Genomic DNA, 220,461 nt, shown 5'->3' with positions numbered 1-220,461 from the left:
TCGGCGGGCAAGCCCGCGCGCCACGAGGAAAGGTGTTCATCGGTCAAGGTTGCCATCCCTACGCCGGCCAGCGGCGAGGCGGGGACCGCTTCATGATTCCCGCGCTTGCCCTGCCCCAGGACGTATCGATGCAGCCGCCGGCTTGCATCTGACCGCACCGCGCGCGCCCTGCGGCGGCTGTCGCGGGCATCGCGAGCCGCTATATATGCGTCGACTGCATCACGGACAGTCGGAAGCGCCCCGGTTGCCGGCTCGGTCTCGACGCTAAGCTCGGCCTGAAACGCCCGTGCCACGTTCTGTGCTTGCCAGAAGTCGAGGATGGTTTTGCCGTCAGAGTCCACCATGTCGTCGGCGACGCCGATCTTCTGGACGCGATAGCAATCCTTCTTGTCCCCTTGCTCTCCCTCGGCCTTACCTAAATAGAGCCTAGCGACCCAAACCCCGCCGGTCTTTCCTTTCCGATATCCCACGTGCAGGCGCGGTCCGATGCTCTTGTAGTAGGGCTTGCCTCGCGCCTTCAATTTCTCCCGCGCCGTCCTGGTTTCGAGATGCGCGTCCCTTACCCGCTTGGCCATTGCCGCCCTCCTTTGTCCAACAATTTGTCCAATATATCAGGGTGGACCGTGTTGGACAAACGTAAACGCAGATCCATATAAATCAATAATTTCAGATAAATCGGTGTTTCAGGCTGGACGACTTTGGACTATCTATAAGCCCTTTGAAGGCGTGAATCGTGGTTCGAGCCCATGAGCGGGAACCAATAAAATCAATGACTTTGCCGAATTCCAATTCGGATATGTCAAATCCATCAATAAACCCATGTAGTTGTGCGAAAGCAAAGGCCGGCATCGTCGACAACGAGATGCAGGCTCGCCGGGCAAAACCCCAACGCCCTCTCCCGGCGAGCCCATCGCTCCACAGAGCGACCAATTGCTATACGAGCCCGATAGCCACAAAGTTGCACGGCGGCTTGCAATTGGGGAAATCGTCATGCGCCCCATTGCAGGGCCATAAGCCGCAAGCCCGGCATTTCGGCCGACGCTACGCCCGGCGAATGCGACACCAGCCCCTATCCATGGTACCGGTAATGGTGCCTATGGTGGTAGTACCGGTGGTGATGGTAGTGCCGGTGGTGGTAGTAATACCGCTGGTAATACCTGTGGTGGTATCGGTAGTAGGGGCGATATGGCGCCTCGTAGTACGGGTCGTCGTAGTAATCCCTGTAGTAATAGCGGTAGGGGTAGGGAACGCGTCCGTAACCACCATAAAAGCCACCTTCATAGCCCCCGAAGGGCGAGAAGAGAAATTGTGCTTGCGTCGGTGTGGTGCCAGTGGCTGGGGCAGCAAGCGCGAGCGTGAATGCGAGAAGCAGCTTCCTCACGGTTACCTCCATCGGTTCAATCGCGAGTAACGCGAACGCTGGCCGACTTGTTCCTTCTTCGAGCGGCACGACCAGGCCCGGTATCAACCTCCCAGTTCCTTCTCCCTCAAGTCGGAAACCATTTTGCCAATCCTGCGTTGACGACCGAGTGCCATCACAAGCATCGGAGACCATCCATGACCGTCAGTTGCCGCGTATCGATCGACAACCGTCCGGAATCAACCGACGTCCTCTTCCAGGCGGTTCCGCGCATCGGCGAAAGCGTTTCACTGCCGATCGACGGAAATACCCAGGATCTTCGCGTGTCGCGCGTCGTGCATATGCCGAATGGCTCGCTTGACGGCGCCGCCATCGTCGTCGAGGTGACGACCAACATCCTCTAGTGGCCTGACATGTAGCGGCCTGACATGCCGCTTGGATGAGGATCGGAACAGGGTTTTGCCGCCCCTGAAGTCGCCGGCTCACGTCACGGTGATGAAACCGGGCGCTCGGAATCGCGTTTTATTGCGTTGAACGTGCTTCGAGGCTCATATGCAAACCGCATGGTTTTCCAAACCCGTGATGATCTCTGTCGGCATCACCGGTTCCATCCGTAACCTGTCCAATACCCAGCAAGCCATTGATCTGCTCACCACGCATTGGCGCGATTCGGGCAGCCTGAAACACCAGGCCGCGCTGAGAGCATGCCGCCGTGCGATGAGCGGCGACGTGCCGCCCGATATCGCCAGGGAGGCTTTCGTCGATGCCGCGCGCGAGGCCCATATCCTGATCGAATAGGGTATCCCGGTCGAACAGCGTGTCCTGATGTCACCCGCTTGCAGTCACGTATTGTAGCAGCCGGTCACAATGTCGTGATCGATGGAACCGTCTGTAACAACAGCCGTTTTTCTGTCAGGCAACATCAGGAGGCGTTTATGCGCACCATGAATCTCGTCACCCTTGTCCTCATCATCCTTGGCGGCCTCAACTGGCTGTTCATGGGTGTATCGGATTACAACGTAATCGGCACGATCCTCGGCGGAGGCGCCCTGGCCCGCCTGGCTTATGTGATCATCGGCCTTGCGGCGATATGGCAGCTCATGCCGGGCTTCCAGAGCTTCACGGTTGGAGAAGTCGACGCCGAAAAGCATATCCATCACCATACGTGACGGGTGAGAAGAAGGGGCGGCGGAACCCGCCGCCCCTCACCCGGCAAAGTTGAACGGACAGCCATTGTCCACGGTAGATGGGCCCACGATGGGCCACGGTAGCGGGCCTTTGCCCGATTATTTTTGGCTGCCCTTAACACTTGGACGCTATCAGCCGGCCAGTCGAAAACGCAGGGGCCGGACATGTGGAAGATCGCGTTCAAGGCCGTATTGGTGACGCTGGGCGTCATCGCCGTCAGCCAGATCGTGTCCTTTGCGATCCGCGCTTCGGCCGGGCAGCCCTTCACCGTGTTCGTCTTCGCCATGAACTCCATACTTCCGGTCGTCACCGCCCTCCCGGCCGCCTTCATCATCTTCCTGCAGAACGGCAAGTTGAAACGCGCGCTCGCCGAACTGTCGCAGGCGCATGCGCAACTGCATGAAAAATACAGACGCGACGGCCTGACCGGCTTCCTCAGCCGGGAAGCGTTTTTCGACCAGATGAGGCAGAGCCGCCGGCAGAGCGATGCCGGAGCGCTGTTGCTGATCGACGCCGACCACTTCAAGCGCATCAACGACACGTTTGGCCACCTGACCGGCGACGAGGCGCTGGTCATGATTTCGCGGACCATCCAAGGCTCGATCAGGGAGCAGGATTTCGTCGGCCGCGTCGGCGGCGAGGAGTTTTGCGTGTTCCTGCCCAGCACCAGTCGCGAAGAGGCGGCGACGATCGCCGAACGTGTTCGCGCCGCCGTCGAGCAGATCGACTTTCGCCCGGATAGCTCGCGCAGGCACAGGCTGACCGTCAGCATCGGCGTCGCGATGGCGCAAGCCCGCCTAGGCCGCGCCCAGCTGATGCGGCAGGTCGACCGCTGCCTTTACGAAGCCAAGGAACAGGGCCGCAACAGGGTGGTCTTCGCGCAGCCATTGAAACTGGCGGCTTAGAATATCTGCAGCCAAATGGGATCATCTGCGCCCGCATAAATGCGGAAACACAATTGGTTAGAGCGGGATCGTGATTCAGCTTGAAAGCGCGCGCCTGGCTGACCGGGTCGTAAGCCCCCTCAATTCCCGGCGCAATCCGAAGCCATCATGCCTTCGTCGACAGCCAGGTCGCCCAGCGCCTGTGGGAATTGGGCGAGCGCCCTATATAGTCCTCGTCATCCCCGTCCTTCCCTCCCGGAGACCCACCATGACCCTCGCGACACGCAAGCTCGGCAGCCAGGGGCTGCAGGTTTCAGTGATCGGCCTCGGCTGCATGGGCATGAGCCAGTCTTACGGCCCGGCCGATGAAGCCGAATCCATCGCCACGCTGCACCACGCCATCGAACTTGGCTGCACCTTCCTCGACACCGCCGAGGTCTATGGCCCTTATACCAACGAAGCCCTGCTTGGCCGGGCGCTGAAGGGCAAGCGCGACAAGGTGACGATCGCCACCAAATTCGGCTTCAAGCTCCTGGACGGTAAGCAGGTCGGCGCCGAGCGCGACAGCCGGCCCGCGACGATCAGGTCAGCCGTGGAAGGCTCGCTGAAGCGGCTGGCGACCGACCATATCGACCTCCTCTACCAGCACCGCGTCGACCCCGCCGTGCCGGCGGAGGATGTCGCGGGAACCGTTGGCGAACTGGTCGCCGAAGGCAAGGTGCGGTTCTTCGGCCTCTCGGAGGCGGGCGCAGCCAACATCCGCAGGTCGCATGCCGTGCATCCGGTGACGGCGGTGCAGAGCGAATATTCGTTGTGGGAGCGCAACCTGGAGCCGGAGATCATCCCGCTGCTTAGTGAACTCGGCATCGGCTTGGTGCCGTTCTCGCCGCTCGGCCGCGGCTTCCTCACCGGCGAGGTCAAGCGCGCGGAGGACTATCCCGAGGGCGATTATCGTCGCCACGACCCGCGCTACCAGGGCGCCAATTACGACGCCAATGTCGAGGCCGCCGCCAAGGTGCTGGATATCGCGGCGGCCAGGGGCGCCAAGCCCGGCCAGGTCGCGCTGGCCTGGCTGCTGCGCAAGGGCACGGATTTCTCGGTCGACATCGTGCCGATCCCCGGTACCAAGCGAAGAAAATATCTGGAAGAGAATGTCGCTTCGGCATCACTGAAGCTGGAAGCCGCCGACATGGCCGCGCTGGACGAAGCCTTGGCGCCGGGAAAGATCTCCGGCCCACGCTATCCCGAGCGCACCATGGTGACGATCGACCGGTAGACCGCTCAGAGCATGATCCTTTGCGGAAACGGACGTCCATTTGCCCTTCGGTCAGAGCCGGCGATCAGCACGGGGCCGAATCTCAGATGTCAGGAAGGGCAGCTAGCCGTACTCGTAAAATGCGGTCGCTTGCCTGCAGAGTTCGGGCACCAACATGCGTACGACGTCCCAAAGCACAAACCCATGGGCCGCCGGATCGTCTATCGAGGTCGCGGTTCTGCTCAGAGCAGTTGTTCCATTGGTGAATGGGCGTCAATCTACGTGAAGTCTCAGGCCGGCCATCACTCAGCTCGCAACCTAGGTCATCGTGATAGGCACGAGCACTCGATCTAACGTCAGCCATGGCAGCTCGGCGTTAGGAAATCTCTCAACGGAAGCTTTTCGGCCAGCCCGCGGCCCTGCTCGACGCTACCCTCTGCGTCACCCCAACGCCTCACTCAGTTGGTCAGTAAGCAGTGCTGCTTGGCGTCAAAAGCCCGGAACAGACTGGGTCTTTCCACTCAATCGAGCGCCAAGTGTCAAAGCCGCCGGAAAATTCTTGATCACGGCGCGCATAGCCGTTGCGCCGCCAGGCCCAAGCGCTATTCGGGCAATCAAGGCTGCGGCACGCAAACGGGTCGAAAATTGCCGACGCCATTCCCTTTCGTAGCGACGTCCGGCCTCGTCGTGGCCCTCATGACCTTTGCCAGACGCGACCAGTTCTCTCGCAAGGAGCCAGCCGGATTGCAGCGCCATCGAAATCCCTTCCGCGATTACAGGATGTGACTCACCTGCAATGTTGCCGACGCGGAAGATACCCTGATCAAAGCAAGCTCGAATACCGGGATGAATCGGTCCCGCGGCAAGCCATGGGCCATCCAATTCGGCACCGGCCAGCACAGTTCTTACGCCTCGGCACGAATCCACGACGTGGCGCCACAAAGCATCGGCGGCCGCGATGTTTCCAGAGCGCTGGCGCAGCCCGGATAGAACATCTCGGCGAATACAGCAGGAAATCGAAACCCGGCCATGGTCTGCCGTTACCATTCCACCATAGCCGCCTGGGAATACCAGCAGCGGCATCAGGTCAGGCGCCAGCGCGGCGCCGGTAAAATGCGCCTTGAACCCGAAAAGGTCGGAAGGCTGGCTGGTTCTTTCAAGCTGGCTTGGAAGCTTCCCGGCTTCCCAGGATCCGTGCGCGGCAATTACTACAGGTGCGCTCAAAACCGTTTGTTGCTGTTCCGCCTCCACCGTCACAAACTGCAAATCATCGCGCCGACGAATAGCGACGGCCTTGCAAGGCTGGAGAATTTCGACCCCCGCACGTTCGGCGGCCTGCAACAGGACATAATCCAAACGATCGCGGCCGAGAGCGCGGCCGAGACCCGTCTTGGCGCGTGGCATTCGCGCCTCGGCTGAGACATCGCCCGAAAAGAACCCGACGCGACGTATTTCGGGTCCGGCTTCCGCGCGCCAAGTCTCGCCGACGCCCAACTGGTCGAGCAAGGCAAGGCTGGTACCTGACATGAATTCGCCGCAGACCTTTCGGCGGGGAAACACGACCTTCTCCACCATTGCAACCGACCAACCATGCTGGGCTAGAGCAATGGCGGTAGAACTGCCGGCGGGGCCAGCACCGATGACTATTGCATCGTGCATCATCTGGTACCGGGCATGCTGGCACCGACAAAACCTTGAGTGAACAGGCCTTTGCGGGCCTCTATCACCGGCGTTCCACCTGACAGTTGCCACAATTGTGAAAGTTCCGTACCGCGAAAACCGGCGCGGACACTTTGCGTCGCGTCGTTCAGTGTAACCGCGCAGGCGCCGATCAGTCGCAGGAACCGCGTCGCGACAAGTGGCACCTTGGCCCTGAGCGGCTCCGTCGCGACGAGCACTGGGGCCATCGTCATGATCCGGGAAAACAGCTCCAGGAGGCGCGTGTCGTCGAAGTGATGGAGGATAAGGTTTGCGCAGACAAGATCGAAGGGCCTGTCCCCTGCCCAATCGAAGATATCGGCGGTCACGGGTTGCGCCCGCCAACCAAATTCAGCGAAAGAGTCGCACAAATCCTTGCCTATCAGGCCGATCCTGTCGACCATGACGATCTCCACGTCGGGCCAACGCCGCGCCATCATCCGCGCCACCGTCAGCATGAACTTTCCGTCACCGGCGCCTATTTCGAGGATGCGCAGCGGCGGCGTTTGCACGTTGGCTCGCATGAGCGATGCCATGAACCTGGCCTGGAACATCAGTGCATTGATGCGAACGAGATCACGACGGGATGCGATCGCACGAGGATCATCGGCCGGGAGGCCGTCGAGGAGCTCTGGCTCCAGATGCCGGATGTTTATGTCGGTCATGCGATCGATCGGAAATCTAGGGCCTCAGCCGGCAATCCGGCAAGTAGAATTCGGTCGTATCTTTATGGCCGCGCCCTGTTCATTGGCGGAACTCGCATTCCGGATGGCGAAGCCGAACGTCGGTCCCTTTCATACAAGATCGGAGGCTGGTATCACAGTTTGCTAATAAGAAATATCAGCGCCACGCAATAAAATGCTTTACGCCGACGTTTACCTTAGGAACGCTTCCCCAATTCCTAGACCTCTTATGAGACCCGATTGGGCTCATTGTCGGAGCAATTTTGTCCTCTCAAGCGTATCTGAACCGCATTGCCACGTCAGTTCCAGAACACGACGTGCATCAGTTCTACCTCCGCTATGGAGCTTTGCTGCTTGAAGACAATGCCCCACGCCTTGCGCTCTTCGAGCGAATGGTCGCTCTTGCCGGGATCGAACATCGCTATTCCTGCTTTGCGCCCGCCGACGATCCGCGCGGTGGGGCAATCGACCGCGACGGCACCTCGGTCAGGGGCTCGTTCGCCAGCACCGCAATCCGTATGGAGATGTATGAAGCCGCCGCGCCGGAGCTCGCGCAACAGGCCGTCGACAAGCTTCTGGCCGACGACGACCGCTCACTGATCACGCATTTGATCGTGACGAGCTGCACCGGCTTTTCGGCGCCTGGCATCGACCTTGAGCTGGTGCAGCGATGCGGCCTGCCGACGTCCGTCGAGCGCACCATCGTCGGCTTCATGGGATGCTATGCCGCCATCAACGCCTTGAAGCTGTCACGCCATATCGTGCGCTCCGATCCGAAAGCCCGCGTGCTGATGGTCAACATCGAATTGTGCACGCTGCATTTCAGGGAAGCCACCGAGCTCGAGAAGCTGATCTCGTTCTGCCTGTGGGGCGACGGTTGCGCGGCCTCGCTGGTAACGGCCGAACCGCACGGCATCCTGCTCGAAAGCTTCCACGCCATCGTGGCAGCGGAGTGCAAGGAGCTGATGAGTTGGCGCATCCGCGACGATGGCTTTGACATGGTGCTGTCCGGCCAGGTTCCCGGCGCGGTCCGTGAGACGCTGCGCAACGAGCATCCGGCCATCCTCGGTGGCAGGCCCGCCAAGGAGATCGATTTGTGGGCGGTGCATCCCGGCGGCCGCTCCGTGCTCGACGCGGTCGAGCGGGCACTCAAACTGGAACCGACCGCGCTCGACGTATCGCGCGAAGTGCTCCGGAAATACGGCAACATGTCATCGGCAACCGTGATGTTCGTCATGGCCGAAATGCTGAAGGAGCCGTCGGGCTTGCTCGGCTGCGGCATGGCGTTCGGGCCGGGATTGACCACCGAGACCATGATGTTCCGGACTGCCTGATGAGGTCCTCACGGTGACCTGGCCGGTTTGAACATCTGAACCTATGGATCATAAGTTCCTTGATGATGCCATCGAACAATGTCCGACACCGCATCCGAGCTTTCGCGGCCCGTTGGCTGGTGCCCTATTTGCCGTATCCGCACTTCATGTGCGTGGCGCCTCTTGACGCCGTACTGAGGATCCTATGGCGCGCGGAAGGCCAGATCCCTCCCGCTTATTGGCCGCGCCTGGTTCTCCTGCTCCTGCTTTCGGGGATCAACACGGTCGCCTCCCTGCCGGAGCGCGTGATCGTTGGGGCATGGCTGCGGCTGCGGCCTCCCCGAATGGAGCGGGATAACGCCCCGGTGTTCGTCCTCGGCTACTTCCGATCCGGGACGACGTTTTTGCAGAACCTGCTGGCAACCGATCCGAGCCTAAGATCGCCGAGCTGGCCGCAGGTCCTGGCCCCTCAGACATTCGTCCTTGGCTGGGTTCTCCTGCGCTACCTTTTCGTACCCTTGCTACCGTTGACGCGCCTCAACGCAGTGGTGCCGGTGGGCGCCAGGCTGCCAGCGGAGGACGACTTCGCGTTGAACAACATGGGTGGGATGTCCGTCCTCGCAGGACGTGCCGTGCTTCCCCGCCGGCAAGCCTTCTTTAATCGATTTCACGATCTCGACGCGCTTTCGGCGGACGAGTTCAGCCGCTGGCGCTCACATCAGTTCGCTTTCGTCCAGAAGCTTGCTCTCGTTGCAGGCGGGCGGCGACTTCTGCTCAAGTCGCCGAGCCATACGGCGCGCGTCCGCTACCTTTTGGAGCTATTTCCGGGCGCCAAGTTTGTCCACATCTCCCGTTCGCCGGACGTCGTGTTCCGGTCCAACCTCCTCCTGGCGCGCGAACTGCAACGTGCATTCGCCCTGCAGCCGCCACTGCCCGAGGACGAGCAAGAGGAGATCATCACCTGCGAATACCTGGCGACAGAGATGCACTATCTGGCGGATAGAGCTCGGATTCCAACCGCTGATCTCGCAGAAGTGCGGCTGCAGGATCTCACCGCCGACCCCGTGGGCGAGATGAAGCGGATCTACCGTGAACTGGGCCTGCCATTTTCCAGCGGCTGCGAGGAGCGGATGCAGCAGGTCGCTGCGACGTTCGTCAAACAGGCACGGAACCGCCATCCCGACCTGACGGAAAGGCAGAGAGCGCGGGTAGCTCGCCTCGAACCGCTGGCTGCCAGTTTTGGGCATGCGCCTGCGCGGGCTCCCGAGACGCTCGATATTGACAGCCAACAACGCATTGGATGACATTGGATCATGACAGCAGGCCCATGGTCGCACGCAAGCTGGGCAGCTTTGGCCCGGCTGTTGCTTGTCCCCGTGCTGCTCGCGATTTGCGCCCCGTCGCTTTCGGCAGCCGCCGATGAGCAGAGTGACGCGGTCAAGCTGGTTGAGACCGTGCGCCAGGCGGCGATTGTGCTTGGGCACGGTGGACCCGCCGAGGCGCAGCTCCGCTCGATCTCCGCGGCGTTCGACGGAAAAGGGATCGCCCAAGCCGTGCTCGGGACGCATTGGCGCAACGCGAGTGCGGACGACCGCGCCGCGGTGGTCGATGCGATTCTTTATGCTATCGCGCACAGGCTGGCCGACAGGCTGGAGCGGACGCAGGACAAGACTTTCGCCGTGCTCGGCACAAAGGCCCTGGCTAACGGCGATATCCTGGTGCGCAGCGAATTCCGCCGGCCGCTCCACGGCCCAACGGCCGTGGACTGGCGTGTCCGCCACTGCCGCGGACAACTCTGCATCGGCGATGTCTTTGTCGACGGCGGCTCCGTGACCGTGCAGCAGCGGGAGCGCGTTGCCCAGACGCTCGCCGGCAACGGCGGCTCGATCCCCGCGCTTGTCGTCGATCTCAGGAAAGGCCGGGTATGACCCCTGGCTCGTGCTCATGCCTCCCCTCGTCGAATTGACCAATGTCGGCCGCGACTTTGACGGCGGCCGCATTGTCGCCGTTGAAGATGTGTCGCTCGCGATCGAGGACGACGAGACCGTCGCCATTGTCGGCCGGAGCGGGAGCGGCAAGTCCACGATCCTGAACCTGGTCTGTGGGCTCGACCGGCCAACGCGCGGCGAAGTTCGGTTCGAAGGACGGGCCGTCAACGGGAGGGCTGCATGGGCAGCCGTCCGGGCCAGCAAGATCGGCATCGTTTTCCAGAACTTCTTCCTTCTCCAGTCCTTATCGGCGCGCGAGAACATCGAGGTGGCTTTGCTGGGAAACCTGGGCGGAGCGCGGCAGCGTCGCGTTCGCGCGCTCGAACTTCTGGCACATTTCGGTCTTGCCGAGCGCGCCACGCTCCGGCCGGCTGAGCTTTCGGGCGGCGAACGCCAGCGGCTTGCAATTGCGCGGGCGCTTGCAAACCGTCCGAAGCTTCTCGTTGCGGACGAGCCGACAGGAAGCCTCGACATGCAGACGAGCCAATCCGTGATGAGCATCATTGGCAACGCGCACCGCGAGTTCGGTACCGCGGTGATCGTGGTGACCCATGACGAGGACGTGGCCGCACTGTGCGGTCGCAGAGTCGAAATCTCCGACGGCCGCATCCGTTCGGACAGCCGAATGACGGCGATGTCGACGCCTGCGCCCGCGTCGCGGATCCGCTAACCCATGACAGAGCTGACCCTTCCCTTGCGCGGTCTCCTTGCGCGTCCGCTTCGCACCCTCCTCACGGTTCTCGGCATCGCTTTGGCGGTGGCGGGGTTTGTGGCACTTACCGGCCTGACCGCTGGCGTCCAGCACTCGTTTGCATCGGGAATCGATGAGAACGGTGCGGACCTTGTGGTAAGCCAGCGCAGCGCGTTCAACCTGGTGAGCAGCACCGTACCCAAGTCGCTGGGCTCCGGGCTTTCCGCGGTGCCAAACGTCGAGGCCGTGTCGGGCGTTCTCCTGAACATCACCACCGCTGACGACGCTGCAAATATCGTCATGGCCGGCTGGCCGAACGGCAGCTTCCTGTGGAACGACATTCACCTCCTGTCGGGGCGAATCCCTGCACCGGGGGACCAGTGGTCTGTGATCCTTGGCCAGTCGATCGCCAGCGCGTTGGGCAAGCGGGTCGGTGATACCGTCGAGCTCCAGTTCCAGCCCTATCAGATTGTCGGCATCGCGTCGTTCTCGTCCATACTAAACCAGAACAGCGCGATCGTTCCGCTCGAAGGGCTGCAGCAACTCCTGTCGCGCCAGGACGTGTTTACCTTGTTCGAGGTGAGGTTGAAGCGCCCACTCGACAAGAATGAGATCGCTGTTGCCCGAACCAGACTCATCGCGGCCGCACCGGGCTTCGAGGTAGGCGACACCGAGCAGTTTGCCAGCAGCATCCGCATCTTCGATCTGCTTCAGGCGATTGCCCGTACAATTTCACTGGTTGTCATGGCGATGGCCTCTGTCGCCGTTGCCAATACACTTCTGATGGCCGTGAACGAACGGACGTTCGAGATTGGCGTTCTCGCAGCGCTAGGCTGGTCTCCCCGGCGGATTCTTCGGCTCATTCTCATCGAAGGCGTGATCATGAGCGCAGCCGGCGGGGTTATCGGGATCATTCTGGGCGCCCTTACCATGGAACTGGCGGCGAAGACAAAGTTCGCGGCGGGTCTGATCGTGCCTTACCTGTCAGGCTGGTCGATCGCGCAGGCGCTGATCTTCGTCTTCATCGCTGGGCCACTCGGCGCGCTCTATCCGGCCTGGCGCGCCACCCGCCTTCTCCCGGCTGAGGCGCTCCGCAGGATTTGAAGCCGACATGAGGCGCAAAGCGCCATGCGCTTTCACCTGGGAGTGTCCGCTTCAGCTCTAGCTCGGTCGCTCCGAGTGATCGGGCTTTTGACCCTAGCTCGCGGCTGCGGCCGGAACCTTTCTGGGGGCGGCGCGCTTGCGGCGCATGCGGCGTTTGGCGACGAGCTTGAGGGCAATTGGCGGCTCTTTCGACAGCGCGCCCAGCACGGCGTCCACCATGCCATGCGCCACGAAATCCGCGTTCAGGTCCTGGGCCAGCCTGGCGGCGGATTCCTTATCCTCGTTGCCAGCCTCCGACCAGAACACGATCCCCACCCGCAGCGCTGCCTTCGCACGCTTGAGCCGGCGAACCAAGAACCGGGCGTGCTTGACGGAATCCCGGTTCAGGAAGCCGACCACGACAGTGTCGATGGTTGCGAGCTCAAGGTGGCGAATGCTCGAGGGTTCGACATCGGCAAAGCCGGCCTTCGACGCTGTCGCGCCCTGGACTTCCAGCACCTGCGCCAGCATGGCGGCGGCGGCATCGTCGAGTTCACCACGCCCGCCGGCGCAAAGCACCGACGTGTCCGTGCCATCAGGCAGGTCGGCCTCATCCCCACCAGCGGCCTCGCCGTCGTCGCCCGCCTCCCCGGTAACGATTGGGCCATCCTCCTCGTCCGCCTCCTCTTGTGCGTTCTCGTCGAGGTTGGCCACCAGCGTCAGGGCACTGGCCGCCACTTGCCGTCTCTGCAGGTCGCCCATCACGCCGCGCACGCGATCCCGCTCGCCCAGCAGAAGTGCGGGAATGGCCACCTTGTCGTAGAATTCGACCAGATATTTCTCCTCCAGCATCTCCTCGGCGTGGTCGGTGGCTTCGTCGGGATCACCAGCCAGAAGCCGCTGGTAGAGCCGCGCATGCGGCTCGAGCACGGGTTCGTTGCCAAACAGCACGTCAAGGAATTCAAACTGCGGCACATGCCTGCCCAGCACCACCAGGCAGACGGTGAGCGGCGTTGACAGGATCAGTCCGAGAGGCCCCCAGAGCCAGGTCCAGAAGATGGCCGCAACGATGATCGCCAGCGGTGACAGCCCCGTTCGCGAACCGTAAAGCCAGGGCTCGATCACGTTGCCGGTGATCAGTTCCATCACCACGAACAAGGCCGCAGTCCACAGGACGAGCGACCAGCCGGGTGCCACGGCCAGTGCCAGGAACAGCGGCAGAAGCATGCCTATGGCCGGCCCGATGTAGGGAACGAAGCGTAACGCCAGCGCCAGCAGTCCCCACAGCAGTGCATTGGGAATGCCGAGGATCCACAGGCCGAGCGTAATCGGTATGGCGTAGACGAAGTTGACGACCAATTGCATGAGCAAATAGCGGCCCACCCGCTTGCCGGCATCCCGAAGCGCCTCGGTGGTGCGGTGAAGATCACCGTAACCGACAAGCCGGATGAAACGGTCGCGCAAATCCTCCCGCTCGAGCAGCATGAATATGACGACAATGACAATCAGTCCGGCCGATCCGAGCGGGCTGATCAGCGGGCCGACTATGTTTTGCAGGACTTCGAGCGGCTTTTCGCGCGAGACGATCTCGACGGGCACGGGCTCACGCTGCGGTTTGTCCGCGGTGGTAGCCGGCAGCGAAGTGTCCTGCTTGTCGATCTCCTGGCCGACACGCTCGACCACGCTGCTCAATCTGGCAATGATCCCTCCCCCGACGCCGGTTTCCTTGAGCGAACGGATCTTGGCCAGGATGTTGGTCTGGTAGACCGGGATATTCTGCGCCAGTTCGCTGACCTGCGTGGCGATGATGAAGCTGAACAGGGCAAGTGCCGCGAAAGCGCCGAGCACGCTGGCGATGACAGCGGGAAGCCGGGGAATGCCGACCCGTTTGAGCGCCGAAACCAAGGGCGCGAGCGCGAAGGTCAACAGCAGCGCGATGGCGATCGGCAGGAAAACCTCGCGCCCGAAATACAGCGCCGCCACCGTCGTGACGATGGTTGCCACGGTGGGCAATGATGTTCGCGGGTGGGGCGCGGCGGCCGAAAGAATATCCTCCAGGCCATGAGCCGAAGACGCCATGCCGTTTCGACGATTGGCCGCCACTTGATGTCTTCCCCTGCTATCAGCCATGATCTGGCATATTGAGCCGGCGTGCAACCTTTGCCGGCGACGAACTGCTGGTCGCCCACCATCGCGCAATGGTTCGGATGGGTGGCCATACCTGACAAAACCCGCAGGCCTCCAATTGGTTTCGAGCATGGCCCGCCGCCTCGGTGAAAAACGTCAGGCAGTCCTTGCCGCGATGGTCTTTCGATAAATCATCCGCTTCCATCGGGCAGGCCGGAACTATCTCGGCCACTTCGCCCTGACCGGACGTCTGCTGCCGCTGCTGCGCAAGGGGCGGCAAACGCGCGTCGTCAATCTCAGCAGCGCCGCGCACCGCATACAGGCAGCGATCCATTTCGACGATCTGCAATGGCGGCAACGCTACCGGCCCTGGCCTGCCTATGCGCAGTCCAAGCTGGCCATGATCCTGTTCGCTTTCGAACTGCAGCGCCGCAGCGATGCCTTCGGCTGGGGCTTGATGAGCAAAGCAGCACGCCCCGGCTACGCCCTCACCGACCTGCAAACCAGCGTCCCGCGCATGGGCCCGGCGGCCGTCCGTCGCTGTTCAATTGGCGTGGCTGGCTGATCGCCCCGGTTCTTGCCCAATCGGCCGCGGAAGGCGCGCTGCCGACGCTGTTCGCGGCCACGGCGCCCGATGCCAAGCCAGGCGGCTATTGGCTGATCTTCCCGCTCCCGGATGTTTCCTTCGTGCGGCAAGGCCGCAAGAAGGAAACACGCCCCTGCCCTAGGCGGCGCGGACGCGCTCGTCCTCCGAAGGCTTCATCATCCGCTGGATTTCCGCCGCGAAGGGCAGATCCTCCGGTACCCCGCCGACATAGTCGGCGACATCGCCCATGCGCCGGATCGTGCGCCAGTAGACGTCCTCCATCAGGCTGTGCGCGAACTCGCCATTGCGGCCGATGCTGTAGAGGCCGTCGACACCGGTCGAGTTGGCGAAGCGCTGCCGCTGCTCCTCGTATTTCATCAGATAGACCGGATAGGAGATCGGCGTGCGGATGACGCCACCGGGGCTGATGAAGGCGCGGCGCAGTTTCGGATACATCTCGCAGATGCCGTCGAGGCAGGTTTGGGCGAGCGTCTCGTCGTTCATCGTCCAGTAGGTGTCGCCGACCTCGCAGCCAATGTCGAAAGTGATCAGCGTCTTGCCGTCGGGCGCCAGCCACGGCATCGAGATCGGCGTTTCCGTCAGCCGGAAGAACGGCTGTGCGCGGTCGGGCACCCACATCACCGTATCCGGCAGCAGGCCACGGCCCATGAAGCGCAGATTGACGAAGATCATCGGCCGGTAGCGGAACGCCGCCATCGGCTCGAGCGCCGTGGTTCCACTGACCAGCTTCGGCAGGATGTGCACGGGCGCCGTGCTGATCGCGGCGGACACTTCGATCGTCTCGCCCTTGACCCGCACCGCCTTCACCTGCTCGTCCTCGACCAGGATCTTTTCGACCGGCGATTCCAGCCGCACCACATCCCTGACTTCGTTGGCTATCGGTTCGAGCAGCTTGGCCATGCCGCCTTCGGGATAGACGTGGTAGACATCGGCGCTCTCCGGCATCTCGTGCGAATAGCCGTTGCACACCGCCCTGCCCGTCACCAACGCGGCGGCGTTGAGATAGAGCGATTTCAGGATGCGCGGACCGAACTTCTGGCCGATCGCCGGCGACAGTTCCTCGGCCGCCGCGCCCGACCACGCTTCAGCAAGCGGAATGGCAACCTCTTCGGCCAGCGTCTGCCCGTATTTCTTGGTGAACCAGTCGGCGGCGGACACCACCTTGCGGTCGCGGGTGCGCTCGGCGATGGCCGGCGGCGCGAAGCGCGGCGACAGCATCAGGCCGAACGGATAGCTGTAGGATTTGCCGCGCAGATGCACGGCCTCGCCATAATGCTTGACGGTGCGGCATATACCGCCGGCGCCGAGCGCATTGGCCAGCCGGTTGCTGACGAAATGCGCCCCGAAATCATAGGAAAACCCGTCGGCGTCCTTGAACGACGAAGCCATGCCGCCGATCGATTTCCCCGCCTCGAAGACCAGCGTCGGCAGTCCCCGCTTCTTCAGTTCCAACGCGGCAGTCAAGCCGGCAATGCCGGCGCCAATCACAGCAATCGGTTTCATGAGCGTCCCACGGCTGATGTGCATTCAGACGTGAGAGGCGTAGCCGCCAAGATTGAAGGTCGCTGAAACCGATTGATTAAAATCCGAACTTTTGCCGGCAAATGGCCGGGAGCGCCCGCTCACATTGTCGTGAACGGAGGCGATGGCGCGGCTTCAACTCGTCATCAACCAGCCGCCGGCCCGATCGAGAAATGCGTCGCGCTGCTCCGCCGCCGCTGGAGTTGCGCGTTGTAAAAAAGCACATATTGCAACTTGTGCATTATGTGTTTGATGCCCCCGCAGTTCAGGAATGCTAGACTAGACGCGGGGCGGAAGCAGCAGGAACGAAGAATGTCACGCCTTTCTCGCGCGGTAAAACGTCTCTTTTAAAAAAAACAGGGCGTGGGGCTGAACGCCACAATAAATCCGGAGATCAGCAACGACGAGTTTCAAATCGCGATATCGCGCATTAGCGCGGATCCGCGTGTGCGCACGATTCTCGAAATCGGCGCCTCATCTGGAGAGGGCAGCACGGCAGGATTGGCGCAAGGTATGAAACGCAATCCTTCCAAGCCCCAGCTGTATGCGATCGAACTTTCAAAGCCGCGATTTCAAAAGCTGGTCGCGCTTTATAGGAAGCGACCGGATATTCACTGCTTCAACGTTGCGTCCGTTACAGCATCTGAAACTCTGTCAGAGCCGGAGGTGATCTCGTTTTACGAGGCACAGAAAAATACTCTGCCGTTCTTTCAGCATTTTGACCACACAGATCTTCTGGGCTGGCTAAGAGATACAAACGCTTACATAAGCGATAACAACGCTACGACCGGAGGAATTGAAAAAATAAAACTGCAAACCGGAATTGAAGTTTTCGATTTCGTTTTGATCGACGGTGGGCCGTTCACAGGGAAATCTGAACTAGAAAAAACTTATGGCGCAAAGTTCATCGCCCTAGATGATATCTTTGACATAAAGAACTTCGACAACCACCGAGAATTGCTCGGCGATCCAAGCTACGATCTTGTTGTGTTCAGCAAGAACTTAAGGAATGGGTTTTCGATTTTCGAACGTAAGAACTGAGAGCCCGTTCGTGAACATCGTCTTCTTTACCTTTAACCGGCCTGGGGAAACACGAGCCTCCTTTGATGTCATTCGGGCTGCGAGGCCAGGCGTCTTCTGCAAGCGCCGGGGCCGTCGGCGGAGACTCAGAACTTGTAGCTGATGCCGGCACGCAGCGAGTGCTGCTTGAAGCCGAAGACCACGTCCTGGGGAAACGACTGCGAGCCAAAGTCGGCATAGCGGTATTCGAGGCGGCCGGTCCAATGATCGGTGAACGCGTGCTCGATGCCGGCGCCGGCGGTCCAGCCGACAAAAGTCTTGCTTTGGTGATAGTCCGGACCCGGCAGGTTCAGGAAGCCATGCGCCATTGCGACGCCGCCTGTCGCGAAGAACAATGTGCGCTCGACAGCGTAGCCCCCGCGCAAGCGGGCGCTGCCTTGCCAATCGGTGCCGATATCGCCGGCCACATGGGTCTCAACGCCGTCGCCGCCGACGAAATCCCGCGTGTTCCAGACATGCTCGACATCCACCTCGATGCCGCCGACAAAATTGTCGCCGGGCTGCCAGTTGTAGCCGGCGTGGGCGCCCAGCAAGGCACCGTTGAGATTGCCGTCGAAATAGGTTTCCTGGTTGATATCAAGCTGTCCATGCGTCCAGGCGTAACCGCCCTGGACGCCGATATACGCACCCGTCCAGGTGAAGGCGGCCGGAGCGGGTTCCGGTATGCGCTCGGTCAAAACCGCGTCGGCGGCCAGCGCCGCGCCCGATGCGGCCAACAGGAAGGTCGAAGCGAGAAGGATCGTTTTCATTGCATGCAGTCCCCAAAATGTGTCTTCACGGATTCTCGCGGCAATGCTCCGCAAGATGGCTCTCTCCCGCGCCGCCCAGCGCGATCAGATCGCCGAGCCTTTGTGTCGCACCGTCACGCCACCCGCGTCTTGGGCTGGGCCGCACTAGGATTGACCCGCGCCACATTACTTGTCCGGCAGGTGTTGCCATTCGGGCGCAAGCTAAGGTGCGGTTCGCGGCCTTGCCGTTCAGTCGACGAACGTCAACACCTCATTGGGCCGGTAGGTGTCCATGGTCGCCCCGTTGCGATCCTCATCGAACAGCGACTTGCTGCCGAAGCTGGCGCGCAGGCCGATCAGGAATTTTTGGGTATCGTTTGCCTTGAACGAGGGGATCTTTGTCTCCTCGAATTGATAGCGTCCAAACAGCGACCACGGCGTATCATCGAATCGGTACATGGCCTGGACGGCTGCGCCCAAAGTATCCAGGTTGACTCCGACATCTGTCCTGATGAAGCTGAGCTCGGCATCCAGGCGAATATTCTTCCGGACGAAATAGCGAGCGACACCGCGCGCCCCCCATTGGTCAACGCGCAGGGAGCCGAAGTTGAACTGGCCGTAATAGGCTTGGCCGTAGACGGTCAAATTTCCAAAATAGACCTGGGCTTCCGGGCCGACCTGATAGTCATTCACGCTTGTGCCGCTGAGGCCGCCAAACCCGTAGGATTTATAAGCCGCGAAAGCGCCGGCTGCAAAGCTGTCGGGGTCGCGGTAATACCCATGTACGGCCCCGCCGACGCCATCCACTCGAACGTTGTCGTTCCAGATGCGGTCGTAGGCAAGGTCGCCCTGAAGGTTCCAACGTCCGGCAAAAGGGATGTTGACGCGGGCAGCGCCGCCGCCAGCCGAGCGTCTGTCGCCGCCGTTGGGATAGCTAAGTCCGCCAAGGTAAAGTTGGCCGTAGCCGGAGATATGCGGCGTGACCACGCTCTCCTCGGCAAGCGGTTGCACGGCATCCGCTGCATAGGCGGAGGTCGTGGCAATCAGCGCTGCGACGACCATTGAAAAACGGTACATTAACCCTCCAAGCTCGAATATGGGTTTTTGATTGGGAATCCAGGACCAACACTGTGTCTTGTCGTGTGGCATTGCGGGCCAGCCGCGTCTTGGGCTGGGCCGCACCCGAATAGTCCTGGAAAGCTCCGGGTCACTTGCGCGGCCAGTGTTGCCGTTCGGCATCATCAGGCGGCTGCCGGCGCTCAGAACTTGTAGGCGACGCCGATGCGCAGATCATGCGTCTTCAGCTCGATCGCATCCGGATTGAGGGGAGCGCCATTGGAGATCGCGTGGCGCTCCGAGGTGTGGCGTCCGAAATCGGCGAACCTGTATTCGCCACGAACCACCCAATTGTCGGTGACGGCGTATTCGGCACCGGCGCCCAGCGTATAGCCGGTGACCGTGTCCTTGACGTCGGCGTAAGGAGTGCTGCCAGGGAGGTTCACCGTGGTGTGCTTGTATGACGCCACCGCCAGGCCGCCGGTGACGAAGGGAAGCTATCGGTCCATCGCGTAGCCAGCTCTCAGGCGCAGCGAACCGACCGAATCCAGCTTGAGCACACCGCCAAAGGTGGGGTCATCAACCCCGAGCGACCGGTAGAGCGTTGTGCCCTTCACGTCCGCGAAGACGTAGTCGCCCTCCACGCCGAGAACCAGCCCACTGTCGAACTGATGGTTGAAGCCGGCATAAAGCCCGCCGAACACACCGGACGGACTGTAACCCCAGCCGTAATTGTCGAAGCTGTCTGGTGCAAATGTCTGCCCGACCCTTGCATCCCCCCATGCATATCCGGCCTGCGCGCCAATATAGCCGCCTGACCAGATGTAGGTCGCGGCGACAGGCGAGACCTCACTGACATCCGCAGCGCGCGCCATGCCGACAGGTGCGAGGATGGTGGCCATGGCCAGAAGAAAGGTTCTCTCGTTGGTCTGCTGCTCTCAAGCATCGCGTTCCCGCGCCGAAAAGGCCAGCGCGGGTATTGTTCGGCCGGCCGGATTAGAACTTGTAGCTAAGGCCGACCCGGATATCGTGCGTCTTGAGATCCACGTTCGTCGCCGTCGGAAGACCAACTGCTATCGAGAGGTCCTGGCTGCCGAAGTCGGAGTAGCGATATTCGGCCCTTGCGATCCATCTGTCGGTGAAGGCATGCTCGACACCTGCTCCAACCGTCCAGCCAATATGGCTGTCGCTGTGGAGCGTTATTTCACCGCCGGGGCCGCCAGCGCTGACCCCAATCACTTCATACTTGGCCGCAGCCACACCTGCAGTAATGTAGGGCAAAGTCCGATCGAAAGCGTAGCCAGCCCGCAGCCTCGCCGACCCCGACCACTTGAGTTCGCTCTTGAGCAACGTGCTGACGCCACCGCCGCCTGTATTGAGGGGCGTCAGTCCATCGGCATTGCCATACGCAAGGTCAGCCTCGGCGCCGATCACGAAGCGGTTCGCCATTTCGTAATTGGCGCCGATATGGATACCGCCAATAAAACCTTTCGGATCGATTGATTCGTTAAGATCGGACGTCCCGCCGAAGCCGCCGCCAGCGATGAAAAGATTGGATTTTCCGGCTGCGTAACCGGCGTGAACACCAGCATAAAGGCCGGACCAATCGTAGGCGGCGGCGATTGGCAAAGTTTCATTGATGTCCGCCGCGGACGCCACGCCTACAGGCGCGAGAATGAAGGCTGTAGCGAGAAGAATCGTTTTCATTGTTTGTTTGCCGCCCCAAAAAGTGTTGCGTTCGCCGCTGCTGATATGCTTGGCGGAGACCCAACTGCTGTCGATGCCCCGGTGTTGCATTGTCCGCCGGCCACGTCTTGGGCTGGGCCGCACCCGAATTGTCGTGGAAAGCGTCAGGTCAGTTTGCCCGGCAAGATGTTGCCGTTTGGCATCAACCGGCAGTCGGCGCACAGGCACCCGCCGCCGGCGTCTTGGGCTGGCCCGCACCGGAATAGTCCTGGAAAGTGCCGGGGTGCTTTCTCGATCCGTTGTGGCCATCCAACCTCAGCCGCGGGGGGCTGAGCCATTCTGGCTTGGCCAGGGCACCACGAGGCTACCGGGCGCCGCTCGGGGTGATGCCGAAGCGGCGGCGGAAACAGCGGTTGAAATAGGACACGTCCGAGAACCCGCTCAGCAGCGCGATCTCGCTGACCCGCATGCGGTCATTGCGCCTGTCGCAGAGCATGCGATGGGCTCGCTGCAGGCGCAGTTCGAGGATGCGCTCGGCGAAGCTGATCCCGGTTTCCTGCAGGAGATCGTGGACATAGCGCACCGAGAGCCGCAATTGCTGGGCAACGCCCTGGGCTGAGATGGCGGGGTCGGCGAAATTGTCCCGCATCTTGTTGAGAATGGCCTGAAGCCTTGCCGCGCGCAGGCCGCGCAGACCAGCCAGTTCGGCGGTCTCGCCTTTCGCGCCGGTCGCAAGGCCGATCAGGTCGACGATCGTTTCGGTGGCATGGGTGACAAGATCGGGCGAGATCACGGCAGGGCCGGTTTCCAGAAACCGGCAATAGCGCTTGAGCATGTCGAGCGCCTCATTGTCGGCCCCGATGCTCAGCGCCAGCCGGTCGTCGATACCAGCAAAGGCATTGCCCAGGATCGCGCGCGGAATCACCACATTCATCCAGATGTTCTTGTCGCCGCCAGTCATCTTCAGCGCTTCCGAGGCCGAGACCAGCGCGCCCTCGCCTTTGCCCACGCTGTAGTCGCGGCCGACCTGGGCGCCACTGAGGATCGTATCGCCATTGTTGACCAGCAGCAGGTAGCCGTCACGGCCGTCATCGGCGATGTTGCTCGCCCTGCGGGTGGCATTCTTGATCGTCCCGGCCATCCGCCCGAGCACCAGCGGTCCGACGGCCATGGCTTCGATGTCCGCCTCGAACCGCACATTGTCCGAAGTGGCATATTCGACGGACCAAATCTCCGCGACGTGGATGTCCTGCCAGAGCGCGAACCGCGCGCGATCGTCGAGGTGCCCCGGCAGGTCGTTCGAGGAGAAGACGCTCTTTTTCAAAAGATAACGATGCCTCTTGTGCGCTCACACCTTCAATGGAGGCACAAGGTATTTGACTGCCATACATGTTGTCCATAGCTGTAAATATTTATGCATTACAGGACAATTTCGTTGCTAAACCAGACAAGAACTAAGCCGGTAGACATCGACCTGGCGGCAAAACCGCTCTAAAAAATACTCGGAAATATCCACAGGCCGGGAATCAACGAGATGGTGGACTGCATCATCACGCACGTTCGTCGCAGAACGCTCTCGCGAACCTTCAGGTCAGCCGCGCCGCATGCCGCGCCAGCGCGTGCGCGATCACCGTCTCGACAACCTCCTCGTAGCTGATGCCGCCGGCCGCCAGCGCCTTGGCGTACATGCTGATATTGGTGAAGCCGGGAATGGTGTTGACCTCGTTGAGCAGCAGCTGGCCGTCGGGCCGCAGGAAGAAATCGACGCGCGCCATGCTCTCGCAGCCAAGCGCCTGGAACGCCTGGCGGGCCATCTCCCTGGCCCTGTCGGCGGTTGCAGCCGGCACGTCGGCGGGTGCCTTCACCACCGCTCCGTCGGCATCGATGTATTTGGCCTCATAGGTGTAGAAGCCGTGCTTGCCGGCGGGGATGATCTCGCCCGGCAATGACACGGTAATCGTGCCGTCGGCCCGCTCCAACACCGCGCACTCGATCTCGCGGCCTTCGATGAATTCCTCGATCAGCGCCTTGTCGTCATAGCGCAAAGCCGTGTCAACAGCGTCCTGGTAACCATCCCTGTCATCCACCTTGCTCACCCCAAAGGAAGACCCCTGGCGGGCCGGCTTGGCGAAGAAAGGCAAGCCCAGCACCCCGGCAATCTCCTGGAAGGAATGGGTGTCGCCTCGCCGCAGGGTCACCGAGCGGGCGACGGCAATGCCTGCGTCGCGCAGCAGGCGCTTGGCCATGTCCTTGTCCATGGCCGCGGCCGAGGCGAAGACGCCGCAACCGACATAGGCGATGTCAGCCACCTCCGCATAACCCTGCACCGACCCGTCCTCGCCGAAAGGTCCATGCAGCACGGGAAAGAGCACGTCGACCGGCGCAATATCCGCACCGGAGACGGCGACCAGCCTGCCGCCGCCGCCCGGCAACAGCGCGACTTCGATGCCATCAGCCGTTTCGAGGTCTCCTTCGGGAATCTCGTCCCTGGTCAGCAGCCATTTGCCGCTTCTGGTGACGGCGATCGGCACGATCTCATGGCGCGTGCGGTCGATCGCCTTCATCACATTGGCGGCGGAAAGGCGCGACACGTCGTGCTCGGCCGAGCGGCCGCCAAACAGCACCGCGACCCTGGTCTTGCTGGTCATAGGAAATCCCCCGAATGTCAAATGGTCACGGCTATGCCGCGATTGGCAAAGAAGCGGTCGAACGCCGCCGGCGGCAACACCGCGTTTTCCTGTGAGGCGCGGTCATGGCCGGACGGGTTGTGAAAGCAGAACCCTGCCTCCGAGGCCGCCGTGACCAGCACCAGATGGCCGCCCTTGCGGGGCGGCTCGCGCTCGGGCCAGCGAATGCCGGCGGAGACCGAGGCGATGAAGAAGCGCGCGCGCCCGAATAGCGAAGGGATGTCCGAGGTCGCCACTCCAGTCACCACCTCGGCCTGCAGGCCAAAAGCTTCCTTCACGAAGGTGACGAAGGGCGCATAGATCAGCCCCTTGATCGACTGGTCGGCATCAACGACGTAGCCGCCATAGTCCGTGCAGCGCCGCGCCAGTTCCAATGTCGGCACGATCTCGCCGCGCGCCGCCAGGATCATCTTCAGGCAGGCCATGCCGCAGACATTGTCGGCCCAGACGGCATATTCGTCGAGTGTCTCGGCGCCCGAATTGCGCCACAGCGGATCGCGCCGCAGCGCCACCCTTGCGCCATCCGCCAGCACAGCCATCGTCATGTCGGGCGTTTCCCACTGGCTGAAGAAGGGGACGGTTTCAGGCGCGGTGGTCATGCAAATCCCCAAGCAATATAAGGCAATTGCCTATACCTTCGTATACGAGGATACGGATTGACAGGCAATGATCGAACCATTCATGAATGAGTGGCCGGAAAAATGGGCGACAAGATGGACCCCTTTGGCAAACTGAGCCCGAGCGCCGTGAACAAGCCGAGGACCGCAGCGGACCAGGTGGCGGATTTGCTGCGCGATGCCATCGTCACGGGTGAGATTCCCGCCGAGACGATCCTGCGCCAGGACGACCTTGCCGCGCGTTTCGAGCTGAGCCGAATGCCCGTGCGCGACGCGCTAAGGTTGCTTGAAGCGGAAGGTCTCGTCTCGATCCATCCCACGCGCGGAGCGTTTGTGTCGCGCATCGACGCTAAGGAAGCCGCCGAGATCTACGCGATCCGCGCGCTGATCGAAAGGAAGGCGCTGAAACTGTCATTCCCGCATCTTACCACCGCTGTCCTGGACAGGGCGGATGCCATTCTGCTGGAGATCGACCACGAGCAGGAAGTCGGCCACTGGGGGCAACTCAACCGCGACTTCCATATGGAGCTGTACAGCCTCTGCGGAAACAGCCGCCTGCTTATGCTCATCGAACAGATGCATCGCACCGCCGATCGCTATGTCCGCCTCCTGCTGTCGAATTTCGACCACCGGTCGCAATCGCAGCACGAGCATCGCCAGATCCTGGAAGCCTGCCGCAAAGGCGACCGGAGTGCGGCGCTGCATCTGCTGAAACAGCACCTCGAGCAAGGCCGCCGCAAACTCGTCAAGCACGGCGCCCGCGAGACTGCCGGCTGAACGTCAACACGTCCAGGAATGCACACTCGGCGAACTCACTTCGCTTTGTCGGACTTCCCCATGAAATGACTGATTATGTCCATCGGCACCGGGAACACCACCGTTGACGAACGTTCGCCGGCGATGTCGTGCAGCGCCTCGAAATAGCGCAGCTGCATGGCCTGCGGCTCCTGCGCCAGCATCTTGCCGGCCTCGACCAGCTTCGCCGCCGCCTGCTGCTCGCCATCAGCATTGATCACCTTCGCACGCCGCAGCCGTTCGGCCTCCGCCTGCTTGGCGATGGCGCGGATCATGTTCTCGTTGAGGTCGACATCCTTGATCTCGACATTGGAGACCTTGATGCCCCAGGCATCAGTCCGCAGGTCGAGGATCTCTTGGATATCGCTGTTGAGCCTGTCGCGCTCGGACAGCATTTCGTCGAGCTCATGCTTGCCGAGAACCGAACGCAGCGTGGTCTGCGCCAGCTGGTTGGTGGCCGCCATGAAGTCCTCGACCTGGATGACCGCCCTCTCGGGATCGACGATGCGGAAATACAGCACCGCATTCACCTTCACCGAGACGTTGTCGCGCGAGATGACGTCCTGCGGCGGCACATCCCGGACCACGACACGCAGGTCGACCCGCACCATCTGCTGCACGAAGGGGACGAGGATGATGAGGCCGGGGCCCTTGACCCCGGTGAAGCGGCCGAGCGTGAAGACCACGCCGCGCTCATATTCCCTCAGGATGCGGATGGCCGCGGACAGGAATATGACCACGACAACAGCGAGTATCAGATAGGCCACATAACCGATGATCATTGCCTTGCTCCAACGCCTCTCACATTCCGGCGCCGTATCGTCAGCACGAGATCCTTGACGTCGGCCACCTCGACGCTATCGCCGGGGGCAAGCGGTTCGTCGGCCTTCGCCCGCCAGCGCTCACCCTGGGCCAGAACGTGCCCCTCGCCGCCCTGCCAGTCGAGGATCTCGGCCGGCAGTCCGTGCATGGCCAGTGCGCCTACACGTGGGAGGCGCTTGCGCGCGGCCAACAGATAGCCGCCAGCCAGCAACGCCAGGCCAAGCGCCAGGGCGGCGGCGGGGCCGATGACCAGCCATGACATTTCGAAGCCGGGGCCTTCGACCTTGAGCAGCATGGCCGCGCCCAGGAGAAAGGCGATCACGCCGCCGAGTCCAAGGACTACGGTGGGGTTGAAGGCCTCCATGACAAGGAAGGCGATGCCGAGCAGCATCAAGGCAAGGCCGGTATAGTTGATGGGCAAGAGATCGAGCGCATAGAGCCCGAGCAGCAGGCAGATCGTGCCAATCGCGCCCGGCGCCACCGCCCCCGGACTGGTCGCCTCGAAGACCAGGCCGTAGACGCCGACCAGGATCAGGATGATGGCGGTGTTCGGATCGGTGATGACGGCGAGCAGCTGGATGAACCAGCCGGGCTCCTGCGTTTCCACCGGCAATCCCTTGGTCGCCAGCACCCGTTTGGCGCCGGCCACGTCCACGGTCCGCCCATCCGCCAGTAGCAGCAGCTCGGTCGTATCGTTGGCGATGAAGTCGATGACATGTTGCTGCAGCGCCGCGCTGGCCGACAGGCTGGCCGCCTCGCGCACCGCCTTTTCGCCCCAGTCGGCATTGCGCCCGCGCAGTTCGGCGAGCGAACGGATCAGGGCGACCGCGTCATTCGTCACCTTTGTCATCATCGGGTCGGCAGCCAGAGGCCCGGTGGCGTTCTTCTGGTCGCCCTTGCCCTGGTCGCCATTGCCCTGGTCTTGGCCACCAGGAAGCAGTTCGCCAATCGCGACCGGCGTTGCCGCGCCCAGATTGGTGCCGGGCGCCATCGCCGCCACATGGGTCGCATAGAGGATGTAGGTGCCGGCGCTCGCCGCATGCGCGCCGGCCGGCGCGACATAGCCGATGACGGGAACCGGCGAGGCCAGGATGTCGGCGATCATCTCGCGCATGCTGGTGACCAGCCCGCCGGGCGTGTCGATCTTGAGGATGAGGACTTCGGCCTTTCGCTCGGCCGCGACCGCCAGCGCATCCTTGAGCTGCCTGGCACTGGCTGGGCCGATGGCGCCATTGATCTCGACGCTCAACGCCACCTTCCCGCTCGCCTCCCCGGTCGCGGAAGAGGGAGAAAAAGCTGCAGTGGCTACCAGAGCCACGGCGAGTAGGGCCACACGCGCAAGTTTCACGCTCAAGCTCCTCGGAAAAGATATGGGATCGCCTTCCCCGGAATTCCATGACATCGAATTCCATGGCGCGGCGCGGCTGGCCAGGACCGCATATTCTCTCCGATTCACCATCAACCGGACTTCTCGAAGATTGCCGATCTGGCTCGATGATCTCCGGTCATGGCCGCGAGCTCTTGAACCGTGGCGACCAAGCCGGCGGCATGGAACCTTCAGCCGCACGTGACGTTCCCAACTGCCTACATCAGTCAAACTGAAGGAATTGCACCATGGGAAGCACGAGCGACAAGGCAGCGGGCCTCGCAAACCAGGCCGCCGGTAGTGTCAAGCAAGGCGTCGGCAAGGCCGTTGGCAATGAAAAACTTCAGGTCGAAGGCGCCGCCCAGGAAGCCAAGGGCAAGGTCCAGAAGGCCGTCGGCGACGTGAAGGCCGCGACCAAGGACGCCGCCAACAAGGCCGCCGCCGCCGTTAACAGGAACCTGTGATTGTTAGCTGTAGAGTAACTCAATGGGCTGGTCGGAAGGCTGGCCCATTTTCATTGGCCGCCAAGCAGGCTTCAGCAGAACAGGGTCCGCCTTACCGCAACCGATGCGGTGATGCGGCCATCCTTGGAAGGCTGATGCCCCCAGAAGAATAACAGCAGCTTCAGCCGCGACTTGGCGCGAAGGGCGCCCTCCAGAGGATCGATTGTAAATCATCGGCGCAAAGAACATAGAAAATCACCGGCTTGTCAACTGACGAGAACATATTCAGTATTAGATGATACATTTTGCAATCGATGCTGCTTCAGCGGTGACCAAAATGAAACTCTATAAAGCCATCATCTGGACAAACGACCCCAGAAAGCCTGGCCAGCGCGTGAGCATTGTCGCGGAGTCTCTGGATGAAGCGAGGCGACAGCTGGAGGCGGAGCACGGCAAAGGCCGCGTATTCAGTTTGCACAATGAGGAAGATAGGGAACGGCCCCGGTAGCCGTCTCGTCGTTTGCTTCACCAGCCTCCCATTTGCGGCGCCGCCATCATGGCTCAACTGACTTTCGCCGCTGCCTTGTAAAGCGTTGCCTTGTTGCAGAGAGCGACGAGGTCGGCCCCATGAGAGGGTGTGATCGCTACGAGCGTGATTTGCCCGGCAACGACGCCTGCAACAAGGGGCGGGGCTGTTTCTGAGCACATTCCTACAGCGCCATCTTGTAGCCGAGATGGCTGGCGGTGAAACCAAGCCGCTCGTAGAAGGCATGCGCTTCCGTCCGCCCCTTGTCGGTGGTCAGCTGGACGTGGCTGCAGCCGCGTGAACGGCATTTCTCGATCGCCCATTCGAACATCTTGCCGCCGATGCCGCCGGACCGTCGGTGGCTGGCGATGCGAACGGCCTCGATCTGGCCACGCAAGGCGCCCTTCCTGGACAGGCCGGGAATGAAGGTGAGTTGCAAGGTGCCGATCACCTCGGGGCCATCGACGGCCACGACCAGCAGTTGATTGGGATCGGCTTCAATCGCCCTGAAGGCATCGAGATAGGATGGCGCGAGCGGCGTGGACGGGTCCTCGCGGGTCGCGCCCAGCGCATCGTCGGCAAGCAGCGCGACGATGGCGGGCAAATCCTGGACATATGCCCGGCGGAACACGATCTTACTTTTCCTCTCGTTGACAGTTCCGTCATTTGCCGGAGGGTCGACGTCGATTTTGTCACGATATCCAAATTTGGCGAACAGATACTGCCCGTCATTTAGACCCTGCGCCAGATTCCTCAGTGCGGCAAAATCCATCCTCTTGGCATCGGCGGCATACGCGTCTTTCCAGCTCACCTCGATCTTTTGAGCAAGTTCGGTCAGTTCGACGGCAAGCTCCTCCTTGGACAGCAACCCTCTTTTGTCCAGGTGCCTGACAATCGTCTCGAGGATGAGCCCATGGCCATTCGCCAGGGAATACAGAGCAGATAAATCTTCTGACATTTTGAAACCCTGCCGACTTTCTGGTGAAGTATCACGATACACAGGCTAAACGCGGCAATTGGAAGCCCGCAATCCGCTAGCCCTGCCCGGACCGGCGCAGCCAATGACGATCGAAGACATCCAGGATCGCCCGGAATTCGACCGGCGAAATCTGGCTGGCGCCATCGTCGCCACGTCCGGCGAGAAATTGCATCAGCTGCCGATCGAGCGCTTGTGGTTCTTCGATGGACAGGCCGAGCGATGCCAGATCCCCAGTGATCGACTGGCCGGATGCCAGATATCCGCCCCACTCCTCGCGGGGCGCCGGATTGCGCAAGCGGATCATCAGAATCCTGGTCAGGGATGGATGCGGCTCCGGATCGATGACGGTGGTTCCGCATAGATAGCCGCCAAGGACGCTTCCGGGCCGCGAAGGCGGGAAGAGGCAGAGGAACAGCTGGCCATCTCCTCCGGCTTCTCTCAGATTCGCATACAATCCGCGTTTTGCCAGCGTAACCGGTCCGCCAAACAGCAGCGGCCCCGTCGGCAACGCCTCGCGATACATCGCGGTCAGGCCATGCACGCCAGGCCCGGCGTCTATCGACAGGCTGCCTCGTATCAGTTGACCGCGGTAATAGGGCGACAGGGCATGGGAATAGCATGCATATGTTCCGGCCAGGGTCACGCCAAGGCTTCGATCCTCATGCGCGGAGGTTTCGAACTGCGTGCCGGCGCGGCGTTCTAATTCAGCCCTGTCGATGCCATGGCGGCCACAGATCGCGGCCATGAAGCTCGGCAGATCGCTCTGGGCGATCCAAGCGCCGGATTGACCGATGTCGAGAAGCTTCGACCAATCGTCATAGACACTGAGCTGGCGTGGTTGTGCACGGCCCTGCAGCCATTTGTCGGCGCGGCCGAGATCGAATGCCGTATCCGGGTTGATCCGCCGGAACGCCGCCGCCAGGTCCTTTCTGGTCACGGTTCCCAGCAGCGCCGAAGTCAGCCGTAACTTCCGCGCGATCTGCTGTGCCATCCGTCCGCCCTCCGACGCAAGCATGGCATGCGCCACGCCTTGCATCCACTACGCATTTTCCAGGCACATATTTCCAGGAATTCCAGAGAATTCCACACCGTTCCATTCAACCGCCCTTTTTGCCCTGACGGGCGACGCTACGCTCGCGCTGGCCACGGAGGGGATTCCGCGCCGGTGACAAGAATGACATTGGGAGCAAATGAGATGCCCAGGGTTTCGGAACTCTTCTTCAAGAGCGCTATCGTGTTTCTTATTCTGGGGATCACTGCGGGCCTCCAGATGGCAATCTCCGGCGATCATGGCGCCTTCCCGGCGCATGCGCACATCAATCTGCTGGGATGGGTCACGAGCGCGATATTTGGTGGCTATTATGCCCTGAACCCGCAAAAGGCCGGCCGCAGGATCGCGATGATCCACTACGGTGTCTACAATCTCGGCCTGGTGATCATGCTGCCGGCGCTCTACCTGATGCTGCGGGGAAATTCGGCGCTCGAGCCGGTCGTCGCCGTTGGTTCGCTGATCGTCGCGGCCGCCGTGCTCATCTTCGCGTTCGTGGTTTTCTCGCCCGCAACGGTGCGCTCGGTCTCGGGAGTTGCGTCCGTCTCCCCCTGACGATTTCGCGCTACGGTACGCTTGCTCCCGCCGGCTTCAGTCTGCGCCACCGGCCGGAGCCTGGCTTTGCTTTCCCAACGGCGGCAGCGAGCCGCCTCGGTTTAACCGCGCCAGGCAACCTTCCTCGACAGGCCGGGAATGAAGGTGAGATGCAGCGCCTCGATCACTCCTCGACCGTGGCTGATTTCAGCAACGATCGAGGCAACGCGAATGCACCAATCTCAAGACGGGAACACAACGGAGGAGTAAAATGAGCTTCGATCTTGTCGCCCGCATCCTGCTCACGCTCGCCACACTCGGCTATGGTCTGGTCACGGTGCTGGCGGACTTCAACAAGACCCATGCGACCAATCCCCAGTGGACGCCGCATGCCCGTTTTCATGTCGTTTGGCAGGTCTGCAGCTATGTCGGTTTCGCGCTGATGGCGCTGGCGCTCATCTGGCTGCCGGGTCCCTACGCAATCGATCGGCTCTACCTCGCGGCCGGAATGGCGGCGATCGTCTACCTCGCATTCTTCGCGGCGGTGTTTGCCATGCCGTTTTATGGCGGCCGCGCCTTCGACGACAACGGCTACCTTCCCTTCACCGCCCCCGTGCCGGTCGTCGCCAGGCGCTGGGACGCCAATATCGTCGCCTTCAGCGTGATGGCCGTGCTGCTCGTTGCCGGTGCGCTGTCGGTCGCTGTCGCCGGGTGAAGTCGATCGTCACATCTCGCTCAGGAACCCGCAGCCCGCTGGCCCTGCCCCGAATGCGCCATCTCGTGCAGCCCCAGCAGCTTCTCGCCATCCGCGATATAGTCGCGTGTCATCGGCAGCGTGTCGTTCTTTCTGGCGATCTGAATCTGGAAGACCACGAGGTCCTGCCAGCGAAACGAGGCTTCGGACGCCGCCAGATAGAACTCCCACATGCGGCAGAAACGCTCGTCATAAACAGCCCTGGCCTTGTCGCGGTTGGCGGCGAAGCGCTTGCCCCAGTGTTTCAACGTCTCGGCATAGTGCAGGCGCAGGATTTCCACGTCGGTGACGATCAACCCGGCCTTCTCGATCGCTGGCAGAACCTCCGACAACGCCGGCACATAGCCGCCTGGAAAAATGTGCTTGCGCACGAACGCGCTGGTCACCGAAGGCGGGCCGGAGCGGCCGACCGTATGCAGCAGCATCACCCCGTCGCGGTTCAGCAGCCTGGCGCAGGTGTTGAAGAAGGTCTTGTAGTGGTTGACGCCGACGTGTTCGAACATGCCGACCGAGACGATGCGGTCGAAACGGTCGCCAAGCTCCCTATAATCCTTGATCTCGAACCGGGCCCGGCCCGCCAGCCCCTCCGAAAGCGCCCGTTCGGTCGCCACCGCATGCTGTTCGCCCGACAGCGTCACCCCCAGCACATCGACCTTGAAGCTGCTGGCCAGATAAAGGCCAAGCCCGCCCCAGCCGCAGCCGATGTCGAGCAGCCTGAGACCGGGCTCCAGTTGCAGCTTGGCGGCGATGTGGCGCTTCTTGGCCGACTGCGCCTCGTCGAGCGTCATTTCCAGCCTTGGGAAATAGGCGCAGGAATATTGCAGGTCATCATCGAGAAAGAGCCGGTAAAGATCGACCGACAGGTCGTAATGCACCTCGACATTGCGGCGCGACCGCTGCGTCGTGTTGATCTGCTGGAAACGCCGGAACGTGTGGCGCGCCTTGTCCAACGCCCGCGTCCAGGCGGTATCGATGCCGGCGGCGTCGCCGATGTTCTGGAAGACGATGCGCATGAGGCCGAGAACGCCGCCCCCGGGAAGGTCGACCTCGCCGCTCATATAGGCTTCCGGCAGGGCCAGCATCGGATCGATGGTGATGGCGCGCTCGGCCCTGGCGGTCTTGATGTGGATATGCGCGGGCACCCCGGTGCCATCGCCGAACTGGTCGGTCGCGCCGTTCGGGCTGGTCACCAGCAGGCTGCCTTGGCGCACCAGACGTTCCAAGACATGACGCAACAGGATGTTCATCGCATGCGGCCTCACGGATTGCCTGAGGACTCGTTAGGCAATCATCGTGACGCTAATTTGTCTGGTGTGGCGTAGTGCCTCTTCCCTTCGCCCCTTGTGGGAGAAGGTGGCCTCGCGAAGCGAGGTCGGATGAGGGGTGCTCCAGAAAGCACCAATGCCTCATTCCCTCCAACACCCCTCAACCGTCTCGGCGCTGCGCGCCGATCCACCTTCTCCCACAAGGGGAGAAGGAGAGACGTTGCGCCTCTTCCGCTCTCAGCCCTCGCCTTCATACATCCGCTGCGCGTCCGTCAGCGCCTGGGCCAGCCGTGCACCCTCGGCATAGCCGGACAGATAGTCCGGCCGTGCCATGCCGGGCAACAGGCGCGGGCATGGTTCGGCCGCGCCCACCACCATGCTGACCGGGATGACGCCTGCCCAGACCGGGTACTCGTAATCCTCCTCGTCATCGGCGACGCCCTTGGCGCGCACCTTGGCCGACGCTTCCTCGATACGCATGCCGATGACCGTCGTCGCCTTGGCTTCCTGCGCCGAGATCGGCCGCAAGGTCTCGGCTCGGCCCGGGTAGAAGCGGTCGACCACGCCGGCCAGTGCCTTCAGCTTCTCCTGCGGCTCGTCGATGATCCGTGCCATGCCGAAACACATGGCGGAGCGATAGTTGGCGGAATGATTGAAACCCGACCGCGCCAATATCAGCCCATCGAGATGCGACACGGTCAGGCACGCCGGCGTGCCCGCGCGCAGATGGCGCAGCATGCGGCTGGCCGACGAACCGTGCCAGTAGAGCATGTCGTCCTCGCGCCAGTGGATGGTCGGCGTGCAATAGGGCTGGCCGTCGAACGTATAGGCGACATGGCAGAGCAGCCCGGCATCGAGCACCGCGAATACCGACGCATGGTCGTAGCTGCCACGGTCATGCCGGCGCTTCACCCGGTTGCGCTTGCTGGTCGGAAAGCTGGCTGTTGTCGGAATCTCGTTCACGGCGCTTGCATCCTCTTGATGGGTCTGCCAACCATGCATCGGAAAATTGGTCCGAAAAAGAACCAATCATATGGATAGAATTCAGACCAATCCGCCGGACTGGTCGGCGCTCATTCCCGTCCTGCCGGGCGAAGGCCCCCGCAGCCGCGAACTGTACGCGGCGTTGCGGCGGCTGATCGAAACCGGCGCGCTGGCCGCCGGCGCCAAGCTGCCGACCACACGCGACCTCGCCCGCCGTTTCGGCCTGTCGCGCTCGGCGGCGGTCGCCTGTTTCGAAATGCTGATCTCCGAAGGATTTGCTGTCGCCAAAGTCGGCGCCGGGACCTTCGTCGCGGCAAACGTGCCGCATCTGCCGGTGACGCTGAAGCGCGAACGCTTGCCGGACATCGATGTCACAGCATCCTTGCCCTGCGGTCTCGGCGTCGCCGTGTCGGACGCTCGCACGATCAGCCTGTTCCGCATCCTCCTGTCGCGCCACCTCGCCCGCCCCGGCCCCGAGCATTTTCGTTACGGTGATCCGCGCGGCGGGCTCGGCCTGCGCACTGCGATCGCCGCCTATCTCAGGACCGCGCGCGGCGTGCGCTGTGATCCCGGCCAGATCGTGCTGACCTCAGGCACGCAGCAGGGGCTGGACCTGCTGGCACGCGCCGCCATCCGGCCCGGGGACGCCGTGTGGATCGAAAACCCCTGCTATCCGATGGCCCATGCCGTTCTTGCCGGAACCGGCGCCAAGGTCGTCGGCGTGCCCGTTGATGCCGAGGGCCTCGATCCCGATTTGGGCGAGAGGCTCTGCCCCGGCGCTCGCGCCGCCTATGTCACGCCCTCGCACCAATATCCGCTCGGAGTGACCATGACGATGCGCCGCCGTCTCGCCTTGCTCGACTGGGCTGGGCGCAACGGTGCCTGGATCTTCGAGGACGATTACGACAGCGAATTCCGCTATGCCGGCCCGCCGCTCACCTCGCTGCAGGGCATGGATGGCTCGGGCCGCGTCGCCTATCTCGGCACGTTTTCAAAAATCCTCTTCCCTGGCCTGCGCATCGGCTATGTCGTGGTGCCCGAACCACTGCTCGATGCCGTCATGGCGGTCCGGGCGCGCTCCGACCGCTTCCCCTCGACACTGGCCGAAGGCGCGCTCACCGATCTCCTTAACGAAGGCCATTTTGCCGCGCATCTGCGCCGCGTGCGCCGTCGGGTCCAAGCCGCGCGCGACGTGCTGGTCGCCGGGCTCGAGGCGCATTGCCACGACAGCCTCGACGTGATTGTGCCGGAACAAGGGCTACATCTGGTGGCAAAGCTGAAAAGCACAAGACAGGATACCGAGCTGGTCGAAGCAGCGAAGGCAGCCGGCGTCGGCGCCCGCGCCCTGTCTTCGATGTTCGTCGACGGTCCCGAGCGGCACGGTCTCGTGCTCGGCTTCTCCGGTTTCAGCGACGAGGAACTGCACACTGCGATGGTCAGGCTCGGCAGGGTGATGCGCTAGCGGGGGGACGGTCGTTCAAGCCACGCCAGCCGCGACCTCGACCTCGACCGGGTCGGGCATGTCGAGATGACAGCAACTAAGCCCCGGCCCGCGGCTGCCCGCGATTTGACAAAACGCCCATTCGATCGCTTACTTCTGTCCGCCAAGCTGGAAATTGCCTACCACAGAGGCCGGTTTTGGCGAGGGCGCTCCATGTCAGATCCGTCGCAACAGGTCATGAGGCTTGGGTTCGGTTTTGCCATCTCCCAGGCGCTGCGAGTCGTCATTGAACTCGGCATTCCCGATCTGCTGTCCGATCATGATCGCGCGGTGGAGTATCTTGCGGATGCCACCGGCACGAACGCGGATGCACTCTATCGGGTCATGCGGCTGCTGGCCGCCGAGGGCGTATTCCAGGAAGTGTCGCCACGCCGTTTCGCGCTCACCGACGTCGGCTCGACCCTGCGCGCCGATTTGCGTTCAGGCCCTGGCGACTTCGTGCGGATGATCAACAGTGAGCCATATCTCGCTTTCGAGCAGCTCATGCATTCCGTTCGCACCGGCGAGCCGGCCTTCGACAAGGTGTTCGGAAAGCGCAGATTCGACTGGCTGGCCGAGCACTCCAAACAAGCGGCCTTGTTCCAGCGTGCCATGGTCGCGCTTGGCCAGGGGAGCAACGACGCCGTGGCCGAGGCCTATGACTTCAAGCCTTTCGCGCGAGTCGTTGATGTCGGCGGTGGGCATGGCCAACTCCTTTCGGCCATCCTCAAGCGCAACCCGCATCTCTCCGGTGTGCTCTTCGACCTGCCGGCCGGCATCACCTCGGCCCAAGCGGGGGTTGGCGGTGACTTGCCGCGCACCGAACTGGTCGCCGGCGATTTCTTCGAAGCGGTGCCGTCAAACGCCGATGTCTATGTCCTGAAGAAAGTCATCCATGACTGGAACAACGAGCGCGCCGCCGCGATCCTGGTCAACTGCCGGAAGGCGATGACGACGGCGGGCAAGGTGCTGCTCGCCGAAACGATTGTGCCGCCGGGCAACGAACCGCACCAGATCAAGATGATCGACGTCACCATGCTGGCCGTCACCGGCGGGCTCGAGCGGACGGAAGCGCAATATGCGGCTCTGTTCGCCGCGGCGGGGCTGCGGCTTGACCGGGTTATCCAGACCAAGGGGCCGATCTCCATCCTGGAAGCGTCACGCGCCTAGGTCCCCGAGGCAAGGGATCGGGCTGCGCATATCCCGGCTCCGTTTGCGCCTTGTGGGACTCTGCCCACCGTGGCACAGGAGGCAAATCCACTTGACCAAGCGAGACTCAAAACAGATGTGCACCCGAGCCAGAACGACGGCTGCCCTCTCCCTCCTGGCGTTCGGCGGGCTTCTGTTCGCCTCCGTGTCCGCAAGCGCGGATTCCTGGGGCGCCATATCCATCGACTTCAAGACGGCGCAAACCGATCCCTATTTTGGCGTCGGCGGCGGAAGCAGCGAGGACGAAGCCATCACCAATGCGCAGAAATTCTGCGTGGAAGCCGGTGGTGCCGAATGCAAGACCGTCGTCAGCTACCAGCAGTGCGGCGCCTATGCGGCCAGCGGCAAGGGCGGCGGCTGGGGCAAGTCCTCGACCCAGAAAACCGCCGAGGCCCAGGCCATGGCCGGCTGCAACGACGACGCCTGCAAGATCGTGACGTCGGACTGCAACTAGAGTTACTCCACCACCAGCTAATATTGGATGGCCATCGTTGCGAAGAGCCGCGGCATTGCAAAAGCAAGTGCCGCGCGCGTTTCAATCTAGTCGAATGCCGGATCGGTACGGATTCTGGCTTTACGATTGATATCGACTGGCCGCACACATGCTTCTTGTCTGCACGCGCCATAGGGGATTACCATCGGTTGTGGTCAACCGTCGGGAGGAACCATCATGGCCGGCACTTTCAAGACAGGCGACGTCGTCAAGCTGAAATCGGGAGGCCCGAACATGACCGTCAGTGACGGTTCCGCGTCGGGCTCGTATCTGTGCCACTGGTTCAATCGCGAGGGCGACGTCTGGATCCCGCAGCATGTCGGCTTCAAGCCCGACCAGTTGAAGCTGGTCGAGCAATCGTCGACGTGAATTCGCGCCCGGACACGTTTCGCGCGGTGAGGCCGAGCACGCGATGAACCTCTAGGCTGCACCCTTCAGCACCGCCGCTTGGCCGGCGCGCGCCAGGGCGCCGGTCGGGTTCAGGCTGTCGACCATGGCGGTCGGGATGAGAATCGTGGCGCCGCCTTCTTTCGTCGTCTCGTAGATGATGTTCATGGCGCGCAACTACAGCGCCGCCGGATTGCCGGCATAGATGGTGGCCGCCTCGACGAATTTGCCGGCGACTTCCGCTTCCGCGGAACCAAGAATGACACGCGCCTGCTTCTCCCGCTCGGCCTGGGCCTGGCGCGACATCGCATCCTGCAGGGCCACGGGGATGGCCACGTCGCGGATCTCGACCGACATTACGGTCACGCCCCATTGGGTGGTCTTGAGGCCGATGACATCGCGCAGATGCTCGTCGGCCGCCTTGCGGTCGGACAACAGCGACGACAGCATCGACGACCCGATCATCTCGCGCAGCGATGTCTGCGCGACACGATCGATCGCCTCGCGGTAGTTGGTGATCTCGAGCGCCGCCTGGCGGGCATCATGGACGTGCCAGAAGATGATCGCGTCGACATTGACCGGCACCGTATCCCTGGTCAGCGCCTGCTCGGCGTTGAAGGCGGTGATCTGGATGCGCTCGTCGATCACCGCCACGACATTGTCGATGACCGGGATGATCAGGAACAGACCGGGCCCCCTGACGCCCTGCAGATTGCCGGCGCGCAGGACAACGAATTTCTGCCAGGTGTTCGCCATCTTCAGCGCGGCGGCGATGAGCAGCGCGATGATGATGAAGCGCGCGCCGAGCCACGGGCTCGTCGCGGCGCCGAGACCGATGCCCAGGAGGGCAAAGACCGTGGTGAGGAACAAGGTGATCGGGTTCATGATCGTCACTCCGTTGGCGTGACCTCATCTGGTCGCGCAATGCCGCGGCAAGTGTCGCAAAGGGCGTCGATCAGGCCCCTGGCGGGGACCGTTGGCCGGCAATCCATGCAAACGATCATGACTGCGCCTCTTGGAGGACAATCGTCATCAGGCAGGAATCATAAGGTGATGGGCGGCTTGGCCGTCAAAAGGCAGCGCACGTTGGGCGAAAGCGTTGATGTCGGCCAATCTGCCTGCGAGGTTCGCGCTGGGCCGAGCGATCGTTAAATTCTTTGGATGCCGATTAACGCATCCGCGATCAATGTTTGCTATCAGTCGCCTTGTTATGAAGGCTGCGGCTGACGTGCGAAAATCCCTTTTAGTCCTGGCGACACTGTGCGGCGCCTGCTTTCCCGCGTTCGGTGCCCAATCGACGGCCGACAGCAAATGGCCGTCTTTTGTCTTCTTTGGCGACGGTGAAAATCAGAAGATCGATGCTCCACTTTATTTCAAGGAGCAAGAGGGCAAACCCCCTCCGGAACCGTTAAGCAGCATTGGTTCCGGCAACGGTGCCGTCGGCCCAAGCGCTGCACAGCCCGTAGCTGTGAGTGGCGATACCCACGGCACCGGCAAATTCGTAAAACCATCTTTCTCAAGCGGTCGGCAGTAACGCATAGTGGCCGGGCAGTCGCTGAAGGCTATCGCGCTCGCCTTGTACCGACGTCATTGTCTCCACCGTCAATCGCATCTAGAGCTTCCCATGCGCGATTCCAGTTTCGCGCTTGGGGGAAAGATGAACCTTATCCGGATTGGCCTGCTGGCCATGATCGCATGTGCTTGGCCCATCGGCGTTGCCTCGGCCTACACCGATGAGGATTCGTATACGGCGGTCAGCGGCACGGCCATGAGCGTGACCGGCGACATTCAGTTCGATGATTTCGGCATAACATTCGCGAACGGCGAAACGCTCAAATTCTCTGGCCTCGTAGACGACCATTTCAGTGTCGACGGCGAGGACGTTCCGGCCTCCGTCTATCGCGTCAGCCGGCCGCGCGACCCTAAACTCGAAAATGGCAACCGTCTTTGCGGTTCCGGTCCGGTGACATTCATAGCGAACTGGGCTTCCGGAGAAAGCGGCTCGGTCATCGCCGTTTTCACCGGCGATGAAGCACCGTCAAGTGATGACGAGATGTGCGCCTCATACACTTACGAACAATAATTGCGACCGGGCAGCCCGATCGAGCCGCCCGCTTCGGACCTTGCCGGCCGGAACCGTTGGTGGTTACCTCCCGTGCGGATCATCATCCCGCAACGTGACTGGAGACCTGACGTGGCCAAATGGTTCGTGGAGGAAATGACGCTCATGGGAGCATCGGGCGAGCCAATCGAGGTCGACGCTGCCAGCGCGGTCGCCGCCGCCAAGAAGGCCCTGAAGCTCAGCCTCAAGGAGAGCAATGACGGCGGCAGGCTCAAGGCAAAAGCCTGGCAACTCCCGGTGCCTGGGGATCCTCCGCAGATTGTCTATCTCTACGAGCCGGCCAAGCACGAGCACCATCCGTGATGTCGGTTTGGGCATGGAGCATGGAATTGGCGGAGCAGTGAAGCTCTCCGCCTAGGCCAAATTCCCCAAAAAAGAAGCCCACCTCGAAAGACCGGCTTCTCGCAGGACCGGCCCGTGGCAGGCGCACTCTGACTTGTCGCCGGCTTGTCCGCCCTCCAGGCGCTCACCCACCCGGACTGTGAATTATTTTTCACAACTAAGTTGACCGCAATCGAACCGTTAATTATAGTTCACACATATGGTCGAAGTTCGCCAAACCACTGAATTTCGCGACTGGCTCAAGGGCCTGAAGAATATCCGCGCCGCGGAGATCATCGCCATCCGCATCGCCCGCGTTCAATCGGGGTTGCTCGGGGATGCGAAATTCTTCGACGGGATCGGCGAGCTTCGCATTGACCACGGCCCTGGCTATCGCCTGTATTTCTTGAAGCGCGGTAACGAGGTCATCATCCTGCTCTGTGGTGGCGACAAGTCCTCACAGAAGCGCGACATCAAGAAGGCCATCCAAATGGCCAAGGAGGTCTAAGACCATGCCCCTCGAAACAGTACCCTTTGACCCCGCCGAGCATCTTGCCAGTCCAGAGAGCCAGGCCGAACTTGTGGCAGATGCTTTCGCCAGCGGTGATGCAACCTATATCGCCAATGCCCTTGGCATTGTTGCCCGAGCTCGCGGCATGTCGGCGGTTGCCAAAGAGGCCGGCGTTACCCGTGAAGCCCTCTACAAGGCTCTGAGCCCGACAGGCGATCCACGTCTTTCGACCCTGCTTGGAGTCGTGAAGGCGTTGGGGGTGACCCTGAAGGCCGAACCCAAGACAACACCTTAGGGCGTGATCCCGAAAGGTGGAATCCGGCTCTCTCGACAAACGGTCCCCCGTTTGTCGAGAGATCATCCTCAAACAAGCAGATAGAGCCCCATCCCGATTCCATCGGGATGGAACAGGCTCCTATCGGCTTGGGTTTGGCTGCCGATCTGGTTAGTTAAACCGTGGGAGGGAAGCGCCTCCTCACCCCATCACATCTTCGATGCGGATCGGAAAGCGCCGGGGACGCACGCCAGTCGCATGCCAGACTGCGTTGGCGATCGCGCCGGCCGTGCCGGTGATGCCGATCTCGCCAACGCCCTTGATGCCCAGCGCGTTGACGTAAGGGTCGTGCTCGTCGATCAGCAGCGCCTCCACCGACGGCACGTCGGCATTCACCGGCACGTGATATTCGGCGAGGTTGGCGTTCTGGATGCGGCCCGTGCGCCTGTCGGTGACGGCTTCCTCGAGCAGCGCGAAGGAGACGCCCCAGATCATGCCGCCAAAATACTGGCTGCGCACCATACGCGGGTTGACGATCCGTCCGGCGGCAAAGGCGCCGACCAGGCGGGTGACGCGGATCTGGCCGAAATCGGGATCGACCTTCACCTCGGCGAAGACAGCGCCATGCGCATGCATGGCGTAGACCTCCTGCGCCGCCGGGTCCGAGGCACTCTTGCCACGACCCTCGATCTCCCTGAGGCCGGCGCGAGCCAGGATCTCGCCATAGCTTTCGCTGCGGCTTTCATCGTCGCGGCGATAGAGCCGGCCATTGCGTGCCAAGACGCCCTCATTGCCGGCGCCGAACAGCGGCGAGGCCTCGTTGCCGGTGGCGAGGTCGGCGAGCCTGGCGATGACGGCCGCTCCTGCATTGTGGATCGCCATGCCCGCCGTCGCCGTGTGGCCAGAGCCGCCGGCGATGCCGGCATTGGGTAGGTCGGAACTGCCGGCCCGGAAATCGACATCGTCGATGTCGAGCCCCAGTCCATCGGCGGCGATCTGGGCGAAGGCGGTCCAGGCGCCCTGCCCCATATCCTGCGCGCCGGTTTCCATCAGGCCGCTGCCGTCGGCCCGTATCACCGCGCGCGCCTCGGCCTGGAACATCAGCGCCGGGAATGTCGCCGTGCCCATGCCCCAGCCGGTGAGGAAGCCGTCACTGTCGCGCATCCGGCGCGGCTCGAGCGGCCGGCCCATCCAGCCAAAGTGCACCGCGCCCTGCGCATAGCATTCGCGCAGCGCCTTGGAGGAGAACGGCTTGCCGGTCATCGGCTCGACCTCGGCATAGTTCCTCAGCCGGAACTCCAGCGGGTCCATGCCGCAGGCTTCCGCCGCCTCGTCGATGGCGCTCTCCAGCGCGATCGAGCCGGTCGCTTCGCCGGGCGCGCGCATGAACAGCGGCGTGCCGGTGTCCAGCCGCACCGCCTCATGCGAGGTGGCGATGGCAGGGCTGGCGTAGAGCGTGTGCGAGGCATCGGCCGCCGGCTCGAAGAAGTCGTCGAAGGTGCTCGACGCGGTCTTGGCGTGATGGCCTATCGCCGTGAGCCGCCCCTCGCCGTCCATGCCCATGCGCAAGGTCTGGCGCGTCGGCGCGCGATGGCCGACCGGCCCGTACATCTGCTCGCGCCGCAGCACCAGCTTGACCGGGCGGCCAACAAGGCGCGCCGCCAATATGCCCAGCACCTGCGGCCCGGCGATCATGCCCTTGGAACCGAAACCACCGCCCAGGAAGGGGCTGCGGATATGGATGTTTTCGGGCGCGATGCCGAAAAGGCCGGCGATGCGGCCCTGCGCCATGGCAAGGCCCTGGCTTGGCGTGTCGATCGACAGCCTGTCGCCATCCCAGGCAGCGACGATCGCATGCGGCTCCATGGCGTTGTGATATTGGGACGGCGTCTCATAGGTCGCCTCGATGCGCGTCGCGGCCGATTTCAGCCCGGCCTCGACATCGCCCTTGTGATGCACCGCCGGATTGCCGACGCCGACACCGGCGGGCACGAAGCTTTCGGCGCCGTCGAGGCCAACGCGCGCGGGCAGCACCTCATAGCGCGGCGACAAAAGCGCCGCCCCTTCGGTCGCCGCCTCCAGCGTCTCGGCGATCACCACCGCGATCGACTGGTTGGGGTAGCGGACCCCATCGTTCTGCAGGAGGTCCATCCGGAACATGAAGGGATGGTCCTTGGCATCGGGATCGACGGCGAGCGCCGGCCGGTTTTGCGGCGTCATCACCTCGACCACGCCTGCGTGCGCCTTTGCCGCCGCGACATCGAGCGAGACGACCCGGCCACGTGCGATGCTGCTCACCGCCAGCACCGCGTAGAGCATGCCGGGCGGATGGTTGTCTGCGGCATAGCGGGCCGCACCGGTGACCTTGAGAAAGCCATCGCGGCGGGTGAGCGGCTGGCCGATACTGGAGCCCTGCCTGAGATGGGCGGGCTGCTGGTTGAGGCTGAGTTCAAGCGTCATGACGCACTCCGGGAAGGGAGGAAAAGGGAGAAGCAGGCAGTGCGGGCATCCGCGCGGGCGTTCCAGCAAGGGCCGACATCAGCGCCCTGACCACGATGCGGCGGGCAAGCGCGATCTTGAACGCATTGTCGCCGGAGGGGCTGGCGTCGGCCAATGCGGCGTCCGCCGCACGAACGAAGCTCGCCTCGTCGGCATCGGCGCCCAGCAGCACGGCTTCCGCCGAGCGCGCCCGCCAAGGCTTGGCCGCGACGCCGCCCAGCGCCAACCTCGCCGCGCGGATCTTGCCGCCGTCGACAATGAGGGCAGCTGCCGCCGAAACGACGGCGAAGGCATAGGAGGTGCGCTCGCGCACTTTCAGGTAACGGGCATTGCCGGCGAACGTGGCGGCTTCCGCCGGCAGGCGCACCGCGACGATCAGGTCACCGGGCTCCAGCGCATTTTCCCGTTGCGGCGTCTCGCCGGGAAGGCGGTGGAATTCCTCCAGCGTCACGTGGCGCCGGCCTTCCCTGCCCTCGATCTCGACCACGGCGTCGAGCGCCACCAGCGGCACGCAGAAATCCGACGGGTGGGTGGCGATGCAGGCATCGCTCCAGCCGAGCACGGCATGCAGGCGGTTCTCGCCGCCCAGCGCATCGCAGCCGGCGCCGGGCTCGCGCCTGTTGCAGGCGCTGGCGGTGTCGTAGAAATAGCTGCAGCGGGTGCGCTGCAGCAGGTTGCCGCCGACGGTCGCGGCATTGCGAAGCTGCGCCGAGGCGCCCGACAACAGTGCCTCCGCCACCGCCGGATAGGTTTTCGCGAAGGCTGCGTCGTGGGCGAGATCGGCATTACGGACCAACGCGCCGATACGCAGGCCGCCATCAGCCAGCCGCTCGATGCGGTTGAGCTCCGGCAGCCGGGTGATGTCGACGATGCGCTCGGGGTTGGTGACGCCGCCCTTCATCAGGTCGAGCAGATTGGTGCCGCCGGCGAGATAGGCCGAACCCGGCTCGGCCGCGGCAGCGATGGCCTCAGGGATGGTGACGGGCCTGATATAATCGAAGTTTCTCATGCCGCGGTCCTCCGCTCGGTGTTCTCTGAAGTCTTGCGGGCGAGCGTCTCTTGCGCCTCCAGCACGGCCTCGACGATGCCGCCATAGGCCGCACAGCGGCAAAGATTGCCGCTCATCGCCTCGCGGATGCGTTCGGGATCGCCGCCGGCCTGGCCTTCGGCGATCAGGCCAAGCGTGCTCATGATCTGGCCCGGCGTGCAGAAGCCGCACTGGAACCCGTCATGGGCGATGAAGGCGGCCTGCACCGGGTGCAATTCCTGGCCATGGGCAACGCCCTCGATGGTCAGCACGTCAGCGCCATCATGGCTGACCGCCAGCGCCAGGCAGGAATTGATGCGCTTGCCATCGACAAGCACCGTACAGGCGCCGCACTGGCCACGGTCGCAGCCCTTCTTGGTGCCGGTGAGCTCAAGCCGCTCGCGAAGCAAGTCGAGCAGGGTTACGCGCGGATCGACCTCCAGTTCGTGGCGGTGTCCGTTGATGGTGAGGGAAAGGGGAAGACTGGTCATGGGCGTCTGGCTCCAGTTTGCTTGACGCGGATGGGGGATGATCTGGTGTCGGGGAAGGATCGGGCAAGGGCGGCGTATACTGAGGCGAGCGTGATCTCCCCCTCGAGGGGGAGATCACGCTCTTCGGTGTCTTCACCAATCTCCAGCCATCGGTGGCGGCTTGCAGGCTCGAAGGACATGACATACTCGATCCCCTGACTATATTGATGGAAGGCGCGCTATTGTTGAGAGGCGCGCTCATGTAAACGGAGGCGCCTCCGCTTATATAAGTAGACCGCGCCCTCCCCGTTTCAAGCGGGTCGGGCCGAGAATTCGTACTGGAGTGAAAAAATTGGCCGCCCAGCCATCCGCCATGCCCACCGAGAAGGCCCCGGAAATGCCCGGCGGAAAGGCTGCGGCCGACAAGCCGCTGCGCGCCGATGCGCGGCGCAACCGCGACAGGCTGGTCGAGGTCGCGGCGTCCGCCTTCGCCGAACAGGGCATCGATACCCCGCTGGAAGAGATCGCCCGGCGCGCGGGCGTCGGCATCGGCACGCTCTATCGGAATTTCCCGACGCGCGAGCATCTGGTTGAAATCGTCTACCGGCGCGAGGTGGAAGCGGTCTGTGCCGCCGCGGGCGAACTCGCCCGCCAGCATCCGGCCGATGTCGCCCTGGAGCAATGGATGCAGCGCTTCGTCGATTACATCGCCACCAAGCGCGGCCTTTCAACCAGCCTGCGCATCCTGATCACCACCAACTCCACACTGTTCTCGGACACGTCCGGCCGCGTGTCGCTGGCGCTGCGCGGTCTGGTCGACGCGGCTGTCGCCGACGGATCGATTCGCGGCGACGTCGACAGTTCCGACGTGCTGCACGCACTGTGGGGCATCTATTCCGCCCCCGACACCAAGGACTGGCGCGACCGCTCCCGCCGGCTGGTCGGGCTGCTGATGGACGGCTTGCGGTTCGGGGCTGCCAAGGGTCCGTGACGCGCGGCCAAGGAAAAGCGGGCATTGCCTCCGCCCCCGCGAAACCGCCCAAAGCCTGCAACGTCCGATCCGCGCCAGCGCCTGTGATCCGCCAGGCATGAATTATTCCGGCCTATGCAACAGGACACCACAAGGCTCGCACAAGCGCCGACAGCGATGGTGGAACCGCACATCGTGCGCGAGGCGGCGTGGAGGCTGAACTGGCCGTAACCACCGCGTGACAGAAGGCTTGAGAGCTTGAAAAACGCGGCAGCCCTGATCGAGACATTTGAAAATCCGAACCTCATAAAGGGCAAGGCACCCATAGTACGAGCCGTCTTTGAAGGGAGGGATATTTCCCCGATATGGGATGAGCTGTTCGGGCGCGTTTCTGCCGATCCCACCGATGCAGCGGCGTTCCTGGATGTGTCGATCCTGCTGCACGCGATCGGTGAAGAAGACAAGGCGGTGCTCAGCCAGAAGGCCGCGCTCGAGATCAGCCGGAAATATCGGATAGTCAACGGACGCGGCACCGGCCCGAACGTCCTTGTCTTCGTCACCGCCGGCGACTTCATGGCCAACACGCCGATCGAATTCCTGCTTGAGGAATCCGACGCCAACATCCTGCTCCATTATGTCGATGCCGACACAGCGGACCTGAACGATGTTCCCGAGCATGACGTCGCGTTCGTGGCCGTCGGTGAGTCAGCGGCCAATCTCCCGGTGCTGGAGACCCTCCACCGTCTGCTGCAGGGTTGGGCCGGCCCCATACTGAACAACGCGCCGCGCCGCATCATGGATCTGTCCAGGGATGGTGTCGCCGAAGCCCTTAAGGGCGAGCCCTCGATACTCGCGCCCGCCGCCGTGCGCGTTTCCCGGGATGCGATCGGGCAACTGGCTGCCGGTGAGATCGAGGTCGCCTCGATCCCTGGGAACGGTTCTTGGCCGGTCATTGTCCGCCCGGTGGGCACCCATGCCGGCAAGGGAATGGAGAAGATCTCCACCCCATTGGAGCTTTCGGCCTACCTGAATTCTCAAGCCGAGGCCGAATTCTTCGTTACGCCCTTCATTGATTACAGCGGGCCGGACGGCAAATTCCGCAAGCAACGCATCGCGTTCATCAATGGTCGGGCCTACGCCAGTCACCTCGCGGTCTCCAAACACTGGATGGTGCACTATCTGAACGCCGGCATGACCGAGCACGAGGACAGGCGTGCCGAAGAGGCGTCATGGATGGCCAGCTTCGACAGCGATTTTTCGGTGCGCCACGCGCGTTCCTTCGATGCGCTGCATCGGCGTCTCGGCCTGGACTATTTCGCCATCGATTGCGCCGAGCTTGCCGACGGCCGCCTGCTCGTGTTCGAGGCCGACGTCGCCATGATCGTCCATTCGATGGATTGGCAGAGCATGTTTCATTACAAGAAGAGCGCCATGCGCAAGCTCTTCGCGGCCTTCGAGGATGCACTGGCACAACGCGTGACGCGAGCAGCTCCGACGCCTGCGGTCAAATGCGCCCATACGGGCAAACCCGCCGTCTATCAGAAGACAGATGACGACTGCCTGGTTTGCGCCCTGGCGATGTTCACGGGCCGAACCTACGAGGAGATCGAGGACCTCGCTGGCAGTTGCGATCCGGCGTATCCGCGGGGCGGGCCGATGAGCCATTCCATCATGCGCAACGTTGCCAACAAATGCGGCGTCGTACTCCTCAGCGGCATTTACATGCTGTGGGCCAGGCCCGCGATCATCGGCGTGGTTTCGCCGACCGTTCCCGACACCGGCCACGCCGTTTTCTGGGATGGCGAGAAGATCATCGATCCGGGTTTCTGCGGGCGCGTCGATCGTTCCTATGTCGACCGATGCGGGCTGGAATTCACGCAGCGGGCGAGCGATCTCGAACCGCTGATCCGTCACGACGTCCAGGTCTCCGCCCTGGCCGGTGCCGTGACGACCAACGAGCCACTCTGACCGCAACCACATCGCCCTGAATACGGAGAAAATCATGCCCGCGATTCAGCGCGCGAACCTGCAGGCCCTCAACACAACCGGTGAACCCGGTCATCTTTCGCATGCGCCGGCCTCCGTTTCATTGCTGCTCGGCACGGGTGGCGACAGGCGCATCTGGCCGGATGCGATAACGCGGCGCAACCGCTATGGAACGCTGGCAATGCCCGCCGACGATGAGATTTCATTCTCGTCGACAACGGCAAGCAACGTTTCCGCCGAAGGTTTCCTGGCAGCGGGCGTCGCGTTGCGGCGCCTCATCGACCTGGAATCGCCCTCGCCTGTCGCCTACGATCAATGGTTCGCCGACATCCGCGAGGGGATTCTTCGCAACCTTGGCTGCGTCGGTGCCGAGGTCGCCCTCGCCGCCTCCGGCACGGATGCGGAACTCATCGCGCTGTGCCTGTTTGCCGGACTTTCGAAGCGCCCCCTGACCAATGTGCTCGTGGCGCCGGACGAAACGGGAAATGGCGTTCCACGGGCGGCCGCCGGATGTCACTATTCGGATCTGACCGCGCTTGGCAGCGTCGTCGAGGCCGGAGCGCCTCTGGAGGGCCTGCCGCCCGGCCGCATCGAAGTGCGCACGATTGCCATCCGCAACGAAACAGGCGAACCCCGGCATCAACATGAAATCGATGCCGACGTTATCGCAGCCGTCGAACTGGAATTGAGGCGGGATCGCGATGTCCTCGTCCATGTGCTCGATACGTCGAAAACCGGCCTGCCGGCCGTGACACGGCAGGCAGCGCGCCATGTTGCCGCCCTTGCCCCCGGACGGGTGCACATCATCGTCGATGCCTGCCAGTTCCGAGGCTCCATTTCCAGCCTGAGGCAGGATCTCGCCGATGGTTTCGTGGTGGCGTTGACCGGATCGAAATTCATCGCCGGCCCGCCTTTTTCGGGCGCGCTTCTCATCCCTTCTTCATTGGCCGAAGCATTTGCCACGAGGGCCCGCATTCCAGCAGGCCTGGCGGAATACACCGCGGCCCAGGACTGGCCGGCCGCCCTTCGCGAACGAACAGCCTTCGCGTTCAAGTCCGAATTGAACCTGGGACTGGGGCTGCGTTGGGTTGCCGCCCTGGCCAATCTCGAGCGCTATGCGCAAATCGCCGAAGCGCGGCAAAGCCTCATCAAGGAGCAGTTTGTCTGTCTGGTACGGTCTCGCATCGACGGCATGAAGGGCGTCTCGCTTCATCCGCATGATGAGGGCGACCACCTCGGCTCGCGTGCAATCGTCCCGTTGACGATCACCAAGGCCTCGGGCTCCTTTGCCTCGTTCGAGGACTCCCAGACCCTTCAGCTGTTGATGCGCACTCTGGCCGAGCGGCCGGTCTGCCATATCGGCCAGCCTGTGCGCCTGGGGTCGCGCGCGGTCCTGCGTGTTGCCGGCTCCGCGACCGATGTGGCCGCTGTCTCGGCGGGCATGGCAGAAGGCCAGTCCCTGCATCAGGCCATGGCGCCGATCGAGGCCAGGCTCGACGTTTTCTTCGACGGATTGTCAGCGGTCGTTCAGCACCTCAGAGGTGCATGATTGTCACTTTCCGCCAATGGGATACCTGCCGCGGCTGGCGATCTCGCCGAGCCCAGCCTAGATCCAGCGGACTGGGATCAGTTTCGCGAGCTCGCCCATGGCTTGCTCGACGATATGATCACCCACATCGAAACGATCCGGCAGCGGCCGGTATGGCAGGCGCCGGCGGAGGAAACCCGCCAGCGGTTTACCCGCCCGCTGCCGAACGGATCGCGCGAACTGGGCGAAGTGCTGGATGACGTGCGCACGCACATCATGCCGTTCGCGACCGGCAACCTGCATCCGCTGTTCATGGGCTGGGTGCATGGCGCGGGCACGCCGGTCGGAATGGTGGCGGAAATCGTCGCCAGCGGCCTGAACATGAACTGTGGCGGCCGCGACCATGCCGGCCTCGTGGTCGAACAGCAGATCGTACGCTGGATGAGCGAGGCCCTCGGCTATCCGGATGGGGCGAGCGGCCTGTTCCTCACAGGCTCCTCGATGGCGAACTTCGTCGCCGTCACCATCGCCAGGACCGAGGCGCTGGGCCAATCCGTCCGAGAGACCGGCCTGCGCGGCGAACGCCAGCTTGTCGCCTATACGTCCGCCCAGGCCCATTCCTGCATCGCCCAGGCGATGCAGTTGTCCGGCATCGGATCGGCGAATCTGCGGCTGGTCGAGGTCGACGACGCCGGAAGGATGCTGCCCGATGCGTTGCGCGCGATGATCGCGGAGGACCGCGCCAAGGGGTTCTGGCCCTTTCTCGTCGTTGGCACCGCGGGCACGGTCAACACCGGGGCCATCGATCCGCTGGCTGATATCGCTGACATCGCATCTCGGGAAAATCTCTGGTTCCATGTCGATGGCGCGATCGGTGCGCTTGCCATGTTGTCCGATTCCCTGCGCGATCTCTTCAAGGGCATTGAACGGTCGGCGTCGGTCGCCCTCGACTTTCACAAATGGGGCCAGGTTCCCTACGACGCCGGATTCCTGCTGGTGCGGGACGGCGATGCCCAGAAGCGTACATTCGCGCAGCCCGCCGCCTATCTGCAACGCGCCGATCGCGGGCTTGCCGCCGGCGAGACCTGGCCTTGCGACCTGGGTCCGGACCTGTCGAGAGGCTTCCGGGCGTTGAAGACATGGATGACGATCGAGGCGCTTGGAGCCGATCGCATCGGACAGTCGATCGCACACAGCTGCATGCTCGCGCATCATCTCGCCAAGCGCCTGGAGCGCCACCCGGCATTTGAACTGAAGGCGCCGGTCGCGCTCAACATCGTCTGCTTCGGCATTCGTGGGAGCGACGCCGAGTTTGTCCGCACCCTTGTGCTGGACCTGCAGGAATCCGGTCTGGCCGCGCCTTCATGGACCACAATCAACGGCGAATTGGTGGTGCGCTGCGCGATCGTCAACCACCGCACGACCACGGCCGATATCGACGGCTTCATGGATATTCTCACCAGCACCCTCGCCGATCGCGGCGTCTGGAGCTAGCCTCCGAAAACGGACGGCCTGCCCTCGCATGGCGATCGACCGGAGACCGGGCGATGGTCTGCTACGAAAGCAGCAGTTCTCGTGATGGCGTGTCGATGTTACGAATTCATTCGGGCGGTCCGTGGTTGCGAACGCAGGCGGTAAACATACTATCTTTCCAGGGAAATCGGGGGCGTTCTTGAAGCAGTGACTGGCTGACGCGGGGTTCACCGACGGATGGCCGCAAGGGAGGAAATCCAGTGAAAGCGACGTACCTCGTTTCGGCCGCGTTTTTCGCGGCGACCGCGGCCTCGGCATCGGCGGCGGGAATTTCCGATGGCAAGGTGAAGATCGGCATCCTCAACGACCAGTCGGGCGTCTATGCCGATTTCGGCGGCAAATGGTCGGTCGCGGCGGCCAAGATGGCGGCCGAGGATTTCGGCGGCAAGGTGCTGGGCGCGCCGATCGAGATCGTCGACGCCGATCATCAGAACAAGCCGGACATCGCCTCCAACATCGCCCGCCAGTGGTATGACACCGAGCAGGTCGACGCCATCATGGAGCTGACGACATCCTCGGTGGCGCTGGCCGTCCAGGGCATTTCCAAGGAAAAGAAGAAGATCGACATCGTCACCGGCGCCGCCGCGACCGATCTGACCGGCAAGCAATGCTCGCCCTATGGCTTCCACTGGGCCTATGACACGCATTCGCAAGCGGTCGGCACCGGCGGCGAACTCGTGAAGCAGGGCGGCGACAGCTGGTACTTCATCACCGTGGACTACGCCTTCGGCTATTCGTTGAAGGAGCAGACCGCCAAGCTCGTCGAAGCCGCCGGCGGCAAGGTGCTGGGCGAGGTGCGCTATCCCCTGGGTTCCACCGACTATTCCTCCTTCCTGCTGCAGGCGCAGTCGTCCGGCGCCAAGGTCGTCGGCCTCGCCAACGCCGGCCTCGACACCTCCAACGCCATCAAGCAGGCAGCCGAGTTCGGCATCGTCGCCGGCGGCCAGCGGCTTGCGGCCCTGCTGTTCACGCTTGCCGAGGTGCATGGCCTGGGCCTGCAGGCGGCGCAGGGCGTGGTCCTGACCGAAGGCTACTACTGGGACCGCGACGACAAGAGCCGCGAATTCGCCGATCGCTTCTTCAAGCGCACCGGCCGCATGCCCAACATGATCCAGGCCGGCACCTACTCGGCCGTGACGCAGTATCTGAAGGCGGTCGAGAAGGCCGGCACCGACGAGACCGAGGCGGTCGCCAAGCAACTGCATGAGATGCCCGTCAACGATGTCTTCACGGCGAACGGCAAGGTCCAGGCCGACGGCTCCATGGTGCACGACATGTATCTCTATCAGGTCAAGAAGCCCGAAGAGAGCAAGCGGGACTGGGACTACTATACCTATCTGGCGACCATTCCGGGCGACAAGGCCTTCATGAAGGCCGAGGACAGCGGCTGCCCGCTCGTTACCAAGTGACGGCAGCGGCCGCCGTGGCCGTGATGCCCGCAAGCGCGGAACCACGGGTGGTGCTCTCCGCCCGTGGACTCAAGCGCGACTTCGGCGGCTTCATCGCGGTCAACAATGTCGACCTCGATGTCCACCACGGCAGGATCCAGGCGCTGATCGGCCCCAATGGCGCGGGCAAGACCACTGTCTTCAACCTGCTCACCAAGTTCCTGCAGCCATCGAGCGGCAGGATCGAACTGCTCGGACGCGACATCACCCGCAGCCCGCCCGCCAAGGTGGCGCGCATGGGGCTGGTGCGATCGTTCCAGATATCGGCTGTGTTCCCGCATCTCAGCGTGCTCGACAATGTGCGCGTCGCGCTGCAGCGTCCCAGCGGCCTCGGCGTCCAGTTCTGGCGTTCGCTGTCGGCGCTCGACAGGCTGACGCCGCGCGCCGAGGAGTTGCTGCGGTCGGTCGGCCTCGACGATGCCAGGAACCGCTCGGCCGGCGACCTTTCCTATGGCCGTAAGCGCGTGCTCGAGATCGCCACGACGCTGGCGCTCGATCCCAAGGTGCTGCTGCTCGACGAGCCTATGGCCGGCATGGGCCACGAGGATGTCGGCATGGTTTCCGACCTCATCCGTTCCGTCGCCAGGGATCGCGCCGTGCTGATGGTCGAGCACAATCTGACGGTCGTGGCCGATCTCTGCGACTGGATCACGGTCCTGCAGCGCGGCGAGATCCTCGCCGCCGGCGACTACCAGACGGTCAGTTCAGACGAGCGCGTCAAGGTGGCCTATATGGGGACCGATCATGGCTGAGGCCCCTCTCCTCACTGTGCGCGATCTCAACGCCTGGTATGGCGAAGGCCATGCGCTGCATGGCGTCAACCTCGATGTCTTCGAGGGCGAGACGGTCACGCTCATCGGCCGCAACGGCGTCGGCAAGACCACCACACTGCGCGCCATCATGGGGCTGATCCGCAAGCGCACCGGGACGATCAGCTTCGCCGGAAAGGATCTGATGCGGCTGCCGCTGCACAAGACCGCCCATGCCGGCATCGGCTTCGTGCCGGAGGAGCGCGGCATCTTCGCCACGCTGACCGTCGACGAGAACCTGATCCTGCCGCCGGTCGTCGCCAAGGGCGGCATGAGCGTCGCGGAGATATTCGACCTGTTCCCCAACCTGAAAGAGCGCCGCAACAGCCCGGGCACGAAACTGTCCGGCGGCGAACAGCAGATGCTGGCGATCGCCCGCATGCTGCGCACCGGGGTCAAGCTTTTGCTGCTCGACGAGCCGACCGAGGGCCTGGCGCCCGTCATCGTCCAGCGCATCGGCGACCTGCTGGCAACCCTGAAGAAACGCGGCATGACGATCCTGCTCGTCGAGCAGAATTTCCGCTTCGCCAGCCGCGTCGCTGATCGCTTCTACCTGATGGAACACGGCAAGGTGGTGGGCGAATTCCCGGTCGGCGAATTGTCGTCGCATATGACGCAACTGCACGAGGTGCTGGGGGTATGACCCGGAGATTAGCTCGGAAGCCACAGGTGAGAGGTAAACCTTCGGGACGCCGCCGGTCGGCAGCGGATTGCATCCTGGTTGTTGCCTGCCGGGTGTCGGCGCTGCCCCTCATCGCCCTGCCGGGCACTTCTCCCCGTATGGTGACGGGGAGAAGGGGCTGGCGGCAGCGCTGGCTTCCTTCCAGCAACGCTGATGGTTGGCGAAATCGACGGGGACAGCGCCCCTCACCCCGTCACTATACGGGGAGAGGATGCCGGCAGGCAGGTGAGGGGCAGCGCCAACGCTGGCAATTGGCAGGGCCGACTTCAACTCCGGCAGCGACGCCATGACGATGATCTTCGGAATCCCCGTCCAGGCACTTCTCGGCCAGTTGCTGGTCGGCCTCATCAACGGCTCGTTCTACGCCATGCTGAGCCTGGGGCTCGCCATCATATTCGGCCTGCTGCGCATCATCAATTTCGCCCATGGCGCGCAATACATGCTCGGCGCCTTCGTCGGCTACCTGCTGCTCGTTCACCTCGGCATCGGCTACTGGCCGGCCCTGATCCTCGTGCCGCTGGTCGTCGGGCTCTTCGGCATGGTGGTCGAACGGCTGGCGCTGTCCAGGCTCTACGACCTCGATCCGCTCTATGGCCTGCTCTTCACCTTTGGCCTCGCCTTGGTCATCGAGGGCGTCTTTCGTTACTTTTACGGCGTCTCGGGCAATCCCTATTCCGTGCCGCCGCTGCTGGCCGGCGGCACCAATCTCGGCTTCATGTTCCTGCCCAATTATCGCGGCTGGGTGGTGGTGGCGTCGCTCATCGTCTGCTTCGGAACCTGGGCGCTGGTCGAGAAGACGCGGCTTGGCTCTTATCTGCGCGCGGCGACGGAAAATCCCCGCCTGGTGCAAGCATTCGGTGTCAACGTGCCGCTGCTGCTCACCCTGACCTATGGGCTGGGTTCGGCGCTCGCCGGGCTGGCCGGCATCCTGGCCGCGCCCGTCTACCAGGTCAGCCCGCTGATGGGATCGGACCTCATCATCGTCGTCTTCGCCGTGGTCGTCGTCGGCGGCATGGGGTCGATCCTCGGCGCGATCGTCACCGGCTATATGCTGGGCCTCGCAGAAGGGCTGACCAAGGTGTTCTATCCGGAGGCCTCCAACCTGGTGATCTTCGTCATCATGGCGATCGTGCTTCTGGTAAGGCCGGCCGGCCTGTTTGGAAGGGATGCCTGACATGACGACAGTCACGCCCCACGATGCCGCCACCAAAACCGCCGCACGGCTCGAATGGGCGCTGGTGGCGCTGGGCATACTGGCGCTGCTGGCGGCGCCTTTCTTCGTCTACCCGATCTTCCTGATGAAGATGCTGTGCTTCGCGCTGTTCGCCTGCGCCTTCAACCTCTTGCTTGGCTATACCGGCCTGCTCTCCTTCGGCCATGCCACCTTCTTTGGCGGCGCCGCCTATTTCTGCGCCCATTCGATAAAAGTGTGGGGCTGGCCGCCGGAAGCCGGCATCCTGCTCGGCGTGGTGGGCGCCGCAACGCTCGGCCTCGTCATGGGCTTCTTCGCCATTCGCCGGCAGGGCATCTATTTCGCCATGATCACGCTGGCGCTGGCGCAGATGTTCTATTTTTTCTGCGTCCAGGCGCCCTTCACCGAAGGCGAGGACGGCATCCAGGGCGTACCGCGCGGCCACCTCTTCGGCGTCATCGACCTCAATGATCCCCTGAACATCTATTATGTTGTGCTGGCGATCGTCCTTATCGGCGTCTTCGCCATCTGGCGCATCGTCAACTCGCCCTTCGGCATGATCCTGCGCTCGATCCGCGAGAACGAGAACCGCGCGATATCGCTCGGCTATTCCGTCGCCAACTACAAGCTGGCCGCCTTCGTCATGTCGGCCGCACTAGCCGGCCTCGCCGGCGCGCTCAAGGCCATCGTCTTCCAGTTCGCGACGCTCACCGACGTTACCTGGCAGATGTCGGGAGAGGTCATCCTGATGACCCTGCTCGGCGGCATCGGCACCATGGTCGGTCCCATCATCGGCGCCGGCCTCGTGGTCGGCCTGGAAAACACGCTGGCGACCTCCGGCTTCCCGGTGACCATCGCCACCGGACTGATCTTCATGATCTGCGTGCTCGTCTTCCGGCGCGGCATCGTCGGGGAAGTATACGCACGGGTTTTCGGCTCGAAGGATGGCGCTTAGCCGAGATCGCCCAGGAAGTCGGCTAAGGATTGTCATGCGAGCAATGGGACAGTCGCAATTCTCTCGGTGCGCTCAGTTGATGGCAGGCTGTCCCCTCAACCAACCCCATAGACAAGGCTCACGCGCCCATTCGCCCGCGCTGGTCAGCGTTGCCGCCTCCACATGGGTGTAGCTACCGGAGCGCTGATCATGGGGTCCCCGACAGTGGGGTGCCCTTGCCGCTCGCAATCAGGCTGCGCAAACTGCCGTTGATGAAGGTGCTCCATCCGTCCGAGCAGGCATCATAGCACTCATAGTCGGGAACAAGACCCTGATGCGTGAAGCGGATCTCGGTCCCTCCGCTCTTTCTGGAGATATCGAAGATGATGTCCGTGCCGATCCACTCGGTCTTGTCGTCGATGAAGCTGAAATAGTTGTCGAGGACGTGCCAGGCGACCCTCTTGCCAGGCACGTGCTCTGTCACTTTGATCCGGCAGCGATGGCTATCCCTGTAGTGATAATCGAACGCCTCGCCTGCCCTGTCGGTTTTGCCTTCGATATCCTGCGACCACCATCCGCGAACATTGTTGATGGCGGCGAAAACTGTTTCCGGAGTCTGGTCCACCGTGAAGGTGGTGGTGAAGCTGTTGTTGGACATGATCATCTCCTGTTTTGGGGTGTGCCCGTCGCTGTCAGTGGGCTGCAGCGGTGGTCGATCGTCTAAAAGTCTGCGGGATTGACGGGCGGCTATTGCTGCCCCAGCCGGGCCTGTCGGCCGGAAATCACCCTCAGCCAGGGCGCTAGGTGGAAGGCGCTCATCAAGAGATACATCGCCGGCATTCCGGTCAGGGGCAGGCCGGCGAGCGGCGAGATCTCCGGCATGCACATCATGGAAGTACTGCCGCCGAGAACACAGGTGAGCAGCGCCATCAGGGCGAAGGTCGGCGCGGCGGCGAGGCACAGCCAATCGGCGATGCCAAGGGTGGCCGTCTTGGTGTTTTCGGGGATTACCCCGCCGGCGCCTGCGTGGATATCAGCCATGATCTTTCTTCCTTGATGGTTACCGGGCGGGACCTGGGTTCCTCGCCCCCGCCGAAGGTTGGGGAGAGATGGCGCGGCGAGGTCGAGACAGAGAGGGGACTGCGCCCTACGAAGCCCCCTCTCCGTCCGCTTCGCGGACACCTCTTCCCCACTTCGTGGGGGCGAGGAACCCAAGCTGGACTAGGCGTGGCTCCCGCCAATCCTTACTGGCCGCTCTTCTCCCTGAACGCGGCCTCTCCCGCATCCGACACCTCGACCCATCTCTTGTCCGCCGCGGCACCTTCATCGTAATTGTCGTGCCAGTTCCACCACTTGTAGGTCTGGGTCTGCGGATAGCCTTCGGGCGAATCCTCCCAGACCTCCTGGCGGCCGAGTGGAGTTACGTCGAGATAGCTCCAGACGGTGCCCATGACCTCGTCGCCACGGTTGTTGATGAAATAGGTGCGGAACACCCGGTCGCCGTCGCGGAAGAACACGTTGTGGCCGTGCCATTCGTCGACGCCGAAGTCTTTGTCGAAGCTGTCGGTGATGGTGTACCAGGGCATCTCCCAGCCCATCCGCTTCTTCAGCCTGACAATGTCGGCCTGCGGCGCGCGCGAAGCGTAGGCCAGCGTGGTGTCGCGGGCGTTGAGATGGGCGAGATGGCCGACCTGGTCGGCGCCCAGCGAGCAGCCACGGCAGGCATGATCAGGCCAGCCGTAGACGCCCGGCTCGAAGAAGGCGCGGTAGACGATCAGCTGGCGGCGGCCTTCGAACAGGTCGATAAGGCTCGTCTTGCCGTTCGGGCCGTCGAACACATAGGCCTTGTCCACTTCCATCCACGGCATCCGCCGGCGCTCGGCGGCCAGCGCGTCCCTGGCGCGCAGCGTGGCCTTCTCCTTCACCAGCAGCTCTTGCTGCGCTGCCTCCCACGCCTGCCGGGAAACGATCGGTGGTGTCTTCATGGCTACATGCTTGTTCATCGGTCTTCTCCTTGGTCAATCTGCCGTCGCGCCGTTGCGACGCGTTGCTGCTTGCTGATCGCGAGCCAGGCTAGTGTCGCCAGGCCGCGAGGAGGGAGTTACAAGTGTGGCGTGATTTGAATCCTCCGGTCCGCCGCAGCAGGGATGATGGGCGCGCCCGGAAGTGGCGGTTGCCGCCTCGTGGGTCAGGTCGTCGCAATTGTGCATGATCAGTGTTCTCCCTTGGCGTGCCGCGCGTTGCCGATACAGTTGGCCAATGCGGCTTGCCGGTTGACGGTACGGACGTAAGCTAGGGCCGCGACGCACCGGGGTGGGAGTTACAAGTGTGACGGGATTTGAATGGACTCGCTGATCACGGCGGCGGCGCTGGCACTGGCCGCGGGTGATCCGCTCGGCGCGCTCGACCGCGTGGCGCTGCGCGAGGACGCGCCGGCGTTGGCGTTGCGCGGCATTGCCATGGCGCAGCTTGGCGAGTTCGACCGTGCCAAGGCGTTGCTGCGGCGGGCCGCCCGCGCCTTCGGCCCCAAGGAAGCGGTGGCGCGCGCCCGATGCGTGGTCGCCGAGGCCGAGATCGCGCTGGTCTCGCGTGACCTCGGCTGGCCGGCCAAGACGCTCGACTCGGCGCGCGCAACGCTGGAAAAGCATGGCGACCGGCTGAACGCCGCCCATGCGGGTCACCTCAAGGTGCGGCGCCTGCTGCTGATCGGCCGCCTCGACGAGGCCGAGCAGGTGCTGGCGGAACTCGATCCGGCGCCGCTGCCGCCAGCGGCGCGGGCCGCGCACGAGCTGGCTGTCGCCGGCATCGCGATGCGGCGCCTCAAGACCAGAACCGCGCGCACGGCGCTGGAATGGGCGCGCCACGCCGCCCGCCAGGCCGGCATTCCCGGCCTCATGGCTGAAGTCGACACCGCCCTCCTGGCGTTGGACACGCCGGCGGCGCGGCTGATCGCACAGGGCGAGGAACGCCCGCTGCTGCTGGCCGAGGTCGAGGCGCTGCAGGCCTCGCCGGCGCTGGTGGTCGACACATTTCGTTATGCCGTGCGCAGGCAGGAAGCGACGGTCTCGCTGGCAACGCGCCCGGTGCTGTTTGCCCTGGTGCGCGCACTCGCCGAGGCGTGGCCGGGGGATGTGTCGAGGGCGACGCTGATCGCACAAGCCTTCGGCGGCAAGCATGCCGATGAATCGCACCGCGCGCGGCTGCGCGTCGAGATCGGCCGGCTGCGCGCCGAGTTGCGGACGCTGGCCGACATCAATGCCACCAGCCGGGGCTTTGCGCTGGCGCCCCATCAGCCCGGCGCGGTGGCGGTGCTGGCGCGGCCGATCGAGGTGCGGCACGCTTCGGTGCTGGCTTTGCTGGCCGATGGCGAAGCCTGGGCGAGTTCGGCGCTGGCACTGGCGCTCGGCGCTGGCCAGCGCAGCGTGCAGCGCGCGCTGGAACAGCTTGTGGAGTCCGGCAAGGTGCAGTCTTTCGGGCACGGGCGGGCGCGCCGCTGGATGACGCCGCCGGTGGCTGGATTCACGACGACCTTGTTACTCCCCGCACCGCTGCCAAATGGCTAAAGCATGATCCCGAACCGAAGGTCAGCGAAGCAAAAGTGGGAACCGGTTTTCGGAGAAGATCATGCTCCTCCAAAGAGAGAGCAGGGATCGGGTATGATGGAAATCCTGGCGAGGTAGAGACATGAAACATTCAGCGGCCGAAATCCTGCGCGAGTACCCCTTTCCGGAGGCGGAGACTGTCGCCGGTGTGAGCTTCGACGGAAAAAACGTCTGGTTCGCCGCGGGCGACAGGCTGAACGCCTTCGACCCTGAGACCGGAAAGACGCTGCGCTCGATCGATGTCGCCGCCCATGCCGGCACGGCTTATGACGGCCGGCATTTCTACCAGATCGCAGGGGATCTGATCCAGAAGATCGACCCCGACACCGGCAAGGTGCTGTCCACCATCCCCTCTCCCGGCGGCGGCCGCGATTCCGGCATGACCTGGGCTGAAGGCAAGCTGTGGGTCGGGCAATACAGGGAGCGCAAGATCCATCAGATCGATCCCGAGACCGGGGCGATCCTGCGCACCATCGAATCCAACCGCTTCGTCACCGGCGTGACATGGGTCGACGGCGAACTGTGGCACGCTACCTGGGAGAGCGAGCAGAGCGACCTGCGCCGTGTCGACCCGCAGACGGGAAAGGTCCTGGAGACGCTGGACATGCCGGCTGGCATGGGCATTTCCGGGCTGGAATCCGATGGCGGCGACCGCCTCTTCTGCGGCAGCGGCAATGCCCGCGTCATCCGCGCGGTGCGGCGGCCGAGATGAGGCCGATGCTGAGGCCGGTCGAAATTGCAGAAGCTAACGCTGCCCCTCATCGCCCTACCGGGCACTTCTCCCCGTATAGTGACGGGGAGAAGGACGCTTTCGCCGATGATTTCGCCAACCACCAACATTGCAGAGCATAGAGCCAAGGTCGCGGCCAGCCCCTTCTCCCCGTCCCTATACGGGGAGAAGATGCCGGCAGGCAGATGAGGGGCAGCGCGGCAGCTGCAAGATCAACCCTCTTTCGCCCATCGGCAATTTGTCCGCCGCGACTGGCCGTCACCCGATGTCGTGCCTAGATAGGCTGTGCGCCGGACCATGCGTCCGGCCCTCCCGCCTCAGAAGGACACGACCATGCCCCAGCAACTGAAATTGAACGACGGCGCCACCATTCCCCAGATCGGCCTTGGCGTGTGGCAGGTCGATCCCGAGGTGACGGCCAAGGTCGTGGGCTGGGGCATCGACGCCGGCTACCGGCTGATCGACACCGCCGAAGGCTACAACAACGAGGAAGGCGTCGGCGAAGCGATCCGCGCTGCCGGCGTGTCGCGCGGCGAGCTGTTCATCACCTCGAAATTGCGCAACGGCGCCCACAAGCGCGACGCCGCGCTGAAGGCTTTCGACGACACGATGGACAAGCTCGGCATCGACCAGATCGACCTGTTCCTGATCCACTGGCCGGTGCCCAGCCAGGACAGATATGTCGAGGCGTGGAGGACGCTGATCGAACTCAAGAAGGACGGCCGCATCAAGTCGATCGGCGTTTCCAACTTCAACCGCGACCATCTGGAGCGCATCATCGACGAGACCGGCGAGACCCCCGTCGTCAACCAGATCGAGCTGCATCCACGCCTCCAGCAGCGCGACCTCCGGGATTTTCATGCCAGGCATGACATCCACACCGAAAGCTGGAGCCCGCTGGGTTCAGGCCGCCTGCTCTCCGATCCGACCATCGAAGCCATCGCGAAGAAATACGGCAAGTCCGTCGCGCAGGCGATCATCCGCTGGCACCTTCAGGAAGGGCTGATCGTCATTCCGAAGTCCGTCCACCAGAACCGCATCGCCGCCAATTTCGATGTCTCCGATTTCGAGCTGACGGCGGCCGACATGTCGACCATCCGCGGCATGGATTCGCGCGACGGCCGCACCGGCCCGGATCCGGCCACGGCTGCGTTTCTGTTTTGAACAGTCCGCGCCTTGGTACAGTCGGTAGGCAATAAGAGCGCTGCCGGCGACGCTGCCGATCTCCCCCCAAGTGGGGGAGATGTCCGGCAGGACAGAGGGGGGCGCTGTCCCGCCGACACATCAGTCCGTGCCGGCCAAACCTGCCACGATGACAATATGTTGGCAGACATTCCCGATGTCATGGACAACATCGTCGTTCCAGAACCGCAGCACGGTCCATCCATCCTGTTCCAGACGCTTCGTCCTGAGCGCGTCGGCCACAGCAAGATCCTCATCGCCATGCTGCGACCCGTCGACTTCAACGACGAGCTTCTTCTCCGGGCAGGCAAAATCGACAATGTAGCCAGCGATCGGAAACTGCTTTCGAAATCCCAGCCCCATCAGCCTGTGCGCGCGAAGCTCGTTCCAGAGTTTCAGTTCGGCGTCGGTCATCACCTTGCGCATCGATCGTGCGTTTGCGCGGTTCTGTGGGGGCAATGGGGTATGGGGCATGGTTGCTTCGAATTGTGATTGGAGCTGGCGCTCTACGGCGCCCCCCTCTGTCCTGCCGGACATCTCCCCCACTTGGGGGGAGATTGGCAGCTTTGCCGATTTCGCCTATCTTCGCCAGTAAGCTCAGCGCACTTGTATCCGGGGATCGTCAAGTTGCTGGACATGCTTGCCCTCCCGGAGAGAGGGCAGCGCCCCTGCCCGAGCAAGGCAAATCGGCAGCGCCCCGGCGGGGCGCCTATTTTTTCGGGGCGCCCTATCTTTTCGATTCGACCAGGATCACAAGCGATTCCGGCACCACGCCGTCATGCCCCATCGCATCGGCGGCTTTCTTGCTGGTCATGGCCGCCGCCAGGGCATCCATGTCCGGAACGTCCATCATCACGGCCACCCGGGTCGGGTTCTGCGGATCGACGAATGTCCGGATGTTGGTAATTCCGAGGGGCCCAAACAGCTCCGCGCGCTTGGGTGAATTAAGCCAGTGCTTGGCGTCTTTTGCGATGTTGTGATGGCCGATGACTGTTGGCATAGCGTCCTCCCAAAGGTGGCGCCGACGGTCGAATTCCTCGGCCTGATGGCGCGATCAACCTGCGCAGCCAGTGAGCGCTGTTTCCGTTGGAGTGTCAATTAGTGATTACTCATGCCTCCCCGACGTGGGCCGCCGACGACGCAGTGGCGCCGCTCACCTCCGGGGCGTGAAATCCCCTAGCTAAATCCCCGACCCATCCAGTTGCTGGGCGTCCTCGCCCTCCCAGGGCGCCGGCAGTGAACCCCTGCTGATGTTGGCCGACGGCAGCGGCATCCAGCACTTCAGCTCCGGGTCCGCGTATTCGATCACCCGTCCGGGCGACGAGTCGGAAGCGCGCCATCCCTCGCTGGCGAACTGGTCGGCGCGCGACCAGTAGGCTAGGTCGACTTCGGCCGGGCCCTGCTCGGACGGCCGGACCGTAACCAGGATCCGGCTGCCATCCCTTGGCGCCGTCGACATGTGGCGCCAGCGTTCGGGCTCGTCCATCGCATTTCCTCCTGCACTCGGTCTCGGCCATTCCCGGATGATACTCGCTTCGCACCCGGGAACGGTCAACCCGAACTTTGCTCGGGATGGCAATATCCAGCCAAATCGCCCCTGCCCTTTTATGCCGGCTGCAGTTCCCGGCGCGGCAGCGGCGGGAAGGCGATGGCGATGCCCGCCGCGCCCAGCCCGATGATGGCCGAGCCGATGAACAGCCAGGAATAGCTGGCATAGGCATCGAACACCATGCCGCCGGCGAGCGGCCCGAAAGCCATGCCGAGGCTGGACAGCATGGTCGCCGCACCGAACACCGAACCGAGGATGCGCTGCCCGAAATACTCGCGCGCCAGCACCGCGTAGAGCGGCATCACGCCGCCATAGGTGGCGCCGAAGATGACGGCCAGCATGTAGAAATGCTCGAGCTGGCTGACCGCCAGATAGGCGGCGATCACCACGGCCTGTATGGCTAGCCCGGCGATCAGCACCGGCTTCACGCCAAGCCGGTCGGCGAGCACACCGTAGAGCAGCCGGCCGCCAAGGCCCGCCAGCCCCTCCACGCTGTAGATCGACACCGCCGCCATCGGCGCCACACCGCACAGCATGGCATAGCTGACCATGTGGAAGATCGGCCCCGAATGCGCCGCGCAGCAGGCAAAGAAGGTGAGGCCGAGCACGATGAACTGCGGCGAGCGCAGCGCCTGTCCCACCGACATGCCCGATCCCTCCGCGACTGGCTCCGGGCCCGTGGCGTTCATGACAGGCTTCGGCGGCTGGCGCACCAGAAACACCACGGGTATCAGCAGCACCCAGGCCATCACGCCGATGTCGAACATGGCGGTGCGCCAGTCATAGGCCGAGATCAGCCAGCGCGCGAAAGGCGAGATGGTCATCGGCGCCACGCCCATGCCGGCGGAAACCAGCGACACGGCAAGGCCGCGGTTGGTGTCGAACCAGCCGGTGGTCAGCGCAATCATCGGCGCGAAGAAGGAGCTGGCGGCAAGACCGACCAGCACGCCATAGGTGAGCTGGAACGACAGCAGCGAGCCGGCCCGGCTGGCCAGCACCAGCGCCAGCCCGAGCATGACCGCGCCGATCATGACGACGGGGCGCGCGCCAAAGCGGTCGTAAATGGCGCCCCAGACGAAGCCGCCGACGCCCATCACCAGGAAATTCAGCGTCATGGCGCTCGAAATGCCGGCGCGCGACCAGTTGGTGTCGAGTGCCATCGGTTCGAGGAAGATCGCCAACGAAAACATCGCGCCCAGCGCGACACAGGTCATCACGGCGCCGGCGGCGACGATGACCCAACGATAGGAAAGGCTCATGCTTTTCTCCCGAATTGGTGTCCGCACGGCGCGATTTCCTTAAGCCTGCCACGCCGCTTGCGTCCGCAGGACGCTCAAGCCAGTCCCACTCCGACAATCCGGTTGCATTTTTTATCCAGTCGCCGCGACGGCGGTGCGAACCGCCTTGCCCGCATACATCATGGCGGCGGCGCAGGATCGAGCAACCGTCGCAGCAGATCCGTGCACGAAAGCAGATCTTCATCCCTCCAGGATGCGACCCGTTGCCGGAACGTGGCGCCTTTTGCCTGCATTGCGGCATCCATCCGCCGGCGGCCATCGACGCTGAGTGACAGGACGATGCTGCGGCGGTCGGCGGGATCGCTGACCGACTCGACCAGCCCCAGCCGCGCAAGCTCGCGGATCAGGCGGCTTGCCGCGCTACGATCCATGCCAACGGCCTGCGCCACCGCACTCGGCTTGGCGGGGCCGAACGCGTTGAGCCATAGCGCGATGTGGAAGGCGGCCGGCTGCAGTTCGGCGTGAAAGGCCATGGCTGCCTGCGCCACCAGGGCCCGCGATTGGCTGACCAGCGCGTTCAGCGTGTCGCCCAGCGCGCGGACACGGTCTTCCCGATCGCTCGGCGGCGTCGTGTTTGCATCCAGAACCATCATCCTCCTCATCCGTAGCTTTCGGCTTCTACTCTTCGTGCCAGATTGATTGACAAAAATCCATCATCTATATAGTGGATATTTATCTATCAATTAGGGATCATGCATGTCGCAATCAACTCCCACCATCGTCATTACAGGCGCAACCAGCGGCATCGCGCAACGCGCGGCGATCGCGCTTGCCCGGCAGGGCGCGCATCTCGTGCTTACCGCGCGCAGCCAGGCCAAGGCCGACGCGACGCTGACGTTGATCGAGGCCGCGGCGCCCGGCACGCGGGTCGACATCCACCATGGCGATTTCGCGGACCTCGCCTCGGTCGCGGCTCTTGGACGCGAGATCGCCGCGCGCCACGCCCGGATCGATGTCCTGATCAACAATGCCGGGCTTCATGCCTTCACGCCACGCATCACTGTGGACAATTATTCCGAAATGGTAGGGGTTAACTATCTGGCACCTTGGCTGCTGACGAACATCCTGCGCGAGACATTGGCCAGATCGGCGCCGTCGCGGGTTATCACGGTGGCGTCGGAAGCGTCGCGGCAAGGCGCGGGGTTCGATCCCGTCGCCGCACTCGTCGACATCAGTCCATTCACCGCCGGGGGCTCGTCTGTCGTCTACGGCCGGACCAAGCTGATGGACATCATGTTCTCGCAGGAGCTTGCCCATCAACTGGCTGGCACCGGGGTGGTGGCCAACTGCCTCTGCCCCGGTTTCAACGTGACCGGCCTCGGGCGCGAATTGTGGTTTGCCGCGCCGCTCGAACGGCTGCTGACCTGGTCGGGGATCGGCGATCCCGAGCGCGGCGCGGGCATCATCGTGCGCCTGGCCAGCGATCCCGCCTTTGCCAAGGTCACCGGCTGCTACTTTTCCGTCAAGGACGCGCAGCCGCTTGTCCCCGTCGCGCCGGGCGCCGACGGGCAAGCTCAGCAGACGCTCTGGCAGGCAACAGCGGAGCGGCTTGCCGCGTTCTGCCGGGAGCCGCTGGACGCCCCTTCCTGATCCAATCGAAAACGACGGGTCATCGCGACGTCAAGCGGCGGGCGCGTAGCGGTTCACCACCATGCCGCAAGCATAGGCCTTCGAGCCGAGCAGGCGCAGCCGCGAGAAACCGCCCGCATCGAATATGCGGACGCCGTCGCCCAGCACCGCCGGATTGATGAACAGCTGGAACTCGTCGACCAGCCCGGCGTCGATGAGCGCCGATGCAAAGCCCGCCCCGCCGAAGACGGCGATATCCCCCTGCCCGGCAGCCTTGAGTGCATTGACCTCATCAGGCAGTTTTCCGCTGACCATAGTCGTGCGCTCCCAGCGCGATGCCTTGAGCCTGTCTGTCGGCACCACCTTGCGGACATCGACGATGCGTTGCGCAAAGGCATAGAAGCCGTCCTCGGGAAATTTCTTCGCCGCCTTGCCCCAATGGGTCAGGTATCCCTCCTCCGCCATCTTGCGGCTGAGCAGGATGATGTCGATGCCGGCGAAGACGGCATTGAAGTCCTGCTTCAACGCATCGTCCCAAGGGCAATCGCCGCCCCAGTTCCAGAGCTGCCAGTTGTGATCGGCATGGGCGCCGACAAAGCCGTCGACGGACATCTGCATCTGCAGGATGAGCTTTCTCATTGTATCACCTTTCCTGAACGAACATGGCGAGTATTGGTTTACAATTGAAACCATTGATCTCCAGTCCAAATGATGTCAATAGTAAAGCGATTTAAAAATGGAACCACCAAGATGTCGACTACGCAAAGGTCCGGCTGCCCTATCAACCTGTCGCTTGAACTGCTCGGCGACCGCTGGACGCTGCTGATCATCCGTGACCTGGTTTTCGCCGGAAAGAGGCATTTTCGGGAGTTCCTGCAATCGGCCGAAGGCATCTCCTCGCGCACATTGGCCGAGCGGCTGCAGACCCTGCAGAACGAAGGCATTATCACCCGAAGCGGCGATCCCAGCCACAAGCTCAAGGCCATCTACCGGCTGACGGATGCCGGAATTGACCTTGTGCCGGTGCTGGCAACCTTGGGCGCCTGGGGCGCCAGGCACCGCAAGGCAGATGCTGATCTGGCTGATATCGCGGAGGACTTGATGGCAGGTGGCGAGGCGGCGCTGGAACAGGTGAAGGCGGCATTGCGGGCGGAGCATATTGTTTAGGCGGATCGCCGTCTTCCCTTCTCCCCTTGTGGGAGAAGGTGGATCGGCGCGCAGCGCCGAGACGGTTGAGGGGTGCTGGATCGAGCGCGGTGGTGCCAAGCTGTAACACCCCTCATCCGACCTCGCTTCGCGAGGCCACCTTCTCCCACAAGGGGAGAAGGTGGAGCTTGACAATCATCCGTCTATGTTCTCTATTTGTTCCTGTCTATCAGCAACTGCGGATATACGGTCGGGATGGAAACGACAGCCACCGTCCTGCATGCCGATCTCGATGCCTTCTATGCCTCGGTCGAGCAGTTGCTTGATCCATCGCTGCGGGGCAAGCCGATTGCCGTTGGCGGCGGGGTGGTGCTGGCTGCCTCCTACGAGGCCAGGGCCTTCGGCGTGCGCGGTGGCATGCCCGGCCGCAAGGCGCGCGAGCTTTGCCCGCAACTGATCTTCGTCGGCGGTAATTTCAGCGAATACCAGCGGCTGGGCGACGCCGCCATAAGAGTGCTCGACGATTTCACGCCGCTGGTCGAGCGCATCTCCATCGACGAGGCGTTTGCCGATGTCGCCGGCTGCACGCATCTGTTCGGGCCACCGGCTGACATCGCCGCCACCATCCGCCGCCGTGTGCGGCAAGAGCTCGGCCTGCCGATCTCGATCGGCGTCGCCCGCACCAAGCATCTGGCCAAGATCGCCTCGCAGGTGGCGAAACCCGACGGGCTGGTGGTCGTCGACCCCGGCACCGAGCTTGAATTCCTGCACGAATTGCCGGTCGGGCTGATGTGGGGCGTGGGGCCGGTGACCAGGGCCAGGCTGGCCGAAATCGGCGTCGAGACCATAGGCCAGTTGGCCAAGACCCACAGCGGCGCGCTGGAGCGGCTGCTCGGCCCCGCCGCCGGCGAAAAGCTCGCGGCCCTCGCCTGGAATCGCGACCCGCGAAAGCTTGAGACGCATCGCCGCGCACGTTCGGCCGGCGCACAGTCGGCGCTGGGCATGAAGCCGGCCGTGGAGAGCGTGTTCGTGCCGACGCTGCTGCATCTGGCCGACCGTGTCGCCAGCCGGCTGCGAGCCAAGGCAAGGCCCGGCCGCACGGTGACGGTGCGCGTCCGCTTCGCCGATCTCAGCGCCGTCACCCGCTCGATCACGCTGGACCAGCCGATTTCGGCGACCGCGATGCTGGCCGAGATCGCCGAGGACCTGGTGCGCGGTGTGCTCGCTGCCCATCCCCGCGAAAGGACGATCTCACTGCTGGCGATCTCGGTATCGCATCTGGAGGAAAGTGCCGAACTGCAACTGGAATTGCCGCTCGGCCTCGCCGACGAGAAGCGCCGCCCCGGCACGAAAAAGGGCCTGGCCCGCTTCGGCGCCGACCGCGCCATCGACAAGATCCGCGAACGCTTCGGCAAGCAGGCCGTCGGCTACGGCACGGTGGCGCTGGAAGCCGCGCGCTCGGTTCCCGACGAATTCAGGGAACTGGCGGAGAAAGAGCTGTGATCAAGAGCGCCATCCTGCCCCTGTCACGGATTGTCGCGCAGAGCCGCCAGCATCGTCGTTCGCCAGAAAACCTCAGCGCCAGCCCAGGGCCGGCGCGACATGGGTCAGGATGGCCTCGATGATATGCGCGTTGTAGTCGACGCCAAGCTGGTTGGGGACGGTCAGCAGCAACGTATCGGCCTCAGCGATCGCCTCATCCTCCGCCAGTTCCTTGATCAGCACGTCCGGCTCGGCGGCATAGTTGCGGCCGAAGATCGCCCTTGTGTTCTCCTCGATGAAACCGATCTGATCGCTGCTCTGGCCGCCCCGGCCGAAATAGGCGCGGTCGCGATCGTCAACCAGCGCGAAGATGCTGCGGCTGACCGACACGCGCGGCTGGCGTTCGTGGCCTGCCGCCTTCCAGGCCTCGCGGTAGAGCCGGATCTGTTCGGCCTGCTGGATGTGGAACGGCTTGCCGCTTTCGTCGAACTTCAGCGTCGAGCTCTGCAGGTGCATGCCCAGCTTCGCCGCCCATTCGGCGGTGGCGTTGGTGGCAGCACCCCACCAGATCCGTTCGCGCAAGCCTTCCGAATGCGGCTCGAGGCGCAGCAGCCCGGGCGGGTTGGGAAACATTGGGCGCGGATTGGGCTGCGCGAAGCCTTCGCCACGCAGCACGTCGAGGAATACTTCCGCATGGTGTCTCGCCATGTCGGCGTCGGTCTGTCCTTCCGGCGGAGCGTAGCCGAAATATTTCCAGCCATCGATCACCTGCTCGGGCGATCCGCGGCTGATGCCGAGCTGCAGCCGCCCACCGGCGATCAAGTCGGCCGCGCCCGCGTCCTCGGCCATATACATCGGATTCTCATACCGCATGTCGATGACGGCGGTGCCGATCTCGATGCGGCTGGTCTTCGCACCGACCGCCGCCAGCAGCGGGAACGGCGAGCCGAGTTGGCGGGCGAAATGGTGCACGCGAAAATACGCCCCATCAGCGCCAAGCGCTTCCGCCGCGACGGCGAGATCGATGGACTGCAGCAGCGCGTCGGAAGCCGAGCGCGTTTGCGATTGGGACGAGGGCGTCCAGTGACCGAAAGACAGAAAGCCGATTTTCTTCATGGCGTGGATGGATAGCACGTGCAGCCAATGCTGCAATGCAAGAATGGATACGAAGACGCCACGACGTCGCGCCTTTCGGCGGCCATCATTTCACCGCTTGCAAGGCACCGCGGACTTTCCTGGTTACAGCATCCGCCGCAGCACTCCGTCCCTCAGGAAAAGATGGTGCCAGAGGGCCGCCAGGACATGCAGGCTGAGGATCGCATACAGGCAATAGGCGCCATACTCATGGATTTCGTCATCGAAAGTCTGCCATCGCCGGCGATGCGCTAGCGATCGAGGCCGGGTTCGATCTGGCGATCGGTGCCGCGGCGAAGCTCGGCCTTTCCTATGCCGGCCAGTTTGCCAGCGACGCGCAGGACCATGGCTTCAGCGGCAATCTAAAGGTGAAATTCTGACGGGGCTCCCCTACTCCGGCGACGGCACGGGCGGTTTCGTCGTCACGGCCGCGCCGAAGGCGGCGGCGATCACGGCTGCAATGCCCACGCATTGCAGCCCGCCCAGCACCTCGTGCAGGAACAGGAAGCCCATCAGCGCGCCGAGCGCCGGTTCCAGGCAGGTCAGCGTGCCGTAAAGCCGTGCGGGCATCCGGGTAAGTGCTGCCATCTCCAGCGAAAACGGCAAGGCGCTTGAAAACAGCCCGACGATGACGGCGCTGACCAGGATCGACGGCGCGACCAGTGCGGATCCCGCCTGCGCCACGCCGAACGGCAGCACCAGCACGGCGGCAATGGCGATGCCCCAGGCCGTGGTCTGGCTGCCGAGCTCCGCGCCGGCCTTCTGCGCGAACACGATGTAGAGCGCCCAGCAACCGCCCGCCGCCAGCGCCAGCATCACCCCAGTCGGATCGATCGCTCCGTTTGAATGGACGAAGGGCGACAACAGCAGGATGCCGGCGACCGCCAGCACGATCCAGGCAAAGTCGCTGGCGCGTCGGGAGGCGAGCGTCGCCACCAGCAGCGGCCCGGAGAATTCGAGCGCCACCGCGATGCCCAGCGGGATGGTGGCAAGTGCCGCATAGAACAACAGGTTCATCGCCGCCAGCGTGACGCCATAGGCAGCGAGCCATGGCCAGACGGCGCGCGACGGCCTGACCCGCCACGGCCGTAGCACCGCCGCCAGCATCAGCGCGCCAACGACAAGCCGCAGCGTCGTCGTGCCCTGCGCGCCGACCTGCGGAAACAGGCCTTTGGCGAAGGCGGCACCGATCTGGATCGACACCATGGCGCCGAGCAGCGCGGTGATCGGCAAGGCTTTCGCTCCGGAAACTGGCTTGGTGGCCGACGACGATGTCATGACTTCCTCCAGCCGCGAGCTAATGCCCGGCGGCATGGTGGCAGATAGAACCCGCCGGCCCGCCTGTCGTGAGGCAGTGGCGCTGGCTTGATGGGGCACGGAGCAAGCCGAAGGTTCGCGGCCATGAGTTGCGGATCGACAACGGCCATTCGCTTCGCGCACTCTCCTGACATAGTGCTGTCGGGAGACCTTGCGCGGGCGATGGGCGCGGACGGCTTTCTTCGCTAGATCGCGGAAGATCGAAATGTCAGCAAAGGGCAAGGCCGTGGAACAGGATGGATTGTTCGAGCGTCTCTGGAACGGCACCGCGGCCATGGAGGAGTGGACGGCCTCCGTGTCGGGAGGATCCGCCAGACCGGTCACCGACAACATCATCGCCATCCACACAGGCTATCTGTTCGGCAATGCAACCGCCATCCGCACCGACGCCGGGCTGGTGCTGGTGGACACGGGCAGCCGCGAAACCGCGAGCCAGACCCTTGCCGCACTGCGCCGCTGGGACGACAGCCCCATCCATACCGTCATCTACACGCACGGCCATATCGACCACACATGGGGTGCGCGGCTGCTGGACGAGGAGGCCGACGCCAAGGGGTTAGCCCGCCCTCGCATCATCGCCCACCGCAACGTGCTCAATCGGTTCGACCGTTATGACCGGACGCAGGGGCTGAACAGCCTGGTGATGGGCCGCCAGTTCAACCAGCCGAACTATGCCTTCCCGCAAGGCCACCGCCGTCCCGACGAGGTCTACGACGATACCCTCGCCCTGCTGATCGGCGGCGAGCGCATCGAACTGTTCCATGGGCGTGGCGAAACCGATGACGCCACCTTCGTCTGGCTGCCGCAACGGCGCGTGCTGGCAAGCGGCGATTTCGTCATCTGGGTGTTCCCGAATGCCGGCAATCCGCGCAAGGTCCAGCGCTACGCGCCCGACTGGGCGGCGGCGCTGCGCCGGATGCAGTCGCTGAGACCGGAAGTGCTTATCCCCGGCCATGGCCCCGTCGTGTTCGGTGAAGCGCGCGCGGCAGAGCTTCTGGGCGACGGCGCCGAGGTGCTGGAAAGCCTCACCCGCCAGACGCTGGATCTGATGAACGCGGGAAGTTCGCTCGACCAGATTCTGCATTCCGTCGCGGCCCCCGCCGCGCTTCTTGCAAAGCCGTATCTCAAGCCAAGATATGACGACCCGGAATTCGTCGTGCGCGGCATCTGGCATCTTTATGCCGGATGGTTCGACGGCAACCCTGCCCATCTCAAACCCGCCCCGGAGGCCGAACTGGCGGCGGAACTCGCCGCGCTTGCCGGCAGCGCGGACAGGCTGGCCGCGCGCGCCGCGGAACTGGCTGACAATGGCCAGACCAGGCTGGCGGCCCACCTTGTCGAACTGGCCAGCGCGGCATCGCCGCTGGATCCCGCAATCCAGGCAAAGCGGGCCACCGTCTACGAACGCTGCGCGGCGGCCGAAACATCGCTGATCGGCAAGGCGATCTTCGCCGTCTACCAGCGTGAGGCCCAGGCGAGATCGGGCTCTATCGCCTGATCCGCCAGAGCTCGGCGCGGCCGCAACCAACTTCCAACAATTGCATGTCTTTCGCAGAGCGGAGCCGTTGACGGCAATCGTTATTTTGGCTCTCAACTTGGCAAGCGATTCCGTAAGCGATCCATGGGGTAGTCGTGGTCATCATCAGTGCGAGCGACAATAACTTCGTTCCAGGCCTATTTACGCTTGTATACTCCGCATGGATTCACAATCATTCCGCGAAGTTCTTCATAATAAGTGCCGGGATTGACTCAGAGAATATAGTTTTACTACAGAAATTCTTTAAAGAACATCACATCTCATGCGAAATCATACATGCAAATGACGACTTCGCGTAGGACCTTCCGACGACAGAACAATGGACAAGCGCAGCATACGCTAGATTTCTTATTCCCGATTTGCTCTCGAATGAGAGCAAGGCGATATATCTTGACGCGGATGCAGTTGTGGTTTCGAGTCTTGGCGACCTCTGGTCGATGGATTTGGGAGATAATCTTGTTGCCGGCGTTCTGGATGGATTTATAGATCAGGGAGAGCTTGACTCCATCGAATTGACTGCGGACGAATATATAAATTCCGGCGTCCTTGTCATGAATTTGGACGCCTGGCGCAGAGAAAATATCGCCGACAAGATGTTCAAGGAAGCGCGGAGATCGAAAAAGATCACCTTTCCAGATCAGACCGTTTTGAACTCCGTAGCGCGCGGCCGCGTGCTGCTTCTTGGAAGAGAATGGAACTTCTGCTCGGGAAGATATGTTTCCTATGAACGCAAGATCCCAAAGATACTCCATTTCTCTGGCCTTGGAAAACCCTGGGTATTAAAGAACGCTCCTTTTTCAAAGATATACAATTCATACAGGATTTTATCCGGATCAAACATACCTTCAGCGTATATTGATCATAAATGCGTCTCCGTACGAAAAATGGCGATGGGACTCATAGGCTTGAGGAAAAAATACTGGAGAGTGGCACTGGCATCCATGTACTACAAGTTTCTGTTCATGGATCCGCATATACGGAAATTGAGGAAACATGCGAAAGGTCCGCACTCAGCTTAAAGTGGGCTTGGTGAAGGACGGAGATCGCAAGGCTTCGCTGGATCCTTGCCTTGAAAACAAGGGCGACAGCACCGGCATCGCAATCCGGCTGATGGTTACGGGACAGGAACGCTCTGGTACCCGGCTGCTCAGGCCTCGACGTCCGCCACGCAGACAATGTGCTGTCCCGACCGTATCAGCCGGATCGGCACGCCATAGGTGCGTGACAGCGTTGCCTCGGTGAGTATCTCCCTGGTGGCTCCGAGCGCCGGCTTGTGTTGCGTCGATAGCACCAGCGTGCGGTCGGCCAGCGCATAGGCGTGGTCGGGCGCATGCGTGGTGAAGATCACGGCGAGGCCGCCCTTGGCCAGCCGCCGCACCAGCGCCAGGAAACGCGCCTGGTTGGCGAAGTCGAGATGCGCTGTTGGTTCGTCGAGGATCATCAGCCGGGGCGACTGCACCAGCACGCGGGCGATCTGCACCAGTTGCCGCTCGCCGCCGCTGATCTCGCTGTAGGCGGCGTCAGCGAGATCAGCGATGCCGAGCGTCGTCAGCGCTTCCAGCGTCATTTCGGCGACCTCGCTGCCCGGCATGTCGAACAGGCCAAGATGCGGCGCGCGGCCCATCTCGACCACCGTGCGCACCGAGAAGGCAAACACGGTCTCGTAGCTCTGCGGCACCAGCGCCAGCTGCCTGGCGATCGCCGCGCGCGGCAAGGTCGCGATCGGCTTGCCGTCGAGCAGCACCCTGCCCGCCGTCGGCGCGGAGAGCCCGGCGAGGCAGCGCAGCAGCGTCGACTTGCCGACGCCGTTGGGGCCGAGCACGCAGACCACCTCTCCACCTGCCATATCGAGGCTGATATCCTCGAAGATCGGCTTTGGTCGGCCCGCATAGGCGAAGCCGAGCTTTTCGGCCGCCAAAATCATGCCAAATCCATCATGCTCGGCCCATCATGCCCAACCCAGCCTGCCGCGCCCGAGCAGCAGCATGAACACCGGCGCGCCGATCAGCGCGGTGAGGATTCCCAGCGGCACCTCGGCCGAGGTCACGGTGCGGGCAAGGTCGTCGATGATCAAGAGATAGCAGGCGCCGAGCGACAGCGTCGCCGGCAACAGGCGACGGAAATCCGGCCCGACGATGATGCGGGCGAAATGCGGGATAACCAGCCCGACCCAGCCAATAATGCCGCTGATCGACACGGCGGAAGCCGCGATCAGCGTCGACAGCAGGATCATCACCAGGCGAAGCCGTGCCACCTCGACACCCATGATCCCAGCCTGCTCGTCACCCATGGCCAGCACGTTCAGCCGCCAGCGCAAGGCAAGAAGTCCGAGCACGCAAGGGATGGTCACGACAAGCACCGGCACAAGGTCGGCGGTCGAGACCGAGGACAGCGATCCCAGCAGCCAGAATTCGATGACCGGCAGTTTCGAGTTGGGATCGGCGACATATTTCAGCAGCGACAGCAGCGCCGTGAACAGCGAGCCCACGATGATCCCGCCCAGCACCAGCGCGATGGTGGAGTTCAGCCGGAAGAAACGGTTCATGGCAAAACACATCGCCACCGCCAGCAGGCCGAAGACGAAGGCGCAGGCCTGCGTGGCGTAACGCTCGCCGAACAACAGGATCGCCACCGCCGCGCCAAAGCCAGCGCCAGCCGAGACGCCCAGCGTGAACGGCGACACCAGCGGATTGCGGAACACGCCCTGGTAGGAAGCGCCAGCGATCGCCAGCCCGCCGCCGACGACCATGGCCGCGATGACGCGCGGCAGCCGGACATCGAGTACCACCGAAGCCACCACGGGCGGCCAGCTGGGTGTGATCGGCAGGAATTGCGCGGCGATGACCTTGATGACGGTGAAGGGTTCGACGGGATAGCGGCCGAGCAGGAAAGACAGGAGGAAGAGGATTATAGGCAGGAGGATGAGCAGGAGGGCCGCGAGGCTGCGGGCGGGTTTGTGGGTTTCCAGCGCGGACACCGCTCAGATCCTTCCGCACGAGTTGGAGTGCAGGTGGCGGCGGATTCTTTTCGAAGCGCTGGCGCCGCCCCTCACCTGCCTGCCGGCATCCTCTCCCCGTATAGTGACGGGGAGAGGGACGCTATCGCCGATGGTTTCGCCAATCACCAGCGTTGTAGGAAGGACGCCCGTGCTGGAGCTGCTTCTTTCTCCCCGTTTACGGGGAGAAATGCCCGGCAGGGCAATGAGGGGCAGCGCGACGCTCACAATTGGCCTCTGATCGCAACCAAGCTCCTCAATTCGGCCCCGTGTAACCCTGCCCATAAAACTGCTGATAATACGCATCCGCCTGCTTCTGCATGTCGAGGTCGGCGAAGCGCTGGGGATAGAGCTTCTTGGCCATCCACAATTCTCCCAGCGCCAGCGCCTCGGGCAATGGGTATCCCCAGGGTTTCACATATTCGGGCGTGATATAGAGCCGCTTGTTTTCCACCGCGTCGACATGCTGCCATGCGGGCCCCTTCCGGATCTCGTCGGCCACCGGCGCGTAGCGGTCCTGCACGAAGATCACCTGCGGGTTCCAGGCCAGCACGTCCTCCATCGACACTTTGGTGGCGCCGCGCACGCCGGCCGCGACATTGACGCCGCCCGAGCGCTTCATGATGACGCCGGTGTATTTGCCCGAGCCGTAAGTGTTCATGTCCGGGTTGGCCATGTAGAGCTTCACCCGCTCGGCACCCGGGATCGAGGCGACACGCTCCTCCACCAGCTTGCGCTGCGCGAAGGCGTAGTCGAGCAGCCGGTCGGCGCGCTCGCGCTTGCCGACGATGTCGCCGATCAGCCTGACACCGATCTTCAGCCCTTCCGAATAGGCGACGTCGTCATCGCTGAAGGTCGGGTTGAGCTTGGGCGCCTCGACGCCCTCGCCTTTCGACAACGAAATCGCCACCACCGGCAGGCCGGCCTGCGCCAGCTGGTCGATCATCGCCGGCGGCGCGTAGTTGGTGACGAACACGACATCGGGTTTCAGCTTCAGCACCTCCTCGACATTGACGGTCGAGAGGTCGCCGGGCATCGGCAGGCTGGTGAGCTGCGGCGCATATTTGTCGAGGCCGGGAATGAGCTTCTGCCATGTGCGCAGCACGCCGACGATTTTGTCGGCCGCGCCCAGTTCCACCAGAATGTCCAGCGTCTGGTGCTGCAGCACCACGATGCGCTCGACATGATCGGGCACTGTAACCGTGCGGTTAAGCTGGTCGGTGACGGTGCGGGCCATGGCAGGTGCCAGGACGATCAACGAGCCTATCAGGGCAAGGAGCAGCAGCGAGCCGCGACGCAGATTCATGTGGACCTCCCAGGCATTCAATATGTTCTCATGCATATAGCGTTGGGCTGGAGGCGGCAAGCTTGGTATCTCCCCCCTTGAGGGGGAGATGGCCGGCAGGCCAGAGGGGTAGTCTCGCGTGGAGCGCCGGCACCCTGTTCGCTAAACAGAAGGTCGAACCCAGTCGAACCGACCCCCTCTGTCGCCTTTGGCGACATCTCCCCCTCAAGGGGGGAGATCAACAACCTCACCCGCCCTGCGGCAGCGCCACCGGCTGGAACCCGAAATCCCGCAGCACCTCCTGCCCGATCGACGACATCACGAAAAGCCCGAACGACAGCCCCGCCGGTGAGCTGCCCTTCAGCACCGCCAGCCCATATTCCGGCACCACATTCACCTTGGCGGGGATGTCCACGATATCGACGCCCTCGGTCTCCTGCGCCAGTCCCTTCAGCCCGGTGCGATAGCCGAGGAAGACATGCGCCATGCCCGCCGCCAATGCGGCCGCGATCGGGTCGTAGCGGCCGGGAATGTTCGCCGCTTCCGAACCGCCGACCAGGTTCTGCGCCTTGGCGTCCAGAACCGCGAAACTGCCGGGCCGCAGCGCCTCGATGCGCCGGAAGATTGCCCAGGCGTAGTCGCCGGACGGGTCCTTCAGCGGCGTAGAGGTGGCGATGCCGATGGCGGGGTCGAGCAGCCTGTCGATGAAATTCGCCGTCGTGAAGCCGGCATCGCGAAGCACGGCGGCGGCCATGGTGTTGCGAGCAAAGACCACCGGCGGCAGGCTATGGCCCTGTTCGGCAAGGCGCGCCGGATGCCCGAAACTGGCCGACAGAAAAATGTCGGGCCGTTCGCCGGCCTCGATGCGCTCGCGCAACAGGCCGGCCGGCCCGTGCCGCGTCTCGGCGGTCACACCCGTGGCGGCGGAAAAGGCCGAGACCAGCGAGGGCAGCACATGCCTCAGGCTTCCGGCGGCATAGATGAGGATCGCTGACTGCGGCGACGGTGACTTCCTGGGCATGCGCATTGGCGATCCACGGCACTGTACGTGCGGCCGCTGGCGGGCCCCACCATCTCGGCGTCGGCCGAACCCTCGCGGGCACCCGCTTTCCAGCTTATGCGCATGGACGGAGTCAAGTTATATTTTCGTGGATATAACGATAGCCGGCGCGGTGGCAGGCACCATCGATGCCAGCCACCACGCCCCACGCCAATTCCTAGCTTCTGCGCCCGGCAAATTCCGTGCGGAACTTTTCGATCGTTTCCAGCGAAGCGACGCCGCCCTGCGGCCCTTCGATGGTGACCGCGCGAGACGCCGCCGCGATGGCCAGTTCCAGCGCCTCGGACAGGCCGAGATTTTCACCCAGCGCATAGGTCAGCGCGCCGCCAAACGTGTCGCCGGCGCCGGTCACGTCGACGACGGGAACCGTGTATCCCCGGACCGCGATGCGGCCTTCCCCGTCGAACGCTTCCGCGCCGGCGGCGGCCAGCGTGCGGATCACCGTGCCGACCTCGTTCTGCCGCATCCACGCATTGATGCCGGCAAGGTCGATGTCGCCGAAGGCGTGGCCGAAGCCGATCTGGTTCATGATCAGCACCTCCGCGCCATGCAGATAATCGAGATCGCCGTCGGCAAAACCGTCGACGTCGAGATCGAGGATCAGTCTGCGGCCATGGCGGCGCAAATCCGCCAGCAGTTCCCTGCCCTGCAACCCCTCGGCCCGCAGCCGCTTCGTGCGGCCAAGGCTCATATAGAGATGGCCGGGCGTGCGCAGCGCGGCCAGCGCCTCGTCAGTCAGATGCATCGGCTGGTCGCCCATCTCGATGATGAGAACGACGTGCTCGCCGCCGGTGAGGAAGATGAGGTTGCGCGAATCCGCCAGCGAGGGATCGCGCAGCATGTGGCGCGTCGACACGCCGAGCTCTTCCATCGCCGCGCACAGTCGCGCCGACAACGGGCTGTCGTTGAGCAGCGAGATGAATTCCGTGCGCCCGCCAAGCCCGGCATGCACGCTCGCCGCATTGGCGATCATGCCACCGACATAGCTTTTCACCTCCCGCACATAGGCCTTGTCGGCGATGCCGGGCCAGCGCTCGGCGGTGAAATAGTCATCGAGCGCGACGTCGCCGATGAAGAAGGCGGTGTGCGCCTCAGCCATGCGAGTATCCCGCCGCCGTCACATGCACCGGCCCGCCCTCGACATCGACCCAGACCGAGCCGAAGCCGCAGGTTGCCATCCAGTAGTAATGCGTCGGCTCGTCAATGCCCCGGCAGGCATCGTGCCAGGTGCCCTTGTGCATGACCACGACCGTGCCTGGCTCGATGATGAAGGCGCGGATATCCCCGGCCTTCGGCCGCGCCGCATCCGTCGGCGCTGCCACCGCCAGCACGATCGGCTTTGCCGCGCAGAACAGCGCTTCCTGGGTCTCTGGATGGCGCTCCATTTTAACCGTGTCGAACGGCCCGCCCTCGCCCAGCGTGAAGCCGAGGCTGCCATTGGTGCCGAGCAGGGGTGCCGCCGTATAGACATCCGTCCAGCCGAGGCCCGACGAGCGCACCAGCCTTGCCTCGCTTTCCGGCGCGCCGGGCGTCGCCATCGAATGGACGGTTCCGTAGGCGGAGAAATCCGCTTCGCGAACCGGAACAGCGCTGATGCTGATGGTCATTCCGCGGCTCCCGCTCTCGCCGCCACCGGCTGGTGTCGGATACCAGCGACGACGCCCATCAACTCGCGCACATGCGCCTCGTCGACAATGCCGGTGTCGACATAGCTGTCCTTGAAGAAGCTGCCGACAATGGCGCCATCGGCGAGCGCCAGCTGTTCGGGCGCATTGGCGGCGGTCAACCCCGCGCCGATCAGCAGCGGGAAGCCGCCGCCGGTCAGTGTGCGAAACCGCCGGACCTTGTCGAGATCGGTCTCCTGGCCGGTGGCGTCGCTGGTGACGACGAAGGCATCGCAACGCTGCATGCCCAGTCGCAGATCTTCCGCTTCGCTGCGGCCGGAATTGACCGGCTGGTACTTGAAGCGCACGCCGCCCAGCAGCAGGGACGTCACGCCTTCCCGAAGCGCCGCCAGTTCGGCGGCGAAATCCGCGTCCTCCTCGGGGCGCAGATGGCCGGCAACCGAATCCATCTGGATGAAGTCGACGCGGAACTGGCGGGCGAGCTCGAACGCCAAATGATGGTCGCGCAGCACGTTGAGGCCGACCAGCGCGTCGGGCTTTCTCTCTTCCAGCCATTCCAGCACATGGCGGACATCGTCCTTGTCGCCAAAATAGTTCTCGACAATGACACCGTCGACGCCGTTGGCCAGCAGGATCTCGGTTTCGCGCCGCGCGATGTCGAGCCGCTCGGCCGGCGTTTCGCCGGTCAGGTGCAGCATGCCGAGAATGGGTTTTGGCGTGGCGAAGGTCTGTTCGAAGCGGGAGTCCAAGGGAATTTCCAATCTAGGTAAGATGAATTTCTGTCGATGCCCTACGGACGGCCTCCCCCCAAATCCTGACCAGCCGGGCATGATGATGCATACGAAAACAAGGGTTTGGGCGCGCCACCTGACTCTGTCTGGCAGCGGCGCGCCCAAAATTGTCAGGCGCCCGGCGGCTGGCCGTTGCCGGCACTCCCCGAGTTGCCGGCACTCCACGAGGTCCCGACGCGCATTTCCAGCGTCGGCGAGTAGATGACGGAGGTTCTTTCAACCAGTTCGTCGCTGCTGGAGAACACGTCGCCGGTGGCGCACAGGAATCCCGGCACATTGTGCCCGTCGCCGAAGACTCGTGCGATGAGCGCCGAGGGCGCCACCACCGAAAGCGTCAGTTCCGAGCGCGCCGGCGAGACGCCATAGTGGTCGCGCAGCACCTGGTAGAGCGACATCTTCTCGAAGTCGAAACCATCGAGACCGGGATAGCGCTTCAGCGACAGCCAGGACGTGTCGAGGTTGAGGAACAGTGTGACATCCTCCACCGCGATGCCGCGCGCGCGCACCAGCTTCAACACCCGCCCGTTCGCCCCGTCTTCCGTTGCCTGCTCCAGCAGCGAGGTGACGGGGCGTTGGCCACGCGCCCGCGAATAGTCGGTGAAGCCGCCAAAGTTCCAGACGCTGTTGTTGATCGGCGCATAGCTGACGATCGTTCCCTTGCCGCGAAACTGGCGCACCAGCCCTTCATTCACCAGCAGCGCGATGGCCTTGCGGACCGTGCTTCTGGTGATGCCGTGCTCGTCGCGCAGCACGTTCTCGGAGGGGATGGCATCCCCTTCCGCGTACTGCCCTTCGAGGATCCGCAGCCGCAGGATGCGGTAAAGCTGCGTGTACAGCGGAACCGGTGCGTGCGGATCAAGAACGATCGTGTCAGCCATCAGGCGCCCCTTACCTGCCGGCGTTGACGGTGAATTCCGGCACGGCGGCGTTTTTCAAGCCATAGCGGTCGAGGATCGCGACATAGCTGCCGTCTGCCTTCATGGCCTCCAACGTTGCCTTGACCGCCCCACGCAAATCACCAGAATCCTTGGCAAAAGCAATGCCGTAATGGCCGGGCTCGAGCAGGTCGCCGATCGTGTAGAACTCGCCCGGCTTCTGCTGCTGCAGTTCGAGGACGCCCTCGAAGCCCATGATGGAGGCCTGCGCGCGGTCCTGCTTCATCTGCAGGATGTGCTCGGCCTCGGTCGGCAGTTGCAGCACCGTTAGCGGCGCGCCTTCGGTGCAGGTTGCCTTGCCCAGTTGCTCGACCGTGCCCACCCAGCTGGTGCCGGTGGCCACCGCGACGGACTTGCCGCACAGATCCTTCACCGACTTGATGGTGTCCTGGTTCTTCACCATCGAATAGAGCTGGTTGCCGGTCTGGAAATAGTCGATGAAATCGAGCTGCGTCTGGCGCGCGGTGAGATCGGAGAACGCGGTCCAGATCATGTCGGCGCGGCCGGTGGTCACCGAGGTGATCAGCTGCGGAAACTCGACATTCTGGAAATTCACCTTCAGCCCGAGACGGTCGGCGACTTCCTTGGCCATGTCGATGTCGGCGCCCTTGAGGTCGGTGGAGCCGGCGTTGGAATATTCCATCGGCGGATAGGCAAGGCTGATGGCGATGTTCAAGGCGCCGCTGTCGCGCACCTTGGCCGGCAGCATGGCGCGCAGCTTGTCGTCGGTGCCGGCGTGGGCGGCCGATGCCAGTACGCTGAGCGAAACCATGGCGCCGGCGAGGATCCGCGAGATGGTCGCGGCGGTGGAAGTCGTCATTTCAGGCTCCTTGCTGTGTTGAAGATGTTGCTAGAAAAGTCAGGCGAGCACGCGGCTGAGGAAGCTGCGCACCCTTGCGTCCTTGGGGTTCGCCAGCACTTCGGCCGGCGGGCCCATTTCGCGGATTTCGCCGTCGACCATGATCGCGACGCGGTCGGCGACATCGCGGGCAAAGGCTATCTCGTGGGTGACGACGATCATCGTCGTGCCGGTGGCGGCAAGCTGGCGCATCACATCCAGCACCTCGCCGACCAGCTCGGGGTCGAGCGCCGAGGTCGGCTCGTCGAACAGCATGATCTTGGGCTTCATGGCCAGCGACCGCGCGATCGCCACGCGCTGCTTCTGGCCGCCCGAAAGCTGCGCCGGATAGGCGCCGCAATGGTCGGCGAGCCCGACGGAGGCCAAAAGCTCCCGCCCCCGCGCCTCGGCCTGCGCCTTCGGCTCCTTGCGCACGGTGACCGGCCCTTCGATGACGTTTTCCAGCGCCGTCATGTGCGGAAACAGGTTGAAGTGCTGGAACACCATGCCGATCTCGCGCTGCTGCAAGCGCAGCCGGCGCGGCGGCAGTTCGTGCAGTGTGTTGCCCTTGAGCTCGTAGCCGATGATCTCGCCATCGACCCAGACGACGCCGTCGTCGAGGTCTTCCAGATGGTTGATGCAGCGCAGAAGCGTGCTCTTGCCGCCGCCGGAAGGGCCGAGGATGCACAGCACCTCGCCATTGGCGACCTCGAAGTCGACGCCGCGCAGCACCTGGTGCGCGCCGTACTTCTTGTGGATGTTGATGGCCTTGACGATGGTGGTCATGCCTTGGACTCCTCGACGCCGCCCGACAGGGGCGTGTTGTTCCTGAACGGCATTCGGAAGGAGAATTTCGCCGGCGCGCCGGCCACGCCGCGCCCAAAATGCTGCTCGATATAGTACTGGACGATGCTGAGCACGGTGGTGCCGGCGAGGTACCAGATGCCGCAGACGAACAGCAGCTCGATGACCGCGCCGTTGATGAAATAGATCTGCTGCGCGGCGTTCAGCATCTCGCCCATCGAGATGGCGGCGGCGAGCGAGGAGAATTTCAGCATGCCGATGGCCGAATTGCCCATCACCGGGATGATCAGCCGCATGGCCTGCGGCAAGATGATGCGCCGCAGCGTCTGGAAGCGCGACATGCCCAGCGTCTTGGCGGCTTCCGTCTGGCCGTGGTCGACCGACGAGATGCCGCCGCGCACCACCTCGGTCATGTAGGCGCCCTCATTGATGCCGAGCCCCAGCAGTGCGGCGACGAACGGCGTGACGACATCGACCATGCGCGCCTCGTAGAGGCCGGGAATGACCAGCCGCGGAAACACCAGCGCGATGTTGAACCAGATCAACAGCTGCAGCATCACCGGCGTGCCCCGGAACACCCAGACATAGAGCCAGGCGACGAAGCGGGTGACCGGATTGGCCGACAGCCGCATGATGGCAAACAGCGTGCCCAGCGACACGCCGATGATCATGGCGAAGAACGAGATGAGCAGCGTGTTGCCAAAGCCGCGCACGATGACGCCGGCCGTCAGGAACTCGCCCACCGTCGCCCAGTGGATCTGCCCATGCGCGAAAGCCTGCACCAAGAGCGCAAGTGCCGCGACCACTACCAGCGCGCCAACCCAGCGCCCGACATGCTTCAGCCGCACGATCCTGTAGCTGCGCTGGCTGAGCGCCCCGACATCGACGCGCACCGCGCCGGAGGCACGTTGGAGTGTCATCAAAGTTTGTTCCCGAGTGTTGGTATTGTAGGGTTAGGTGTACAACTTGATAGAGCGGAGTTGGGGGGGTGTCAATTGGGGTGTGGGGGATTTTGCGTGGGAGGGTGTGGCGCGACGTGGGCCGGTAGGCTCGCGCTAAATCAGGCGAAGACTCAAGTACAAACCTTCCCATTCTTCGAGTGGCGAGAGTGAGCATGTGTGAGCTAATTTATACCACTTCTGTCCCCGTCTATGACCTGCTAGATTGAGGTAGGAGGGGCAATATGGCTGAACTAACATTGAAAGCAAAACACGATCATCTTGCGAAAGTCGCAAGTACGCGAGACTATGTCAAAGCATTGGCAGAATTTGTTTGGAATGCGCTCGACGCCGATGCAGATGCGGTCTCCGTAGAATTCTCTCGAAACTCATTAGGCGGACTTCATTCGATCCTGATCCGAGACAATGGGACTGGAATCAGCAAATCGCGGGCAGAACATGATTTTGAAAGCCTTGGAGACTCGTGGAAACTTCAAAAAAGCCGCACGGCGCTTAATTCTCGCGTTGTTCATGGGAAAGAAGGTCAAGGTCGACTGAAATTCTACTCGTTGGCTCGAAAAGCAAACTGGACTTCCGTCTACGAAGAAGAAGGAGGTCTTCTCTCTCTGTCCATTGCCATTGATGCAGACAACCTCCACAAAAGCTCTGTCTCGGAGTCAACAAAACCAAAAAACGGCGCGGCAAGAGGCACGGTTCTCGAACTCGCTCCCCTCAAAGATACCTTCGACTGGCTCACCAGCGAAGAGGCAAGGTCAGAATTTGGGGCGATTTTTGCGCCCTATATCCTGCAGTATCCTAGTGTCAGCATCGTTTACGATCGCCATCTTGTAGATCCCAACGCGACTATTGAGAGGGCTCACGAATTTGAGCGAACGACTATCGTTTGCCCTGGGAGGTCCGTCAAAGACTTAGCCCTCAGAGTCATCGAATGGAAATCGAGAGCTGGGAGCCGCAAAATCTATTTTGGCAGCGAAACGGGTGTTGTTCTCGGCTCCCAGGCGGCCAATGTCACGGCGCCCGGATTCGATTTCTCAGTTTACGCGTACTCACCGTTCTTTCAAGGAATTGCCGACGCTAACCTCTTGGAAGTTGATGGACTTACGGATCCCGATTTCGCCAGAGTATTGGAATACATTCGGGATACGGTGGGTGACTATTTTAGAACTCGTCAGGCAGAAAAGTCGGGTGAACTGATCCAGGAGCTGATCGATGCTGGCGTTTACCCTTACGAGGGAGACCCTCGCGATGAAGTCGAGAGGCGTGAGCGGCAGGTTTTTGATATCGCCACCCACGCAGTGTCTTCCTACTCACGCGACTTCAAAAAAGCCGACAATTCGTTGAAGAAGATTACCCTTGGTCTGCTTCGAGAAGCGATCAGTCACAATCCAGAATCAGTTTCACGAATACTACGAGCTGTCTTCAATTTGCCAAAAGTACGGCAAGACGAATTTTCCAGCCTGCTTCAGAAAACCGAGCTTGGGCACATTATCTCAGCATCTAGCCTCATAGCTGACCGTGTCGTCGCATTGAAGGTTCTCAGTGAGATGGTATTTGAGCCAAAACATCGACACACAATCAAAGAGCGTGGAGAACTGGACGTCCTTATCCGAGACAACACGTGGATCTTCGGAGAGAGCTTTCACTTCACGATGGCTGAAGTCGGTTTGACCAAAATCATGCATCGTGTATCTCAAGAGCTATCTCTACTGCGGGCAAAAAGCGCAAAGGCACGAAAACCTGACGGTAAGGTGGGGCGCATAGACTCATTTATGGGGCGGGTCGTTCCCCACCCCGACCGCCAGCACAGAGAATTCATGCTTGTAGAGCTTAAGCGGCCATTGCTGGTCGTTGGAAGGAAAGAACTGGACCAGCTCGAAGATTATGTCAACGCAATCCTCGCGCAACCAGATTTCATAGGCACTTCTACATTTTGGAACTTCTACTTGGTCAGCGGTGAATACGATCCGGTGGTTAAGGAGCGGATTACCCAGAAGGATAGACCGGTAGGCCTGTATCTAGACAAGCCGAATCATAAGGTTTGGGTTAAATCTTGGGCAGAGCTGATCCGCGACGCTGAAAGTCGGCTGCAATTCGTTCAGGAAAAACTACAAATCGAGGTCACAGCTGAAGAGATCGGCGAAAGGATTGCACAACTGAAATCGTCAATCCTACGAGCAGGATCAGAACCATCCTTTGGCTCAGTTGATTCGATTAACGAACAAGGCGAATAGAAAATTCGAGGATTAGCATTGTCCTTCAGCACCAAGCTTTCACCATGTGCCCATCAGACCGAGAAAGAAATCGAGAAATATTACCGCAGCACGCCCGAGGGGTCGGTCGCCGTTGTTCGCCGTACACACGGTGGCATCCTCACCTATGAGGTTGCAACTTTCGGCCTCAGAAGAACGAGCAGCGGCCGTATCAATGTCGGAAACTCTGGCGATTTCTACATGAAGTCTGGCAAGAATTGCTGGGAACCAACCGGGCAAACCGGACTTGTCGTGCCAACTAATGAGGTGATGGCCTGGGCGAAAGACCACCCAAGCGGAGAAATGGGCTACACGATCTATCCTGAGGTTCATCGCGGAGCTCAGAGGTAAGGTGCAGCCGCACAAGGATCGCATCTTCTTATCGTGGCGTTGCGGCTGGTAAAATGTGGCCACCCATAGCAGGCCGTACATCTTCCCGCTGCCTGTCGTCCAATATGGGAGTAAAGGTATATGAAATTCGCGAATCTCCGTTCATGAGCGAGGACGACAAGAGGAATGCCGATCCTGAGGCTGAGCTAAGGGCCAGTCCTCTCCGCATCGGAATCTCTACGCGCGCACTTTTTAATTTGGAGGAAGAGCACCGCGTATTCGAGCAGTCCGGCGTCAAGGCATATGCCGCCATGCAACTCCAGCGGGAGGAGGTCATCCTCGGCAAGGGTGCCGGCTTTGAGGTGGTCGAGCGGCTACTCGCGCTGAACGATCCCGGTGCGGCTCCATATGTTGAGGTGATTCTCTTGTCTCAGAACTCACCCGACCTCTCCCTCCGGGCCTTCAAATCGATCGATCACCACGGACTTGTTGTTAAGACGGGCAGCTTTACTAGCGGGCGGTCGCTTGCGCCCTTTGTACCAGCATGGGGCATCGACCTGTTTCTCTCAAACGCGGATGCGGACGTAAAAGGAGCGGTGGTTGGTGGGGCGGCCGCTGCACGGCTCGGCTTGGCACCCAAGGATCGTGCAGAAACGCCCCAAGGTGAGGTCCGGGTTGCATTCGACGGCGACGCTGTCGTGTTTGGCCCCGAGTCCGACGCGATTTACAAAGAAGAGGGCCTGGACGCCTTTCTCGCTCATGAGACCACAAACGCTAGCAATCCAATGGCACGCGGCCCGTTTGGCAACTTTCTTCATAAGCTGTCTGCATTGCGCCGAGTTTTCCTAAATGAGGGTAACGTCAGTAAGGTCCGTATTGCACTTGTGACCGCTCGAAACGCCCCTGCGCATGAGCGCGTCATCCGTACGCTGAGGGCTTGGGGGACACCTGCCGATGAAGCACACTTCGTCGGAAGCCGGGAAAAGGCTCCGATTCTAAAGGCGCTTGGCGCTCACATTTTCTTTGACGACCAAGAGAAGCACGTTCTCGGAGCCGCGGAAGTCGTCCCTGCCGGCCATGTTCCCGGACCGCATGATCCGGCTACACCGATAATCCCGGCCAGCTGACATTCCGGGCAGCAGCCCATCGTCGGCCCCGAGGACGACTTCGTTTTGCTAGCCCTCCCAATCCCTACCCTACCCCTTGCAGCCCGCATAGCGATAAACATTATAAGGCTCTATCCCCTCGCCATCCTTCGGAACAAACCCATTAAGGAAATCCACGACCAGGCCGGTATAGGTCGGGCGCTGAACTTCCTCGTCGCTCGCGGATGTTCTCATCTCTTCCATATAGACGGACTGGCGCAGGGTGGGCACGACGATCCAGTCGTTCCTATAGTTGGCGTCGACCACGGCGTCATAGGCGAGGTCCACCGTGGTCCCCATCGTCAACGGGAACGATATCGAACAGATGACCGCGCCGTTGGAACAGGCGTGGGTTCCGTGGGCGGTCCACACTGCCTTGCCCTTTCAATATTCCGTCAGCTCGACAGTGCCCTCAACCTCGCCGGTGAATTGCATCTCCTGATAGGAGTCCGCGCTGTTGTCAGCAGAGAGTTCCGATCGGTAGAGCCGCGCGTCGGGTTCGCAGTCCGGCTTGGGTTGCGCCATGGTTTCGCCGTTGGCGCCACAGCGCTGCAGCGTCTGGAAGTGCGGAAAGCTGCCGACCTTGTTGTCGTCCATCTTGACGAGAAGCTGGCGGCGCTGGAACGCGCCGGCTTGCGCCGGTCCGGTGCAGCTCATGTCCAACATCACCGCGTCCACGCCCTGCAAAGGCGTGGACGTCCGGACCGCGCAATCGGCGTCCGGAAATTTGCTTGCCCGGCAGAGTAGCTGACCTGCGTGTCGTTGCCTTTGCACGATGGGAAACTCCCTTCCTGCACGAAGGACCCTTGCCACCACTCCGCCGCCGAGGCCGGCCACGCAAACACAAGCAAGCAGAAAGCGGCTTGCCGCAAAACAACAACCGGCTTCCCGACGCGCATCATTCCCCCTCCCGCAATGGGCAAAATTCGCGCTTAAGTAGCAACAAAAGTCAAGAGACATGACCTTCGATTGCAACCCGCTGTGCGCAACGCCCCGCCTCCCCGCATCCCCGCTCGACTGGTCGCACCCGGGTTGATAAGCCCTCCGCTCAAGGAGAGTCGAGACATGACCGTTGCGATCGAGATGGGACAGACGACGGCGGGCGCGCCCGCTACGCTCGATCTCGAGGAACTGCTGGCCACCCGCCTTCTGGTGCAGGGCAATTCGGGCTCGGGCAAGTCGCATCTGTTGCGGCGGCTGCTGGAGCAGAGCGCGCCCTGGGTGCAGCAGACCATCATCGACCCCGAGGGCGATTTCGTTTCGCTGGGCGAGCGTTACGGCCATCTGGTCATCGACGCCGAGGAGCATACCGAGCGCGGCCTGCAGGCGGCCGGCGAGCGGGCGCGCATGCACCGCGTCTCCACCGTGCTCAACCTCGAAGGGCTCGACGCCGAAAACCAGATGCGGCGCGCTGCCGCCTTTCTGGGCGGACTGTTCGAGGTCGCCCGCGACCACTGGTACCCGATGCTGGTGGTGGTGGATGAGGCGCAGCTGTTCGCGCCGGCGGTGGCCGGCGAGGTGTCCGACGAGGCGCGAAAGCTTTCGCTCGGCGCCATGACCAATCTGATGTGCCGTGGCCGAAAGCGCGGGCTGGCCGGCATCATCGCCACGCAGCGCCTGGCCAAGCTCGCCAAGAATGTCGCGGCGGAAGCCTCCAACTTCCTCATGGGCCGCACCTTCCTCGACATCGACATGGCGCGCGCCGCCGACCTGCTGGGCATGGAGCGGCGGCAGGCCGAGGCGTTCCGCGACCTGGAGCGCGGGCACTTCATGGCGCTCGGCCCTGCCTTGTCGCGCCGTCCGCTGGGCCTGCGCATCGGCGCGACGGACACCAGCCCGCGCAACGGCACGCCGCGCCTGATGCCGCTGCCGGAATCAGCGTTGGAGGATGCGCGCGCGATCATCCTCGCCGCACCGCCGCCCGAAACCGTGCGACCGCAGCGCCGGCAGCCCTCGCCCGATTTGCTCGACCAGCTGATGGCGGCGAAGTCGGCGGCACTGGAATTTCGTCCCGAACCGGCCGAGCCCACTGTAAGCGCCGAGGACCTCGCCGACCGGCGCGAGCGCATGGACGGCATACTGTCAGCCATCCTGGCGCAGCCCGACGCGGGGTTCCGCGTCATCGGCGTGCTCTACCAGGAGTTCGTCGTGCGCTGCCGCATCGAGGGCCTGGCTACGGTGGTGCCGGACCTCGGCGGCTTCCGCCGCATGCTGACCCGCGCCCGTGCCGGCGTCGGCTCCGACATGGCGCAGGATGATGCCTGGCAGGATGTCTCGGTGCGGGCGTCGCTGCTGCCCGAGGACATGCAGGGCGTGTTCATGATGATCGCGCGCGCCGCCAAGGAAGGCTGGGCCTGCCCCAGCGACGCCGCGATCGCCCGCGCCTATGGCTCGCACTCGCTGCGCCGCGCGCGCCGCCTTTTGACCTATATCGAGGAACAGGGCCTGATCGTGTGCCAATATGACGGCACCGGCCGACGCACCGTGACGCTGGTCGAACTCGCCTGGGCGACAGCGCCGGGCGACCCCGGCGCTGAAGAGGTCGAGCAAGGCAGCCTGGCCTTGTAAGGGCCTTGCGCAGCAGCGCGGTTCGCTATGCCTATGGATACTTCGTCTAGCCCACGGGGCTCGGATCGCCCTGCAACGCCTTGGGCAATGGCTGGCTCGAGCATTGCAGGTGCACCTCGCGGGCGAACAGCTTTCGCTGCTTCTGCTCCTGCTCCTTGGCCGCCGCGATGATGCCCAGCCCGTATGGGCCGAGCGCGACGAACGCCCACCCCGGGTGCTGTTTTTCGCGAGCCTCATAGTCCGCTGCCGCCATGCGGGCCTTCTGGCATTGCGGCGACGCCCATTTCTGGTCTTGCTGCGAAAGCGACGCGCCATAGTCGACCGGAGAGGCCGCGCATCCAGCCATTGTCGCGGCCAATGCGACGCAGATTGCAATTCTCATTCCGAAGCCCCCTGCCCAAGCCTCCTGCCCAAGCATTGCGGAGAGTACAGGGAAATCTCCTCCTCACAAGCGGGTAGCGGCGATGAGGTGGAGCAAGGCAGCTTGGCGCTGTGATGGCGCGCGTGGTCCACTCTGGGGTCAGAAGCCAAGACTGCCCAACATCAGCAAAGCGCGGGGAGCGGACATCAAGTTCAAAGACAGGGAGTTCTATCTGACCTTGATGACGACCTTGCCCTTGGCACGTCCTGTCTCGACGTAAGCCAGAGCCTCATTGGTCGCTTCGAACGGAAATACCCGATCGACAACCGGGCGGATCGCTCCGGATTCGATGAAGGACGTGATCTTGCTTAGCTGATCACCCTGCGCGCGCATGAAAAGGAAAGAAAACTTCACGCCACGGCGCTTGGCCTTGGCCCGGATTGCGCGGCTCAGAAAGCGCAGGATCAGCCTCAGGACCAGGTTCAGTCCTTTTTCCCTGGCAAATTCGGGATCCGGCGGACCGGAGATGGAGATCAGCTTCCCGCCCGGTTTCAGTACATTCAGGGATTTTTCAAGCGTTTTGGCGTCCTGGCTGTTCAAGACGACATCGTAGCCCGACAGGACTTTCTCGAAGTCGTCCTTCCTGTAGTCGACGACGACATCGGCGCCGAGACCCTTGACCAGATCGGCACTCGCCGCGCTCGTCGTTGTCGCAACGGTGGCGCCGAGGTGCTTTGCCAGTTGGATGGCGAATGTCCCCACGCCGCCGGAGCCAGCCTGAATGAAGACCTTCTGTCCTTTCTTCAGGTTTGCCCTTTCAATGAGCGCCTGCCAGGCGGTCAGACCGACAAGAGGGATCGAGGCCGCCTCTTCCATGCTGAGATTCTCAGGCTTCAAGGCCAAGTCGGCCTCATCCATGGCGATGAACTCGGCGAATGTCCCGACCCGGCCATCGCGCGGCCGCGCATAGACATCGTCGCCGGGTTTGAATTTGCGGACCTTTGATCCCACGCGGACAACCGTTCCAGCCAGATCATGGCCCAGGATGAGCGGAAGGCGATAGGGCAGGATGAGCTTGAACTCCCCGGTTCTGATCTTGGAGTCGAGCAGGTTCACCGCCGCGGCATGTATCTCGACCAGGACATCGCTATCCCCGAGCTCCGGCTCCGGCATCTCGGCCAGCCGCAGAATGCCCTTTTTGTTATATTTGTCGACGACGAATGCCTTCATGGCAGTGGCTTTCTGAAAGGGTCTGTTGGTGTTCAGGGACGAAACAGGCCGAGCGTTTACGGCGGCAAAGCCGCCCCGTGGGAAAGGCCTTAGCCCTCGAGGAAAGAAAGAGCTTTCGGGACGAAATCGGCGTAATTCTGGAAGATTCCGCCGTGCCCGGCATCCGGGTAGATGACCAGTTGTGCCCCCGGGATACGCCTGGCGAGATCGTGGGTATTGGCGCTCGGCACCATCCTGTCCCGATCGCCATTCGCAACCAGGGTAGGAATGCCGATGGTGCTCAGGTCTTGCGGCTTTTGCAGCCCATAGGCCTTGATCGACTGATTGAACGTATATGTCATGCTTGGCACTTCCCCCCGTGGGGCCTTACCAATTGCGCTGTGGTTGCCAGTCTCATGTGCGTGAAATCCTCCGTTCAGGCCGGCAGGCGGAACTGCTTGCGCAGGCTCCTGTCGAAGATCTCCGCCGGGGCAAACCGGCGCAGCATGCTGACCTGCCGCGCTGCCTTGCCGGCGGTATAGCGCCGTCGCGGACGGGCATCGGTCGCTGCCTTGACGACCACATCCGCGACCACTTCCGGCCGATCGGCTGTCGGCATCACATCGCGAAGCAGCGTTTCGACCCCGGCTCGAGCCCGATCATATTCCTTCAACACCGAATCCGGCTCAATCCCGTTCTGGTCGAAGACGGTACGCACGTATGCCGGCTCGATGACCGAGACGCGGACATTGAACGCACGCACCTCGTGGTCGAGCGATTCCGAATAGCCCTCGAGCGCGTGCTTGACTGCCGAGTAGTGAGCTGAGTATGGCGCCGGTACTAATCCCAGAATCGAGCCGATGTTGATGATGCGCCCTTCGCCGCGCCGCCGCATCGAAGGCAACACCGCATTGGTCATGCGGATGACGCCGAACAGATTGACGTCGAACAGCGCCTGCACCTGTGCGACCGAGGATTCTTCGGCGCCCCCGAGCAGGCCGACGCCGGCATTGTTGACCAGCACGTCGATCCGGCCGGTCCGCGAGAGCACAGTGGAAACAAGTGCGGCGACGGCTTCACCGTCCGTCACGTCGCAAACCAGCATGGTCACGCCGTCCGGACCGTTGCCGACCGTGCGCCGACTTGTCCCGAAGACAGTGAACCCGGCCCGCGCCAGGGCCTCGGCGCTGGCGCGGCCGATGCCCGAGGAGGCTCCGGTCACAACAGCGGTTTTTGCGGAATTCATATTCATTTCATGCTCCAAAGCCATGAGGGCTAGCTTCTTCTCGCTAATTGAATTATGATCATAATATCACATTACATCCATAATGCAATAACAGAAAGGAATAGCAGCCATGCGCTACGAAAAGGGCAGAAGGGACGCATCACGCGGCCGGATCATGGAAGTCGCCGCAGACCGTTTTCGGGGCGATGGCATAGCTGCGTCCGGACTGGCAACGATCATGAGCGACGCCGGGCTGACGAATGGGGCCTTCTATCCGCACTTTCAATCCAAGGCGGAACTTGTCCGTGAAAGCGTGGCGGCAGCTCTGGATGCTCAGTCGCATCAACTGCGGGAGGCATTGGCCGCCGGCGGCCCGGAAATGGCCATAGAGGCTTATTTGTCAGCCGAGCACCGGGACAATCCGGGAAAGGGCTGCGCGTCCGCCGCGCTTCTGCCGGAACTCGCGCGTCAACCACCCGACACGCGCGAAGTCTATACCGACCGCTTGCTGTCCTTGGTGCGCCAGTTGGCTGAAGCGCTTCCACAGGCCAAGGATCCGGAAGGTGTGGCGCTGAGTGTCTTTGCGACGCTCATCGGCGCGCTTCAAATAGCCCGCACCGTCGAAGGGACGGAATTATCGGATCGCGTCCTCGCGGCGGCGAAAGATGCGGCGCGGACGCTGATCCAGCAGCGCCAGGACGAAGTGGCGTCCTGACGCTATGAGGGTGCGCAGCACTATCCACGGCAACGGCAAAGGCTCGGCATCATTGACGGGCGGCACTGTCCGGGAAAGGTCCGCTTTGGCCAAGGACTGCTCCAGGAACCAGGATGCGCTCAGCCCAGAAGATTGCGCGCCGTGCGCATGAAGATCCTTGAGCCGATCGGGATCAGGTCGTCGGGAAAATCATAGTCGGGATTGTGCAAGGCCGGGTGCCGCTCGCCTGCGCCCAGAAAGAACATAGCCGACGAAGCACTGTGACCGAAGATGCCGAAATCCTCCGAAGCGCGCATCGGCAGGTCTTCCTCGCCCTGCGACACGTCCTCTTCATCGAGCGCGCGCCGCAGATGCTCCACCGCGTCCGGCGCATTGACGCTGGCGACGAATATCTCGTGATAGTCCCAGCGGGCGGAAAGCCCATGCTGGCTGGCGATCCCGGTGACCAGCGCCTCGGCGGCCGCGCACAGATTCGCCATCCGCTCGTCGCGCCGGGTGCGCAACGTTGCCCACACCTCTGCATGACCCGGCGCAATGCCGAACACGGCCTCGCCCATCGCTGCATGGGTGACGGTGACCATGCCGAATTCGTCGTCGGCGAAGGTGCCGCGCCCGAGCGCGGGCAATGCCGGCATCAGCTTGCTGATCGCCAGCATCGGCGAGGTGCCGGTTTCGGGCATCGACGAATGCGCTGTCTTGCCCTCCAGCGTAATGCGCATGCCGCGCGAAGCACAATTGACCACGCCCGGCTTGAGCCTGACCTCGCCCAGGGGCACGCCGGGCAGATTGTGCAGCGAGAAGGCGAAATCCGGCGCGATCTCGCCGAAGCGGGGATCGGCGACGACGCCGGCCGCGCCATTGCCGGTTTCCTCCGCCGGCTGGAACATCAGCACGACCCGGCCGCGCGCCGGCCGCTCGCGCCCCAACTGGCGGCCAAGCGACGCCAGGATCGCGGTATGCCCGTCATGGCCGCACATATGAGACTTGCCGGGCACCAGCGATGAATGCGGGGCGCCCGAAAGTTCCTCGATCGGCAGCGCATCGAGTTCAGAGCGAAACAGCACCGTCGGTCCCGCCTTGCCGCTGTCATAGACCGCCGCTACGCCATGGCCGCCCAATCCGGTCAGCACCTTGTCCGGCCCGGTATCGGCGAGGAAATCGACGACCTCGCGCGCCGTCTTCTCCTCCTCGTTCGAGATTTCCGGATTCTGGTGCAGCCTGCGCCGCCACGCCGTCAACTCGACAATGTCTCGATTGGTAAGGGTCATCTTCCATCTCCGTGTGCGCTGCATTCTCCACAAAAGCAGCCATTGCTCCAGCACCTTCCCCGCTCTCATCGATGATCCACGAACCATCCGCCCCGCCGCCCTCTGGCAGGCCCGCGCAAGGACGACATATGGTAGGACATCCAGAGCGAAGGAGGTTCGGCATGGACGAGAGGGAGATCAGGGCGGCGCTCGACCGCCACTGGGCGGCCTCCGACAGGGATGACTTCGAGGCGGAGCACGAGATCTATCGGGAGGACGCGGTGCTCGACTATCCGCAATCGGGCGAGCGTATCCGCGGGCGGCACAACATCCAGCAGTCCCGCGCCGCGCAGCCGAACCGCAAGCGCTTCACCGTGCGGCGCATCGTCGGCGCCGGCGACCTCTGGATCACCGAATATGTGCTGACCTATGACGGGCTCCCATCCTACACGGTGAGCATCATGGAATTCGTCGACGGCAAGGTGACCCGCGAGACCCAGTATTTCGGCGATCCCTTCGAGCCGGGCCCGTCGCGCGCGCAATGGGTCGAGCGGATTCCGTGAACGACAGGAATCCCCCGATCGCCCGCGCCGAGCTGCCGGATGATACCGCCGCGCTTGCCCGCTTTCTCATCGGCAAGCTGGTGGTCCGGCAATTGCCCGAAGGCAGGGCCAGCGGCCGCATCGTCGAGACCGAGGCCTATGTCGTCGGCGACGCCGCCGGCCACGGTTTTCGCGGCATGACGCCGCGCAACCGTTCGCTGTTTCTCGAGCGCGGCCACGCCTATGTCTATCGCGCCTATGGCGTCTCCTGGATGCTGAACGTCTCCAGCGAAGCGGCGGGGACCGGCACCGGCGTGCTGATCCGGGCGCTCGAGCCGCTCGAAGGCATCGGGCTCATGCAGCACAATCGCGGCAATGAGCGCCTGCGCGACCTGGCGCGAGGACCAGGACGGCTGGCCATGGCGCTGCGGATCGACCGCTCGCTCGACGGCCTCGATCTCTGCCGGCAAGGCCCCCTATGGCTCGCCCACGACGACCGGGAACGAGGCGAGATCGGCCAGAGCATCAGGATCGGCATTTCGAAGGACGCGGACCGCCCCTTGCGGTTTTATCTCAGGGGCAGCCCGTTCGTCAGCGGTCCGGCCTCGCTCAGCAAATAAAGGCCAGCCACCGTTACCGAGGGCACAAAGGTCCGCCATCCGCGAAGGCGAACGCCGCGAAGCGCGCACCGATGCGACGGTGCGCGGGGCATTGTGCGACCGAGGTTGTGCGAAAACGCGGTCGCGCCCGTCGTCGGGATCATGGGTACGCAATACCGGGCTACCACCACCGACGACCAAATCGACCACTCGATCCGCCACCAAAACGACCGCCTCCGGCAACGAGCCGAATGATGAGGAGAAGTACAATCGCGCCGACGGTGGCGTTGACGATCAAGCCGATCGTTCCGCTCCCAAGATGGATGCCTAAGCGAGGCAGCAGCCAGTCACCGATGAACGCGCCGATGATCCCGATTGCTATGTCCCCGATCAGACCAAAGCCGGCCCCCCGCACGATCTTCCCGGCCAACCATCCGGCAACTAGGCCGACTACCAATATGACAATGATACTCTCGTTCGACAGATGCATGGTGATCCTCCCAGGCGCGCTTTTTCACTGTGCGATACTGTGCGATAGCGCCCGTACACGAAACACGAGCGCCGCCGACAGGTCGATTCAGGCAAGGACGAAGCCCGCCAAAACGACCGTAATGATAAGCGAGACGGGTACGGCAAGAAGCCAACGAGCCTCCGAAATACTATTGTGCCGAGTGCCCACTGGCTCACGCCTCCCGATATTTTTTTGCTCGGCACTATATCGGGAATGAGGGACCACGTGCTCCGATTGGCTCGACGATCCTCACCGCTTAGTACCAGCGTCCACGACCGTAGAAGCCGCCGCCGCCTAGCAGCAAAACAATAAGAACGATGACTAGAATTGTGGTGATATCCATATGCGCCTCCTCTGAGTGCGCCCGACCGTGAAGGCCGCTCGCCGCTCTTGCCTGGGCAAGGCCCAATGCCTGTGACTTGATCTAGATTAACGTGCCGCAGAGCATTCTTGTTCCAGTGGAACTATCTGAAATACGGATATTCTTTCGTGCTCGTGTGCGTTTCATTGGCAAGGGAGAGAAACCAGGCAAACACTCCTGTTCGCCGTACCGCCGAGCCCGGTTGACGCAACCCGCTGATAGATCAACGCATGAATCGCAAATCACAAAACCGGACGAAGCTCGATCTTTTCGATTTCCTGGCGGGATTATTCTGAAACGCCTCGATTGCGATTTGCCGTTTGGCAGGCAGCCAGACTTGCGACTTGGAAGCTGCCATCTCGATCACGTCAACGAATTCGATCAGCTCGAGGTTGCCCGACCTGGAGGAAGCGGCCGTAAGTCATAGACGCCAGTTGAGATGGAACCGAATAGGCAACCAGAGAGTTTAGCCGGCTGACTAGACCCTCCAAGCTTCTGGTCATTGAAGAGCCCGCTCTCCTCGCAAGGGAGGGCGGGCTCTTCTGCGATTCCAAGACAGCGAAACTCAAGCAATATCACTCCAACTGGGCGATAACTGCCGCGCCGCGCTACCTGCCAGGGGCACTCCAAAGAAGGAAGCGGGTTCTGCGCCAACAAGAAACAGGTACAGGGAATACGGATGCTTGCAAACTCGTTGAAGCTGTCAGGAGTGACACCGATCGATCCGATTCCGTGACGCTCAAACCGACCTGCACAAAAAGGAAATGAAACCATGGAGAAGTCCCTCCTTTCCGCCCTTGGTCTTACGTTCGCGCTCGCTGTCTCGATGCCGATCCTGGGCGTCAGCATCGCCAACGCCGCTATGCAGCAGGCCCCCGCGGCAACGACCGCGACCACCGGCCAGCCAGCCTCGGATGCTATGGCGACGAAGCACGCCAAGAAACACATCAAGAAGCATAAGAAGCACGTCACGAAGCACACGATGGCCAAGAAGGCCTATTAAGGCGCTCTCTGTACGTCCTGGTTTTTGAGAAAGCCGCTCTGGCTTAAATTTGGTTGGAGCGACCTTTTCGATTCCGCGCGCCAGGGTTCTTCGCGCATCAGCCGTGGCGAGGAGCTCTTACGAAGGGGCAGAACTTTCATTTCCGGCGAGAACGGTGAGAGGCAGCCGGACGATGAAGGTTGTCCCGGTGCCGGCCGATGCCTTGGCAAGTGTTCCCCCGAACTGGTGGGCGAAAGCATCGATGAACCGCGATCCCATGCCTGTTTCGGCGCTGGTCGGATTCATGCCGATGCCGTTGTCCTCGACGGTAAGGGTGACCTCGCCATCACGCCGCTGGAAGCCCAGAGTGATACGGCCCGCCCCTTTTGGAAACGCGTATTTGATCGCATTGGTCGCAAGTTCGTTGACCATCAGGCCGAGCGGAACAGCATGATCGGCCACGATCGTGAGCGGTTCCGCGTCGACGGCGATCTCAATGCCGGAATTCGCACCAAGAAGACTTGAGCGAATGCTCGACGCGATGCCCTCCAGGGTAGGTCTCGATTTCGACCGGCCCGAAGGCACTCGATTTGGCGATTACGTCGTAGAGTTCGGCGACCGCGCTGATGCGTGCCTGCATGGCGCGATAGCCTTCCACGCACGGGTCAGCCGCCCGCCGGAGCTCGTAGCTCACAAAGGACGAGATGACCTGCAGGCTGTTCTTGATCCGGTGTGCCAATTCGGCGGCCAGAACATTCCGGTGACGGTCAAACAGCGTTTCCTTGGTCGCATCCTCGAAGACGAGGAGAAGCTGAGTGCCCAGGTTGCCTGGAACCTGTATCTTGCGGGCGTACAGTTTGAAGATGCGATGTCCGAGCAGCGGAAATTCGTCCTCGAGCAGGAAGTCGTCGAATGGCCGATCGTCAGGCACGACGTGGTCGAGTAAAGCGTGCAGCGCCGCGACATCCCACTGGCCCTGCTTCAGGTCTTCGAGACGCTTCCCAACAACATCTTCCGCGCTGTCCCCGAACATAAGAACGAAGTTCCGGCTTGCGGTGACGATCCGCATGTCGGAATCCAGAATGACACGAGGATCCCGCACCGTATCGGCGATGGTCTGGCCCAGGCGCAGATTGATCTTTGCCTTGCGTTGTTCATTGCGCAGTTCCGTCACGTCGTCGATCGTCAGGAGAAAGAAATCGAAGCTGATTTCGGGCGGTGAACCTTGCGGGCGTTAAGAAGCATCGTCTTCGGACCCACATCCGGGAAAACGTGCTCGACCTCGTAAGCCTCAACGGTGGTTTTCCATATCAGTGCTTGCGGGATTGGGATAGCTTGCCCCACGGGCAAAAAGCGCGAGACCTCATTGCGCCCACGTCCAAATGATGCTGTCCAGAATGTTGCGTCCAAGCGCCCGGCCAACGCAGATAAAAGAGCTGAAAAACTGCAGCCATCGCCGCCCAAGCTCGCCTTAGCAAAGGGTTAGCCTGATGATTTCAGCACAAAGGGCGTGGCCGGCGCCGGACGCGCTAACCGCGCTGTCTGGCGTTAGGTCCTGGCGAGCTTTCCGACGGGTTTGCAGCCAATTTGGCGAATCGCCGATCTCTTAGCCAGAGGGACTTCCGCCTCATTCTCGCCAGCAGCTCATCGCGATCGCGATCATCAGCGGTCCCTCGGCCATGCGTCGCAGCAATCACATAGTCGGCTCTGTTCGTCCGATAGTCTTCTTTTTGCACAGACATCGTTTCCTCCCAGTCTACAGCCTTTCCCCTCCTTTGGCCTGAGGGGGATTAGCTGCCGGCGCATCACGCGAGTCTACCAATTGGAGATTGTATCAAAACGACACACTCCGCAGTAGCGCCTACATTTCGTTGTTTTCGATGATGCCGGCCTCGTCCGCCGGCTTGCCATCGAGCGCCGGCGACTTCCTGGAGACAACTCCAATTGCGTAGCGCAGTACCGGTGGAGCCTGCCGAACCTCGCCAGGCCATAGAAAGCTGGTAGCCCGCTGGTTCCCGGCCGGCGGTCTCTTCGCATTTCTGGCTCGGCCGGTCTCATCAAAGACCCGTGCCAGAATTCATAGTCGTCTTGTCGGCCATCTCGGCGCGTGGCGGCCTGAGCCGAATGCGATCAGTAACCGTTGTTGATCACGACCGCATGCTTATGGTGGCGACGCCCTGAATCGTAGAACGCCTGCCGATCGTGATGGCGATGATGCAGGCGCTGTCCATTATCGTTGATGATTCTTTCAACATGATGGTGGCGGTGGTGATGACCAGAAGAAATGATCACTTCCGCCGATTGGGCAGGAACAGCAAATAAAAGCGCCAAAGCGCTGGAAATAACAATCATCTTCATAGGTTGTTTTCCTTGAGATCTTTGAGCGGTAGGCATAGTTCAACGCACCCTTGATCGATAGGTTCCTCCGATAAAACCCCGACACCGACAATCACCCCTACGACCTCCACGATCTTGCCAACAAGCACGGCATGCCACTCAGTTCGGCAGAAGTTGTTTTGCCGACGAACGGTTCATCTCGCTCGAATTCCATCGACGGCGGGTGCCAAGCCGGAACTGATCGGCACCGCCCGGCAGTGCGACCGTGATCACGGTGCGGGCATTAGAGGAGGGAAACCCACTTTGTGCCAGAGCGGCGGATCGGCATCAGCAAGCTGCCGTTGGGTCATCACAGGGAAGCCTACATCCGCCTTGTAGCACAACGCCGCTCGTGGCGAGGGCACCAGCGACGTCCTCTTTTGAGCGCCGACAGAACCACCGTAAACGACCGAGGTTGGGCGCAAAGCTGGCGTCGGCACCGGGAGATCCCGGTGCCGAGCAGGCTCAGCGATGTTACGGACGAGCGCACCGTGCAAACCACCCCCCATCACACCCGCAACTGCTCCAGATCCTCAATCAATCCTGGTCCGGTCGGCTGCCATCCCAGCGTCTTGCGCGTTTGTTCGCTTGAGGCGGGCATGTCGCGGCTGGCGAACATGGCCAGCCAGCCGAAGAACGTCTGCGCCTCTTCCGGGGCAATGGATTTGACCGGCAGTTTCAGGCGCCGGCCGATGGCTTCGGCGACATCGCGCATCGGCACGCCCTCCTCCCCGACCGCGTGATACCTGGCGTTCGGCTCGGCCTTTTCGACCGCCAGCCTGTAGAGGCTGGCGACGTCGAGGACATAGGCAGCCGGCCAGCGGTTGAGCCCGTCGCCGATGTAAGCGCACACACCTTTTTCGCGGTACAGGCCGATCGCGGGCGTGATGAGGCCCTGCGTGACGGGATCGTGGACCTGCGGCAGCCTGACCACCGAGACGTTGACACCGGTCGCGGCGACCTCGACGGCCGCTTCTTCCGAGGCCGCCCGGGGGTGAACGTCGGCACCGACGGTCGCGTTGCCTTCCCTGGCCGGCTCGCCGGGCACCGTGTTGGCGATCGGCGTGCCGGAGGTCACGAGCAAGGGCCGGTCGGAACCGGCGAGAGCCGAGCCCAATGCGCGAATGACACGCCGGTCATCCTCGCAATTGGCAACGAAATTCGCGAAATTGTGGTTGAAGGCCAAGTGTATGACGCTATCCGACCGGGCCGCACCGCTCCTGAGGCTCTCCTCATCCTCGATCGATCCGCGATGGACCTCGGCGCCGGTGGCGGCCAGGGCCGCCGCCTTGTCCTCCGAGCGACAGAGGCCGAGCACCTGATGGCCGGCCGCGATCAAATCCTTGACGACGGCCGAGCCGATGTTTCCGGTGGCGCCGGTTACAAATACACGCATGAGCAGGTCTCCTTCTTCGTTGGAGACACATATGCGTCGCTGGTATATCCTGGTAAAGTAGTGACCTTATCGGGGTATAATCACTAACTGGATGAGTGGACGCATGGCGAACGGAAACATGCTGGGCACCTATCTCAGGGATCGCCGGGCCAAGCTCGACCCGACCGCCTTCGGCCTGTCCCAGGCGCGTCGCCGCACGCCGGGCCTGCGCCGCGAGGAGGTGGCGCAGCGCGCCAATATCAGCCCGACCTGGTACACATGGCTGGAGCAAGGGCGTGGCGGCGCGCCCTCGGCCGATGTGCTCGACCGGATTTCGCGCGCGCTGATGCTGACCGATGTCGAGCGCGAACATCTCTTCCTGCTTGGCCTCGGCCGCCCGCCGGAGGCGCGCTACAGGACGGAAGGCGTCACGCCACGGCTGCAGCGCGTACTCGACGCCCTGGAGCCAAGCCCCGCTTTGATCAGGACCGCCGCATGGGACATCGTCGCATGGAACCGGGCGGCGACCGTGATGCTGCACGATTACGGATCGCTGCCACCGGAGCAGCGCAACATCCTGCGCTTCATGTTCCTCGATCCGCGCGCCCGCGCCGCGCAACATGACTGGGAAAGCGTCGCGCGCTTCATCGTCGGCGCGTTCAGGATGGAAGCGGCACGTGCGGGCGCGGCCACAGCGGTGGAACCTCTTGTCGATGAACTCAGCCGGCTCAGCCCTGAATTCAAGGCGATGTGGCGCGACAACGACGTCCCCGCCACCCATGGCGAGGGCGTCAAGCACATACGCCACCCGCTTCTCGGCCCAATCGCCTTTGAATATTCGGCGTTCGCGGTCGATGGCCGCCTCGATCTCAGCATGGTCGTCTACAATCCGGTGAAACAGGAAGACTCCGACAGGATCAGGTCGCTGATGGCGCCACGCAAAGCCGGATCGGCGTGATCGCGGATACCTGCGTCTTCCAGCGGCTTCCTGCAGCGCCCGCTAAACAAGATGTGTTTCGCCGATTGATGCGCGGCCATTTATGATGGATGCCCGGTGACAACACCGAATCGCTGACGGCATTGGCAGGAGAATTGATCGGGTGCGGCTGAGATCTATCCCCTTGGGGTTCGTCACCATCCTCGGCCTGCTCGTGGTGGTCATCGGCCTGACGGCGTCGGCGCGGTCGTTCGCCGCGCTGCAGCCGGGCATTCCGGCTTGGCTGAAGGGCCATGTCGGCGACGGCGAGGACCAGATTTCGCAGGTGGTGCTGGAGCGGGCGCGCGCGCTCTACCAGCGCAAGGTGAGTGAAGGCGCGGTCAGGAACCCCTGCTACTTCGCCATGGACGCCACGCGCCCCAGCGACCTCGGCAACGGCGTGCTCGGGCACCGCTATTACATCATCTGCGAGGCCAACCAGTCGTTTCGCGCGGTGGCGGCGGGGCATGGCGCCGGACGCAATCTGAAGGGCGTCGTCAACTTCGCCAATGGCAGGGAATGCTCCAAGAACTTCGGCAACGCCATGGATTCCGAGCTGACCGCCGGCGGCGCCTACATGACCAGCGATACCAAGACCTCGTTCAAGGGCTATTACCGCGTCGGCGCCAAGCAAAACGCGGTGTTCATGCGCACCTTCGTGCAGTTCGACGGCGAAGGCGAAACCGCCAACGCCAGGAAGCGGGTGATCGGCGGGCACCCGGCCCAGGTGCTGAAAGGGCTGTGCATGCGCAAGGATCCGGCCAGCCCCTATGCCAACCATGACGGTTTCGTTCCGGCGGGCACGCTGGTGACTTACGCCGGCGGCCGCAGCAATGGCTGCACCAGCTGGACGCCGCAGGACGCCCAGCTGATCATCCCGCTGATGAAGGACAAGCCGACGACGCTCTACATCTATCCTGAATCGCGCGACATCGCCGCCGTCGCGAAAGCCGCGGCGGGCGGCCATGCGCTGGCGGGCACCGGCCTGTACTGGAACGCGGCCTGCCTGAAGCAGATCGGCACGCCGAAATTCTGGCCGAAGGAAACGCTGGAGCCGGTCATCGCCAAATACAAGGCGGACCATCCCGCGCCGCCACCGCAGCCCTTGCCGATCTGCAAGGAGTAACGCTCTCCCCTGCCCGGCTGGCAGACCTTGATTTCAGGACGCGGCCGGCCTAGCTGACAGCCATCGGACATTTCGACAGGATTCTTGCCGCCATGGATTTCACCCCAAACGCAACGCCCGCCCGCCTTGCCTCCTGGGGAATTCATATCCATGCCTGCTTCGATCGTCCTCTCCGACCTCTCCATTTCAACGCCTGACGGCCGCCCGCTCCTCTCGAACATCAACCTGAGTTTCGGCGCCGGGCGCACCGGCCTCGTTGGACGCAACGGCATCGGCAAGACCACGCTGCTTGCGCTGATGGCCGGCGAGCGCGCGCAGCAATCCGGCATGATTTCGGTCCATGGCAGCGTCGGCCTGCTGCGCCAGAGCGTGCAGGTGGCGCAAGGCATGGCCATCGCCGATCTGTTTGGCGCGCGCGAGGCGCTCGGCACGCTGCGCCGTGCCGAGCAGGGCACGGCAACACTTGAGGAACTCGCCAAGGCCGACTGGACGCTGGAGGCGCGCATCGCCTCTGCGCTTGGCCGCGCCGGGCTCGACGTGTCCCCGGAGACGCCGCTGGCGGCACTGTCGGGCGGGCAAACGACGCGCGCCCGGCTTGCCGCGCTGGTCTTCGCCGAACCTGACTTCCTGCTCCTGGACGAGCCCACCAACAACCTCGACAGCGCCGGGCGCGACACGGTGATCGGGCTCATCGCCGAATGGCCGGGCGGCGCCATCATCGTCAGCCATGACCGCGAGCTGCTCGAGACGGTCGACGCCATCGTCGAGCTGACATCGCTCGGCGTCAGCAGCTATGGCGGCAATTGGAGCCGCTATCGCGAGCGCAAAGCCCTGGAACTCACCGCCGCCCAGCGCGATCTTGCCGATGCCGAACAGCGCGTGGCCGACATCGACCGCAAGACGCAGGACATGGCCGAACGCAAGGCGCGCAAGGATGGCGCCGGCCAGCGCAAGCGCGCCAAAGGCGACATGCCGCGCATCCTTGCCGGCGCCCGCAAGGACCGCAGCCAGGACAGTGGCGGCGAGGCCGCGCGGCTTGGCGAGCGCCGCCGCGCACAGGCGCAGGACGCGGCCGCCTCGGCGCGCCAGCGCATCGAAATCCTGCAGCCCTTCTCGGTCAGGCTCGCCGCCACCGGCCTGCCGGCCGGACGGATGGTGCTGGTTCTCGAAGGGGTCAGCGGCGGCCACGAGCCGGGCCGGCCGATCCTGCACGACCTGTCCTTTTCCATCACCGGGCCGGAACGTATCGCCGTCACCGGTCCCAACGGTTCGGGCAAGACGACGCTGCTGAAGCTTGCCAGCGGAGAGCTGCTTCCATGGACGGGCACGGTGCGCGGCCCGACGGACTTTGCCATGTTCGATCAAGCGGTCAGCCTGCTCGAACCGTCGGCCTCGATCCTCGACAATTTCCGCCGCATCAATCCCTCGGCCGACACCAATGCCTGCCGGGCAGCCCTTGCGCGCTTCATGTTCCGCGCCGACGCTGCGCTGCAGACGGTCTCGAGCCTGAGTGGCGGGCAATTGCTGCGCGCTGGCCTGGCCTGCGTGCTGGGCGGACCGACGCCACCCGCGCTGCTGATCCTCGACGAGCCGACCAATCACCTCGATATCGCGTCCATCGAGGCGGTCGAAGCCGGATTGCGCGCCTATGACGGCGCCCTGCTGGTCGTCAGCCACGATGCGGCCTTCCTGGACGCCATCGGTATTTCACGCAGGCTCGATCTCGGCGGGCCGCAAACTTGAGGGGATGGTTCGAGGTCTGGAACCGGCACCCGGGTCATTTTGGGCTGGCGCCGGACGATTTCCTTTGGCAGCGAGATGGTCTAGGCTCCCCGCGCGGCAGCCAACACGGAGTTCCCTGATGGAAGCGAGCGAGATGCAGGCGATCGGCGATACGCTGATGCGGATCGTCACCCCAGACATGACGCCCAAGCAGCTCATCAAGGCGGCCAGGAAAGTGCACCCCAACGCATCCAAGAAGGACATTGCCAGGGCAGCGTTCTTCTCGATCATCGCCAACGCGGATCAGGACATCGGCAAGGCCAGGAATTTGCAGGCCTTTGCCCTTGCGGAGCGCACGCAGGCGGCTGAATAGCCGCTGCTCAAGGCATCCCGCCATGCGCGCCCCTGTTTCGAACAGGAAGGGCCAAGATTTCCCAGACAAGCCGAACATGAGATCGTAGAGGGCTGATGCGCATCTTGATCGTTGCGGCAATGAAACAAACCGTTTGAACATGGCATGCTTACCCGAAGCACTGACGACGATGCCTGAGAACAACACCATCGACTTCGACCGCGCGCTCGCCGCGGCGGAATTCGTCTGCCCGGCATGTCGCGATTCCAACCTCAAAGCGAGGGTTTTGCGCGTAGACGCAATGTCGCTTTATCGATGCGGCCAATGTGCATCACTGATCTATGATCCGTTCCCGTCGATAGATTACACCGCACACACCAGCCCGCTCGGCATTCGCAACTACGTTGAAATGAGCGCGTCCATCGACACCGTTGCAAGAAACATCCTCAGGGTTGTTCCCGACGGCAGCATTGGCCGCATCCTCGACATCGGTTGTGGGTTTGGCTTCGCTCTGGATGCCGTTCGAACCATTGCCGGATGGGAGGCGATGGGATTTGAGCCGTCGCAATATGGTGGCTCGGGACGAGATCAACTTGGTCTCGATATCATCCGTGACTTCGCGCCGTTGAACCCCAATCCGCACTGTCTGTACAATGTGGTGCACTGTTCGGAGGTCATCGAGCACATCCACGACCCCGCGGCTTTCCTCGCAATTCTGACATCCTATCTGTCTGAGGACGGCGTGATCGTTCTCACCACGCCCAATCCCGAGCGGATCAATCCCACGACCGCGCGAAGCACCCTTTTGGCGCTTCTGTCACCCGGTGCCCACACGATTCTGTTTAGCGACGAAGCGCTTACGCGGCTTTTCGAAGAGGCTGGCCTGACATTTGTCGCAGTGGACAAAAGTGCCGACAGCACATTGTTCTACGCATCGCGCAGGCCGATCGAGTTCCAGACTGCCGAAGGGTGGCAGGGCAAGATCCTGTTCTACCTCAAGGCAGCTCTTTCCCGAGCTCAGCCCGGTTCATCATTGGCCGTCGGTCTCCGTTATCGCCTGTTTCGCGCAGCCATCGATCACGGCATGTACGAGATTGCGGAGCAGAGTTTCGACCCGATCCTTGCCGACGCTCGGCCCAGAGTGGACGATATAAGCTCGTTGACACAATTTGCCGGCCGGTGGCCCCTCTGCATTGCGGCTTCCACATACTATCGCGGGATGCTGTTGCTGATCCACAGGGGCGACTATATGGACGCAGCCGAGCATCTCCATGCCGCGCATCTGCTGTGCGCAAAGAAAATAGAGATCGACCCCGCGACGGCTGGAGTCGAAGCCGATCTTGTCTGGCGGGCCAAGTATCACGAGGCGCTTTCTCTGGAAAATTCCGGTCAACATCGCAAGGCCATGTCCGCTCTCGATGCAATAGACGGCCGACGCCTGGCAGAGGTTCCGCAAGACCTGGAGGCTGGCATCGCAGAACTTCGGAAAACGATTGAAGCTTCGCAGCCAGTATTGAATGCAGCGAGCGCCTCCTTTTTCCGAAATCTGCACAACTAGGCGAAACTCGATGGCTCAATCGATTGCTGCATGCATACCGCTTTACAACGGTCAGAAATTCATTCGAACTTCGCTGAAAAGCGTCCTCGGGCAAAGCCGCCAGCCAGATGAGGTGATGGTCGTGGATGACGGCTCCACCGACAACGGGGCTGACATAGCGAGGGAGATAACCAGGGGCGACGATCGTATCAAGGTCCTGACAAAACAAAACGGCGGTCAGTCATCGGCCCGCAACCTGGCTGTGAAAAGCTGCGACAGCGATCTCATCGCGTTTCTTGACCAGGACGATTGGTGGTACCCAAGACATCTCGAGACGCTGGAAGCTGCCACAGGGTCGGAACCCCAGGTTGGCCCATTCGGATGGGTCTACAGTGACCTCGACGAGTATAGCAGCGACGGACACCTCGTGGTCCGCGAAATGATCAAACGACTTGGGTCGGAGCACCCGAAGAGAACAATCTATAGCTGCCTGAGCCAGAATATGTACGTCCTTCCTTCCGCATCCCTGATCTCACGCGAGGCCTTTGAGGCCGTTGGCGGATTTGACGAAAACCTGTCAGGCTACGAGGATGACGATCTCTTCCTGCGTTTATTCAGAGCGGGGTATACCAACACATTCGTCGGCGAGGCTCTATCCGCCTGGCGTATCCACAGCGCATCCGCTTCCTACAGTACAAGAATGGCGAAATCGGCGTTGATATATGCCGACAAGCTCCTTGATGCATTTCCCGACGACATTGCCCTGGCCCGCTACTATTCCAGGGATTTGATAACGCCGCGATTTTTTCACACCGCGGCCGGCACCTATCGCATGGCTGGACGAAAAGGGAGCATCGAGCTGGCATCGGACGCACTCGCACTCATGGACAGGCTTACACCCACCATGAGATTCAGGCTTTGGTTGATCATGCGCACGATCCGGCCATTGCTTGGCAACCGCTTCTCCGCGAAGTTGGCGTCTACGGATCTTGCATATGGATTTGTACGGCGACTGGCCGCGATCTAGAGCATGACCCCGAGCGCCATTGCCATGGGCCCTGGCCGTCCCCAGTCTTGTTTCGCGCGGCATCCCGACATGCACGCCCCTGTTTCGAACAGTGGGCCAAGATTTTCCCGGACAAGCCGAGGTTGAGCTTGTAGAGGGCTACAGTGCATTGTGGTCGTCGCGGCAATGCCGCCATGCGCGCGAAAATCACGGAGAAGCCAGCCGATGTCCGGACACAGTCACGATTCCATCCCGACCTGGACCTGGGTGGCGCCGGTGCTGGCCGCCGGTTTGCTGGCTCTCAAATTCACCAGCATCGTCCCCTCGGACGCGACATTGGTGCTTGTTCTCGCCGCCGCACTGCTTGGCTCGGCGGTTTTCGCGGCCGTCCACCATGCGGAGGTCCTGGCGCTGAAACTGGGCGAACCGTTTGGCTCGATCCTGCTGGCGGTGGCGGTAACGGTGATCGAGGTCGCGTTGATCGTCTCGATCATGCTCACGAGCGCGCCGGGCAGCGACGTGGTGGCGCGTGACACTGTCTTTGCCGCCGTGATGATCGTGCTCAACGGCGTCGCCGGCCTTTGCCTGATCATGGGCGGAAGGCGGCATTTCGAGCAGACATTCCAGTTGCAGGGCGCATCATCGGCGCTGGCCGTGCTTGGCACGCTCGCCACATTGGCGTTGATCCTCCCGAACTACACGCTGGCGGCGTCCGGGCCGTCCTTTTCCAACTTGCAGGTGGTCTTTGTCGGCATGGCGGCGCTGGTGCTGTGGGGCGTTTTCGTGTTCGTGCAGACCGTGAAGCACCGCGACTACTTTCTCGACACGCCGGCAGAGGCCGATCCGACAGACGAGGATGTGGAAGCTTCGCCGGAGAAGCCAAGCGGCCGGATCGCCTTGTTCAGCCTCGGCCTGCTGCTGGTCTCGCTGGTGGCGGTCGTGTTGCTGGCCAAGGTCCTGTCCTACCCGCTGGACAAGGGCATTGCCGCCGCCGGGCTGCCGCAAGCCTTCGTCGGCGTGATCATTGCCGCGATCGTGCTTTTGCCGGAAGGCATGGCGGCCGCGAAGTCGGCGGTCAGGAACCAACTGCAGAACAGCATCAACCTGGCGCTGGGATCGGCGATCGCCTCGATCGGGCTGACCATCCCGACCGTCGCGATCGTGTCGCTGGTGCTCAAGCAGAACCTAGTGCTCGGCGTTTCGCCCACCAATATCACCTTGCTGGTGCTGACGCTTTTCGTCAGCACGCTGACGCTGGGCACCGGCCGCACCACGGTGCTGCAAGGCGCGATCCACCTCGTGATCTTCGCCGTCTTCCTGCTGGTCTCGGCGGTGCCCTGATCGGCGGCGTCCTGGGGTTTGGCCGAGGCCTCCGCTGTACGAATACCCCCCTCCTTACGCCCTCTCCACAAGAGGCCCTTGCGGTGGGGTCCCTCTTCGCAAGAATCTATTTGCCATCCCGGAGACCATCGCCGCCCGTTAAGCGCTTCACGGCTTCGTGTGCGCATGCCTGCGCCGGCCCTCGCATGCGCCACATTTCGACCACATATGTTATAGTATTACATAACAACAGTGGGTGATTTCCCCGCGCACGCAACTTCCCGATTGCTGAGGAGACCAGAATGCGTTCCGTTCCATTGCTGGCGGCACTGCTCGTTGCAGCGCCGCTGTTGGCTGGCAATGCCGCCAGGACCGACGAGAAGATAAACATCGTTGCCGCCGAAAATTTCTATGGCGATCTCGCCCGCCAGATCGGCGGCGGCCATGTCGAGGTCACCAGCATCCTCTCCAATCCCGACGATGATCCGCATCTGTTCGAGACCAGCCCTTCGACGGCGCGCAACATCGCCGATGCAAAAGTCATCATCTACAACGGCGCCGACTACGATCCGTGGATGGACAAGCTGCTGTCGGCCTCGACGAAGCCCGACCACACCACCATCGTGGCCGCCGACCTGATCGGCAAGAAATCGGGCGACAATCCGCACCTCTGGTACAATCCGGCGACGCTGCCCGCCGTCGCCAAGGCGCTGGCTGACGATCTTTCCCGGCGCGACCCCGCCAATTCAGCGCATTACCAGGCCAATCTGAAGAGTTTCCAGATGTCGCTGCAGGCGATCGACAAGGAGATCACCGACGTCAAGAAGACTTATGCGGGCATTGAGGTGACAGCCACTGAGCCGGTCTTCGGCTATATGGCCGAGGCGCTTGGCCTGAAAATGCTGAACTATGATTTCCAGGTGACGGTGATGAACAATGCCGAGCCGAGCCCGACCCAGGTGACGGCGTTCGAGAACAGCCTGAAGGATGGTTCGGCGAAAATCCTGTTCTACAATTCGCAGGTGACCGACGAAGCAACGGCCCGCCTGCTCGAGATCGCCAAGCAGAACAAGGTCACCGTCATCGGCGTCACCGAGACGGAGCCGGCGGGCAAGACGATCCAGACCTGGTTCGGCGGCCAGCTCGACGAGGTGCAGAAAGCGCTGGCTGCCCGCACCCAATGAGCGCCGTCGCCTTCGAGCGGGTCACACTGGGCTATGGGGGGCGTCGGGTTCTCGCCGACGTTTCCTTCTCCATACCGCAGGGCGCCTTTGTCGGCCTGCTCGGCGCCAATGGCGCCGGCAAGACGACGATGCTGCGCGCGATCCTCGGCCTTGTCGGGCCGGCCAGCGGAGCGATCTCCGTGCTCGGCCGGCCGCCGACGCGCGGCAACCCGACCATCGGCTACATGCCGCAGGCGCGCCGCGCCCTGCCCCATCCCGGCATCAGCGGCATCGATTTCGTGCTCACCGCCGCCGGCGGTCATCGCTGGGGTTGGCCGGTCGCCACCGCCGCCGAGAAGGAAGCCGCTTGGAAGGCACTGGAGGAGGTCGGCGCCGCCGACCTTGCCCGGCGTCCGCTGGCGGAACTTTCCGGCGGCGAGCGCCAGCGCATCCTGATTGCCCAGGCCCTGATCGGCGATCCCAAGCTGCTGCTGCTCGACGAGCCGCTGATCAGCCTCGACGCCGCGCACCAGCGCGTCATCATCGATCTCGTCCACGAGGTCGCGGAACGGCTCGGCATCGCCGTTCTGTTCTGCTCGCATGAGATCAACCCGCTCATGCGCGCCGTCGACCGCGTGCTCTATCTCGGCAACGGCAAGGCGGCGATCGGCAGCGTCGACGAGGTCATCAACGGCCCCGTCCTGTCGCGGCTTTACGGCACGCCCATCACCGTGATGCGGGTGGCGGGCAGGATCTTCGTCATGGCGGACGATATCGAACTGGAGGGCGCCGCACATGTCCACGATGTTTGACTATGAGTTCATGCGCAACGCCTTCTATGCCTGCACGGTGGTCGGCATCGTCTGCGGCGCGGTCGGCTATTTCCTGGTGCTGCGCGGCCAGACCTTTGCCGGCCACGCGCTCACCCATGTCGGCTTTCCCGGCGCCACGGGAGCCGGCCTCATTGGCCTGTCGCCGTTTTTCGGCCTGACCGTGTTCACCGTCATCGCCGGTATCGGCATCGGCCTGCTCGGCGAGCGTGCGCATCGCGATGTCGCCATCGGCATCGTGCTTACGTTGTCGCTTGGCCTTGGCCTGCTGTTCCTGCATTTCTACACCGCCTTCGCCGGGCAGGCGGCGAATGTGCTGTTCGGCAATGTGCTGGGCATCAGCCCGTGCACCGTTATCATCCTCGCCATGATGGGCGCTGCCATCCTGGTCGTGCAGGTGGCGATCGCCCGGCCGCTGCTGTTCGCCAGCCTGCAGCCGGAACTCGCCGAGGCGCGTGGCGTGCCGATCACCCTGGTCTCGACCCTGTTCATGACCCTCGTCGCCCTCACCGCGGCGGAAGCAGCCCAGATCGTCGGCGTGCTGCTGGTCTTCGCGCTGATGGTGGCCCCGGCAGCAACCGCCTTCAAGCTGACGCGCGGCGTGCTTGCCGGCATACTGGTGTCCATGGCGCTGGCCGTCGCCATCGCCTGGATCAGCCTTGCGCTCGCCTACCGGACCGACTGGCCGACAAGCTTCTGGATCACCGCGCTGGGAGCCACCGCCTATCTGGCAAGCGGGTACGCCGGGCGCTCCCGCCATGTTCCGGTGAAAGCCGCCACGCATTCACCTCAATCATCTCATTTGTCTGAGAAATAACTTGAGCTGCCGGGGCGGCCAACATGGAGTTCCCGTATGGATGCAACAGAGATGCAGGCGATCGGCGACACGCTGATGCGCCTCGTCAGCCCCGACATGACGCCCAAGCAGCTCATCAAGGCGGCAAGGAAGGAGCACCCGGCAGCATCCAAGAAGGACATCGCCAGGGCGGCCTTCTTCTCGATCATTTCGAACGCGGATCAGGATATCGGCAAGGTACGGAATTTGCAGGCCTTCGCCCTGGCGGAGCGCACGCTGGCATCCGAATAATTCCCGCGCGCAATCCACCAATTGGGCATCGCCGGGGCTGCCACTACGGGCAGTTCCGCCCCGTCCTGCCCACCCGCGTCCGGAATTTGTTAATCGGTTGCGTCCATTCTCAGCCAAAGAGGATTGAGCAATGCGGCTTCGACTGCCGGAACGGCGGCATCTGGCTTCGGCCATCCATGATCAGCGGCGCGCGGCCATCGACACGATCGCGATCGTGGGTGGCCTGCTGCTGGTATTCTGCGTGGCCCAGGCTTTTGACGCCCACGCCTTGCTTCAAGACATCGATCACAGGCTCGATTTCTATTCGGACTCGCTATTCGATGAGATCGTCCTGGCTGTATTGCTGGGTTTCGTCGGCCTCATCCTCTTCGGCGTGCGGCGGCTTCAGGAGATGCGCCGCGAGATCAAGGCGCGCCAGCACGCCGAGGACAGGGCAAAAGATCTTGCGCTCGCCGATGCCCTGACCGGCCTTCCCAACCGGCGCCAGTTCGGGAATCGGCTTCTGGCATCGCTTGGCGGCACCACCAGCAATGACAGCCTCGCGCTGATGATGATCGACCTCGATCGCTTCAAGCCGGTCAACGACGTTTTCGGCCATGGCGTCGGCGACAAGGTGTTGATCGCATTCGCCCGGCGCGCCTCGGCGATCGTCGGCAGTGGCGCCATGCTCGCCCGCTTCGGCGGCGACGAATTCGCCCTGTTTCTGCCAGCAACGGATACCGATGAGCCGGCGCGCGTCGCCCGCAGGCTGCTTGCGCTGTTCGAGCGGCCGTTCGACATCGACGACGTGCAGGTGACACTCGGCGCCTCGATCGGCATCTCCATGGCGCCGCAGGATGCGACGGATCCGGAGGAGCTTTTGCGGCGCGCCGACATTGCCCTCTACCGGGCCAAGATGAACGGACGCGGCAATTTCTGCTTCTTCGAGGCCGACATGGATGCCCAGGTGCAGAAGCGCGCCAGGATCGAACGCGATCTGCGCAAGGCGATCGCCGACGGTACGGTGCGGCCGCACTACCAGCCGATCGTCGACCTGAAGTCGGGCGTGATCATCGGCTTCGAGGCGCTGGCGCGCTGGGATCATCCGGAATTCGGACAGCTGGAGCCGGAGCAGTTCATCGGCATCGCCGAGGATGGCGGGCTGATCATCCCGCTGTCGGCCCATCTGTTGCGGATCGCCGCGCGCGATGCCACCCAGTGGCCTGTTGACACCAAGCTTTGTTTCAACATTTCCCGGGTGCAGCTTGCCGATCCGCTGATGGTGCTGCGCATCCTGCAGATCCTCGGCGAAACCGGCCTCAGCCCGACACGGCTTGAGGTCGAGATCAGCGAGCAGGTGCTGGTCGGCGACATCGTTGCCGCCAAGGAAGCGTTCGCGGCCTTCCATACGGCGGGCGTGCGCATTGCGCTCGACGATTTCGGAACCGGCAATTCCAGCCTCCAGCATCTGCGCACGTGTCATTTCGACCGCCTGAAAATCGATCGCTCGTTTGTCATGTCGATGGCCGGCTCCGAAGAGGCGACGTCGCTGGTCAACGCCATTCTTGGCCTGTCCAAGGCGCTCGGCCTGCCCGTGACCGCCGAAGGCATCGAAGACGAAGCGCTGATCTCACCGCTTTACGAAGGCGGCTGCTCCGAGGGACAGGGGTTCCGCTTCAGCGAAGCCGTGCCGCAGGAAGAGGCGATCCGGCTGCTTGGTCAAAGAGCAACGGCCCGAGCCTCGGCCTAAGGCAGGCGTGGACCGATGACTTCGCTGCTTGCAGCGGATCCCCGGAGACCGATCAGGTACGAGCCGAACTCTGATCCCCTGCCCGCGCCGGCTTGATGCAATCCACCGCCTCGAGCATCAGCGATGACACCTTGGCTGCCGGAAAAATGTCGACAAGGCTCGCCATCGATTCCAGATCGAAGACGATATCGACAGGCGCGTCACTGTCGATGGATGCAGCGGAATGACCGAATTCGTCGCGACGGGCCTTGATGGCCGAAGCGGCGCGGCGCAGCAGCCTGCCACGCTCGAACTTGGTCAGCCCGTCGATTTCGCTGGAAGCCCGGGTCAGTTCCGAGATGAGATGGTCTGCCGATCGAAGCCACATGCGCATGATCCCCCTGCCCATGTGTTAGCCCCTGCCTCGTGATTCTCCCAAGCCATCAATCGGACTCCCACAGGAATGTGCCCAAAGCGTGCGCAACCGGCCGTGAGGCGGCGGCGCTGGAGGCGCTCTACCCTGCCCCCGCGCCGCCGGTCGTTGAATCGAGGCTGGATTGGACGGTCGCCCCTTATTTGACCGAAGCCGCCGCCGCCAGGATAACATCGGCGACTTCGCGCGGCTTGGACAGCATGGCGACGTGACTGGTCGGAAGTTCCGTCACCTTGGCGCCGATCGCCTTGGCCATCGCCGCCTCGGCGGGCGGTGGGATCATGCGATCATTCTTGGCCACGACATACCAGCTCGGCTTGGTCTCATAGGCGGCGACAGTAAGCTTCTCGTCGAAGACCTTCGCAAAGGTCGGCCCCTGTGTCGCGGCGATCACGCTGATTTCGCCGGCGGGAAGATCCTGCGCGAAATATTTGGCAACGCCCTCGGTGCTCAGCCTGAGATAGCCGCCGCTGTCCGGTTGCAGCGCCGCTGCCCAGGGCGGAGGCGGCTGGCCGGCGCCGAGATCGTTGACCGACATACCCTTGGGTGGCGCGAACGCGGCTACATAGACGAGCGCCTTGACCTTGTCGTCGACGCCCACCTGGCTGATGACGACTCCGCCCCAGGAATGGCCGACCAGGATCACCGGCCCCACCTGAGCATCGATGACACGCTTGGTGGCGTCGACATCGGCGGCAAGCGAACTCAGCGGGTTCTGCACCGACACCACGTTCAGGCCCTTGGCTTCCAGCAGCGGGATGACCTTGGCCCAGCTCGAACCATCGGCGAAGGCGCCGTGGACCAGCACCACTGTCTTCTTCGGCGCATCCACCGCTGAGGCGGAAGCCGCCGACAGCGTCACCGCCATGAGGGTGGCGGTTCCCAAGGCAAGGAAATGTGCGAACGACATTGAACTTCTCCCTTTGTTGCGACAAGCGGCGCGTTCGCCCTCGAAGGGCAAGCGCGGACCGGTTCAGTTTCCTTCGACCGCGAAGACGATTTCGGCAAAGCCCGGCACGGTCGCCTCGCGCTGCCAGTCGCGCTGCAGCTCGCAGGCAAGCTGCACCCAGCCCACTGGCACCGCCCCGGCCTGGACGATCCGGTCGAGGCCGGCGCGGTGCGCATCCACCGACGTGCCGCCGACGGCGTCGATGACCGGATAGACCTCGAACCCTTCACGCAGCGCATCGAGAGCCGGAAATGCCAGGCACACCTCCGTCCATAGTGCGGCCATGACCAGCTTCTTGCGGCCCGTCGCCCTGACGGCAGCGACGAAATCCTGGTCTTCCCACGCATTGATCGAGGTGCGGTCGATCGGCTCGATGTCCGGGAAGATGTCGTGCAGCTGATGGATGATGGGCTGGTTGCGGCCAGTCTTGACGTTAACCGTCGTCAACACGACGGGCACGCCGTAAAGCTTCGCCGTCTTCGCCAAGGCGACGATGTTGGCGACCAGGGTGCGCCTGTCCATCGAGGCGACGGATGTCACCTGGATGGGTTGATAGTCGATGATCACCACGGCACAGTTCTTCGGCGTCAGGAGATGATCCCTGACGGGATCGCGGATGGGCTGGCTGGTCATGGTCTTACTCCCCGTGGGATTTGGCGGACGCCGGGCTGGCGCGGCGCGGCGACATTTCTACTTGGCGAGAAAGCCGGTGATGAGCTTGACCGTGGCCGCCGGGTTTTCCTCCATGATCCAGTGGCCGGAATCCGGCACGATGGCCCCGGTCACATTGGACGCCACGAAGCGCAGTATGTCGGCCTCGCCTGTACCTGCCGACTTTTCCGCTCCCACCGCCAGCACCGGCATGGTCAACTTGCCGCCGCTGGCCAGCATCGCCTGGTTGTCGATCGCATCCTGGTCGAACGCCTTGAACTGCTCGAAGGCGTCATGCATCGCATGCGGCCGGGCATAGAGCTTGGCGTAATGCTCGCGCGTTGCCTCGTCGATCTTCTTGGGGTCGGCCGACAGCTCATTGTAGAAGCGGTCGAGATAGATGCGCTCGCGTCCGGCAACCAGCCGTTCCATATCGGGGCCACGGAAGTTGAAGTGCCAGAGCAGCGGGCTGAGCTTGATCTTTTCCCACTCGCCGATGCCGGGCAGCGGTGCGTCGATCACCACCCATTTGGTGATGCGCTGCGGATATTGCGCGGCCAGCGCGTAGCCGACCATGTTACCGATGTCGTGCGTCACCAGATCGGCCTTGTCGACCTTCAGCGCATCCATCACGCCGGCGATGTCGACGGCCTGGTTCTTCTTGGTGTAGCCGTCGTCGGGATGCGCCGACAGGCCCATGCCGCGCAGGTCGGGCACGATGACGGTGTGGTCCTTCGCAAGTGCGACGGCCGCCGCGCCCCACATGTCTCCGGTATCGGCGAAACCGTGCAGCAGCACCACCGCCGGGCCGGCCCCGCCGACCCGGACATGAAGGGTCGTTCCGTTTGTCTGGATATCGCTGATATGGAAGCCTGCGGGGAACGGCACGATGCTCGCCATGGCCGGCAGCGAGACGAGCATGAGGCCGAAAGCGGCCATCATCGTTCTGAACATGTGATCCTCCGGGGCATTGAGCATGGCCAATCGCCTCGGCCTTGCGGCCGCGGGCGCGGAGCGGACAACCCGTTCCGGTCGGAAACCATAGGGGGCGGCGTCTTCAGCGAATTGCCCGAATCCGCGCTTCATTGAACGAACCGGCGTTTTTGTTTCGATGCCTATGCCAGGCACGCGATTTTTGATTAGGCGGGAAAATCAAGGGTGATAGGTTCAGCGGCATGGGAGTGAGGAAGCGCCATGGACACGCCCACTGAAAAATCTGGCGGGCCGGCCGGAACGCTGAGCGCGCTGGGGCGGGAGCTTGCCAGGTGCAAGCGGGACCTCGACGCGTCGACGGCGCTCGCAGCGCGGCTGGCGCAGGAGAACGACACGCTTCGCGAGGATTTCCGCGACCTCTTCGAGGAGGCGCCGATCGCCTATGTGCATGAGGGGCTGGACAGCCGCTTCATTCGCGCCAACCGCGCGGCGATGCGCGTTCTGGGCATCAGGCCCGATGAAGTCGCCGGTACCTTCGGCCGGTCGCTGGTGGCCAGGACGCCCGAGACCTTGCAGCGCCTGCACGACGCGTTCGAAGCCGTCGGGCTCGGCCAGGAAGCCGGCGGCGTCGAGCTCGAATTGCGCCGCAAGGACAATGGCGAGCCGGTCTGGGTGCAATGGTGGTCGAAGCCCGCCTCGAGCGGCGACTTCACCCGCACCATGATGGTCGACATCACCGATCGCGTGCGGATGGCGCGGACGAAGGCGGCGCTGGAATTCTCGCTGGAATCGGGACAGGTCGGCGACTGGGACCTCGACCTGGTCAACGACACGTCGCGGCGCTCGCTGCGTCACGACCAGTGTTTTGGCTACGGCGCCCCGATTGCGGACTGGGGTGTCAAGCAATTCATCGGCCATGTGCATCCCGAGGACCGCTTGCATGTCGAAGCCGGATTCCGGCGGGCGGTCGGCGACTTGCGCGACTGGAGCAGCGAATTCCGGGTGGTCTGGCCGGACGGCAGCCTGCACTGGATCGCGGCAAGGGGTCGCGTCTACCAGGTGAGCGAGGGCAAGGCCACCCGAATGCTTGGCGTCGTGATGGACATCACGGAGCGCAAGAGCGCCGAGGAACGGTTGCGAGAGACCAAGGCGGCGCTGGAATTCACGCTGGAATCCGCTGGTGTCGGCGACTGGGATCTCGACCTCATCAACGACACATCCACCCGCTCGCTGCGTCACGACCAGTGCTTCGGATATGACACGCCGATCCCCGAGGCCGAATGGGGCATCGAGGTGTTCATCCGCCATGTGCACACGCAGGACCGCACGCGGGTCGAGACTAGCCTGCGCGGCGCGGTGCGGGACCTGGCGGGCTGGCAATCGGAATTCCGGGTCGTCTGGCCGGATCATAGCGTGCACTGGATCGCCGCCCGGGGCAGCATCTACCGGACCAGCGAAGGCAAGGCCACGCGCATGCTCGGCATCGTCATCGACGTCACCGAGCGCAAGAAGGCCGAGATCGGACACGCCAAGCTGTTCACCGAACTGCAGGAGTGGGAGGCGAGATTCCGCCTCGCCATCGACACCATACCGGGACTGACCTGGTTTTGCCTGCCCGACGGCTCCGCCGAATTCCTCAACACCCAGTGGTGCGCCTATACGGGGCTGGCCATGGAGGAAGCGCTGGGCTGGAACTGGGTAAAGGCGATCCACCCGGACGACCTTCCGGAACTGTCGAAGCATTGGCGCCGGACCGTACAATCCACCCAGGCGGCGGAACACGAGGCGCGCGTGCGCCGTTTCGACGGCGAATACCGCTGGTTCCTGTTTCGCTGCCAGCCGCTGCTCGACGATGCCGGCAAGGTGGTGAGATGGTATGGCACCAACACCGACATCGAGGAGCGCAAGCGTGCCGAGCAGGCGCTGCTGGCGTCCGAGCAGGTTTCGCGCGGCCAGGTCGATGCGCTGAAGAGCACGCTTGAAGCGCTGGCGATGGAACCGGCCGCCAACCGGCTGGTGGAACATGTGCTGCGCATCATCGCCGACCAGTTCGACGCGCACAGCGTCAGCGTCTGGCGCCGCGACCAGGCCAGCGGCAAGATCCGGTTCGAACTGGCCTATGAGGACAGCCGGGTGATCACCAAGGCCGACCCGCCCTTTGTCGATCTGGACCAGTCGCTGCCGATGGAGGATCTCTGGCCATGGCCCGATGTCTTCAGCACCGGAAAGCCAAGCCTGATCGAGGACATTCGCGCCGTCCCGCCCTTTGCGTTGCGAGACAGGCTGCTGCCCTTGGGCATCGTCACCGTGCTTCTGGTACCGATGTTCGTTGCCGGCCGCCTCGAAGGCGCTGTTGGACTGCGCTTTGTCGAAAAACGGACGTTTCGCGCCGAGCAGATCGACCTTGCCCAGGCGCTTGCCAACCAGGCGATGCTGATGATCCAGTTCGCCCACCTCTCCACGCAGAGCCGCGAAACCGCCGTCATCGCGGAGCGCAACCGCATTGCGCGCGACATCCACGACACGCTTGCGCAAGGGTTCACCGGCGTCATCGTTCAGCTGGAGGCCGCCGAGGACGCCAACCTGCAGGGATTTCCGAAGGAAGCCAGGCAACATCTTGATCGCGCACGCAGTCTCGCTCGCGAAAGCCTGAACGAGGCACGCCGCTCCGTGCAGGCGCTTCGGCCCCAGGCACTGGACGACAGCGACCTCAGCGACGCGCTGGACGACCTGTTCCGCAAGATGACGGCGGGAACGGGCCTGGCCTCGGAATTCACGGTGCTGGGCGTACCGCGATCGCTGCGGCCGGACTGGGAAACGAACCTGTTCCACATCGGCCAGGAGATACTGACCAACGCGCTGCGCCATGCGCGCGCGACGCGCTTCACGGTGACGTTGGCATTCCTGCCGGACGAGGTCTCGCTGGACCTGCGCGACGACGGGCGCGGCTTCGATCCGTCGCTCAGGAATGACGGCTACGGCCTCCTGGGAATACGCGAGCGTGTCGAGGGGATGGGCGGCCGGCTGGTTGTCCAAAGCCTGGTCGGGCAAGGCACCACCGTGCTGATCACCTTGCCCTTGTCGGAGGCCTGAGCGCCATGACGGATGCATCCGCGCAAGGGCCGGCAGCCAGGATCCGCGTGCTGGTCGCCGACGATCATGTCACCGTGCGCGAAGGCCTGACCGCGATCATCGGTCGCCAGCCGGACATGATAGTGGTGGCGGCCGCCGCCACTGGCCGCGACGCCGCCGATCTCTGGCTGGAGCATCGGCCCGATGTCGTGCTTCTCGACCTGCGCATGCCCGTATTGGATGGCGTCGGCGCGATGACCGAGATCCGCCAGCAGGATCCTTCCGCCCGCATCGTCGTGCTCACCACCTTCGACACAGACCACGAGATCTCCCGCGCCATCAAGGCCGGCGCGCGCGGCTATCTGCTCAAGGATGCGCAGCGGGATGAGCTGCTGGATTGCATCCGCAAGGTGCATGCGGGCGAGACCTGCATTCCGGCCTCGTTGGTGGCAAAACTGGCGGCCTCCGTCAGCAGCGAAGAGCTGACCGGCCGCGAGATGCACGTGCTGACGCTTCTCGCTAGCGGCAAGGGCAACAGGGAGATCGGCCTCAGCCTCCATATCAGCGAGACGACGGTGAAGTCGCATCTGCGCAGCATCTTCAACAAGCTTGATGTGCTCAGCCGGACCGAGGCCATCGCCGTTGCCAGCCGCCGGGGCCTGGTACAGCTGTGATCCGCGACTGATCGGCAGCGCCCTGAGCCCACCGCGCTTCCATCCACGCTTCCGTCCGAAAGGATGAGGCCCAGCCCATCCGTCCGGAGCAGCCCAAATCTCTTCATGCGGTCAATACCGCCCGATGGCCGCAAGGCGCATTGTTCCTCGATGCCGCAAGGGCCACGGAGCCATGCGGGAGGAGACAGCGTTGACCATCCAATGGGCCGATCGCGCACCGACATCGGGCCAGCCTTTCGAGGAAGGCCCGCGAACCTCCTGCTCGCGTTCATGGACCGGGATATCGGTGGAGGTTGTCGATCTGCATGGGCGGGCTGGATGGCACCTGGAAGATCTGCGGTCGCAACAGCCCCGGCTGACGGCGGTGCTGGAGGAGATCGGCGGCCGCGTCGAAATGCGCCTGGCGCCACCCTGCCCCGCCCCGGCGCGCAATTCGGCCAGCCAGCGGCCTGATGGCCACCTCACCTTCATTCCCGCCGGCACGCCGGTGTGGGAATGCGCCGGGCGCTTCCGCTACATCCGCCGCGTCGTCATCGACTTCGATATTCCCGCCCTCACGGCCCGCTTTGACTGCGGGTTGGAATTTCCATCGCATTTCGTGCCGCGCCTGATGTTTTCCGACACTCGTGTGCAGGCGCTTGCCGGACTGCTGGCCGATGCCTGCGCGAGCCCGCATCTTGACAGCCGGTCCTATGGCGACAGCCTGGCGCTGGCGATCGTCTACAATCTGTTTCGGCCCGCTCTCGCCGCCCGACAGAAGCGAGGCGGGCTCGCGCCCGCACAGTTGCGGCGGGTGACCGCGCGCATGGCGGAGAGCCTGTTCGATCCCACCTCGATCGAGGACCTGGCTGACATGACGGGGCTGTCCGCGTCCTATTTCAGCCGCGCCTTCAAAGCCTCCACCGGTATGGCGCCGCACCGCTGGTACCTGACGGAGCGGGTGCGGCGCGCGCAACGCGCCTTGCTCGAGACCAATGACAGCCTGGCAGAGGTGGCGCTTGCCAGCGGCTTTGCCGACCAGAGCCATTTCACCCGCGCCTTCCGAACCATCACCGGCGCCTCTCCGGGCGCATGGCGAAAGAGCCGCGAGGCTTGAAATCCGGTCGCCGAAATCGGGCAGTGTAGATTTTTAAGGCAACATCTACACTGTCGCTCTAATGGGCTGCGGCGCCTTTACAGACTCATCCGCAGCCATGTGCTTGTGTGAAATACTTCACACTCGATATTTTCAAGAAAAATTCTCAGTCATTATCTTGCGCTAAACTGAAATTAGTGCATAATTTAGACGTCGATCATATAACATGACTTAGACAAGCCAGTTTATACGTTCCGTGGGGACGGATTCACGTTGAGCTATCTGCTCATCGTGCGTCGGCCCGCGGATTGCGAGGGCGGCGATCAGCATCTGCTGATCCAGCCGTTGAAATGACCACCAGCATCCTTTCTCGCTTACGGATACCCCGATTGGGGAGCCGCGCACTGGCGTGGTTGCCGGGCTGTCGGCATGCGTTGTCAGGCATAGGCCGACAATTACCGAACTCGTTGTTAGGGAATGGCAATGTCTTCACCGCCCACTCAACTGAACGCCAACGATATACTTGTTGTCATCATCTTGTGCGGCCTGCTGGGGTTGGTCGGACAGGGCATACGCGCGGCTGTCGGGTTGAAAAACAGCGCCTCGCCGCAGAGCGGACAGCAATCCGTCTTCGACGCCGCCTATCTGACGGTCAGCCTGATGATCGGCTTCATAGCAGGCGTGCTCGCCGGCTTCGGGCTCGGTTTCGACAGCTTCGCCCATCTGAGCTCCGACAATCTCAAAATCCTGCTCGGTGTCGTGGCCGCCGGCTATGCCGGGACCGACTTCATCGAAAACACATTCGCACGGCTTATCCCCGCCGCACGCGCCACCGCCCCGGACCGCAAGAGCGTCGTGGCGCCCGTGCCTGAAGACAATGCCGCCCTTGCCGCATCGCGCATCGCTCCCGCGCGAAATGCCGCCGCGGCCGGCATGGCCGGCGCGGTGACATACGGATCCCTGGTGCCTGGCGGGTTCTTCAGTTCGGATCCTTTCGACCTGCATGTTCACCGCTCTATCCGGACAAACAATCCGGGCGCCCTCAACATCACGTCGTGGCAGAAGCTGCGCAAGGGCTATGCCGGGGTCACGCAGCCCGACAACAGTCCGGACCGCAACAAGACGACGATCTACCGCACGCCCGAGCATGGGGTGGCGGCCTGGTTCTATTTGCTGAACTCGCTCTACCGTGTCGGTCATTCGTTTTCGTTGGGGGATCTCGCCTTGCACTATGCCGGCGGAAACGCCTCCCAGTCCGCCATCGATGCCTATGTCCAGGGCTGGGCCAGGTGGAGCGGCGGCAGCCTGGATGCCCAGTCGCGAATGGACGCCGACAGCACCGGCGACATGCTGAAACTCGGCAAGGCGATGTTCTCGCACGAAGCGGCAATGATCACGCCGCTGCATGACGACCAGATCATCTACGGCATCGAGCATGAGCGGGACGGAACGTTGCCGGCGTAGGCACGATCTCCGTTCGGACAATCGACATCTTCAACCCTGTGAGGAGCATTGAGATGAAGGAGAAAGTATCGCTTGGGAGCATCGTCGCAGCGCTGGACGCGGGGGATACGCCCTGGATGGACTGGATGCGCCGGAATGTCGGCGAAATACAGCGAACCGGGTCCATGCCCACGGATTTCACCAGGCGGATATTCAGCCACACGACGTACCCGCCGCTGACCGACTACACGCCGGAATCCTGCGCCGCCACCGTGTGCGCCGCGCTCGAGGAATCCGGCTATGCATCGACCCACAGCGCCGCGGCCAAGTCATACATGACTTACGGCACGGAATGCGACCTGAAACCCGGCTGCATCATCGTCTTCACCTGGCCCGACGGCAATCACCACGTCGATTTCTGCGACAAGATCATCGACGCGGACACGGTGCAGGGGCTCGGCGGCAACCAGTCGCATGCCCTGCAGGATTCGACATTCTCCAGGTCGCATATAAGCGCGACGCGCTGGCCGGTGAAGAAGATGGCAGCCCCTGGCCTCAGCATCCTGTCCGCCATCAGCAAGGTCGACCAGTCCAAGATGCCGCTGGGAAAGCGTCATGCCCGCCATGACCCGCGTGTGCCGGCCCTGGCCAAATATCTGTCGGCGACCAACATGTTGCCGGCCCCGCCTGACAGTGTCGACTGGTACAGCAGGGTGGCGGACTGGGGAATGATGGCCAACGACAATCTGGGCGACTGCACATGCGCCGCGATCGGTCATGCGATCCTGCAATGGAGCACCTATGTCGGGCAGGCAAAGCGGCTTTCGGACGACCAGGTCGTTTCGTTGTACGAAGCGGTGGGTGGTTATAACCCCAGCGATCCCAGCACGGACCAGGGCGCCGTGGAAGTCGACGTGCTGAACTACTGGCTGTCGGATGGCGTTTCCGGTGACATACTGGATGGATATGCAAGCCTCGAAGTTGGCAATGTGGTCGAGATAAAGGACGCCATCAATTGGTTCGGCAATGTCTATATCGGGCTGCAGCTTCCGGTCTCGGCGCAGACCCAGTCCGTATGGGCGGTTCCGCCGGGCGGGCTGGTTGGCCCCGGCGCTCCCGGGTCCTGGGGCGGCCATGCCGTTCCGGTGGTGGGCTATGACGCGCATGGGCTCTATTGCGTGACCTGGGGCAAGGTCAAGCGCATGACCTATGGCTTCTGGTCGGCCTATTGCGACGAGGCCTATGCCCTGCTCAGCCGGGATTTCGTCGACAGCACCAGCTACACGCCGGCCGGCATCAGCTGGGACGGCCTTCAGGAAGACATGCGGCTGCTCAAGGGCGGCTACACCAACGCAACGGCTATACGCCACATCTGAGCGCCGACCAGGCGGCGTGGCTCACGGGCCACGCCCGCACTCAGCAGGCGTCTCGCCCGCTGGCATCCCTGGGTTCCGCTGGTTTTATGGAGCGCACGAACATGAACGAGGACATGATCCCCGGCGTTGTCAGCGACAGGATCAACGCCGACATCGCCCAGAGAACCGCCGACCATCAAAAGGACATGGCGCGGTTGCGGATGGCGCAGGACCGCGCCGCCAAATCGGTGATGAAGATGAGCGTCAACCAGCCCTTGGTGATGCTGTCCAGCGGCGATTCCTGGTTCGACTATCCGCTGGTCGACAACGGCCCGTTTCTCGGCCAGACCGACATCATCGCCCAGCTCCAGACGATGGGCGCAAGCCCGCCGAAAATCCTGAACGTCGCCCATCACGGCGATGCGACCACCGATGCGATGAGTTTTCCCAAGCAGGAACGCATGATCCAGGCACTGGCCGATCCGTCCAACTGGCTGCATGGCAAGCCCGACGCAATCCTGTTTTCGGGCGGCGGCAACGACGTTGTCGGCGAGAAATTCTGCATATACCTGAACGACAGGCTGTCCGGAGCGGCCGGGCTGAACTCGCTGCGCTTCGATCTCGCTTTGGGCGCGGTCAAGGCATCCTACCTCGACCTCTTCGTCTTTCGCGATCGCTACGCGCCGGGCGTCCCGGTCTTCGGCCACGCCTATGACTTCGCCATTCCCAATGGCGTGCACCCCCTCTGCATCGCCGAAGCCTGGCTGCAGCCCTCGCTGACCTATGAAAATTGGTCGACCAGGGACGGCACCGCGATCGTGAAGCAGGCGCTGCAGGCGATGCGGGCAATGCTGGCGGGCCTGGCGGCCGACCCGACCAACAATTTCATCCTGGTGGAAACGCAAGGCCTGCTGAAGCCGGGCGACTGGGCCAACGAGTTGCACCCGACGGTCGGCGGCTTCAAGACGATGGCCACGACCTTCCTCGCCGCGCTGGCTAAACGCTTCCCCGGCCGCGCCGAGCCACTGACCGTATGAAGGCGTTGCCTGCGACTATCCGATAGCAGCGATGTAACCGGCCGCCGCTCCCTCGCCGCCGATCTTTTGTTCAGCCGTTTCAACGGCATCGGCGCCGGCGGGAGCAGCGCCATGGTCGGCGCTGGATCAACGCAGCCATTTCCTGAACCTTGCGGCCTTGGCCCTGAGGAACGCGGCGGCCTTTGCGTCACATTCGCCTCGCGATGGTCCATTCGCGACGATTATGAACCTCGCCTCGTTCAGCGTGAGGCCGTGCTTCCTGGCGAAATAACCGACCTTGTAGGGTTCGCCTTCGGCCTGCCTTCTAGCTCGTTCTTGCAGGTCCATCCGCGCCTCGCCTGGCCGACACATGACAAGTCGGCATGATCTCTTCCTTCCGGAGCTTTTCCTCGGCCACACCGGCATTGCGGATCGACGAAATCAGTTCGTCGACACGATGCGTTGCCGGAATGGAAGGCCTCGCGATCCGGCGAACGGGTCGAGCATCCTCATAAATTCGCCTGAGCAGATCACGGCCAGCCTTGGCGCGCTCCCAGGTGCGGCCGACAAGTGCATGTCCTCTCAAGGTTGCCGGCGCATCGGCACGGTCGTCCCAGACGGTCCAGATACCCTGCGGTTCCGGCTGACAGCGAAATCTGGATTGACGATCTTCCATGGTGTTCAACGGCAGGAGTCGCATTTGGGTTCGGTTTGAAACGGCGAAGTGGTTAACGCCCCTGTGCCCGCGCAGGCAATTCGAGGAACGGTGGACAAGGGCTCGCTTCCCGCCCGGCCGGAAAGCTTTTGGAAACCCGGAAAGCTTTTGGAAACCATGAGGGGCGTCTCCATGGAACCCGCCGACGTCCCGGTTTCTTTAGCTGCAGGATGTGATCAGGGAGCCCTCCTTATGGAAGATGGACGCGATGCCGGGCCGACCGGCGAAGTGCCCGCCCCGCCATCTGGCGATAAAACCGCCGAAGGCGACTATGGCGGGCCATTTGGCTACGGGCATCCTGCACACCGGCCGGATCCATCCGCCACCTATTCGTTTCGGCGTTGGGTGGTTCGTCTTCTGCCGGTTGAAGCCCGGAAAAGATGGCGGTAGCCGGTTTGCCCAAGGCATGAACCCGAAAAGCGGAGCCCGTTTTTCGGAGGAGATCATGTTCAAACAAAGCGAACCCCATCCGATTCCATCGGGATGGAACAGGCTCTCTAGCGCCGACCTTGGCGCGAGCCCGCGATGATCCGGCCCAGATCAAAACTCGCCTGGTCCAGCGCCGAAAAGCATCCCAGCAGCAAAACGGATGGAATAGCCTCCGCCAGCGGCCCCCACCATTGCTGTGGCCGCAGGCTCTTGCTCAGCTTCAAGGCCTGATAGTTATATTCGTGGACGACTCTTGCGTAGAGAAGGTCGGCAGTGACGATTTCGCACTGCACCTGATCGAGCTCATTCATTTTTTTCTGTCGCTCTGGCTCGGCTTTGGCATATTTGCCCGCCCAGCCCGGTACATCAACCTTCAGTGACGGGCGAAGGTTCCCGAATGAATCCCGGCTGGCGCGTTTGAGCGCTTACCGATCAGGACAAGCAGCCCGCGTGTTTCCTGGGGTTAGACCGTCGTTTCGGGTTCGAGAAACCAGATGTTCTGTCGGTATCGAAGGCACAGACGCTGGTGGGCGCCCACAACCGGCAGCTCTTGAAGGGCAAGGTTTAGATCCTGGGCGGCGATGTCGCACCTGACACGCGACGGGCCGAACTCCCTGGTGATCTCCCGCGCCTGGGCCTGCGTAATCCCGTGCTTCCTGGCGAAGTAGGCCGGTTCATAAGGTTTTTGCACGGGTACCTCGTTTCTTGTCATGGCCTGCGACCCCGTGCCCCCGAAACAACGCTGGGCATCGTCAGGCAGCGGCGCCCCCCGGGGCGCCGCTGGTGATCTCGCCGACCTTAGCTGGCCTTGGCCGTGTGCCAGACACCGCCAACGCCCTCTCCGGTCGTGTCGCCGGCCTTCTTGTCCTTGGCATATGTATAGAGCGGCTTTCCGTCATACGCCCACATCTTGCCGCCGCCGGTGCGCTCCACGACACTCCATTTGCCTTCCGCCTTCGCCTTGGCGTCAGCCTTGAGCGCGGGCCAGGTGGCCGCGCACGCATCATAGCAGGCGGACTTGCCCGCCTTGTCCTTGTCGAAGGTGTAGAGCGTCATGCCCTTGGCATTGGTATAAATGTTGCCGTTCGGCGTTTTCGTCATCATCGCCGGTTCGGCTGCAAAACTTGTACCAGCCGTCATGAGTACGGCCGCTAGTCCAAATACAATGCGTTTCATGTCGGTCATTCCTTTGTATTATCGTTGGGCGGTCAAACGCCGCCATGAAACCAACGGCTCGCGCCCATGCTTCGTTCCGTGGGATTATTGATGCCCGATGACAGTCGGCGGGCGATCCATCATTCCACGGCAGAGACACTGGCCCCGTCGAACGCCAGCGACGTCGACAGCGCCCGATAGGCGTCGATCTGCTGCCGCAGCACGGCGAGTTTTTGTTCAGCCGTTTCAATGGCATCGGCGCCGGCGATGAATCGCCGTGGCAGCACCGCCTCTCCGGCCAGCGTCACCAGCGCCCGCGCCAGCTTGGCCGGGTCGCCGGATTGCTTGCCATTGTAGCCCTTCCAGGATTCCAGCTGCTGCGTCCGGCGCTCGTTGTAATCCTCGACCAGCGGCGCGGCGTAGTTCGTCGATTCCTCGGTCAGCAGTTCGGTGCGAAAAAAGCCCGGGTTGACGGTCATCGTCTCGATGCCGAACGGCTCGACCTCGGCCTGCAGCGACTCCATCCAGCCTTCGAGGCCGAACTTCGAGGCCGCGTAGGCGGCGCAGAATTCGAACCCGGTGAGGCCCGCGCTGGACGAGATCGAGATGATACGCCCGCCGCGCTGCCCGCGCATGACCGGCAGCACCGCGCGGGCGACATTCATCGGGCCGATCAGGCTCGTCGCCAGTTGCAGCTCTATCTGCATGGGCGTCAGTTCCTCGAAGAAGCCGGCGTAAAAACTCGCGGCATTGTTGATGAGCACGTCGATGCGCCCGAACCGCTCGATCGCGGCCTTGACGGCGGCCTCGGCCTCCGCGGGCTTCGTCACGTCTAGCCTCACCGCGAGCATGTTCGCGGATGCCCCCAACGCCTTGGCCAGCTTGTCGGGGTCGCGGCCGGTGGCGACCACTCCGTGCCCGGCCGCCAAGGCCGCCCTGGCGATATCCGCGCCCATGCCGCGCCCGGCGCCGGTGATGAACCAAACCTGTGTCATGTCAAAAACTCCTGTGTTGATCACAGGAAGATAGCCAGCCCGGCAGAGCAGGATTAGATTGCATTATCCGCATGGACTTAGAAGCTGGGTTTATGAATGCGCCGGGACAATGTGAACGACTTCCTCGCCTTCATCGCGGTCGCCCGCCAGCGCAGTTTTACCCGGGCCGCTGCCCAACTTGGCGTGTCGCAGTCGGCGCTGAGCTACACGATCCGCATGCTGGAAGCCCGGCTCGGCCTGCGGCTGTTGACCCGCACGACGCGCAGCGTCTCGCTGACCGAGGCGGGCGAGCGCCTGCTGCAGCGCATCGGGCCGCGTTTCGACGAGATCGAGAGCGAGATCGCCGCCCTTAACGTATTGCGCGACAAGCCGGCCGGCACCGTTCGCATCACCAGCGTCGAACATGCCGCGCAGGCCATACTGTGGCCGGCAATGGCTGGGCTGATGCATGATTATCCCGACATCAACGTCGAGATCATCAACGACTATAACGTCACCGACATCGTCGCCGAGCGCTACGATGCCGGCGTGCGGCTGGGCGAGCAGGTGGACATGGACATGATCGCCATGCGCATCGGGCCGGACTTTCGCATGGCTGTGGCGGCCGCTCCCAGCTATTTTGAACGCCACGCACCACCGCTGACGCCGCAGGACCTGACCAATCATGCCTGTATAAGGCTGCGCCTGCCCACATCCGGCGGCTTCTACATCTGGGAGTTCGGCAAGGAGGGCCGCGAGCTGAAAGTCCGCGTCCAGGGCCGGGCCGTGTTCAACACGGTAGCCATGATGCGGCAGGCGGCACTGGACGGAATGGGCCTCGCCTATTTGCCTGATGACGTCGTGGAAGCAGATATCAGCGAGGGACGGCTGCTGCACGTGCTGGCGGACTGGTGCCCGCCACGCCCGGGCTATCATCTCTATTACCCCAGCCGCCGCCAGCCCTCGCCAGCCTTCGCGCTGGTTGTCGATGCGGTGCGGTATCGGGGGTGAGCGGGCTGGGCGAGCGTGGCATCCTCTGAGCCGCAAGTCATCGCGTGACTCCAGCGCGGCGCTGCCCCTATATCTTGCCTCGATCCCTCCCCGGAGCCTCCCATGCCGCCCTCCCTCATCGCCGAACTCCGCGCCGCCTGCCCCAACGCCATTGTGTGGGACGAGGCCGAGCTTGCAACCCGCGATCCGGGCTTCGATGGTCGCAATTTCGGCGCCTCGGTGCTGGTGCGGCCGAGGGACACGCAGGGCGTCGCGGCGCTGGTCAGATTCTGCGCCGCGCGTGGGCTGAGCCTCGTCGCCCAGGGCGGCCGCACCGGGCTGGCGGGCGGCGCGGCCACCCAGCCGGGCCAGGTCATCTGCGACCTCGGCGGCTTGAACAAAATCGAGGACATCGACCCATCTGCGCGCGTCGCGGTCGTCCAGGCCGGCACCACGCTCGGCGTGCTGCAGGAGGCGCTGGCGGTGCATGGGCTCGACCCCGGCATCGATCTTGCCGCGCGCGGCAGCGCCACCATTGGCGGCATGGTTTCCACCAATGCCGGCGGCATCATGGCTTTTCGCAACGGCACGATGCGGCACCGCGTGCTCGGCCTTGAGGCGGTGTTGCCGGACGGGCGGATATTTTCCGACCTCACCCGCGTGCTGAAGACCAGCGCCGGCTATGACCTGAAGCACCTGTTCGTCGGCGCCGAGGGCACGTTGGGCATCGTCACCCGTGTCGCCATCCGGCTCGAGCCGGTTCCAGGAGCGAGCGCCACCGCACTGGTCGGTGTGCCCGATGCGGCGAGCGCGCAGCGCATCGTCAGGCATTTCCTGTCCTCGACAGCGGCCCGGCTCACCGCCGCCGAAATCCTGTGGCAGCGCTTTGCCGCCGCCATGCAGCGCGCGCTCGGCTATGTGCCGGGCCAGTTGCCGCTGGAGGCGCCCTGCCTGCTGGTGCTCGGGCTCGGCGCCGACAGCATCGGGGCCGCGCAAGCAGCGCTGGAGGACGGGCTGGCGGCGGTGTGGGAAGACGCTGGTATCATCGACGGGCTGGTCGCCACCTCGCAGGCCCAGGCGGAAGCGATCTGGCGGCTGCGCGAGGAGACCGGCGAGATCGAGCGCATGCACCATCTGCCGCCCTCCTTCGACGTATCGGTGCCCGGTGGCGCCCTCGATGCCTATGTCCAGCGCATCGAGGCCGGGCTGAAGAAGATCGACCCTTCCTACGCGCCTTACGTCTTCGGCCATCTCGCCGACGGCAATCTGCACATCTCGATCAACACCGACGGACCGCTTTCGCATGCGGTGCACGAAGCGATCGAGGACGTGCTGTATGAGGGGCTGAACGAAGCCGGCGGCTCGTTCTCGGCCGAGCACGGCGTCGGCCTGGAAAAACGCGACGCCTATGAGCGCCACGCCGACCCGGTGAAGCAGGCGCTGGCGCGATCGATCAAGGAAATGCTCGACCCCGGCAACGTGATGAACCCGGGCAAGATTGTCTCGGTGGATTAGGGGGACTCAAGGGGCGCTATCGCGGATTTGGCCAGCTTGTCGGCATGGCCACCGCCTCTTTCTCCCCATTGACGGCAGGGCAATCACATGTGGCAGCGCTGGCCCCCTCTCCGTCCGCGTAGCGGACGGAGAGGGGCTGCGCCGAACTACGCGATTGACCCTCAATGCCGCTTGAAATACTGCACCTCGCGCTCGTGCTTCACGGCCGCCTCGCGGTTGTCGAAGGTACCGAGGTTGCGGCGCTTGCCGGTCTTTTCGTCCTTCTTGCGCGAATAGAGGCGGTATTGTCCTGATTTCAGTTTCCTGATCATCGGTCTCTCCTTTCGCGAAAAGGAGAAGGGGCCTGACCGGTGGACGGACGGCCCCTCTCCGTCTGTCAGTCGCGATGTTCGGGCATGGCTTTCAGCTGGTCCTTCGTCCAGCTGGTCACCGCATGCACATCGCCATCCTCGTCGCGCATGAAATCCAGTTCCCGCGACGCGACGGCCACCGGCTTGGCGCCGATGCCCAGGAAGCCGCCGACATCGACGATGATCTGGCTGCCGTGGACATGGTCGACGGAACCGATCTTCTCATCATCGGGCCCGTAGATTGTGGCGCCGTCGAGCGTGTCCGAGGTCAACTCGGCATCGGTAAGCCGAACGTGGTTGGTATGGTCCATGAGTGCATCTCCTTGGGTTGGGACATCAGCAACTTGGGAGATGGCGAAGAGTTCCCGAGCATTTTTGACGAAGGCTTATCCGCTTCGGCCGGACCTATAACCGGCAAGGCTCGCAACACGCAGGCGGAAACGGACGGCAACAACAGCTTGCAAACCGACAAGCAGACGCCAGCAGAGGACGACCAGACCCTACTGCCTACTGCCTACTGCCTACTGCCTACTGCCTACTGCCGCGCGGCATGCTCGATCGCCGCGCGGTCGCTGCCCAGCCTGTCGATCAGCTCCCGTGCCTGTTCATCCGATATGCCGGTGCGCGCCGCCAGTTCCTCGACCGTCAGCACATCGGCGCTGGCGATTTCGCGGGTTTCCGGCAGCGCATCATCCGCCGTCAGCGGCAAAGCCGCCTCCCTGTCGATCTCGGCCTGCGCCTGGTGCCAGTGCCGCTCTTGATCGCCATGAACCCCGCCTTCGCGTTCCCATATCTCATATGCTGGATCTTTTCGTGCCGTTCGTCGCCCATGGTTGGTTCCTCCGTTTGTGTGACGGATGAACGCCGCGCGCAGCCGAACGATCCGGAACATCTGCGTGATCGCGGGGTGGGCGCTGGGAAGGGCGCGAGGCATCGGGCAGCGCCTGGCTGGGGATGCGGTGCATCAGGCCCGTGAGGGGGTGCAGCGAGACGGTCCAGGCGGCGGGCGGACCCGCCGCCTGGATGTCGGCCGCGCCGGCCGACCTTTGTTATCAGTGTCCCCAGACGCCCTGGCCACTAATTGTGGGAATACCGGAGTACGGATTTCCCCCCAGGGCCGGTGCGCTATCGGCGGTGCTGATACTCTCCGTGCCGATCGGATCGACCCCGTGCGCGCTGTCGGACACCATCGCATGATGACCGGTGTTCGACTGGTCGAAGCCATGGTTGTGATCCGAGCCATAGTAGTCGCTGCCGGCAAAAGCCATGCCGGAGGCAAACAGAACCGTGGCAACGGCAAGAACGATCTTCTTCATTTCAATTCTCCTTCAGAGTTGACATCGAGCCTCAACGCGCCGCCCGGACCGCGTTGATGAGGCCGTCCTTTCACGATCTTTCAGGCGAAACCGACCGACCGCTATCCTTCTGGATTTGCGGGCGGCAGGTTGTTCAGCGCACTGTCGTCTTGGGTACGTTCGTGCGCTGTTGGCAGCTTCTTAGGGGCGTGGCGTTTGCGCGAGCGTGGGAGGTGGCGTGGTATCAGCCACCGCAAGAGTGGAATTTTGCGTTGAATGCAGCCGGAAGCGCAGTCTCATCGCACTTTCAAATCTGGGCAGGCAGGTTGCCGGATCGGCGGTCTTCCCGGTCCGTGGCGTCCGCGATCCGCGGCAGTCCGCTTCGTGGAAGCCGCGCTTCAGATCGGCAGGCTGGTTTCGCCCTGGTGGCGATCGGCCGCCATGAGCGCGCCAACCATCTCCTTGCCGTGCCGCTGCTGCCTCACATACCCCGCCGCCACCCCATCCAGCGAAACCTTCCCCGCCCCTGCAACCGCCAGCACGAACATCCCGCCTGCAATCGCCAGATCCTTTTCGAAATGCAGCAGTTCGTTCTGGCTGGCGAAGTTGGTGTGGAAGAGGGTTGCCGTTGCCAGGCAGAACAGGCCGAGCCCAATGGCACCGAGGCGGGTCAGCAGGCCGAGGCCGATGGAGAGCCCTGCCCCCAGCTGCAGCGCGATGGTGGCGATGAACAGCGGCAGGCCGACGCCCTGGGTGGCCATGGCCTTGGCGGCGGCGTCGAAATGGGTGGTGAGCGTCACGCCTTCATGCAGGAACAGCAGGGAAAGCAGCAGGCGGCCGGCCAGCAGGGTGATGTCCTTGACGTGCGATTTGGTGGCGAGGGCTTGCAGTTTTGTGGTGAGTTCGGTGGGTGTCATGGTCAGGCTCCGATTTTTGGGACAGGCCGGCGCGGCGCGTCCGAGTGCGCGCGCGACATGGCTGATGCCAATGTCTGGTGTTTGAAAGGGCCGGAGCCGGCGCAATGGGGGACGATGCCGGCTCCGGCAAGGGGCGCCAGCCACGCGCGCCCGAAGCTGTGATCATGGGGTGAGGTTGGCGCCAGGCCCCCCTCATCCGGCCGCTTCGCGTCCACCTGTGCCGGGGCGAGGCACGGGCCTCGCCCGTCCTTCGGCCCCCCGTTGGGGAGAAGAGGCTGCCGCGACGTCGGCGACCTCCTCTCCCCTCGGGGAGAGGTCGGATTGCCCCGAATTGCTCTTGCAATTCGGTTGGCAATCCGGGTGAGGGGGACGCGCCCGAGAAGCGCCCTGTCGGCCCTACTTCGTCACCTTGGTGTCGATGGCCTTCTGCAGGTCTGCCAGTTCCTCGCAGCCGGCGGGGCAGAGTTTCTGCAGCGATGCCAGCTGCTCGTTGGCCTTGGGCATGTCGCCGGTCTCGACATAGAGCTCGCCCAGATATTCCCGGGCGGCCTTGTGGTCGGGTTTCAGCTCCAGCGCCTTGCTGTAGTAGGTCAGCGCGGTCTTGTAGTCGCCGGTCTTGCGCAGCGTGAAGCCGAGCAGATTGTAGACGTCGGCTTGCTGGTTGTCCTGCGCCAGGTCGCGCAATTGGGCCAGCGCGCCCCGATAATCCTTGGCGTCGATCTTGGCCTTCACGGCGGTGAGGTCGGGCGCGTCGCCGCCCTCGATGTCGTCGACCGCATAGGCCGGCATGACGGTGGCAACGGGCACCACGGTCAGCACGGCAATGGCGCCGAGCAGGCCGTACAGGGCGTGCTTGCTATGGAGGAACTGTTTCATTGTCTTTCTCGCTTTGTGAGGGTTGCCGCGTTCAAATTTCAACCGGCGTGAAGCCGTAGGCATTGCCGTCCTTGACGAAGGTGCCAGTGCCCGGGAATGGGAAGTGCGAACCGGAAATACGGATATTGTCTGATATCACCCGGTCGATGATCTTGTGGCGCGTGGCGATGGCCGTTGGCCCGTCCTGGTCGTAGCTGCCTTGCCATTCCGGATGCGGCGCCAACAGCGCCGGCACATACATCGTGTCGGCCGAGATCATGATCTGCTCCTTGCCGGAGTTGGCGAGGTACACCGAATGTCCCGGCGTGTGGCCGGGGGCGGCGATGATCTGGATGCCCGGCGCCACCTCGGCGCCGTCCTCGACCAGCTTCCAGTTCTTCCACTTTGGAAAGTTGTCGGCGATGCGCTTGCCCGCCGGCTTGCGTCCCTCGGGCAGTTTTGCGAGCCGGCTGGGGTCGGTCCACCAATTGTACTCGGCGGCATTGACGATCAGCTCGGCATTGGGGAACACCGGCGCGCTGGTGCCCTTTTCCATCAGGCCCCAGACATGGTCGGGGTGGAAATGCGAGATCATGATGGTGTCGATCGCCTTGTAGTCGATGCCGGCGGCGGCCATGTTGGCCGGCAGGTGGGTGGCGTTGGTCTGCCACTGGCCAACGCCCGAGCCGGCATCCATCATGATCAGCTTGCCGTTCATCTTGAGCACGACGACGGTGAGCGGGATGGGCATGAAGTCGGTGGTCAGGCCCGCCTTGGCCAGCGCAGCCTTGGTGTCGTCGACCGAAGCGTTGGCGAAGAAAGCCGGGTCGTGCGGCTTGCGCCAGATGCCGTCATAGATGGCGGTGATCTCGATATCGCCGACCTTGTATTTGTAGAAGCCGACCGTGGGTTCCACCGGCGTTTGGGCGAAGGCGGGTCGGGTGAATTCCAGCGTGCCGGCAAGGCCGAAAGCGGCAGCAGCGGCGGCGGAACCCAGCAATGTGCGACGTGTCATGCTGAACATTGTGATCTCCTTGTGAAGCGGTGATGGGAGGTGACGGAGGGCCACGCCACATGGCCCTCCGTCCTGATGTGGACTGGGTCGGGACCTTGAGGGTCAGCCCCAACCCGTGAACTCAGTTGCCCGGGATAGGCGGGCCGACGAATCCGTCCATATCAGTCTGGGGAGCCGCCTGACTGGGACCGGTCTTCACCTTGGTGTCGACCTTGTTCTGGCGCGCCGTGTAGGGGATCGAGGCGGTAGCCGTGCTGTCGACGGCGGCAAGCGGCTGATTGGAGTTGTTGGCGCCGTGGTCACTGCCGGCGAAGGCACCGGTGGTGGCCAGGAGCATGGCAGCTGCGGCAAGAGCGATGTTTTTCATGGCGATGGTTCCTGTTTGTGCGGGTTGAAGTTGGTCAGGGGTCGATGGTCGGTGGCGCATTCAGTTGCCCCAGATACCGTCGCGGTTGTGCCGGTCGATCGTGTCCTGCACCGACTCTTGGCTCGGCCCTGTCGTCACCTTGGTGTCGACGCCGTGCTGGCGTGGGGGAATGGAAGCCGTGGCATTGGTGTCGACTGCAGCGACCGGCTGGTTGGAATTGTTGGCGCCATGGTCGCTGCCGGCAAAGGCAGCGCTTGAGGCAAGCAGCATGGCAGCCACGCTGAGAGCGAGCTTGTTCATGTCCATAAGTCCTTGTTCTGTTTCCTGGATGCGGGCCGGGAGAATGGCCTCGCTACAGAGCAAGACCCGGAAGGGCTGCGCTTTATTCCCGGGGGCAGTGAGATTTTTTTGGAGGGAGAGAAATAGGGTGTGGCGACGCATCGGCGGTCACGCCCAAGGCAATCGTTTCAATCGCCAAAGTTGGCGCTGCCCCTCATCGCCCTGCCGGGCACTTCTCCCCGTATAGTGACGGGGAGAAGGAGGCCGGCCGCAGCCTCGGCCCCTATTTTGCAACGCTGACAATTGGCGAAATCGGCGATAACAGCGCCCCTCTCCCCGTCCCTATACGGGGAGAGGATGCCGGCAGGCAGGTGAGGGGCGGCGCCAACTACGGTAAAAGTTGTTTCCTAGGTTTCCACCACCTCCCGATACCCCCTCACCTCGCCATCCAGCCCGCGTATCCGCCAGTTCTCCCCGTCCCGCGCTTCGACATAGCACGGCCCAAGTGGCACCTTGCCGCCGCCTTCCGGCAGGTCCAGCACATAGACGGGGTTGCAGATGCCCGACAGTCGCGCGCGCAGCGCTTCGGCCAGCGTTTGGCCCTGCGCAATCGTGGTGCGACGGTGGGCCATGCCGCGCGCGAGGTCGCCATGGTGGAGGTAATAGGGCTTGACGCCCAACCGGTACATCAGCTCGCGGCACAGTTCCTCCAGCACCTCGACCGTATCGTTGACGCCTTTCAAGAGAACGCTCTGGTTGAGCAGCACGAAGCCGGCTTGCCGCAGTGTGCGGCAGGCCATTTCGGTGGCGTTGGTGATTTCACGCGGATGATTGAAATGGGTGACGACGGTCACCATCAGCCGGCCCTCCAGGGCCGAGACCAACCCGGCGGTGACGCGCGAGGGCAGCGCGACGGGCACGCGGGTGTGGATGCGCAGCAGCCGCACATGGGCGATGGCCTCGATGCGCGTGCGGATCTCGACCAGTGCCTTGTCGGGCAGCGACAGCGGATCGCCACCGGTCAGGATCACCTCGCGTATCTCGGGATGCTCGGCGATATAGGCGAAGGCCGGCTCCAGCGCTTCGCGTGAAAAACCCCGGCCGATCGAGGTCAGCGACTCCTTGCGAAAGCAGAACCGGCAATAGACGGCGCATTGATAGGTCGGGAACAGCAGCACCCGGTCGGCATGGCGATGCGTCAGCCGCGGCACCGGGCTGAAGCCGTGGTCAGCTATGGGATCGTCGAGCTCGCCCTCGTGCTCGACCAGCTCCTCCGGCTGCGGGATGACCTGCAGCCGGATCGGATCGGCGGGGTCGTTCCAGTCGATCAGGTCGAGATAGGCTTTCGGGATGCGAACCTTGTGGTTCGCGGCGGCTTCCTGCGCCGCGGCGCGCTCGGCTGGCGACAGCGGCAGGGAAACGAGATCGCCGGCGTGACGCACGCCGGCGCGGACGTCGGTTTGCCAGGTGGCGTCGGCGTCGGGGGTGACGGCGGACGCTTGGAGTGGGTTGGAGTCTGAAGTCATCGGGTTTCTCAGGGGTGCTTTGCTCGCGCGGACCTATCGGGCGGATGGCGAGCAGGGTCAACCATCTGTCACCGTCGCATTCCTTCGCGCCCCTCTCTGTCCTGCCGGACATCTCCCCCACGAGGGGGGAGATCAGAAGTCACGCCCGCTTTCGCCAATCTCCCACGTTGCAAGGGAAGAACCAGCGCTCGAACCGCCAATCTCCCCCCTCGTGGGGGAGATGCCCGGCAGGACAGAGGGGGGCGCGACAGAGTGCCAACCTGCCCCACCAACTTTCGCCGCATCGACCACGACAGCGATTTCAGGCATTTAGTACCCCGATAGCGCTCCATGAAGAGATGGAACGCCGCCAGGGAGGATTGCCATGACGACGACACCGGCGCACCCGCCACGCTACGAAGAAGCCCTCGCGCGCTTTCGCATCGAGGATGAAATCGCACGGCTCCAGGGCGATCCCGCGACAGGCCTCAATGCCAGCATCGAATGCTGCGATCGCCACACCGGCCAGAACCGGCTGGCGTTGCGCGCGATCTCCGCCGACGGCCAGCTGCGCGAATTCACCTTCGAGGACCTCCGGGACATGTCCGCGCGCGTCGGCAACGTGCTGAAAGCGGCGGGCGTCGGCCCCGGCGATGTCGTGGCCGGCATGCTGCCGCGCATTCCCGAACTGCTGGCGGTCATTCTCGGCACCTGGCGGATCGGCGCGGTCTATCAGCCGCTGTTCACCGCCTTCGGCCCGAAAGCCATCGACCACCGGCTGAAGACCAGCGGCGCCAGGCTCGTCGTCACCAACACCGCCAATCGCAGCAAGCTCGACGAGGTGGAGGACTGTCCTCGGGTGGCGACCATCCTTTCCCCCAGCGAAGCCTTGCCGGCCGGCGACATCGATTTCCGCGCCGCGTTCGCCGCGGCCTCGCCCTATTGCGAGCCGACGCTACGCAGGGGCGACGACCTGTTCATGATGATGTCGACCTCGGGCACCACCGGTTTCCCGAAGGGCGTGCCCGTGCCGCTTCGCGCGCTGCTGGCCTTCGGCGCCTATATGCGCGATGCCATCGGTCTGCGTCCCGACGATATCTTCTGGAACATCGCCGATCCCGGCTGGGCCTATGGCCTCTACTACGCCATCACCGGGCCCCTGCTGCTCGGCATCGCGACGACACTCCACGAGGGTGCCTTCACCGCCAACAGCACCTACGACATCATCGAGCGGCTGGGCGTCACCAGCCTTGCCGGTTCGCCCACCGCCTTCCGCCTGCTGCTGGCAGGGGGGCCGCAGGCCGCCGCACGCGTCAAGGGGCGGCTGCGAGTCGTCAGCAGCGCCGGCGAACCGCTCAATCCGGAAGTGATCCGCTGGTTCGACGCCCACCTCGCCGCCCCCATCCACGACCATTACGGCCAGACCGAGAACGGCATGATGGTCAACAACCATCACGGCCTGTCGCACAAGGTGCGTCCGGGCTCGGCCGGCTTTGCCATGCCGGGCTACCGCATCGTCGTGCTGGACGACGCCGGGCGGGAACTCGGCCCCAACCAGCCGGGCATCCTCGCCGTCGACATCGCCAACTCGCCGCTGCGCTGGTTCAACGGCTATCACAAGGCGGAAACCCCCGCCATCTCGGGCGGCTACTACCGCAGCGGCGACACGGTGGAGCTGGAGCCGGACGGCTCCATCAGCTTCATCGGCCGGGCCGACGACGTCATCACCTCGTCCGGCTATCGCATCGGGCCGTTCGACGTTGAAAGCGCGCTGATCGAGCATCCCGCGGTGAATGAGGCAGCCGTCGTCGGCGTGCCCGATCCGCAACGCACCGAAATCGTCAAGGCCTTCGTGGTGCTGTCGCCCAGCCACCAAGCCAGCGAGGCGCTCGCCGAGGAACTGGCACAGCATGTGAAAAAGCGGCTCTCGGCTCATGCCTATCCACGCGAGATCGATTTCGTCTCGGAGCTGCCGAAGACGCCGAGCGGCAAGATCCAGCGGTTCCTGCTGAGGAAGGCGGAAGTGGAGAAGCGGAAGCAGACCTGAAGCAGGCCGGGAAAACAATCCGCCCCGCCCCGGACACAGGCACCGCCAAAGCCGACCAAGGCCGTTCGGGCGGGATCAGTGGGGGGCGCCGTCGGACCGATGCAGCAGCCTCCAGGTCGAGCCGACGCGACCGTGGAATTGCGATGCGAAATGTTCGGCGGCAACACCTTCCAGGCCGTCATCGACCAGCGCCTCGATGCTCCGGCGCATCAAGACGAGTTGCATCTCCCGTGCGTGTTCGAAGTCCGCCTCGCTCATGATTGCCGTGACGTGGTAAGCGATAACGGGCTGGCCGAGGCACGACAGCAAAGCACTCGCTTCGGCTGTCACTGCCGTAACTGCTTCTTCGATCTTCATTCTGGCGCTCCTCATCAAAAATGATGCTGACGCCTCCCCGTTTGGCGACGGTGTTCCGTCGCTTCTTTTTTGGAATTCAGCCTGTCGCCCACCAACGAAAGCGGCGCGCCAGTTTACAATGGCTCTCTTGTTTCAGGCCCCTTGGAGAGCCTCGCTGACCCAAAACCAGTATCCTGCAAATTTGAATCAAAGGCGACAGGATAGTTAATTGATGGTTAATGCGACACGCTCCCACCGAGGCTGCCGCACAATAGCCAAGAAGCCAAGCGATGTGCAGCCGAAACGGGAGGGTTACATCATGCGGTTGGTCTGGACGGTCATGTTTGCGCTTGCAAGCAGTGCTGCTTTCGCGGCCTCGCCGGAGGACGACTACATCGCCGCCCGCGACAAGGCGATTGCAGCCATCGCGGCGCTGAACACCGCGAACGCTCCCGTCGAAACGCTCGATGCAGCCGATGCGAAGGCGCGGTCCGACCTCGAAGGGCGTCTTTCCACCCTTCTCGGCCCCCTGGCGGTTGCGGATTTCCCGGCAACCGGCACCATCAATCTGGAAAGCCTGAGCGACGCCGATGTCGGATACGGTATGCTCGACGGGCTGAGATACGCCAAGAGCGACGACGGCCCGAGCCTCGTGGCAACGACGCGGGGGCTGCTCGGACGCTGGCTCCAGTCCAGGGCCGCCGATACGGATACCGGCCTCAGGCTGCCCACCGGCATCGATGAGGCCGTGAAGCTCGATGCCTTCTACACCCAGGCGATCAACAGCGACGCCGCCTTCTCGGGAACGCTCGACTTTCCGCTGAAGAAGCCTGAAGGCGCCGACATCGCCATGGCGCGGCTTGGCGGCTGGACGCAGGATGTCGGCCCGATCTACGAGCAGCAGGTCGTCGTCACGCTTGTCAAGGGCAACAGCGTCATGATCGCCTCGGCGCCCGCCGCCCCCGCTGTTCCAAGGATCGCGGCCTGCGACGCCTTGTGGACCTCGGCCAACGACACCGCCCAGAAACTGGCCGCCCAGGCATCCGAGCAGAACGACGAAAAGGCGTATGACACCGCCAATGCCGCCTGGGAGAAAGGCGACGGCGACTACCGCGCCTGCATGTCCCAGAACCTGCCGGGCGACCCCGCCTTCCCCGCGCTTGTCGCCCAGGCGCAGCAACTTGCCGATCACATGGCCGGCAAATAGGCCTCGAAGGGAACTCGCTCCCCCTAGCTCCGCAGCCCCGGCGCCTCGTGCCCGGTGCGCTCCACATATTCAGTATAGCCGCCACCATAGGTGTGGACGCCCTCGGGCGTCAGTTCCAGCACGCGGTTGGAGAGTTTCGCCAGGAAGTGCCGGTCGTGCGAGACGAACAGCATCGTGCCCTCATACTGCGACAGTGCCGTGATCAGCATTTCCTTGGTGGCGATGTCCAGATGGTTGGTCGGCTCGTCCAGCACCAGCAGGTTGGGCGGATCGAACAGCATCAGCGCCATCACCAGCCGCGCCTTCTCGCCGCCCGAAAGCACGCGGCAGCGCTTCTCGATCTCGTCACCGGAAAAGCCGAAGCAGCCGGCGAGCGCGCGCAGCGGCGCCTGGCCTGCCTGCGGAAACGCGTCCTCCAGCGTCTGGAATACGGTGCGCTCGCCCTCCAGGAGATCCATGGCGTGCTGGGCGAAATAGCCCATCTTCACGCTCGGGCCGCGCGCCACCGTGCCATCGTCGGGCTCGGAGGCGCCCGCCACCAGCTTCAAGAGCGTCGATTTGCCCGCGCCGTTGACGCCCATGATGCACCAGCGCTCGCGCCGGCGGACCTGGAAATCCAGCCCCTCATAGATGCTGCGGCTGCCATAGCGCTTGTGGATGTTCTTCAAGGTCACCACGTCCTCGCCCGAGCGCGGCGCCGGCTGGAACTCGAACGACACGGTCTGGCGGCGCTTGGGCGGCTCCACCTTGTCGATCTTGTCCAGCTTCTTCACCCGGCTCTGCACCTGGGCGGCATGCGAGGCGCGCGCCTTGAAGCGCTCGATGAAGGCGATCTCCTTGGCCAGCATCGCCTGCTGGCGGTCGAATTGCGCCTGCTGCTGCTTGTCGGCGATCGCCCGCTGCTGCTGGTAGAATTCGTAATTGCCGGAATAGGCGGTCAGCGAGCCGCCATCGATCTCGACGATCTTGTTGACGATGCGGTTCATGAACTCGCGGTCGTGCGAGGTCATCAGCAGCCCACCGTCGAAGTTCTTGAGGAAGGATTCCAGCCAGATCAGGCTTTCGAGATCCAGATGGTTGCTCGGCTCGTCGAGCAGCAGCGCATCGGGGCGCATCAAGAGAATACGCGCCAGCGCCACGCGCATCTTCCAGCCGCCGGACAGTTTTCCGACATCGCCGTCCATCATCTCCTGGGAAAAGCCGAGACCGTCGAGAACCTCGCGCGCGCGGCCATCGAGCGAATAGCCGTCCAGCTCCTCGAAGCGGTGCTGCGCCTCGCCATATTTCTCGATGATGTCGTCCATCTCGTCGGCGCGGTCGGGATCGCCCATGGCGGCTTCCAGCTCGCTCATCTCGCGGATCAGCTCGCTCACCGGCCCGGCGCCGTCCATGGTTTCGGCGACAGCACTGCGGCCGCCCATCTCACCGACATCCTGGCTGAAATAGCCGATGGTCACGCCGCGATCGACCTGCACCTGGCCCTCATCGGGCAGTTCCTGCCCGGTGATCATGCGAAACAATGTGGTCTTGCCGGCGCCGTTGGGGCCGACGAGCCCGACCTTCTCGCCCTTCTGCAAGGCAGCCGAGGCTTCGATAAAGACGATCTGCCGGCCATTCTGCTTGCCGATGCTTTCGAGACGAATCATGATTTTCCGGGGAGGTCTGGAAATTGAAGGGGATTTTCCCCGGCCAATACGCGATCGGCGGCGTGCGCGAAAGCTTGCAAACGGCTCCCGCGCGAAAAAGCCGCTCCTGACCGTGACAGGGCGTCGTTGGCAGCGCCTGGCGTTGCCCGCCCCTGGTTTCGATCATCGTCAAATTCGAAACGGGGCGTCGTCAGCCCTCGTCCTTGGTTTTCCGGGCTTCCTGCTCGCCCTTGGCCTTGCCGTGCTCCTTGGCAAGTTCCTTGGCCTGCCGTGGCGAGACATCGGTTTGCTCGGCGATACGCAATGCTTCCTGGTCGGAAATGCGATGGTCTTTCGATGGGGTATTTGCCATTGAAACCTCCAAAGGAGGCCCGCCGAACGCCGGCAGGCCTCCTGTTAGCTCAGGCTGCTTCTGCTTGCTGATTGACGACTGTTGTGGCGATGCCCGTCAGGGCTTCATCGGTCGCCTTTTCTTCCTTCAACGTCGCCTCAAGCAGCGCGACCGCATCCTTCAGGCCAAGCTCGCCCGCCCATGTGCGCATCGTGCCGTAGCGTGAAATCTCATAGTGCTCGACTGCCTGCGCGGCTGCCAGAAGCCCGGCGTCAAGCGCCGGCGATCCCTTGTATTCTTCCATGATTTCCGCGCCCTCGTCGGTGATGCCGACGATCGCTGCGCAGGTCTTGCCCTGCGGCTTCTTGTCGATGATGGCGAACACCTTCTCGAGGCGGGCGACATGCCCTTCGGTTTCGGTGCGATGCTTCTCGAAGGCAGCCTTCAAGTCGGCGCTCTGGGCCGCCTTGGCCATCTTGGGCAAGGTTGCGAGGATCTTCTTCTCGGCAAAATAGATGTCTTTCAGCGTGTCATGAAAAAGGTCTGCGAGCATTTTCTGTTTGGCCATTGTCTTCTCCTGTGGGGCTTGCCCTCGCAGGGACAATGAGCGGTCCAATGAATTGTTCCGCGCCACCATCATCAGGCTCTTGTCGAGAGTCTCGCTGCGGAAAGACGCGGTCGTCTCCTCGCGCGATTGCTGGCAAGGCCTGGTTCCGCGGGGCTTTGAGACATCGCCAAAGCCCTGCCAATACCCCCCATGACATGTCGGAACCTCACGGCTTGGCGGAACATTGTGGCTGAGAGCAACAGCCCCAAAAACCCACACCAGGAGCGGCTAGCGCATCAAGCCTGCCGCGCGCAGCGCATCCTCGATGACCTTGGTTATGCCGGTGGATGAACCGCGTGCCTCAGGCCGCGGTTCATCCGTCGGGTCCATGCGGACCGCGCGCGGCTTTTCCTTCGGGCTGTAGGTCCGTATGGCCGTGCCGAACACGGGCACTGCTGAGGCGGTGTCTGTTTTTGCCTGGCGATGTGCGCCGGCTTTCTCAATGCCCCAGAAGCGGGCGATACGATGTGTGGAGGATATCCCCACATCCAGCATGAATGGGCCGGCGTGGCCAAGCCCGTCATCGCCATTCGTCTTCAATGGCGTGCCATGGCCCATGCGGGCAATGGTATATTTCTCGACCAGTTCGCGGCCATCGGCGTCGCACCAGATCTGCCGTGTCTGTCCGTCGACGGTTTCCACCCGTGTGGGCTTGGCGCCCAGGCCATGCACCCCCAACCATTGAGCGAGGATCGCATCCGCGTTGGACGGCACGACGGTCGTGTCGGCCGAGCCTTGCCAGACCGAAATCCTCGGCCACGGACCCTTGTGGGGCGAGGCCGCGCGCAAGCGCTGCTGCAGTTCGGCCTTTGACGGACCGCCATGGCCGCGCATACGGTCGAAGGCTTCGGGGATCGTTGAGGCGCTCCCATAGGCAAGGCCCGCGATGATGGCACCGCCGGCGAATACCTCCGGATAGGCAGCCAGCATTGCAGTCGCCATGGCGCCGCCTGCCGACAGGCCGGTGATGTAAATGCGCTCGCGGTCGAGACCATGGGCGACGACCACGGCTTCGATCATCTGGCGAATGGAAAGCGCTTCGCCACTGTCGCGGCTGATGTCTCCAGGCACGAACCAGTTGAAGCAGAGATTGGCATTGTTGGCGCGCTGCTGCTCGGGAAACAGAACCGCGAAACCCTCCTGGTCCGCGAGCTGTGACCACCCGGAACCGTGATCATAAGCGGCGGCACTCTGGGTGCAGCCATGCAGCACGACGACGAGGGCTCCATTCTCGGGCACGTTTTCAGGAATGTAGACGCGTGCACGCAAGGCGCCGGGATTAGAGCCGAATCCGGTCACGTCCGACAAACGGTCTGGATAATTGGAGTGCGAAGCACCCTGCCGGCCGCTCATCGCGCTCAGGCGAGCGATCGTGTCTGATATGTTTCGCAACTCGGTATCCTCGTCCGCCGGAATGGCGATGCCCGCGCACAACGCACTTGCAGCAATATCGTTGCTGCACCGCACAATAACAAGCTGTGGCGTACCCAGCGTGATGCGACGGCCTTTGCCGGCCCGCTACTTGGCGTCGTGGAAGATAATCCCCACCGTATGCCGCATGCCCGACCGCAGGCGGCTGACGCCGTGGCGCGGCGGCACCACTTCGACCTGGCTCCGCATGCGCGGGCGCAGTTCGGTCAGCACGAACTCGCCACCAGTCAAATCCTCGCCAGGCTCCGGCAGCAGGATGACGCCCCTCAGATTGACCCAACGTCAATTCCTTGCAAAGCTGGCAATTGATAGGCGCCAGGCTTGCGGGGGCGTGATGGCAAAGAAGGCTCAAGACGGAACTCCGGCCCCTCCGGGAGGCGTGCCGGGGGGCACGTTCGGCTTCCTGCAGGCAGCCATCAAGGCCGTGCCCGCCGTCCGCTACGCGCTCGGCGTCGGCGGCATCGCAGCGGTCATCGCGATCGTTGCCTCCTTCCTTGACCTGCGCATTGCATTGGTCGGCATACCGATCCTGTTCGTCTTCATGGTTGTGCTGGTCATTTTCGCGCGCCTGGCGGACAACGCGCCCGGGCTGCGCTGGGCGATCTCGGCGCTGGTCTGGTTTTCCGTGCTGCTCTTGATTTTCGCGACCGCGCTGTTCGCGCTCACCTTCTTCGTGCGCGCCGACATACTGCATGGCTGGGGCCTCAACAGCTTCTACGACCTGTTCGGCTGGCAACCCGCCCCCCCGCCGACCACCAAAACGCCCTGATACCGCCATGGCCAGACGGGTGACCAGCGCCGACCCCGTACAGCCGAGGGCGGGGGCTCGGGCCGCGCTGGCCGGCTGGATCAGCCAAGCGGTCGCGACCGTGCCAGCCCTGCGCTACGCGCTGGCCCTCGGCGTGATCGCGGCATTGGTTGCGATCGTCGCCGGCTTCCTCGACTGGCGGGTTGCTGTCTTCGGAATCCTCTTCCTGTTGCTGATGATGACCGTGCTTATTGTCGTATCCAGGCTGGCCGAAGACCGGGGCATCAGCCTGCGGATAGCGATCTACCTGGTGGTCTACTTCTCGATCGCGATACTCTTCCTTGTCACCAGCCTGTTCACGCTGACATTCTTCGTGCGGCCGGAGACGCTGCGCGCGAATTTCCACCTGAACTCTTTCTACGAGATGGTCGGGCTTCAGCCGAGCGAGGCCGTTCTGAAGCGCAATGCCGGCCAATACATCACCGAGTTCGACGATGCCCTTGGCGGCGCGGCAACGCCGACCATGGTCGCGGCGGCGATCGAGCGGACGACGGTATTCTGGCGGCAACCCGAACAGCGCGACATCCTGCGCGGATACCGGTGCGGCGATCCGTCGAGCAAGATCATCTTCGATAAATCGGCGCAATATGTGTTCGCCAACAGCACCTTGATGGCCGATGTGGACACGGTGACACGCTATTACGATTCAGTGGCGCGCTGCGTGCTGCGTGGGGAATGCGACGTCGACCAGGTATGCGCCTATTTCGGACAGCAGATGGACGACTTCCAGCGCCAGTACACCACCTATTTTCGCGAGATCCGCATTCTCGAAGGTCACGATCCGATCGCCAATGTGCGCCAACTTGTGTTCAAGACCTGCCCGAAACAGGACGAGCCGCCAGTTGGCCACGAGGCGCTGGATTGCAAGGCACAGGGGAATCCACCATGAGGCTGAAGGCACTGCTTGGCTGCGTCGCTTTCTTGCTGCTTGCCCTGTGTCGCCCCGGCCTGGCGCAAGACAAAGAGCCGTTTCTTATCCTGCTCACGACGCCTTCGCCAGCGCTGGAGGAGCGTTTCCGCGCCGGCTGCGAGGCAGCGGCCGCGGAACTGAAGATCGCCTGCGATGTCGTTGCCCTGTCCGGCGGGCCACAGGAAGGTATCGCCAAAATCAATGAATTCATCGCCAGCGGAGGTGCCGGCATCGTGCTGCAGATTTATGGCGGCGCCGACGATCAGGCCTATGTCGAAGCCGTCAAGCTCGCCAGGAATGCGGGCCTTGCGGTGGTGATTGCCAGTACCAGCCTCATCGAAGCCGCATCGCCTTTTGCCGACATCGCGACGTCTATCGTCGGCGTCGACGCCGAGACCTTCGTCAGCAGGGTCAGCGACGCGATCAAGACCGCCGGCGCCAGGAACACGGCCTTCTGCCTGCTCCGCTTCGAGCAGGCCCCCTCGCCTTTGAAGCTCGCTTACGACGCGGTGGCGAAAGCACTCGAGGAGGCGGGCGCCAAACGCTCCGAAGCCTGCCCCGAGGCACTCGTCTTCCTGGGCTCCTTCGAGGAGACGCTGCTTTCGGCGGTCAGGAAGCTGCTCGCCGAGCAGGACGTGCGCTTCGTCATCCTGCCGTTCCGGGCTGGCTCCGACTATATAGACGGCCTCAAGCAGATCGCCGCTGAGGCAGGCCGCGACACCGTCTTCGTATCGGCATGGGCGAGTCCTTTCGAACTCAGCCGGACGGCGACGTGGACGCTTTATCAGAGCGAGAGGGGTGAGAAAGTCGAGACGACAAAGGCCATCCCGCCCACCATCCAGATCAGCACGGGCGCCTATTGCGAAAGCTGCGATTGCAAGAAGGACACCGAGTGCAAGGAATCCTGCGCCAAGTGCAACTGAGGGCCGGCTGCTTGCAGGCGGCCGACAGTCGCGGCGCACGGTCTGTCCGACACGCCGAGATGCGGTGACCTCCTCTCACTTGGCGTCGTGGAAGATAATCCCCACCGTATGCCGCATGCCCGACCGCAGGCGGCTGACGCCGTGGCGCAAATTCACCCGGTAATTGCCCTTCGTGCCCTGCACCGGGCGGTTGTGGACGGCGAAGACCACGGCATCGCCTTGCCTCAGCGGCACCACCTCGACGCGGCTTTGCATGCGCGGGCGCTGTTCGGTCAGCACGAACTCGCCGCCAGTGAAATCCTCGCCCGGCTCCGACAGCAGAATCGCCACCTGCAGCGGAAAGGCGAGATCGCCATAGAGGTCCTGGTGCAGGCAGTTGAAATCGCCGGGCACGTATTGCAGCAGCAGCGGCGTCGGCCGTGTCTGGCCCTGGTCGTGGCATTGTTTCAGGAATGCGGCGTGCTCGGCCGGATAGCGTTGGGCCTGGCCCATGCGCTCGTTCCAGTCATTGGCGACGGTCGCCAGCCTCGGATAGAGGGCGCTGCGCAGGCTGGCGATCAGGTCGGGCAGCGGATAGCGGAAATAGCGATATTCGCCCTTGCCGAAGCCGTGGCGGGCCATGTGGATATGGCTGCGGAAATGGCCTTCCTCCGGATAGAGCCCGGCGATCTGCCGGCACTCGTCCGGCGACAGCAGCTTTTCCATCACCGCGCAGCCATGGCCGCTCAATTCGCCGCCCAGCACCGCCCAGTCATAACGTGCGACGCGGGCCTCGGTCAGCCGGGCAGCGACATCTGTCGAATGGATGGTCATGCCTCGATCTCCCGTGCAGCGATTTCGCTTTCCAGCAGGGCGCGCTTGCGCTCGACGCCCCAGCGATAGCCGGACAGCGTGCCGTCATTGTGGATGACACGATGGCAGGGAATGCCCAGGGCGATCGCGTTGGCCGCGCAGGCATTGGCCACCGCGCGCACCGCTCCGGGCTTGCCGATGCGCCGCGCCAGCGCGCCATAGCTGATCGTGGCGCCGATCGGAATGGTGCGCAGCTCATCCCACACGCGGCGTTGGAACGACGTGCCCCGGCTCATGTCCAGCGGCAGGTCGATCCCCTCGCTGGGATTGGCGATGAAGGTGATAGTGCTGGCCAGGTCCTGGCGAAGCCCCACCTCGTCGCGCTGAAGCCGCACGCCCGGGAAACGGCTGGCAAGGTCGAGCATCAGTTCATCGGCATCCTCGCCGATCAGGATGGCGCAGACGCCGATGGCGCTGCGGGCAACCAGGACCGCGCCGAGTGCGCTCTTTCCGGTTGCGAAGGTGATCTCGTTCGAACCGCCCGTGCGCCTTGTCGGCCGCAGCGGGAAACTGGCGATGTTCACGGTCTTGATGGTATCGAGGTCGAGGCGTTCCATCAGCTTCACTCCTTGTGGACTGTTGATGCCCGACATTAGGATCCCGGCCATCCGCGCTCACTCCGGTCCTTGCTTTCAAATCGATTTTGGTTGGCATAGCCGGCCGCTCGAAAAGAGCGACCGTCAGGCGATGCGGGTCATCGTCGTGCTGCCGAGCAGGAAGACTTCACCGGTCACGAGCCGCAACTCGACATCGCCAGTATCGGACAGGCGCCAGTTGGCATGGCCGTCGCGCACAAGCCGGCCGATACCAGCGATCACCAGGGCCTTGGCACGGTCAGCTGACGACTTCGCGATCGACTCAGGCGCCTCCATGGAGCTGCCGGGTTTGCTGCCATGCTTCATCCCGTGCACCCCTGTCGGCGGCATCATCCCCTCCCCGGCTACAGCGCACCGCGAAAGGTGAGATTGATGCGCATGCGGCCGAGCACCTGGTGCTCGCCATCCCTCAGTTCCGAGACGCCGTGGAAGCAAAGGCGCGACGGCCCGCCCCAGACGGCGACATCGCCGTGGCGCAGCGCGTATTTGCGCAACGTGTCGGTGCGCTTCAGGCCGCCGAACTGGAAGGTGGCGGGAAGGCCGAGCGACACCGAAACGATCGGCCACGAAAGATCGCGCTCGTTGCGGTCCTGATGCAGCGACAGGCGGGCGCCGGGTTCATAGCGGTTGATCAGGCAGGCATCCGGCACGAAGTCCGGGTAGCCGGCCTCGGTGGCGGCGGCGACGGCGAGTTCGAGGAAGCAATGCGGCAGCGCCGGCCATGGCAGGCCGCTGTCCGGGTCGATGCGGTCATAGCGATAGCCACTGCGGTCGCTCACCCAGCCGGCGGCGCCGCAATTGGTCATCGCCACCGACATCACATAGCCGCCGGGCGTCGTCATGTGGCGAAACGGCGCCCGCGCCGTGATCGTGTCCAGCGCGGCGAGGATGGCGACTTCAAACGGCAGTGCCGCGCCGCGCAACAGCACGGCGCCTTCAGCCATCACCTGGCGTGGCGGATCCACGGACTCAAGCCTGTCGAAGAGGTCGCCCATCAGCGTGCGGCGCCGGGCGCCGCCTCGCGGTCGATGAGACAGCGCTTGCGCTCGACGCCCCAGGCATAGCCCGAGAGCGCGCCATCGTTCCGGATCACGCGGTGACAAGGGATGGCCACGGCAAGCTTGTTGGCGGCGCAGGCGCCGGCAACGGCGCGCATGGCCCCCGGCGCGCCGATGCGGCGGGCGATCTCGGCGTAGGAGACTGTCCGCCCGGCGGGAATCTCACGCAACGCCTGCCAGACGCGCTGCTGGAAGGCGGTGCCGCGTACGTCCAGCGGCAGGTCGAGGCCGAGACCGGGCGCCTCGACAAGGCCGACGACACGGGCCACCAGCGCCTCATAATCACGATCGGCGCCGACCAGCCGCGCCCTGGGGAAACGGTCCTGCAGATCCTCAACCAGTTCGCCCGGATCATCGCCGAGCAGGATGGCAGCGACACCCCTGGCGCTTGACGCCACCAGCACCGCGCCCAGCGAGGACTCTGCGACAGCGAAGCGGATTTCCTCGTTCTCGCCGCCGGCGCGGTAGCGTGAGGGCGTCATGCCCAGCATGTCCGTGGACTTTTCGTAGAAGCGACCGCTGGAATTGAAACCGGCATCATAGATGGCGGCGGTGACGCTGGCGCCAGCTTCCAGGCCCTGCCGCACCTTGGCCGCGCGCTGCGCGGCGGCATAGGCCTTCGGCGTCAGACCGGTCGTCGCCTTGAACAGGCGGTGGAAATGGCTGGAACTGCGGCCGACGGAGGCGGCGAGCGTGGCCAGCGACGGCTCCTCCTCGCTCTGTTCGATCAGCCGGCAGGCCGAGGCGATCATGACGGCATTCGCGCCATCGACGGCCGGTTCGTCGGGCCGGCAGCGCTTGCAGGGCCGGAAACCGGTCGCCCTCGCGGCCTGCAGCGTGGCGTGGATCGCGACGTTGCGCGGATTGGCCGCGCGCGATGGGCAGGACGGCCGGCAATAGACGCCGGTGGTCGAGACCGAATACCAGAACTGGCCGTCGGCGCCACGGTCGCGCGTAACGATCAGCGCCCAGCGCGGATCGTCGGTGACTGCCAGCGGGGTGGATTGCGGAATGTCGCGGATTGCCATGTTCATGATCGTTCACCTCTTCGACGATGTCGCATCAGGCTCTCCCTCAAGATGGGAGAAATGGCCCCCGCGAACCACCCGTTTCCTGCCAAGCCGGCGGGAAACGGATGGTTCGCGCGGTACCGAAGCATGATCCCGAAAAGTCGGAACCGGTTTTCTCGGACAAACGGTTCCCGTTTGGCCAGAGATCATGCTCAAGCAAAGCCCTACGCCTGCTTGATCAGGCCAAGCTGCGTCAGCGCCTTGACGCCGTCGTCGAGGCCGATCTCGGAGACGATCCTGCCGTCCTCGATCTTCAGCACGGTGGTGCCGGTGAACCGCATCTTGCGGCCGCTGGCTGCCGGCAGTGACCCCACGAGGAAGTCGCTGAACGCCGCGCCGGTATGCGTACCGCCGCCATCCCATTGGCCGACGACATAGTCGCCCTCAGCGATCAGCTCGGCCGCGCCCCAGAAATGCAGGTCGGGGAACGCCGCGCGGAAGTCGGCCATGAAGGCCTTGATGTCGTCGCGGCCACGGCGCGGCTCATGCAGGGAATAGTGCAGGAGCATGTCGGGCGCCGCCAGTTCGTCGACGATATCGAGGTTGCAGGTCTCGCCCCAGAAATGGGTGAACCAACGGCCGACAATGGCCTTGTTGTCGCTCTCTTTGGACATGATCGATCTCTTTCCTGTCTGTTGGAACGACCCGCCTGATGGCTGGGTCTGATCGATCACTAGCCCGTGCTGGAGGCTGCCAAACTCCGGTTCTTGCCCTGGTATCGAAAGCAGCGGATCGCCCTTGCCAATGTCCAAGCCGAAACAACAGGTTGGAGGCCGCTCCTGATTCAGCTTCGCAGGGTCAGCAGCCGCGATAGCAGCCGCTCAATCGGCGTCGTCGCCGGCGGGTTTGGCCTTGCCGCACTGTGCCAGCACCTTGCCGATGGCCGCACCTGAGCCGGCGAGTGGAAAACTGTTCGCGCCATATCTGTCGGCGCTGACCGTGACCTCGCCTTTCGAGCGCAGCAGGTCCAGCAACGGGTCGGTGCGCGCCAGCTCGATGGTGAAATAATTGTACATGGCTTCGAGCTGGAGCGTCTTCTTCACCGTCTTGCCGCCGGCCTTGAACTCGAACGAAGCGCTGATGCCTGGTTCCAGCTGCTGGCCGGCATCGCCGAGATCATAGCTCAGCACCGGCTTGCCGAAGCAGGCTAACATCAGGTGCGCGTCTGCTTTCGGCCCGCCGCAGACCGAGGCCGTGAGCACGCTGCCGCCCTCGTCTTCCTCCATCCTGGCGTTCCAGCCGCATGACGCGGCAAACGCCGGCTGCCCCGCCAGCAATGCCAGGACGACGCTCCCGATCACCACCGCCTTGGTCCCCATGATTCCCCTCCCCGACAATCCCAGGTATTTGCCGCATTCGTCCCAAGCATATAGGACGAACGGCCTCGTTGCATTGCCTGTCGTGGTGCATGCCGAGGGATTTCGGCTCGACTGTCTGGGAGAGTGGCTTGCGTTCCTATGTTCGACTGTTCTGGCTGGCGGCCGGCTTGGTGGTCCCGTCAATTCCGGCGCATGCCGAATGGAAGCCGATCGAGAAGGTCGAAACCTACGCCATTTCTGGGCAGACCGGAGAGCAGCTGTACCGTTCGATCGGCGACAACGGGCCGCTGATCCGCGGCGCGACGACACGCACCATCGCCTACACCAATTTCAAGCTTACCTGGGTCAGGGACTACCAGCACAGGGGCAAGGATTGCGTGCTGGCGTCGGCAAAGCCGAAGCTCACCGTCACCTACACCTTGCCGAAGCCCTCCAACCCGCTGCCGCCGGCCGTTCGGAAAAGTTGGGACGTCTTCATCGCCGGCGTCACCGCGCATGAGAAGGTGCATGGCGCAACCATGATCCAGATGGTCCACGACATCGAGGCGGCAACGATCGGCCTCACGGTGCCCGACGATCCCAAATGCAGCAAGATCCGCGACGAGGTCGTGAAACGGCTCGACGCGATCTCGAAGGCGCGCGTACAGGGCAGCCGCGATTTCGACCGGGTAGAATTCGGCCAGGGCGGCAATCTGCAGATGCTCGTGCATGACCTGTTGATTGGTGGATAGTCGAAGTAGGCGCAGGTGCGAACGCACTCCCACGCCGCGAAGACGAATCCCTCACCCCATAAGCTTCGGCAACCCCGCCGCCAGCGCATCGACCGCAAGCCGCACCTTCAGCGGCAGGTGCGGCGTCTTCAGCCACAGCGCATGCACATCATAGGGGAATCCCGGCTGGTCCGGCAGCAGCGCGACCAGCGCGCCAGACCGGATGCGCGCGGCGACCAGCCAGTGCGGCAGCCAGGCAAGGCCCATGCCGCCGGTCGCAGCATCGGCAATCGCGTCGAGATCGTCGAGCCGCAGCCGGCTCGCCGGCATCACCTCCAGCGTCGGCTGGTTGTCTACAGCGAACAGCCAGGGTTGCAGCACATGGCCGAGGCGCCGGTAAAGGATGGCCTGATGGCCGGCGAGATCCTCGATCCGCCGTGGCTCGCCATGATCAGCGACATAGGCCGGCGAGGCGCAGACCAGCATGCGCTGGCGCGCCACGCGGCGTGCGATGACCCCGGCCTTGTCGTCCAATTCGCCGGTTCGGATGGCCAGGTCGAAACCATCCTCGGCAAGGTCGGCGAAGCGGTCGTTGAGCGACAGGTCGAGTTCCAGCGTCGGATGTTGCCGCGCAAGCTCCAGCAGGATCGGGGTGACGCAGTGCCGGCCAAAATGCGCGGGCATGGTGACGCGCAGCCTGCCGCGCGGCTCGGAAAGCTGGTCGGCGGCGAGCGCGTCCGTGGCGTCCGCTTCCGCCAGCACCACCCGGCAGCGCTCGTAATAGGCGCGGCCGAATTCCGTCAGGCTCTGGCGTCGCGTGGTGCGGTTGAGCAGGCGCACGCCCAGCCGCTCCTCCAGGAACCTCACATGCTTGCCCACCATCGGCCCTGACAGGTCGAGCGCGGACGCCGCCGCCGCGAACGAGCCGAGGTCGACGGCCCTGACGAACACCGCCATGCTCTCAAGCCGATCCATATTCAAAACCTCTGGTTTCCACTGTTCTGCCAAAAGCAACATTTATCCGCAGATACCGCTCCGACATAGCTCATTCCATTCAATTGATTTGGAGTTATGCCCATGTCACGCGTCATTCGCTTTCATCAATATGGCGGTCCGGAAGTCCTGCGCATCGAGACGGTCGATGTTCCCGCGCCCGGCCCGGGCGAGGTGCGGATCCGCGTCAGGGCGCTCGGCCTCAACCGGGCCGAGGCATTGCTGCGGTCGGGCAATTACATCGAGACGCCGACCTTCCCGTCCGGGCTTGGCCTCGAGGCCGCCGGCATCGTCGAGGCGGTCGGCGACGGCGTAGACGGCTTTGCTCCTGGCGACGCTGTCAGCATCATCCCGCCACGGTCGATGGTCCGCTGGCCGGCCTATGGCGAACTCGCCACCTACCCCGCCGGGCTCGTCGTCAAGCATCCGCCGTCACTGAGCTGGAAAGAAGCAGCGGCGCTCTGGATGCCCTATCTCACCGCCTATGGCGCGCTGATCGATATCGCCAGGCTGCGCTGCGGCGACTTCGTCGTCATCACCGCCGCATCGAGCAGCGTCGGACTTGCGGCGATCCAGATCGCCAGAATGGTCGGTGCGACACCGATCGCGGTGACCCGGACATCGGCGAAGAGACAGGCCCTGCTCGATTTCGGCGCCACTCACGTCGTCGCCTCGGCGGAGGAAGACCTGGAAACCAAGTTGAAGGCGATCGCCGGCCCGCACGGCGTGCGCGTGGTGCTCGACGCCATCGGCGGCCCGATCTTCGAACCGCTGACGGCGGCGATGTCGCCAGGCGGCATCCTCCTCGAATATGGCGGCCTGAGCCCGGAGCCGACGCCCTTCCCGCTGTTTGCGGTGCTGGCCAAGACGCTGACGTTGCGCGGCTATCTCGTCCACGAGATCACTGGCGATCCCCAGCGATTGGAAAACGCAAGGACGTTCATCCTCGACGGCCTGCAGTCGGGCGCCCTCAGGCCGACGATCGACAGGATCTTCCTGTTCGAAGAGATCGTCGAGGCGCATCGCTATCTCGAAGCGAACCAGCAGTTCGGCAAGATCGTCGTTACGCTCTGAGCGACCAGCGCCAGGGGATCAGACTGCTTTTAGATCGATTGACTCCAAAAGATACCGACCGTATGGTATCTTTCGATTCAGCCTGCAGATGGACCCATTCATGAGCCCTACCCTAATCGCCTATGGCGCCCTTGCGCTTGCCATCATCTGCGAGGTGACGGGCTCGTCGCTGCTGCAAAAGTCCGAGCAGTTCAGCCGGCTGATCCCTACCCTCGCCATGGCGCTGTGCTTCGTCGCGGCGCTTTTCTTCCTATCGCAGGCGCTGAAGCTCATTCCGCTGGGTGTCGCCTATGCGATCTGGGCGGGGCTCGGCATCGTGCTGACCTCACTGGTCAGCGTCTTCGTGTTTCGCTTCACGCTCGACGCGGCGGCGCTGGCCGGCATTGCGCTGATTGTGTCCGGCGTTGTCGTGATGAACGTCTTTTCGAACAGCGTCGCGCATTGATGAGCACCGCTGGCGGCTACACCCGCGCCAAGCAGCCAGAACGCGTCCGGCGCGCCCTGCTCGACGAAGCGGCAAGGCTGGCCGTCGAGCAAGGCCTGGCCGCCGTCACCGTCCAGGCCGTCGCCGATGCCGCCGGCGTCACCAAGGGCGGGTTCATTCACCACTTCCCCAGCAAGCAGGCCCTGATCGATGCCGTGTTCGCGGAACTGCTTGATATGATAGACCGCGAACTGGACGAACGCATCGCGGCCGACCCCGAACCCAACGGCGCCTTTACGCGCGCCTATGTCGAGGCGGTCTTCCATATCGGCACGGATGCCGCTGGAAGCCCCTGGGCTCCCCTGTCGATCTCGATGCTGACCGATGCCGGCTTGCGCGCCTTGTGGGCGCGGTGGCTGGGGGCGCGGCTGGAACGCCACAAGGCGACGGATGGCGGCCTCGACCTCGCGGTCGTGCGGCTCGCCGCCGACGGCGTCTGGCTGGCCGACATGTCGGGAATTCCATCGGGAAACGACGTGCAACTGCGCGACCATCTCCTTTTGGCGACCCGACGGCCGCGCCGAACTACCGGCTGAGGTCGAGCGCGGCGGTCAGATCGCCCATCGGCGGCTCACCATTGGCGGCAAGCGCCTTGTCGCGGGCGACGATGCCGGTCAGCACCGGCAAATCGTAGCGCGCGGTGATGAAGCGCAGGATCGACGTCGTGTCGTATTGGGTGTGGTCGACGGTTCCCGTCCTGGCATAGGGCGAGATGATGAAGGCGGGGATGCGGTTGCCTGGACCCCAGCGGTCGGCCTTGGGCGGCGCGACATGGTCCCAGAAGCCGCCATTCTCGTCATAGGCGACGACGACCAGCATATGGCTCCATTGCGGGCTCTTCTCCAGATGCGAAACCAGGTCGGCCAGATGCTGGTCGCCTGATGTCACGTCGGCATAGCCGCTGTGCTCGTTGAGATTGCCCTGCGGCTTGTAGAAGGAAACGGCGGGCAGCTTGCCGTCGTCGATTGCCTTGATGAACTCCGTGCCACCGAGGCCGCCATCGCGCAGATGCTGGGCGCGCGCGGCAGTGCCCGGCGCATAGGCCGCGAAATAGTTGAAGGGCTGGTGGTGGAACTGGAAGTTCGGCACCGGGGTGGCGTTCTTGCCGTCGAGCGCCGCCTGCCAGGCACCGGCATACCAGGCCCAGTCGATGCCCTTCAGCGACAGGAGGTCGCCGATGGTGATGTCGTGCTGCGGCGGCAGCGTGGTTGGGGCTGCAGGGTCGGCGAGCGCGGCGTCGCCGCCCGCCGCCGGCTTGTTGGCGCTCGGCTGGTAAGGCGGCTGCATGGTGTTGACGGCGTAGAAGTCCGGTGTGATGGCGCCGTCATTGACGAATTTCGGCACGCCGCCCAGCGCCGAGGGCGGCGAATTGTCGGCCACCTTGAGCGTCACGCCATCCGGATCGACGACGGCGATCTGGCCCTTGATCGGGCTGGTGTCGGCATGCGGATAATAGGGCGTGCAAGCGCAGGCGAGCGCGAAATGGTTGAGGAAGGAACCGCCGAAGGCACCCTGGAAGAAGTTGTCGGCCAGCACATATTTCTTGGCCACCGCCCACATCGGCAGGTTGGAGCCGTCATAGTGGCCCATGACGAGGCTGCCGGAATCGGCCCAGGCGACGAATTTGTCGTTGCGGCCAGCGTTGATCTGCATCTGCTCCTGGTAGAAACGGTGCCAGAGATCATGGGTGATGACGCTGGTGTTTTCGTTGAACCCCTTGGGATCGTCGATGGCGAAGACGGCATTGGCCAGATGCGCCGACTGCGCCTCGGTAACCGGCGGCGTCACGCCCTTGGCGGTCAGGCCGCCCCAGGCCGGCGGCAATTCGGCAAGCGGCTGGCCGTCGCGATCGAGCTGGCGCGCCTGGTCGGCCGTGACATTCGCCAGGCCGTTGGCGCCCGGGAAGCCGCCATAGAGATTATCGAAGCTGCGGTTCTCGGCGTAGATGACGACGACCGTGTCGATCTTGTCATAGCCGGGAGGTGCCGCGTTGGCGGCGGGGGCGAGCGATGCCAGCGCGGTTGACGCGAGGCAGAGGGAGAAAAGCGACCTGATCATGGGAGATGCCTCATGGCTGGGGGTATGGCTAGAGGAGCATGGTGACGCTAGGACCGGCACTTGTCAGCTTTGTGACAGGTTGATGGGATCACGCCAAGCTGGAACACCCCTCATCCGTCTCGGCGCTGCGCACCGATCCACCTTCTCCCACAAGGGGAGAAGGGGCGTACTCGCGCGCTTCTGGCAACCACCATCGTTAGCGATGTCTCCGGTCCAAACACCCTTGTGGGAGAAGGTGGTCGCGAAGCGGTCGGATGAGGGGTGTTCCAGCTTGGCAATTTCATCTGCCAGTCATCAATCCGTAGCAATCCACACCCCTAATCGGCAAAATGCAAACCGGGCTTTCAGCATGACAGCGCGACAAAGGAAAAGCCGATCCATCGCAGCAGCGGCATTATTCACCCTCGCCACAATCCTGCCCGGCAATTCCCTCTCCGCCGGAACGAGCAGCCTCCACCCCGGCCCGATGTCGCGCGCGGACGCCTATGCCCGGGCCGCCGCGCTGATTGAACTCGGCCGAAAGCTGTTCTTCGACCCTGGGCTGTCTGCCTCCGGCAAGCAGGCCTGCTCGTCCTGCCATGATCCGCGCCATGCCTTCGGCCCGGCCTCGGAAGCGCCCGTCGAGATGGGCGGCCCGCATCTCGACCAGCCCGGGCTGCGCGCCGTGCCGTCGCTGCGCTACATCCAGGCAGTGCCGGCCTTCAACGAGCATTTCCATGATTCCGACGACGAGGGCGATGAGAGTGTCGACAATGGGCCGACCGGCGGCCTGACCTGGGACGGCCGCGTCGACCACGGGGTGGACCAGGCCAAGATCCCGCTGCTGTCGCCGTTCGAAATGGCCAACAAGGATGCCGGCGCAATCAGCGTCAATCTGCGCAAGGCCGCCTATGCCAGCGAATTCAGGGCGGCCTTCGGCGATGCGGTGTTCGACCACCCGGACGACGCCTTGGAGGCCGCCGCCGAGGCGCTCGGCACGCTCGAGCAGGGCAGCGCTGATTTCTACCCCTATTCCAGCCGCTACGACGCCTTCCTCGCAGGCAAGGCGACGCTATCCGCGCAGGAAATGCATGGCCTCGACCTGTTCGAGGACGAAGCGAAGGGCAATTGCGCCAGCTGCCATCTGAGCCGCCGGGCCAATGACGGCGAGCCGCCGCAATTCACCGATTTCGGCCTGATCGGCGTCAGCGTGCCGCGCAACCCCGCAATTGCAGCCAATGCAGACCCCAAATATTTCGATCTCGGCCTGTGCGGCCCGCTGCGGACCGATTTCAAAGGTCGCGCCGAATATTGCGGCCTGTTCCGCACGCCCTCGCTGCGCAATGTGGCGCTGCGGAAAAGCTTCTTCCACAACGGCACTTTCCACACGCTGCGCGACGCCGTCGCCTTCTACGCCACGCGCGACACCGATCCCGCCCACTGGTATCCGAAGAACGCGGACGGCACGGTGAGGGTGAATGATGACCTGCCAAGGGCGTATTGGGGAAACCTCAACCAGGACCCGCCCTTCGGCAAGAAACCCGGCGACAAGCCGGCGCTGACGGATGCCGAGATCGACGATATCGTGGTGTTCCTGGGCACGCTGACGGATGCGGATCAGGTGGGGGGAACGCAGGCGGCGAAGTGAGGCGACTAGGATGAGTTGCCCCGCCGCGCATAAAGCCTCTTCAACGCTGGCGGGACAGCGCCCCCCTCTGTCCTGCCGGACATCTCCCCCACAAGGGGGGAGATTGGCAGTTGCAGCGCCGGCTCCCTTCTACAACGCTGGAGATTGGCGAAAGCGGAGGTGACAGCCAATCTCCCCACCTGTGGGGGAGATGTCCGGCAGGACAGAGGGGGGCGCGAAGGATCTCGGCCTAACGTCATCATGCATTCCTCCGCCACTTCCGTCGCCGCTCCACTGTCAGCAGTCTCACCACCCTACCCTTTGCCACCCCGCCATGCGCCGCTACACTGGCGGCCTCTGCCCGAGGAACGCCCATGATCGTCCAGGCCTGCATCAACGGCGCCCGTCCCCGCGACTTCCACCCGAAGCTGCCGCTCACCGCGCAGGCGATGGCGAGCGATGCCGCCGCGTGCGTCGCCGCGGGCGCCACCGAACTGCACATCCATCCGCGCGGGACGGACGGACGCGAAAGCCTCGGAGCCATTGATGACACCGTGCTGGCCGTGCGCCGCGCCTGTCCGGGCACGCTGATCGGCGTCTCGACCGGTGCCTGGATCGAGAACGACGAGGAACGCACCCGCACCGCGATTGGCGCATGGCGCGAACTGCCCGACTACGCCTCGGTCAACCTGTCGGAAGCCGACGCGCCGACCGTCATGGACCTGTTGCGGAAACGTGGCGTCGGCATCGAGGCGGGCCTCGCCTCCGTCGCCGATGCGCAGCGCTTCGTCGGCCTTCCCGGCCACAACCGCGTGTTGCGCATTCTCATCGAGATCGAGGAACAGGACCTGTCCACCGCGCGCGAGGTCGCGGACGGCATTCACGCTGTCCTCGAACGCGCCTCGGTCAGGCGCCCCATCCTGCTGCATGGCATGGACGCGACCGTCTGGCCGTTTGTCGCGCTCGCGCATCAAGGGCGATGGTCGACACGCGTCGGGCTGGAAGACGGCAGGCAGCTTCCCGATGGAACGACGGCCGCCGACAACGCAGCAATCGTCGCCGCCGCCATGGCGATCTTTCGCGTCGCGCCCGTGAGCTGACCAGCGCTGCCGGCACGCCAAAGTCTTCGGCCTCCACGTCGGCCTCAACCCGGCTTGGGCCACCCGCGCAAAATGTGTTTCTGGATCTTGCCGGACGCGGTGCGCGGCAGTGCTTCGGTGGGCAAAAATTCCTTCGGCACCTTGTAGCGGGCGATGCGGGCGCTGCAATGGTCCGCCAGCGCCGCCGGATCGACAACACGGCCGGGCTTGAGCACGACGAAGGCGCGCCCGACCTCGCCCCAGCGGTCATCGGCAATGCCGATGACCGCTGCTTCGGCGATGTCGGGATGATCGAGCAACACCATCTCGACCTCGACCGGATAGACGTTTTCCCCACCCGAGATGAACATGTCCTTGCGGCGGTCGACGAGGGTGACGAACCCGTCCTCGTCACGGCGCGCAATGTCGCCGGTGTGGAACCAGTCATCGGTGAAAGCCCTTGCTGTCTCCTCTGGCCGGTTCCAGTAACCGGGCGTGACATTGGGACCGCTGAGCCATATCTCGCCGGCCTCCCCCGCCCCGACATCGCGGCCGTCATCATCGACGAGGCGCAGGCAAAGCGATGGCGCCGGCAAGCCGGAGGAGCCGGCTTTGCGGGCGATCTGCTCCGCCTCGACCGGCATGCCCAGCACGGTGCCGGCCTCGGTCATGCCGAAGCCATCGACCATGCGGATACCCTGCTCCAGCCACCAAAGGATGTCGGCGGCCGGATTGGGCGCGCCGCCGGTGAAGATGGCGGTGACCGTCCACTGCGCCGGCGCGAAATCCGCGTTTTCGCGCAGCATCCTGGCCATCTGCGGGACGCAGAAATAATGGGTGACGCCGAGCGTCGGATCGGCCAGCCGACGGTTGGTGAGGCTGGCGTCGAAGCCGGGCGCGATCAGCACCGCGCCACCTTGCAGCAGGGGCGGACGCAGGCTGGTGATGAGACCGATGACATGGAACATCGGCGCATCGCAGAGGAAGACACTGGCATTGCCGACCCGCCCCAGCACACCGAAATTAACGGCGGTGGCAAAGGCGTTGCGCTCCGTGACGATGACGCCCTTGGGCCGGCCCGACGTGCCCGATGTGTAGAGGATGATCGACGGCACGTCATCGGTGGGGAAGGCACGGCGCGGCGCCGGCCGTGCGGCTTCGACCGCGGCCGCGAAGGCGGCGACCGCGACGGGAATGCAGCCCCTGGGCAGCGTTGCGGCCAATGCCGCGTCATGCAGCAGCAGCACCGGAGCGCAATCGGCAAGGATCGCCTCTTGCTCGGCGCCCGCGAGCCGCCAGTTGACCGGTACGAAGACGGCGCCGAGCCGCATCGCCGCCTGCTGCAGGATCAACAGGTCGGCGCTGTTGCGGGCAAGTGTCGCGATCCTCTGTCCAGGCTCGATGTCGTAACGTTCGAGAACCGCGATGGCGCACTGGATGGCCTCGTCAAGCGCGGCATAAGTCCAGCGCCGCCCCGATGCGAGATCGACGCAGGCAAGGCGATCCGGCTGCGCGCTGGCATGCAGAGCCACGGGATCGGGCGTCGTCCAGGCCATCCGCATCTCCTCCCGAGAGCATCACACCTTGTTGGCTTTGCCAGTCATCTCGCTTTGTCATAGGCGCCGAGGCCAGGCTTGTAGCTCTTTTCGTCGATGAACTGGCGAATGCCTTCCTTGCGCCCTTCATTGTCCTGCGAATTCGCCGCCTCCTGCGCCCGCACCAGATAGTCCTCGGCATTGTCGTAGGTCATCTCGGCGACGCGGCGGATGGCGTCCTTGGTCGCCTTGAGCGCCACCGGGTTCTTCTTCAGCACAATGTTGGCGACCTCGGTGACCCGCGCCTTCAGTTCGGCCAGCGGCAGGCTTTCATTGACCAGCTTCCACGCGGCTGCCTTCTTGCCGTCGATGAGTTCGCCGGTCAGCGCGTGATACATGGCGTCGCGCATCGACAGCAGGTCTACCACCACCTTGGTGGCGCCGCCGCCCGGCAGGATGCCCCAGTTGATCTCGGACAGGGCGAACTGCGCCTCGTCGGCGGCGAAGGCGAGGTCGCAGGCGAAGAGCGGGCCATAGCCGCCGCCGAAGCACCAGCCATTGACCATGGCGATGGTCGGCTTGCGATACCAGCGCAGCCGCCGCCACCAGCCATAGGCTTCCGCCTGCGCCTTGCGGACAGCACCGAGCCCCTTGGCCTCGGTCTCGCGAAAATACTCCTTGAGGTCCATGCCCGCCGACCAGGCACTGCCCTCGCCGGACAACACGAGAACCCCGACATCATCACGGAATTCAAGCCGGTCGAGAACTTCCATCATCCTTTGGTTGAGCGCCGGGTTCATGCAATTGCGTTTTTCGGGGCGGTTGAAACGCACCCAGGCAATGCCGTCCTCGACGTCGAAGGCAACGGTATCTTCGCTCACGATAATCCTCCCTTATATCGCTATGTAACATAGCTATCATTCCGCTATGTCGCATAGTCTTTTTCCCTTGACAAGGTCTTGTATCGCGGCGATCGGTTACGGCATGGATGAGACCCGGCTTCGCACCGACCCGCAGGACGCTCTTGACGCGCAGATCGGCTACAATCTGCGGCGCGCCTCGTCCCTGGCGCTCAATGATTTCGCCATCGAACTGGCGGAAGCGTCGTTGCGCCCGGTCACCTACGGCATGCTGGCGCTGATCGACGAGCGACCAGGTATCCGCGCCGCCGAGCTCTGCCGCCTGCTCGGCATGAAGAGCGCCAACATGGCGCCACTGCTGGCTGAACTCGAAGAGCGCGGACTGGTCGAGCGTGACGACCATGCCGAAGACAAGCGCGTGCGGGTGCTGACCCTGACGACGGCCGCGAAACAGGCAATGCCTGGGTGGAGGCGACAGGTTCGCCGCCACGAGGACCGGTTCCTGCATCGGCTTACGAAAAAGGACCGGACGACGCTGCTGCGCCTGCTCCGCCTGATCTGGACGGACGAAGACTGACGGGACCGCCGCTTCGGCACCACGGCCGACGGCAAGCATCGACCACCCATCAGGTCGACAGGCGAAAGCCTTCGCTGTCGAGGGCGGCAATTACCTCACGGAGCACCTCTTGCGGGCTCTGTGACCCCGTTGGCAGGACATGCCGTTCAAGCTCCGACAGGGAGGAGAACTGTTGATGCAGCGCCGTAATGGGCTCGGGATCGGTCAGCGTGTCGCCACCGCGCTCTCGGCAACGCTGGATGGCGACATCGAGCGGTGGACGCAGCACCACATAATGGAGCGGCACGGGCAACGCAGCGAACGGCGACAGGAACCAGGGACCGACAATGCCGTCGACCACGACGAAATAGCCGCCTTCGGCGTAGCCCTGCGCCACCTTGGCCAGCACGTCAACGACCACTTTGTTCTGGTCATGGGCTTTGGGCAGATAAGGCGCCACGGCGCCATGCTTGATGAAATGCCAGAAATCGTCGGAGTGCAGATGCACCTTGGGCGAGCCAGCCTCATCGGCAAGAGCCCGTGCCGTCGTCGTCTTGCCTGACCCTGGCGGGCCGGTGAGGATCAGGATTTCGCCTGCATGTTCAACCATCGGGCCGCCGTCTAACGCAGGACGGCAGGCAATTCCAGCCTGCAATTCGGGCTTGGCATTGGGCCAACGACATCCGCTGGTTACTTCGCCTCCTCCTCCGGCGCCGACAGCCGCAGCACCAGCGCGGCCAATGCCACCACCGGCGGCACCACGAAACACCAGACGCTGGCGAAGGCAAAGCCAAGCGCTGCCGAACCGCAGCCGACAGCGAACACCGCGACAGCCACCGCCATGCGCTTGAGACGGGCAACGATTGCCGGCCGGGCGTCGGCCGCCACGCCGCCCAGCAGGTCGCCAAGGTCGATCATGATCTGCGTCGTCGTGCCGGTCATCAGCGTCGACGGCGGCGCGTTGGAGAGATGGATGCGGTGCACCGCGTTCTGGATCGCCATCGCGGCGACCAGCGTCATGCCCGTGACGATCGCGGCCAGGCTGTCGCCGCTGGGGAACGGCCCAAGCCTGATGGCCAGCGCGGCACCTGCGACCAGCAGCGCCAGCTTGACCGCCAGCAGGATGCCGAGCGCCGGCAGCTTGCGCTGGCGCAAGCGGTTGCCGACCAGCCGGGACAGCATGACAACGATGCAGAACACCGGCAGCGCCAAGAGCTTGGCCACCACGCCGGAAATGCCCAGCACCAGCGAGGCGCCCAGCGTGACGAAATTTCCGGTGACATGCGCGGTGAACAGGCCCTGCAAGGCCAGGAAGCCGGCCGTGTCGACATAGCCGGCATTGAGGCTGAGCAAGAGCGGGAGCGTGGGTTTCACTGCGGCGTTTTCCATGAGTTCGCCGCAACGTCTCACATCTTGGAAGGTCTCTCCACCCTGGAATGGAGGCTGCCACCAGTTCTTGGCTCGGCCCGCAGAGTCATCCCATGAGGATTCTTGCGAAGAGTACCCCTTGCTTCAGCCGCCGAAGTAACGGGAATGGTCGAGGTCCTCGATCAGGCCAGCCTGCTTCGGCAGCCAGCCCAGCAGCGCTCGCGTCTTCGCGCTCGAGGTCGGCCAGTCCATGGCAAAGAAGTGGCCGATGAAGCCGAAATGCCCGGCGGCCTCCTCGGCGGTCTTGCTGACCACCGGCAGGTTGAGACGCCGGCCGATGACCTCGGCGATCTCGCAGGTCGCCACGCCCTCGTCATCGACGGCGTGATAGCGCGCGCCCCCTGCCCCCTGCTCCAGCGCCAGCCGGAACAGCCTTGCGGCGTCGAGCCGGTGCACCGCCGGCCAGCGGTTCTGCCCCGCGCCAATATAGGCCGAAACGCCCTTCTGGCGCGCGACGCCGATCAGCATCGGCACGAAGCCGTGATCGCCGTCGCCATGGACGGAAGGCGAAAGACGCACCGCCGAGGCGCGCACGCCGCGGGCCGCCAGGGCCTCGGCCGCCGCTTCCGAAGCGCGCGGATAAGACGCCGAGACGGGCATCGGGTCATTGTCCTCGGTCGCCACGCCGCCATTCCTCACCAGCCCCATGCCTGAGGTGACGAGCAGCGGCCGCTCGGAGCCTTCGAGCGCAGCGCCGATCGTCTCGATGGCACGCTTGTCCCCCCCGCAATTGGCAGCGAATTTCGAAAAATCGTGGTTGAACGCCGTGTGGATGACGCCGTCCACCTGGGCGACGCCTCGGCGCAGGCTTTCCAGATCCTCGATGTCGCCGCGCAGCGCTTCGGCCCCGGCGGCGGCGATCGCCTTGGCTCCCTCGTCCGAGCGGGCAAGGCCGAGCACCTGATGGCCCGCGCCGATGAGTTCCCGCACGACGGCCGAGCCGACAAATCCGGTGGCACCGGTAACGAACACACGCATGACAGATCTCCTTGCTTCCGCTTGAGACCGCGTTGACAGGCCCCGTTGCAATCAAGCTAGGCGGTTGAGGACATACGATCCATGCTGTAAAGTCCGCATTATCTTCGCGATCGTCCGGAAATGCCATGGATCCCCTGTCAGACGTGCTGTCGCTGCTCAAGCCGCGCAACTACCTGTCCGCCGGACTGGACGCGGGCGGCGACTGGTCGATCCAGTTCCCCGACCAACAGGCCGCCATCAAATGCGGCGCCGTGGTCTCCGGCCAGTGCTGGCTCTCCGTCGAGGGCGAAGCCGATGCGGTGCAACTGGAGACGGGCGACTGCTTCCTGCTGCCGCGCGGGCGCCCCTTCCGCCTTGCCAGCGACCTAGCGGTGACGCCGGTCGAGGCGTCAGCGGTATTTTCGCCGGCGCGCACCGGCGGCATCACCACCCACAAGGGCGGCGGCGATTTCCTGCTGGTCAGCAGCCGCTTCGGCCTGTCGGGCGACCATGCTGGCATCCTGTTGCGCATGCTGCCGCCCATCGTCCATATCCGCGGCGAATCCGACCACTCGGCGCTGCGCTGGCCCGTCGAGCGGATGATGCAGGAATTGCGCGCGCCCCAGCCGGGCGGCTTTCTCATCGTCGAGCACCTCGCCCACATGATCCTGATCGAGGCGTTGCGGCTGCACATGACGGGCTTGCACGGCGGCGTCGGCTGGCTGTTCGCCCTGGCTGACCGGCAGATGGGCGCGGCGATATCGGCGATGCATGACGACCCCGCGCATGGCTGGACATTGCAGGCGCTGGCCGAGCGCGCCGGCATGTCACGCTCGACCTTCGCGCTGCGGTTCAAGGAGACGGTCGGCGTCTCCCCGATGGACTATCTGACGCGCTGGCGCATGCTGCTGGCTGGCGACAGGCTGGCCGATTCCGGCGATCCCGTTTCCGTCATCGCGCTGTCGCTCGGCTACGAATCCGAAAGCGCCTTCAGCACCGCCTTCAAGCGGGTCATGGGCTGCTCACCCCGGCAATACGGCCGTCGCGGAAGCCAGCCGCCCTTGCCGGAGGAGGCACCGCCGGCCGACAGACGCGACGCGGCCTGACCGGCGCGCCCTGCCCACGCTACCCGTGGCCGCCCCTCACCCCAGCAAAATCCCGATCGCTTCATCTACCACCGGATGTAGCCCGCTGGCCTGGAAGGACAGGCGGTTGCCGGAGCCGACATTGCTGGTCATGGCGATGGTCAGGTGCGATTGCGGGTCGTGCAGCATGACCGAGACATAGCCGGGGATGCTGCCCTGATGGCCGTAGAAGGCGCGGTCGGCGTAGGCGCTCTGGAACAGGCCGGCGCCCGTCTCGCGCATGCGCGTGCCCGGAAAGCTGACCGGCGCGCGGCTCTCGAACATCTCGGCGAAGAAGGCGGGCGAGATAACCCGGCCGCCGAACAGTCCGCGCATGAAGCCCACCATGTCCGTCGGTGTCGACACCATGTCGCCGCAGCCATAGGCGCCGCTGAACGGAAACGAATCCGACGAATCCTGCAGCGCTTCCGAATAGGGCAGCACGCCATCCATGCGCCACATCTCGCCGCCCGAGGCGAGGTCGGTCGATGCGCCCGGGGCCGGCGGCGGCCGATGATAATAGCCGCGCACCATGGATTTTTCCGGAAACGCTTCCGTGGCCGGCGACCAGGTGTTCTTCAACCCGAGCGGCTGCAGCACCGCGTTTCTGACATAGCCGCCCAGCGACTGGCCGGAAACGGCCTCGATGAGCATGCCAGCCAGCACATAGCCGGTGTTGTTGTAGACGGCGGGGCCACCGGGCGACTTCGGCTTCTCGGAAGCGAAGGCGATGTCGACCAGCTGTTGCGGCGTCCAGCGCCGGGTCGGGTCCATGGGAATGTAATATTCGAATTCCGGCAGCCCGCTGCGATGGTTGACCAGCTGGCGCACGGAGATATTCGGGGCGCCCGGCAGGTCGGGAAACCAGCCGGAGATCGGCGCCGACAGGTCGAGCTTGCCATCCTGGGCGAGCTTGACCAGAGCGGCCGCCACGAAGGTCTTGGTGCAGCTGCCGATCTTGAACAGCCGGTCTGGCAGGACGGCCACGCCCTGCTCGCGGTCGGCGAAGCCGGCTGTCACGGCCACCGGCGTCGAGCCGCCCTTGGCGTAGGCGAGCGACGCACCCACCGCGCCGTCGGCGAGGTAGCGGTCGAGGAGGGTGTTGAGGTCTTTCAGCATGGCGGTCTCGCTTTTGTGGAGCATCGGATCATCGCAAATCGACTGGCGTTGTGCCTTTGTGGAAGGCCCCCTCATCCGGCCCTTCGGGCCACCTTCTCCCCGCTGGGGAGAAGAGGCGCCAAGTTCGAAAACCTCTTCTCCCCAGCGGGGAGAAGGTGGCCGCGCAGCGGCCGGATGAGGGGGGCACCCGACGTGATTGGCCCCTACTCCGCCATATCGACCGCGGCGAAATTCTGCCGGCCGAATGGGTCGAGCACATAATTCAGCACGCTCTTGCGCACGGGGATCGCCACCATCGAATGGGCGATCGGCGCCACGGGCACCTGGGCTTTCAGGATTGCCTGCGCCTTCTGGTAGATCGCGGCGCGTTCCTTCGGGTCGGCGGCGACGCGGCCTTCGTCCAGCAGCTTTTCAAAATCCTTGTCGCACCAGCGCGAGCGGTTGGAGCCGCCCTTCACGCCGTCGCAGGACAAGAGATAGCTCAGCATGTTGTCGGGATCGCCGTTATCGCTGCTGCCGCCGAGCAGGAACGTGTCCTGCTCGCCCGCCGCCGTGCGCTTCAGGTATTCGCCCCACTCGAAGCTGACGATCTCGGCCTTGACGCCGACCTTCGCCCAGTCGGCCTGGATCATCTCGGCCATGCGCTTGGCGTTGGGATTGTAGGGCCGCGACACCGGCATCGCCCACAGGCTGATCTTGAGGTCGCTTTCGTGGCCGGCGTCCTTCAGCAGCTTCTTGGCGCCGTCGGGATCATAGTCAATGCCGGCATCGGTGACCGCGCCGAGTTGCGCCGGCGGCACGACGCTGCCGGCCACCGTGCCCGCACCGGCATAGACCGCCTCGACGATCGCCTTGCGGTCGATGGCCTTGGCCAGTGCGGTGCGCACGCGCACGTCGCCCAGCGGCTGGTGCTCGACATTGAAGCCGAGGATGCCGATGTTCTGGCCCTTGAGGTCGAGCACGTTGATGTCGGGATCGGACCGCAAGTCGGCAACAGCGCTCGGCGGCGGCGGTGCCGCGACCTGGCATTCATTGGCCTTGATGCGCTCGACGCGGGTGGTCGGCTCCGGCGTGATGGCGAAGACCAGCGTGTCGATCTTCGGCGCGCCGCGCCAATAGTCCTTGTTGGCGGAATAGCGCACCTGGCTGTCGGGCACATAGGCATCGAGCACGAACGGGCCGGTGCCGACCGGGGCGCTGTCGATCAGCTCCGGCGTGCCGGCCGCCACCATCTTCTCGGTCTGCTCCAGCGACAGGATGGACAGATAATCGAGCGCGATGCCGGCCAGGAAGGTGACGTTGGCCGACGTCAGCGTGAAGCGCACCGTGTAGTCGTCGACCTTGTCGATCTTGTCGATGAGCGTGCCCATGCCCAGCGCGTTGAAGTACTCGTAAGCGCCGCCGCCGAGCTTGTGATAGGGATTGTTGGCATCGCGCTGGCGATTGAACGTGTAGAGCACGTCGTCGGCATTGAACTCACGCGTCGGCGTGAAATGCTCGTTCGACTGGAATTTTACGCCGTGGCGCAGGTGGAACGTGTAGGTCTTGCCATCCGGCGAGACATCCCAGCTTTCGGCCAGCGCCGGCCCGACCTCGGTCGTGCCCGGCTTGAACTCGACCAGCCGGTTGAAGATCGTCTTGGCGGCGGCGTCCATGGTTGAGTCGGCGATGCCGATCGCCGGATTGAAAGTCTCCGGATTGGCTTCCGAACAATAGACCAGGGTCTTGGCATAGGCTTGTCCGCCGAGAAGAACGGACGAAGCCAGAAGGGACGAGGTGAGGACTGCGCGCAGAGATTTCATCGCAAACGCTCCTGATGACAGTGTTGGGGGTAGGCACGGCTGAACGGATGATCGGCTGGGGCTCATGGCGTTGCCGCCTGTGGCATGACTGCACCAAGGAACCGCTCCGGCGAAAGCGCTTCCACTGTGACGCAAAGGTCGGCGACATCGGCGGGCAGCGCTTCGCCGCGCATCAGCGCAGCACCGATCCGCGCCAGGGTCAGCGACACCTGGAAACCGTAGCCGCCCTGCCCTCCCAGCCAGAAGAAACCGGGCAGGCGCGGATCGAAGCCGGCGACCGGCGATCGGTCCGGCGAAAAGGTGCGCAGCCCCGCCCACGGCGTCGACGGACGGCCGATGCGCATCGACGTGACCTGCTCGATGCGGTCGACGGCGATGGCGACGTCGATGTCTTCCGGATAGGCGTCGCAGGGCTCGGAATTGGTTTCGTCCGCCGGCGAGCCGATCAGCCGTCCGGCATCCGGCTTGAAGTAGAATTTCTCGTGCAGGTCGACCACCAGCGGCCAGGCGCTGATATCCGCGCCTTCGGGCGGATCGAACAGGAAGGCCGTGCGCCGCTTGGGCTGGAAGCCGAGCCGGGGAAGCCCGGCCAGCCCCGCGACGACATCGACCCAGGCGCCGGCGGCATTGACGACGATGTCGGCCGGATAGCAGCCCGCACTGGTCGTCACCGTAAAGCCGCCGCCTTCCGGCGAAATGGCCAAAACCTCCTCGCCGGTGCGGATAACGCCGCCCCTGCCCTTCAGCGCCGAGGCACTGGCCGCCAGCATCCTGGCCGTATCGACATCCACCGCGCCCGGCTCATAGACGCCGCCGCAGGTGGTCTCGGCATCGATGACCGGAACCAGCGCATGCACTTCCTCTGCCGTCAAACGCCGCACGCTGGGCACCAGCGCCTGCAATTCGGCGGCCAGCCGGTCGATCGCCGCAGCGTCATCGGCACGGCCAACATGCAGCGCGCCGCGCTTGTGGGCGACGAAGCCGCCATCAAAGATCGCCTTGCGGCTGGCGATCGTCAGTGCCCGCACCAGCCGGTTGCCATAGGTCTCGGTAAACAGCGCCGCCGAACGGCCGCTGGCATGATAACCAAGCTGGCTCTCGCGCTCGATGACGGTGATATCAGCCCAATCCCCCGCGGCGGCCGCCGCCAGCGACAGGCCGGCAATGCCGCCGCCGATGACGACGATCTTTCGGGAATGGGCTCGTGGAAGGGGCTTCGACTGCATGGGCTTAGTCGTAAAAATAATTTCGTATGCAGTCAATCTTTAGCGGATAAGAAAACTGATGGCGCGGTGGATAGCTGGAAGGCAACCGCTTGGGATGAGTTAGTCCTCCTCCGTTTGCGCTGCCCCTCATCGCCCTGCCGGGCACTTCTCCCCGTGAACGGGGAGAAGGACGCTGTCATCGCCGCTTTCGCCAATCGCCAGCGTTGCAAGAAGGACATCAGGACTGCGGCCAGCTACTTTCTCTCCGTTTACGGGGAGAAATGCCCTGCAGGGCAATGAGGGGCGGCTCTGACATCTGCGATTGATCCAGCTCAAGCGTTCGGTCGACCCAACTCCCCCGCGACCTACAACGCAACCGCCCGCCCAATGCCCCACCGAACCGCCTCGCGATAGGCGAGATCCGCCGCCACCATGTCCTCCATGGCGATGCCCATGGCCTTGTAGACGGTGATCTGGTCGCCGCTCACCCTCCCCGACAGTCGACCCGACAGCATGGCGCCAAGCTCGGTTCCCGTTTCCGGATCGATGCCGGCCAGTTCGCACGAACCGACCGGCGTCGGGGCAAATGCATCCTTCGTTTCGACGAACAGGCTGGCCTTGCCGATCAGCTCAACGGGCAATTCACCCCCGGGCGGCGCCACTCCCACCGACGAAACATGGGTGCCTGGACGAACCCATTCGGCCGAGATCACCGGCTCATAGGAATGTGTTGCCAGGCAGACGACATCCGACGAGCGCACCGCGGCCTCGATATCATCGACGGCAATGACACCGGGATGCCCTGCGGCGAGCGCCTGCGCATCCGCAAACACTTTCGAGACGACGCGGATTTCGGCGAAGTCGCGCACCAGCGGCAGGAGGTTGAGGTGCTGGCCGGCCTGCACGCCGGCGCCCACCACGGTCACAATCCTCGCGTCGCGCCGGGCGAGTTCCCGAACCGAAAGCACGGCCGAGCCGGAGGTGCGCACGGCGGTGATATAGGTGCCGTCCATGACGCAGACCGGCATGCCTGTCGCCGGATCGAACAAATGGATCGTAGCGAGATGGCTGGGGATGCCCTTGGCGATGTTGCCTTCGAACACATTCACGATCTTCACCGTCAGATGCATGCCCGCCATCCAGGCCGGCATCGCCAGCGAATAGCCGGCTTCGGGAATGTCGAGTTGCGGCCGCGCCGGAATGACGATCGTGCCGTCGGACAAAGCCCGAAAACCTTCGGCAAGGGCGTCGAGGAGCCGGCGAGGATCGATGCAGTCTTTCACCTCGGCTTCGCTGAGAATGAGCACGGGAGTGTCGCCCTTGGCCTGGACGCTGCGGGCGGTGGATATGATCGATGTCATGGGTTTTGCCTTGGTCGGGTTGCGTTACCCGCCAACGGTATTGCGACCTGGCAGCGTGATGAAATATGCTATTTTTGCCTTTCCGGCGTGACTATCACGCTTGCTACAGCCAAAAAGTGTGAATCCTGAAATGAGCGACCTGGACCGTATCGACCGCATGCTGCTGCGCCTTCTGCAGGAGGATGGCCGCCGAACGACACTGGATCTCGCCCGCCGTGTCGGCCTGTCGCCGACGGGTGCGTCGCAGCGCATCAAGCGCCTGTTCGGTGAAGGTTTCATCCGCGCCGTGCGCGCCGTTCTCGACCCCGCCCGGATCGGCCGCGGCACGCTCGTCTTCATCGAGGTGCGGCTCGACCACACGGCGCCGCATGTCTTCGACCGTTTCGCCGAAGCGGTTGCGCGTGCCCCGGAAATCATCGAGTGCCACATGGTGGTCGGCGGCTTCGACTATCTGGTCAAGGCGCGCATCGCCGACATGGCGATGTTCCAGGACTTCCTGCAACGCGTCATCCTGCCGCTTCCCGGCGTCCGGGAAACGCACACCTACGCTTCGATCGCCGATGTGAAGCCGGATGCTTTGCTGCCGATTTGAGCCGGGCGCCGGAACGCCCATTGTCGCTCCGTTCCGCCACTCCGAGAGCGTTCGTAGTGGCCCTCAAAAGAATAGAGGCGTACGAGAATTATCCCACCCAGTGCAGTGGTTCTAAATGGAGAGTCGCATGGCAAGCACAAAGCCCCCGGGCTGGGGCGATGATGAACTCTCGAAATTCCTGGAGGCTGCTCATCAGAACCAATATGCGACCTTTGTGAATAAGCGCGAGGCAGTCGCGAAGCTTGTGGCAATCGACGCGCAGTTTTCAAAGGCCACGAAGGACTGGCTTAATCCGGAAAACGAAATCCTCGCGATGCTGTTCATCCGATGCATCGGCGCGTACCGGACTGCCTGCGGGCTTGCCATGTCTGGGCAGGCAGCGGAGTGTTATGTTCAATCTCGCTCGGTGCTCGAATACGCTGCTTACGCCGTGCATATCAACAAAGACCGGTCGCTTGGCAAGGTCTGGCTCGATCGTCACGAAGACGAAGCCGGCATGAAGGCGTCAAAGAATGCATTCCAACACGCCAAAGTGTTGAAGTCCTTGACTTCCGCCAATCGACACGCGGCGGGACGCTTCGAGACCATCTACCAGCGTACAATCGATTTCGGCGGGCATCCGAACGAACGTGCCGTGACAGCCAACCTGAAGATTGTTGAGGAGGCAGATCGACGGAAGATGCTTGGAATCCTTCAGCACGGCGATGGGGTGCAACTCGAGATGGCACTAAAAACCACCGCGCAGTGCGGGCTGATCTCGCTCGAGTTGCTTGAGACGATTTACGGCCCAAAGTTCGAATTGCTCGGCATCAAGGCAGCGATGCTCGATCTCCGGCGGACGGGGCTTTAGGCGTATCGGATTCGAAACGCACCACCTCGAAACATCGTGGCAACGCACCGTAATCGAGCGGGTTCAGGGCGTGGATATTTTCGAAGATCGTCACATTTGGCACCGCCTCGCGACCGCTCTGCTTGAGACGGGCGAGCGCGCTGAACGACGTGTTTTTGTTCGATTGAAACAACTTGCCGTCACCGAGAAAGCGCCCGGTAATCCGCCGACTTTCGGCGCCAAGTTTTAGGGTGTAGCCACCATACATCGCGGCGATGAAATCGTGGTTTTCGGTACCAGATAACTGCATTGGATCGTAGTGGTTAAATACGACCAACACAGCCGCCCTTCCTTCCGCAGATGAAGCTTTGATTTGCGACTTGCTTCGATTAATGCGCTCTCTAATCGAAGCGCCGACCTCGCCGCCATGCACTACGTCTTCTTTCCAATCCCGGGCGGTTTCAATCTGCTTGAGTTCGAAGATGACCTCTACGCCCGGCGCTACGGTGACGACGTAATCGGGTGTTCTGCTAGGGCCCGGCGGGATGGGACGCCATTCCAGCCTGTTGGCATCAAGCCAACCTTCGAAAACGCCCTCTGAGCGGTTCTTTTGCATATTAATATGTATACCGAAACTCGGGAACAATGTCATTTAAGCCTTAGTATGTGATCGAACAGTCGACACAAATCGCTTCACCGCGCTTGCCGAGTGTCGCGAGAGGATTGCCAGATAACAGCCCTCACAACGCCCCTGCCCCCGCACCCAGCAGCCACTGCCGCACCGCCTGTGTCGGCTCGGGATGCGCCTGCTTTCGGGGTACCACGACATAGAAATCCTGCGTGCCGCGCATTCCCGCCTTGAGCGGCTGCACCAGCCGGCCAGCGGCGAGGTCGGCCGCGACGAGGAAGCGGCTGGCAAGCGCTATGCCCTGGCCGGCGATGGCGGCGTCGATGGCCAACCCCGTCTGGTTGAAGCGCATGCGGCGCGCTTCGGCGGCCATCTTCAGGCCAACGGCCTTCTCCATGAATTCCGGCCACATGTTATGCGCATCGTGCAGCAGCACGTGGTGTCGGAGGTCGGCGGCCGCGATCTCGCCGGCGCCGGCAGGCAGCAGGGACGGACTGCACACGGCGATGAGTAGTTGCGGGAACAGAAGATCGACGATGAGGCCGGCGCCGAAGGGCGGACGGCCCTGCCGCACGGCGATGTCGACGCCATCGGCCTGGAAGCTTGATAGACTTTCGCTGGCCATGATGCGCAGATCGACCAGCGGATTATCAGTGACGAACTCCGGCAGCTTCGGGATCAGCCATTTGGTGGCGAAGCTCGGCGTCACGCTGATCGTCAGCCGCGCCGGCTCCGGGCGCAGCAGAAGCGTCGCCTCGGAGATCAGGTCGAAGGCGCGGCGGATATTCGGCATGAAGGCGCGGCCCTCGTCGGTCAGCGCCAGGCCGCGCGGCAGCCGCTCGAACAGTTTGACGCCGAGATCAGCCTCCAGCCCGCGTATGTGTTGCGCGACAGCACCCTGCGTCACGCTCAATTCCGCGGCGGCGATGCGAAAGTTGAGATGGCGCGCCGAGGCCTCGAAGGCGCGAAGCGCGTTCAGCGGCGGCAGGCGATGCAGGGGGTCGGGCATGCAGGAGTTTTTCTACAGGTTGAATTCAGGCATTCTGGTTCGAACCATCGGCCAAAACCGACTATATCACTGCCCGAGCCCGGAAAACATAGACTGTGGATTCGCGCCAACCCTTAGGAGGAAAATCAGATGAGTGTAGAAAAAGTAGCTGTTGTCACCGCTGGCGGCAGCGGCATGGGTGCGGCGGCGGCAAAGCGCCTGGCCGCCGATGGGTTCAAGGTCGCCATCCTTTCGTCCTCCGGCAAGGGCGAGGCGCTGGCCAAGGAGCTGGGCGGCCTCGGCGTCACCGGATCCAACCAGTCGAATGACGATTTGCAGCGCCTGGCGGACGTCACGCTCGAACGCTGGGGCCGCATCGACGTTCTGGTCAACAGCGCCGGCCACGGCCCGCGCGCGCCGATCCTGGAAATCACCGACGAGCAGTGGCACACCGGCATGGACGTCTATCTGATGAACGTCATCCGCCCGGTGCGCATCGTGGCACCCCAGATGGTCAAGCAGAAGGCCGGCGCCATCGTCAACATCTCGACAGCATGGGCATTCGAGCCGAGCCCGATGTTCCCGACCTCGGCGGTCTTCCGCGCCGGCCTTGCCGCCTACACGAAGATCTTCGCCGACAAATACGCACCCGACAATGTGCGCATGAACAACGTGCTGCCCGGTTGGATCGACAGCCTGCCCGCGACCGAGGAGCGCCGCGACAGCGTGCCGATGCAGCGCTACGGCAAATCGGAGGAGATCGCCGCCACCATCGCCTTCCTCGCCTCGGAAGGCGCCGGCTACATCACGGGCCAGAACATCCGCGTCGATGGCGGGTTGATCCGCTCGGTGTGAGAGCGGGAGCGGACAAGACGAATGTCGGCGCTGCCCCTCATCTGCCTGCCGGCATCTTCTCCCCGTATAGTGACGGGGAGAAGGACAACTGTCGCTGATGATTTCGCCAATCACCAGCGTTGCAGGGAAGAGCGCCGGCGTTGCGGCCAGCCCACTTCTCCCCGTCACTTACGGGGAGAAGTGCCCGGCAGGACGATGAGGGGCAGCGCAGACGTTGGATCGTGTGGCGAGTGGGCGCACTCCTCTCGATAAGATACCCCTCAGGCCGCATCCCCATCCAGCACCGCCGCCAGCTTCGGCAGAACCAGGTCGCCGACTGTGTAGGTGTGGAACTCGCTCTTCGACACGGTATCGAGCTTGCGGAACTTCTCGACGAAGACGGGGTCGGAGAAGAACTCGTCGACATTGCCCGCTCCCTGAATAGCCTCGATGTTGACGACGGTCAGGCCGTCCGTGCTTTTGGCCAGGTTACTCCACAGGAAGCCGGCCTTTCGCTCGGCCACATAGTGCACGACATCCTGGATGATGCGGAAAGCCTCGTCCTGTTTGCCGGGGTGAGCGTGGATGACATTCACGACGAAGATAGTCGGTTCGGGCTTGGCCACAAAAACGGCGGGGGAAATCGAATCCATGATGGGCTCCTGTTGGGAAACGCGGCGTTCGTGCCGTCAGGCCACTGGATATCGACCCAAGGATAGACGATAAACGGTCCTTTATTCGTGAAAGACCGGAATTGAATTCCGCAATGGGAGGCGTCATGGACAGGCTGGGGACGCTCGGCATCTTCGTACAGGCCGCCGAGGCCGGCAGCTTTGTCGCGGCGAGCCGGACACTCGGGCTCTCAAGTTCAGCGGTAGGCAAAGCCATAGCGCGGCTCGAGGACAGTATCGGCGTGCGCCTGTTTCACCGCTCGACGCGAAGCATGACCCTGACCCAGGAAGGAAGCTTCTATCTCGATACCTGCCGGCGCATCCTGTCCGAACTCGATGAGGCGCAAGCCGAGCTTTCGAAATCCCATACCGCGCCGCGCGGTCTGCTGCGGGTCAGCCTTCCCTTGACGGGAATGCTGCTCATGCCCGCACTGTCCGCGTTCATGCGGGCGTATCCGGATATCAGGCTGGATCTCGATTTCACGGACCGCCTGGTCGATGTCATCGAGGAAGGTTTCGATGCCGTCATTCGAACCGGGGATATCAGGGACACCCGGCTCATGAGCCGCAAGCTCGGCAGCTTCCGCCACCAGGTCGTCGCCTCGCCCGATTATCTTGCGCCCAGGGGAATGCCGATGGTGCCGGAAGACCTGCTGCATCACAAATGTCTTCATCACCGCTACCCGAGCACGGGCAAGCTCGAACAATGGCCCCTGTCGCGCGACGGCGTGGAATTGCGGCTGGACCTGCCGACCACGACCATCGCCAGCACGATCGAGCCCCTCATCCATCTTGCCGAAAACGGCTTCGGCGTCACCTGCCTGCCGCCCTTTGCCGTCAAGGCGCAGGTTGCGAATGGCAGCCTGCGGCCGCTGCTCGAGGACTACCTTTCCGCGACAGGCACCTTCCGCATCCTCTGGCCAACGAGCCGCTATCTGTCGCCGAAGATCCGGGTCTTCGTGGATTTCATGGCCGCGAACCTGTTCGTGCGTTAGCAGGCTCCGCCCCGCCATCGCCTCGGTGTCCAGCGCCTACCCCATGCATAAGCCTTGGGCTTGGGCGGGGAACCGACAGGCGGCAAGCATTTCATGGTTGTCGGCAAGGGCGCATGGCCGGTCGCAAAGGGGACGACGAACATTACGGCGGCGGCCTCGCAGAAGAGTAGCTTTCCACCGAAGCCGCTAAGCCATCCGCCTGTCCGGCCCCGCCCCCGCTGCCCGCGCAACAATCGCCTCCAGCGGCTCAGGCCGGTGCAACAGGTACCCCTGGCCAAAAGCCACGCCCATGTCGCTGAGGACATCCAGCGTTTCCTGGCGTTCGATCTTTTCCGCCACCACGCCACAGCCGAGGCTCCTGGCGATGCTGGTGATGGCCGAGACGATCTCGCGGTCGAAGCTGCTCTCGGCGATATGCTCGATGAAGGAGCCGTCGATCTTGATCATGTCGACGGGAAAGCGGCGCAGATATTCGAACGAACTCATGCCGGCGCCGAAATCGTCGAGGCTGACGCGGCAGCGCCGTTCGCGCGCCTTGCGCACGAACTGCTCGGCGGCGTCGAAATTGGTGACGGCCGCCGTTTCGGTGATCTCGAAGCCGATGCCCGAATGCGGCGCTCCGGTCTCCTCGATGACACCATCGACGAAATCCCACAGAAGCGGGTCGCTCAGCGTCTGTGCCGACAGGTTGAAGCCGAGCGTCAGCGCGCCGGCGCGCAGCGCCGGACCATGCTGGGTGAGTGCCGTCCTGATGATCCAGCGGTCGAGTCGCGACGCGATGCCGAAGCGCTCGGCCACCGGGATGAATTCGCCGGGCGGCATCAGCCTGCCATTGCGCCCTACCATCCGCGCCAGCACCTCGACATGGCGGATCTTGTCCCAGCCCTGCCCGAGCAGATGGATTTCCTGGCCGAACAGTTTCAGCCTGCCGTCTTCCATGGCATCGACCGTCTCGGCGGCGATCCGCGCCGCATTGAGGCCGCCCGAGCCGGAGGCTGTCTCGGCCGAGAACACCGCGAAGCGGTTGCGCCCGGCCGCCTTGGCCGCGTAGCAGGCATCATCCGCGCAGGCGAGCGCATCGGCCACGGTGGTGCTGGCGTCGTCGACAAAGGCGATGCCGATGCTGGCCGCGAGCTTGCGCGAGGTGGCCGATCCGAGGTCGGCGTTGCGCACCGAAGCGAGCAGAGCGAGGGCCAGCCGCTCGGCCTGCGCGGCATCGCAATCAGGCACCAGCAGCGCGAATTCGTCACCGCCCAGCCGCGCGGCCTGCGCCAGCGCCGGCAGGCAGCCGACAATGCCCCTTGCGACGCTCTTCAGCGCCAGGTCGCCGGCGGCATGGCCGGCGAAATCGTTGAGCGCCTTGAAATAGTCGAGGTCGACATAGAACACCGCCAGCGGACCCGCCGCGATATGCTCGGCCAGCAGCCGGTCGAACGCGGACCGATTCAAGAGGGCCGTCAGCGCATCATGGCGGGCGGCATAGGCCAGTTCCTGCTCGCGAAGCTTGTCGTCGGTGATGTCGCGCACCGTGCCCAGGATCTGGCCGGCGGCGCCAGCGGCGATGAAGCGCACCAGCGATTCCACATGCCGGATTTCGCCGTCGCGCCTGATGATGCGGTATTGCGAGGCCACCACACTGTCCGAGCCCTCCGGCGGCTGATGCGCCCGCTCGGTGGCGGCCTTGTCATCGGGATGCAGATAGGTGTGCCAGAGGCCGGCAGCCACCTCGTCGCTGTCGGCGACCAGGCCAAAGATCTCCCTTGTGCGGGCGTCCCAATAGCTCTTGTTGGTGGCGATGTCGTAGTGCCAGATGCCGGTGCCGCTGGCGGCGAGCGCCAGGCGAAAGCGCGCATTGACCTGCTCGAGCTGATATTCCGCCTGCTTCTGCTTGGTGATGTCGGTCTGGACGCCCATCAGCCTGGTGGGCCGGCCGTCCGCGTCGCGCTCGACAATGCCGCCGCGATCGAGCACCCAGACCCAGTGGCCATCCTTGTGCTTGAGCCTCAGCTCCGTCTCGATATTGTCGCTCAAGCCCGCAATGTGGCGGTCGCCGCTGGCCAGGGCCCGCTCGCGGTCGTCAGGATGGGTCAGCTGGAACCAGAGGTCGCTGGAGTTGGCAAGCTCGCCTTCCTCATAGCCAAGCATCCGCGCCCAGGTGGCGGAATAGAAACAGTCGCCGCTCGTGATATCCCAGTCCCAGACGCCAAGATGCGCGCGTTCCAGCGCACGCGCCCAGAACGTTCCGTTGCGGTTCTTCTTGTCGTCTTCAGCCATGCCCTGGCTTTTGCCCCGCGCAAATCACGGCCAATGTGCACAAAACACAACAAGAAACAGTTACCGCTAAAGCAGCATATTCGAATGATGCACGAGATGCTTCCCGCACAGCCGGACAGGTCAGGCCGAGCTTCGCAGCATCAGCTCGGCGTTCAGCAGGATGCGTCCGCTGCCTGCCTTTGCCGCCGGCGATTTTTCATCGAGCCTCTCCAGCAGAAGCTCGATGGCAAGGCGGCCGATCTCGTTGTAGTTCTGCGCGACCGTCGTGAGCGGCGGGCAGGCGTAGCGTGACAGCGGATGGTCGTCATGCCCGGCGACCCGCAGGTCGCAGTCCGCCCCATGGCCCACCTTCAGCCCCAGCTGATAGGCGGCGGAGATCACGCCGAGCGCGACACGGTCGTTGGCGCAAAGCACCGTCTTGGTCGCAAAGCCCTGCCCCTTCAGGATGCGAAGCGCTTCGTCATAACCGAATTTCTCGAAGTCCCACGACCTGAGGTCGGTGACGGGCACGATGCTCGGCGTCATCTTGAACTGCTGCATGGCCTCGACATAGGCGTCCTGCCGGGCCTGTGCGTTGTTGTTGACGAGCGGCATGGCGAAGTAGCAGGGCGGCGCGCCGGACCGGCACAGATAATCGACGATGAGCCGGAAACTCTGCCGGTTGTCGGTGCCGACGAAGGAAGAAGTCTCGTCGAGCGGCGAGTCGACATAGATCAGCGGGATACTCGCGCCAAGTTCCGCCAGGATGCGATGGTGCGACTGCACGCCGAGCGGCGCGATGATGGCGCCGGCGATGTTCATCGACTTGAACGTCTGGATCGCCTGGTCTTCCATTTCGGCGCGACCGTCGGAGGACAGCACGAAGGCCAGGAAGCCGGCTTCATTGGCGATCGTCTCGATGCGGCGGGTCAGCGCCATGTAGAACGGATCGGTCGAATTCGGGATGATGACGCCGAGGATGTTGCTGCGGCGCCGATTGAGGTTGACGGCGAACATCGAGGGCCGGAAGTCGGATTTCTTCAGCGCCACCTCGATGGCGCTGCGCGTGTTCTTCCGCACCGAGCCGGGATCGTTGAAATATTTGGAAACCGTGGTGCGAGACAGACCGACAAAGGCCGAAAAGTCCTCCATCGTCCTGATCGTCTTGGCCATTCATGCGCTCCCTATTGCATGTCGCCCAAAAGTGTTCGGCGGTTTTGGGGTGACGCGCTCTCTCATCTTGATAGATGAGTCACCGTTCGGCCGAAAGGCGAAGCAACAGTCTTTCCCGCACGCCGTCTGTACGCTTCGGCCGAGAACTGCACCTTCATCGTCGTCGGGTCGCCGCCGGCCTTGGCGACAAACGGCAGAACTTCGGAAAGCGGCAGCTGGTGGCTGACCAGCCGCGCCATCGTGCCGTCGTCTTGAGCGAGGATATCCAGCGCCTGCGGGATATTGCGGTTCAGCGAATGCGAGCCCGCCAGCCTGATCTGGCGGCGGAAAATCTCGAACGGTGCGACCGAGATCCTTGCATCGGGCGCGCAGACTCCGAAGACCAGCGCGGTGCCGCCATCGGCGGTGAAGCCGATCATGCCTTCGACCACCCTAGCGACACCGGTGGCGTCGGCGACGAAATCGAACCCCCGCGCCCGCGCCGCCAGAGCCTGCGATCCCGACACGAGCGGCTCCAGCCCGAGAGACTCGGCGAAGGCCAGGCGCTGCTCGCTGATATCGGCGACCGCCACTTTTCCCACACCCTTGGCCTTGAGCGACAGGGCCAGGAGCAGGCCGATCGGCCCGGCGCCGAACACCAGCGCCGTGCCGGGCGCGCCCTCGGCGGCTTCGACCCCGGCGGCACCCAGCCCATTGAGGACGCAGGCGAGCGGCTCGGCGAGCGCGGCGGTGTCGAAGGAGAGATCGCCGATCCCGTGCAGATGATCGACGGCAACGAGGCTGAACTCGGCGAAACCGCCATTCTCGGTCACGCCATAGGCTTTCAGCCCGGCGCACAGATTGGTCAGGCCTTTCCTGCAGGCGGCACAATGGCCACAGGGAATGTTGGGGTCGACGGCCACCCGGTCGCCGGGCCTGACGGTGGTGACATCGTCGGCGACCGCCTCGACCGTGCCGGCGTATTCGTGACCAGGGACCAGCGGAAACGCACCCTCCCCGTAGCGGCCATGCAGAACCTCGATGTCGGTATGGCAAAGCCCGGCCGCGCGCACCCGCACCAAGGCGTGTCCTGCCGTAAGCTTGGGCATGTCCAGTTCCGCCATGCCGGCAATGCCCGCGGCGGTGAATCGGATGGCCTTCATATCAGTCTCCCTACCCTCGGACGACGCGGCTCAAGCGTCAGCTCATCCAGTTGCCGCCGTCGACATTGTAGGTCTGCGCCAGGATATAGTCGCTGTCGGACGAAGCCAGGAACACGGCGAGCCCGGCAATATCCTGCGGCTGCGCGAACCGGCCGATCGGAACCGACTTCGCCACCGCCGCCTTCTTCTCGCCCGGCTTCAGGCCTTCCCAACGGGCGAAATGCGCATCGACAATATCCCAGTGCTCGCCATCGACGACGCCAGGCGCGATCGCGTTGACGTTGATGCCGTGCTTGACCAGCGCCAGTGCCGCCGACTGCGTCGCCGAGATCATCGCCGCCTTGGAGGCGCAGTAGAGCGTCACCAGCGCCTCGCCACGGCGGCCGGCCTGGCTCGCCATGTTGATGATCTTGCCGCCGCGACCGCGCGCGATCATCACATTGGCCACCGCCCTCATCATGAACAGCGGCCCCTTGAGGTTGATGGCGAACACGCGGTCGTAGCTCGCTTCGGTGATGTCGGTTATCGGCGCCATGTCGAAGATGGCCGCATTGTTGACGAGGATGTCGATGCCGCCGAAATCGCTGTCGACCTGGGCCACGACCCTGTCGATCGCATCGAGGTCGGTGACGTCGAGCTTGACAGCGCTGGCGGCCGCGCCGATCTCGGCGGCTGCCCGCGTCGCGCGCTCGATGTCGATATCGGCGATCACAACCTTGGCGCCTTCGCGCGCATAGGCTTGCGCGAAGCCGAGGCCAATGCCGCGCGCACCGCCTGTTATGAGGGCAATCTTGTTCTTCAGCTTCATCTCGGATTCTTCCTGCATTTTCGAAAAGATATGCGCCGGGTGGCGACCACCACGAACGGCCCGGTGGATGCTCGCCACCCGCAACGAACGCACGGACCCGCCCTGGCGGATCCGCGCATCCTCCGGCCTGTTTCGATGGGAGGTCACTACAGGCGCGGATCGCCAAGGGCGGCACGCTCCGCCGCTTGGCTACCTGTTGGACCCGAGCCCGGCTACTTGATGTAGCCTGCCTCCGTCATCGTCTTCTCCACCGCTGTTTGGGCGCCGTCGAGTGCGTCATCCACCGACTGCTGTCCGGTTACCGCCGCAGCGACCGCCTGGCCGACCTCGGTTCCGATGCCCTGGAATTCCGGGATGGCGACGAACTGGATACCGGTATACGGCACCGGATCCTTGGTCTGCTTGGTCGGATCGGCGGATTCGATCGCCGAGAGCACCGTCGCGGCGAAGGGCGCCGCCTTCTGGTAGTCCGGGCTGGCATAGGTGGACTTGCGCGTTCCCGGAGGTGCGGCGACCCAGCCTTCGCTTTCGCCGACGCGCTGGACATAGGCTTTCGATGTCGCCCACTTCACGAACGACTTGGCGGTCTCCGCCTTCTTTGAGGTGGCCGGAATGGCCAGGCTCCATGCCCAGCCCCAGGCCGAACCGTTGGGCGTGACCGCCACCGGCGCCTTGGCGAAGGCAACCTTGTCGGCGACCTTGCTTTGCTTGGGATCATAGACGCGACCCGCCGCCGAGGTGGCATCGATCCAGATGGCGCAATGCCCGGACGCAAACAGCGCCTGGTTCTCGTTGAAGCCGTTGGAGCTGACGCCCGGAGGTCCGTATTGCTTCATCGCGTCGACATACCAGCCGATCGCCTGCTTCCACGCCGGCGAATTGATCTGCGGCTTCCAATCCATGTCGAACCAGCGGCCGCCGAATGTATTCACCAGCGTGCCGACGAACGCCATGTTCTCGCCCCAGCCCGGCTTGCCGCGCAGGCACAGGCCGTACTGTTCCTTCGACTTGTCGGTGAGCTTGGCGGCAAACTCCTTGATCTGGTCGTAGGTCGGCGTCTCCGGCATCTTCAGTCCGGCGGCGTCGAACAGATCCTTGCGATAGAGGGTGAACGAGCTTTCCGCGTAGAAGGGCACGGCATACAGCTTGCCGTCGACGGTCAGGCCGCTGCGCACCGGCGCGATCAGGTCGTCGTAATCATAGTCGGCGCCCAGATCGTTGAGCGGTGCCAGCCAGCCATTCTTGCCCCAGATCGGCGTCTCATAGCCGCCGATCGTCAGCACGTCGAACTGGCCGGCCTTGGTCGCGATGTCGGTGGTGACCCGCTCGCGCAGGACATTTTCCTCGAGCACCAGCCAGTTCACCTTGTTGCCGGTCGCCTTCTCCCATTCGGGCGACAGCTTCTGCATGATGATCATGTCGCCATTGTTGACCGTCGCGACCGTGATTTCCTCGGCCAGGGCGGCACTTGCCGTCAGCGCCGATGCGGCGACCGACGCGGCGAGCATTGCAATAAATCTTCCCGATGGCATTTCGTCTCCTCCTTTACGAATGCGCATGTAGAAATGAACATGCGTGTATATTCTATTGCGCTGGCGTGTACCCGAGTCAAGTTCCCCCGAACTCGATTTTTGGCCGATAACCGCGCTTTGTGCGGGGTTACCGGGCAAACGCTTCGCCAGGAAAGCCGCGCGCGGATTAAATAAAATGCACATGCGTACAGTTTTTGTTGACTTCGCTTTCGCCGCGATTTACCTCGGTTTCAGCCAGGCGCTATCGTGCGGGCCGCACGCCGCACGCTTTCGGCTGTCTGGGGACGAGAAGGAATTGCAGCAATGAGCCTTCCCCGTAGGGAGATCGCCGCCGAATCCGCCGGACCGACGATCGCCGCCGGCGAAATCCTGGTCGAGATCATGGCGACGGACCGGGGCATGGGCTTCCTCGAGCCGCAGGCGCTGATTGGCCCCTATCCCAGCGGCGCGCCCGCCATCTTCATCGATCAGGTGGCAAGGCTGGGCGGCGGCGCCGGCATCATCGGCTGCGTCGGCCGCGACGATTTCGGCACGATCAATCTGGAAAGGCTGAGGCGCGACGGCGTCGATGTCTCGGCCGTGGCAGTCAGCGACCGCTACCCGACAGGCAGCGCCTTCGTCCGTTACCGGCCCGACGGCGGCCGGGACTTCGTCTACAACATCGCCGAATCCGCCGCCGGTCGGATCAGCCTCACCGAGGAAGCACGTCGCCTGGCAGACGGTGCCGGCCATCTTCATGTCATGGGATCGGCCCTGTCGATATCCGGGCTGAAGGAGATCATCGCATATGCCGCGAGAGCCGTGCGGGCGCGCGGCGGCTCGACATCCTTCGATCCCAATGTGCGCAAGGAACTGATCGACGGCGCCGACGGCGCGCAGTTTTCACGCCTGGTCGACGATGCCGACCTGCTGCTGCCCTCCGGCGACGAGTTGCTTGCGGCCGCCGGGGTCGATGATGAAGGCCAGGCGGTGAAGGCGCTGATCGCCAGGGGCGTTGGCGAGATCGTGCTGAAGCGCGGCGCTGCCGGCTCCACCCGTTTTGGCGCAGACGGCAGCAGGATCGACTGTGCCGGATTCCTGGTCGAGGAAGTCGACCCGACCGGCGCCGGCGACTGTTTCGGCGCCACCTATCTGACCTGCCGGCGCAAGGGGATGGAGCCGGCCAAGGCGCTGTTCTATGCCAATGCCGCCGGCGCCCGCAATGTCACCCGGCGCGGGCCTATGGAAGGCATCGCCGGCTTCGATGTTCTCGACGCCTTCATCGCCGGCACGGCGAGGGCGGCATGATCAACCCGCTTGCAGGCCTCGCCACCGCGCGCCGAAACGGATCGCCCTACGGCATCACCTCGATCTGCTCGGCCCATCCGCTCGTCATCCAGACGGCGATCCGGCGCGCCGTCGCCGACAAGGACACCACGCTGCTGATCGAGGCGACCTGCAACCAGGTCAACCAGGTCGGCGGCTATACCGGCATGACGCCCGACCTGTTCATCGCCTTCGTGCGGGAGATCGCCGGCAAGGAAGGTCTCGACCCCCGCCGCATCATCTTCGGCGGCGACCATCTTGGCCCGAACCCGTGGCGCACGGAGCTGGCGGCGCAGGCGATGAACAAGGCAGAAGCCATGGTCACCGCCTATGTCTGGGCGGGCTTCTCAAAAATCCATCTCGACGCGTCGATGGGATGCGCCGGTGAGCCGGCCGCGCTCGACGACGAGACCATCGCCACGCGGGCGGCGCGGCTCGCCAAGGCAGCAGAAAAGGCGGCGCGTGCGGCCGGCGGCGCCTTGCCGGTCTACATCATCGGCACCGAGGTCCCCGCCCCCGGCGGCGTCGATCACCCGATCAGCGACCTGAAGCCGACGCAAGCAGCGGCGGCGCGCCGCACCATCGAGGTTCATCGCGAGATCTTCGCCCGCGAGGGGCTGGCGGAAGCGTTTGGCCGCGTCATCGCCGTGGTGGTGCAGCCGGGCGTCGAGTTCGGCAGCCAGAACGTCGTCGCCTACCGGCCCGAAGCGTCGAAGGCGCTGACCGGACTGCTCGATGAGGAACCCTCGCTCGTCTACGAAGCGCATTCCACCGACTACCAGAGCCGCGCCGCGCTGGCGGCCCTTGTCACAAACGGCTTTCCCATCCTCAAGGTTGGCCCCGGCCTGACCTTTGCCTTGCGCGAGGCACTTTACGGGCTCGACCTGATCGCATCCGAAATGGTCCCTGATTATGGCGAGAGATCGCTCGCCCGCACGATGGAGCGCGTGATGCTGGCATCCCCCGGCCATTGGCACAGCCACTATCACGGCAGCGACACCAGCCTCTATCTGCAACGCCACTACAGCTACAGCGACCGCATCCGCTATTACTGGAGCAACCCCACCGCCGCCGTTGCCTCCGGCCGGCTGGTCGAGGCGCTCAACGGCGTCGGCATCCCCGAAACGCTGATGCGGCAGTTCCTGCCGATGCTGCCGGCCAAGCTTGGACCGGCAGGAAATCCCGAAGCCATCCTCCACGCCGCGATCGGCCAGGTGCTGGCCGACTATGACGCAGCCTGTCGCCGGGACGGTGGCTGAAAAGCTTTCGCGTGCGGACAAGAACCCACGCGATGCGTGGCGTGTTTAGTACCAGCGTCCACGGCCAAACCAGCCGCCGCCGAGCAAAAGAATGACAATGATTATGATGAGAAGCGTGGTGGTGCTCATCTGCGTCTCCTGGGAATGCTCCCGAGCATCTCCATCGCCATTCAGCGGTGCGTTGCTCACTATGCACTCCGACTTGGACCAACGGTCGTGACGGTGTTTCGTTCCGTTGAACCGGCCTGCCCGAAGCGCGTGCCATCGCAACGTCCGGACGCCTCCCGCCGACACTGATAGCTCTGTTCCCATCAACTCGCTTCGTTGTCCCCCCGCTCCGTCGTGGAAGGTCAAAGGTTGCGCGGGGCCAACATCCACACGGCCGCATTTTGTAAATTCAGCTCAATGGTATGCGCGGTTCCTGCACCAGCCAGAAGATCTTCTTCGGCACCAGATCGGTGATCAGGAAATCGAAAGTCGCCGTCTTCAGCGGATCGACCTTTCCGTCCCTGAACAGCAGGCGGTCATAGGGCGTCATTTCACGATAATAGTCGGCGAAGCCGCTGGACGCGATGTAGTCCGGCGTCTTGTTGGGTTGGTCGAAGGACAGGCCGTCGTCGTCGGTGCTCGGCTGGCCGAGGATCGACTGCAGCTCGAACTGGAATTCGATCCAGCCTTGCCCGCCATTGTTGAGCACATCGATGCGCATTTTCAGCATGCCGGTGGCGAATTTGCCCGCCACGCCGAACGGCTGGATCGGTCGCTCCGCACGGATGGTCAGCGTCACCGGCGTCGCCGAATTCAGCTCCTCGGTGATCACGAACGGATCGTCCTTGGTCCCGTTGCCCGACGCCCCGGTGATATGGAAACCGCCGAGTTCATCGGAGAAGGAGTAGGCGCCGGTCGTCAGGACCGTTTGTGCGCTTGCCGGCATTGGAAGCGCAGCCAGCAGCAAGGGGGCCAGACATGCCATCGGACAGATCCGGCCGGCCGGGAAGAAAAAGCGCGTCGACGAAAAGCCAGATGGCCCGGAAATGCGCATGGAGCCAGTATGGCCGATAAGCCGGCCGTCGAACACTCAAAAACGCAGGCGGCGGGCTTGAAAGGCTGGCAGCGCCAGGCACGCGGCCGCTACACGGATTTTGGCAGTCACGACTTCCCTGCCTCCACACTCCTCGTTCCCCTTACAACGAAGCTGACCTCGAACGATGTCCGCATCGGCATCGCCTACAAGTTCTGACTATCCTCATGGCTGGATGCGAAAAGCCCACCCCGGCGTGAGCCGGGACAGGCCATTGTGCTTCCCACCTTGCCTGCAAGGAGACAGGCTCCTGCAAAACTTCGCTTGATCGGTTAAGTTCCCACCCGGGCAATCCCGATGGCGGACCTCGTCGGCTGCTCGGGCTTGCCGAAGGGGCTGCTTCGCTCGCAGCCGAACAACACCAGGGAGCCCGCGACAAGCAGCATCATACGAAAAACCAAACCGCGCATCGGACGTCCCTCGATCAGGCAGTTTGGAATTTTTACACGTTGCCGTCGCCGCGACGGTGAAGACTTTCACGTTGTCGGGAAAACCATCCCTTCATCCTTGCCGAAAGCATCCCTGGCCGTGCGCTCAAGGCTGTCCGGCGTGGATCGGCGGACGACGGCCGGTCCAGCCGGTCGTCCGCTCCATTTCGTGCGAGATACGCAGCAGCCGGTGGTCCTCGTTCCATCGTCCTGCCAGCTGGATTCCTATGGGCAAACCGCACGGTGACTGGAACAGCGGCAGGCTTGCCGCCGGTTGCCCGGTGACGTTGAAGATTTCCGTGAATGGGGCAAAGCCGTAGGCGCGGCTGGCCCACGCATCGTAATCCCACGCCGCGCGATCAGAGGCGTCCTCGCTGCCCCGAACGCCCCGGCCGCTGATATCGCCGAGACGCGGCGGCAGGCAGGCCGTGGTCGGCGTCATGATCAGGTCGAATCCGTCGAACGCGCGGGCCATGGCAAGGCAAGCGCGATGGGCGCGGTCGTTCGCCCTCAGATAATCGGCAGCGCTGGCCCGATCGGAACAGTCCAGCGCATGGCGGCTCAGGCTTTCGATCTCGTCGGGTCGCGGCATGCGCCCGGTCTCGCGCGCCCGTTCATGGATGATCCGCGCGACCTCCGACATCCAGAACAGGTTCCATTCCGCGCCGCCATCGGCCTCGGATGGAAGCCGTGCCTCGGTCAGGGTGTGTCCCATCTCCTCCAGCAGCGCCACCGCCCGCACGAAGCCCGCCTCGATCTCGGGTGAGACCGGCGTGCCGTCCGGCCGGCGACATATGCAGGCAATGCGCAGGCGCTCGCCGGGTGAGTCCAGCCAGTCCAGATAGGACGGCACCGGCTTCACCAGCCTGCTTCGCGAGCCCGGTTCCGGGCCGCCGGTGATGTCCAGCATCGCGGCGCTGTCGCGCACCGAGCGCGACAGGACATTCTCGGCGTAGAGCCCGCCACCCACCTCGCCGCGATCGGGGCCGACGGGATTGAGCCCGCGCGTCGGCTTCAATCCGAACACGCCGCAGCAGGCCGCGGGCACGCGGATCGACCCGCCAATGTCGGAACCATGCGCCACCGGCACCATCCCGCTCGCGACAGCGGCGGCCGCACCGCCGCTCGAGCCGCCTGCGGTTACCGACAGGTCCCAGGGGTTCAGGGTTGGGCCGCGAAAGCCGGGCTCGGTGACGAAATCGCCGGCGAATTCCGGCGTGTTGGTCTTGCCCAGCAGGACAAGGCCGCCGGCCCGCCAGCGGCGCGCGATCTCGCTGTCGGACCTCGGCGCGGCGTCCTTGAAATAGCGCGACGAATGCGTCGTCGGCCATTCCCGCACATCGACGCCGGTGTCCTTGACCAGCAGTGGCATGCCCGGCAGCGCCGCCTGCCGGTCGCAACCCCTGGCAGCCGAAAGCGCGCGATCCGCGTCCAGCAACGTCACCGCGTTGATGACCGGGTTGATGCTTTCAACAGCAGTGACGGCCGCCTCGACGACCTCGCCGGCGGACACCTCGCCCGAGCGGACAAGCCCGGCGAGCGCCACCGCGTCCAGCGCCACGTAGTCCGAGAGTTTCATTGGTCCTCCCGCCGTTCCATCAGGCGACGGCCGGTGCGGCCAGCGCCGCGACATGCGCGGCAATGGTTCGCGCAACCAGTGCCGGGTCTTCCCAGTGCGGATTGTGGCCGCAGTGATCGGCACTCACAAAAACAGCTTCCGGAATTTCATCGCGCAGCCGCTGTTGATGCGTGGCATCGAACAGCGGGTCGTGGCCGCCGCCGATGATCAGCGTCGGCACGCGCAAGGCGCGCGCGCTGGCGGTCAGGTCGGTGCGGCGCACCTCTTCGAGGATCGTGCGCCACAGGGCCACCGGCATTGCCGAGGCCTCCCGCGCTGCCATGTCGAGGAACTTCGGCGAAACTTCGGCCTCGCAGGCATGCCAATAGTCATAGAAGGGATCGGCCGAGGATATCGGATCCCGCAGCGTTCCGACACCGACCACCATCGGATGGTCGTCGCCGATGTCGGGCCGCAGCGTTCCGGCCAGCACCACGAGCCCGCCGAGCAGGTCAGGATATGCAGCGGCGGTCTCGATGGCCACCATGCTGCCCAGCGAATGGCCGACCAGCACCGGCCGATCCAGCCGCAAGGCCCCGATCAGCCCGGCGATATCGGCAGCGAAATCCGCGGGGCTCAAGCCCCTCGTCCCCGCCGGCGAAGCGCCGTGACCGCGCAGGTCCGGAATGATGAGCCGGCGGCCGGTGAGATGCGGCGCCATTAGCGAGAAGCTGCGGCTGGTGTCTGTGAAGCCATGCACCAGCACCAGCGCCGGCCCTTCGCCGGGGTTCACGTTCCCGGCGATGTCGACATAGGCGATGTCGGCGCTGGCGATCTCGACGTTTCCCGTCGAGACGCTGGCGATATCGACGTTTCCCGTCGAGACGCCGGCGATATCGACATGACGCTTGGCGCGCGCCCAGCCTTGCTGGTCTACCACCCTCACAGGCCGAGCTTCTGCTTCACGGCCTCCAGCCCGGGCTTGCCGTCGAATGTCGTGACCCCGGCCAGCCAGGCGTCGAGCCTGCCCGGATTCTCCTTGATCGCCTTCAGCCCGGCTTCTTCCGGCTTCATGCCGTCATTGATCAGATAGCCCATGCCGGCATTCTCGAAATCAACGTCGAAGGCGAGATTCTTGAGCAATTGCCCGACATTGGGACATTCGGCGAGATAGCCCTTGCGCACCTGCGTCGTCACGGTCGCGGCGCCCAGATTTGGTCCATAGAACTTGTCGCCGCCGGTCAGATATTTGAAATCATACATCCGGTTCATCGGGTGCGGCGCCCAGCCCTGGAAGACGATGAAGCGCTTTTCCTTGATCTGGTAGCCGACCTCCGAGAGCATGCCGGCCTCGCTGGACTCAACCACTTCCCAACCCTTGAGATCGAGCGACGGATCGGCGATGGCGTCCATCATCAGCTGGTTCGAACCGGGCTCGATGCCGTACATCTTCTTGCCGAACTTGTCGGCGAACTTGTGCAGATCGGCGAAATCCTTGACCCCGGCCTCCCAGACATAGGTCGGCACGGCGAAAGTATATTTGGCGCCGGTGAGGTTGACCCGCACATCGTCGACCGAGCCCTCCTTCTTGTAGGGCTCGTAATAGGTAACCATGGCCGGGTCCCAATAGCCGAGGAACACGTCCAGATCCTTGTTCTTCAGGGATTCATAGATGACGTTGATGCCGAGCAGCGAACTGTCCGCCTTGTAGCCCAGCGCGTCAAACAGGACGCTGGCGACGCCGGTGGTGAAGGCAAGGTCGTTCCAGCCCGGCTCGGCCATGCGCACGGCCTGGCATTGTTCGGGCTCGGCCGCGCCGGCCGGCTGCACAGCCAGCGCCAGCGCCAACAGCGAGGCGCCCATTCCAAGGATGCGAAGCATTTCGGTTCTCCTCATTGCGGTCTTTTTGACCGTTTGGTCTAATTATTGTCCCACTGGTCAATTCTTGATCTCGGTGGACGAAAATGTCAACGTGGATTCTTTGAACAGGGATCGGCCGGTGAAGCTCACGCGCATCAGCGATATAAGGCGCAAGGAGTTGCGGCAGGCGGCATTCGCCGTGCTGCAGCGCGAAGGCATTGCCGGCGCGACCATCGAGAAGGTCGCCGCCCAGGCCGGCGCGTCCAAGGGCATCGTGCTGCACTATTTCAACAGCAAGCAGGAGCTGTTCGAGCACGCCATGCGCGAGTCCAACCTCGTGCTGCGCGATGCCGTGGTGGCCAGGCTGAAGCAGGCCAAGACGCCGATGCAGCGCATCGATGCCGTCATCGACGGCAATTTCGAACCGCACCTTTTCCAGCCTTCACTCTGCCACGCCTGGCTGTCGCTGTGCGGCGAGGTACCGCGCGACGAGAAACTGCGCCGCATCCAGAAGGTCATCCACGGGCGGATGCGCTCGAACCTCATGTCGGGCCTGCGCGCGCTCGTTTCCCCTGAGGCGGCTGATGACATCGCCTTCGGCATCACCACGCTGATCGACGGATTGTGGCTGCGGCTCGGCCTTCAGTCCGACGGCGTTACGCGCGAGCAGGCGCTGCGCCAGGTCAAGGGTTACCTCGCCGCCCGGCTCGTTGCCCTGAAGGTCAACGCCTGAGCCAGGCCAGGTTCGCGCTCACACATGGACGTCGCCATGCGACAGTTCCCCATCATTGTCAGGGATGAGATAGGCCGCCGCGAAAAGCCCGGCGTAGAAGAGCACGACCACCACGAGGACGGCCGCGCCGGGCACCGGCCCGAGTGCAGCACCCGTCAGCGCGTCGTGCAGCGACCCGGCGATGCCGGTGCTGGAGCCTTCCTTCTGCAAAGCGGGCGTCGTGATCTTCAGCACCCAGGCCAGCAGCAGGATCAGGTACATGAAGATGTAGTTGCGGCGCAGCCGGCGGGCGAGCGAGGCGCGTTGCGAAATCAGGAAGCGCGGCGCCCTCAGGCTTTCGCCCACGATCGACAGCCAGTTGGAGGCGAAATCGGGCTGCGGCGAGAAAATCTGGGCGAAGTAGTAGCGTTCGAACTGGCGCACGCGCGCCCGGTAGACGTCGAAGAACCGGTAGCGGCGCGCCTCGATCCATAGCAGCAGCGTGATCAGCAGCATGGCGAACAGAAGCACGCCGTGATGCGCGTTGGCCGTCGACAGGGACACCGACAGCATGGCGGCGACCACGGTGATCGCCCAGTTGCTGGTACGGTCCAGCCGATCGCGCCAGCCCGCCATGCGGGCGATCTCGGCGCGATGGAAATGCGACAGCGTGGTGGCGAGTTCCGAGGAGGTCAGCCCGCGCGCGAACTTGTCGGAGACCTGGGGCGGTGGCGGCTGGCCTGTTGGTCTCGCGGTTTCAGGCGGAACCGCCCCGGATGTGGCAGTTTCTTGTATCGTGACGATATCGGGCGTGGCCATGCTGCCTCCCGCACCATGAACGCCGACCGGCCGTTTTCCGTTCCTTGTTGTTCCAGCCGTCGGTGCCACCACCAGTCTATACCCGCATCGATGCGCCGGCAAACGGGCTTGATGTTCGCGAACGACGAAAATGTTCACCGCGATCGTCAGTTTTTCGGGCTGCCATCGACGGAAACGACGGTGACGACCGTTCAATGCTGGACTGACCTGATTATGTGAAAGGACGGACGAATGGATTTCAGACCAAGGCTGCGCCACGCGCTGATCCCGCTTGCGCTGCTGATCGCCTCGCCGGCGGTTGCGGCCATGAAGGGCGACACCGACGGCGACGGCAAGCTGTCGCTTGCCGAGTTCCAGGCCATGACCCGCAAGGCGATGCTGCGCGCCGACACCAATGGTGACGGGAAAGTGTCCTTGGACGAGTGGAAGGCGCGGCCGGCTTCGGCCAAGATGAAGGGCGACCCGGAGAAGATGTTCAAAAGACTGGACGCCAACGGCGATGGCTTCATCGATGGCAACGAGATCGACGCCCTGGCCAAGAAGCGCTTCGAGCGGCTGGACACCAATGGCGACGGCTTCCTTGCCCAGGACGAACTCGACGCCCGCAAGGCGGCGAAGAACGCGAACGACTGACGACGCAAGTGTACGGACAGCATGCCTTTGACCGCCAGGGAGACAGACGAGGAGCTCCTTGCGCGGATCGCGCGCAACGACCCGGCCGCGACCGCCGACATGGTCGCCCGCAAATTGCCGCGTCTGCTGGGGCTTGCTGCCCGCATGCTTGGTGACCGGGGCGAGGCCGAGGATGTCGCACAGGAAGCATTCCTCAGGATATGGCAGCAGGCCGCGCGCTGGCAGCCCGGCACCGCGCGCTTCGACACCTGGCTCTACCGGGTGGCGCTCAACCTCTGTTCCGACCGGCTGCGGCGCCGGCGTGAAATCTATGTCGCCGAGGTGCCCGAACAGGCCGACACCGGACCAGCCCCGGATCAGGGCTTGTTCGACAGCGAACGGCAGCGCACGGTGGAAGCCGCGCTGGCCGCGTTGCCGGACAGGCAGCGTGAGGCAATCGTGCTCCACTACTATCAGGAGCTTTCCAACATCGAGGCCGCGTCCGTCATGGAGATCAGCGTCGATGCGCTGGAAAGCCTGCTGGCAAGGGCGCGGCGCAATCTCGGCGCCTATCTCAAGGGGGACGACGATGAACACTGACAAGGACCGGGATCGATGACGCCCGAACGCTTTGCCGAAATCGTGGGAGCTTACGGCTCCCGCCCCGATCGCTGGCCGCAGGCCGAGCGTGACGCGGCGCTCGCCTTCATGGAGCGAAATCCCGACGCGATCGGCAAGCTCCGCGCCGAGGCCAGCCTGCTTGACGGCCTGCTGGACAGTTCCGTCGTGGCGCCTGCCAGCCGCGAGCTGCGGCAGGCCATTCTTCAGGCGGCCTCCATGCGCCAGGCCGCCCCTGCCCTCAAGGTTGGCCCCAGGCCGAAACCCACGCTGTGGCAACGGGCGGGATTCTGGGGCGCCGGCATTGTCGGCATCGGCCTTGCCGGCGCGCTGGCCGGCGCGATGACGCTGGCCGTCGTCGTGCCGATGATCGGCCAGGCCTATGACGAGGGTGACGCCCACAACCTCACCGCCTTCAATGATCCCTTGCAAACGGTGGATGGGCAAACGGTGGATGGGCAGACGATGAACGAGCAGACGGTGGACGAGTGATGAGCACGAGATCGCTGAACATCATCATCGCCGCGTCGCTTGCCTTCAACGTGTTCTTCGTCGGCGCCGCCGGCGGCGCCCTGCTCTGGTATTCGTTCGGGCACAACAGGCTGGCGCAATCGGGCCAGGGCCTGCGCTTCGCCGCCCAGCACCTGTCGGCGCCGCAGCAGAAGATTTTCCGCCAGATGCTGAACCGGGCGCGGCATGACGCGGCCGCCGATGTCGAGGCGGCACGCAACGGCCGCGCCCAGCTTTCCACGCTGCTGGCGGCCGATGCGATCGACCAGCCGGCGGTGGACGCGCAGTTGGAAGTGGTGCGCAAGGCCGACTTCAATGTTCGAATCGCCGTCGAGAAGGCCGTCATCGATTTCGCAGGAACGTTGACGCCGGACGAAAGGCGCATCTTCGTGCAGGACCTGCGCGGTCGCGGCGCCATGCTGCGCAACGCCGCCCAGAAGAAAGCGCCATAGGGCAGAACACCGAGGATCAAACCTCCGGCGTCTCCTGAACTACGGGATCAAAGGACACCCGCTCGCCCGGACAGGTGATTGTTCACTGGCTGGATCCAACCACCGCGCCAACGGCGGCGCCACCCAGCCCGCCAACCACCGCACCGCCGGTTCCGGCAATGGCGGCTCCGGCCAAAGCGCCCGAGCCGGCGCCGATAACCGCGCCGGTGGCGGTGCGCATTGCGTGCGTCGAGCCGCAGCCGGCGAGTGCGACCGCCATGAAGGACACGATGAGAATTCGGTACATATCTGCCGCTCCAAAGGTTGAACGCGGAAGGTGGAGCGACAAGGTTAACGTTCCCTTGATGCGCGGGATGCAAATCGCGCATTTCCCCAGCCAATTTCAGGGGCGGTTTCCTGGTCCTCAGCCAGCCGATGCGGCGGTGAAAACCGCAAATTGCGCGTCGAAGGCACGCCTGAAGGCAGGCCGCGCTTCGCCGCGGGCGACATAGGCAGAGAGGTTCGGATATTCGCTCAGCATGCCCGATGCGCTCAGCCGGCGCAGCACGCCGATCATGACCAGGTCGCCAGCGCTGAACATGCCATCGAGCCAATCGGCATTGCCGAGCCGCCCCGAGAGCGCGGCCAGACGGTTGCGTATGCGATCATCGATCAGAGGCAGTCTTTGCGCGCTCCAATCCGCGTCGCGCTCCACGAACATTGCCGTTGAACGTTCGAGGATCGGCGGCTCGATCGTGCCGATCGCGGCAAACATCCAGGTGATCGCGCGTGCCCGTGCATTCGCATCGTCAGGCAGAAGGCCGCGATGGTGCTCCGCGATATGGAACACGATCGCCCCGGACTCGAACAAAGCGAGATCACCTTCCTCATAAGTCGGGATCTGCCCGAATGGATGAAGCGCCAGATGCGCTTGTTCCTTCATCCCGCTGAAGGAGACAAGACGAACCTCGTAGGGCTGGCCGACTTCTTCGAGCGCCCAGCGAACCGGCATGTCACGTGCCAGCCCCCTGCCACGATCGGGCGACCGTTCAAAGGCAGTGATGGTGGGGATCATCGGTGTCCTCATCTCGTCGTCTCCCTTCGTCGATCGTGACAAGCAAAGGACGAAGGGGGAACCGGAATTCCGACATCAGAGGTGCGAAAAGTTCTCCGACGTGCGGACACCACCTTCTCCTGCCTATCGGCGAGCCAGCGCCACGGCGTCGGGACCGGCCGGGAACCGCAACTGCCCATATTCATCGTTCGCGGCCTGCCATACGGCCTCCGCCACGTCGGCTTCGGTCGTCACCAGCGCCGGCCGCGCGAAGGACGCGAGTATCGGCTGCGCGAAGGCCGCGTACGGTGCCGGAATGACGTCCTCAAGGCGCAAATCCGTGTTCTGGGAGAAACGCGTCGTGGGGCCGTAGCCGGGCTCGACCAGCTTGACGCGCACGTTGAAGGCGCGCAGCTCATGATCGAGCGATCCGGTAAAACCTTCGATCGCCATCTTGCTGGCCGTGTAGACCGAAGCCAGCGGCATGGGCGTCAGCGTCGCGCTTGACGTGACGTTGACGATCACGCCCGACATCCGCTTGCGGAACTGAGGCACGACGGCCTGGGTCATTGCGATCACGCCGAACGTGTTGGTCTCGAACACCTGCCGCGTCTTGGACATGGGCGTGGCTTCCAGCGCGCCAATCACGCCGACCCCGGCATTGTTGACCAGTGCGTCGATGGGACCGGCGGCGTCGAGGGCCGCCGCGATGCTGTCAGCACTGGTGACGTCCAGCGCCAACACCCTCAGGCGATCATTGTCCTGCAGGATATCCAGCCGTGGCGTGCGCATCGTCGCGATGACGTTCCACCCCCTGTCCAGGAAATGACGTGCGGTTTCCAGGCCATAGCCCGACGAGCAGCCGGTGATCAGTACAGTTTTCATAGCGGTGTCCTTCAGATTTCGATGACGCGGTTTTAGGCCAGGGCATCAGGACCTCCTACGATTGAACGTCCAGATTTCATTTGCTAAAGTCCGAAACATGATCGACCCACTCTCCGAAGTCATCGCGCTGCTGCGGCCGCGCACCGTGTTCGCCAAGGGCATAAGCGGCGCCGGCACCTGGGGCGTCCGCTACACCGACTTCGGCGAGCCCAGCTTCTGCACGGTGCTGGAAGGCAGCTGTCGGCTGCATGTCGACGGCCAGCAGCCCATCACGATCGAGGCCGGCGACTTCGTGCTCCTGCCGGCCACGCCCGGCTTCGTCATGTCGGGTTTCGCGCCGGTGAAGCCGGTGGTCATCGACCCCAGGGCGGCGCCGGCGCCGGACGACGAGGTCCGTCATGGAAACCCCGACGGCGATCCCGACGTCCGGCTGCTCGGCGGCTACTTCGTCTTCGACTCACCCGACGCGGAATTGCTGGTATCGATGCTGCCGGCGCTCGTGCACATGCGCGGCGCCGACAGGTTGTCGATCCTGACGCGACTGGTGGGCGAAGAGGCCCGCGAACACAGGCCGGGCCGCGATCTCGTGCTCTCGCGGCTTGTCGAAGTGCTGCTGGTCGAAGCACTGCGCTCCCTGCAGGGCGAGGACACGCCGCCGGGCCTGCTGCGCGGCCTAGCGGATACGCGCGTATCGGCCGCAATACGGCGGATGCATGGCGACCCCGCCCGGCCCTGGACGGTGGTCGAACTGGCGCGCGAAGCCGCGCTGTCGCGATCGGCCTTCTTCGACCGCTTCATGCGCATCGTCGGCGTGCCGCCGATGGAGTACCTGCTCGGCTGGCGGATGGCCGTTGCAAAGGACTTGCTACGCCGCCGCGACGTGTCGCTTGCCGAGGTTGCCGAACGCGTCGGCTACAGTTCGGCAAGCACCTTCAGTACCGCGTTCAGCCGGCATGTGGGACGAGCGCCAGGTGGCTACGCACGAGCGCTTGCCAGCTAGGGGCGGCGGGATGTCGACGGCCACCCATCTCGGCCATCAAGGGCAGCCAGCTGATCGAATTCCCCAAAGAGCATGATCTCGAAGATGTGATCCGGTTTTCTCGGACAAACGGTACCCGTTTGTCCAGAGATCATGCTCAAATGGCCAAATGGAGCCCGATCTCGATTCCGTCGGGATGCACAGGTTCCAGTTGTGACCGCACCTCATCTTACTTTGGAATGGCATCCCTGCAGAAGACGGGCCAAATCGCCGTGATCAAAACCGACCTGTCCGATGTCTATCTCGGCTACATCTCCTGCCTGAACAAACAGGACTGGAGCAGGCTCGGGCGGTTCGTCGATGACGATGTTCACCACAATGGCCGCAGGCTCGGCCTGTCGGGGTATCGCGACATGCTGGAGCGGGATTTTCGCGACATCCCGGACCTTCAGTTCAACGTCCAGATGATGATGGCCGAGCCATCCCGCGTCGCCAGCCGACTGCTCTTCAACTGCACGCCGAGGGGAGAGTTCCTCGGCCTTGCGATCAATGGCAGGAAGATCTCCTTCAGCGAGAATGTCTTCTATGAGTTTCGCGCGAAAAAGATCGTGCGCGTCTGGTCGGTCATCGACAAGGCGGCCATCGAAGCGCAACTGCGGGCCCTGTTGACAGCGTAAGCTTCGCGCAGCCTGTCGCCATTGAGCGCCGTCCCTTTTCCTCGCAATGATGCATCTGGAATCAAAAGCGGAGAGCGTTGATCTTGGAGCATCCTGTCGGGCTTCTTGGCCTTGCCATCGTCGTGTTTGCATCGACGAACGTCGACGATGTCTTCGTGCTGCTCGGATTCTTTTCGGATCGAAGATTCCGCCCGCGGCAGGTGGCGATTGGCCAGTATCTCGGCATCACGGCGCTCTACGGCACAAGCGTCGTCGCCTCCTTGATCTCGCTCGTCGTGCCTGCGGCCTATATCGGCCTTTTGGGTTTTGCGCCGATCTTCTTTGGCCTGAAGAGGCTCTGGGAGTTGCGGGCCGGCCATGGAGCCGAAGATGATCCGCAAGATCATGAACAGCCGTCAGCGGGCCATGGGAACATCGTGGCGGTCGCCGTGGTCACGATGGCCAACGGTGGCGACAACATCAGCACCTACACGCCGTTATTCGCCACGCGCACGGTTTACGAGATAGCAATCTTCGGACTTGTCTTCGCCGCCATGACAGCGGCATGGCTCGCAGCCGCATACTACCTCACCAATCACCCGACGATTGGCGCACCGATCAGACGCTATGGTCGAAGAGTGGTGCCGTTCGTTCTTGTCGCGCTCGGGGTGTTGATCCTCTACGAGGCTGAAACCATCCAGTTGTTGCATCGATAAGGTTCAGGCCGCCTCGCCGCGATCATATATGATGATCGATACCCTTCGAAGCATAGCTGCGGCCTGAGACTTTAATCGCAGGGCATTCGTCACTTCAGGGTAAGCGATGTGCCGCTCACACGTTGTCGGTAGACTTGGATTTGACGGCAGGGCAACTATGCGTCACAAGGGGCCATCTACGATGCTGGAAAATATACTCTGTTGTGCATGAAACCGTGCCGACATCGCTACAGCCGCTGCAGGCTAGTGCCCCAAGCCGTCGATAGAGGCGGTCACCCTTACAAAGTAGTATCCGTGACTTCGTTCGGAAGCGGCTCTCTCAGAGCATTTTGATCCGAAGCGTACATTGCGGCCCGATAGACCGTCGGCGAACTGCCCTTGATGCGTTTGAATGCATTGCTGAAAGCACTCTCGGCCGTATAGCCAAGCGATCGGGCGACGACCGCTACAGGTGTCTTCTCATCTCGCAGTGCGCGTTCAGCAAGGTGCATACGCCACTCGGCTAGATAGGTCAGCGGCGCGACGCCTGCGACAGACCTGAAGTGGAACGCGAACGATGTCCGCGACATGGCGCATGCTTTTGCGAGTTCTTCCAGATGCCAGGACCGAGCAGGGTCGCCATGCATCAGGCGGAGTGCGGGCGCGATCCTTGGATCGGCAAGTGCCCGTAACCAGCCGGCGGGCATGAGGCTAGCCGTGTCGATGTATGAGCGAAGGATTTGTATGAAGAGCAGCTGTGTCAACTGTGCCGCCGCAAGCCGAGCACCTGGCTGATCTTCGTCTCTTTCGTCAATCAACCGGTCGAGAAGCCATCGGAATACCACCGCATGAGACGATGCCGCCCGCGCATGAATCCATTGAGGCAATATATCTGCGAACAACCTGCCTCGGATCGGGTCGAGAAGAACATGTCCGCCGATATGCGCGAAGTCGTTGCCGTCGCCGATTGTCGCCATCGTCCGGCCCGCGCCGGAGAACAGTTCCATTGCCCCGACGGGCTCGACACTCGGATCGCTGGAAAGGACGAAGCCTCGCGGAACAGACAACAGTCCGATGTCGCCTGTTTCAAACAGAACGGGCTCCGGCTCTCCGCCGAGACTGACCCAGCAACGTCCCTTCACGACTGCGAAAAACTTGATCTTTTCGCTTGCCGGGAAACGGATTGCCCACGGACCGCCGGCGGTGAAACCACCTGTAACGACGGCCTCGGCGTTTGTGAGTGTGAGCACGTCAGAGAAGGGGTCAACTTGCATTCTCGTACTATCGCGCAAGCAACCCGTACTTTCAAGCATTCACAGTGCGAAAATCCCACCCTACCTTAAAGGCACCAACCAGCCGCTATCGATGCGGCATGAATTCAATATCTCTGAGGTATGACATGACCAATGACCTTGTACTCGTGACCGGCGGCACCGGATTCATCGCGCAATATTGCATGCTGGCGCTGCTGAATGCAGGCTATCGGGTGCGCACGACAGTTCGTTCTCTCGAGCGGCAAGCCGAGGTGCGGGATCACCTCAAGGTGGGTGGCGTGGATGCCGGCGATCGTCTTTCGTTCGTCGTTGCCAATCTCACCGACGATCTCGGATGGCCGGACGCTGTCGCGGAGTGCGCCTATGTCATGCATGGTGCTTCCCCAACCCCTTCCGGCGAACAGACCCGCGAGGAAGACTGGATCGAGCCTGCCGTAAATGGAAACCTCAGAGTGCTGCGGGCGGCTCGTGACGCCGGGGTCAAGCGTGTCGTGCTCACGTCGGCTTTCGGCGCGATCGGGGTTGGACATAAGCCCGATTATCGCCGACCATTCGATGAAACCGACTGGAGCGACCTGAACGGCAATGTCGCGCCCTACCAGAAGTCGAAAACCCTCTCGGAACGTGCCGCCTGGGACTTCATCGCTCGGGAAGGCAAAGGGCTGGAACTCACGGCAATCAATCCGGTTGCCGTCTACGGACCTGTTCTGGGGGCGGACTATTCCCACTCCATCAGGTTGATCACCACCATGCTGAACGGACAGCCGGGATGCCTGAATGTCAATTCCTGCTGCGTGGATGTGCGGGACGTAGCAGACCTGCATCTTCGCGCCATGACCGCCCCCACCGCCAAGGGCGAACGGTTTCTTGCCACAGTCGGTGAGAGCATGTGGATGATCGAAGTTGCAGAACTGTTGCGACAGCGTTTGGGAAAAGCAGCCGAGAAGGTGTCAACGGAAGCCTGGCCTGACGAACAGGTGCGGATCGCCGGTGAAACGAACGCGCAACTCAAGGCGGTCGTGCCGTTGCTGAACTACGACATGAATGCGACTGGCAGGAAAGCGGAGCGCCTGTTGGGTTGGGCTCCCCGGTCGAGGGAAGAGGCAATTACCGCTGCCGCCGAGAGCTTGGTCCGGCTTGGCCTGCTCCGCGACTAGGTAGGAGCGAGAAAACCCAACACTGACTTCTGCTGGCGACAGCGCGCCTCGACGGCGCGCTGACACGTCCGCTTAGGGCTGACTGCTGCCTTTGGGCACGCGTAATGCTGCCACCGCATAACTCCACGGTAAGAGTTCCTCTATCCGGCTCTGCTTGTGGCCGTTGACGATGGCCGTGAGCGTAGCGGTCAGATAGGTAAGCGGATCGAGGGCGTTAAGCTTGCAGGTCTCGATGAGCGAGGCGATGGTCGCCCAGTTCTCCGCTCCGGCATCATGACCGGCGAAAAGGGAGTTCTTCCTGTTCAGAGCTATTGGTCGGATGGTTCTTTCGACGCTGTTGTTGTCGATCTCGATGCGGCCATCAACCAGGAAGATGCAGAGACCATCCCAGTATCTGGCGATATAGGCTAAAGCTTCGCCGAGCGGCGACTTGCCAGCGACCCGGGCACGATGAAGAGTCAGCCAAGTCCGCATGTCCGCGATCAGCGGCGCTGATCGTTCCTGCCTTCCAGCAAGACGAGCCTCGGCTTTGAGACCGCGCAGCTCCGCTTCTATGCGATAGAGTTCGCCGATCCACTTCACTCCCTCGTCAGCAATCGGTGTGGAACCAGTGCGGGTGATCTCGACCAGCTTACGCCGCGCATGTGCCCAACAGCAGGCAAGCCGGATATCGGGACCGACGCGGTCTGGTGCGATCAAGCGATTATATCCGGCGTAGCCATCCACTTGAAGGATGCCCGTGAACCCTTGCAATATCCGTTCGGCATGTTGCCCGCCGCGACCGGGAGCATAGGTGAAGGCCACACCTGGTGGAGCACCACCGCCCCATGGTCGGCCATCACGAGCCAGCGCCCACAAGTATCCGGTCTTGGTTTTGCGGGAACCGGGATCAAGCACCGGCGCACGGGTCTCATCCATGAACAGCTTGGTCGAGCGCTTTAGGTCGGCAATCAGGGCGTCGAAGACCGGACGCAGTTCGAAAGCTGCACGACCGACCCAATCGGCAAGCGTGGAGCGGTCGAGATCAATGCCTTGGCGGCTCATGATCTGGACCTGCCGGTAGAGAGGCAAATGGTCGGCGTATTTGGACACCAGCACATGCGCGATGGTCGCCTCTGTCGGCAACCCCGACTGGATCAGTCGTGCTGGCGCGGGAGCCTGAGCAACGCCGTCGGTGCAGGCGCGGCAGGCATATTTGGGACGACGGGTGACGATGACGCGAAACTGCGCCGGGATGACGTCCAGCCGCTCGGACACGTCCTCGCCGATGCGGTGCAAGCATCCCCCGCAAGCGCAGATCAGACTTTGCGGCTCTATGATCTCCTCGATGCGCGGAAGATGGGCAGGAAGAGAACCGCGATTAGCGGCGCGTTGCTTTGGAAGGTGTTTGCCAGAGGGACCATCCGCCTCGTCCTCGGCATGGACGGCCGCGGTTGCCGTCTCAAGGTCCTCAAGTGCGAGATCGAATTGCTCGGGATCGGCCTTCTCGGATTTGCGACCAAAGGCGGCCTGTTTGAAAGCGGCAACCAGCTTCTCCAGCCGTTCGATACACTCGTCCTAACGAACTTCACGAGCCTGTGCCGCGATCAGCAACGCCTTCAGGGAAGCAATATCGTCGGGAAGATTGGCGGCGTCCAACATGGGAAAAGTCTATCAAAACTAGCGTCGCTTCGCCGCCGGAATTTGCCACCCGAGTCATCGTGCCGCGTCTATTCGACGGCATGCGGCGCTCTCGTCTCCAAAGCACGGACCCGACGCCAGTCGAGACCCACGAACAACGCCTCGAACTGAGCATGACCCAAGGTCATCAAGCCGTCTCTGACACTCGGCCAAGTGAACGTGTGTTCCCCTAACCGCTTGTAGGCCATCACCAACCCGCTGCCATCCCAGTAGATTAACTTCAATCGGTCTGCCTTGCGCGACCGGAATACAAAGACTGTCCCGGTGAACGGGTCCTTGTGCAGCTCGTTCCTGACCAGCGCCGCCAAGCCATCATGGCCTTTGCGAAAGTCGACCGGCTTGGTTGCCACCATGACCCGCACACGGTTCGATGGAAAGATCATGCCGGGACCGCGCAGGCACGCGCGATAGCGGCAATCCGAGCGACTGACGCGCCTTCTTCCAGCCGGATAGTAACGGACCCCATGATGATCTCGGGACGGCTGGCTTTTTTGATCGGCCGCTCCGGAGCGGGCGGATCAACGATCACCGCTGCGAACTCCACCGGGTCCTCGGGTGCGGGCAGTACCAGCTTGCCCTGCCGCGCCATTGTTCGCCAAGTGGACAGGTGGTTCGATTTTAAGCCATGCCGCTCTGCGACCTCGTTCACCATCGCGCCGGGCCGAAGGCTCTCCGAAACGATCTGCGCCTTGACCTCGTCCGGCCAGTGCCGGTGAACCTCACGTCCAGGCTGTCTGGTCGTGAGAACCTCCAATGTAGTCTCCATGGAGAAACTCCCGTTGCTAGTCCATGGAAGCCGATCACAGATTAGGACCGCGAGGACAACGTGGGGGAGGAACACGGGTTACACTTCAGGGATGCTGCACACGTTTATGCGCTAGCCAATCGCCGACGCTACTCGACCAAGGAAATCCCGAACACTCTCTGGTTCGCGTCCTGTAAGGACGGCGAAGTCATCTGAGACCTGGCTGTAGCGGTCTTCAGCGATGGCGGCGCACAGCGTGGCGAAGGCTTGCGGCCAGGGATCATCGACATGCGCCGACGCCGACGCCCTGTATTCAGCGACGGAACAGGGGCGATAGCGCATCGGCCTGCCCACCGCTTCAGCATATGCGGCGGCGATGTCGCCAAAGCATGACGCCTGTTGACCGGTGATCGTGTAGAGCCTGCGAGACTCCCCGGGCCTGGCCGCCACGGCGGCGATGGCGGCCGCCACATCATCCCTGGAAACCGGTGCGACCAGGCCCTGTCCAGCCGGCAGCACCAGCTCTCCCGATGCCTGGCTCGGCTGAAGCCAATGGTCGAGAATGAAGTCGCAGTAGAGGCCGCATCTGACGATGGTCGAAGGTATGCCGCAGGTGGCCAGCCGCTGCTCGGCGTCCCGGTAGACAGGCGCGAAGTAGAATGGCGACGCCACGTCCGTATCGACGATGCTGGTGAAGGTGATGTGCCGCAGCCCAACCGCTCCTGCCGCCGCGATGGCATTGGCGTGATGGTGCATGACCGTCTTGGCGTCGCCATCGCTGGAGATGAGGACCATCTCGTCGATGCCGGCAAGCGCCCTCCCCAGCGCGGAAACATCCTCATAATCGGCAACGCGCAGCGCGATGCCCGGCGGCAGCAGCAGCCGGCTTGCGGCTTCGACGTTCCGCACCATCGCGACCACCTTGCGGCCGCCTGACGCCAGCTGGCTGACGACGGCGCGCCCGACATGGCCGGTGGCGCCCGTGACAAGGATCATCTCGCTGCCCCCCACATTCCCACTTGACCAACATATATCTCTGCGGTTATACGTCAACCCATAGCCAACGGGTTATAAATTGAAATGCCAAACGCTCATGATGTGCTCTTCACGACGCTTGCCGATCCGACGCGGCGGGCAATCTTCGAGCGGCTTTGCCGCGATGGAGAGCAGACGGTGGGAGCGCTGACGGCGCAGGCCGGCGTGTCGCAGCCGGCCGTGTCGAAGCATCTCGGCGTGCTGCGGCGGGCCGGCCTGGTGCGCGACCGTCATGAAGGACGCCAGACCCATTACAGCGCGCAGCTGGCAGCACTTTCCCCGCTGGTCGACTGGACGAAACAGATGAACGCGTTCTGGGAAAGCCGGTTCGACGACCTCGAAAACCTGCTCAAGAGAATGGACCAATGACCAGCATTGCGACCGAGACGCGCTCCGTTATCGTCGAGCGTGAGATTGCCTATCCGCCGGAAAAGATCTGGCGCGCGCTGACCCAACCGCACCTGATCGAGGAGTGGCTGATGAAGAACGATTTCGTACCGGTCGTGGACCACCGTTTCAATCTGCGCAAGGAACCGCAGCCCGGCGTCAGCATCGTCGTCGACTGCAAGGTCACGGCGGTCGAGCCCAACAGGTCGCTGTCCTACACCTGGGACGCCTATGGCCTCGAAAGCGTCGTAACCTGGACGCTGACGGCCATCCCCACCGGCACGCGCCTGCGCATGGAACAGTCGGGCTTCCGGCCGGACCAGGAGCAGGCCTACCGGGGCGCCAGGAGCGGCTGGCACCATTATCTCGCGGCCCTGGAGCAGATCCTGGCGCGGACGGATTGAAGACTGCCGGCAAGCGGATCGCCGGTCTGCATGGGCTCAATTTTTACGGGAGGTCATCTTGAACTGGAACAAATGGTTTCGGCAGATCCATCGCTGGCTGTCGATCATCTTCACGCTGATCGTCGCCGCCATCTTCGCCATGTTGGGCTTGGGGAAAGAACCCGCCCAATGGGTGTATTTCCTGCCGCTGCCGCCGCTCGCCTTGCTGCTGCTCACCGGTCTCTACCTGTTTGCGCTGCCCTATGCCACCAAGTGGCGAGGGTCGACAATCGGGGGATGAACACAATGGCAGGCAAGAAGGCAAGAGCGCGCGACGTCAAGACGGCGCGAAAGGGCGACGAGGTCGTGCTGCTCTCGGGCGGCAATCCGCAAATCGCCAAGGGCGACGGCGATGCCCCCGTGCAGGCCTACATCGCCGCGATGCCGGGCTGGAAACGCGGCCTGGGCGAGCGCCTCGACGCGCTCATTGTCGACAACGTGCCTGGCGTCAACAAGGCGGTGCGATGGAACTCGCCATTCTACGGTGTGGAAGGCCAGGGCTGGTTCGTGACGTTTCATGTGCTGACCCGTTACGTGAAGGTGACCTTCTTCGCCGGCATGTCGCTGCAGCCGATCCTGTCCGGCGGGACGGTGAAGAGCAAGGACGCGCGCTGGATCGACATCTACGAAGACGACGCGTTCGACGAGGCGCAGATGGCGGACTGGCTTAAGCAGGCGGCCGCCCTGCCCGGCTGGATTCCGTAGACCAAGCAACGTGCGACGGCGCGCTCCTATGGATCGGGCCGATTGATTGACAGTACCGAAACCATTCGCCGCCGAACCCGTTTCGCGGGCGGCACGAACGCGACTATCCAAAGGAGGAATAGCGATGAAGATCAAGCTGACCACCATCCATGTCGACAACCAGGAAAACGCCCTGCGCTTCTATACCGACGTGCTGGGCTTCACCAAAAAGGCCGATTTCAGCAACGGCCCCTATCGCTGGCTGACCGTCACCTCGCCCGACGATCCCGACGGAACCGAACTGCAGCTCGCGCTCAACGATAACCCGGCCGCCAAGGCCTACCAGCAGGCGATCTTCCAGCAGGGCCAGCCGGCGGTGATGTTCTTCACAGACGACATCAAGGCCGACCATGAGCGCATCGAGGCGAGCGGCGGCGTCTTCGCCATGGCGCCGACCGAGGTCACCGGATCGACCATCGCACAACTCAACGACACCTGCGGCAACCTCGTCCAGATCACCCAGCTGGCGCGCTGGTAGTCTGGCGGAGGTCGTCAGGGCGCTGGCAAGCATGACCGCCCCGGCGAACGGCGTGCCGCAGTTGCCGGATATGGCGCTTGCCGCTGTTTGACGGCACTATGAAGCGCATCGAAGGAAGGGCATCCCATGACACCATCCGACCATATCGACCAGTTGATCGCCGGCCTCCCGGACTGGCGCGGCAAGACGCTCGCCGGCATCCGCAAGACCATCCTTGAGGCCGACCCCGAGATCATCGAGGAATGGAAGTGGATGGGCAGCCCGGTATGGTGCAGCAACGGCAACATGGTGGTCGGCAACGCCCACAAGGACAAGATCAAGCTCACCTTCTCCCATGGCGCGAGCCTGGCCGATCCCGAGAAGCTGTTCAACAACGGCTTTGGCGGCAAGGTATGGCGTTCCATCGACATCTTCGAGGGCGGCGAGATTGACGCACAGGCGCTCAAAGAACTGATCCGTGCCGCCGTCGGATACAACCAGGCCAAAGCGAAGAAGAAAGCGCCGGCGCGGGCGAAAGCACAGAAGTAGGAGGCAGTTGTCCGTTTGACAAACCCGCCGCCTTTTAGCTAAGCCGCCCTCTAAAATGGTGGGTAGCAGATGCGATCACGTCGTTCATTATTTCCATTGATAGGAATTGCTCTTCTAACTGGCTGTATCTCGGATGAGCAATCGCTCAGGATGCGTCAAGAAAGATTTCTTGGGTCAAAGGACGGCGAGAACTATTTCAAATTTTGGGTCTACCAAGACTATCAGATAAGAGGATGGGTAGAGTTGCTTGCCCTCGAGGCGGCGCGCGCGAATTGAAGCGAGAGCAAGGTAGTACGGATATGATCATTGCCGGAGGTATTCCGCTCGGCAATACCCGCACCTATGTGACCATCGCCTGCCCGATCGCCACGACATATGCTCAGCCCGCTAGCCCCGCCGCTCCCCAGCCGTAGGGTAATGGCCATCGGCAGGCTCGCCTTGGTGGCCAGCTCGGCATTATAGCAATTTTCCCCAAGCCCTGGGCATCGCAACGCTGCAAACTGTGTCGGCAATGCCTCATTGCCGACACGGCCTTCCGTCGCAAAATTCCACAAGACGGTGCCTGCGGCGGGCGGCGCGACGATGGGCCAGTGGGCCGCGCCGGCAGCTCGGTTCGCCTATCTGGAAACGAAAGGCAGCGTGACGATGACGATTTCTCCGTTTCTCACCGCTCTCGGATCCGATGGTCCCCCAGCCGACCGCGCGAAAGACATGGACCTGTATGGATGGCTGATCGGCAGTTGGGAAATGGACACCGTCGTCCATCTCGACGACGGCACAATCCAGAACTGGGATGGAGAATGCCATTTTGGCTGGGTGCTCGAAGGCCGCGCGATTCAGGACATCTGGATCAGGCCCAGGCGCCCCCAGCCGTCCACGATGTATGGCACGACCTTGCGCATCTTCGATCCCGGGATCGACGGCTGGCGCATCCTGTGGAACGACCCGCTCAACCGGGATCACTCCAGCCAGATCGGACGTGCCGAAGGCAAGGACATTGTCCAGCTCGGCCATGACTCGCGCGGCCTGAAAACGCGATGGCGTTTCACCGAGATCACGGCCGACAGCTTCCATTGGATCGGTGAGGAAAGATCGTCCGAGAGCGACCCCTGGCAAATCACCTATGAACATTTTGCCCGCCGGACAAAACCCTGAAGCTAGGCGACGCGCACCGTCTCGCGGGCACCCTCCTCGACGGTCCGGGTGCCCACATAGCCGTTGAGGTTCGTCCTGGTGAAGCCCCGCGAGACGGCGTTGACCTTGATCCCGGTCCGCGCCAACTCAATCGAACTTTATGCAGCGGCGCGCTCGATGGCGGGCCGGCGGCGCAAATCGGCTTGCAGGATCGCCGGCGGGTTGTAGTTGGCCTCGTTCAACCCGACATCGGTTCCCGGCGGGACGATCTGGTCGATCCGGTCCAGAACCTCGTCGCTGAGGCGAACCTCGGCGCCGGCGAGCAGATCGTCGAGATGCTGCATCGTGCGCGGCCCGAGAATGGCTGAAGTCACGCCAGGGTGAGCCATCACGAAAGCCATCGCCATGTGGGTAAGCGACAGTCCCGCCTCATCAGCCAGCGGGATCAGCTGCTCGACCGCGTCCAGGCTGCGCTCATCGGACATTTGCCTCGGCATGTATTTCACCCGCAGGCTGTCGGGCTGAGGCTGCCCTTTGCGGTAGCGCCCAGTGAGCATGCCCTTGGACAATGGGCTCCAGACCATCGCTCCCATGCCATAGCGCTCGCAGGTCGGGAGCACTTCGCGCTCGATGCCGCGATCCAGCATCGAATAAGGTGGCTGCTCCGTGCGGAAACGGGCGAGCCCGCGCCGCTCGGCGACCCACTGGGCCTCGACGATCTCGGAACCCGGGAAGGTCGAGGACCCGATCGCGCGCACCTTGCCGGCGCGCATCAGGTCGGTGAGTGCGGACAGCGTTTCCTCGATGTCGGTGTCCGGTGCGGGCCGATGAATGAGGTAGAGATCGATATGGTCGGTCTGCAGGCGGCGCAGCGATGCCTCCACGGCCTGCATGATCCAGCGTCGAGAATTGCCCTGGCTGTTCGGGTCGTCCCCCATCGGCCCGTGCACCTTGGTCGACAGCACGACATTGTCACGCCGGCCCTTCAGCGCCTTGCCGACGATCTCCTCCGACTCGCCACGGCTATACCTGTCGGCGGTGTCGATGAAGTTGATGCCGTGATCGAGGGCCTTGTGGATGATGCGGATACAGTCATCGTGATCGGGATTTCCGATTCCGCCGAACATCATCGCCCCCAGGCAATAGGGGCTGACTTTGATGCCGGTTCTTCCAAGTGTGCGGTACTGCATGGTCTGTTCCTTTTTTCGTTGATCCGTCGTCAGCGCCGACAGTTGCGCCAGTTTCATGTGCTTGAGACCGCGTCACCACGGGATCGGGCCGTTCGTGCCTGAGAACGCTCCCGTCGGCCCCTCCGGGCCGAGCAGCGCAACGCGTACCGCTTCGCGGGCGCCCTGCTGGACTGTCTCCGTGCCCGCATAGTTGTTGAGGTTCGTTTTGGTGAAACCCGGCGAGACGGCGTTGACCTTGATCCCCGTCGGCTCCAGCTCGATCGCCATGGCCAGCGTCATGGCGTTGAGAGCGGTCTTGGACGCGGGGTAGACCGGGCCAAAAATCTGGCGGTAGGGGAAGGCCGGGTCCGAGTTCCGCGTCAGCGAGCCAACCCCGCTCGACACGTTGACGATGCGGGCTGCCGGCGCCTCGCGCAGCAGCGGCAGCATCGCCTGGGTGACGGCAAGCACGCCGAACACATTGGTCTCGAACACCGCGCGCACCTCTTCGAGCGACACATTGCTCGGGCGGGTCGATTTTGAGTATTCCTCGACGGACATGCCCGGCCGCAGTCGCGTGTTCGAGATCGCCGCGTTGTTGACGAGCACGTCGAGGCGGCCGAGTTCGTTGCGGACGCGCTGGGCAGCAGCGGCGATCGAAACCTGGTCCGTCACGTCGAGCTGGAGTGCGCGGGCGTCCGGCCCGATCTCCTTGGCCGCGGCCTCGCCTTTCTCGAAATTGCGCGATCCGACCAGCACGGCGAAGCCGTGGGCGACCAGGTCTTTCGCGATCTGAAGACCGATGCCTTGATTGGCCCCGGTGACCAGGGCGACGGGTTTGTCCTGCATGGTGATCTCCTTTTGCGTCGATGTGGCCAACGCCAGCCCGCTGTGCTATCCAGTTAACCGGAACATCATTCCGATTTATACGGAACATTGTTCCGGTTAGCAAGTGGGTGCATTGTGGACGACAAAACCGACGATTCAGATGATGGCCTGAAGCCGCGTGGCGGCACGGAAAGGCGCGTGCGCGCCGACGCGCAACGCAACCTCGACACGCTGCTGCAGACGGCCTTGGCGGTGTTCGCGACCTCCGGCGTGGACGCGCCGGTGCGCGAGATCGCAGAGAAGGCGGGCGTCGGCATCGGCACCGTCTACCGGCACTTTCCGCAGCGCTCCGACCTGATCTCCGCCGTCTTCCGCCGCGAGATCGACGCCTGCGCCGATGCCGCCCCCATCCTGTCGGCCGAGCACGCGCCTTTTGAGGCGCTTGCGGCCTGGATGCAGCGCTACGCGGCCTTCATTGCCGCCAAGCGTGGGCTGGCCAAGGCCCTGCATTCGGGAGATCCGGCCTTCGACAATCTGCCGGGGTATTTCGACCAGCGGCTGCGCCCTGCCCTTCGCACGCTTCTGGAGGCCGCCACCGCCGCCGGTGAAGTCCGCGCCGATGTCGATGCCGACGACCTCCTGGGCGCGGTGGCGAGCCTTTGCATGTCGGCCCACAATGCCGGAAGCGGCCGCGCCGAGCGCATGGTCGCCCTGCTCGTCAACGGGCTGCGCTACGGCGCGGGCCAGCGGTGAACATGCCATCCTGATATTGTGCCACATTAATCAACGATGAGGGCCGCGAATTCAGCCATCTACTGAACCGTGTGACTGAGGGGCCGTTGACGGGCGTTTGAAAATTCGGCATTCTAATCCCGCTGCATGTAGGGCGCATCGGTGTCATGCCAAAGGGCAATGCCCACCTACGCATCGTCAACCGTAGCGCGCCCATGCCGAATCTCGATAACCTCCGGAAGCAGGCGAAGCTCATTTTGCGCTGGCATCGCGACCGCTACTACCCGGTCGCGACACAGATCAGGTCGGGCTTGCTTCGCTTCAGCCAGATGACAGACTCAGAAATTCTAGCGCAAAGCTTCAAGCTCGGCGATGCGCAGGAGTTGGTCGCAAGGCAAAACGGTTTCGTAAGCTGGCAGGCCCTGAAGACAGGACTTCCAACCATGTCAGATCATGCAGACATAACTCCCACCAAAACCGTCATCGCCGGTGCAGCGCCGCAATTGTTCGTCGTCGATATCATGGCCTCGTGCGGTTTCTTCAAAAGCAAGCTCGGCTTTGCCATCGCGTTTATCTATGGCACACCGCCGTTCTACGCGCAGGTCAAGCGCGATAGCGCACTCGTCAATCTGCGATGCGTTGAGCAGCCAGTGATCGATCCGGCGCTACGAGACCGCGAGCAGTTACTCTCCGCCTCGCTCACCGTCGCTACGGCGGAAGAAATCAAGCGGCTTTTTCTCGAGTTTCAAGCCGCCGACGTGCCGTTCTTTCAGCCGCTCAAGAGCCAGCCGTGGGGCGCGCGAGATTTCATCGTCAAGGACCCGGACGGAAATCTGCTGCTTTTTGCTGGCCCAGGTAAGTAGACGCAGCCCAGAAGTTGGTATCTTTGCGATCAGGCAGACCGTGTTGAATTCCGGACCCCTTCCGAGGTCCGGAATTCAAAGCTATCGACGACTAGCTACCTCCCAATTGTACAGGCAGCGATCCAACCCGATAGCGATTTCAAGCACGAGGACATCGTGTTCCACTGCCGGTCCCTTCTTCGGCTGCGTCCTGCAACGATCAGGAAAATCGGTGCGGCGGGAAATCGAGCAGACCTCCATCCACTTGTCACCGTTGTCGACTTCCACATCGACTGTGATCTGAGAGTATGCGGGCAGCCGATCGGACAGGACCAGGCGGGCCGGCAGGTGGATGAGTGAGGCGATCATGCGGCGCACCGGCTCGAGCCAGCGGTGAACATGCCCTCCTGACGTTGTGCTACATTAATTCACACGTCTCGGCTGTGGATTTTGCCCCGGGCTAGGCAGTGGTGTTCTCCGCGATCCGGCTCAGCAACTCGGCGACATCGTCTGGTGCGGTCACCATGGCGTCGTGTCCCGTTCGCAACTCGTGGTAGTCCTCGATATCAGCGGCTTGCGCGCTCTTTGGCTGGCCAAGCGGTTTGTCGCCGATGCAATTGATGTAGGTCCGTGGCACCCGTGGAAAGCCCGCACTCAGTTTGACCGGCTCCCTGAAGGTGCGGATCGGGTGGGCGGTAAGCTTTGGCATCACCCAACTCACGTCCTTCTCCTCCTTCAACCCGAGGAATTGCACGGTCGCCGCGCTGGCGGGGATGCGCCAGCCCTCACCCCCGACGCGCGCCTGCTCCTCGAAATAGTCTCTGGCCTGCGCCGATGCACAGTCGTACAGGCACTGGCCGTCGTGGGGAACAATGGCGTCGAGATAGACAACGCGCGCTACCCGGCTGGCCGCCCTGTCCGCCGCTGCCGAGACCACGATTCCCGCGTAACTGTGTCCAACCAGGACAACATCTCTCAAGTCCTCGGTCTCCAACACACCGAGCACATCGCAAATGTGCGTTTCCAGGTCGATGTCAGGAGAGGCGAGATGTGCTCGCTCACCGAGGCCGGTAAGCGTGGGGGTATACAAATCGGAGCCCGGCACCTTCAGCGACCGAGCGACCTTGCGCCAACACCACCCCCCATGCCATGCGCCGGGCACCATAACGTAGGTTGTCATCGGCCGCTCCTCTTTCCCTCGATAGACGGAACGCACCGGATGTCGGGCAAGTGCAGAGTTTCCAGGGCGCGCGCGAGGGCTCCGATAGCTGCGGAAATATTTTGCACGCACACTCTACCCCCAAAGGTCGGGACCTGAAAGCTCCGCGCTTCGGCGCGCATGCGTGCATTGATGGTTTTCGGGGGCAATCGGCGATACGCCCGACAACGTCTCGTTCTGGCGCAACGTGCTCGTTCTGGCTGGTGACCCGAACGACAACTTTCCACCCATTGCAGCCCTTTCGAATTCGCTAATGTCTGGCGGGCTGTACTCGCTGACGTTGTCCATGCATGACGGCAGGGGGTAGAGATTGACTGCTCCAGGCCAGAGGCGGACAGTGCCTGGGGCTGCAGCTGACAGCTTGGCCAGGCTGCCAATCGATCCGATGTCCGAAGATGCTGAGGTCGGCACCGCGGTTCTGTTTCCGGTATGCGAAATGTTCATCATGAGGAGGGGTCCATGAAGTCTGACCAGGACCTATTCGCGAAAGGTCTTGCCACATACCAAAAGGTTGTCGCGGCGAACTACATGGCCCACAGAGAGGTCCATGAAATGCTGCGCCAAGTTCTGCTCGATGAGGCTTCCGATGGTTTCGTCTTTGCCGATCTCGCCTGCGGCACAGCTCCTGGTTTGGCAGCCGCACTCGCTGGCAGCAACCTCGCACGCTATGTCGGCATCGACATATCCCAGCCGTCGCTCGATGTTGCGAAGGAAGCGCTTGCCGCTCTCGCTTGTCCGGTCGAACTGCGCTGCGAGGATTTCGTCGTGGCCATCGATTCCTGGAAGGGCCCGCTCGACGTGGTTTGGATTGGCCAGTCCCTGCACCACCTCGTTGCGCAGGATAAGGCGGCCTTTATGCGCAAAATCCACAGCCTGCTGCCACGAGGTGGTCTTTTCTTGATCTGGGAGCCGACGTGCTTCGAGGGCGAGGATCGCGAGGGATGGATGGAGCGATTTCATCAGATGCGGCCGGATTGGGCGGCGATCTCCGACGAGGAGTTCGACGCCTTCGAGAGCCACAGTCGCGCGTCCGACTATGCCGAGACGGCCGCGACTTGGATTGGCATGGCCCGCGATGCTGGCTTCAGAACAGCGGACGAACTCATGACGGTGCCGAACCAGCTGGCGCGTGTTTACCGTTTCCGTCACTAGCTTTTCGACAATCTGCTCTGGTTGGATACTTCGGCAATTGCAACACTGAAAGGCGAGTTCCGATCCTAGAAGGTCCGGAATTGGCGCGTCGCGGCCATCGAACAGCCTATTGCTGGCTACCTGTGCGAGAGAAGCTCCGCACGAGATCGTATTCAACGCGGGTGAGCAACCCCCGCCTCGTGATCTCATCGCGTCAACCCCTAATCACACATGCGTCCTTTCCTTCTTCCATCCGGAGATGCAGGAGGTATTGGCAATTGAAGCCCAGAAGGCTGGTGCCGAAATCTGGCGGGGTGCAACTTTGCGCGCGATCCATCCAGGCAATCCGCCTGAGGTGGAAGTCTCAGTCGGCGGAGACGTAAAGCGAATAGCGCGAGGCTTGTTGTCGGTGACGACGGCCGCGATTCGATCGTTGCCAGGCATCTGAATTTCGATCTCCAGAAAACACCCCAGGAGCTCTTCACTACGGGCTGCAACTATCAGGAATTATGCCAATTCGACCCCCACCAACTAGCGAATAACGGCTTTCTCCCTCGCTGTCATTTGGAGTTGTCCAATGTCTGGCGGATGGTTCATGCTGATATTGTCCTGATATTGTCGCCGGTTCAACAGCACGCCGGGAGTGCAGCCCAAAAGGTCCGCTAAGCGCCAGAAGCGGTCATCCGCCGCCGTCGTGACGGCATTTGTCAACGTTGCGAAAGCCACTTAAGCATGTGCTGAAGAGGCGCATCGGGAGCGAAGCGGGCTTTCCGTCCGATGGCGTTCCTCGGGGGTTCCGAAGCCACAGCGCACGAATACGCTGACGTGCGGTCGAGGTCGAGAAGGGCTGGATGAGCTTGGTTGAGAGAGCGGCAAAGTCTTTCGGTGAAATTTTCGCGACCAACAGCGGCAAGATTTCAGACAAGTGGCAATCCTACATTCCGGTTTATGAAGGCGTGCTCACGCAATTCCGCGACAAGCCGATCGCGCTCCTGGAGATCGGCATCCAGAATGGCGGATCCCTGGAAATATACTCGGAGTATTTCACCAGGCCGAAAATCCTCATCGGCTGCGACATCAACCCGAAATGCCGCCTTCTCCAATTCGCGTCAGGCATCGAAGTCGTCGTCGGCGATTGCAAGGCCGACGCCATCAGGGACGAGATAACAGCGATATCGCCCTCCTTCGACATCATCATTGATGATGGATCGCACGTTTCGCACGATGTCATCACCGCCTTTCTCAAATATTTCCCTCTTGTCGAGGCCGGCGGCATCTATGTCATCGAGGATTTGCACACGAGCTATTGGCAACAATGGCAAGGCGGCCTGTTTTACAGGAAGTCGTCCATTTCATTCCTCAAATTGCTCGTCGACGCGCTTCACGCGGAACATTGGGGCCTGGATGAAACGATCACCGATCTCATGGCCGCCGAATTCCCTGAATATCGCCTTCTGTTCAACGATAACGTCCTGAAGCAGATCAGGTCGATCAGCTTCAAGAACTCGATGTGCATCATCGGCAAAACCGAGCATGGCGGGCCGCATTCGCTGGGGCCGCGTATCGTGAAGGGTCTGGAGGCAAGTGTGGTGCCGGGCGTGAAGGCTCTTGACGCGGTGCAGCCTCTGAAGGCCGATGAAAGGCAAAACCCGTCATCGAACTTCTCGAACCGTATGGCCGCGGCAAGCAGTGCCGCCGATCCCGAGACCGGTCGTCGCCGCGAAAAGAGGCTGACGATCACCGCCGTCATGCCGGTGTACAACGGCGAGCGTTTCCTGCGCGAGGCGATAAACTCCGTCCTGGAGCAGACCCTGTTGCCGGACGAGTTCATCATTGTCGACGACGGGTCTACCGATGGAAGCCAAGCCATCGTGGAGGAACTGAGCCGGCGATATCCAATAATTTTCATCGTGGCGCAAAAGAATGCCGGCCAGTCCGCGAGCCGGAACCTTGCGATCGGGCGCAGCAAGAGCAATCTGATCGCGCTCATAGATCAAGATGACAGATGGTATCCGAACCACCTCGAAGAGCTCGTCAAGCCTTTCGAAAAGCACCGCGAGGGATTGCCGCTCGGATGGGTCTACAGCGACTTCGACGATATCGACGAAAACGGCCTGATCGTAGCGCGGTCCTTCATCGACCGTCCGGCTCTGCAGAACCCCAAGCGGGACCTCTTGCAGTTCCTTGCCCAGGGCGCGGTGATTCAACCCTCGGCAACGCTCATAAGCCGGGCCGCGTTCGAGGCCGTAGGTGGCTTCGACGAGAACCTGTCGGGTTATGAGGATGAAGATCTGTTCCTTCGCATATTCCGAGCCAACTACGACAATGCCTATATTTCCCATTCGCTATCGCAATGGCGCATCTACGATACGTCATCGGGTGCCTCGAAACGCATGGAGACATCGCAGCGATACTATTTCCGCAAGCTGATCTCGCAGTTTCCCGACGACAGGTGGCGCGGACATTACTATGTGCGCGATATCATCGCGCCACGCTTCGTCATGCTATGGGCATACATGTATTTGCGCGCGGGACGTTACAAGAACGACGCGAGGATGCGGGAGTATGCTTGGGACATATGGGCGCTGATACCCTACCTGCGCCTTCGAAACCGCATCAAGCTGCGGCTGGCTTTCCCGATCCTGTTGTGGCCAAGAGCCGGAGAATTGCTGCTCAAGGCCACAAGACGATATCGTCACCTCATAAGATTTTGAGGCGCGCCGATCGGGCAACGTCCCGGACAATGCGCCATCTCTCCCCGTGGAGTTCGGGAATGCAGCCATGGTAGCCTGACCTCGCGTCGATCAGACCGGCCGAAGCTCGACATCCTGGAATTGGGACCCGAGGAGCATCCTATGTTGGATCAGTGGAGTAATTTCTTTGTCATGGTGGGCAGCGGCGCGGCAGCGCTTGCAGGCTTGATCTTCGTCGCGATCTCCATCAACCCCGAACGCATTGTCCGCAACACGACGCACAAGAACCGGGCCATCAACATGCTGTCGGGCTTCAGCGCGATTTTCATGGCATGCAGCCTTGCGCTTCTGGGCGATCAATATCTTCCCGCACTTGGCTTCGAATGGCTTCTCCTCTGGCTTGTGGCGACGTTCATATTTGTCAGGGGTTATGTCGTGGCGATCCGGTCGGGGATGAGCTCCATCGGGTTGAACCCGCCGCGGCTTGCCGGCGGCACGATGTGCTACCTTGCCGAGGTCGCAGGCTCGCTCTTCCTCATTCTCGGACGCGGCGTGGGGCTTTACATCGCGGCCATTGGAACCATCGTTCTGTTCGCTTTCCTGATCTCGGGTGCATGGCTCCTGATCATCGGCATCTACGAAGACCAGGCCATGTGACGCAGCTTTATTGCCGGCCGCGGGTTATCCGGTGGCGATCGGTGTTCGAAGGGAGTTCCGACCATGAGCGTAGCATTTGCCAGCGAGGAAAGCGCCGAGGCAGCATCGGAAACCATCCTGCCGGCTCGCCCCATCTCCGATCGGATCAACCTCGTCACCGAGGCGGGCCTGAAAATGCTGCAGGATGAATTGGCTCGCGCCCAGCACGGTCTCGCGGCCGCCAACGTGCTGGAAGATGTCAACGAGAGGCGGCGGCAGTCGGCGGTTCCGGTTCGAGATGTCAGCTATTATGCCGAGCGCGTCCGTACGGCCAGGCTTATGCCGGCGCCGACGTCCAATGACGTGATCGCCTTCGGTCACACCGTTACCTTCGAGCGTGACGATGGCCGCACCCAGACCTTCCGCATCGTTGGTGAGGATGAGGCCAACCCGTCCCAGGCTTCCATCTCGCATGGCTCGCCGGTGGCCCTGGCGCTGATCGGCAAGACCGTTGGCGACATTGTCCAGCTAGGCCAGCGCGA

The 220,461-nt window shown here is 63.2% G+C and carries 233 protein-coding genes and 6 pseudogenes (2 of these 239 running past the window's edge); 112 read left to right on the top strand and 127 right to left on the bottom strand.

Features of this window, described 5'->3' with window-relative positions; translation table 11 throughout:
- Positions 1–575 carry the start of a site-specific integrase gene (locus tag ABVQ20_RS02415; protein WP_354457900.1) on the bottom strand. It extends 805 nt beyond the left edge of the window, so 575 of the gene's 1,380 nt are visible here — the first part of the coding sequence; it begins with the start codon at positions 573–575; its stop codon lies off the left edge, out of view.
- Between the two features lie 982 nt (positions 576–1,557).
- On the opposite strand from ABVQ20_RS02415, the gene ABVQ20_RS02410 reads away from it, so the two are divergent.
- From ABVQ20_RS02410 to ABVQ20_RS02390, 5 genes are all read left to right on the top strand, one after another.
- Entirely contained in the window at positions 1,558–1,764 is a 207-nt protein-coding gene (locus ABVQ20_RS02410) for a hypothetical protein (protein WP_354457899.1), read from the top strand.
- Between the two features lie 178 nt (positions 1,765–1,942).
- Complete coding sequence (locus ABVQ20_RS02405) at positions 1,943–2,158, top strand: DUF982 domain-containing protein (protein ID WP_354457898.1); 216 nt, start codon at positions 1,943–1,945, stop codon at positions 2,156–2,158.
- 137 nt (positions 2,159–2,295) lie between these two features.
- The gene (locus ABVQ20_RS02400; RefSeq protein ID WP_354457897.1) at positions 2,296–2,529 is read left to right on the top strand and encodes a DUF378 domain-containing protein; all 234 of its coding nucleotides are present in this window, start codon (positions 2,296–2,298) and stop codon (positions 2,527–2,529) included.
- A gap of 183 nt (positions 2,530–2,712) precedes the next feature.
- Positions 2,713–3,453 carry a GGDEF domain-containing protein gene (locus tag ABVQ20_RS02395; protein ID WP_354457896.1) on the top strand — a complete coding sequence of 247 codons (741 nt, stop codon included), beginning with the start codon at positions 2,713–2,715 and terminating at the stop codon, positions 3,451–3,453.
- Between the two features lie 247 nt (positions 3,454–3,700).
- Positions 3,701–4,708, top strand: coding sequence for an aldo/keto reductase (locus ABVQ20_RS02390; protein ID WP_354457895.1), 1,008 nt, complete (start codon positions 3,701–3,703; stop codon positions 4,706–4,708).
- 468 nt (positions 4,709–5,176) lie between these two features.
- Here ABVQ20_RS02390 and ABVQ20_RS02385 read toward each other — a convergent pair whose 3' ends face one another.
- Positions 5,177–6,346 carry an NAD(P)/FAD-dependent oxidoreductase gene (locus ABVQ20_RS02385; RefSeq protein WP_354462099.1) on the bottom strand — a complete coding sequence of 390 codons (1,170 nt, stop codon included), beginning with the start codon at positions 6,344–6,346 and terminating at the stop codon, positions 5,177–5,179.
- Positions 6,346–6,909: a class I SAM-dependent methyltransferase gene (locus ABVQ20_RS02380; RefSeq protein WP_354462097.1), complete on the bottom strand. Its 564-nt coding sequence runs from the start codon at positions 6,907–6,909 to the stop codon at positions 6,346–6,348. The genes ABVQ20_RS02385 and ABVQ20_RS02380 overlap by 1 nt, the downstream gene beginning before the upstream one ends.
- 476 nt (positions 6,910–7,385) lie before the next feature.
- On the opposite strand from ABVQ20_RS02380, the gene ABVQ20_RS02375 reads away from it, so the two are divergent.
- The 5 genes from ABVQ20_RS02375 (at position 7,386) to ABVQ20_RS02355 (ending at position 12,164) form a co-directional block, all read left to right on the top strand.
- The gene (locus tag ABVQ20_RS02375; RefSeq protein ID WP_354457894.1) at positions 7,386–8,402 is read left to right on the top strand and encodes a type III polyketide synthase; all 1,017 of its coding nucleotides are present in this window, start codon (positions 7,386–7,388) and stop codon (positions 8,400–8,402) included.
- 62 nt (positions 8,403–8,464) lie between these two features.
- Positions 8,465–9,685 (top strand): sulfotransferase family protein, encoded by a 1,221-nt coding sequence (locus ABVQ20_RS02370; protein WP_354462095.1) that lies wholly within the window; start codon positions 8,465–8,467, stop codon positions 9,683–9,685.
- A gap of 60 nt (positions 9,686–9,745) precedes the next feature.
- Positions 9,746–10,309 (top strand): Tgt2/MlaC family protein, encoded by a 564-nt coding sequence (locus tag ABVQ20_RS02365; protein ID WP_354457893.1) that lies wholly within the window; start codon positions 9,746–9,748, stop codon positions 10,307–10,309.
- Positions 10,278–11,039, top strand: a complete 762-nt coding sequence (locus ABVQ20_RS02360) for an ABC transporter ATP-binding protein (RefSeq protein ID WP_354457892.1) — start codon at positions 10,278–10,280, stop codon at positions 11,037–11,039. Before ABVQ20_RS02365 ends, ABVQ20_RS02360 begins: the two co-directional genes overlap by 32 nt.
- Before the next feature lie 3 nt (positions 11,040–11,042).
- Complete coding sequence (locus ABVQ20_RS02355) at positions 11,043–12,164, top strand: ABC transporter permease (protein ID WP_354457891.1); 1,122 nt, start codon at positions 11,043–11,045, stop codon at positions 12,162–12,164.
- 93 nt (positions 12,165–12,257) lie between these two features.
- Here ABVQ20_RS02355 and ABVQ20_RS02350 read toward each other — a convergent pair whose 3' ends face one another.
- Positions 12,258–14,246 carry an AI-2E family transporter gene (locus ABVQ20_RS02350; RefSeq protein ID WP_354457890.1) on the bottom strand — a complete coding sequence of 663 codons (1,989 nt, stop codon included), beginning with the start codon at positions 14,244–14,246 and terminating at the stop codon, positions 12,258–12,260.
- A gap of 19 nt (positions 14,247–14,265) precedes the next feature.
- Positions 14,266–14,619 carry a hypothetical protein gene (locus ABVQ20_RS40465; protein ID WP_435528317.1) on the bottom strand — a complete coding sequence of 118 codons (354 nt, stop codon included), beginning with the start codon at positions 14,617–14,619 and terminating at the stop codon, positions 14,266–14,268.
- A gap of 51 nt (positions 14,620–14,670) precedes the next feature.
- Here ABVQ20_RS40465 and ABVQ20_RS40460 point away from each other — a divergent pair, with 51 nt between their 5' ends.
- Complete coding sequence (locus ABVQ20_RS40460; protein ID WP_435528316.1) at positions 14,671–14,835, top strand: hypothetical protein; 165 nt, start codon at positions 14,671–14,673, stop codon at positions 14,833–14,835.
- 159 nt (positions 14,836–14,994) lie between these two features.
- Here ABVQ20_RS40460 and ABVQ20_RS02340 read toward each other — a convergent pair whose 3' ends face one another.
- Positions 14,995–16,380: a protoporphyrinogen/coproporphyrinogen oxidase gene (locus ABVQ20_RS02340; RefSeq protein WP_354457889.1), complete on the bottom strand. Its 1,386-nt coding sequence runs from the start codon at positions 16,378–16,380 to the stop codon at positions 14,995–14,997.
- Between the two features lie 381 nt (positions 16,381–16,761).
- On the opposite strand from ABVQ20_RS02340, the gene ABVQ20_RS02335 reads away from it, so the two are divergent.
- Positions 16,762–17,439 carry a hypothetical protein gene (locus ABVQ20_RS02335; protein ID WP_354457888.1) on the top strand — a complete coding sequence of 226 codons (678 nt, stop codon included), beginning with the start codon at positions 16,762–16,764 and terminating at the stop codon, positions 17,437–17,439.
- Positions 17,440–17,564: 125 nt separating this feature from the next.
- Here the strand turns inward: ABVQ20_RS02335 and ABVQ20_RS02330 are convergent, their stop codons facing one another.
- The 8 genes and pseudogenes from ABVQ20_RS02330 to ABVQ20_RS02295 all read right to left on the bottom strand — a co-directional run bounded on the left by ABVQ20_RS02330 (position 17,565) and on the right by ABVQ20_RS02295 (position 24,234).
- The gene (locus ABVQ20_RS02330; RefSeq protein ID WP_354457887.1) at positions 17,565–18,227 is read right to left on the bottom strand and encodes an outer membrane protein; all 663 of its coding nucleotides are present in this window, start codon (positions 18,225–18,227) and stop codon (positions 17,565–17,567) included.
- A gap of 228 nt (positions 18,228–18,455) precedes the next feature.
- The gene (locus ABVQ20_RS02325; RefSeq protein ID WP_354457886.1) at positions 18,456–19,355 is read right to left on the bottom strand and encodes a hypothetical protein; all 900 of its coding nucleotides are present in this window, start codon (positions 19,353–19,355) and stop codon (positions 18,456–18,458) included.
- 110 nt (positions 19,356–19,465) lie between these two features.
- Positions 19,466–19,744, bottom strand: a pseudogene (locus ABVQ20_RS02320) (outer membrane protein); the annotation flags it as partial.
- 15 nt (positions 19,745–19,759) lie between these two features.
- The gene (locus tag ABVQ20_RS02315; RefSeq protein ID WP_354457885.1) at positions 19,760–20,164 is read right to left on the bottom strand and encodes an outer membrane protein; all 405 of its coding nucleotides are present in this window, start codon (positions 20,162–20,164) and stop codon (positions 19,760–19,762) included.
- A gap of 94 nt (positions 20,165–20,258) precedes the next feature.
- A complete protein-coding gene (locus ABVQ20_RS02310; RefSeq protein WP_354457884.1) occupies positions 20,259–21,257 on the bottom strand; it encodes an outer membrane protein in 999 nt (332 codons plus the stop codon).
- Positions 21,258–21,312: 55 nt separating this feature from the next.
- Positions 21,313–22,272, bottom strand: a complete 960-nt coding sequence (locus ABVQ20_RS02305) for an AraC family transcriptional regulator (RefSeq protein WP_354457883.1) — start codon at positions 22,270–22,272, stop codon at positions 21,313–21,315.
- 262 nt (positions 22,273–22,534) lie between these two features.
- Positions 22,535–23,596, bottom strand: a complete 1,062-nt coding sequence (locus tag ABVQ20_RS02300) for a D-alanine--D-alanine ligase family protein (protein ID WP_354457882.1) — start codon at positions 23,594–23,596, stop codon at positions 22,535–22,537.
- Positions 23,597–23,613: 17 nt separating this feature from the next.
- Complete coding sequence (locus tag ABVQ20_RS02295) at positions 23,614–24,234, bottom strand: C39 family peptidase (protein WP_354457881.1); 621 nt, start codon at positions 24,232–24,234, stop codon at positions 23,614–23,616.
- 102 nt (positions 24,235–24,336) lie between these two features.
- On the opposite strand from ABVQ20_RS02295, the gene ABVQ20_RS02290 reads away from it, so the two are divergent.
- Positions 24,337–25,029, top strand: a complete 693-nt coding sequence (locus ABVQ20_RS02290; RefSeq protein ID WP_354457880.1) for a GntR family transcriptional regulator — start codon at positions 24,337–24,339, stop codon at positions 25,027–25,029.
- Between the two features lie 35 nt (positions 25,030–25,064).
- Here the strand turns inward: ABVQ20_RS02290 and ABVQ20_RS02285 are convergent, their stop codons facing one another.
- Positions 25,065–25,829: a slipin family protein gene (locus ABVQ20_RS02285; protein WP_354457879.1), complete on the bottom strand. Its 765-nt coding sequence runs from the start codon at positions 25,827–25,829 to the stop codon at positions 25,065–25,067.
- Positions 25,826–27,217, bottom strand: a complete 1,392-nt coding sequence (locus ABVQ20_RS02280) for an NfeD family protein (RefSeq protein ID WP_354457878.1) — start codon at positions 27,215–27,217, stop codon at positions 25,826–25,828. Before ABVQ20_RS02280 ends, ABVQ20_RS02285 begins: the two co-directional genes overlap by 4 nt.
- Positions 27,218–27,483: 266 nt before the next feature.
- Here ABVQ20_RS02280 and ABVQ20_RS02275 point away from each other — a divergent pair, with 266 nt between their 5' ends.
- A complete protein-coding gene (locus ABVQ20_RS02275) occupies positions 27,484–27,699 on the top strand; it encodes a CsbD family protein (protein ID WP_354457877.1) in 216 nt (71 codons plus the stop codon).
- A gap of 689 nt (positions 27,700–28,388) precedes the next feature.
- Here the strand turns inward: ABVQ20_RS02275 and ABVQ20_RS02270 are convergent.
- Both ABVQ20_RS02270 and ABVQ20_RS02265 read right to left on the bottom strand, forming a co-directional pair.
- A complete protein-coding gene (locus ABVQ20_RS02270) occupies positions 28,389–28,838 on the bottom strand; it encodes a GNAT family N-acetyltransferase (protein WP_354462094.1) in 450 nt (149 codons plus the stop codon).
- Positions 28,839–29,238: 400 nt separating this feature from the next.
- The gene (locus ABVQ20_RS02265) at positions 29,239–30,174 is read right to left on the bottom strand and encodes a hypothetical protein (RefSeq protein ID WP_354457876.1); all 936 of its coding nucleotides are present in this window, start codon (positions 30,172–30,174) and stop codon (positions 29,239–29,241) included.
- A 204-nt stretch (positions 30,175–30,378) separates the two neighbouring features.
- Here ABVQ20_RS02265 and ABVQ20_RS02260 point away from each other — a divergent pair, with 204 nt between their 5' ends.
- On the top strand, positions 30,379–30,786 hold the full coding sequence (locus tag ABVQ20_RS02260; RefSeq protein ID WP_354457875.1) for a hypothetical protein: 408 nt from the start codon (positions 30,379–30,381) through the stop codon (positions 30,784–30,786).
- A gap of 250 nt (positions 30,787–31,036) precedes the next feature.
- Complete coding sequence (locus ABVQ20_RS02255; RefSeq protein ID WP_354457874.1) at positions 31,037–31,480, top strand: DUF6640 family protein; 444 nt, start codon at positions 31,037–31,039, stop codon at positions 31,478–31,480.
- 20 nt (positions 31,481–31,500) lie between these two features.
- Here the strand turns inward: ABVQ20_RS02255 and ABVQ20_RS02250 are convergent, their stop codons facing one another.
- The gene (locus tag ABVQ20_RS02250; protein ID WP_354457873.1) at positions 31,501–32,766 is read right to left on the bottom strand and encodes a cyclopropane fatty acid synthase; all 1,266 of its coding nucleotides are present in this window, start codon (positions 32,764–32,766) and stop codon (positions 31,501–31,503) included.
- 255 nt (positions 32,767–33,021) lie between these two features.
- A complete protein-coding gene (locus tag ABVQ20_RS02245) occupies positions 33,022–33,747 on the bottom strand; it encodes a pyridoxamine 5'-phosphate oxidase family protein (protein WP_354457872.1) in 726 nt (241 codons plus the stop codon).
- Between the two features lie 70 nt (positions 33,748–33,817).
- Here ABVQ20_RS02245 and pdxR point away from each other — a divergent pair, with 70 nt between their 5' ends.
- The 4 genes from pdxR to ABVQ20_RS02225 all read left to right on the top strand — a co-directional run bounded on the left by pdxR (position 33,818) and on the right by ABVQ20_RS02225 (position 37,319).
- Positions 33,818–35,230 (top strand): MocR-like pyridoxine biosynthesis transcription factor PdxR, encoded by a 1,413-nt coding sequence (gene pdxR, locus ABVQ20_RS02240; RefSeq protein WP_354457871.1) that lies wholly within the window; start codon positions 33,818–33,820, stop codon positions 35,228–35,230.
- Positions 35,231–35,422: 192 nt separating this feature from the next.
- Positions 35,423–36,418 carry a methyltransferase gene (locus tag ABVQ20_RS02235; protein ID WP_354457870.1) on the top strand — a complete coding sequence of 332 codons (996 nt, stop codon included), beginning with the start codon at positions 35,423–35,425 and terminating at the stop codon, positions 36,416–36,418.
- Between the two features lie 91 nt (positions 36,419–36,509).
- On the top strand, positions 36,510–36,911 hold the full coding sequence (locus ABVQ20_RS02230) for a DUF4189 domain-containing protein (protein WP_354457869.1): 402 nt from the start codon (positions 36,510–36,512) through the stop codon (positions 36,909–36,911).
- 216 nt (positions 36,912–37,127) lie between these two features.
- A complete protein-coding gene (locus tag ABVQ20_RS02225) occupies positions 37,128–37,319 on the top strand; it encodes a YodC family protein (protein WP_354457868.1) in 192 nt (63 codons plus the stop codon).
- Between the two features lie 51 nt (positions 37,320–37,370).
- On the opposite strand, the gene ABVQ20_RS02220 is transcribed toward ABVQ20_RS02225, so the two are convergent.
- The gene (locus tag ABVQ20_RS02220) at positions 37,371–37,514 is read right to left on the bottom strand and encodes a hypothetical protein (RefSeq protein ID WP_354457867.1); all 144 of its coding nucleotides are present in this window, start codon (positions 37,512–37,514) and stop codon (positions 37,371–37,373) included.
- The gene (locus tag ABVQ20_RS02215) at positions 37,515–38,222 is read right to left on the bottom strand and encodes an SPFH domain-containing protein (RefSeq protein ID WP_354457866.1); all 708 of its coding nucleotides are present in this window, start codon (positions 38,220–38,222) and stop codon (positions 37,515–37,517) included.
- A gap of 217 nt (positions 38,223–38,439) precedes the next feature.
- Here ABVQ20_RS02215 and ABVQ20_RS02210 point away from each other — a divergent pair, with 217 nt between their 5' ends.
- From ABVQ20_RS02210 to ABVQ20_RS02190, 5 genes are all read left to right on the top strand, one after another.
- Positions 38,440–38,871: a hypothetical protein gene (locus ABVQ20_RS02210; RefSeq protein WP_354457865.1), complete on the top strand. Its 432-nt coding sequence runs from the start codon at positions 38,440–38,442 to the stop codon at positions 38,869–38,871.
- Between the two features lie 6 nt (positions 38,872–38,877).
- Positions 38,878–39,420, top strand: coding sequence for a hypothetical protein (locus ABVQ20_RS02205; RefSeq protein WP_354457864.1), 543 nt, complete (start codon positions 38,878–38,880; stop codon positions 39,418–39,420).
- Between the two features lie 111 nt (positions 39,421–39,531).
- On the top strand, positions 39,532–39,762 hold the full coding sequence (locus ABVQ20_RS02200) for a hypothetical protein (protein ID WP_354457863.1): 231 nt from the start codon (positions 39,532–39,534) through the stop codon (positions 39,760–39,762).
- A gap of 238 nt (positions 39,763–40,000) precedes the next feature.
- Positions 40,001–40,288: a type II toxin-antitoxin system RelE/ParE family toxin gene (locus ABVQ20_RS02195; RefSeq protein ID WP_354457862.1), complete on the top strand. Its 288-nt coding sequence runs from the start codon at positions 40,001–40,003 to the stop codon at positions 40,286–40,288.
- Positions 40,289–40,292: 4 nt separating this feature from the next.
- Positions 40,293–40,586 carry an addiction module antidote protein gene (locus ABVQ20_RS02190; RefSeq protein WP_354457861.1) on the top strand — a complete coding sequence of 98 codons (294 nt, stop codon included), beginning with the start codon at positions 40,293–40,295 and terminating at the stop codon, positions 40,584–40,586.
- Positions 40,587–40,766: 180 nt separating this feature from the next.
- Here the strand turns inward: ABVQ20_RS02190 and ABVQ20_RS02185 are convergent, their stop codons facing one another.
- The 3 genes from ABVQ20_RS02185 to ABVQ20_RS02175 are packed head-to-tail and all read right to left on the bottom strand — an operon-like array spanning position 40,767 to position 44,582.
- A complete protein-coding gene (locus ABVQ20_RS02185) occupies positions 40,767–43,025 on the bottom strand; it encodes a xanthine dehydrogenase family protein molybdopterin-binding subunit (RefSeq protein WP_354457860.1) in 2,259 nt (752 codons plus the stop codon).
- Complete coding sequence (locus ABVQ20_RS02180) at positions 43,015–44,073, bottom strand: FAD binding domain-containing protein (protein ID WP_354457859.1); 1,059 nt, start codon at positions 44,071–44,073, stop codon at positions 43,015–43,017. Before ABVQ20_RS02180 ends, ABVQ20_RS02185 begins: the two co-directional genes overlap by 11 nt.
- Positions 44,070–44,582: a (2Fe-2S)-binding protein gene (locus ABVQ20_RS02175; RefSeq protein WP_354457858.1), complete on the bottom strand. Its 513-nt coding sequence runs from the start codon at positions 44,580–44,582 to the stop codon at positions 44,070–44,072. Before ABVQ20_RS02175 ends, ABVQ20_RS02180 begins: the two co-directional genes overlap by 4 nt.
- 352 nt (positions 44,583–44,934) lie before the next feature.
- Between ABVQ20_RS02175 and ABVQ20_RS02170 the strand changes: the two genes are divergently transcribed.
- From ABVQ20_RS02170 to ABVQ20_RS02130, 9 genes are all read left to right on the top strand, one after another.
- Positions 44,935–45,552: a TetR/AcrR family transcriptional regulator gene (locus ABVQ20_RS02170; protein WP_354462092.1), complete on the top strand. Its 618-nt coding sequence runs from the start codon at positions 44,935–44,937 to the stop codon at positions 45,550–45,552.
- Positions 45,553–45,789: 237 nt separating this feature from the next.
- Positions 45,790–47,499 carry an ATP-grasp domain-containing protein gene (locus ABVQ20_RS02165; protein ID WP_354457857.1) on the top strand — a complete coding sequence of 570 codons (1,710 nt, stop codon included), beginning with the start codon at positions 45,790–45,792 and terminating at the stop codon, positions 47,497–47,499.
- Between the two features lie 34 nt (positions 47,500–47,533).
- Positions 47,534–49,066, top strand: coding sequence for a hypothetical protein (locus ABVQ20_RS02160; protein ID WP_354457856.1), 1,533 nt, complete (start codon positions 47,534–47,536; stop codon positions 49,064–49,066).
- On the top strand, positions 49,067–50,539 hold the full coding sequence (locus ABVQ20_RS02155) for a pyridoxal phosphate-dependent decarboxylase family protein (RefSeq protein ID WP_354457855.1): 1,473 nt from the start codon (positions 49,067–49,069) through the stop codon (positions 50,537–50,539).
- A gap of 239 nt (positions 50,540–50,778) precedes the next feature.
- Entirely contained in the window at positions 50,779–51,987 is a 1,209-nt protein-coding gene (locus ABVQ20_RS02150) for an ABC transporter substrate-binding protein (protein ID WP_354457854.1), read from the top strand.
- Positions 51,988–52,010: 23 nt separating this feature from the next.
- A complete protein-coding gene (locus ABVQ20_RS02145) occupies positions 52,011–52,778 on the top strand; it encodes an ABC transporter ATP-binding protein (protein WP_354462091.1) in 768 nt (255 codons plus the stop codon).
- Positions 52,771–53,478: an ABC transporter ATP-binding protein gene (locus tag ABVQ20_RS02140; RefSeq protein WP_354457853.1), complete on the top strand. Its 708-nt coding sequence runs from the start codon at positions 52,771–52,773 to the stop codon at positions 53,476–53,478. The genes ABVQ20_RS02145 and ABVQ20_RS02140 overlap by 8 nt, the downstream gene beginning before the upstream one ends.
- Positions 53,479–53,803: 325 nt before the next feature.
- Positions 53,804–54,691 (top strand): branched-chain amino acid ABC transporter permease, encoded by an 888-nt coding sequence (locus ABVQ20_RS02135; RefSeq protein ID WP_354457852.1) that lies wholly within the window; start codon positions 53,804–53,806, stop codon positions 54,689–54,691.
- 1 nt (position 54,692) lies between these two features.
- A complete protein-coding gene (locus tag ABVQ20_RS02130; protein ID WP_354457851.1) occupies positions 54,693–55,664 on the top strand; it encodes a branched-chain amino acid ABC transporter permease in 972 nt (323 codons plus the stop codon).
- A 187-nt stretch (positions 55,665–55,851) separates the two neighbouring features.
- Here the strand turns inward: ABVQ20_RS02130 and ABVQ20_RS02125 are convergent, their stop codons facing one another.
- The 3 genes from ABVQ20_RS02125 to ABVQ20_RS02115 form a co-directional block, all read right to left on the bottom strand.
- A complete protein-coding gene (locus ABVQ20_RS02125; RefSeq protein WP_354457850.1) occupies positions 55,852–56,301 on the bottom strand; it encodes an SRPBCC family protein in 450 nt (149 codons plus the stop codon).
- A gap of 89 nt (positions 56,302–56,390) precedes the next feature.
- The gene (locus tag ABVQ20_RS02120; RefSeq protein ID WP_354457849.1) at positions 56,391–56,684 is read right to left on the bottom strand and encodes a hypothetical protein; all 294 of its coding nucleotides are present in this window, start codon (positions 56,682–56,684) and stop codon (positions 56,391–56,393) included.
- 203 nt (positions 56,685–56,887) lie between these two features.
- A complete protein-coding gene (locus tag ABVQ20_RS02115) occupies positions 56,888–57,646 on the bottom strand; it encodes a DUF899 domain-containing protein (RefSeq protein WP_354457848.1) in 759 nt (252 codons plus the stop codon).
- A gap of 339 nt (positions 57,647–57,985) precedes the next feature.
- Between ABVQ20_RS02115 and ABVQ20_RS02110 the strand changes: the two genes are divergently transcribed.
- From ABVQ20_RS02110 to ABVQ20_RS02100, 3 genes are all read left to right on the top strand, one after another.
- Entirely contained in the window at positions 57,986–59,206 is a 1,221-nt protein-coding gene (locus ABVQ20_RS02110; RefSeq protein ID WP_354457847.1) for a helix-turn-helix domain-containing protein, read from the top strand.
- A 121-nt stretch (positions 59,207–59,327) separates the two neighbouring features.
- Complete coding sequence (locus ABVQ20_RS02105; protein WP_354457846.1) at positions 59,328–59,957, top strand: Vgb family protein; 630 nt, start codon at positions 59,328–59,330, stop codon at positions 59,955–59,957.
- Between the two features lie 351 nt (positions 59,958–60,308).
- Complete coding sequence (locus tag ABVQ20_RS02100) at positions 60,309–61,139, top strand: aldo/keto reductase (RefSeq protein WP_354457845.1); 831 nt, start codon at positions 60,309–60,311, stop codon at positions 61,137–61,139.
- 120 nt (positions 61,140–61,259) lie between these two features.
- On the opposite strand, the gene ABVQ20_RS02095 is transcribed toward ABVQ20_RS02100, so the two are convergent.
- From ABVQ20_RS02095 to ABVQ20_RS02075, 5 genes are all read right to left on the bottom strand, one after another.
- Positions 61,260–61,631, bottom strand: coding sequence for an endonuclease domain-containing protein (locus ABVQ20_RS02095; RefSeq protein ID WP_354457844.1), 372 nt, complete (start codon positions 61,629–61,631; stop codon positions 61,260–61,262).
- A gap of 253 nt (positions 61,632–61,884) precedes the next feature.
- The gene (locus tag ABVQ20_RS02090; protein WP_354457843.1) at positions 61,885–62,157 is read right to left on the bottom strand and encodes a hypothetical protein; all 273 of its coding nucleotides are present in this window, start codon (positions 62,155–62,157) and stop codon (positions 61,885–61,887) included.
- 180 nt (positions 62,158–62,337) lie between these two features.
- Entirely contained in the window at positions 62,338–62,643 is a 306-nt protein-coding gene (locus ABVQ20_RS02085; protein ID WP_354457842.1) for a hypothetical protein, read from the bottom strand.
- Positions 62,644–62,762: 119 nt separating this feature from the next.
- On the bottom strand, positions 62,763–63,965 hold the full coding sequence (locus ABVQ20_RS02080; protein WP_354457841.1) for an MFS transporter: 1,203 nt from the start codon (positions 63,963–63,965) through the stop codon (positions 62,763–62,765).
- Between the two features lie 158 nt (positions 63,966–64,123).
- A complete protein-coding gene (locus tag ABVQ20_RS02075) occupies positions 64,124–64,597 on the bottom strand; it encodes a MarR family winged helix-turn-helix transcriptional regulator (RefSeq protein ID WP_354457840.1) in 474 nt (157 codons plus the stop codon).
- Positions 64,598–64,700: 103 nt separating this feature from the next.
- Between ABVQ20_RS02075 and ABVQ20_RS02070 the strand changes: the two genes are divergently transcribed.
- A complete protein-coding gene (locus tag ABVQ20_RS02070) occupies positions 64,701–65,594 on the top strand; it encodes an SDR family NAD(P)-dependent oxidoreductase (protein ID WP_354457839.1) in 894 nt (297 codons plus the stop codon).
- Between the two features lie 30 nt (positions 65,595–65,624).
- Here ABVQ20_RS02070 and ABVQ20_RS02065 read toward each other — a convergent pair whose 3' ends face one another.
- Positions 65,625–66,212 carry a dihydrofolate reductase family protein gene (locus ABVQ20_RS02065; RefSeq protein WP_354457838.1) on the bottom strand — a complete coding sequence of 196 codons (588 nt, stop codon included), beginning with the start codon at positions 66,210–66,212 and terminating at the stop codon, positions 65,625–65,627.
- Between the two features lie 111 nt (positions 66,213–66,323).
- Between ABVQ20_RS02065 and ABVQ20_RS02060 the strand changes: the two genes are divergently transcribed.
- Both ABVQ20_RS02060 and dinB read left to right on the top strand, forming a co-directional pair.
- A complete protein-coding gene (locus tag ABVQ20_RS02060) occupies positions 66,324–66,740 on the top strand; it encodes a winged helix-turn-helix transcriptional regulator (RefSeq protein ID WP_354457837.1) in 417 nt (138 codons plus the stop codon).
- Between the two features lie 234 nt (positions 66,741–66,974).
- Positions 66,975–68,222, top strand: coding sequence for a DNA polymerase IV (gene dinB / locus ABVQ20_RS02055; RefSeq protein ID WP_354457836.1), 1,248 nt, complete (start codon positions 66,975–66,977; stop codon positions 68,220–68,222).
- A gap of 72 nt (positions 68,223–68,294) precedes the next feature.
- Here dinB and ABVQ20_RS02050 read toward each other — a convergent pair whose 3' ends face one another.
- The 3 genes from ABVQ20_RS02050 to ABVQ20_RS02040 form a co-directional block, all read right to left on the bottom strand.
- Positions 68,295–69,317 carry an LLM class flavin-dependent oxidoreductase gene (locus ABVQ20_RS02050; RefSeq protein ID WP_354457835.1) on the bottom strand — a complete coding sequence of 341 codons (1,023 nt, stop codon included), beginning with the start codon at positions 69,315–69,317 and terminating at the stop codon, positions 68,295–68,297.
- A gap of 123 nt (positions 69,318–69,440) precedes the next feature.
- Positions 69,441–69,551, bottom strand: a complete 111-nt coding sequence (locus ABVQ20_RS02045) for a cytochrome b/b6 domain-containing protein (protein ID WP_354462089.1) — start codon at positions 69,549–69,551, stop codon at positions 69,441–69,443.
- A 174-nt stretch (positions 69,552–69,725) separates the two neighbouring features.
- On the bottom strand, positions 69,726–70,613 hold the full coding sequence (locus ABVQ20_RS02040) for an EamA family transporter (RefSeq protein ID WP_354457834.1): 888 nt from the start codon (positions 70,611–70,613) through the stop codon (positions 69,726–69,728).
- 244 nt (positions 70,614–70,857) lie between these two features.
- Here ABVQ20_RS02040 and ABVQ20_RS02035 point away from each other — a divergent pair, with 244 nt between their 5' ends.
- Positions 70,858–72,150 (top strand): alkyl sulfatase dimerization domain-containing protein, encoded by a 1,293-nt coding sequence (locus ABVQ20_RS02035; RefSeq protein WP_354457833.1) that lies wholly within the window; start codon positions 70,858–70,860, stop codon positions 72,148–72,150.
- Between the two features lie 353 nt (positions 72,151–72,503).
- Positions 72,504–73,208: pseudogene (locus ABVQ20_RS02030) on the top strand (glycosyltransferase family 8 protein); the annotation flags it as partial.
- Between the two features lie 128 nt (positions 73,209–73,336).
- Here ABVQ20_RS02030 and ABVQ20_RS02025 read toward each other — a convergent pair.
- The 11 genes from ABVQ20_RS02025 to ABVQ20_RS01975 form a co-directional block, all read right to left on the bottom strand.
- Positions 73,337–74,113 carry an ABC transporter ATP-binding protein gene (locus tag ABVQ20_RS02025; protein ID WP_354457832.1) on the bottom strand — a complete coding sequence of 259 codons (777 nt, stop codon included), beginning with the start codon at positions 74,111–74,113 and terminating at the stop codon, positions 73,337–73,339.
- A 24-nt stretch (positions 74,114–74,137) separates the two neighbouring features.
- Positions 74,138–75,166, bottom strand: coding sequence for a FecCD family ABC transporter permease (locus tag ABVQ20_RS02020; protein WP_354457831.1), 1,029 nt, complete (start codon positions 75,164–75,166; stop codon positions 74,138–74,140).
- A 274-nt stretch (positions 75,167–75,440) separates the two neighbouring features.
- Positions 75,441–76,490, bottom strand: a complete 1,050-nt coding sequence (locus tag ABVQ20_RS02015) for an ABC transporter substrate-binding protein (protein ID WP_354457830.1) — start codon at positions 76,488–76,490, stop codon at positions 75,441–75,443.
- 226 nt (positions 76,491–76,716) lie between these two features.
- Positions 76,717–77,496 (bottom strand): substrate-binding domain-containing protein, encoded by a 780-nt coding sequence (locus ABVQ20_RS02010; protein ID WP_354457829.1) that lies wholly within the window; start codon positions 77,494–77,496, stop codon positions 76,717–76,719.
- A 190-nt stretch (positions 77,497–77,686) separates the two neighbouring features.
- Complete coding sequence (locus ABVQ20_RS02005) at positions 77,687–78,628, bottom strand: carbohydrate kinase family protein (protein ID WP_354457828.1); 942 nt, start codon at positions 78,626–78,628, stop codon at positions 77,687–77,689.
- Complete coding sequence (locus ABVQ20_RS02000; RefSeq protein ID WP_354457827.1) at positions 78,621–79,136, bottom strand: ureidoglycolate lyase; 516 nt, start codon at positions 79,134–79,136, stop codon at positions 78,621–78,623. Before ABVQ20_RS02000 ends, ABVQ20_RS02005 begins: the two co-directional genes overlap by 8 nt.
- Complete coding sequence (locus ABVQ20_RS01995) at positions 79,133–79,903, bottom strand: BtpA/SgcQ family protein (RefSeq protein WP_354457826.1); 771 nt, start codon at positions 79,901–79,903, stop codon at positions 79,133–79,135. The genes ABVQ20_RS02000 and ABVQ20_RS01995 overlap by 4 nt, the downstream gene beginning before the upstream one ends.
- 152 nt (positions 79,904–80,055) lie before the next feature.
- Positions 80,056–80,823 (bottom strand): GntR family transcriptional regulator, encoded by a 768-nt coding sequence (locus ABVQ20_RS01990; RefSeq protein ID WP_354457825.1) that lies wholly within the window; start codon positions 80,821–80,823, stop codon positions 80,056–80,058.
- 10 nt (positions 80,824–80,833) lie between these two features.
- Entirely contained in the window at positions 80,834–81,700 is an 867-nt protein-coding gene (locus tag ABVQ20_RS01985; protein WP_354457824.1) for an ABC transporter substrate-binding protein, read from the bottom strand.
- A 39-nt stretch (positions 81,701–81,739) separates the two neighbouring features.
- The gene (locus tag ABVQ20_RS01980) at positions 81,740–82,504 is read right to left on the bottom strand and encodes an amino acid ABC transporter ATP-binding protein (RefSeq protein ID WP_354457823.1); all 765 of its coding nucleotides are present in this window, start codon (positions 82,502–82,504) and stop codon (positions 81,740–81,742) included.
- A complete protein-coding gene (locus ABVQ20_RS01975) occupies positions 82,501–83,442 on the bottom strand; it encodes an amino acid ABC transporter permease (RefSeq protein WP_354457822.1) in 942 nt (313 codons plus the stop codon). The genes ABVQ20_RS01980 and ABVQ20_RS01975 overlap by 4 nt, the downstream gene beginning before the upstream one ends.
- A gap of 263 nt (positions 83,443–83,705) precedes the next feature.
- Between ABVQ20_RS01975 and ABVQ20_RS01970 the strand changes: the two genes are divergently transcribed.
- From ABVQ20_RS01970 to ABVQ20_RS01960, 3 genes are all read left to right on the top strand, one after another.
- The gene (locus tag ABVQ20_RS01970) at positions 83,706–85,712 is read left to right on the top strand and encodes an ATP-binding protein (protein ID WP_354457821.1); all 2,007 of its coding nucleotides are present in this window, start codon (positions 83,706–83,708) and stop codon (positions 85,710–85,712) included.
- Positions 85,713–85,730: 18 nt separating this feature from the next.
- Positions 85,731–86,081 (top strand): hypothetical protein, encoded by a 351-nt coding sequence (locus tag ABVQ20_RS01965; protein WP_354457820.1) that lies wholly within the window; start codon positions 85,731–85,733, stop codon positions 86,079–86,081.
- 143 nt (positions 86,082–86,224) lie between these two features.
- Positions 86,225–87,187: a 5'-nucleotidase gene (locus ABVQ20_RS01960; RefSeq protein ID WP_354457819.1), complete on the top strand. Its 963-nt coding sequence runs from the start codon at positions 86,225–86,227 to the stop codon at positions 87,185–87,187.
- 69 nt (positions 87,188–87,256) lie between these two features.
- On the opposite strand, the gene ABVQ20_RS01955 is transcribed toward ABVQ20_RS01960, so the two are convergent.
- Together ABVQ20_RS01955 and ABVQ20_RS01950 are read right to left on the bottom strand one after the other, a co-directional pair.
- Complete coding sequence (locus ABVQ20_RS01955) at positions 87,257–87,493, bottom strand: hypothetical protein (RefSeq protein ID WP_354457818.1); 237 nt, start codon at positions 87,491–87,493, stop codon at positions 87,257–87,259.
- A gap of 96 nt (positions 87,494–87,589) precedes the next feature.
- Positions 87,590–87,871, bottom strand: a complete 282-nt coding sequence (locus tag ABVQ20_RS01950; RefSeq protein WP_354457817.1) for a hypothetical protein — start codon at positions 87,869–87,871, stop codon at positions 87,590–87,592.
- A 399-nt stretch (positions 87,872–88,270) separates the two neighbouring features.
- Here ABVQ20_RS01950 and ABVQ20_RS01945 point away from each other — a divergent pair, with 399 nt between their 5' ends.
- The gene (locus ABVQ20_RS01945) at positions 88,271–89,773 is read left to right on the top strand and encodes a helicase HerA domain-containing protein (protein WP_354457816.1); all 1,503 of its coding nucleotides are present in this window, start codon (positions 88,271–88,273) and stop codon (positions 89,771–89,773) included.
- A gap of 46 nt (positions 89,774–89,819) precedes the next feature.
- On the opposite strand, the gene ABVQ20_RS01940 is transcribed toward ABVQ20_RS01945, so the two are convergent.
- The 4 genes and pseudogenes from ABVQ20_RS01940 to ABVQ20_RS01925 form a co-directional block, all read right to left on the bottom strand.
- Entirely contained in the window at positions 89,820–90,155 is a 336-nt protein-coding gene (locus ABVQ20_RS01940) for a hypothetical protein (protein ID WP_354457815.1), read from the bottom strand.
- 207 nt (positions 90,156–90,362) lie between these two features.
- Entirely contained in the window at positions 90,363–91,364 is a 1,002-nt protein-coding gene (locus ABVQ20_RS01935) for an NADP-dependent oxidoreductase (RefSeq protein WP_354457814.1), read from the bottom strand.
- An 89-nt stretch (positions 91,365–91,453) separates the two neighbouring features.
- A pseudogene (locus ABVQ20_RS01930) lies at positions 91,454–91,684 on the bottom strand (alpha/beta fold hydrolase); the annotation flags it as partial.
- 95 nt (positions 91,685–91,779) lie between these two features.
- On the bottom strand, positions 91,780–92,595 hold the full coding sequence (locus tag ABVQ20_RS01925) for an oxidoreductase (RefSeq protein WP_354457813.1): 816 nt from the start codon (positions 92,593–92,595) through the stop codon (positions 91,780–91,782).
- Positions 92,596–92,698: 103 nt separating this feature from the next.
- On the opposite strand from ABVQ20_RS01925, the gene ABVQ20_RS01920 reads away from it, so the two are divergent.
- A complete protein-coding gene (locus ABVQ20_RS01920; RefSeq protein WP_354457812.1) occupies positions 92,699–93,283 on the top strand; it encodes a TetR/AcrR family transcriptional regulator in 585 nt (194 codons plus the stop codon).
- 119 nt (positions 93,284–93,402) lie between these two features.
- On the opposite strand, the gene ABVQ20_RS01915 is transcribed toward ABVQ20_RS01920, so the two are convergent.
- On the bottom strand, positions 93,403–94,551 hold the full coding sequence (locus ABVQ20_RS01915) for an amidohydrolase (RefSeq protein ID WP_354457811.1): 1,149 nt from the start codon (positions 94,549–94,551) through the stop codon (positions 93,403–93,405).
- Positions 94,552–94,712: 161 nt separating this feature from the next.
- On the opposite strand from ABVQ20_RS01915, the gene ABVQ20_RS01910 reads away from it, so the two are divergent.
- Both ABVQ20_RS01910 and ABVQ20_RS01905 read left to right on the top strand, forming a co-directional pair.
- Complete coding sequence (locus tag ABVQ20_RS01910; protein ID WP_354457810.1) at positions 94,713–95,093, top strand: nuclear transport factor 2 family protein; 381 nt, start codon at positions 94,713–94,715, stop codon at positions 95,091–95,093.
- The gene (locus ABVQ20_RS01905) at positions 95,072–95,692 is read left to right on the top strand and encodes a DNA-3-methyladenine glycosylase (RefSeq protein ID WP_354457809.1); all 621 of its coding nucleotides are present in this window, start codon (positions 95,072–95,074) and stop codon (positions 95,690–95,692) included. Before ABVQ20_RS01910 ends, ABVQ20_RS01905 begins: the two co-directional genes overlap by 22 nt.
- 160 nt (positions 95,693–95,852) lie before the next feature.
- Here the strand turns inward: ABVQ20_RS01905 and ABVQ20_RS01900 are convergent, their stop codons facing one another.
- Complete coding sequence (locus ABVQ20_RS01900; protein WP_354457808.1) at positions 95,853–96,161, bottom strand: GlsB/YeaQ/YmgE family stress response membrane protein; 309 nt, start codon at positions 96,159–96,161, stop codon at positions 95,853–95,855.
- Positions 96,162–97,315: 1,154 nt separating this feature from the next.
- On the opposite strand from ABVQ20_RS01900, the gene ABVQ20_RS01895 reads away from it, so the two are divergent.
- Complete coding sequence (locus ABVQ20_RS01895) at positions 97,316–97,546, top strand: hypothetical protein (protein ID WP_354457807.1); 231 nt, start codon at positions 97,316–97,318, stop codon at positions 97,544–97,546.
- Between the two features lie 117 nt (positions 97,547–97,663).
- Here ABVQ20_RS01895 and ABVQ20_RS01890 read toward each other — a convergent pair whose 3' ends face one another.
- The 4 genes from ABVQ20_RS01890 to ABVQ20_RS01875 all read right to left on the bottom strand — a co-directional run bounded on the left by ABVQ20_RS01890 (position 97,664) and on the right by ABVQ20_RS01875 (position 101,297).
- Positions 97,664–97,987 (bottom strand): sensor histidine kinase, encoded by a 324-nt coding sequence (locus tag ABVQ20_RS01890; protein WP_354457806.1) that lies wholly within the window; start codon positions 97,985–97,987, stop codon positions 97,664–97,666.
- A gap of 31 nt (positions 97,988–98,018) precedes the next feature.
- The gene (locus ABVQ20_RS01885) at positions 98,019–98,699 is read right to left on the bottom strand and encodes a histidine kinase dimerization/phosphoacceptor domain -containing protein (RefSeq protein ID WP_354457805.1); all 681 of its coding nucleotides are present in this window, start codon (positions 98,697–98,699) and stop codon (positions 98,019–98,021) included.
- Positions 98,700–99,655: 956 nt separating this feature from the next.
- The gene (locus tag ABVQ20_RS01880; protein WP_354457804.1) at positions 99,656–99,883 is read right to left on the bottom strand and encodes a hypothetical protein; all 228 of its coding nucleotides are present in this window, start codon (positions 99,881–99,883) and stop codon (positions 99,656–99,658) included.
- 526 nt (positions 99,884–100,409) lie between these two features.
- On the bottom strand, positions 100,410–101,297 hold the full coding sequence (locus ABVQ20_RS01875) for an SDR family oxidoreductase (RefSeq protein ID WP_354457803.1): 888 nt from the start codon (positions 101,295–101,297) through the stop codon (positions 100,410–100,412).
- A 91-nt stretch (positions 101,298–101,388) separates the two neighbouring features.
- On the opposite strand from ABVQ20_RS01875, the gene ABVQ20_RS01870 reads away from it, so the two are divergent.
- The 12 genes from ABVQ20_RS01870 to ABVQ20_RS01815 all read left to right on the top strand — a co-directional run bounded on the left by ABVQ20_RS01870 (position 101,389) and on the right by ABVQ20_RS01815 (position 114,124).
- Entirely contained in the window at positions 101,389–102,234 is an 846-nt protein-coding gene (locus tag ABVQ20_RS01870; RefSeq protein WP_354457802.1) for a helix-turn-helix transcriptional regulator, read from the top strand.
- Positions 102,235–102,376: 142 nt separating this feature from the next.
- Positions 102,377–103,378 carry a hypothetical protein gene (locus ABVQ20_RS01865; RefSeq protein ID WP_354457801.1) on the top strand — a complete coding sequence of 334 codons (1,002 nt, stop codon included), beginning with the start codon at positions 102,377–102,379 and terminating at the stop codon, positions 103,376–103,378.
- A gap of 150 nt (positions 103,379–103,528) precedes the next feature.
- Complete coding sequence (locus ABVQ20_RS01860; protein WP_354457800.1) at positions 103,529–105,121, top strand: ABC-F family ATP-binding cassette domain-containing protein; 1,593 nt, start codon at positions 103,529–103,531, stop codon at positions 105,119–105,121.
- Positions 105,122–105,239: 118 nt separating this feature from the next.
- Entirely contained in the window at positions 105,240–105,473 is a 234-nt protein-coding gene (locus ABVQ20_RS01855) for a hypothetical protein (RefSeq protein ID WP_354457799.1), read from the top strand.
- A 169-nt stretch (positions 105,474–105,642) separates the two neighbouring features.
- Positions 105,643–107,010, top strand: coding sequence for a class I SAM-dependent methyltransferase (locus tag ABVQ20_RS01850; RefSeq protein WP_354457798.1), 1,368 nt, complete (start codon positions 105,643–105,645; stop codon positions 107,008–107,010).
- 10 nt (positions 107,011–107,020) lie between these two features.
- Positions 107,021–108,016, top strand: coding sequence for a glycosyltransferase family 2 protein (locus tag ABVQ20_RS01845; RefSeq protein ID WP_354457797.1), 996 nt, complete (start codon positions 107,021–107,023; stop codon positions 108,014–108,016).
- Positions 108,017–108,220: 204 nt separating this feature from the next.
- A complete protein-coding gene (locus tag ABVQ20_RS01840) occupies positions 108,221–109,336 on the top strand; it encodes a calcium:cation antiporter (RefSeq protein ID WP_354457796.1) in 1,116 nt (371 codons plus the stop codon).
- A gap of 281 nt (positions 109,337–109,617) precedes the next feature.
- The gene (locus tag ABVQ20_RS01835; protein WP_354457795.1) at positions 109,618–110,499 is read left to right on the top strand and encodes a metal ABC transporter solute-binding protein, Zn/Mn family; all 882 of its coding nucleotides are present in this window, start codon (positions 109,618–109,620) and stop codon (positions 110,497–110,499) included.
- Positions 110,496–111,290, top strand: a complete 795-nt coding sequence (locus ABVQ20_RS01830) for a metal ABC transporter ATP-binding protein (RefSeq protein ID WP_354457794.1) — start codon at positions 110,496–110,498, stop codon at positions 111,288–111,290. Before ABVQ20_RS01835 ends, ABVQ20_RS01830 begins: the two co-directional genes overlap by 4 nt.
- Positions 111,274–112,125, top strand: coding sequence for a metal ABC transporter permease (locus ABVQ20_RS01825; protein ID WP_354457793.1), 852 nt, complete (start codon positions 111,274–111,276; stop codon positions 112,123–112,125). Before ABVQ20_RS01830 ends, ABVQ20_RS01825 begins: the two co-directional genes overlap by 17 nt.
- Positions 112,126–112,161: 36 nt before the next feature.
- Complete coding sequence (locus ABVQ20_RS01820) at positions 112,162–112,395, top strand: hypothetical protein (protein WP_354457792.1); 234 nt, start codon at positions 112,162–112,164, stop codon at positions 112,393–112,395.
- Between the two features lie 130 nt (positions 112,396–112,525).
- Positions 112,526–114,124 carry a putative bifunctional diguanylate cyclase/phosphodiesterase gene (locus ABVQ20_RS01815; RefSeq protein ID WP_354457791.1) on the top strand — a complete coding sequence of 533 codons (1,599 nt, stop codon included), beginning with the start codon at positions 112,526–112,528 and terminating at the stop codon, positions 114,122–114,124.
- Between the two features lie 52 nt (positions 114,125–114,176).
- Here the strand turns inward: ABVQ20_RS01815 and ABVQ20_RS01810 are convergent, their stop codons facing one another.
- The 4 genes from ABVQ20_RS01810 to ABVQ20_RS01795 form a co-directional block, all read right to left on the bottom strand.
- A complete protein-coding gene (locus ABVQ20_RS01810; protein ID WP_354457790.1) occupies positions 114,177–114,491 on the bottom strand; it encodes a hypothetical protein in 315 nt (104 codons plus the stop codon).
- A gap of 184 nt (positions 114,492–114,675) precedes the next feature.
- Positions 114,676–115,446, bottom strand: a complete 771-nt coding sequence (locus ABVQ20_RS01805; protein ID WP_354457789.1) for an alpha/beta fold hydrolase — start codon at positions 115,444–115,446, stop codon at positions 114,676–114,678.
- Positions 115,447–115,509: 63 nt separating this feature from the next.
- The gene (locus tag ABVQ20_RS01800; protein WP_354457788.1) at positions 115,510–116,118 is read right to left on the bottom strand and encodes a hydrolase; all 609 of its coding nucleotides are present in this window, start codon (positions 116,116–116,118) and stop codon (positions 115,510–115,512) included.
- Between the two features lie 57 nt (positions 116,119–116,175).
- On the bottom strand, positions 116,176–117,090 hold the full coding sequence (locus ABVQ20_RS01795) for an alpha/beta fold hydrolase (RefSeq protein WP_354457787.1): 915 nt from the start codon (positions 117,088–117,090) through the stop codon (positions 116,176–116,178).
- Positions 117,091–117,330: 240 nt separating this feature from the next.
- Here ABVQ20_RS01795 and ABVQ20_RS01790 point away from each other — a divergent pair, with 240 nt between their 5' ends.
- The 6 genes from ABVQ20_RS01790 (at position 117,331) to ABVQ20_RS01765 (ending at position 125,725) form a co-directional block, all read left to right on the top strand.
- Positions 117,331–120,162 (top strand): sensor histidine kinase, encoded by a 2,832-nt coding sequence (locus ABVQ20_RS01790; protein WP_354457786.1) that lies wholly within the window; start codon positions 117,331–117,333, stop codon positions 120,160–120,162.
- A 5-nt stretch (positions 120,163–120,167) separates the two neighbouring features.
- Positions 120,168–120,815, top strand: coding sequence for a response regulator (locus tag ABVQ20_RS01785; RefSeq protein WP_354457785.1), 648 nt, complete (start codon positions 120,168–120,170; stop codon positions 120,813–120,815).
- Positions 120,816–121,005: 190 nt separating this feature from the next.
- Positions 121,006–121,911, top strand: coding sequence for a helix-turn-helix domain-containing protein (locus tag ABVQ20_RS01780; protein WP_354457784.1), 906 nt, complete (start codon positions 121,006–121,008; stop codon positions 121,909–121,911).
- A 462-nt stretch (positions 121,912–122,373) separates the two neighbouring features.
- Entirely contained in the window at positions 122,374–123,354 is a 981-nt protein-coding gene (locus tag ABVQ20_RS01775; protein WP_354457783.1) for a hypothetical protein, read from the top strand.
- A 53-nt stretch (positions 123,355–123,407) separates the two neighbouring features.
- Positions 123,408–124,709, top strand: a complete 1,302-nt coding sequence (locus ABVQ20_RS01770) for a hypothetical protein (protein ID WP_354457782.1) — start codon at positions 123,408–123,410, stop codon at positions 124,707–124,709.
- A gap of 101 nt (positions 124,710–124,810) precedes the next feature.
- A complete protein-coding gene (locus ABVQ20_RS01765; RefSeq protein ID WP_354457781.1) occupies positions 124,811–125,725 on the top strand; it encodes an SGNH/GDSL hydrolase family protein in 915 nt (304 codons plus the stop codon).
- A 1,191-nt stretch (positions 125,726–126,916) separates the two neighbouring features.
- On the opposite strand, the gene ABVQ20_RS01760 is transcribed toward ABVQ20_RS01765, so the two are convergent.
- The 3 genes from ABVQ20_RS01760 to ABVQ20_RS01750 form a co-directional block, all read right to left on the bottom strand.
- Positions 126,917–127,159 (bottom strand): hypothetical protein, encoded by a 243-nt coding sequence (locus tag ABVQ20_RS01760; RefSeq protein ID WP_354457780.1) that lies wholly within the window; start codon positions 127,157–127,159, stop codon positions 126,917–126,919.
- Positions 127,160–127,646: 487 nt separating this feature from the next.
- Positions 127,647–128,024 (bottom strand): COG4315 family predicted lipoprotein, encoded by a 378-nt coding sequence (locus ABVQ20_RS01755; protein ID WP_354457779.1) that lies wholly within the window; start codon positions 128,022–128,024, stop codon positions 127,647–127,649.
- 119 nt (positions 128,025–128,143) lie between these two features.
- Entirely contained in the window at positions 128,144–128,998 is an 855-nt protein-coding gene (locus ABVQ20_RS01750; protein ID WP_354457778.1) for an SDR family NAD(P)-dependent oxidoreductase, read from the bottom strand.
- A 96-nt stretch (positions 128,999–129,094) separates the two neighbouring features.
- Between ABVQ20_RS01750 and ABVQ20_RS01745 the strand changes: the two genes are divergently transcribed.
- Both ABVQ20_RS01745 and ABVQ20_RS01740 read left to right on the top strand, forming a co-directional pair.
- Positions 129,095–129,988, top strand: a complete 894-nt coding sequence (locus ABVQ20_RS01745; RefSeq protein WP_354457777.1) for a LysR family transcriptional regulator — start codon at positions 129,095–129,097, stop codon at positions 129,986–129,988.
- Between the two features lie 102 nt (positions 129,989–130,090).
- Positions 130,091–131,482 carry an FAD-binding oxidoreductase gene (locus ABVQ20_RS01740; RefSeq protein WP_354457776.1) on the top strand — a complete coding sequence of 464 codons (1,392 nt, stop codon included), beginning with the start codon at positions 130,091–130,093 and terminating at the stop codon, positions 131,480–131,482.
- A gap of 161 nt (positions 131,483–131,643) precedes the next feature.
- Here the strand turns inward: ABVQ20_RS01740 and ABVQ20_RS01735 are convergent, their stop codons facing one another.
- From ABVQ20_RS01735 to ABVQ20_RS01690, 10 genes are all read right to left on the bottom strand, one after another.
- A complete protein-coding gene (locus ABVQ20_RS01735) occupies positions 131,644–131,793 on the bottom strand; it encodes a hypothetical protein (protein ID WP_227346236.1) in 150 nt (49 codons plus the stop codon).
- 65 nt (positions 131,794–131,858) lie between these two features.
- Positions 131,859–132,143, bottom strand: coding sequence for a PRC-barrel domain containing protein (locus ABVQ20_RS01730; RefSeq protein WP_354457775.1), 285 nt, complete (start codon positions 132,141–132,143; stop codon positions 131,859–131,861).
- A 224-nt stretch (positions 132,144–132,367) separates the two neighbouring features.
- Entirely contained in the window at positions 132,368–132,766 is a 399-nt protein-coding gene (locus ABVQ20_RS01725) for a DUF2934 domain-containing protein (protein WP_354457774.1), read from the bottom strand.
- A 118-nt stretch (positions 132,767–132,884) separates the two neighbouring features.
- Entirely contained in the window at positions 132,885–133,148 is a 264-nt protein-coding gene (locus tag ABVQ20_RS01720) for a hypothetical protein (protein ID WP_354457773.1), read from the bottom strand.
- A gap of 377 nt (positions 133,149–133,525) precedes the next feature.
- The gene (locus ABVQ20_RS01715) at positions 133,526–134,044 is read right to left on the bottom strand and encodes a DoxX family protein (protein WP_354457772.1); all 519 of its coding nucleotides are present in this window, start codon (positions 134,042–134,044) and stop codon (positions 133,526–133,528) included.
- A 396-nt stretch (positions 134,045–134,440) separates the two neighbouring features.
- Positions 134,441–134,833 carry a tetratricopeptide repeat protein gene (locus tag ABVQ20_RS01710; RefSeq protein ID WP_354462087.1) on the bottom strand — a complete coding sequence of 131 codons (393 nt, stop codon included), beginning with the start codon at positions 134,831–134,833 and terminating at the stop codon, positions 134,441–134,443.
- 118 nt (positions 134,834–134,951) lie between these two features.
- Positions 134,952–135,923 (bottom strand): MBL fold metallo-hydrolase, encoded by a 972-nt coding sequence (locus ABVQ20_RS01705; protein ID WP_354457771.1) that lies wholly within the window; start codon positions 135,921–135,923, stop codon positions 134,952–134,954.
- A gap of 112 nt (positions 135,924–136,035) precedes the next feature.
- Positions 136,036–136,281, bottom strand: coding sequence for a DUF680 domain-containing protein (locus ABVQ20_RS01700; protein ID WP_354457770.1), 246 nt, complete (start codon positions 136,279–136,281; stop codon positions 136,036–136,038).
- A 60-nt stretch (positions 136,282–136,341) separates the two neighbouring features.
- Positions 136,342–136,581, bottom strand: coding sequence for a DUF680 domain-containing protein (locus tag ABVQ20_RS01695; protein WP_354457769.1), 240 nt, complete (start codon positions 136,579–136,581; stop codon positions 136,342–136,344).
- Between the two features lie 386 nt (positions 136,582–136,967).
- A complete protein-coding gene (locus ABVQ20_RS01690; RefSeq protein WP_354457768.1) occupies positions 136,968–138,086 on the bottom strand; it encodes a KamA family radical SAM protein in 1,119 nt (372 codons plus the stop codon).
- 364 nt (positions 138,087–138,450) lie between these two features.
- On the opposite strand from ABVQ20_RS01690, the gene ABVQ20_RS01685 reads away from it, so the two are divergent.
- Positions 138,451–140,112, top strand: coding sequence for an acyl-CoA synthetase (locus tag ABVQ20_RS01685; RefSeq protein ID WP_354457767.1), 1,662 nt, complete (start codon positions 138,451–138,453; stop codon positions 140,110–140,112).
- A 75-nt stretch (positions 140,113–140,187) separates the two neighbouring features.
- Here the strand turns inward: ABVQ20_RS01685 and ABVQ20_RS01680 are convergent, their stop codons facing one another.
- Positions 140,188–140,469 carry a hypothetical protein gene (locus ABVQ20_RS01680; RefSeq protein ID WP_354457766.1) on the bottom strand — a complete coding sequence of 94 codons (282 nt, stop codon included), beginning with the start codon at positions 140,467–140,469 and terminating at the stop codon, positions 140,188–140,190.
- A 298-nt stretch (positions 140,470–140,767) separates the two neighbouring features.
- Between ABVQ20_RS01680 and ABVQ20_RS01675 the strand changes: the two genes are divergently transcribed.
- The gene (locus ABVQ20_RS01675; RefSeq protein ID WP_354457765.1) at positions 140,768–141,655 is read left to right on the top strand and encodes a hypothetical protein; all 888 of its coding nucleotides are present in this window, start codon (positions 140,768–140,770) and stop codon (positions 141,653–141,655) included.
- 23 nt (positions 141,656–141,678) lie between these two features.
- Here ABVQ20_RS01675 and ABVQ20_RS01670 read toward each other — a convergent pair whose 3' ends face one another.
- From ABVQ20_RS01670 to ABVQ20_RS01650, 5 genes and pseudogenes are all read right to left on the bottom strand, one after another.
- The gene (locus ABVQ20_RS01670; protein ID WP_354457764.1) at positions 141,679–143,301 is read right to left on the bottom strand and encodes an ABC-F family ATP-binding cassette domain-containing protein; all 1,623 of its coding nucleotides are present in this window, start codon (positions 143,299–143,301) and stop codon (positions 141,679–141,681) included.
- Positions 143,302–143,491: 190 nt separating this feature from the next.
- Positions 143,492–143,653: a hypothetical protein gene (locus tag ABVQ20_RS01665; RefSeq protein ID WP_354457763.1), complete on the bottom strand. Its 162-nt coding sequence runs from the start codon at positions 143,651–143,653 to the stop codon at positions 143,492–143,494.
- A 49-nt stretch (positions 143,654–143,702) separates the two neighbouring features.
- Complete coding sequence (locus tag ABVQ20_RS01660) at positions 143,703–144,200, bottom strand: YciE/YciF ferroxidase family protein (protein ID WP_354457762.1); 498 nt, start codon at positions 144,198–144,200, stop codon at positions 143,703–143,705.
- A 267-nt stretch (positions 144,201–144,467) separates the two neighbouring features.
- Positions 144,468–145,631, bottom strand: a complete 1,164-nt coding sequence (locus ABVQ20_RS01655; RefSeq protein WP_354457761.1) for an extracellular catalytic domain type 1 short-chain-length polyhydroxyalkanoate depolymerase — start codon at positions 145,629–145,631, stop codon at positions 144,468–144,470.
- A gap of 126 nt (positions 145,632–145,757) precedes the next feature.
- A pseudogene (locus tag ABVQ20_RS01650) lies at positions 145,758–145,940 on the bottom strand (2OG-Fe(II) oxygenase); the annotation flags it as partial.
- A 64-nt stretch (positions 145,941–146,004) separates the two neighbouring features.
- On the opposite strand from ABVQ20_RS01650, the gene ABVQ20_RS01645 reads away from it, so the two are divergent.
- Genes ABVQ20_RS01645 through ABVQ20_RS01635 form a run of 3 tightly spaced genes read left to right on the top strand, consistent with a single transcriptional unit; the run spans position 146,005 to position 148,311 of the window.
- Positions 146,005–146,439, top strand: coding sequence for a hypothetical protein (locus tag ABVQ20_RS01645; protein ID WP_354457760.1), 435 nt, complete (start codon positions 146,005–146,007; stop codon positions 146,437–146,439).
- A gap of 7 nt (positions 146,440–146,446) precedes the next feature.
- Entirely contained in the window at positions 146,447–147,367 is a 921-nt protein-coding gene (locus ABVQ20_RS01640) for a hypothetical protein (RefSeq protein ID WP_354457759.1), read from the top strand.
- Positions 147,364–148,311 (top strand): hypothetical protein, encoded by a 948-nt coding sequence (locus ABVQ20_RS01635; RefSeq protein ID WP_354457758.1) that lies wholly within the window; start codon positions 147,364–147,366, stop codon positions 148,309–148,311. The genes ABVQ20_RS01640 and ABVQ20_RS01635 overlap by 4 nt, the downstream gene beginning before the upstream one ends.
- A gap of 75 nt (positions 148,312–148,386) precedes the next feature.
- On the opposite strand, the gene ABVQ20_RS01630 is transcribed toward ABVQ20_RS01635, so the two are convergent.
- The 7 genes from ABVQ20_RS01630 to ABVQ20_RS01600 all read right to left on the bottom strand — a co-directional run bounded on the left by ABVQ20_RS01630 (position 148,387) and on the right by ABVQ20_RS01600 (position 153,206).
- Entirely contained in the window at positions 148,387–149,124 is a 738-nt protein-coding gene (locus ABVQ20_RS01630) for a 2OG-Fe(II) oxygenase (RefSeq protein WP_354457757.1), read from the bottom strand.
- Positions 149,121–149,771 carry a methylated-DNA--[protein]-cysteine S-methyltransferase gene (locus ABVQ20_RS01625; protein ID WP_354457756.1) on the bottom strand — a complete coding sequence of 217 codons (651 nt, stop codon included), beginning with the start codon at positions 149,769–149,771 and terminating at the stop codon, positions 149,121–149,123. The genes ABVQ20_RS01630 and ABVQ20_RS01625 overlap by 4 nt, the downstream gene beginning before the upstream one ends.
- A 72-nt stretch (positions 149,772–149,843) precedes the next feature.
- Positions 149,844–150,089: a hypothetical protein gene (locus tag ABVQ20_RS01620; protein WP_354457755.1), complete on the bottom strand. Its 246-nt coding sequence runs from the start codon at positions 150,087–150,089 to the stop codon at positions 149,844–149,846.
- A 14-nt stretch (positions 150,090–150,103) separates the two neighbouring features.
- Positions 150,104–150,754: a DNA oxidative demethylase AlkB gene (gene alkB, locus ABVQ20_RS01615; protein WP_354457754.1), complete on the bottom strand. Its 651-nt coding sequence runs from the start codon at positions 150,752–150,754 to the stop codon at positions 150,104–150,106.
- Entirely contained in the window at positions 150,754–151,845 is a 1,092-nt protein-coding gene (gene ada, locus ABVQ20_RS01610; RefSeq protein WP_435528405.1) for a bifunctional DNA-binding transcriptional regulator/O6-methylguanine-DNA methyltransferase Ada, read from the bottom strand. The genes alkB and ada overlap by 1 nt, the downstream gene beginning before the upstream one ends.
- 206 nt (positions 151,846–152,051) lie before the next feature.
- Positions 152,052–152,501, bottom strand: a complete 450-nt coding sequence (locus tag ABVQ20_RS01605) for an ester cyclase (protein ID WP_354457752.1) — start codon at positions 152,499–152,501, stop codon at positions 152,052–152,054.
- Between the two features lie 207 nt (positions 152,502–152,708).
- A complete protein-coding gene (locus ABVQ20_RS01600) occupies positions 152,709–153,206 on the bottom strand; it encodes a hypothetical protein (RefSeq protein ID WP_354457751.1) in 498 nt (165 codons plus the stop codon).
- Positions 153,207–153,295: 89 nt separating this feature from the next.
- Here ABVQ20_RS01600 and ABVQ20_RS01595 point away from each other — a divergent pair, with 89 nt between their 5' ends.
- Positions 153,296–153,937 (top strand): DUF922 domain-containing Zn-dependent protease, encoded by a 642-nt coding sequence (locus tag ABVQ20_RS01595; RefSeq protein ID WP_435528315.1) that lies wholly within the window; start codon positions 153,296–153,298, stop codon positions 153,935–153,937.
- Positions 153,938–153,988: 51 nt separating this feature from the next.
- On the opposite strand, the gene ABVQ20_RS01590 is transcribed toward ABVQ20_RS01595, so the two are convergent.
- Positions 153,989–154,891 carry a LysR family transcriptional regulator gene (locus tag ABVQ20_RS01590; protein ID WP_354457749.1) on the bottom strand — a complete coding sequence of 301 codons (903 nt, stop codon included), beginning with the start codon at positions 154,889–154,891 and terminating at the stop codon, positions 153,989–153,991.
- 102 nt (positions 154,892–154,993) lie between these two features.
- Between ABVQ20_RS01590 and ABVQ20_RS01585 the strand changes: the two genes are divergently transcribed.
- From ABVQ20_RS01585 to ABVQ20_RS01575, 3 genes are all read left to right on the top strand, one after another.
- On the top strand, positions 154,994–155,983 hold the full coding sequence (locus ABVQ20_RS01585) for a zinc-dependent alcohol dehydrogenase family protein (protein WP_354457748.1): 990 nt from the start codon (positions 154,994–154,996) through the stop codon (positions 155,981–155,983).
- Positions 155,984–156,083: 100 nt separating this feature from the next.
- A complete protein-coding gene (locus ABVQ20_RS01580) occupies positions 156,084–156,428 on the top strand; it encodes a DMT family transporter (RefSeq protein ID WP_354457747.1) in 345 nt (114 codons plus the stop codon).
- Positions 156,428–157,003 carry a TetR/AcrR family transcriptional regulator gene (locus ABVQ20_RS01575; protein ID WP_354457746.1) on the top strand — a complete coding sequence of 192 codons (576 nt, stop codon included), beginning with the start codon at positions 156,428–156,430 and terminating at the stop codon, positions 157,001–157,003. Before ABVQ20_RS01580 ends, ABVQ20_RS01575 begins: the two co-directional genes overlap by 1 nt.
- On the opposite strand, the gene ABVQ20_RS01570 is transcribed toward ABVQ20_RS01575, so the two are convergent.
- Positions 156,993–158,525 carry an acid phosphatase gene (locus ABVQ20_RS01570; protein WP_354457745.1) on the bottom strand — a complete coding sequence of 511 codons (1,533 nt, stop codon included), beginning with the start codon at positions 158,523–158,525 and terminating at the stop codon, positions 156,993–156,995. The genes ABVQ20_RS01575 and ABVQ20_RS01570 overlap by 11 nt on opposite strands.
- Positions 158,526–158,874: 349 nt before the next feature.
- Here ABVQ20_RS01570 and ABVQ20_RS01565 point away from each other — a divergent pair, with 349 nt between their 5' ends.
- A complete protein-coding gene (locus tag ABVQ20_RS01565) occupies positions 158,875–160,152 on the top strand; it encodes a cytochrome-c peroxidase (RefSeq protein ID WP_354457744.1) in 1,278 nt (425 codons plus the stop codon).
- Between the two features lie 353 nt (positions 160,153–160,505).
- Positions 160,506–161,231, top strand: a complete 726-nt coding sequence (locus ABVQ20_RS01560) for a 3-keto-5-aminohexanoate cleavage protein (protein WP_354457743.1) — start codon at positions 160,506–160,508, stop codon at positions 161,229–161,231.
- A 44-nt stretch (positions 161,232–161,275) separates the two neighbouring features.
- Here the strand turns inward: ABVQ20_RS01560 and ABVQ20_RS01555 are convergent, their stop codons facing one another.
- Together ABVQ20_RS01555 and ABVQ20_RS01550 are read right to left on the bottom strand one after the other, a co-directional pair.
- Positions 161,276–162,772 (bottom strand): AMP-binding protein, encoded by a 1,497-nt coding sequence (locus tag ABVQ20_RS01555; RefSeq protein ID WP_435528314.1) that lies wholly within the window; start codon positions 162,770–162,772, stop codon positions 161,276–161,278.
- Positions 162,773–162,810: 38 nt separating this feature from the next.
- Positions 162,811–163,626, bottom strand: a complete 816-nt coding sequence (locus ABVQ20_RS01550; RefSeq protein WP_354457741.1) for a p-hydroxycinnamoyl CoA hydratase/lyase — start codon at positions 163,624–163,626, stop codon at positions 162,811–162,813.
- A 103-nt stretch (positions 163,627–163,729) separates the two neighbouring features.
- Here ABVQ20_RS01550 and ABVQ20_RS01545 point away from each other — a divergent pair, with 103 nt between their 5' ends.
- Positions 163,730–164,182, top strand: coding sequence for a MarR family winged helix-turn-helix transcriptional regulator (locus ABVQ20_RS01545; RefSeq protein ID WP_354457740.1), 453 nt, complete (start codon positions 163,730–163,732; stop codon positions 164,180–164,182).
- A 49-nt stretch (positions 164,183–164,231) separates the two neighbouring features.
- Here ABVQ20_RS01545 and ABVQ20_RS01540 read toward each other — a convergent pair whose 3' ends face one another.
- The 3 genes from ABVQ20_RS01540 to ABVQ20_RS01530 form a co-directional block, all read right to left on the bottom strand.
- Positions 164,232–164,771 (bottom strand): ATP-binding protein, encoded by a 540-nt coding sequence (locus ABVQ20_RS01540; protein ID WP_354457739.1) that lies wholly within the window; start codon positions 164,769–164,771, stop codon positions 164,232–164,234.
- A gap of 80 nt (positions 164,772–164,851) precedes the next feature.
- Positions 164,852–165,550 carry a YoaK family protein gene (locus ABVQ20_RS01535; RefSeq protein WP_354457738.1) on the bottom strand — a complete coding sequence of 233 codons (699 nt, stop codon included), beginning with the start codon at positions 165,548–165,550 and terminating at the stop codon, positions 164,852–164,854.
- Between the two features lie 123 nt (positions 165,551–165,673).
- Positions 165,674–166,567 carry an SDR family oxidoreductase gene (locus ABVQ20_RS01530; protein ID WP_354457737.1) on the bottom strand — a complete coding sequence of 298 codons (894 nt, stop codon included), beginning with the start codon at positions 166,565–166,567 and terminating at the stop codon, positions 165,674–165,676.
- A gap of 125 nt (positions 166,568–166,692) precedes the next feature.
- Between ABVQ20_RS01530 and ABVQ20_RS01525 the strand changes: the two genes are divergently transcribed.
- On the top strand, positions 166,693–167,652 hold the full coding sequence (locus tag ABVQ20_RS01525; protein WP_354457736.1) for an AraC family transcriptional regulator: 960 nt from the start codon (positions 166,693–166,695) through the stop codon (positions 167,650–167,652).
- A gap of 36 nt (positions 167,653–167,688) precedes the next feature.
- On the opposite strand, the gene ABVQ20_RS01520 is transcribed toward ABVQ20_RS01525, so the two are convergent.
- The 4 genes from ABVQ20_RS01520 to ABVQ20_RS01505 all read right to left on the bottom strand — a co-directional run bounded on the left by ABVQ20_RS01520 (position 167,689) and on the right by ABVQ20_RS01505 (position 173,157).
- Entirely contained in the window at positions 167,689–168,813 is a 1,125-nt protein-coding gene (locus ABVQ20_RS01520) for a serine hydrolase domain-containing protein (protein WP_354457735.1), read from the bottom strand.
- Between the two features lie 179 nt (positions 168,814–168,992).
- Entirely contained in the window at positions 168,993–170,591 is a 1,599-nt protein-coding gene (locus ABVQ20_RS01515) for an ABC transporter substrate-binding protein (RefSeq protein WP_354457734.1), read from the bottom strand.
- A 62-nt stretch (positions 170,592–170,653) separates the two neighbouring features.
- On the bottom strand, positions 170,654–171,817 hold the full coding sequence (locus ABVQ20_RS01510; RefSeq protein WP_354457733.1) for an NAD(P)/FAD-dependent oxidoreductase: 1,164 nt from the start codon (positions 171,815–171,817) through the stop codon (positions 170,654–170,656).
- A gap of 344 nt (positions 171,818–172,161) precedes the next feature.
- A complete protein-coding gene (locus tag ABVQ20_RS01505) occupies positions 172,162–173,157 on the bottom strand; it encodes an ornithine cyclodeaminase family protein (protein ID WP_354457732.1) in 996 nt (331 codons plus the stop codon).
- A gap of 130 nt (positions 173,158–173,287) precedes the next feature.
- Between ABVQ20_RS01505 and ABVQ20_RS01500 the strand changes: the two genes are divergently transcribed.
- The gene (locus ABVQ20_RS01500) at positions 173,288–173,749 is read left to right on the top strand and encodes an Lrp/AsnC ligand binding domain-containing protein (protein WP_354457731.1); all 462 of its coding nucleotides are present in this window, start codon (positions 173,288–173,290) and stop codon (positions 173,747–173,749) included.
- A 127-nt stretch (positions 173,750–173,876) separates the two neighbouring features.
- The gene (locus ABVQ20_RS01495; RefSeq protein ID WP_354457730.1) at positions 173,877–174,599 is read left to right on the top strand and encodes a hypothetical protein; all 723 of its coding nucleotides are present in this window, start codon (positions 173,877–173,879) and stop codon (positions 174,597–174,599) included.
- On the opposite strand, the gene ABVQ20_RS01490 is transcribed toward ABVQ20_RS01495, so the two are convergent.
- Together ABVQ20_RS01490 and gcvA are read right to left on the bottom strand one after the other, a co-directional pair.
- The gene (locus ABVQ20_RS01490) at positions 174,559–175,230 is read right to left on the bottom strand and encodes a hypothetical protein (RefSeq protein ID WP_354457729.1); all 672 of its coding nucleotides are present in this window, start codon (positions 175,228–175,230) and stop codon (positions 174,559–174,561) included. The two genes, ABVQ20_RS01495 and ABVQ20_RS01490, sit on opposite strands and share 41 nt — an antisense overlap.
- A gap of 88 nt (positions 175,231–175,318) precedes the next feature.
- Complete coding sequence (gene gcvA, locus ABVQ20_RS01485; RefSeq protein ID WP_354457728.1) at positions 175,319–176,215, bottom strand: transcriptional regulator GcvA; 897 nt, start codon at positions 176,213–176,215, stop codon at positions 175,319–175,321.
- 129 nt (positions 176,216–176,344) lie between these two features.
- Between gcvA and ABVQ20_RS01480 the strand changes: the two genes are divergently transcribed.
- A complete protein-coding gene (locus ABVQ20_RS01480; protein WP_354457727.1) occupies positions 176,345–177,049 on the top strand; it encodes an SDR family oxidoreductase in 705 nt (234 codons plus the stop codon).
- Between the two features lie 260 nt (positions 177,050–177,309).
- Here ABVQ20_RS01480 and ABVQ20_RS01475 read toward each other — a convergent pair whose 3' ends face one another.
- Positions 177,310–177,681, bottom strand: a complete 372-nt coding sequence (locus ABVQ20_RS01475; RefSeq protein WP_354457726.1) for an antibiotic biosynthesis monooxygenase — start codon at positions 177,679–177,681, stop codon at positions 177,310–177,312.
- Between the two features lie 125 nt (positions 177,682–177,806).
- Here ABVQ20_RS01475 and ABVQ20_RS01470 point away from each other — a divergent pair, with 125 nt between their 5' ends.
- Entirely contained in the window at positions 177,807–178,694 is an 888-nt protein-coding gene (locus tag ABVQ20_RS01470) for a LysR family transcriptional regulator (RefSeq protein WP_354457725.1), read from the top strand.
- Positions 178,695–178,880: 186 nt separating this feature from the next.
- Here the strand turns inward: ABVQ20_RS01470 and ABVQ20_RS01465 are convergent, their stop codons facing one another.
- The 5 genes from ABVQ20_RS01465 to ABVQ20_RS01445 all read right to left on the bottom strand — a co-directional run bounded on the left by ABVQ20_RS01465 (position 178,881) and on the right by ABVQ20_RS01445 (position 185,602).
- Positions 178,881–180,968 carry an EAL domain-containing protein gene (locus ABVQ20_RS01465; RefSeq protein ID WP_354457724.1) on the bottom strand — a complete coding sequence of 696 codons (2,088 nt, stop codon included), beginning with the start codon at positions 180,966–180,968 and terminating at the stop codon, positions 178,881–178,883.
- A gap of 120 nt (positions 180,969–181,088) precedes the next feature.
- Positions 181,089–182,099, bottom strand: a complete 1,011-nt coding sequence (locus ABVQ20_RS01460; RefSeq protein WP_354462085.1) for a LacI family DNA-binding transcriptional regulator — start codon at positions 182,097–182,099, stop codon at positions 181,089–181,091.
- Between the two features lie 83 nt (positions 182,100–182,182).
- Positions 182,183–183,262 carry an alcohol dehydrogenase catalytic domain-containing protein gene (locus tag ABVQ20_RS01455; protein ID WP_354457723.1) on the bottom strand — a complete coding sequence of 360 codons (1,080 nt, stop codon included), beginning with the start codon at positions 183,260–183,262 and terminating at the stop codon, positions 182,183–182,185.
- Between the two features lie 37 nt (positions 183,263–183,299).
- Complete coding sequence (locus ABVQ20_RS01450) at positions 183,300–184,070, bottom strand: L-iditol 2-dehydrogenase (RefSeq protein ID WP_354457722.1); 771 nt, start codon at positions 184,068–184,070, stop codon at positions 183,300–183,302.
- A 212-nt stretch (positions 184,071–184,282) separates the two neighbouring features.
- On the bottom strand, positions 184,283–185,602 hold the full coding sequence (locus ABVQ20_RS01445) for an ABC transporter substrate-binding protein (RefSeq protein WP_354457721.1): 1,320 nt from the start codon (positions 185,600–185,602) through the stop codon (positions 184,283–184,285).
- A 303-nt stretch (positions 185,603–185,905) separates the two neighbouring features.
- Between ABVQ20_RS01445 and ABVQ20_RS01440 the strand changes: the two genes are divergently transcribed.
- Both ABVQ20_RS01440 and ABVQ20_RS01435 read left to right on the top strand, forming a co-directional pair.
- Entirely contained in the window at positions 185,906–186,889 is a 984-nt protein-coding gene (locus ABVQ20_RS01440) for a tagatose kinase (RefSeq protein WP_354457720.1), read from the top strand.
- Positions 186,886–188,166 carry a D-tagatose-bisphosphate aldolase, class II, non-catalytic subunit gene (locus ABVQ20_RS01435; protein ID WP_354457719.1) on the top strand — a complete coding sequence of 427 codons (1,281 nt, stop codon included), beginning with the start codon at positions 186,886–186,888 and terminating at the stop codon, positions 188,164–188,166. Before ABVQ20_RS01440 ends, ABVQ20_RS01435 begins: the two co-directional genes overlap by 4 nt.
- A 45-nt stretch (positions 188,167–188,211) precedes the next feature.
- Here the strand turns inward: ABVQ20_RS01435 and ABVQ20_RS01430 are convergent, their stop codons facing one another.
- Entirely contained in the window at positions 188,212–188,355 is a 144-nt protein-coding gene (locus ABVQ20_RS01430; RefSeq protein WP_354457718.1) for a hypothetical protein, read from the bottom strand.
- A gap of 208 nt (positions 188,356–188,563) precedes the next feature.
- Positions 188,564–189,208 (bottom strand): hypothetical protein, encoded by a 645-nt coding sequence (locus ABVQ20_RS01425; RefSeq protein ID WP_354457717.1) that lies wholly within the window; start codon positions 189,206–189,208, stop codon positions 188,564–188,566.
- Between the two features lie 9 nt (positions 189,209–189,217).
- Between ABVQ20_RS01425 and ABVQ20_RS01420 the strand changes: the two genes are divergently transcribed.
- A complete protein-coding gene (locus ABVQ20_RS01420) occupies positions 189,218–189,406 on the top strand; it encodes a hypothetical protein (RefSeq protein ID WP_354457716.1) in 189 nt (62 codons plus the stop codon).
- A gap of 375 nt (positions 189,407–189,781) precedes the next feature.
- Here the strand turns inward: ABVQ20_RS01420 and ABVQ20_RS01415 are convergent, their stop codons facing one another.
- From ABVQ20_RS01415 to choX, 3 genes are read right to left on the bottom strand one after another with little or no spacing between them, the layout of a single operon-like run.
- On the bottom strand, positions 189,782–191,254 hold the full coding sequence (locus ABVQ20_RS01415; protein WP_354457715.1) for an amidase: 1,473 nt from the start codon (positions 191,252–191,254) through the stop codon (positions 189,782–189,784).
- 19 nt (positions 191,255–191,273) lie between these two features.
- Positions 191,274–192,179, bottom strand: coding sequence for an alpha/beta fold hydrolase (locus tag ABVQ20_RS01410; protein WP_354457714.1), 906 nt, complete (start codon positions 192,177–192,179; stop codon positions 191,274–191,276).
- Entirely contained in the window at positions 192,176–193,114 is a 939-nt protein-coding gene (gene choX / locus ABVQ20_RS01405) for a choline ABC transporter substrate-binding protein (RefSeq protein WP_354457713.1), read from the bottom strand. The genes ABVQ20_RS01410 and choX overlap by 4 nt, the downstream gene beginning before the upstream one ends.
- 118 nt (positions 193,115–193,232) lie before the next feature.
- Here choX and betI point away from each other — a divergent pair, with 118 nt between their 5' ends.
- Complete coding sequence (gene betI, locus ABVQ20_RS01400; RefSeq protein ID WP_354457712.1) at positions 193,233–193,826, top strand: choline-binding transcriptional repressor BetI; 594 nt, start codon at positions 193,233–193,235, stop codon at positions 193,824–193,826.
- An 18-nt stretch (positions 193,827–193,844) separates the two neighbouring features.
- On the opposite strand, the gene ABVQ20_RS01395 is transcribed toward betI, so the two are convergent.
- The gene (locus ABVQ20_RS01395; RefSeq protein ID WP_354457711.1) at positions 193,845–194,624 is read right to left on the bottom strand and encodes a DUF2270 domain-containing protein; all 780 of its coding nucleotides are present in this window, start codon (positions 194,622–194,624) and stop codon (positions 193,845–193,847) included.
- Positions 194,625–194,855: 231 nt separating this feature from the next.
- On the opposite strand from ABVQ20_RS01395, the gene ABVQ20_RS01390 reads away from it, so the two are divergent.
- The 4 genes from ABVQ20_RS01390 to ABVQ20_RS01375 are packed head-to-tail and all read left to right on the top strand — an operon-like array spanning position 194,856 to position 196,816.
- The gene (locus tag ABVQ20_RS01390) at positions 194,856–195,257 is read left to right on the top strand and encodes an EF-hand domain-containing protein (RefSeq protein WP_354457710.1); all 402 of its coding nucleotides are present in this window, start codon (positions 194,856–194,858) and stop codon (positions 195,255–195,257) included.
- 21 nt (positions 195,258–195,278) lie between these two features.
- Positions 195,279–195,836 carry an RNA polymerase sigma factor gene (locus ABVQ20_RS01385; protein ID WP_354457709.1) on the top strand — a complete coding sequence of 186 codons (558 nt, stop codon included), beginning with the start codon at positions 195,279–195,281 and terminating at the stop codon, positions 195,834–195,836.
- A gap of 15 nt (positions 195,837–195,851) precedes the next feature.
- The gene (locus ABVQ20_RS01380; RefSeq protein WP_354457708.1) at positions 195,852–196,346 is read left to right on the top strand and encodes a hypothetical protein; all 495 of its coding nucleotides are present in this window, start codon (positions 195,852–195,854) and stop codon (positions 196,344–196,346) included.
- A complete protein-coding gene (locus ABVQ20_RS01375; protein WP_354457707.1) occupies positions 196,346–196,816 on the top strand; it encodes a periplasmic heavy metal sensor in 471 nt (156 codons plus the stop codon). Before ABVQ20_RS01380 ends, ABVQ20_RS01375 begins: the two co-directional genes overlap by 1 nt.
- Positions 196,817–196,898: 82 nt before the next feature.
- Here ABVQ20_RS01375 and ABVQ20_RS01370 read toward each other — a convergent pair whose 3' ends face one another.
- From ABVQ20_RS01370 to ABVQ20_RS01360, 3 genes are all read right to left on the bottom strand, one after another.
- Positions 196,899–197,102 carry a YMGG-like glycine zipper-containing protein gene (locus ABVQ20_RS01370; RefSeq protein ID WP_354457706.1) on the bottom strand — a complete coding sequence of 68 codons (204 nt, stop codon included), beginning with the start codon at positions 197,100–197,102 and terminating at the stop codon, positions 196,899–196,901.
- A 117-nt stretch (positions 197,103–197,219) separates the two neighbouring features.
- Entirely contained in the window at positions 197,220–197,870 is a 651-nt protein-coding gene (locus ABVQ20_RS01365) for a glutathione S-transferase family protein (protein ID WP_354462084.1), read from the bottom strand.
- Positions 197,871–197,993: 123 nt separating this feature from the next.
- Positions 197,994–198,734, bottom strand: coding sequence for an SDR family oxidoreductase (locus ABVQ20_RS01360; RefSeq protein ID WP_354457705.1), 741 nt, complete (start codon positions 198,732–198,734; stop codon positions 197,994–197,996).
- A 97-nt stretch (positions 198,735–198,831) separates the two neighbouring features.
- Here ABVQ20_RS01360 and ABVQ20_RS01355 point away from each other — a divergent pair, with 97 nt between their 5' ends.
- The 3 genes from ABVQ20_RS01355 (at position 198,832) to ABVQ20_RS01345 (ending at position 201,085) form a co-directional block, all read left to right on the top strand.
- A complete protein-coding gene (locus ABVQ20_RS01355; protein ID WP_354457704.1) occupies positions 198,832–199,734 on the top strand; it encodes an AraC family transcriptional regulator in 903 nt (300 codons plus the stop codon).
- A gap of 251 nt (positions 199,735–199,985) precedes the next feature.
- A complete protein-coding gene (locus tag ABVQ20_RS01350; protein ID WP_354457703.1) occupies positions 199,986–200,390 on the top strand; it encodes an ester cyclase in 405 nt (134 codons plus the stop codon).
- Between the two features lie 83 nt (positions 200,391–200,473).
- Positions 200,474–201,085, top strand: a complete 612-nt coding sequence (locus tag ABVQ20_RS01345; protein WP_354457702.1) for a cadmium resistance transporter — start codon at positions 200,474–200,476, stop codon at positions 201,083–201,085.
- Between the two features lie 278 nt (positions 201,086–201,363).
- Here ABVQ20_RS01345 and ABVQ20_RS01340 read toward each other — a convergent pair whose 3' ends face one another.
- Complete coding sequence (locus ABVQ20_RS01340) at positions 201,364–202,338, bottom strand: AraC family transcriptional regulator (protein ID WP_354457701.1); 975 nt, start codon at positions 202,336–202,338, stop codon at positions 201,364–201,366.
- A gap of 125 nt (positions 202,339–202,463) precedes the next feature.
- On the opposite strand from ABVQ20_RS01340, the gene ABVQ20_RS01335 reads away from it, so the two are divergent.
- Positions 202,464–203,495 (top strand): SDR family oxidoreductase, encoded by a 1,032-nt coding sequence (locus ABVQ20_RS01335; protein WP_354457700.1) that lies wholly within the window; start codon positions 202,464–202,466, stop codon positions 203,493–203,495.
- A gap of 72 nt (positions 203,496–203,567) precedes the next feature.
- Here ABVQ20_RS01335 and tnpC read toward each other — a convergent pair.
- The 4 genes and pseudogenes from tnpC to ABVQ20_RS01315 all read right to left on the bottom strand — a co-directional run bounded on the left by tnpC (position 203,568) and on the right by ABVQ20_RS01315 (position 206,916).
- Positions 203,568–205,136, bottom strand: a pseudogene (tnpC, locus tag ABVQ20_RS01330) (IS66 family transposase).
- Between the two features lie 68 nt (positions 205,137–205,204).
- Positions 205,205–205,528, bottom strand: a complete 324-nt coding sequence (gene tnpB / locus ABVQ20_RS01325; protein ID WP_435528404.1) for an IS66 family insertion sequence element accessory protein TnpB — start codon at positions 205,526–205,528, stop codon at positions 205,205–205,207.
- Between the two features lie 26 nt (positions 205,529–205,554).
- On the bottom strand, positions 205,555–205,941 hold the full coding sequence (gene tnpA, locus ABVQ20_RS01320) for an IS66-like element accessory protein TnpA (RefSeq protein WP_354457698.1): 387 nt from the start codon (positions 205,939–205,941) through the stop codon (positions 205,555–205,557).
- A gap of 111 nt (positions 205,942–206,052) precedes the next feature.
- Complete coding sequence (locus tag ABVQ20_RS01315) at positions 206,053–206,916, bottom strand: NAD(P)H-binding protein (RefSeq protein ID WP_354457697.1); 864 nt, start codon at positions 206,914–206,916, stop codon at positions 206,053–206,055.
- Positions 206,917–207,000: 84 nt separating this feature from the next.
- Between ABVQ20_RS01315 and ABVQ20_RS01310 the strand changes: the two genes are divergently transcribed.
- The 7 genes from ABVQ20_RS01310 (at position 207,001) to ABVQ20_RS01280 (ending at position 210,690) form a co-directional block, all read left to right on the top strand.
- Complete coding sequence (locus tag ABVQ20_RS01310; protein ID WP_354457696.1) at positions 207,001–207,324, top strand: ArsR/SmtB family transcription factor; 324 nt, start codon at positions 207,001–207,003, stop codon at positions 207,322–207,324.
- Positions 207,321–207,746 carry an SRPBCC family protein gene (locus tag ABVQ20_RS01305; RefSeq protein WP_354457695.1) on the top strand — a complete coding sequence of 142 codons (426 nt, stop codon included), beginning with the start codon at positions 207,321–207,323 and terminating at the stop codon, positions 207,744–207,746. Before ABVQ20_RS01310 ends, ABVQ20_RS01305 begins: the two co-directional genes overlap by 4 nt.
- 58 nt (positions 207,747–207,804) lie before the next feature.
- Positions 207,805–208,026 (top strand): hypothetical protein, encoded by a 222-nt coding sequence (locus ABVQ20_RS01300; RefSeq protein ID WP_354457694.1) that lies wholly within the window; start codon positions 207,805–207,807, stop codon positions 208,024–208,026.
- A gap of 5 nt (positions 208,027–208,031) precedes the next feature.
- Positions 208,032–208,490, top strand: a complete 459-nt coding sequence (locus tag ABVQ20_RS01295; protein ID WP_354457693.1) for a DUF1801 domain-containing protein — start codon at positions 208,032–208,034, stop codon at positions 208,488–208,490.
- Positions 208,491–208,614: 124 nt separating this feature from the next.
- Positions 208,615–209,007 (top strand): VOC family protein, encoded by a 393-nt coding sequence (locus tag ABVQ20_RS01290; RefSeq protein WP_354457692.1) that lies wholly within the window; start codon positions 208,615–208,617, stop codon positions 209,005–209,007.
- A gap of 126 nt (positions 209,008–209,133) precedes the next feature.
- Positions 209,134–209,535 (top strand): DUF1801 domain-containing protein, encoded by a 402-nt coding sequence (locus tag ABVQ20_RS01285; RefSeq protein ID WP_354457691.1) that lies wholly within the window; start codon positions 209,134–209,136, stop codon positions 209,533–209,535.
- A 711-nt stretch (positions 209,536–210,246) separates the two neighbouring features.
- A complete protein-coding gene (locus ABVQ20_RS01280) occupies positions 210,247–210,690 on the top strand; it encodes a hypothetical protein (protein WP_354457690.1) in 444 nt (147 codons plus the stop codon).
- 137 nt (positions 210,691–210,827) lie between these two features.
- On the opposite strand, the gene ABVQ20_RS01275 is transcribed toward ABVQ20_RS01280, so the two are convergent.
- Both ABVQ20_RS01275 and ABVQ20_RS01270 read right to left on the bottom strand, forming a co-directional pair.
- On the bottom strand, positions 210,828–211,859 hold the full coding sequence (locus ABVQ20_RS01275; protein ID WP_354457689.1) for an aldo/keto reductase: 1,032 nt from the start codon (positions 211,857–211,859) through the stop codon (positions 210,828–210,830).
- Between the two features lie 72 nt (positions 211,860–211,931).
- Complete coding sequence (locus ABVQ20_RS01270) at positions 211,932–212,687, bottom strand: SDR family oxidoreductase (protein ID WP_354457688.1); 756 nt, start codon at positions 212,685–212,687, stop codon at positions 211,932–211,934.
- Positions 212,688–212,801: 114 nt separating this feature from the next.
- Here ABVQ20_RS01270 and ABVQ20_RS01265 point away from each other — a divergent pair, with 114 nt between their 5' ends.
- Positions 212,802–213,419, top strand: coding sequence for a TetR/AcrR family transcriptional regulator (locus ABVQ20_RS01265; protein ID WP_354457687.1), 618 nt, complete (start codon positions 212,802–212,804; stop codon positions 213,417–213,419).
- A 194-nt stretch (positions 213,420–213,613) separates the two neighbouring features.
- On the top strand, positions 213,614–214,261 hold the full coding sequence (locus ABVQ20_RS01260) for a VOC family protein (protein ID WP_354462082.1): 648 nt from the start codon (positions 213,614–213,616) through the stop codon (positions 214,259–214,261).
- Positions 214,262–214,342: 81 nt separating this feature from the next.
- Here ABVQ20_RS01260 and ABVQ20_RS01255 read toward each other — a convergent pair.
- Positions 214,343–214,633: pseudogene (locus ABVQ20_RS01255) on the bottom strand (aminoacyl--tRNA ligase-related protein); the annotation flags it as partial.
- Between the two features lie 67 nt (positions 214,634–214,700).
- Positions 214,701–215,420, bottom strand: a complete 720-nt coding sequence (locus tag ABVQ20_RS01250) for an alpha/beta hydrolase (RefSeq protein ID WP_354457686.1) — start codon at positions 215,418–215,420, stop codon at positions 214,701–214,703.
- A 498-nt stretch (positions 215,421–215,918) separates the two neighbouring features.
- Here ABVQ20_RS01250 and ABVQ20_RS01245 point away from each other — a divergent pair, with 498 nt between their 5' ends.
- The 4 genes from ABVQ20_RS01245 to greA all read left to right on the top strand — a co-directional run.
- Positions 215,919–216,611, top strand: a complete 693-nt coding sequence (locus tag ABVQ20_RS01245) for a class I SAM-dependent methyltransferase (protein WP_354457685.1) — start codon at positions 215,919–215,921, stop codon at positions 216,609–216,611.
- Between the two features lie 830 nt (positions 216,612–217,441).
- Entirely contained in the window at positions 217,442–219,304 is a 1,863-nt protein-coding gene (locus ABVQ20_RS01240) for a glycosyltransferase (protein WP_354457684.1), read from the top strand.
- A gap of 141 nt (positions 219,305–219,445) precedes the next feature.
- Positions 219,446–219,940, top strand: a complete 495-nt coding sequence (locus ABVQ20_RS01235; RefSeq protein ID WP_354457683.1) for a hypothetical protein — start codon at positions 219,446–219,448, stop codon at positions 219,938–219,940.
- Between the two features lie 63 nt (positions 219,941–220,003).
- Positions 220,004–220,461, top strand: partial view of a transcription elongation factor GreA gene (greA, locus tag ABVQ20_RS01230; protein ID WP_354457682.1) — the 5' portion only. The gene runs 25 nt beyond the window's last position; 458 of the gene's 483 nt are visible here — the first part of the coding sequence; its start codon is at positions 220,004–220,006; the stop codon falls past the right edge of the window.

The organism is Mesorhizobium shangrilense (assembly GCF_040537815.1).
Taxonomy (GTDB): domain Bacteria; phylum Pseudomonadota; class Alphaproteobacteria; order Rhizobiales; family Rhizobiaceae; genus Mesorhizobium; species Mesorhizobium shangrilense.
The sequence above is the reverse complement of the archived record's forward strand: the minus strand, read 5'-3'. Positions and strand labels throughout refer to the sequence as shown.

Excerpts from the sequence above, each read along its gene's own strand:
- ABVQ20_RS01250 (WP_354457686.1), bottom strand. The coding sequence starts at position 215,420 with ATGACAACCTACGTTATGGTGCCCGGCGCATGGCATGGGGGGTGGTGT.
- ABVQ20_RS40460 (WP_435528316.1), top strand. The coding sequence starts at position 14,671 with ATGATCCTGTTCGCTTTCGAACTGCAGCGCCGCAGCGATGCCTTCGGC.
- ABVQ20_RS02140 (WP_354457853.1), top strand. The coding sequence starts at position 52,771 with ATGGCTGAGGCCCCTCTCCTCACTGTGCGCGATCTCAACGCCTGGTAT.
- ABVQ20_RS02190 (WP_354457861.1), top strand. The coding sequence starts at position 40,293 with ATGCCCCTCGAAACAGTACCCTTTGACCCCGCCGAGCATCTTGCCAGT.
- ABVQ20_RS01425 (WP_354457717.1), bottom strand. The coding sequence starts at position 189,208 with ATGCGCATTTCCGGGCCATCTGGCTTTTCGTCGACGCGCTTTTTCTTC.
- ABVQ20_RS01365 (WP_354462084.1), bottom strand. The coding sequence starts at position 197,870 with ATGATCCCCACCATCACTGCCTTTGAACGGTCGCCCGATCGTGGCAGG.
- ABVQ20_RS01870 (WP_354457802.1), top strand. The coding sequence starts at position 101,389 with ATGAGTGGACGCATGGCGAACGGAAACATGCTGGGCACCTATCTCAGG.
- ABVQ20_RS01575 (WP_354457746.1), top strand. The coding sequence starts at position 156,428 with ATGAGCACCGCTGGCGGCTACACCCGCGCCAAGCAGCCAGAACGCGTC.
- ABVQ20_RS01380 (WP_354457708.1), top strand. The coding sequence starts at position 195,852 with ATGACGCCCGAACGCTTTGCCGAAATCGTGGGAGCTTACGGCTCCCGC.
- ABVQ20_RS01805 (WP_354457789.1), bottom strand. The coding sequence starts at position 115,446 with ATGTCGTTCGCACATTTCCTTGCCTTGGGAACCGCCACCCTCATGGCG.
- ABVQ20_RS02100 (WP_354457845.1), top strand. The coding sequence starts at position 60,309 with ATGCCCCAGCAACTGAAATTGAACGACGGCGCCACCATTCCCCAGATC.
- ABVQ20_RS02050 (WP_354457835.1), bottom strand. The coding sequence starts at position 69,317 with ATGAAGAAAATCGGCTTTCTGTCTTTCGGTCACTGGACGCCCTCGTCC.
- ABVQ20_RS01825 (WP_354457793.1), top strand. The coding sequence starts at position 111,274 with ATGTCCACGATGTTTGACTATGAGTTCATGCGCAACGCCTTCTATGCC.
- ABVQ20_RS02310 (WP_354457884.1), bottom strand. The coding sequence starts at position 21,257 with ATGGCCACAACGGATCGAGAAAGCACCCCGGCACTTTCCAGGACTATT.
- ABVQ20_RS01785 (WP_354457785.1), top strand. The coding sequence starts at position 120,168 with ATGACGGATGCATCCGCGCAAGGGCCGGCAGCCAGGATCCGCGTGCTG.
- ABVQ20_RS02395 (WP_354457896.1), top strand. The coding sequence starts at position 2,713 with ATGTGGAAGATCGCGTTCAAGGCCGTATTGGTGACGCTGGGCGTCATC.
- ABVQ20_RS01820 (WP_354457792.1), top strand. The coding sequence starts at position 112,162 with ATGGATGCAACAGAGATGCAGGCGATCGGCGACACGCTGATGCGCCTC.
- ABVQ20_RS01880 (WP_354457804.1), bottom strand. The coding sequence starts at position 99,883 with ATGAAGATGATTGTTATTTCCAGCGCTTTGGCGCTTTTATTTGCTGTT.
- ABVQ20_RS02160 (WP_354457856.1), top strand. The coding sequence starts at position 47,534 with ATGCCCGCGATTCAGCGCGCGAACCTGCAGGCCCTCAACACAACCGGT.
- ABVQ20_RS01590 (WP_354457749.1), bottom strand. The coding sequence starts at position 154,891 with ATGGATCGGCTTGAGAGCATGGCGGTGTTCGTCAGGGCCGTCGACCTC.
- ABVQ20_RS01570 (WP_354457745.1), bottom strand. The coding sequence starts at position 158,525 with ATGATCAGGTCGCTTTTCTCCCTCTGCCTCGCGTCAACCGCGCTGGCA.
- choX (WP_354457713.1), bottom strand. The coding sequence starts at position 193,114 with ATGCTTCGCATCCTTGGAATGGGCGCCTCGCTGTTGGCGCTGGCGCTG.
- ABVQ20_RS01600 (WP_354457751.1), bottom strand. The coding sequence starts at position 153,206 with ATGGGGACCAAGGCGGTGGTGATCGGGAGCGTCGTCCTGGCATTGCTG.
- ABVQ20_RS01925 (WP_354457813.1), bottom strand. The coding sequence starts at position 92,595 with ATGAATATGAATTCCGCAAAAACCGCTGTTGTGACCGGAGCCTCCTCG.
- ABVQ20_RS02085 (WP_354457842.1), bottom strand. The coding sequence starts at position 62,643 with ATGGACGAGCCCGAACGCTGGCGCCACATGTCGACGGCGCCAAGGGAT.
- ABVQ20_RS01290 (WP_354457692.1), top strand. The coding sequence starts at position 208,615 with ATGAAGATCAAGCTGACCACCATCCATGTCGACAACCAGGAAAACGCC.
- ABVQ20_RS01420 (WP_354457716.1), top strand. The coding sequence starts at position 189,218 with ATGGCCGATAAGCCGGCCGTCGAACACTCAAAAACGCAGGCGGCGGGC.
- ABVQ20_RS01740 (WP_354457776.1), top strand. The coding sequence starts at position 130,091 with ATGCCGCCCTCCCTCATCGCCGAACTCCGCGCCGCCTGCCCCAACGCC.
- ABVQ20_RS02185 (WP_354457860.1), bottom strand. The coding sequence starts at position 43,025 with ATGACGCTTGAACTCAGCCTCAACCAGCAGCCCGCCCATCTCAGGCAG.
- ABVQ20_RS01715 (WP_354457772.1), bottom strand. The coding sequence starts at position 134,044 with ATGACACCCACCGAACTCACCACAAAACTGCAAGCCCTCGCCACCAAA.
- ABVQ20_RS02175 (WP_354457858.1), bottom strand. The coding sequence starts at position 44,582 with ATGACCAGTCTTCCCCTTTCCCTCACCATCAACGGACACCGCCACGAA.
- ABVQ20_RS02145 (WP_354462091.1), top strand. The coding sequence starts at position 52,011 with ATGCCCGCAAGCGCGGAACCACGGGTGGTGCTCTCCGCCCGTGGACTC.
- ABVQ20_RS01465 (WP_354457724.1), bottom strand. The coding sequence starts at position 180,968 with ATGGCTGAAGACGACAAGAAGAACCGCAACGGAACGTTCTGGGCGCGT.
- ABVQ20_RS01795 (WP_354457787.1), bottom strand. The coding sequence starts at position 117,090 with ATGTTCAGAACGATGATGGCCGCTTTCGGCCTCATGCTCGTCTCGCTG.
- ABVQ20_RS02095 (WP_354457844.1), bottom strand. The coding sequence starts at position 61,631 with ATGCCCCATACCCCATTGCCCCCACAGAACCGCGCAAACGCACGATCG.
- ABVQ20_RS01440 (WP_354457720.1), top strand. The coding sequence starts at position 185,906 with ATGAGCCTTCCCCGTAGGGAGATCGCCGCCGAATCCGCCGGACCGACG.
- ABVQ20_RS01560 (WP_354457743.1), top strand. The coding sequence starts at position 160,506 with ATGATCGTCCAGGCCTGCATCAACGGCGCCCGTCCCCGCGACTTCCAC.
- ABVQ20_RS01595 (WP_435528315.1), top strand. The coding sequence starts at position 153,296 with ATGCCGAGGGATTTCGGCTCGACTGTCTGGGAGAGTGGCTTGCGTTCC.
- ABVQ20_RS02400 (WP_354457897.1), top strand. The coding sequence starts at position 2,296 with ATGCGCACCATGAATCTCGTCACCCTTGTCCTCATCATCCTTGGCGGC.
- ABVQ20_RS01370 (WP_354457706.1), bottom strand. The coding sequence starts at position 197,102 with ATGTACCGAATTCTCATCGTGTCCTTCATGGCGGTCGCACTCGCCGGC.
- ABVQ20_RS02385 (WP_354462099.1), bottom strand. The coding sequence starts at position 6,346 with ATGCACGATGCAATAGTCATCGGTGCTGGCCCCGCCGGCAGTTCTACC.
- ABVQ20_RS01435 (WP_354457719.1), top strand. The coding sequence starts at position 186,886 with ATGATCAACCCGCTTGCAGGCCTCGCCACCGCGCGCCGAAACGGATCG.
- ABVQ20_RS01285 (WP_354457691.1), top strand. The coding sequence starts at position 209,134 with ATGACACCATCCGACCATATCGACCAGTTGATCGCCGGCCTCCCGGAC.
- alkB (WP_354457754.1), bottom strand. The coding sequence starts at position 150,754 with ATGGGCGACCTCTTCGACAGGCTTGAGTCCGTGGATCCGCCACGCCAG.
- ABVQ20_RS01275 (WP_354457689.1), bottom strand. The coding sequence starts at position 211,859 with ATGCAGTACCGCACACTTGGAAGAACCGGCATCAAAGTCAGCCCCTAT.
- ABVQ20_RS01980 (WP_354457823.1), bottom strand. The coding sequence starts at position 82,504 with ATGACCACCATCGTCAAGGCCATCAACATCCACAAGAAGTACGGCGCG.
- ABVQ20_RS01935 (WP_354457814.1), bottom strand. The coding sequence starts at position 91,364 with ATGAAGGCATTCGTCGTCGACAAATATAACAAAAAGGGCATTCTGCGG.
- ABVQ20_RS01555 (WP_435528314.1), bottom strand. The coding sequence starts at position 162,772 with ATGCGGATGGCCTGGACGACGCCCGATCCCGTGGCTCTGCATGCCAGC.
- ABVQ20_RS01990 (WP_354457825.1), bottom strand. The coding sequence starts at position 80,823 with ATGGCTGACACGATCGTTCTTGATCCGCACGCACCGGTTCCGCTGTAC.
- ABVQ20_RS01920 (WP_354457812.1), top strand. The coding sequence starts at position 92,699 with ATGCGCTACGAAAAGGGCAGAAGGGACGCATCACGCGGCCGGATCATG.
- ABVQ20_RS01540 (WP_354457739.1), bottom strand. The coding sequence starts at position 164,771 with ATGGTTGAACATGCAGGCGAAATCCTGATCCTCACCGGCCCGCCAGGG.
- ABVQ20_RS02405 (WP_354457898.1), top strand. The coding sequence starts at position 1,943 with ATGATCTCTGTCGGCATCACCGGTTCCATCCGTAACCTGTCCAATACC.
- ABVQ20_RS01480 (WP_354457727.1), top strand. The coding sequence starts at position 176,345 with ATGAGTGTAGAAAAAGTAGCTGTTGTCACCGCTGGCGGCAGCGGCATG.
- ABVQ20_RS01545 (WP_354457740.1), top strand. The coding sequence starts at position 163,730 with ATGGATGAGACCCGGCTTCGCACCGACCCGCAGGACGCTCTTGACGCG.
- ABVQ20_RS02215 (WP_354457866.1), bottom strand. The coding sequence starts at position 38,222 with ATGAACCCGATCACCTTGTTCCTCACCACGGTCTTTGCCCTCCTGGGC.
- ABVQ20_RS02130 (WP_354457851.1), top strand. The coding sequence starts at position 54,693 with ATGACGACAGTCACGCCCCACGATGCCGCCACCAAAACCGCCGCACGG.
- ABVQ20_RS01755 (WP_354457779.1), bottom strand. The coding sequence starts at position 128,024 with ATGAAACGCATTGTATTTGGACTAGCGGCCGTACTCATGACGGCTGGT.
- ABVQ20_RS01760 (WP_354457780.1), bottom strand. The coding sequence starts at position 127,159 with ATGAATGAGCTCGATCAGGTGCAGTGCGAAATCGTCACTGCCGACCTT.
- ABVQ20_RS02000 (WP_354457827.1), bottom strand. The coding sequence starts at position 79,136 with ATGACCATCAGCATCAGCGCTGTTCCGGTTCGCGAAGCGGATTTCTCC.
- ABVQ20_RS02250 (WP_354457873.1), bottom strand. The coding sequence starts at position 32,766 with ATGAACATCCTGTTGCGTCATGTCTTGGAACGTCTGGTGCGCCAAGGC.
- ABVQ20_RS01730 (WP_354457775.1), bottom strand. The coding sequence starts at position 132,143 with ATGGACCATACCAACCACGTTCGGCTTACCGATGCCGAGTTGACCTCG.
- ABVQ20_RS02315 (WP_354457885.1), bottom strand. The coding sequence starts at position 20,164 with ATGGCCACCATCCTCGCACCTGTCGGCATGGCGCGCGCTGCGGATGTC.
- ABVQ20_RS01765 (WP_354457781.1), top strand. The coding sequence starts at position 124,811 with ATGAACGAGGACATGATCCCCGGCGTTGTCAGCGACAGGATCAACGCC.
- ABVQ20_RS01260 (WP_354462082.1), top strand. The coding sequence starts at position 213,614 with ATGCCGAATCTCGATAACCTCCGGAAGCAGGCGAAGCTCATTTTGCGC.
- ABVQ20_RS02080 (WP_354457841.1), bottom strand. The coding sequence starts at position 63,965 with ATGAGCCTTTCCTATCGTTGGGTCATCGTCGCCGCCGGCGCCGTGATG.
- ABVQ20_RS02340 (WP_354457889.1), bottom strand. The coding sequence starts at position 16,380 with ATGAAACCGATTGCTGTGATTGGCGCCGGCATTGCCGGCTTGACTGCC.
- ABVQ20_RS01460 (WP_354462085.1), bottom strand. The coding sequence starts at position 182,099 with ATGGAGGACTTTTCGGCCTTTGTCGGTCTGTCTCGCACCACGGTTTCC.
- ABVQ20_RS01945 (WP_354457816.1), top strand. The coding sequence starts at position 88,271 with ATGACCGTTGCGATCGAGATGGGACAGACGACGGCGGGCGCGCCCGCT.
- ABVQ20_RS02115 (WP_354457848.1), bottom strand. The coding sequence starts at position 57,646 with ATGAACAAGCATGTAGCCATGAAGACACCACCGATCGTTTCCCGGCAG.
- ABVQ20_RS01810 (WP_354457790.1), bottom strand. The coding sequence starts at position 114,491 with ATGTGGCTTCGATCGGCAGACCATCTCATCTCGGAACTGACCCGGGCT.
- ABVQ20_RS01475 (WP_354457726.1), bottom strand. The coding sequence starts at position 177,681 with ATGGATTCGATTTCCCCCGCCGTTTTTGTGGCCAAGCCCGAACCGACT.
- ABVQ20_RS01505 (WP_354457732.1), bottom strand. The coding sequence starts at position 173,157 with ATGACATCGATCATATCCACCGCCCGCAGCGTCCAGGCCAAGGGCGAC.
- ABVQ20_RS01895 (WP_354457807.1), top strand. The coding sequence starts at position 97,316 with ATGGAGAAGTCCCTCCTTTCCGCCCTTGGTCTTACGTTCGCGCTCGCT.
- ABVQ20_RS01720 (WP_354457773.1), bottom strand. The coding sequence starts at position 133,148 with ATGAAGAAGATCGTTCTTGCCGTTGCCACGGTTCTGTTTGCCTCCGGC.
- ABVQ20_RS01605 (WP_354457752.1), bottom strand. The coding sequence starts at position 152,501 with ATGTCCAAAGAGAGCGACAACAAGGCCATTGTCGGCCGTTGGTTCACC.
- ABVQ20_RS01520 (WP_354457735.1), bottom strand. The coding sequence starts at position 168,813 with ATGCTCCACAAAAGCGAGACCGCCATGCTGAAAGACCTCAACACCCTC.
- ABVQ20_RS01660 (WP_354457762.1), bottom strand. The coding sequence starts at position 144,200 with ATGGCCAAACAGAAAATGCTCGCAGACCTTTTTCATGACACGCTGAAA.
- ABVQ20_RS01800 (WP_354457788.1), bottom strand. The coding sequence starts at position 116,118 with ATGACCAGCCAGCCCATCCGCGATCCCGTCAGGGATCATCTCCTGACG.
- ABVQ20_RS01515 (WP_354457734.1), bottom strand. The coding sequence starts at position 170,591 with ATGAAATCTCTGCGCGCAGTCCTCACCTCGTCCCTTCTGGCTTCGTCC.
- ABVQ20_RS01310 (WP_354457696.1), top strand. The coding sequence starts at position 207,001 with ATGCCAAACGCTCATGATGTGCTCTTCACGACGCTTGCCGATCCGACG.
- ABVQ20_RS02125 (WP_354457850.1), bottom strand. The coding sequence starts at position 56,301 with ATGTCCAACAACAGCTTCACCACCACCTTCACGGTGGACCAGACTCCG.
- dinB (WP_354457836.1), top strand. The coding sequence starts at position 66,975 with ATGGAAACGACAGCCACCGTCCTGCATGCCGATCTCGATGCCTTCTAT.
- ABVQ20_RS02325 (WP_354457886.1), bottom strand. The coding sequence starts at position 19,355 with ATGCCACACGACAAGACACAGTGTTGGTCCTGGATTCCCAATCAAAAA.
- ABVQ20_RS01270 (WP_354457688.1), bottom strand. The coding sequence starts at position 212,687 with ATGCAGGACAAACCCGTCGCCCTGGTCACCGGGGCCAATCAAGGCATC.
- ABVQ20_RS02005 (WP_354457828.1), bottom strand. The coding sequence starts at position 78,628 with ATGGCTGAGGCGCACACCGCCTTCTTCATCGGCGACGTCGCGCTCGAT.
- ABVQ20_RS01940 (WP_354457815.1), bottom strand. The coding sequence starts at position 90,155 with ATGAGAATTGCAATCTGCGTCGCATTGGCCGCGACAATGGCTGGATGC.
- ABVQ20_RS01625 (WP_354457756.1), bottom strand. The coding sequence starts at position 149,771 with ATGGCCGGGATCCTAATGTCGGGCATCAACAGTCCACAAGGAGTGAAG.
- ABVQ20_RS01585 (WP_354457748.1), top strand. The coding sequence starts at position 154,994 with ATGTCACGCGTCATTCGCTTTCATCAATATGGCGGTCCGGAAGTCCTG.
- ABVQ20_RS01500 (WP_354457731.1), top strand. The coding sequence starts at position 173,288 with ATGAGCGACCTGGACCGTATCGACCGCATGCTGCTGCGCCTTCTGCAG.
- ABVQ20_RS01665 (WP_354457763.1), bottom strand. The coding sequence starts at position 143,653 with ATGGCAAATACCCCATCGAAAGACCATCGCATTTCCGACCAGGAAGCA.
- ABVQ20_RS02180 (WP_354457859.1), bottom strand. The coding sequence starts at position 44,073 with ATGAGAAACTTCGATTATATCAGGCCCGTCACCATCCCTGAGGCCATC.
- ABVQ20_RS02290 (WP_354457880.1), top strand. The coding sequence starts at position 24,337 with ATGGGCGACAAGATGGACCCCTTTGGCAAACTGAGCCCGAGCGCCGTG.
- ABVQ20_RS01525 (WP_354457736.1), top strand. The coding sequence starts at position 166,693 with ATGGATCCCCTGTCAGACGTGCTGTCGCTGCTCAAGCCGCGCAACTAC.
- ABVQ20_RS01385 (WP_354457709.1), top strand. The coding sequence starts at position 195,279 with ATGCCTTTGACCGCCAGGGAGACAGACGAGGAGCTCCTTGCGCGGATC.
- ABVQ20_RS02065 (WP_354457838.1), bottom strand. The coding sequence starts at position 66,212 with ATGAGAAAGCTCATCCTGCAGATGCAGATGTCCGTCGACGGCTTTGTC.
- ABVQ20_RS02300 (WP_354457882.1), bottom strand. The coding sequence starts at position 23,596 with ATGACCAGCAAGACCAGGGTCGCGGTGCTGTTTGGCGGCCGCTCGGCC.
- ABVQ20_RS01450 (WP_354457722.1), bottom strand. The coding sequence starts at position 184,070 with ATGAAGCTGAAGAACAAGATTGCCCTCATAACAGGCGGTGCGCGCGGC.
- ABVQ20_RS01695 (WP_354457769.1), bottom strand. The coding sequence starts at position 136,581 with ATGAACAAGCTCGCTCTCAGCGTGGCTGCCATGCTGCTTGCCTCAAGC.
- ABVQ20_RS02075 (WP_354457840.1), bottom strand. The coding sequence starts at position 64,597 with ATGATGGTTCTGGATGCAAACACGACGCCGCCGAGCGATCGGGAAGAC.
- ABVQ20_RS02225 (WP_354457868.1), top strand. The coding sequence starts at position 37,128 with ATGGCCGGCACTTTCAAGACAGGCGACGTCGTCAAGCTGAAATCGGGA.
- ABVQ20_RS01830 (WP_354457794.1), top strand. The coding sequence starts at position 110,496 with ATGAGCGCCGTCGCCTTCGAGCGGGTCACACTGGGCTATGGGGGGCGT.
- ABVQ20_RS01635 (WP_354457758.1), top strand. The coding sequence starts at position 147,364 with ATGAGGCTGAAGGCACTGCTTGGCTGCGTCGCTTTCTTGCTGCTTGCC.
- ABVQ20_RS01415 (WP_354457715.1), bottom strand. The coding sequence starts at position 191,254 with ATGAAACTCTCGGACTACGTGGCGCTGGACGCGGTGGCGCTCGCCGGG.
- ABVQ20_RS02235 (WP_354457870.1), top strand. The coding sequence starts at position 35,423 with ATGTCAGATCCGTCGCAACAGGTCATGAGGCTTGGGTTCGGTTTTGCC.
- ABVQ20_RS01240 (WP_354457684.1), top strand. The coding sequence starts at position 217,442 with ATGAGCTTGGTTGAGAGAGCGGCAAAGTCTTTCGGTGAAATTTTCGCG.
- ABVQ20_RS01535 (WP_354457738.1), bottom strand. The coding sequence starts at position 165,550 with ATGGAAAACGCCGCAGTGAAACCCACGCTCCCGCTCTTGCTCAGCCTC.
- ABVQ20_RS02275 (WP_354457877.1), top strand. The coding sequence starts at position 27,484 with ATGGGAAGCACGAGCGACAAGGCAGCGGGCCTCGCAAACCAGGCCGCC.
- ABVQ20_RS01360 (WP_354457705.1), bottom strand. The coding sequence starts at position 198,734 with ATGAAAACTGTACTGATCACCGGCTGCTCGTCGGGCTATGGCCTGGAA.
- ABVQ20_RS02040 (WP_354457834.1), bottom strand. The coding sequence starts at position 70,613 with ATGACATCGTCGTCGGCCACCAAGCCAGTTTCCGGAGCGAAAGCCTTG.
- ABVQ20_RS01875 (WP_354457803.1), bottom strand. The coding sequence starts at position 101,297 with ATGCGTGTATTTGTAACCGGCGCCACCGGAAACATCGGCTCGGCCGTC.
- ABVQ20_RS02195 (WP_354457862.1), top strand. The coding sequence starts at position 40,001 with ATGGTCGAAGTTCGCCAAACCACTGAATTTCGCGACTGGCTCAAGGGC.
- ABVQ20_RS01950 (WP_354457817.1), bottom strand. The coding sequence starts at position 87,871 with ATGTTGGACATGAGCTGCACCGGACCGGCGCAAGCCGGCGCGTTCCAG.
- ABVQ20_RS02015 (WP_354457830.1), bottom strand. The coding sequence starts at position 76,490 with ATGAATCTGCGTCGCGGCTCGCTGCTGCTCCTTGCCCTGATAGGCTCG.
- ABVQ20_RS01530 (WP_354457737.1), bottom strand. The coding sequence starts at position 166,567 with ATGCGTGTGTTCGTTACCGGTGCCACCGGATTTGTCGGCTCGGCCGTC.
- ABVQ20_RS01455 (WP_354457723.1), bottom strand. The coding sequence starts at position 183,262 with ATGAAGGCCATCCGATTCACCGCCGCGGGCATTGCCGGCATGGCGGAA.
- ABVQ20_RS01390 (WP_354457710.1), top strand. The coding sequence starts at position 194,856 with ATGGATTTCAGACCAAGGCTGCGCCACGCGCTGATCCCGCTTGCGCTG.
- ABVQ20_RS01355 (WP_354457704.1), top strand. The coding sequence starts at position 198,832 with ATGATCGACCCACTCTCCGAAGTCATCGCGCTGCTGCGGCCGCGCACC.
- ABVQ20_RS01630 (WP_354457757.1), bottom strand. The coding sequence starts at position 149,124 with ATGACCATCCATTCGACAGATGTCGCTGCCCGGCTGACCGAGGCCCGC.
- ABVQ20_RS01580 (WP_354457747.1), top strand. The coding sequence starts at position 156,084 with ATGAGCCCTACCCTAATCGCCTATGGCGCCCTTGCGCTTGCCATCATC.
- ABVQ20_RS02010 (WP_354457829.1), bottom strand. The coding sequence starts at position 77,496 with ATGCGCATGCCCAGGAAGTCACCGTCGCCGCAGTCAGCGATCCTCATC.
- ABVQ20_RS01745 (WP_354457777.1), top strand. The coding sequence starts at position 129,095 with ATGCGCCGGGACAATGTGAACGACTTCCTCGCCTTCATCGCGGTCGCC.
- ABVQ20_RS01375 (WP_354457707.1), top strand. The coding sequence starts at position 196,346 with ATGAGCACGAGATCGCTGAACATCATCATCGCCGCGTCGCTTGCCTTC.
- ABVQ20_RS01835 (WP_354457795.1), top strand. The coding sequence starts at position 109,618 with ATGCGTTCCGTTCCATTGCTGGCGGCACTGCTCGTTGCAGCGCCGCTG.
- ABVQ20_RS01640 (WP_354457759.1), top strand. The coding sequence starts at position 146,447 with ATGGCCAGACGGGTGACCAGCGCCGACCCCGTACAGCCGAGGGCGGGG.
- ABVQ20_RS02330 (WP_354457887.1), bottom strand. The coding sequence starts at position 18,227 with ATGAAAACGATCCTTCTCGCTTCGACCTTCCTGTTGGCCGCATCGGGC.
- gcvA (WP_354457728.1), bottom strand. The coding sequence starts at position 176,215 with ATGCCCGACCCCCTGCATCGCCTGCCGCCGCTGAACGCGCTTCGCGCC.
- ABVQ20_RS01735 (WP_227346236.1), bottom strand. The coding sequence starts at position 131,793 with ATGATCAGGAAACTGAAATCAGGACAATACCGCCTCTATTCGCGCAAG.
- ABVQ20_RS01315 (WP_354457697.1), bottom strand. The coding sequence starts at position 206,916 with ATGATCCTTGTCACGGGCGCCACCGGCCATGTCGGGCGCGCCGTCGTC.
- ABVQ20_RS01790 (WP_354457786.1), top strand. The coding sequence starts at position 117,331 with ATGGACACGCCCACTGAAAAATCTGGCGGGCCGGCCGGAACGCTGAGC.
- ABVQ20_RS02035 (WP_354457833.1), top strand. The coding sequence starts at position 70,858 with ATGTCAGCAAAGGGCAAGGCCGTGGAACAGGATGGATTGTTCGAGCGT.
- ABVQ20_RS01340 (WP_354457701.1), bottom strand. The coding sequence starts at position 202,338 with ATGCAAGTTGACCCCTTCTCTGACGTGCTCACACTCACAAACGCCGAG.
- ABVQ20_RS02060 (WP_354457837.1), top strand. The coding sequence starts at position 66,324 with ATGTCGACTACGCAAAGGTCCGGCTGCCCTATCAACCTGTCGCTTGAA.
- ABVQ20_RS02265 (WP_354457876.1), bottom strand. The coding sequence starts at position 30,174 with ATGGCACAGCAGATCGCGCGGAAGTTACGGCTGACTTCGGCGCTGCTG.
- ABVQ20_RS01510 (WP_354457733.1), bottom strand. The coding sequence starts at position 171,817 with ATGCAGTCGAAGCCCCTTCCACGAGCCCATTCCCGAAAGATCGTCGTC.
- ABVQ20_RS02090 (WP_354457843.1), bottom strand. The coding sequence starts at position 62,157 with ATGCCAACAGTCATCGGCCATCACAACATCGCAAAAGACGCCAAGCAC.
- ABVQ20_RS01750 (WP_354457778.1), bottom strand. The coding sequence starts at position 128,998 with ATGACACAGGTTTGGTTCATCACCGGCGCCGGGCGCGGCATGGGCGCG.
- ABVQ20_RS01700 (WP_354457770.1), bottom strand. The coding sequence starts at position 136,281 with ATGAAAAACATCGCTCTTGCCGCAGCTGCCATGCTCCTGGCCACCACC.
- ABVQ20_RS02025 (WP_354457832.1), bottom strand. The coding sequence starts at position 74,113 with ATGATTTTGGCGGCCGAAAAGCTCGGCTTCGCCTATGCGGGCCGACCA.
- ABVQ20_RS01680 (WP_354457766.1), bottom strand. The coding sequence starts at position 140,469 with ATGAAGATCGAAGAAGCAGTTACGGCAGTGACAGCCGAAGCGAGTGCT.
- tnpA (WP_354457698.1), bottom strand. The coding sequence starts at position 205,941 with ATGGAGACTACATTGGAGGTTCTCACGACCAGACAGCCTGGACGTGAG.
- ABVQ20_RS01775 (WP_354457783.1), top strand. The coding sequence starts at position 122,374 with ATGTCTTCACCGCCCACTCAACTGAACGCCAACGATATACTTGTTGTC.
- ABVQ20_RS02110 (WP_354457847.1), top strand. The coding sequence starts at position 57,986 with ATGGACTCGCTGATCACGGCGGCGGCGCTGGCACTGGCCGCGGGTGAT.
- ABVQ20_RS01915 (WP_354457811.1), bottom strand. The coding sequence starts at position 94,551 with ATGACCCTTACCAATCGAGACATTGTCGAGTTGACGGCGTGGCGGCGC.
- ABVQ20_RS01960 (WP_354457819.1), top strand. The coding sequence starts at position 86,225 with ATGAGCGAGGACGACAAGAGGAATGCCGATCCTGAGGCTGAGCTAAGG.
- ABVQ20_RS02070 (WP_354457839.1), top strand. The coding sequence starts at position 64,701 with ATGTCGCAATCAACTCCCACCATCGTCATTACAGGCGCAACCAGCGGC.
- ABVQ20_RS01565 (WP_354457744.1), top strand. The coding sequence starts at position 158,875 with ATGACAGCGCGACAAAGGAAAAGCCGATCCATCGCAGCAGCGGCATTA.
- ABVQ20_RS02390 (WP_354457895.1), top strand. The coding sequence starts at position 3,701 with ATGACCCTCGCGACACGCAAGCTCGGCAGCCAGGGGCTGCAGGTTTCA.
- ABVQ20_RS01905 (WP_354457809.1), top strand. The coding sequence starts at position 95,072 with ATGGGTCGAGCGGATTCCGTGAACGACAGGAATCCCCCGATCGCCCGC.
- ABVQ20_RS02355 (WP_354457891.1), top strand. The coding sequence starts at position 11,043 with ATGACAGAGCTGACCCTTCCCTTGCGCGGTCTCCTTGCGCGTCCGCTT.
- ABVQ20_RS01770 (WP_354457782.1), top strand. The coding sequence starts at position 123,408 with ATGAAGGAGAAAGTATCGCTTGGGAGCATCGTCGCAGCGCTGGACGCG.
- ABVQ20_RS01900 (WP_354457808.1), bottom strand. The coding sequence starts at position 96,161 with ATGCATCTGTCGAACGAGAGTATCATTGTCATATTGGTAGTCGGCCTA.
- ABVQ20_RS01335 (WP_354457700.1), top strand. The coding sequence starts at position 202,464 with ATGACCAATGACCTTGTACTCGTGACCGGCGGCACCGGATTCATCGCG.
- ABVQ20_RS01235 (WP_354457683.1), top strand. The coding sequence starts at position 219,446 with ATGTTGGATCAGTGGAGTAATTTCTTTGTCATGGTGGGCAGCGGCGCG.
- ABVQ20_RS02370 (WP_354462095.1), top strand. The coding sequence starts at position 8,465 with ATGATGCCATCGAACAATGTCCGACACCGCATCCGAGCTTTCGCGGCC.
- ABVQ20_RS01280 (WP_354457690.1), top strand. The coding sequence starts at position 210,247 with ATGGACCTGTATGGATGGCTGATCGGCAGTTGGGAAATGGACACCGTC.
- ABVQ20_RS02410 (WP_354457899.1), top strand. The coding sequence starts at position 1,558 with ATGACCGTCAGTTGCCGCGTATCGATCGACAACCGTCCGGAATCAACC.
- ABVQ20_RS02135 (WP_354457852.1), top strand. The coding sequence starts at position 53,804 with ATGACGATGATCTTCGGAATCCCCGTCCAGGCACTTCTCGGCCAGTTG.
- tnpB (WP_435528404.1), bottom strand. The coding sequence starts at position 205,528 with ATGGTGGCAACCAAGCCGGTCGACTTTCGCAAAGGCCATGATGGCTTG.
- ABVQ20_RS01470 (WP_354457725.1), top strand. The coding sequence starts at position 177,807 with ATGGACAGGCTGGGGACGCTCGGCATCTTCGTACAGGCCGCCGAGGCC.
- ABVQ20_RS02105 (WP_354457846.1), top strand. The coding sequence starts at position 59,328 with ATGAAACATTCAGCGGCCGAAATCCTGCGCGAGTACCCCTTTCCGGAG.
- ABVQ20_RS01295 (WP_354457693.1), top strand. The coding sequence starts at position 208,032 with ATGGCAGGCAAGAAGGCAAGAGCGCGCGACGTCAAGACGGCGCGAAAG.
- ABVQ20_RS01725 (WP_354457774.1), bottom strand. The coding sequence starts at position 132,766 with ATGCCTCGCGCCCTTCCCAGCGCCCACCCCGCGATCACGCAGATGTTC.
- ABVQ20_RS01840 (WP_354457796.1), top strand. The coding sequence starts at position 108,221 with ATGTCCGGACACAGTCACGATTCCATCCCGACCTGGACCTGGGTGGCG.
- ABVQ20_RS02170 (WP_354462092.1), top strand. The coding sequence starts at position 44,935 with ATGCCCACCGAGAAGGCCCCGGAAATGCCCGGCGGAAAGGCTGCGGCC.
- ABVQ20_RS02120 (WP_354457849.1), bottom strand. The coding sequence starts at position 56,684 with ATGGCTGATATCCACGCAGGCGCCGGCGGGGTAATCCCCGAAAACACC.
- ABVQ20_RS01495 (WP_354457730.1), top strand. The coding sequence starts at position 173,877 with ATGGCAAGCACAAAGCCCCCGGGCTGGGGCGATGATGAACTCTCGAAA.
- ABVQ20_RS01710 (WP_354462087.1), bottom strand. The coding sequence starts at position 134,833 with ATGCCGGCCTATGCGGTCGACGACATCGAGGGCGGCGACGCGCCCGAC.
- ABVQ20_RS01705 (WP_354457771.1), bottom strand. The coding sequence starts at position 135,923 with ATGTTCAGCATGACACGTCGCACATTGCTGGGTTCCGCCGCCGCTGCT.
- ABVQ20_RS02260 (WP_354457875.1), top strand. The coding sequence starts at position 30,379 with ATGCCCAGGGTTTCGGAACTCTTCTTCAAGAGCGCTATCGTGTTTCTT.
- ABVQ20_RS01815 (WP_354457791.1), top strand. The coding sequence starts at position 112,526 with ATGCGGCTTCGACTGCCGGAACGGCGGCATCTGGCTTCGGCCATCCAT.
- ABVQ20_RS02255 (WP_354457874.1), top strand. The coding sequence starts at position 31,037 with ATGAGCTTCGATCTTGTCGCCCGCATCCTGCTCACGCTCGCCACACTC.
- ABVQ20_RS01860 (WP_354457800.1), top strand. The coding sequence starts at position 103,529 with ATGCCTGCTTCGATCGTCCTCTCCGACCTCTCCATTTCAACGCCTGAC.
- ABVQ20_RS01245 (WP_354457685.1), top strand. The coding sequence starts at position 215,919 with ATGAAGTCTGACCAGGACCTATTCGCGAAAGGTCTTGCCACATACCAA.
- ABVQ20_RS01985 (WP_354457824.1), bottom strand. The coding sequence starts at position 81,700 with ATGACGACTTCCACCGCCGCGACCATCTCGCGGATCCTCGCCGGCGCC.
- ABVQ20_RS01670 (WP_354457764.1), bottom strand. The coding sequence starts at position 143,301 with ATGATTCGTCTCGAAAGCATCGGCAAGCAGAATGGCCGGCAGATCGTC.
- ABVQ20_RS01685 (WP_354457767.1), top strand. The coding sequence starts at position 138,451 with ATGACGACGACACCGGCGCACCCGCCACGCTACGAAGAAGCCCTCGCG.
- ABVQ20_RS01395 (WP_354457711.1), bottom strand. The coding sequence starts at position 194,624 with ATGGCCACGCCCGATATCGTCACGATACAAGAAACTGCCACATCCGGG.
- ABVQ20_RS01910 (WP_354457810.1), top strand. The coding sequence starts at position 94,713 with ATGGACGAGAGGGAGATCAGGGCGGCGCTCGACCGCCACTGGGCGGCC.
- ABVQ20_RS02295 (WP_354457881.1), bottom strand. The coding sequence starts at position 24,234 with ATGACCACCGCGCCTGAAACCGTCCCCTTCTTCAGCCAGTGGGAAACG.
- ABVQ20_RS02285 (WP_354457879.1), bottom strand. The coding sequence starts at position 25,829 with ATGATCATCGGTTATGTGGCCTATCTGATACTCGCTGTTGTCGTGGTC.
- ABVQ20_RS02380 (WP_354462097.1), bottom strand. The coding sequence starts at position 6,909 with ATGCGAGCCAACGTGCAAACGCCGCCGCTGCGCATCCTCGAAATAGGC.
- ABVQ20_RS01850 (WP_354457798.1), top strand. The coding sequence starts at position 105,643 with ATGCCTGAGAACAACACCATCGACTTCGACCGCGCGCTCGCCGCGGCG.
- ABVQ20_RS01690 (WP_354457768.1), bottom strand. The coding sequence starts at position 138,086 with ATGACTTCAGACTCCAACCCACTCCAAGCGTCCGCCGTCACCCCCGAC.
- ABVQ20_RS01645 (WP_354457760.1), top strand. The coding sequence starts at position 146,005 with ATGGCAAAGAAGGCTCAAGACGGAACTCCGGCCCCTCCGGGAGGCGTG.
- ABVQ20_RS01305 (WP_354457695.1), top strand. The coding sequence starts at position 207,321 with ATGACCAGCATTGCGACCGAGACGCGCTCCGTTATCGTCGAGCGTGAG.
- ada (WP_435528405.1), bottom strand. The coding sequence starts at position 151,845 with ATGGCAATCCGCGACATTCCGCAATCCACCCCGCTGGCAGTCACCGAC.
- ABVQ20_RS01445 (WP_354457721.1), bottom strand. The coding sequence starts at position 185,602 with ATGCCATCGGGAAGATTTATTGCAATGCTCGCCGCGTCGGTCGCCGCA.
- ABVQ20_RS01970 (WP_354457821.1), top strand. The coding sequence starts at position 83,706 with ATGGCTGAACTAACATTGAAAGCAAAACACGATCATCTTGCGAAAGTC.
- ABVQ20_RS02210 (WP_354457865.1), top strand. The coding sequence starts at position 38,440 with ATGTCGGCCAATCTGCCTGCGAGGTTCGCGCTGGGCCGAGCGATCGTT.
- ABVQ20_RS01675 (WP_354457765.1), top strand. The coding sequence starts at position 140,768 with ATGCGGTTGGTCTGGACGGTCATGTTTGCGCTTGCAAGCAGTGCTGCT.
- ABVQ20_RS01975 (WP_354457822.1), bottom strand. The coding sequence starts at position 83,442 with ATGACACTCCAACGTGCCTCCGGCGCGGTGCGCGTCGATGTCGGGGCG.
- ABVQ20_RS01845 (WP_354457797.1), top strand. The coding sequence starts at position 107,021 with ATGGCTCAATCGATTGCTGCATGCATACCGCTTTACAACGGTCAGAAA.
- ABVQ20_RS01620 (WP_354457755.1), bottom strand. The coding sequence starts at position 150,089 with ATGCCGCCGACAGGGGTGCACGGGATGAAGCATGGCAGCAAACCCGGC.
- ABVQ20_RS01490 (WP_354457729.1), bottom strand. The coding sequence starts at position 175,230 with ATGACATTGTTCCCGAGTTTCGGTATACATATTAATATGCAAAAGAAC.
- pdxR (WP_354457871.1), top strand. The coding sequence starts at position 33,818 with ATGGATAGAATTCAGACCAATCCGCCGGACTGGTCGGCGCTCATTCCC.
- ABVQ20_RS01855 (WP_354457799.1), top strand. The coding sequence starts at position 105,240 with ATGGAAGCGAGCGAGATGCAGGCGATCGGCGATACGCTGATGCGGATC.